Origin of the sequence: Streptomyces sp. Inha503, assembly GCF_047215865.1 — a bacterium.
In the GTDB taxonomy this organism is placed as follows: Bacteria; Actinomycetota; Actinomycetes; order Streptomycetales; family Streptomycetaceae; genus Streptomyces; species Streptomyces lycopersici.
In genome coordinates, this window is record NZ_CP178360.1 from 5,945,070 (window position 1) to 6,174,554 (window position 229,485).

Consider the following 229,485-nt stretch of genomic DNA (forward strand, 5'->3'; position numbering starts at 1 on the left):
GCGGACGCACCGACAGCAAAGGAACCGGTCGCCGAGCCCGGCACCCCGCAATTCGCCCACGCCGTCCGCGAGGCCGTCACCGCATGGGCGGACCGCGAGACGTCGTCCTCCTCCGACGCCCGCCCCGTCGTGATCGTGGATCAGTTCGAGGAGGCGTTCACCCTCGGCTCCGACGAGGCCGACCGGCGTACGTTCATCCAGCTCCTCCACGCCGCCTGCACTCCCGCCGGCCCCGGTGAGCCGCCCCCCGTGCTCGTCGTCCTCGGCATCCGCGCCGACTTCTACGAGCTGTGCCTGGGCTACCCCGAACTGGCCGACGCGCTCCAGCACCGGCACATGGTGCTCGGGCCGCTGACCACCGCCGAGTTGCGCGAGGCGGTGACCGGCCCGGCCAAGGCGGTGGGCCTGGAGCTCGAGCCGGGGCTCGCGGAGCTGATCGTCCGGGAGGTGAGCGCCGACGGCCCGCGTGGCACGCATGACGCGGGCGTACTGCCGCTCCTCTCCCACGCCCTGCTCGCCACCTGGCAGCGGCGGAAGGGCGGACGGCTGACGCTGGCCGGTTATCGCGCGGCGGGCGGCATCCAGGGGGCGGTGGCGGCGACCGCCGAGCGGGCCTGGTCCAGCCTCGACTCCGAGGCGCGCACGGCGGCGAGGCTGCTGCTCCTGCGGCTGGTCCGGCTGGGCGAGGACACCCAGGCCACCCGCAGACGGGGGACCCGGCACCAGCTGGCGAGGGAGTCGACGGATCCGGGCAAGACGGAGGAATCACTCGAAACGCTGGTCCGCGCCCGCCTGGTGACGCTCGACGCCGAGACCGTGGAGATCACCCATGAGGCGCTGCTCCACGCCTGGCCACGGCTGCGCGACTGGATCGACGAGGACCGCAACGACCATCTGGTGCGCCAGCGGCTGGAGGAGGACGGCCGGTCCTGGGAGGGCTCGAACCGCGACTCCTCCCTGCTCTACCGGGGCTCCCGGCTGGAGCAGGCCCACACCTGGGCGAGGACCGCGGGCAGCACCTATCTGACCCGTAGCGCGGTGGAGTTCCTGGCCGCTTCGGTGCGGCTGCGCAGGCGCACGGTGTGGCTCCGCCGTGGCGCGGTGTCGGCTCTGGTCGTCCTGGCGGTGCTGGCGGCCGGTACGGCGGTGGTCGCGTGGCAGCAGCGGGACGACGCGGTGTTCGAGCAGGTGGTCACCGAGGCCGATCGCTTCCAGAACACGGATCCGTCGCTGTCCGCCCAGCTCGCCCTGGTGGCACACGATTTGCGGCCGCACGACGAGGCCACCAGGAACCGGCTGCTTTCGGTGGTGAACGCGCCGCTGGCCACCCCGCTGCACGGCCACACCGGCGCCGTCTACCTCACCTCGTTCAGCCCGAACGGGCGGCTGCTGGCCACCGCCAGCTACGACCGGACCGTCCGGCTGTGGGACGTGCGGGACCGGACCCGCCCCAAACCGCTGGGCAAGCCGCTCACCGGCCACACCAGCTGGGTGAGCAGCGCGGTCTTCAGCCCGGACGGCAACACCCTCGCCAGCGCGGGCGACGACGGCACGATCCGGCTGTGGAACGTACGGGACCCCCGCCATCCGCGCCCGCTCGGCGCGCCCCTCTCCCACCATGACGGCACGATCTATCTGCTCGCCTTCAGCCCGGACGGGCGCACGCTGGCCACCGCAACGGAGAACCGCGTCGTCCGCCTGTGGGACATGCGGCGCCCGGACCGGCCGAAGGCGATCGGCGCGCTGACCGGCGCCACCGCCGCCGTACGCTCCGTGGCGTTCAGCCCCGACGGGCGGACGCTGGCGGCCGGTGGGGACGATGCCTCGATCAGGCTGTGGAACATGGCCGATCCGCGCCGTCCGAAGCGGATCGGCAAGGCGCTGACCGGCCACAAGGATCTGATCCACTCCGTGGCGTTCAGCCCGGACGGCCGGACCCTCGCCAGCGGCAGCGCGGACAACACCATCCGGCTGTGGGACGTCGGCGATCCACGTCACGCGGAGCCGCTGGGCTCGCCGCTCACCGGCCACATCGGCCCCATATGGTCGGTGTCCTTCAGCCCGGACGGATCCATGCTCGCCGCCGCCAGCCAGGACAGTACGGCGAGTCTGTGGAACGTCAGCGATCCGGCGTATCCGTCGCAGGTCGGCGAGCCGCTCGCGGGGAGCAGCGGTGAGATGTACGCCCTGGGCTTCAGCCCCGACGGGCGGACCCTCGCCACCGGGAGCGGCGACAACACGGTCCGGCTGTGGTCGATCCCGACGTCGGACATGGTCGGCCGGGTCGGGGTGTTCCGCCCGGACGGGCGGGTGCTCGCCACGGCCGGGCGCGATGAGAAGGTCCGGCTGTGGAACGTGGAAGATCCCAACCGGCCGGTGCCGCTGGGCGAGCCGTTCGACCCCGGGGAGGGCACGGTGCGGGAGCTGACGTTCACCCCGGACGGCCACAACCTGGCGATGATGACCGGGGACCGCCAGGTGCGGCTGTGGAACGTCACCGATCCGACCCGGCCCGTCCCGTACAAACCGCCCATCCCGCTGCGGACCCGGTTCGCGGGCGCGCTGGGCTTCACGCCGGACGGACGCATCATGGCGACCGCGTACAACGACAACACCATCCAGCTGTGGAACGTCAGCGACCCGTCGCATGTCCGCCGGCTCGGCAAACCGCTCACCGGCCACCGGGGCTACGTCAACTCCCTCGTCTTCAGCCCGGACGGCCGCACGCTGGCCAGCGGCAGCGCGGACAACACCATCCGGCTGTGGAAGGTGACCGACCCGCGCCACGCCACCCCGCGGGGCGGGCCGGTCACGGGCCACCTCGGCCCCGTCAACGCGCTCGCCTTCACCTCGGACGGCCGCACGCTGGCCAGCGGCAGCGACGACAACACGGTCCGGCTCTGGAACGTCACCGACCCCGGCAGGGTGACCCGGCTGCGGTCCCCGCTCACCGGCCACACCGACGCGATCGTGTCGCTGACCTTCAGCAAGGACGGCAAAACCCTCGCGAGCGGCGGCAATGACAACGCGGTCCGGCTGTGGGACGTCACCGTCCCCTCCAAGGCCACGTCCATCGGCCAGTCGCTGAGCCCCAACGCCAAGACCGGCAACTTCCTGTCGTTCAGCCCGCACAGCCGGATGCTCGGGGTGTCCAGCGGCGCGGACACGGTCCGGCTGTGGAGCCTGGACGTGGACGAGGCGGTGCGTCGCGTCTGCTCGATGACGCGAGGCGTGCTGACTCCGAAGAAATGGGACGAATACCTACCCCGGCTCTCGTATGCGCCTCCGTGCGGTCGGTAACGACGTTGCGCGAACGTTGCGTGATCGCGGTCACAACTGCCCCCGTAAGGGAGGAGTCGGCTTCCCCACCCCGGCGACCGCGTTACTCTTAGGTACAGCCCGACCGCTGGTGCATCCCCCGTCGCCAGCGGTCGGGCGCTTCCATGTCAGGAGACCCCGTGATCCGCAGGCTCGTCGACCAGGCCGCTCTCGACCTCGGCCGCGAGTACGTCCGCCACGCGCCCTGGAGCGCCGGAAAGCGGGCCCTGGTCGAGCGCCACCTCAACGCCGCCCTGCGGGACCGCCCCCTGCACCGCCTGGCCCGTACGCGCTTCGGCGCCACCTTCGCCGTCGACACCCAGGACCTCATCCAGCGGTACCTCTACCTCTTCGGCGTCTGGGAGCCCCATATGACGCGGTGGCTCCAGCGCCGGCTGAAGCCCGGGGACGTCTTCGTGGACGTCGGGGCCAATATCGGCTACTACAGCGTCCTCGCCTCCCGCCTGGTCGGGCGCGGTGGGACGGTGGTGGCGATCGAGGCCTCACCGACGTTCCACCAGCTCCTCCGGCGCCACGCCCGGCGCAACGACTCCACCAACATCCGCGCCCTCAACGCGGCCGTCTCCGACCGCGACGAGCTGCTGACCTTCATCCTCGCCAGCTCCCGCAACATGGGCGCCAACAGCGTCGTCCCCTACGACGGCCCCGCCGAGTCCACCTTCGAGATCGCGGCCCAACCCCTGCCCGACCTCCTCACCGACGACGAGATCGCCAACGCCCGGGTCATCAAGATCGACGTGGAGGGCGCCGAAGGCAGCGTGATCCGCGGCCTCGTCCCCCTCCTCGACGAACTCCGCCCCGACGCCGAACTGACCGTCGAGGTCACCCCCCAGCGCATGTCCGACCTGGGCGACTCCGTAGAGGACCTGCTGACCGCCCTCAAGGACCACGGCTTCCACGTCTACCGCCTGCCCAACGACTACGCGGCGGGCAGCTACCCCGACGCCCTGCGGCACCCACCGGAGGTTCCGGTCCGCTGGCGGGGACCGGTCACGGAGGAGAGCGACCTGGTCTTCTCCCGGGTGGACGCGGAGACGCTGCCCTAGTACTCCAGCCGTAATCGTGATCTTGCTGGTCGAGGCCGGTCGGGGGGAGCCTCTGCATCTTTAGGGGGTAGCCCCCAACACCGCCCTGAGGACAGCGCATCGGTACGTCAGGGGGAAAGCCGGATGGGGCGATCCCCCCTCTGCTGGTGGGATGGTTGCCGACCGTCGGCTCCGGGGGCGACAACGTCGCGGGCCACAGCCTGAGCGGTCCCTGAAGGCGTGCAACCTGAACAGAGAAGGGGTCGTCATGCATGGGTTAAGAAGGCGTCGGCGAGGCATGCTCGTCCTGACCAGCCTGGCTACAGCCGTCCTCGCCGCATCGACCGCGCCCACGGCGGCGGCGAAGCCGCGGCCAGCCGATCCGCTCCAACAGCAGGCGGAGGCGATCCACGACACCGGGGCCGTCGGTGTGCACGCCGAGGTGACGTCACCGGACGCACGCGACAGCGCGTACGCCGGGACGGCCGCGATGGACACAAGGAGGCCGATGCCGCGGGACGGCAGGTTCCGGATCGGCAGTGCCACCAAGACCTTCACCGCCACGGTTGTGCTGCAACTCGTCGGCGAGGGGCGAATGTCCCTTGAGGACAGCGTCGAGCAGTGGCTGCCGGGAGTGGTCCGGGGTAACGGCAACGACGGCGGCCAGATCACCGTGCGGCAGTTGCTGCAACACACCAGCGGCATCCCTGATGTCGAGCCGGAGATATCCGCGTTGAACAGCGCGGACGGCTATCGGGCCGAGCGGTTCCGCACATACACCCCCGAGGAGCTGGTGGGTCTGGCGATGCGACACCGTCCCAAGTTCTCCCCACCGGGCGCTGGCTGGTCCTACTCCAACACCAATTACATTCTCGCCGCGATGATCATCCACAAGGTCACCGGCCGGAGCTGGGCACGGGAGGTGAAGGACCGGATCATCCGCCCCCTGAACCTGAGGGACACCAGTACGCCCGGCGTCTTCCCGTCCATCCTGGGCCCGCACGCCCAGGGCTACGCCGCGTTCGGCACCGACACCGGCATCGACGTCACGGAGCTCAATTCGAGTATGGCCGTCGGCTCCGGCTCGATCATCAGCACCGCGCACGACCTGAACCGGTTCTACGCCGCGCTGCTCGGCGGCCATCTGCTGGCTCCGGCGCAGCTCGACGAGATGACGACCACCAAGGCCGCGCCCGAGCTGGGCGTGAGGTATGGACTCGGTCTGGCCGAGATCCCGTTGCCCTGTGGCGGCAGCTACTTCGGCCACCGGGGCGAACTCCTCGGCTATGTCACCTGGGGCGGCGCCACCCGAGAGGGGACCCGGACCGCCGTGGTGTACGTCACCAGTGACGGCGGCCAGGACACCCAGCAGGCCATGACCACACTCGTGGGTCAGGAACTGTGCCGGACGCGTTCTTAGTACTCCAGTCGCAGATCTCTATCGTCGCTGGTCAGGAGCGTGTCTGTGAGTGTACTTGCCTGACGTTCTGTCAGGTTGTGTGAGTTCGTGACTTCGGGTGCGACGGGCCGTTGTACTGGTCATGCAAGACGATGTGCAGCTCGATGCCTGGGCGGCTGAACTGGAAGAACTGCTCGTGCGTATCGGCCACCGGTTCGGGCGGGTGGACTTACGGCGGCGGATGCGGGCGTATGTGCACGGCTTGCTAGGGCCGGTGGGCCGGAAGAACAGCTGGCAGTTGGCCGAGCATGCTGGTCACCGCACTCCCGCCGGGTTGCAGCATCTGCTGAGCCGGGCCTGCTGGGACCCCGACGAGATACGTGATGACCTGCAAGAATACGTCGCAGAGAAGCTCGGGGCTCCGACGGGGGTGCTCATTGTCGACGACACAGGGTTCCTCAAGAAAGGCACTGTCTCGGCCGGGGTCCAGCGGCAGTATTCCGGCACCGCCGGACGCACCGAGAACTGCCAGATAGGTGTCTTCGCCGCCTACGCATCACCCAAGGGCCGGGCCCTGGTGGACCGGGAGCTGTACCTGCCGAAGTCCTGGACGTCCGACGCGGGCCGCTGCCGGGCGGCGAAGATCCCCGAGGAGCGGGGGTTCGCCACCAAGGGCGAACTGGCCAAGGCGATGGTCGCCCGAGCCCTGGCCTCTCCGCTGCCGATCACGTGGGTGACCGCGGATTCGGCCTACGGCCAGGAATGGCGCTTCCGCCGCATGCTGGAGGAGGCCGGCGTCGGCTATGTCCTGGCCGTGCCGAAGTCGCAGCAGGTACACGCCCTGGGGCGCATTGACTTCGCCATCGCCCAGGCGCCCGAAGAAGCCTGGGAACGCCACTCCTGCGGCAGCGGCGCGAAGGGGCCACGTGTCTATGACTGGGCAGCGGCCCAACTGCCCGCCATCGAGGAATTCGACGGCGATCAGCCCACCCATCAACGATGGGTACTGGCCCGACGCAGCCTGGCCCGCCCGGAGGAGATCGCCTACTACCTCGCCTACGCAGCCGGCGGCACCGCCGTCGCTGAACTGGTGCGCGTCGCCGGAACTCGCTGGGCGATCGAGGAAGCCTTCCAGGCCGCGAAGAACGAGTGTGGGCTGGACCAGTACGAGGTCCGTCGGTATCCGGGCTGGTACCGGCACATCACCCTGGCCATGCTCACCCACGCCTTCCTCGCCGCCATGGCAGCCGCCGCGGGGCCGGAAAGGGGGGCCGCAGAAACGCTTCCGACTTCCTCGCACCGCTCACCGTGGCAGAAATCCGGCGACTCATGGCAGCTGGTCACTCCTCGTCGGCACACCTTCAGCACACCGGCCACGCGATGAGCTGGTCCTGGTGGCGACGCCGACACCAGGCCATCGCCCGCCACTGCCACTACCGCCGTCGCACCCGAAGTCACGAACTCACACAACCTGACAGAACGTCAGGCAAGTACACTCACAGACACGCTCCTGACCAGCGACGATAGCGATCTGCGACTGGAGTATTAGCACTCCAGCCGCAACACCGTTGATTTAGCGCTTTGACCTGGCCTTCAAGCCGTCTTCTATCACCGTGACCTCGGTTGCGAGGGTGTAGTGCTGAGCGGTGGCGGGGCGCTGGAGGGAGTTCTTGCTGTACTTGCTGGTCGGGTTCTTTCGGGTTCGGGCCTTGGCCCGCTGCCGGCGGCGGGCTGGCAGGAGGCTGTCCAGGACGGCGTGGCCGATCGCACCGACCAGGGTGACCTCGCCGGGAAGGATCCCAGCGGCAGTGGTGACCTGGTCGCGGGCGGTCTCCAGGGCGATGGTGAAGCTGATCCGGTCCGGGTCGAGAGCCGGTCGGCTGGCGGCGGCGTCGGCGGTGATCCGTATGAGGGCCTGGTAGGCGGTCAGCAGGGCGTACACCTCCTGGTCGACCTCCGGCGGGCGGTGCGAGCGCAGGATGCGGCCGTCCAGCATCGTGGCCTTGACCGAGAAGTACGTGGTCTCGGCCTGCCACCTCTCGTGATAGAGAGCGACGAGTTCGCGGGCGGGGTAGCGGGCGGGGTCCGTGAGGCTGGTGGCCAGGCGCCACTGCTCACGGCGGACGGTGCCGTCGGCGTAGGTCACGGTGATCCAGGCTTCGACGATCCGCACCGGCAGCTTCCCCATGCCGAAGGTCGACAGGTAGGAGCCGTCAGGCAGCCGCTTGATGATCAGCGGGATGCGCCTGGCCCCGGACCGGCACAGGAACTCCGCCCCGGTGGAGTGGAGTTGGAGCAGGAAGGGGTAACCGTCGAAGCCGGTGTCCAGCAGTACAAGCATCCCGCTGGTCAACCGATCGAGCATCCTCTCGGCGTAGGTGGTCTCGCCTGTGGTCTCCGGGCCGAAGGCGGCGGCGAGCACCGCCCGGGTGCCGCACTCGATGAGCACGAGCAGTCGCAACAGCGGGTAGCCGAACTCCACGTCCTCGCCCTTGCGCTTGCGTTTGGCGTGCCGGGCGGCGATCGGTTCGCTGTCGGGAAGGTGCAGGCTGGTGCCGTCGATGGCCACCGTCCGCAGGCCCCGCCAGAACGCGCCGGGAGTACGTGGTCCGGCCACCGGCCCGGCCAGCGTCTCAAACAATGCCTGGAACGGTGCGGCTCCCACCCGGCGACGTGCCCGGCACAGCGCCGAGGTACACGGCCGCACCAAGGCGAGGGCGTCGAGGCTCGCGACGAGTTTGCCCCACACCGCCCGGTAGCTGCACCGCTCGAACAGGGCCAGCGCCAGGACGAAGTACACCACCACCCGCGAGGGCAGCAGCCTGACCCGTTTCTGGACCGTTCCGGTCTCCTCCAGCACCGCATCGACCAGGGCGAAGTCCACCACCTGGGTCAACTCCCCAAGGTGTCCCGGCGCGAACACGCCCTTGGCTACCGCGATCTCGCGGGTGATGACAGACTGCTCCTGCAACGGAACTCCTTGATCAACTCTCTTGGCCGAAAGTTGATCTACCGGAGTTCCGTTGCGCCGTTCAACCCCCTTGACACGTCACTGCCAGGCCAAAGTCAACGGTGTTGACTCCAGCCGTAGACATTGATCTTGCTGGAGGACCGACTGCGGGAAGGTCGCGGCCACCGCTGATCATCGGTGTGTGAAGACTGAAGATCATGCGGTGGCCGCAGGTCACAGCGTAGACCCTGCCCGCTGCCAAGAGGCGTTCGAGGCCCTGATGGGCCGGCCATTACCGGAGACAAGCCGCGAATCGAACATGAAGATCACGATCTACGACTGGAGTACTGGCGCCTCCGAAACAACCAATCATCCATCGACAGGATGTACTGAAATCACCCATAAGTAGGGGAGGAACACCTCCCCATCGGGGGAACCAGAGCACGCATGGCGCGAGCAGAGTGGGAGCTGAGGGAAGGACGAAATATGAGCTCGAACTCATGGCGCCTCACCTCGCGTCGCGCACTACTGATCATCGGACTCATTGTCATCGTTGTTGTTGTGGCGGTGTTCGTGATCATCTACACCTCCCACAAAGCGGAGGCGGTTGAATATCGCCGGGAGCCGGTGGGGACGACTTCCGTGCCGGCGTTCACGCGCCCCGTGGGAACTGATCAGAGAAACGTAGCGTCACCCTCCAACGGGGGCCGGACCTTCCAGAGCAACACGCCTGGACTGTATGCCGGAACCCCGGGTCAAGCCCCTTGTAACGGGCAAGCGCTGATCACCGAGCTCCAGGCCGATCCGAGAAAGACGGCAGCCTGGAGCCAGATTCAGGGAATTCGGTCGGCTGACCTGCCGAACTACGTCACTCAACTGTCGAGTGTCACTCTGCGCTCGGACACCTATGTGACGTCCTACGGATTCCGCAGTGGTGAGGTGACATGGGACGGCCTGGTCCTCCAGGCCGGGACCGCGGTCTTCATCGACAAGCGCGGCACCCCTGTCGCGAAGTGCAATTGCGGCAATCCCGTGAAAGTGACCGCGCCACCGCAAGGCGCCCAGACGACGTTCAGCGGACCATCGTGGTCCAGCTTCTCATCGAACTCGGTCACTGTCGTCAATAGGTCATCGACCGTCGTCAAACAGATCACTATGGTCCAGATCAACAAGGATATCGTCTTCGTACGCGGAGTCGGCGATGGCAGTGACGAAAATTCCGACGACAACATATTGTCGCGGACTGAATACCCCGTAAACATCGCAATGGGTGGAGTGCAGGGCGTGATCGATCTGCCACCTCCGCCGAAGGTGACTCCGAACCCGTCCGATACGGAGACCGAGTCTCCGCCGACAACTGAGCCTCCCTCTGAATCGACGCCTGGGACCACCGAGTCTCCGTCGCCGACTACCCCCCCTGAGTCGACCACTCCGCCCGAGTCGACCACACCGCCGGATGAGACGACCCCGCCTCCGTCTGAGCCGCCCCCATCCGAACAACCACCCTCCGAGCAGCCGCCTTCTGAACAGCCGTCGGAGCAGCCGCCGGGCCAGCAGCCGCAGCAACCTCAGCAGCCGCCGGGCCAACCCGAGCAACCGCAGCAGCCTCAGCCCGAGCAGCCCCAGCCGCAGCAACCACAACCACAGCAGCCGCAGGAACAGCCGCCTGCTTCATGAGGGACTCGATCCTTACTGGTCGTCCTGGGGCAGGTGGGACTTGGCATCCTCGTAGCTGGCGTCGGTGGTGGACTCCGCCGGGGCGTAGACGAGGTGCAGCACACCGGTGCTGAAGGTGGCGGAGGAGAGCAGCTTCAGCGGGAGCGTGGTCTCGCTCTCGTCAAACAGCCGCATGCCCTTGCGGACCGCGATCGGGTGGACCAGCAGGTGCAACTCGTCCAGCAGGCCGTGCGCCATGAGCTGCCGAACGACGGAGACCGAGCCGCTGAGGGCGATGTCCCCGCCCGGTTCGTTCTTCAGCGCGGTGACGGCTTCGGCGAAGTCGCCCTTGAGCTGCTCGGTGTTCCGCCAGGTGAAGCTGAGGTTCTGCCGCGACAGGACGATCTTGCGGGCGTCGCCGAGCTTCTTGGCGAAGTGGGCGTCCTCACCGCCCGCCGCCTCGCGGTCCGGCCAGGCTCCGGCGAAGCTGTCGTAGGTCTTGCGGCCGATGAGAAGGGTGTCGGCCGCGCCGAGGCTCGCGTCGACCGCGGCGCCCATCTCGTCGTTGAAGTAGGGGAAGTGCCACTGGTCGGGCGCCTCCACGACCCCGTCGAGCGAGATGAACAGACTGGCGGTGATCTTCCTCATGATGCCCCTCCGTGGGATGCGGTCGGTGAGCTCTTCCTCCTCTCAGACCGAGGAGGCCGCACAAACTCATCGGTGGCGGCGAGCGGGTTTTCAGCGGGTGTCTTCGTAGCGCCAGCCGTCCATGGCGGCCAGGACCCGGGCCCGCGCCTCGACCACCGCGAACCGTGCCGCGCGCTCGGCCGCGTCGGTGTGGGCGGACTGGCTGGTGACCTGGCCGGGCCACTTGCGGTAGAGCAGACCGGTCTCGGCGGTGAACCAGCCGCGGCTGACCGCGTTGAGGGCCATGAGGAGCCCGGTGTCCTCGGATGCGGGGAGGGCCATCCAGCCGCCGAGGGCGAGGAGCAGGTCCCGGCGTACGAAGAGGGTGGCGGGGTGGACCTGGGCGCGGTGGTCGTTCGCCCGCCAGAATTCGAGGACCGCGCCGCGTGCGAGGGGCCCCTGCGGCGGGTCGCCCTCGAAGCCGACGGTGGAGCCGTCGGGCAGCAGGTCCAGGGCGCGGGAGGTGGCCCAGCCGAGATCGGGGCGGTCGGTGAGCGCGCGGAGGTCGCGGGCGAGGGCGCCGGGGGTGAGCATGTCATCGGCGTCCAGCACCTTGATGTACGCGCCCTCGGCCCGCGAGAGCCCCATCGTGCGCGCCATCGCGGCCCGGCCGGCCCGGCCCTGTCCGAAGCTGACGCGGGCGTCGTCGGGCACGTACGGCCGTACGGCGTCGGTCTCGCCGTCCTCCTGGATCACCCACTGCCAGTCCCAGCCGTCCGGCAGCTCCTGCTCGCACAGCGACTTGTGGGCGTCCGGCAGATGCACCGCGCCCGGGGCGTGGACCGCGGTGATGACGGTGATGGTGTTCGGCATGGTCACCACCTCTTCAGGGGCGTGGTGAAGACGAGTTCCGTACGGTCTCCGCACAGCGTCACATCGGAGACCTCGACGACCCGATCGCCGATGTCCGTACAGATCTTCCGGAGAACGATCACCGACACTCCCTTCTTGAGGCCGAGCGCCTCGGCCTCCTCCACCGTCGGCGGCCGGGCCGTGATCCGTTCCTCTATGCGGTCCAGCTCGACGCCGATCGTGTAGAGCTGATTCTGCGTGCCGCCGGGCCAGGGCTCATGGGCGGCGTCGAGCAGGTCGGGGTTGGCGGCCACGACATCGTGGACCAGATAGGAGTGCACGAGCGCGAACGGCACGTCCTCCTCGCGGCAGTTCGTCCGGTAGATCCGCTCCAGCAGCCGCGTGCCCACGGGGATCCCGAAGACCGACGCCAGGTCCTCGTCGGCCTTCGCGTCGCGGTACTCGGCGTGAAAGGCGAGGTCGCCGACCTCCAGCCCGGTGTCGTGCTCGGTGGACCCGGTCCGCAGCCGCTCCGCCCTGGACCGGCGGGTCCGGTCCTTCTCCCACTGGTGCCGCTCATTGCTCCGCTCGACCCGCCGGCGCGGAGTCCGTACGAACGTCCCCACCCCGTGCCGCCTGTCGATCAGCCCCTCGGCCACCAGCTCCGACAGCGCCCGCTGAAGCGTCGGCACGCTCGTCCGATACCGCGCCGCGAGCTTGTCCTCGGCCGGCAGCCGCTCCCCGGGGCCTAGCTGACCTGCGCGGATGCTCTGGCGCAGGGCATCCGCGATCTGCTCGTACCTGGCCATGCGTGCTCACCTCCCAGATTGCGCAGCCGCTGCGGACGCTTTCAGCGTAAGTCCTCAAGACCTCTTAAGGACCGAACCCTGAACTGACGCCCCGGCGCATCACTCCCCGGGCTGCTGCTTCGCCGCATCGCCCATGCCGCCTACTCGCGGTGAGACCGCAGGTAGGCGGCTTGGGCATTGGGGGCTTACTTCTTCTTGCCCTGGGTCTTGTCGGGCACTACTGAGCGGTCTCGGACCTCTTCGTCCCGAACTACGGGCGCTGCTTCAAGCGGTCGACGATCGCCCAGTCCGCCACGTGCGACAGCTGGATGTACGTCTTCTTCCCGGAACGCGAGGTCCGCTCGTCGCGGAAGCCCAGGAATTCATAGGACTCCGGGTCGAAGATGAGGTACTTGCCCTTCTCGGACGCGCGCTTGGGGTACGAGATCCCCACCCCGGTGCGCCCGGCGGAGTCCTTCATCCCCGGGGTCGCCTTGACCCCGGGCACCAGGGCCAGCGCCTCGTACGCGGCGGGACGCAGTCCCTCGGGCAGCACCGGCCACTTCAGGAGCTCGCCGAGCATGAAGTAGGCGTCGTACCAGTCCCACGCGGTGAAGTCGTCGATCGGCTTGTCGGACGTGCCGGCGCCGATGATGGCCTGGGTGAGCTTCTCCGGGTCGGTGGGCAGTTCCTTCAGCTTGCTCCACTCCCGAGGCGGCCACACGCCCTCGTTCTTCCCCAAGGGCTTCTCCCAGATCACCCGGCCGAGCTCCATGGTCAAAGATCGCTTGGAGCCGTCCACCGAGTCCCAGTTCACGTCCACATAGGTCTTGACTGCGCCGGTCTTCCGCTCCGTCTCCTTGATGATCCGCTTCCAGTAGATGAACTGGTCGTCGCGCGGCGCCACGGGCTTCTCGTGCTTACTCGCCCGCGCTGCCGCCCCATTCAGCACCGTCACGGCGGCGACGTTGCGCATCCGCGGGGCGTTCGTGCCCGCGCGGTCGGTGCGGCCGCCCTCGTCGGCGCCGTCCTCGGTGAGCAGTACTGCCGTGCCCGTAACCGCCATGGTGACCACCGCGGCCGTCACGAGGCGCAGCGCGTGGCGGCGGCTGGGTGCGGTGTCGGGGTGCCGCTCCGTGCGCGTCATCGTGTTGAGCAGTCGGTGGCGGGCCTGCTCTCGGGCCGGTTCGGTAAGCGGGGCCGCGTCCGCGTCCCAGTCCCGTAGGAGTTCGAGTTCGTCAGTCATGGCCGGATGCCTCTCGCAGTGTCGTCGGATCGGATCCGCCCAACGCTTCGCGTAGCTTGCTGCGAGCCCGGTGCAGCCGTGATCTGACCGTGCCGATGGGGACACCGAGGGCCTGGGCCACCTCCTCGTAGCCGAGACCGCCCCACGCCACCAGCAGCAGCACGTCCCGGTGCCGCGCGGGCAGTGCGGCCAGTGCCGCCGCCAGCTCGCGGCGTACGGCCTGTGCCCCTACCCGGGCCGCGGCCCGGTCGGCCAGCGGCTCCTCGTGGTCGGCGGGAGCCGGGATGCGGGCCAGGGCCTTGAACCGGCGGGCCTCGGCCCGCCGGTGCCGGCCGACCAGGTTGGTCGCTATGCCGAACAGCCACGGCCGGGCGTCGTTGCCCGTGGCCCTCGCGGGGTCGTACCGGTACCGCTGCTGGAAAGCAGTGGTGAAGGTCTCCGCCATGAGGTCGTCGGCCGGTTCGCCGCCGAGCCTACGGGCCAGATAACGGTGTACCGCATCCGCGTACCGGTCGAAGAGCACGGCGAATGCCTCGGGCTCATCCCGGGACCGTGCAATGACCGAGGCATCGCTCTCCGCCCCCGTGCGGACGCCTGGTTCGACGGTCATCGGGGCTCCTCTCATCCTGGGGAACGCTTCGAAGGCTTGGGCTTTCATCTCTCCTTCGCCCGTCGCCCCCGGCGAGTTCCCTCGGGGCCAGGCGCGGCTTCCGCAAGGGGCCGGGCCCAGGGCCTGTTTCGCATCTCGCGATCGTCGTGCTCGCTCATGAAGAAGCCCCCTGCCAGCGGAAATTCCGCAGACAGGGGGCTCGTTCGCGGCGCGTTACTTCTTCTTGCCCTGGTTCTTCACTGCCTCGATGGCGGCCTTCGCGGCGTCCGGGTCGAGGTAGGTGCCGCCCGGGTTGAGCGGCTTGAAGTCGGCGTCCAGTTCGTAGGAGAGCGGGATGCCCGTCGGGATGTTCAGGCCCGCGATGTCGGCGTCGGAGATGCCGTCCAGGTGCTTGACCAGGGCGCGGAGCGAGTTGCCGTGGGCCGCGATCAGGACCGTCCTGCCCGTGAGCAGGTCCGGGACGATGCCGTCGAACCAGTACGGGAGCATGCGGACGACGACGTCCTTGAGGCACTCCGTCCGCGGGCGCAGCTCCGGCGGGAGGGTCGCGTAGCGCGGGTCCGCGAACTGGGAGTACTCGGCGTCGCGGTCCAGCGGGGGCGGCGGGGTGTCGTAGGAGCGGCGCCACAGCATGAACTGCTCCTCGCCGAACTCGGCGAGGGTCTGGGCCTTGTCCTTGCCCTGGAGGGCGCCGTAGTGGCGCTCGTTCAGGCGCCATGAGCGGTGGACGGGGATCCAGTGGCGGTCGGCGGACTCCAGCGCCAGCTGGGCCGTGCGGATCGCGCGCTTCTGGAGCGAGGTGTGGACCACGTCGGGGAGCAGGCCGGCGTCCTTCAGCAGCTCACCGCCGCGGACGGCCTCCTTCTCGCCCTTCTCGTTCAGGTTGACGTCCACCCAGCCGGTGAACAGGTTCTTCGCGTTCCACTCGCTCTCGCCGTGGCGGAGGAGGATCAGCTTGTACGGTGCGTCGGCCATGTCGTCGAGCCTACTGGACCGGTCTGGGGGGCTCGGTTGACGGACCCCGTCAATTGACTGGCGGGGTGGAGGTCGTATCGGTAAGTTGCGGATGCTGGTTGTGCCGCTTACATGCCGCGGCGCTCATGGAGTGCGCGGCTTACCGGCTGTGGCATTCACAGGGGGGAGTCGTCCGGTGTCCGTCGTCCGACTGAGGCAGGCCGCGAAGGAGAGCGTCTCGGGGTTGCCCCGGGAGTACTGGTGGCTGTGGACCTCCACGCTGGTCAATCGGCTGGGCGGGTTCGTGGCCACCTTTCTTGCCATGTACCTGACCGTGGATCGCGGTTACTCGGCGATGTTCGCCGGACTGGTCGGGGCGCTGCACGGGCTGGGCGGGGCCGTGTCGGCCGTTGTCGCCGGGGTGCTGACCGACCGGCTGGGGCGGCGGCCCACGCTGCTCATCGCACAGCTGTCGACCGCGGTCACGGTCGCCGTGCTGGGCTTCGTCCAGAACCCGGTCGCCATCGCCGTCGTGGCCTGTCTGGTCGGGATGACCAGCAACGCGTCACGGCCCGCGGTGCAGGCGATGATCGCCGACATCGTCGCCCCCGGGGACCGGGTACGGGCCTTCGCGCTCAACTACTGGGCCATCAACCTCGGCTTCGCCGTCTCCGCGGCGGCGGCCGGGCTGATCGCGCGCCACGGCTATCTCACGCTCTTCCTGGCGGATGCCGGGATGACGCTGCTGTGCGCGGTCATCCTCTTCGTCAAGGTTCCGGAGTCCCGGCCCGAGCCTGCGGTGGGCTCGCTGGAGTCGGCGCCCGCGGAAGAGCGCGAGGTCGGGTTGGGCGCGGTGCTGCGGGACCGGCCGTTCATGGCCGTGGTCGCGCTGTCGTTCCTGGTCGCGACCCTCATCCAGCAGGCCTTCGTGGCGCTGCCCGTGGCGATGGGGGCGGACGGGCTGTCCAGTACGGACTTCGGCGTCGCGATCGCCACGAACGGCGTGCTGATCGTGGCCGTACAGATCCCGGTGACGCGGTTCCTCGAGCATCGCGATCCGGCGCCGCTGCTGGCGGTGTCCGCGCTGCTGACCGGCGCCGGGTTCGGGCTGACCGCCTTCGCCGGGTCGGTCGGGATGTACGCACTGGCCGTGATGGTCTGGACGGTCGGCGAGATCATCAACTCCCCGACGCAGATGGGGCTGGTCGCCCGGCTCTCCCCGACCCATGGGCGCGGCCGCTACCAGGGGATGTACACCCTCTCGTGGTCCCTCGCCTCGCTCATCGCCCCGCTCGCGGGCGGCGCCGTCATGGACCGCTTCGGCGCGGACGCCCTGTGGGCGGCCAGCGCGGTGGTGGGCCTCGTGGCGGCCGGGGGGTACATGGCGCTGGGGCGCGCCCTGCGGAGCCGGCCTGCGGCCGGGGAGTCCGGGGGTGGGGTGGGTGCGGGTGCGGCTTCGGATGCGGGTGCGGGTGCGGCTTCGGGTGCGGCTTCGGCTTCGGCTGGTGAAGTTGGTCAGGTTGGTGCTGCTTCCGGTGGTGGGGCTGGTGCTGCTTCCGGTGCTGGAGTGCCTGCCGTTGGGGCGGGCTCCTCGTAGGTCAGGGGGTGAATCTCGGGATGACCGGCTCGATGTGGATGCTCGGCACCGAGCCCGAGGGCAGGCGGTACGCCGGGGGCGTCGGCCAGGCCGGGAAGGTGGGCCGCTGGTACGTCGGGAACGGAGTGGGTTCCGTACCCGCGCCGCCGCCCGGCTGGTAGCGGTCGTTCCAGCGGGTCACCGGGGTCCCGGGGTAGCTCGGCTCGTCCCGGTTCGCCCATAGGACGAACGTCAGCCCCGTCATCCCCACCAGCACGGTCAGCGCCAGCGCCCGTACGGCGGTGATGCGCCGGCGCGCGGGGCCGGTGGCACCGGGCGCGATGCTGATCCGGCGCGCCTTGTCCCCCCGCACCGGCGTGGGCAGGGGTGCGCGTTCGTCCACGCCCAGGGCGGCCAGGTGCAGCCCCAGCCGCTGGGTCTGGCCGGGGAGCCGTACGGCGGTGTCGGCCCAGGTGCGGATGGTCTCGGGGGCGATGCCGTCGGGCGGTACGAGGATGCTGGGGCCGGTCCAGTTCATGGCCCAGTACGCCGTCCCCTGCGCTACCAGCTGCGCCCCGATCAGTACGGCCAGGGCCTCGGCCAGGGGGGCGAGTGGGTCCTGTTCGGGCTGATCGCCACGGGGTATTCGCCCGTCCTCGGGCAGCCGGGCGTTGAGCGCGCGGGCCAGTGGCATGCGACGGCCGCCGTCCAGCAGGCTCAGCACTCGGTGGATTGTCAGTCTCTCCGGCTCCCCGCCCGGCTCCGCTTTCGGCCGGACCGTCCCCTCCGTCTCCTCCACCCCTCGTACCGCCTCCGCCAGCGGGGTCAGGATCCGCGTCGCGCGGTGCTCCGCCAGCTCGGTGAGCCAGTCCCGCCAGGGCACCCTCGTGCCCGCGTCCGGGCCGGACAGCAGGACGCGGCCCAGCGCGACCCCGTACCGCGGCTGTACGGAGAGGGGTTGTGGGGACGAGAGGGGTTCGGCTCCGGGCTCGCGCACCCGCAGGCGCGCCAGCCGCTCCAGCCGGACGGCCAGGGCCGGATGCGCGTCGTCGGGGTCCGCGGGCCGCTCTACGGCGCGGGTGCGCAACGCCGCCATCGGCTCCCGTAGTTCGGGCGCCTCGACCATATGGGCGAAGGCGCGGAACGGATCGTCGGGGATCCGGCCCGTCGTCCGGCGCATCGGGGCGAGGAAGTCCACCAGGAACTCCTGCCACGCCGCCTCCAGCGCCGTCGTGGAGCACAGCGCGTCGGCGACGGCGCCCGGACCGGCCACCCGCGCCGCCTCTCGATCGGCCTCCAGCTCCTGCCGCCGCCGGACCGGGCGGGTGAGCCAGCGGAAGACATGGGTGTAGAGGCCGAGCAGCAGCAGCGGCAGGCCCGCGTACAGCCGCACCAGATCGTTCGCGGCCGACGCGTCCTGGATCGCCTGCCGGGCGGCCACCAGGCCCGCCGCGCCCCGGTGGGCGACCGCGCCGAAGCGGCTGTGGCGGCCGGAGAAGTGGCCCAGCTCATGCGCGAGGACGGCGCGCAGTTCGGCGGGCGACAGCCCGGCCAGCAGGGGCAGTCCCAGGTAGAGGACGCGTCGGCCGGGGGCGAGGCCGAGGAGCGGCGCGTCCTCGGTGACGGAGGCGTTGACCTCGGCGGTCAGCTTGATGTGGCCGGGCGGCCGGGTGCCGACGTCGAGGGCCAGTTCCTCGACCGTGCGCCATAACTCCGGCGCCCCGTGCCGGGTCACCGTCACCGCGTCCCCGCGCGGCGCGGCGGGGCGTGCGGTGCGGATCACCGCCCACACCATGCCGAAGACGATGGGGGCGAACGCCGCGCAAGCGGTGACGACAGTGGTGGGCGGCGTCGTGGCCGCCGGCCTTCCCGCGGTCCATAAGGCCGCCGCGAGGAAGGCCGCCCAGAGCAGCACCATGGCCGCGACCAGCGCGTAGGAGACGGCGAGCAGGGCGAGGGCGAGGAGCGCGCGGGCGGTGGCGATCATCGACGCCCCCGCATGCCGTCGGCGCCGTCCCCAGCCCCGGTGCCGTCCGCAGTCCTGGTGCCGTCCGCAGCCCCGGCGCCGTCCCCAGTCCCAGCGCCGTCCCCAGTCCCAGCGCCGTCCGAAGTCCCGCCCCGCAGCGCCCGGCCCTCGCCCCTGAACCCGGCCGACAGCCACTCAGCGGCCCCGCACAGGGCCACGCTCAGTGGGTCCTCCGGGGCGCGGGTCAGGAGGCGGTCGGTCGCGTGGCCCAGCTCCGGGGCGACGTCGAGCAGCAGGCTCAGCCGGGCGCGGGCCTTGTGGAGGTTGCTGCCGACGCTGCCGACGGAGATGCCCAGCTCGGCGGAGATCGCCTGGTAGCTCATGCCCTCGAGCGAGTGCATGACGACCACCTGGCGCTGGCGCGGCGGCAGCGTGCCGAGGGCGCGCAGGGCGGCCAGTGCTTCGGCGGTCTCCTCCACGCTCGCGGTCGTGGCGGCCGGGACGCTCATCTCGGCGGGCTTCCAGCGGAACCACCAGCGCCGCCCGTCCCGCGAGAGTTTGCGCCGCATGGTGGTGGTCACCCATGCCTCGGGCGAGGTGCACGCCCTGACCTCGGGCCAGCGGCGCATCGCCTCGATGTACGCCTCCTGCACCGCGTCCTCGGCGTTCTGCCGGTTGTCGCTGAGCATCACCGCGCGGGCGGCCAGCCAGGGGTAGGTACGGGCGTAGAAGGCGTCGAACTCCTCGTCGGGCCGCCCGCCGCGCGTGGTCTCCTCGACGGTGTCGCTCATTCCGATCGACCCCCGCCCCGCCCGTCCCGCTCGCCCCGCCCGCCCCGCCCGCCCTGCTCGCCCCGATCCTCGCGATCCTCCGGCCGCCGCCGTATCGTCAGCGCCGCGCCGTCGGGGCGGCGGTCGGTGAGGACCGTGCCCGGCTCCGTTCTGTTCACCAACTCGGCCAGCGTGCGCGCCCGGAGCCGTTCCCCCGAGCGCGCCGCCAGCCAGCGGATGACGTCCCCCATCAGCCGTAGCACCCCCACCGTCACGACCGTTGCCACCGTGAGCCACGGATTGTCCATGAGCACCGTTGTGCCTCCTCTTCATGGTTCCCGGCCGCCGGAGCCGGTTCACCATGAAGAGCCCTCATGGACCGTATTTCTTCACCGCGTTCCTCACGATGTTTCAGGAGAGATGGGGGAGATGGGGGGAGCGGGGGAGACGGGGAGATGTCAGCGAAGTGCGCGCTGCGCCTCGTACAGGTTGCGGGGGTGGACCGCCTCCGGGTGGCCGTAGGACTCGATACGGGAGTGGAGCGGACCGGTGAAGTCCGGGACGTCGATCTGGCCGAACTGCCGCACCTCGCTGATCCCGACCGTCGCGCTGTACGGCGCGATGTCGTCGATCTTGACGCACCCGGCCCGCTGATTGGTGACCGTGACGTTCCAGTGGGCGAACCGCGCACCGTAGAGCGGACCGGCGCTCGCGTCGCCGCCGTGCGACCCCGTGTTGTCCACGGTGATCTCCGTACGGACGTTGGCGAAGGGCATCCCGCGGTGGGTGTCGAAGGTGCCCATCTCCATCCGGCCGCGCGACCAGACGTTGTAGCTGGACAGCCCCTCCACGTTGATCCCGTGCAGCTGTGTCCCCGCCGGGGCCGGGACGGTGCGCTGGGCCAGGACGAAGTCCTCCACGAGGTTGTCGTGCGAGCCCTCGCGGCAGCAGTAAGGATGGTGGCTGCCGCGGCCCGTCACCCGGGTGCGGCGCAGGGTGCACGCCTTGGCGGCGACGAGCAGGAAGCCGTTGTCGACATTGTTGACGCTCACGTCGTCCACCCAGCAGTCCCACGCGCACTGCAACGCGACCCCGTTGTACCCCTTGTCCAGCAGGTGCCGCGACTGCGGGGTCTCGACGACGTCGAGGGTGATGCCCTCGACCCCGGAGCCGGTGACCGGGCGCACCAGCGTGGTGAACCGGGGCTTCCAGACGGGCCGGGCGTCGAGCGGCAGCGGGCGGTCGAGGGTCACCCGGCGGCGGCGCCGGTCGACGGCGACGACGCGGCACGGCCACTCATAGGGGACGTACGAGGTGAGCTTGGTCTTGTCGGTCCAGACGTAGTCGGCGGCGCCCTCGACGTCACCGGCCATATGGGCCAGCAGCGAGTGGCTGTCGTCATCGGTGAGTTGGAGCAGCACGCGGTCGCCGCGGCGCAGGGCGGACGGGTCCTCGACGGTCACCGTCCAGTCGCCGCGGCGGGCGGGGGCGGCGACATCGGTAAGGGCGTGCCACTCGTCGCGCCGGTTGCCGGTCCAGCCCTCGAACGGCCACGCCTGGGCCCGGATCGCGCCGGTGAGGGAGCGCCAGCGGGCGTCCGGGCAGATCCAGATGAGCCCGCCGGCCCAGGACCAGGACGACTTGTCGCCGCCGTAGCGGCTGCCGTACGGGCCGATCAGCTCGGTGAGGTTGCGGGTCGCGTGGAGGGTGGTGCGGCCGCTGCCCGCGCCGCGCAGTACGACGTTGTCGTGGCCGAGGCGGATGACGTCGTCCACGCGGTACGTCCCGGGCGGCACCAGCACCGTGCCGCCGCCGCGCCGACCGGCCGCCGCGATGGCGCGGTTGATCGCGGGGGCGGCGTCCGCGGAACCGTCGGGGCGGGCGCCGAAGGCGCGGACGTCCGCGACGACGGGCAGGCGGGGGAAGCTCGTGCGACCGCCGAGGTATCCGGCGCGGCCGACGTAGGGGATCTGGGGGTGGGTGTACGGGTGGGCGCGGAACTCACTCCAGAGGGCGGACGTACGGGCCCCGCCGGACGGGCCCGCCCCGGAGGACGTACGGCTCCCGCCCGGCATACCCGGTGCGGCGGCGGCCGCCGCGTCCGTGGCGGTCAGGAGCGGGGCCCCCGCCCCCAGGAGCGTGGCGCCCGCCGCGAGTCCCATCGCACCGCCGAGCAACTGCCTTCTGTCGATCTCCATGCCCATGAGCCAGCTCCGCCTTCCATGGATGTGAACGCAGTTCAGGTGAGAGACGGCGTGAGAATGCCATGGGGTAGGCCTGCGCGGAAGGGGTCGCGTCAGGATAGGCGTAGGTCAACGTGGATCAAGCAGAAAGGCGGACGTCAGAGATGGGCGCCGGACGCGGACCGGGCCGGGGCCCGGTCGCTCACTTCGCCGTATCCCGGGTCAGATTGCTGAACGCCTCAAGATTCCGCGTCGATTCGCCCCGCGAGGTACGCCACGCGTACTCCTTGCGAATGGCCGTGGCGAACCCCATCTCCAGCAGCGTGTTGAAGCTGCCGTCCGCGTTCTCCAGCACCGTGCCGAGCAGCCGGTCCACTTCCTCCGGGGTGACGGCCGCGAGCGGCAGCTTGCCCACCAGATAGATGTCGCCGAGCTGGTCGATCGCGTAACTCACCCCGTACAGCCGGGTGTTGCGCTCCAGCAGCCAGCGGTGGACCGCCTCGTGGTTCTCGTCCGGGTGGCGGACGACGAAGGCGTTGACCGAGAGGGAGTGCCGGCCGACCCGCAGCGAGCAGGTGGTCGACAGCTTGCGGGTGCCCGGGAGCGTGATGACGTACGTGCCGTCCTCCGGGCTCTCCCACTCCAGTTCGGCGTCGTTCAGCGTCCGCTCGATGACGGCCCGGGGGTCGGCCTCGGGGGCCGTGTCGGCCTTACGGTCGGCTTCAGGAGCGGTGTCGGCCTTACGGTCAGCCTTGGGCTCGGCCATGGGGTCAGCCTTGGGGTCAGCCATGGGCCGATCGTAGGCGACGCCGCTCGCGCATCGCCTCCGTGTACACCTCCGCCGTGGCCGCGGCGGCCGTGTCCCACCCGAAGGACTGGGCGTGCCGGGCCGCCGCCGCGCCCATCCGGTCCGCCCGCCCCGGGTCCTGTACGAAGGGGCGCAGGGCGCGGGCGTAGTCGGCGGGGTCGTGGCCGTCGATCAGCGTGCCGCTGACCCCGTCCCGTACGGCCACCGGCAGCCCGCCCACCGAGGCCGCGACGACCGGGGTGCCGCACGCCTGCGCCTCGATGGCCACCAGGCCGAACGACTCGCTGTACGACGGCATGACCAGCACGGACGCCGCCCGGTACCAGTCCGCGAGCTCGTCCTGCGCACAGGGCGGCCGGAACCGGACCACATCGCAGATCCCGAGCCGCGCCGCCAGCTTGTGCAGCCCCTCGGGCTTGGCCAGGCCGCTGCCGCTGGGGCCGCCGACCACGGGCACGACCATGCGCTCGCGCAGCGAGGGGTCCTCCTCCAGGAGGTGGGCGACGGCGTGCAGCAGGATGTCGGGGGCCTTCAGCGGCTGTATGCGCCCGGCGAAGAGGGGTATCAGCGCGTCGGCCGGGAGCCCCAGCCGGGCGCGGGCGGCGGCCCGGCCGTCGGTGGGCCGGAAGCGGTCGAGGTTCACCCCGGGGTGGACGACCGCCACCAGTTCGCGCGCCGCCTCGTAGTGGCGCACCAGCTCCTCCGCCTCCTCGGCGGTGTTGGCGATCAGCCGGTCGGCGGCGCGGACGATCTGCTGCTCGCCGATGACGCGGGCCGCGGGCTCGGGAGTGTCGCCCGCGGCCAGCGCGGCGTTCTTGACCTTGGCCATGGTGTGCATGGCGTGCACCAGCGGCACTCCCCAGCGCTCGGCGGCCAGCCAGCCGACGTGGCCGGAGAGCCAGTAGTGGGAGTGGACGAGGTCGTAGTGGCCCGGCCGGTGCCCGGCCCACGCCTGCATGACGCCGTGGGTGAACGCGCACAGCTGGGCCGGGAGATCCTCCTTGGCAAGACCCTCGTAGGGCCCCGCGTCCACATGCCGGACGAGCACCCCGGGAGCCAGCTCGACGGCCGGGGGCAGCGCGGCGGTGGTGGCGCGGGTGAAGATCTCCACCTCGATGTCGATGGCGGCCAGGCGCCTGGCCAGCTCCACGATGTAGACGTTCATGCCACCGGCGTCGCCGGTGCCGGGCTGATGCAGCGGCGAGGTGTGGACGCTGAGCATCGCGATCCGCCGCGGCCGCCGTGGAATGCGGCGAAGCCGCTGGTGGGACGGGGCGCCGAACGGTATGTGGGACCGGCCTCGCAGGCCGCCGAGCCGGGACGCGTGCTGGCTCACCGCGCGTTACCTCCTTGCCGGGGCGGGCTCCCTCCAGCGCTTCAACACCGGAACGCATGGTTCCCATTTCCGCTTTGCCAAAGTGTGACGTTCTGATGTCCGACGGACACTCCCCGTCCGGCCCGCCGCAGGCTCAGCGTCCGCCCCGACACGGGTTCCCCCTCCGCCCCGGCATAGGCTCAGCGCCATGCCCGCCCGCGTTCCCCCGCCGTCCCGTCCGATCGGTTCGGCGACCCGCGGGACCACCAACCCCAACCGGCTGCGCCGGATGGACCGGTGGATCGCGACGGCGCACGGGCCCGCGCTGCGCCGGGCCGCGGAGGCGCCGGTGGCGGTGGACCTCGGCTACGGGGCGGCTCCGTGGACCGCCGTGGAGCTACTGGACCGGCTGCGGACCGTACGGGCCGGGGCCCGCGTCGTCGGGGTCGAGATCGACCCGGGGCGCGTGCTCGCCGCGCGGCCGTACGAGCGCGAGGGGCTCAGCTTCGCGCACGGCGGCTTCGAGGTGCCGCTGCCCGGCGGGGCCCGCCCTACGCTCATCCGGGCGGCCAATGTGCTGCGGCAGTACGAGGAGGGCGAGGTCGCCGCCGTGTGGCGGCGGCTGTGCGCCCGGTTGGCGCCCGGCGGACTGCTGGTGGAGGGCACCTGCGACGAGATCGGGCGGCGGCACGTATGGGTCGCGCTCGACGCGTCGGGCCCGCGCACCGTGACCTTCGCGGCCCGCCTCGGCTCCCTGGAACGCCCCTCCGACCTGGCCGAACGGCTCCCCAAGGCGCTGATCCACCGCAATGTGCCGGGCGAGCCGGTGCACACCTTCCTGCGCGACTTCGACCGCGCCTGGGCGGCCGCCGCCCCGTACGCGCCGCTCAGCGCGCGTCAGCGCTGGATACGCAGCGCCCAGACGCTGCGCGCCGAGGGCTGGCCGCTCACCGACGGCCCACGGCGCTGGCGCCAGGGCGAGGTCACGGTGCGGTGGGAGGCGTTGGCGCCCCGGGGCTGACGGCGCCGTCCGGGCCATCCGGACCGTCTGGACCGTCCGGGCCGCTCCCCGTGCCGCCCGGGGTGTTCGCCGTGCCCGGGGTGCCGCCTTCCGTGTCGGGGTCGGCCCCCGCCGCGTACTCCTCGCTGATCTCCTTCGGGCCGAACGGCCACACCTTCTCCAGCCGCGCCCACAGCACGAACGCCACACACCCCGCCGCGACCCAGGCGAGCGACCATTCGATGGGGTGCCGTCCGGGGGAGTTCTTGTCCGCGTAGCCGTAGATCACCAGCCAGCCCACCAGAGCCACCACGCTCGGCAGCGGATAGAGCCACATCCGGTACGGCCGCCGCAGGCCCGGCTGGCGGCGGCGCAGCACCGTGACGGCGACGACCTGCGCCAGGGCCTGCACGATCACCATGACCGTGGTCAGCAGCTGGATGAGCGTGGCCAGATCGGTGTGGCGGCCGATCAGGAAGCCGATCGCCGTCACGACGCCCATCGTGGCCAGGCCCAGCACGGGGAAGCGATGGCGCGGGTGGAGCGTGCCGAACGGCCGGAAGAAGACCCGGTCGCGGGCGGCGTCGTACGGCACCCGGGAGCCGCCCAGCAGCCCGGCGAAGACGGACGCGAAGGCCGTGATGAGGATGAGCACGGTGACGACGTCGGCCGCGCCCTTCCCCCAGGTCTCCTCCAGCACCGCCGACGCGACGGACTGGGAGGCCACCGAGTCGGGGTCGGTCATCTCATGCCAGTCGACGACGCCGAGGGTGCCGATCTGGAGCAGCAGGTAGATCCCCATGATCCCGGCGATCGAGGTGACGATCGCCCGCGGCAGGGTGCGGCCGGGGTCCTTGATCTCGGCGCCCATGTACGCGGCGGTGTTGTAGCCGAGGTAGTCGTAGATGCCGATGGTCAGGCCCGCCGCGAACCCGGTCCAGAAGTGACCGCTGGTCAACTCGAAGGCGTGGTCCGGATAGGTGAACGCCTGCCCCGCGTCGAAGTGGCTGAAGGCCGCCACGATGACCAGGACCACCGAGGCGATCATCACGCACCACATGACGGCCGTGATCCGGGCGATGTGCTCGACACCCCGCCACAGCAGCCCGATGACCAGGACGATGACTCCGATGCCGACCAGATCGCCCTGGGTCTGTGTCATATCCGGCCACAGATAGCCCAGATACTGCACCAGACCGACCACACCCGTGGACATGATCAGCGGAATGAACAGCATCGCCGTCCAGACGAACAGGAACGGCATCAGCTTGCCGCTGCGGTACTGGAACGCCTGACGCAGATACACATAGCTGCCCCCGGCCCCGGGCAGCGATGCGCCCAGCTCGGCCCAGATCAGCCCGTCGGCGAGCGCGAGCACCGCGCCCGCGACGAAGCCGATGACGGCCTGTGGTCCGCCGAAGGCGGCGACCATGAGGGGGATGGTGACGAACGGCCCGATGCCGCACATCTGGCTCATGTTGATGGCGGTCGACTGGAACAGGCCGATACGGCGGACGAATCCGCCCTCGGTGCCGGACATCCGGACCTCCATTGCCCTCTCGCGCCACTGGCGCCACCGTGGGAGGGAATGAAAGTAAGGAAAGTTTCCAGTCGCGTCAAGGAGGTGGGCCGAGGCAAAACGGGACGGCGGCAAGGGACGGTGGCCGGGGACGCGGCCCCGGTCGTAAGGCGAGGAGGGCGGAGCGCGGCTCGGGCCATCGGTGGCCCTCAGGCCAACGCCGCCGCGCCCCGGGCCGGGCTCAGGCCACCGCCGCCGCGCCCGCCAGCACCTTCAGCGCCTCCGCCGTCGCCGACCCCTCGTCGGCCGTGTACGTGCACAGCATCTGCCCCGGATCCGCGGGCAGTACGAACGCCTCGAACCGCAGCACCAGCTCCCCCGCTTCCGGATGGCGGAACCGCTTGACGCCCCGCGTCCGCTCCTGCACCGCCTGCGCCTCCCACCGCCGCCGGAACTCCTCGCTCCGCTCCAGCAGCTCATGGGTCACCCGGCACACCCGCGAACTGCCCGGGTGGCGGCCCGTCTCCGCGCGCAGCCCGGCCACCGTGTCATCGGCGACCTCGGCCCAGTTCGGATGGATCTCCCGCATCCGGGGGTCGAGGAAGACCAGCAGCGGACCGTTGCGACGCTCCTCGGGGATCGCGGCGTAGTCGATGCCGAGCCGGGTGCCGAGGGTGTTCCAGGCCAGGACGTCCATCGCCGGTCCGTAGACATAGGCCGGGACGGTGCCGTCCATCGCGTTCAGCAGCTGCTGGATCTCCGGCCGCACCCTCGGCCGCGGGTCGGGGTCGGGCTCCCCGGCGCGCCGCCGGGGCAGGGTGATGTTGCGCAGATAGGTGTGCTCGGACGGGGTCAGCCGCAGCGCCCGCGCCAGCCCGTCGACCACCGAGTCCGAGACGGCCGGGGCCCGGCCCTGCTCGATACGGGTGTAGTAGTCGACGCTGATGCCGGCCCGCTGAGCGACCTCCTCACGGCGCAGACCGCGCACCCGGCGCCGGACGACCCCGTCCGGCAGCCCCAGCTCGGCCGGGTCGAGCGCGGCGCGGCGCGCCTTGAGAAACCCCTTGATCTCCGGTTCGGAATGGCCCATCGCTCCATTATCCGGGGAACGCCGGATTCTGGGCCGGACAGGTGGTTCTGGCAGACCCAGGTTGAGCCGGGCCTGGTGAGGTCCCCGCCCGGCGCCGAGGCTGAAGGCGCAGGACGCCACAGAAGGCGAAGGCCACGGACGGCAAAGGCCACAGAAGGCAAGAGCCACGGAAGGCAAAGGAAGGCAGCTGCCATGAAGCGCAGGATCCTGGGCGGAACCGGCATCTCGGTGAGCGAGTATGCCCTGGGCGCGATGATGTTCGGCGCCCTGGGCAACGCCGATCACGACGACTCGGTACGGATCATCCACCGCGCCCTCGACGCGGGCATCAACTTCGTCGACACCGCCGACGCCTACTCCGAGGGCGAGTCCGAGGAGATCGTCGGCAAGGCCCTCAAGGGCCGTCGCGACGACATCGTCCTCGCGACCAAGGCCCATTTCCCGATGGGCGACGACCCCAACGAGGGCGGCAACTCACGGCGCTGGATCACCCAGGAGGTCGAGAACAGCCTGCGCCGCCTGGGCACGGATTACATCGACCTCTACCAGATCCACCGGCCGGACCCGACGACGGACGTCGACGAGACGCTGTCGGTCCTGTCCGACCTGGTCAGGGCGGGCAAGGTGCGCGCCGTCGGCTCCTCCACCTTCCCGGCGGAGCAGATCGTGGAGGCCCAGTGGGTCTCCGAGCGGCGCGGGCACGTACGGTTCCGCAGCGAGCAGCCGCCATACTCGATCCTGGCGCGCGGCGTGGAGGCGGCGGTGCTGCCGACCGCGCGGAAGTACGGGATGGGCGTGCTGAGCTGGGGTCCGCTCTCGGCGGGCTGGCTCACGGGCCGGTACACCAAGGCGTCCGACATCGATCTGTCGGGCGGCCGGGCGGCCGTGGAGAGGCACAAGTTCGACCCGTCGCTGCCCGACAACGCGCGCAAGCTGGAGGCGGTCGGCGCACTGGCCGGGCTGGCGTCCGACGCCGGGCTCTCGCTGCCGCACATGGCCATCGCCTTCGTACGGGCGCATCCGGCCATCACCTCGGTGATCATCGGCCCGCGCACCATGGAGCATCTGGAGGATCTGCTCGCCGGGTCCGAGGTGGAGCTGGGCGAGGACGTCCTGGACCGGATCGACGAGATCGTCCCGCCGGGCACGGACCTCAACCGGGCGGACAATTACTACGTGCCGCCGGCGCTCGCGGACAAGAGCCTGCGCCGCCGCTGAGCAGACGGCGCCGAGCAGACGGCGCTGAGCAGACGGCGCCGGGCAGACGAGCCGCCCACCGGGCAGGGCACCGGGCCGTCGTTCAGGACGGCGGCAGGGTGTGCAGCAGCGCGTCGATGAGGGTGCGGTCGTGGTCGTAGGTGAGGCGGCGGCGGGCCGCGTCCGGGGGCAGCCAGACCAGGCGGTCGACCTCGCGGTTGGGCACGAAGGGCTCGTCGTGGTCGACCGCCTCCGCCGCCCAGTAGCGGACCTGCTTGGGGCGGCCCTTGGCCATGTAGTGGAGGGTGGGCAGCACCTCCCCCGGGGCGCACCCCATACCGGTCTCCTCGGCGACCTCCCGCACCGCACCGTGCAGCGCCTCCTCGCCGTGCTTCAGCTTGCCCTTGGGATGCGACCAGTCGTCGTAGCGGGGGCGGTGGACGAGGGCGACCTCGAGCCCGCCGCCGCGCGGGGAGCGGCGCCACAGCACGCAGCCCGCCGCCAGGACCGTTCCGGTGTCCGTTGCGGTGTCCGTTCCCGCGTCCGTTCCGGTGTCCGCTCCGACCAGCCCGTCAGCGCGGGAATTCCGCCAGTTCATCCGCCGTCTCTCCCTCCCCGGTTCTCCGCTGTCCGATTCTCCGCTGTCCGGTTCTCCGCTGTCCGGTTCTCCGCTTGTACGGGCCGTAGGCCGTCAGGAGGCTCTGGCGGCGGACACGCGCCGCCAGATCCGGCCGAACGCGAAGCGGGCCGCCTCGACCTCATGCCGCTGATCGGCGTGGAGCACCCCAAGCGCGTACGCCGTCGCCGGGGCGATCCGGGGCGTACGGGCGGCCGCTGCCGCGGCGGCGGCCGCCTCGGCCGCGTCGCGGTGGCGCTCCAGCGCCTGCCCGGCAGCCAGCAGCCGCACCGACAGCGGCAGCTCGGCGTCCACGGGTCCGGAGCCGCCGGGCCCTGAGCCGCCCGGACCGGAGCCGTTGGGCCCGCTCGCCCCGTCCGGCTGCTGCCACGCCTGGTCGAGCACCTCCAGCGCGTACCGCCGCAGCCGCAGCAGATGGCGCACCTGGTGCCAGGGGGCGTCCTGGCGCTCGCTGGCGGGCGGGGCGTCCGCCGCCGGGGTCGCCGCCAGGCCGTGGACCAGCGCCTCCGCGTTGTACGGATGCCCGGCGCGGACCAGCGGCAGCGCCTCCACCGACTCGGCCAGCCGCCGGTTCGCCAGTTCGGCGAGCGGCGGCAGCACCTGCCCAGCGGGGCGGGCGGCGTTGGCCTCGTCGAGCGGGACGTCGGAGGCGAGCAGGGCGACGGTGTCGGCGACCGCGTGGAAGCGGGAGGAGCCGAGCGCCTCCAGGGCGGCGGTGTGGGCCCGGGTCCGGGCCAGCGTGAGCTGGCGCTCCAGCAGCGCTCCGGCGCGGGCCGCGCCCACGGTCAGCGCCCCGCCGCGGGCCTCCTCCTCGGCACCGGCCCGCTGATGGGCCGCGCCCGGCTGGCCGGGCCGCTCGCCCTTCTCGCCCTTGGCGCCCCGGCCGCCCTTGTCGCCGCGCTCACCGCGCTCACCGCGGCGCCGTCCGGCCGTCCGGCCCTCGTCCCGGTCTCGGTCCCGGTCTCTGTTCCGGTCCCTGGTCGTTCCGGTCGCGCCCTCGGCGCCGCCGCCCGCGTCGGCCGGACCGGGCCGCGCACCCTGCCCCCCGACAGGGTCCGCGGCCCCGCCTCCCGGCGCGCCTGCGGCCAGGGAGACGCTGCGGCGGGAGGCACGGGTGGAGCGGGGAATCGGGCCCGCCGTGCCGGTGGGGCCGCCCGCGCCGTCGAACGCGACCGTGACCCCACCGCGCGCGGTACGCGCGGCGCTCGCGCCACTCGTGGCGTGCGCCGCGCCCACTGGCTGTGTGTCGGAGGGTCGCTCACCCGGGCTCGCGGCGTCGGCGGCCGCTCCCTCGCCCTGCGGTGACCGGTCCGAGGGGCCGCCCGCGCCCGAGAGCCGGTACAGGGCGCCGCGCAGCCGGTCCAGCCGCTCGGCGTAGGCGTGCTCCCGTGCCAGCGTGCCGGACAGCCAGGCCAGCTCGGTCCGCAGCCCATCGGACCAGGCCGTGTCGGTGATCGGGCGGTAGACGTAGAGCGCGCCGCTGATCCGCCGCGCGGCGCGGCGCAGCAGCCGGGCGGCCTCGGCCGCCTCCTGGACGTCGGAGCCGCTTTCGCGGTGCAGCCGCAGGCTGCGCAGGAAGTCCCCGGCCTGGGCGTGCAGGTACGCCGACAGCACCTCCCCGGCCGTCGCCGCCTCCCACGCGGGCGCTCCCGAAGGCGCAGCCGAAGCCCCGGAAGCCGCAGCGGAAGCCGCCGGAGCCCCCGAAGCCGCTGCCGAAGCCGCAGAAGCCGCCGAAGCGGCGGAAGGTGCCGAAGCCCCGGAAGCGCCCGAAGCAGAGGGTGTCGAAGCCGCGGAAGCCGCCGCCCGGTCCGTCACGCCGTCCTTCCCCAGGCCGGACGGCCCGACGGCCGCACCGAGGACCGGATCCACGGCCGGATCCACGGCCGAGCCGACCGCCAGATCAACGCCCGGGTCGGCGCACGAGTCCCCGGCCGAGTCCCCGTCCGAGTCGGCAGACGGACCGGCAGCCGAGTCCCCGTCCGAGTCGGCAGACAGCTCCCCAGCCAGATCAACGGCCGGGTCGGCAGACGAATCCGCAGCCGGGTCCGCCGCACCCGTCATCCCGGCCGGCGGCAGGTCATGTCGTTGAACCACGCCGTCGCCTCCGGGCGTCGATGAGCATCTCCTGAACGTTCCGCAGCGGCTGGCCGTCCGCGTCCGTGGCGTGCCGCGTCCACTCGCCGTCCGGGCCCAGGTGCCAGGAGGAGGTGGAGTCGGACATCCCGGTCTCCAGCAGGCGGTTGAGGGCTGCGCGGTGGCCGGGGTCGGTGACCCGCACCAGCGCCTCGATCCGGCGGTCGAGATTGCGGTGCATCATGTCGGCGCTGCCTATCCACACCTCCGGCTCGCCGCCGTTCCCGAACGCGAACACGCGCGAATGCTCCAGGAAGCGTCCGAGGACCGAGCGGACCCGGATGTTCTCCGAGAGCCCGGGGACGCCCGGCCGCAGCGCGCAGATGCCGCGCACCCACACATCGACCGTCACCCCGGCCTGCGAGGCCCGGTAGAGGGCGTCGACGACGGCCTCGTCGACCATCGAGTTGACCTTGATCTTGACGTAGGCCGGGCGCCCGGCCCGCTGGTGGGTGATCTCCTTGTTGATCCGGGTGATCAGCCCGTCGCGCAGCGACTTGGGGGCGACCAGCAGCCGCCGGTAGTTCTCCCGCCGGGAGTAGCCGCTCAGCCGGTTGAAGAGGTCGGAGAGGTCCGCGCCGACCTGGGAGTTCGCCGTCAGCAGCCCCAGGTCCTCGTACAGCCGGGCGGTCTTGGGGTGGTAGTTGCCGGTGCCCACGTGCGAATAGCGGGTGAGGGTGTCGCCCTCCTGGCGGACCACCAGCGACAGCTTGCAGTGGGTCTTGAGCCCCAGCAGGCCGTAGACCACGTGGCAGCCGGCCTCCTCCAGCTTGCGCGCCCACTTGATGTTGGCGTGCTCGTCGAAGCGGGCCTTGATCTCGACCAGCACCAGCACCTGTTTGCCGGACTCGGCGGCGTCTATGAGCGCGTCGACGATCGGCGACTTGCCGGAGGTGCGGTACAGCGTCTGCTTGATCGCGAGGACGTCCGGATCGGCGGCCGCCTGCTCCAGGAACGCCTGCACGGAGGTGGAGAAGGAGTCGTACGGGTGGTGGAGCAGGACGTCCCGCTCGCGCAGCGCCGCGAATATGTCGGGCGGGGAGGCGGACTCCACCTCGGCGAGGTCCCGGTGGGTGCCCGCCACGAACTTGGGGTACTTCAGCTCCGGCCGGTCCAGCGCGGCTATGCCGAACAGACCGGTGAGGTCGAGCGGCCCGGGCAGCGGATAGACCTCCGCGTCCGAGATCTTCAGCTCGCGCACCAGCAGGTCCAGCACATACGGGTCGATGGACTCCTCGACCTCGAGCCGCACCGGGGGCCCGAAGCGGCGGCGCAGCAGCTCCTTCTCCAGGGCCTGGAGGAGGTTCTCGGCGTCGTCCTCCTCGACCTCGAGGTCCTCGTTGCGGGTCACCCGGAACATGTGGTGCGCGAGCACCTCCATCCCCGGGAACAGCGCCTCCAGATGCGCCGCGATCACGTCCTCCAGCGGTACGTACCGCTGCGGCGACGCCTCCAGGAACCGGGAGAGCGACGGCGGAACCTTCACACGTGCGAAGTGATCATGTCCGCTCACGGGGTTGCGCACCACGACCGCGAGATTGAGCGACAGCCCCGAGATATACGGGAAGGGGTGTGCCGGGTCCACGGCGAGCGGGGTCAGCACGGGGAAGATCTGCTGCCGGAAGAGGGTGAAGAGGCGGGACTGCTCCTTCTCGGTGAGATCCGGCCAGCGGACCAGATGGATGCCCTCCTCCGCGAGCGCCGGGGCGACGTCCTGCTGGTAGCAGGCGGCGTGCCGGGCCATGAGCTCACGGGACCGGTTCCAGATCAGCTCCAGCACCTCGCGCGGCTGAAGCCCGGAGGCCGAGCGGGTGGCGACCCCGGTGGCGATGCGCCGCTTCAGGCCGGCGACCCGCACCATGAAGAACTCGTCCAGGTTGCTGGCGAAGATCGCCAGGAAGTTGGCCCGCTCCAGCAGCGGCGTGGACGGGTCCTCGGCCAGCTCCAGAACCCGCTCGTTGAACGCGAGCCAGCTGCGCTCCCGGTCCAGGAACCGCCCCTGCGGCAGCTCGCCGCCCTCCGTGCCGGGCCCGACGCCCTCCTCGTACGAGTCCAGGTCGGCGTCGAGGTCGGGGTCGAGCGACCGCACCGGTGCGGCGACAGCATGCGGCCGGTGGGCCGCGATGGACCCGACCGAAGGCTGGGAGTTGGGCTGGGGCTGCGGGGAAACCGATGCCTGACCGCTTGTGTGGCTCATGAACTCATTGTTCCGCGCCGGAGGTGAATACGGCGTGGCGGAAGCGGGTGCGGAAACGGCACGGAGCCTCCGGTTCGACGAATTCGGCACAGCGGGCTGCATTCAGCGATGCTCGCAACCAAGGTTGAATCGCCGGTAACGGACACATGGCGCGTAGGAAATCGGGACCCATCCCCCAGGGGTCCCGCCCTCTTCACGCCCCCGGGGCCACCTTCACGCCCCCGGGCTCAGGTCCCGCCCAGGTTTCCCTCAGGCCCCCGTCTTCGCTCAGACCCGCCCAGGTTTCCCCTCAGGTCTCCGCCTTCGCTCAGGTCTCCGTCCGATACATCAGATCCGTCTCATGGGTGACGAAGCCGAGCCGCTCGTAGACCGCGACCGCGGCGAAGTTGTCGGCGTCCACATAGAGCATCGCGGTCGGCAGCCCGCGGGCCGCCAGATGCCGCAGCCCGATCGAGGTCAGCGCCTTGCCGAGGCCGCCACCCTGCGCGTCCGGCCGCACGCCCACGACGTACACCTCCCCCAGCCGCTCCTCGGTATGCACCTTCGTCCAGTGGAACCCGACGATCTCCCCGCCCCGCTCCGCCAGGAAGAACCCCTCCGGGTCGAACCACGGCTCACCCTTGCGGTCGTCCAGATCACGCTGGGTGAGCGAACCCTGCTCGGGGTGGTGGGCGAAGGCCGCCGCGTTCGCCGCCAGCCACGCGGCGTCGTCCGCACCCGGCCGGAAGGTCCGTACGGTCACCCCCTCCGGGAAGGCGGGCTCCGGAAGACCCAGCTCCGCGAGCGACCCCAGCGGCCGCCGCATCTGCCGCAGCTCCCGGAACAGCGTCAGCCCCAGCACCTGCGCGAGGTGGCGCGCCGAGGCATGTCCCCCGTGCGCCCAGATCCGCAGCCGCTTCCCCGACTCCCTCAGCAGCGTCACCCCCAGCGCCCGGCCGTGCCCCTGCCCGCGGTGCCCCGGATGCACGACCAGCTCGGCGGCCGGCGCCTCCACCGGGTCGGTGTCCTCCAGCTGCGCGTACCCCACGAGCTCCCCGCTGGGCTCCCGCAACACCAGATGCCGCACCCCCTCCCGCCGCCCCCGCAGCTGGAGCCGCCCCTGCTCGGACACCGCCTGCTGCCCATCGGCCCGCGCGGACTCCGCGATCAGCCGCAGCACACCCTCCACCTCGGCCGACGTCAGCTCCTCCAGCACATCGAGCCGCCGGGCCCCAGATGTCTCGTTCACCACGTCATTCATGAGGCCGAGCCTACGGCGGCCCAATTGGCCAGCAAGCTGCTGGCCAATTTGTTACCGGCGAGTCACCCGGCTGCCCCATCCCCGTCGAGGATGTCGTCGGCGATGCGGGAGAGATCCTCGGCGCTGGGCATCAGCTCCCGCACATGGGGCGGCAGCGCGGCATAGGTGCTCACGGCGAGCGGCGCGTTGTTGCTCCGCAGGGCGTACTCGATCGTCCCTCTTGTCGCGGCTCTTCGCGATGAGGATCCCGAGGGTCGGATCGTCGCGCTCCTTGTCCCGGACCAGGTCGTCGACGACGGTGACGTAGAAGCCGAGCTGGCCCAGGTGGGCGGGGCGGGCCTTGTCGGTCTTCAGCTCGATGACGACGAAGCGGTGCAGCTTGTAGTGGTAGAAGAGCAGGTCGATCCGGAACTCCTCGTCCCCGACCTTGATGGGGTACTGACGCCCGACGAAGGCGAAGCCGACCCCGAGTTCGGTGAGGAACCGGACGAGCTGCTGCACCAGCGCGTCCTCAAGGTCGCGCTCCGCCACCTTGCCGGAGAGCCGAGTGAAGTCGACTCGGTAGGGATCCTTGACGACCTCGTTGACGGCACCGGAGTCCTCCGGAACCGTGGCGTCGAAGTTGTTGAGCGCCGCGCCCTGGGTGAGGTGCAACTGAGCGTCGATCCAGTGGTCGAGCATGACGCGGGACCAGCCTTGCTGCACGGCCTGCTGGGCGTAGAAGTCCAGCTCAGGACGGGTCTTGCAACGTGCCATGAGGACGGTGATGTGCCCCCAGGGCAATTGGCCAACAGCTTGTTGGCCAATTGGCTCCGGCCACAGCCTCGCCATCTGCTGCATGTACTTCAGGTTGCTGCGCGAGAATCCGCGCTGATTCGGGAAGGCTGTACGCAGCTCCGTCGCCACCCGCTCAAGGACCTTTGATCCCCACTTCTCACGTTCTGTCCGGTCGAGGATCGTCCGGCCGATCTCCCAGTACATCTTGATCATCTCGGTGTTGACCTTGAGCTGAGCACGCACGCTCGCCTGCGTGACGATCGCCTTGAGGTCATCGACCAGTTCGAAGAAGCCCGGCGGGAGCTCGGACCCCTGTGCCGGGATGGGCGTCTGCTTCGCTAGTTCGTTCTGCATGATCCGCACGCTCACATAACGAACCACCACTCAAACCCCTCATCAGGACTTTTCCGCCGAACGGGCGAAGCCATCCCACACCGTTGACCATCGGCCACCAGCTCTTAACTTCACCCCCCTGCCCCGCTACGCGCGTTGACCGTAAGCTGCGCTCCACCATCCATCACGGGGCATACAAGGGGACGACATGCCAGCGAGACCTCAACGGCGCGGGGCGGCACGCCGGTTGGCCACGGGAGTCGCGGTGCTGGCCGCCGCGGCCGGGGTGCTGACCGCCGTGAGCCCGGCGGGCGCGGACACCGGCGCCGCCGCCTCGGACAAGCACCGGCCCGGGCGCACCGTCGACGTACAGCTGCTGTCCTTCAACGATCTGCACGGAAACCTGGAGCCCCCGCAGGGCTCCTCGGGCACCGTCACCGAGACCCAGCCGGACGGCACCACCAAGACGATCCCGGCGGGCGGCGCCGAATACCTCGCCACCTCCCTCCGTAACGCCCGTAAGGGCCACGAGTACTCGGTCACCGCCGCCGGCGGCGACATGATCGGGGCCAGCCCGCTGCTGTCCGGGCTCTTCCACGACGAGCCGACCGTCGAGGCGCTCAACAAGCTGGACCTCGACGTCACCTCCGTCGGCAACCATGAATTCGACGAGGGCCGCGCCGAGCTGAGCCGGATCCAGAACGGCGGCTGCCACCCCAAGGAGGGCTGCTACGAGAAGGGCAAGACCTTCCCGGGCGCCGACTTCCCCTACCTCGCCGCGAACGTCACCGACGAGAAGACCGGCAAGCCCATCCTCAAGCCCTACACCGTGTGGAAGCACAAGGGCGTGAAGATCGGCTTCATCGGGGTCACCCTCGAGGGCACCCCGGACATCGTCACCGCCGAGGGCGTCAAGGGCCTGAAGTTCCACGACGAGGTCGAGACGATCAACAAGTACGCCAAGGAGCTCCAGCGCGAGGGCGTGAAGTCGATCGTCGCGCTCATCCACGAGGGCGGGCTGCCCGCCTCCCCCTCGTACAACTACGACTGCGACAACGGCGGTGCGGGCAAGGGCGTCTCCGGCCCCATCGTCGACATCGCCAAGAACATCACGCCCAAGGTCGACGCCCTGGTCACCGGCCACACCCACCAGGCGTACACCTGCACCGTCCCCGACCCGTCCGGCACCCCGCGCACGGTGACCTCCGCGGCCTCCTTCGGCCGCCTCTACACCGACACCACCCTCACCTACGACCGCCGCACCGGCGACATCGTGCGGACGAGCGTGAAGGGTGCCCACGCGGCGAACCACGTCGTGGACCGTGAGCAGCCCAAGGCCCCCGACATGACCTCGCTCATCGGGCGCTGGAACAAGCTGGCCGCCCCGATCGCCAACAAGCCGGTCGGCTACATCTCCGCCGATGTCAACGGGCGCGGCTCCACCGCCTATGAGACCCCCCTCGGCGACACCATCGCCGACGCCCAGCTCGAAGCGCTCTCCCCGGCCGACAAGGGCGGCGCCCAGCTCGCCTTCATGAACCCCGGCGGCATCCGCTCCGACCTCGCCTACAAGGCGTCGGGCAGCGAGGGGGACGGGGTCGTCACCTACGGCGAGGCGTTCACGGTCCAGCCGTTCACCAACATGATGAACGTGATCGACCTGACCGGCTCCCAGCTCATCACCGCGCTCCAGCAGCAGGTCAGCGGCGCCAACGAGGCCTCCCCGAAGATCCTCCAGGTCTCCAAGGGCCTCACCTACACCCTGGACCTGACCAAGTCCGGCAAGGACCGGATCGTCACGGACTCGGTGAAGCTCAACGGTGAGGCGATCGACCCCGCCAAGACCTACCGCGTCGCGCTGAACGAGTTCATCGCGGGCGGCGGCGACGGCTTCCCCGCCTTCAAGGACGGCAAGAACAAGCTCGTCGGCGCCTCCGATCTGGACGCGTTCACGGCCTACCTGGGCGCGCACTCGTCGCAGTCCTCGCCCTTGGACCCGCCGAAGGCGGACCGCATCACGATCGTGAAGTAACCGCCGGGCACCCGCCGATGGCCCGGCCGCTTGTGGCGGCCGGGCCATCGTCGTGTCAGCGCAGCACGTCCTCGATCAGATCGGCCGCCCGCCCGGTGCCGCCCTCGGCCCCCACCTCGGCCTTCAGCCGCGCCGCCCGCCGTGCCACCTCCGGGTCCGTGGTGAGTTCGGTGAGCGCCGCCCGCAGCGCCCCGGCGGTGGCGTCCGCCGTGTCCAGACGACGGGCCACCCCCAGCTCCACGAGCCGGTCGGCGTTCATCGGCTGCTCGGCGCCCTGCGGTACGGCGATCATCGGCACCCCGCAGTACAGTCCCTCACTGCTGCCGCCCATCCCCGCGTGGGTGATGAACGCGTCGGCCCGCTCCAGGATCGCCAGCTGCGGCACCCAACTGTGGACCTCGATGTTCGCCGGGATCTCCCCCAGCTCATCCGGGTCGACGTACTTTCCGATCTGGAGCACCACATGCCATCCGGGCAGATCCCCGAAGGCCGCGACGCACTCGCGGTAGAAGGCGGCCTGCCGGGTGTACGCCGAACCCAGCGAGACCAGCAGCACGTTCTCCGCCCCTGCGGGACGCTCCCAGCCACCCTGGTCGGCACGGTCCCCGAGGCACGGCCCGACGAACGTCACCACCTCGGTGTTCACCCGGTCGGCGTTCGGCTGCATCGCGCGGGGAATGAGCGCGACACAGCGCGGCGGCTGCCCGGAGAAGGCGTCCGGGTCCGTGGTGGTGGCACCCGACTCCACGAGCCACGTCGCGAACTTCTCCTGATACGCGTCCGCGCCGGGAAGGCTCATGATCTGCTCCCCCACCTCGTCCTGGTACCCCTCCCAGCCCACGATCGTCGGCGACAGCTGGACCAGCGGGCGCCCCTGCGTCTCGGCGAGCACCCGGGCGGGGTACGCGCCGATGTCGTAGAGGTACACATCGGCCGGGTCGCGGTCGTACACGGCGCGGAGCTGGGGCAGGACGTGGACGGCGTCGTCCAGGAACAGGGTCATCGCCGCGATCGGGTCCTCCGGCCAGTCGTTGTCGGCGACCGGCAGGGTGGACTCGAACGGCACGAACTCGGCACCGGTCGGCTTGATGACGTCCGCGACGAAGGGATCGTTGGCGTACGTCACCCGGTGCCCGCGCGCCACGAGCTCACGGATGATCTCGAGGCTGGGCAGGGTGTGGCTGATGGCGGGGATGCCGACCATGGCGATATGGGCACGGCGACGGGACATATGGGATCACTCGTTTCAGGTCTACGGCGAGATGGACACGACGAGCCGGCGCACGGGTGTGGTCACCGGTGCGCCGGAGTGAGCGGCGTGTCAGCCGTAGATCTGAAGGAACGAGTCCATGCGGGGAACGGTACCCCGGCCGCCGACCGGCCCGCCTCCCGTTTTTCCGGCCTCAGCAAGCGGTAAGTGCCCGCTCAGCGCCGGAGCCTAGGGTCGCGAACGCGACGGGCCGTCTGTTCTCCCTCCCTCTCCCGACGGACCGTCGCGCCTAACTTTCCTGGACGCGGTCGAAGTCCCCGGCCTTGGCCCCACGTATGAAGGCGCGCAGGGCGGCGGGTGTGGTGGTCAGGACGACTTCGGGGTCGTCGCTCTCGCGCAGCACTATGCCGTTGCCGTCGGCGGCGACGTTCACGCAGTTGCCTGCGTCCGCGCTGTAGGAGGACTTCCGCCACGCGATGTTGATGCAGTTGGACGAGTTAGCGCTGTAAGACGACTTCCGCCACTGGTATCCGGACACGCTTCTCCCCTTCACATGGTGCGCAAGATGCCATGGATGAAGTCCCGCGACTCTCGCGGCTTGAGGGCGGTCATCTCCATCCGTTCCAAGACAGCCCGATACTTGGCCAACTCGGCCTCCGCGTCCATGAACTGGGTCCCTTGGGCAGAGTCGAGCTGCACGGTGTCGAGTTGCGGTACAGGCCCCACGACATAGTCGAACGATTGCCCGGTCCCGGGGAAGGTCCCGCCGCCGAACGGGATCACCCGGATGGTGACGTTGTCCATCTCGCTCATGGCGAGGAGGTGTTCAAGCTGGGCGCGGACCGTCTCTGTCCCGCCGAACTCCATCCGCAGAGCGGCCTCATGGATGATCGCGGTGTACGGCACCGGCTTGTCGCCGTAGAGGATCGCCTGCCGCTTCATCCGGTGTGACAGCCGATGCTCCACCTCGTATGCCCGCAACGGCGGAGCTGCTTCCCGCATCACCGCGCGGGCGTGGTCCACGGTCTGGAGCAGACCCGGGATGTGGATGACCAGAGCGACGCGCAACGCTCGGGCCCGATGCTCCAACTCGGCCATATCCGCGAAGCTGGCCGGGAGGTGTTCCCGGTACTCGTCCCACCAACCCCGCGTGCGTCCACCCGTCATGTCCGCCAGCGCATCCACGAGGTCATCGTCCGCGCACGTGTAGGTGCGAGCCATCACGCGCACACGATCGGCACCCACGGCGTACCGGCCCGCCTCGATCATGCTCACGCGGGCCTGCTGGACACCCAGCTCGGCGGCGGCCGCAGTGGAGGTCAGACCCGCGCGCTCACGAAGCTTCCGCAACTCGGCTCCGAGTCGTCGTTGCTTGAGCGTAGGACTACTGGTGGTCGCCATCGGTCTCCCTTGTCACCCACACGAGGGCAATCGTGAGCCATATCTCCGTATCGGAGTTAGAACTAACACAGCTGGCCCTATGGTGTGGGCGCAAGCGACCCAACTTCGCCCGACCGAGGGAGACTCCATGGCCAACGTACCGCCGTCCTCCGACCCCTGGACGTACTCCCTCCGCCTGCCCAACGACCCACGGGCCGCACGGATCTCACGGGCCACACTCCGGGCGGTCCTCTCCTCCCACGGCATGGCGGAACTAACCGACACGGCGGAACTCCTGACCTGCGAGCTGGTCACCAACGCCGTCCGCCACTCCGACGGCCCCGCCCAACTCCGTATCCGCCACCTCTGCGAAAGCCGCCTCCGCGTCAGCATCTGGGACACCAACCCCACCATCCCCGCACCCTTCGACGCCCCGCCCAGCCCCCTCGACCGCTTCACCGCCCTCACCGAGGCCGCCGCCAGCCTGGACGCGACCTCCGGCCGTGGCCTGCTCATCGTCCGGCTGTGCGCCGACAACTGGGGCGGCTACCCCCTCGCCGACGACCTCTTCGGCATCAGCGGCAAGCTGCTCTGGTTCGAACTCACCCCGCAGCAGAACGCCTACGAGATCGCCGCCTGACCCATTCCCCCAATCGGGTGATCACCGGTCATTTGCCCCGGGCACATGCTCCGATGACCATACGTTCACGAACATGGTCAGTTCGCGGCACGAGGCCGCACATCGCATCTTTCAAGAACGACCGGAGTTACTCGCCCCGGTGTTCCGCATCCTGGATCTGTCGCCGCCCGAGAAAGCGGCGGTTGAAGTGCTCACCCCGGACGCCACCGAGATACGGCCCCTGGAACGTCGCGTGGACAGCGTGCTGCGCGTCAAGCCGTTCGACGGCGGCGACTTCCTCCTGGCGATCGAGGCCCAAGGGCGCTGCGACCCCGACAAGGCAGTCAACTGGGCGTACTACGTGTCGTATCTGGCGGCGAAATACAAGCAACAGGCTCTGCTGCTCGTAGTCTGCCAGGACAAGGCAACCGCCGAGTGGGCGACCGGCCCCTTCCGGGTTGGCGTGGACGACTGGACTGCGCTGTCCGTGCACCCGCTAGTCCTGGGCCCCGGAAACGTCCCGGTGATCCTCGACCCCGACGAGGCCGCCCAGGACCTGACCCTGGCGACCTTCTCGGCCTTGACGCATGGCAGCGACCAGGATGCCCCGGCCATACTGAAGGCCCTGGCTCGGGCCATGGGAACGGGCGACCCGGACTCCGTCCGCTACTACACGGAATTGCTGGACATCGGCTTGGGGGGCACCCCAGCGCAAAGCATCTGGAGGAACGAGATGAGTGTGGGCACCTACTTCCCCGGCCGCGGCACCCTGATTGAGGAGACCTACCTGAAGGGGAAGGCAGAGGGGAAAGCAGAGGGGAAGGCAGAGGGCGCGGCAGAGGGCGAAGCCCGGGGCCGAGCTCAGGGGGTGCTGGGCGTCCTGGAGAAGCGAGGCATTCCCACCCTGGCCGCGACGCGCGACCGCATCACCCACTGCGCTGACCTCGGCACTCTGGACCGCTGGTTCGACCGCGCCTTCACCGTCTCCACCGCCGATGAGCTCTTCACCGAGGACGGCTGACGACACCATGGCCGTAGTAGGTAGTTACTTCCCCGGCCGGGGGACCCTCATCGAGGAGACCTTCCTCAAGGGCAAAGCGGAGGGCGAAGTCCATTCGCGAGTACAGGGCGTGCTGCGCGTCCTGGACAAGCGAGGGATCACCACCCCGCCCGAGACCCGAGACCGCATCACCAACTGCACCGACCTTGAGACCCTGGACCGCTGGTTCGACCGAGCCTTCACGGTCTCTACCGCCGATGAGCTCTTCGAGGAGGAGGAGCCGGGCCGGTAGGTCACCGGGCGGGGCCGAGCCAGGGGCCGGAGCCACCGGCGGGTAGCCGCAGGACGGCGGGAGGGGGTGGGGTCGGAGGGGTGGTGCCCTGGACGCTTACGTGTATTTGTGGCGCCAATCTCCGGCCCACGCAAGTCCCCGGCCAATGGCGCCGTAAATATACGGTCCAGGGCGCCGCCCCGGAGGCCCCGCCCCCGGCACCCACCACGCACAGCAGGCGCACCCCCCATGCACCCGCACCCCGTGCACCCCCACGCGACAGCGCCCCCGCGCCCGGCAACGCACCGCAACCACCCCACCGCGCACCCGCCCCGTGCCACCGGCCGCCCCCGGAACCCACGCCGAACCCCCACCCATCCGGCACCGACCGTGCCTACCCTGGTGGCTTCTGAACGGCGAACAACAGTCACCGGGGGGACGGGGCCTCATGGATCCCGCAGCCACAGCCACACCCGCAGCCATAGCCACACTGGTCCAGGAACTCTTCGTGGCCGACGGGCCAGTGGACCGGCCCGTCCGCATCGCCTCCCTCGTCGCCTTCCAGGGCGACCACCGCACGCTCACCGAACGCGACCTGCCCCGGATCGCCTCCGCGCTCCTCGAGGACGTCGCGAAGGAGACCGGCGAAGGGATAGCCGATCGGGCGCGGCCCGAGCTCACCGACGCCCTCGCCCGCACCCTCCACTCCCTCGGCACCGTCGACCTGGATGACCTACGGGCCGTCCGCCTCGGCCCCGAGGCCTTCGCCCGCCACCTCGCTGTCGCCGCTCCCGACGCCGACGAGGAACTGGACCCGGCGGACGCCCATACGCACGCCGCGCTGCGCGAGGCCGTCTGCGCGCACATCCTGCGCTTCCTCACCATCCGCTCCCCCTTCGTCGCGGCCGCCGAGGACGCCGGGTTCGAGGAGCGCTACGCCCAGGACATCGTGGCCGCCCACGACCATCTGACGATCTACGGCATCGATCTGGCCCACTCCCCCGACAGCTGGCCGCTGGATGCCGCCTATCTCAGCCTGGAGACCGAGACCGACGGCGGCGGCCCCAGCGCCCCCGCCGAGCAGGCCCTCGCCGGACGCACCCGGGTGCTGCTGTGGGGCGTGGCGGGGTCGGGCAAGACCACGCTGGTGCAGCGGCTCGCGGTGTCCGTGGCGCGCGGCGACCTCCCGGCCCCGCTGGAGGGGCTGCGGGGGCGGGTGCCGTTCGTGCTCCCCGTGCGCCGGTTCCGCCGCGACGGCTTCCCGGAGCCGGACGGCTTCCTGTCCGCCGTCCGCTATCCGCACGCCGCCGCACAGCCGCCGGGCTGGGCCGAACGAGTGCTCTCGCGCGGGCGCGGGCTGCTGCTCGTGGACGGCGTGGACGAGGCCCCGGAGGAGGAGCGCGAACGGCTCCGCGAAGCGCTCCGCGAACTCCCCACCCGCTATCCGGGAAATGTCTGGCTGGTCACCTCGCGCCCCTCGGCCGTACGGGAGAACTGGCTCGCCGCGGAGCGCTTCACCGAGCTGAAACTCTCCCCGCTCAGCCGCGAGGGCGTCACCGCGTTCATCCGGCGCTGGCATGCGGCCGCCCGCCAGGACATCACCGACCAGGCCGATCTGGACCGGCTCAGCGGTTACGAGGAAACGCTGCTGGACGCCGTAAGGATTACCCGGGACCTCGGGCGGCTGGCCACCAATCCACTGATGTGCGGTCTGCTGTGCGCACTGCACCGGGACCGGCGCGGCTATCTGCCACGCGGCCGGAAAGCCCTCTATGACGCGGCCCTTTCCATGCTCCTGGAACGGCGCGACCGCGAGCGCGCCATGCTGCCGCCGGATGGAATCGACCTCCCCCAGGAACCGAAGATCCAGCTGCTACAGAAGCTGGCGCACTGGATGCTCGTCAACGGCCGGTCCGAAATGGACCGGGCCACCGCCCTCGAGACGCTCGGCCGCTACATCCCGGCCATTCCGCACGCGGCGCGGCAGGGCGGGCCGGAGGAGATCTACCGCCATCTGCTCAACCGGACCGGTCTATTGCGCGAGCCCACACCCGGTTCGGTCGATTTCGTGCACCGAACGTTCCAGGACTATCTCAGCGCGAGAGCGGTCGTCGAACGGCACGATTTTGACTTCCTGATCGACCACGCGCACCTGGACGACTGGGAAGAGGTGATCAGAATGTCCGTCTCCCTCGCCCGTCCCGATGAATGCGCCTACCTCCTGGAGGGGCTGCTGGCGGCCCGTAAAGACGCCCGCCCGGTCCATGCTCGCCATCGCAAACTCCTGGCGGCCGCATGTCTGGAACACGCTACGGAGCTGGACCCCGAGGTGCGTTCCCGGGTGCATCGCTATACCCGTGATCTGGTACGCCCGACCTCGCTGGAAGGAGCCCGTGCGCTGGGCTGGATCGGGCCTATCGTGCTGGAAATGCTGCCCGATCCCAGCGCGGTATCCGATGAGGAAGCCCATCGGCTGGCCGTCACCGCCACCTCGATAGCCGACGACCGCGCGATCGACTATCTGGTCCGGCTGCGGGACCGCGCCTCCTGGGCGGTACGGGCGCAGCTCGCGGCCGCTTGGCGGCGATATGACACCGACCGTTACGCCGAGGAAATCATCGCCCATCTCGATGAGCGGGAACTCGACTTTCCGGTGTCGGACCTGGAGGAACTACGGGCGCTGCGCCGGCTCGGCGGCCGCCCCTGCGTCCAGATAGCCGGGGCGTTCACCCCGGAGCAGCTGACCGAGGGCCTGGTGGCCGAGCGGCTGACCGAGCTGTGGCTCGCCTACGACCTGGGCGTGGATCTGGACCTGAGCTGGCTGGCCGGCTTCCCGCGGCTGGAGATCCTGCGGCTGAGCCACCGCAACGCGGAGGTGACCGGGGTCCCGGAGGGCGTCCAGGTCATCGTGGCGGGCGCGTGAGGGGCCCCGGGAGGGGGATCGGGCAGGTCCGGCCTCCCAGGGCGTCACAGGGCCCCTCAGGGCCTCAGGACGCGCCTGCGCGGCACCCACACAAAACACCACCTGCACAAAGCACCACCCGCGCAAAAGCGGCACCCGCGCAAAGCACCCCGCACAAAAGGGGGCCGCCCCGGACCGGGAAACGGTCCGGGGCGGCCCCAAGGCGCTCCGCGAGGTGCCGCCTCACGCCTCCTTGCTGAGGTTCGGGCCCGCGCCACCGGCGGCGGACTCGATCGGCGGGGTGTCCGGCAGCGCCGACTTCTCCTCGCCGCGGAAGGTGAACTTCTTCTCCTCACCCTCGCCCTCGGTGTCCACCACCACGATGTGGCCCGGACGCAGCTCGCCGAAGAGGATCTTCTCCGAGAGCACGTCCTCGATCTCGCGCTGGATCGTCCGGCGCAGCGGCCGGGCGCCCAGCACGGGGTCGTAGCCCCGCTTGGCGAGCAGCTTCTTGGCGACGCCACTGAGCTCGATGCCCATGTCGCGGTCCTTGAGCCGCTCGTCCACCTTGGTGATCATGAGGTCGACGATCTGGATGATGTCTTCCTCGGTGAGCTGGTGGAAGACCACGGTGTCATCGACACGGTTCAGGAACTCGGGGCGGAAGTGCTGCTTCAGCTCCTCGTTGACCTTGTTCTTCATCCGCTCGTAGCCGGTCTTCACATCGCCCTGGGCGGCGAAGCCCAGGTTGAAGCCCTTGGAGATGTCCCGGGTGCCGAGGTTGGTGGTCATGATGATCACCGTGTTCTTGAAGTCCACGACCCGGCCCTGGGAGTCGGTCAGCCGACCGTCCTCCAGGATCTGCAACAGCGAGTTGAAGATGTCCGGGTGGGCCTTCTCGACCTCGTCGAAGAGGACCACGGAGAACGGCTTGCGGCGCACCTTCTCGGTGAGCTGCCCGCCCTCCTCGTAGCCCACGTATCCGGGCGGGGAGCCGAAGAGCCGCGAGACGGTGTGCTTCTCGCTGAACTCCGACATGTCGAGCGAGATCATCGCGTCCTCGTCGCCGAAGAGGAACTCGGCGAGGGTCTTGCTGAGCTCGGTCTTACCGACACCGGACGGGCCCGCGAAGATGAACGAGCCACCGGGGCGCTTGGGGTCCTTCAGGCCCGCACGCGTGCGCCGGATGGCCTGGGAGAGCGCCTTGATGGCGTCCTTCTGGCCGATGACGCGCTTGTGCAGCTCGTCCTCCATGCGCAGCAGCCGGGAGGACTCCTCCTCGGTGAGCTTGAAGACCGGGATGCCGGTGGCCGTGGCCAGGACCTCGGCGATCAGCTCCTCGTCGACCTCGGCGACGACGTCCATGTCGCCGGCCTTCCACTCCTTCTCCCGCTTCGCCTTGGCGGCCAGGAGCTGCTTCTCCTTGTCGCGCAGGCCCGCGGCCATCTCGAAGTCCTGCGAGTCGATCGCGGACTCCTTCTCCCGGCGCACATCGGCGATCTTCTCGTCGAATTCGCGCAGGTCCGGCGGTGCGGTCATCCGGCGGATCCGCATCCGGGAACCGGCCTCGTCGATCAGGTCGATCGCCTTGTCCGGCAGGAAGCGGTCCGAGATGTAGCGGTCGGCCAGGGTGGCGGCCGCGACCAGGGCCGAGTCCGTGATCGAGACGCGGTGGTGCGCCTCGTAGCGGTCCCGCAGGCCCTTGAGGATCTCGATGGTGTGCGGCAGCGACGGCTCGGCGACCTGGATGGGCTGGAAACGGCGCTCCAGGGCCGCGTCCTTCTCCAGGTACTTGCGGTACTCGTCGAGCGTGGTCGCGCCGATGGTCTGGAGCTCGCCCCGCGCCAGCATCGGCTTCAGGATGCTCGCGGCATCGATCGCGCCCTCGGCGGCACCCGCACCCACCAGGGTGTGGAGCTCGTCGATGAACAGGATGATGTCGCCACGGGTGCGGATCTCCTTGAGCACCTTCTTCAGGCGCTCCTCGAAGTCACCGCGGTAGCGGGAGCCGGCGACCAGGGCGCCCAGGTCCAGGGTGTAGAGGTGCTTGTCCTTGAGGGTCTCGGGCACCTCGCCCTTGACGATGGCCTGGGCAAGGCCCTCGACGACCGCCGTCTTGCCGACGCCGGGCTCGCCGATGAGGACCGGGTTGTTCTTGGTGCGGCGCGAGAGCACCTGCATGACCCGCTCGATCTCCTTCTCGCGCCCGATGACCGGGTCGAGCTTGGATTCGCGGGCGGCCTGGGTGAGATTGCGGCCGAACTGGTCCAGGACGAGCGAGGTGGAGGGAGTGCCCTCCGCCGGGCCGCCGGCGGTGGCGGCCTCCTTGCCCTGGTAGCCGGAGAGCAGCTGGATGACCTGCTGCCGCACCCGGTTCAGATCGGCGCCCAGCTTCACGAGGACCTGGGCGGCGACGCCCTCGCCCTCGCGGATCAGGCCGAGCAGGATGTGCTCCGTACCGATGTAGTTGTGGCCGAGCTGAAGGGCCTCGCGGAGCGACAGCTCCAGGACCTTCTTGGCACGGGGGGTGAAGGGGATGTGCCCGGACGGGGCCTGCTGGCCCTGCCCGATGATCTCCTCCACCTGCTGGCGGACCGCCTCGAGCGAAATCCCGAGGCTCTCCAGGGCCTTAGCGGCGACACCCTCACCCTCGTGGATCAGGCCCAGGAGGATGTGTTCGGTGCCGATGTAGTTGTGGTTGAGCATCCGGGCTTCTTCCTGAGCCAGGACGACAACCCGCCGCGCGCGGTCGGTGAACCTCTCGAACATCGTTAATCGCTCCTCAGAGCGGTCAGAAAGATCGGGGACGATCCCCTCCCTGTCCTTCCGCATGCTAGTCCCGCAACCCGGGACAGCTCATTCCAACTGCCGACAACCGTCCGGATCACCCCCGCTCGCGCGGGGCAAACAGCACTGGCCTCCTGCCCGAACAGCCGACAACTGCTTCAACCCGATGGTGCGAGACGATGTTCCCGCAGGCCAGGCATCTACGCCCACCGTCAGTACGCCGATGGCGAACGCCGCTTCCTCCCGACACGCGGACCGCCCCTCCCCACTAGGGATGTCTTACCCGCAAGCACGGATACTCCATGCCGTGGAGGCCGGTTCCATCCGCTATGGGCGAACAACCTTGCGCCCGTTCACCGACCCTGCACGACCCCTTACGGGTACGGGGTGCGCACGGGTCGATACGGAACGTCATACGGAACGTCACGCGGAACGTCACGCGGAACGTCACGCGGAACGTCATCGCGTACGGAGATCATCACGTACGAACGTCACCGCCCGCGTAACCGAGCGGGCGGGCGGGGAGTTCTGCTGGGCATGATCCTCAGGGCCCACGGCGCGGAGCCGTCCGCACCGGCCGCCCGGTCACGCTGGTACGAGCGGGAGCTGGGCTGGCCGACGGCCGGCAGCGATCCCGTCGAATTGCTCACGGGGGTGGCCTTCGACGTCATCGAACTGCCGGCCGTGGCCGGTTTCGCGATGCTGCGGCGCGTACCGCGGACCGGTCCGGTCGCGGTGGAGGGCGCCTGGATGCGGCTCCTGGTGGCCGCCGGCAGCGCGGACGAGCTTCCGGGGCTGCTCGACTGGCTGGAGTGGGGCGGTGTGTCCCTGGACCTGGGCGCGATCGGCGCCGGAGGCCGGATCACCGCGCCATGCCCCGCCCGCTCCTGGCCACCGTCCCTGGCCGCCGGGGCGCCCGGTGGGCGATGCCCGCAGGAGGCCGCTGTATGGCTGCGACCTCCCGACGCGAAGGGCGAGGTGGAGCCGACGCTGCCGAGGACAGGCTTCGGGGGCGATGGGGGCGCCCCCGATCTCGTGCGGCTCGTGAGCACGGCGGCCACGGAGTGCCACCGAGCCCGGTTGGTGCGCGCCCTGCCGCTGCCCAGGCAGCGGCGAGCCGGGGAAGGGTGACGCGCTCAGCCGTTGGCCTTCTCGTACGCCTCGCGGACGGTCGCCGGAACACGGCCGCGGTCGTTGACCTCGTAGCCGTTCTCCTTCGCCCAGGCGCGGATCTTCGCGGTGTCCTGACCGGCACCACCCGCCGCCGCACGCGCCTTGCCCCGGCCGCCGGAGGCCCGGCCACCGGTGCGCCGGCCGCCCTTGGTGTACGGCTCCAGGGCGTCACGGAGCTTGTCCGCGTTGGTGGTGGTGAGGTCGATCTCGTAGCTCTTGCCGTCCAGAGCGAACGTCACGGTCTCGTCCGCCTCGCCGCCGTCGAGGTCGTCGACAAGAAGGACCTGAACCTTCTGTGCCATGGGGTTCCTTTCAGGGAAAACGGGGGGCTCGGGGGCGCGGCCTTAGCCGCTGATGACTCACCCCCCAGGTAATTACACTACGAGAGAATAGGAAACCGCTTTTCCCGGAAAAACACAAACCCCTCGCGAGGGTTCGACCGATCCACCAAGCGGGAAGGCTCATGGAAGGTCATGTTCCGGAGCTATGTGATAGGGGAGCGATTCGGACATAGGGCCCGCGATCACAGTTGCAGAAGCATCCGGCTGTTGCCAAGGGTGTTCGGCTTCACCCGTTCGAGACCCAGGAACTCGGCGACACCCTCGTCATAGGAACGCAGGAGCTCGCTGTAGACATCGCCGTCGACCGGCGTCTCGCCGATCTCCACGAAGCCGTGCTTGGTGAAGAAGTCGACTTCGAAGGTGAGGCAGAAAATTCGCCGCACGCCCAGCCAGCGCGCGGTCTGGAGCAGCTTGTCAAGCACCAGATGCCCTACACCGGTGCCCTTGAGAGTCCGATCGACGGCGAGAGTGCGGACCTCCGCGAGGTCTTCCCACATGACGTGCAGCGCTCCGCAGCCAATGAGCTCAGCGTCCTCGTCGCGCTCGGCGACCCAGAACTCCTGGATGTCCTCGTAAAGCGTCACGGTGGCTTTGTCGAGCAGGATGCGATCGTCCACGTACGAGTCGATGAGGCGACGCACCGCCCGAACATCGCTGGTCCGGGCACGGCGGACGGTGACTACTTTTGATAGTGGGGAGGACATGTGCGGACGCTATCGCCCCGGGTCATCGCCCCGACTCACCGGGGCTCTCCCCCGGCTCCCCCAGTTGTGCGACACGCATGGCATCCCGTAGTGCGTCGCGCTGCTCTTCGGACATCATCCCGAAGAACGCGACGAGTGCGGCCGCGGGGTTGTCACTGGTCGACCACGCTTCGTTCATCAGTGCGGCCGAGTAGGCGGCGCGCGTGGAGACCGCGGCATATCGATAGGCCCGGCCTTCCACCTCACGGCGCAGCCAGCCCTTGTGATGCAGGTTGTCCATTACGGTCATGACCGTCGTGTAGGCGATCGAGCGTTCCCGCTGAAGGTCTTCCAGGACTTCCCGGACCGTGACCGGGCGGTTCCACTTCCACACCCGCGTCATGACCGCGTCTTCGAGATCTCCCAATGGCCTAGGCACACCGAGAATAATAGTGGGAGATGTCCCGAATGTCGGGAGGGTTGGACGGGAAATGCCGCACGCCCCGGGACGCGAGGCGTCCGCGGGGCGTGGTCCGGCGTAGATCGGTCCGATCAGGAGGTCTCGCGCTCCGGCGCCGGGCGCTCGGCCTCGGCGCGGGCCGCCAGCGCGGCGTCCACCGCGGCGTCCTCCTTGGACTTGTTGGCGCCGCCCTGGCTCTTCACCATCGTCACGATGAGCGCGGTGAAGGCCACGGCCATCACGACGGGCGGGACCAGCGCGGAGACGTAATCCATGACTCTCGGCCTCCTTTTGCTCGAGACCACCAGATTACGCGGCGCGCCACGGCCTCCCGGAGCCGGGCACCGGTCCCGGGCGGGGCGCCCCGGGGGCGGCAGGTCAGGCGGAGCGGACCCCGGCGCCGGGCGCGAGCCTCGACTCGTGTTCCGGGGGCGGCGAGGGGCGGCGGCGCTTGGGCGGGAAGACCTCCGCCGGCGTGGGCACCGGACGCCCCGGGCGCGGCGCCCGGCGGCCCGGCTCCCTCCGCTTCGGCTCCTCGCGGTCGCCGTGCTCCGGCGGCGTGGGCTTCTTACGGGGCTCACGCTTCTGCTCGTCGGACTGGCGCACGGCCTCCCGCGCGGCCCCGGGCCCTTGCCGGGCGGGCCCCTGTGCGGCTTCGGGCCCCTTCCGGACGGCCCCCCGCGCGGCCTCCGTCCCTTGCCGGACGGGCCCCTGGGCGGGCCCCTGGGCGGCCGTCCCGGACGCCGCCGAGACCGCGGCCGAGGCCCCGCCGGGCAGGGCGCGCAGCCGCGGCGCCACGGGGCGCGTGCGGGGCTCTGCGACGGCACCCGCGGCACCGGCGCGCGCCGCGAGCCGGGCGCGCACGCCCCGCTCGGCAAGGCGCTCGCAGTGGCCCAGCAGCGCGCGCCGGCGCGTCGCCTCACCGCCCCCGGCGGCCGACCCGCACAGCGCGCGGAGCGCGGCCAGATCCTCGGCCAGCGGCTCATAACCGGCCGCGAGAGCGCCCTGGAGCTGCTCCAGATAGCCGACGGCGGCGCCGGGCAGGGCGGCGCGGTAGCGGGCGAGCTCGTCGAGCAGGAACGCTCGCAGCCGCCCGCCCTCGCGGACCGCTTCGTCCACGGCCTCGGCGAGCCGGAGACAGTCCTGGACCTCCTCCGCCCGGTCCGGGCCGAGGGGGCCGGCAGAGGGGGTGACGGGGTCGGGTTGGAGGGCGATGGCGAGGGCGCGTCGGAGCACACGCAGCTCATCCGCACTGAACGCCATTCCGCCGCGGGATCCATATGGCGTGGGCATGGGGCGACTTTAAGTGCTAAGCGGACAAATTTCGCTGAGCGTCGGACGGTGCGGCGCGTTGCGGACGCCGAGGGGCCGTACGGACGCCGAGCCGCCATATGGAGGAAGCTCCGGACGGGACCGCGCCGAGGCGGTCCCGTCCGGACCCGGCACCCGGGGGCGGACCGTCGCATCCGGGTGCCGGTGTACATGGTCGACGGCCGTTCCGCTTGTCAATACGGAATTCGATGTGCCGTCTTTCCCTTGACCGCCCCTTGCCCCATTGGCGAAGAGCGATCAGTTGCGCAGGACGAATCCCGGGTGCGGGAATTCGTTTCGGAATGCCGTCAATGCGGTCGAGCACCCGGGTGAAGAGCAGGTGAAGAGCTGATCGCCGGTGCTCAGCCGCGCGAGACGTTCCGCTCGTAGACCAGTCTGAGGCCGATCAGGGTCAACCAGGGCTCATGCTCATCGATCACTGAGGATTCTCCTAGCACCATGGGCGCCAGCCCACCGGTGGCGATCACGGTGACGTCCTCCGGCTCCTGGGCGAGCTCGCGCGCCATACGGCGGACGATTCCGTCCACCTGGCCCGCGAAGCCGTAGAGGATGCCGGACTGCATGGCCTCCACCGTGTTCTTCCCGATCACGCTGCGCGGGCGGGCCAGCTCGATCTTGCGCAATTGCGCCCCGCGTACGCCCAGCGCCTCGACCGAGATCTCGATGCCCGGCGCGATCACCCCGCCCACGTACTCCCCGCGCGCGCTGACCGCGTCGAAGGTCGTCGCGGTGCCGAAGTCGACCACCACGCACGGGCCCTCGTACAGCTCGACGGCGGCCAGCGCGTTGATGATCCGGTCGGCGCCGACCTCCTTGGGGTTGTCCACCAGGATCGGCACACCGGTCTTCACGCCCGGCTCGACCAGGACGGACGGCACATCGCCGTAGTAGCGGCGGGTCACCTCGCGCAGCTCGTGGAGGACGGAGGGGACGGTGGAACAGATGGAGATGCCCGCGATGCCGTCGCCCAGCTCCTCGCCGAGCAGCGGGTGCATGCCCATCAGGCCCTGGAGCAGGACGGCGAGTTCATCGGCGGTGCGGCGGGCGTCGGTGGAGATCCGCCAGTGCTCGACGATCTCGTCGCCGTCGAAGAGGCCGAGCACGGTGTGGGTGTTCCCGACGTCGATGGTCAACAGCATGGGCGGCACCGCTTCCGGTCGGGCTCACGGCCGAGGGCGAGCCCTGGGGTGGTGGGTGGGGCGACGGGCGGGCCCACGTCGATGGTCAGGAGCATCGCTTACTTCTCCTCGGCCTCGCGCAGGTCCAGGCCGATGTCCAGGATCGGGGAGGAGTGGGTGAGCGCGCCGACCGCCAGATAGTCGACGCCCGTCTCCGCGTACGTACGGGCGCTTGCGAGCGTCAGCCGTCCCGAGGACTCCAGCGCGGCGCGCCCGGCGACCAGCTCGACGGCCTCGCGGGTCCGCTCCGGGGTGAAGTTGTCCAGCAGGATGAGATCCGCGCCCGCCTCCAGGACCGGCGGGATCTGCTCCAGGGTGTCGACCTCCACCTCGATCGGCACGTCCGGGAACTCGGCCCTTACGGCGCCGAACGCCTCCGCGACACCGCCCGCCGCGATCACGTGGTTGTCCTTGACCAGCGCGGCGTCCGAGAGCGACATCCGGTGGTTGACCCCGCCGCCGCAGCGCACCGCGTACTTCTCCAGGGCGCGCAGCCCCGGGGTGGTCTTACGGGTGTCACGGACCCTGGTCTTCGTCCCCTCAAGGGCATCGGCCCACGCACGGGTCGCGGTCGCGATACCGGAGAGCCGGCACAGCAGGTTGAGCGCGCTGCGCTCGCCGGTGAGCAGGTCGCGGGTGCGGGTGCGGACGCTGAGCAGCTTCTGGCCGGGCTCCACCCGGTCGCCGTCCTCCACATGCCGCTCGACCTCGAACTCGTCCGTGCAGACCACGGACAGGATCGCCTCGGCGATCCGCAGCCCCGCGGCGGTGCCCGCCTCACGGGCCGTGAAGTCGCCGGTGGCGAAGGCGTCCTCGGGGACGGTGGCCACGGTGGTGACGTCCACGCCCTGGTCGAGATCCTCCTCGATGGCCATATGGGCGATGTCCTCGACCTGGATGGGGTCGAGTCCCGCGCGGATCAGCAGCTCGGCCAGGTCGGGGTCCAGCCCGCACTCCATCGGGTCGAGTTCACCCTCGTCACCGCCGCAGCCGCAGGCGTCTCCGCAGCCGCCCCCCTCACCGGGGCCGCCGATCTGGAGCAGCGGCAGGGACACGGGTGGCTGACGGTCTTCGGAAGTGCTGCTGCTCACGGGTGGGACTCCGTCTCGGCTCGGGGGGTGGTCGATGGGGGAAACGCTTCGGAGTCCGTGGAACGGACCTCGAGGGCGCCGTCCGGACGGAGGGTGACCAGCAGGTGGCGGCGCCAGTCGGCGTCGTCCCGCTCGGGGCGGTCCTCGCGCCAGTGGCAGCCGCGGGTCTCCTCGCGGCGGAGCGCGGCGGCCACCAGGACCCGGGCGACGAGATGGAGGTTGGTGGCCTCCCAGGTCTCGACCCCGGGCTCGGCCGTCTTACCGTCCCGCCGCAGCTGCGCCACGGCGTCGTCCTGGACGCGCTCCAGCCGGTCGGCGGCGCGGGACAGGCTCTCGGCCGAGCGGAGCACCCCGGCGCCGTGGGTCATGATGTGCTGGATCTCGTAGCGGGCCTCGGAGGCGAGCAGGGGCGCGTCACCGGAAGCGGCGGGAGAAGCGGCGGGAGCCGATGGCCCGGTCCGCCCCGCGGGCCGCTCGCGTCCCCCGGCCCTGGCGAACTCCGCCCCGGCGAACTCCGCCCCGGTGGACTCCGCCCCGGCGAACTGCGGCCCCGCGGTGATGTCCTCCGCGATGCGCTCCGCGAAGACCAGGCCCTCCAGAAGGGAGTTGGAGGCCAGGCGGTTGGCGCCGTGGACGCCGGTGCAGGCGACCTCCCCGCAGGCGTAGAGGCCGAAGACGGTGGTGCGGCCGCGCAGATCGGTGCGCACCCCACCGCTCGCGTAGTGCGCGGCCGGGGCGACCGGGATGGGCTCGGTCACCGGGTCGATACCGTGGGTGCGGCAGGCAGCCAGGATGGTCGGGAAGCGCCGCTCCCACATCTCGGCCCCGAAGTGGCGGGCGTCCAGGTACATGTGCTCCGCGCCGCGCTCCCGCATCCGCCGCATGATGCCCTTGGCGACGATGTCACGGGGCGCCAGCTCGGCCAGCTCGTGCTGCCCGCACATGAACCGCACCCCGTCGGCGTCCACGAGATGGGCGCCCTCGCCGCGCACCGCCTCCGAGACCAGCGGCTGCTGACCCTCCGCCTCCGGGCCCAGCCACAGCACCGTGGGATGGAACTGTACGAACTCCAGATCGCTGACCTCGGCCCCCGCGCGCAGCGCGAGCGCGACCCCGTCGCCGGTGGAGACGGCGGGGTTGGTGGTGGCGGAGAAGATCTGGCCCATGCCGCCCGTGGCGAGCACGACCGCGTCCGCCAGAACCGCGCCCACGCCGTCCCGCTGGCCCTCGCCCATGACGTGCAGGGTGACCCCGGCCGCCCGGCCGGAGCCGTCCTTGAGCAGATCGAGCACCAGGGCGTTCTCCACGGTCTCGATGCCGGCCGCGCGGACCGCCTCGACCAGGGCCCGGGAGATCTCCGCGCCGGTCGCGTCGCCGCCCGCGTGGGCGATCCGGCGGCGGTGGTGGCCGCCCTCGCGGGTCAGCAGGATCTCGCCCGTGTCGTCGTCGGCGTCGAAGCGGGCTCCGGTGGCGATGAGCCGGCGCACCGCGTCGGGGCCCTCGGTGACCAGCGCCCGTACGGCCTGCTCGTCGCAGAGCCCGGCACCGGCCACCAGCGTGTCGTCCAGGTGCTGCTCGGGGGTGTCGCCCTCGGCGAGGGCGGCGGCTATGCCGCCCTGGGCCCAGCGCGTGGAGCCGTCGTCCAGACGGGCCTTGGTGACCACGGTGACCTTGACCCCGGCCGCGGCGCAGCGCAGCGCCGCGGTCAGCCCGGCGACCCCGGAGCCGATGACCACGACATCGGCCTCGATGGCCCAGCCGGGGGCGGGGGCGCGCAGGGCGGTGGCGGGGGCGGCGGCCTCGGCCGCCGGGCGCCCGGCGGGACGGGTCATCGGGCGGCTCCGATCCACAGGCGGATGTTGTCTATCAGGCGGGTGGCGCCGACCTTGGCGGCGACGGCCAGCACGGCCTCACCGGTGTGTCCGTCGGAGACCTCGGTGAAGTCGGCGGGGTCGACCAGCGCCAGATAGTCCAGGACGAGCGGCGGTTCGAGCCCGGCCGCCTCGTCGAGCACCGCCCGCGCCGCGGACCGCACCGCGGCGGGCGACGCGACCCGTATGAGCTCGTGTTCCTCGGACCCGGCCGGGCCCTCCCCGGCCGCCAGCAGCCCCGCGTCGCGCCCGGCGAACAGCGCCCGGGACAGGGTCAGCGCGGTGTCCCGCTCCTGGGCCGTCAGATAGCGGTTACGGCTGGAGAGGGCGAGCCCGTCGCCCTCCCGGACGGTGGGGACGCCGACGATCTCCACGGGAAAGTTCAGGTCCTGGACCATCCGGCGGACCAGCGACAGCTGCTGGGCGTCCTTCTCGCCGAAGAAGGCGATATCGGGGCGGGTGAGATGGAGCAGCTTGGCGACGACGGTGAGCATCCCGTCGAAGTGGCCGGGGCGCGAGGCGCCCTCGTAGCGCTCGCCCAGGGTCCCGGCGGTGATCCGGACGCCCGGTTCGCCGTGCGGGTACACCTCCTCGGCGGTGGGGGCGAAGACGATGTCGGCGCCCGCCTCGGCCGCCACCTTGAGGTCGGCGTCGAGGGTGCGCGGATAGCGGTCGAGATCCTCGCCCGCGCCGAACTGGAGCGGATTGACGAAGACGGTGACGGTCACCATGCCCTTGGCGCCCACCCGGGCACGGGCGGCGCGGATGAGCGAGGCGTGCCCGTCGTGCAGCGCGCCCATGGTCATCACGACGGCCGTGCGCCCCGGCACGGCGAAGTGGGCGAGCGCCGCGTCCAGATCCGGGCGATGACGGAACAGCTCCACATCCGGCTCCCCTGGAAGCGCCTTGGTCCACAGCCTCGGGCTCATGCCTCACTACCTCCCCGGCCCCGCGCGTCGGTCACGTCCGAGAGCACGCCCAGCAGGTCCTCGGCGAGCTCCGGCTTGAGCAGACCGTGCGCGAGCGCCCGGTCGGCGGTCGTACGGGCCATGGCCAGATAACCGGCGACGGCGTGCGGGGCGTGCCGCCGCAACTCGGCGACATGGGCGGCGACCGTGCCCGCGTCGCCGCGCGCCACCGGACCGGTGAGCGCGGCGTCGCCGCTGCGCAGCGCGTTGTCCAGCGCGGCGCCGAGGAGGGGGCCGAGCATCCGGTCGGGGGCCTCGACCCCGGACGCGCGCAGCAGCTCCAGGGACTGGGCGACCAGCGTGGTGAGGTGGTTGGCGCCGATGGCGAGGGCGGCGTGGTAGAGCGGACGGGACTCCTCCGCGATCCACTCGGGCTCCCCGCCCATCTCGATGACCAGCGCCTCGGCCGCCAGCCGCAGTTCCTCGGGCGCGGTGACGCCGAAGGAGCAGCCGGCCAGCCGCTGGACGTCCACCGAGGTGCCGGTGAAGGTCATGACGGGGTGCAGCGCGAGCGGCAGCGCACCGGCCCGCAGCGCGGGCTCCAGCACGCTGACGCCGTAACGGCCGGAGGTGTGCACCAGCAGCTGGCCGGGGCGCACCGCGCCGGTTTCGGCGAGGCCGCCGACCAGCTCGGGCAGCGCGTCGTCGGGGACGGTGAGCAGCACCAGCTCGGCCCGCGCCAGCACCTCGGAGGGCGGCACGACGGGGACTTCGGGAAGCAGGGCGGCGGCCCGGCGCACGGAGGCGTCGGAGACACCGGAGGCGGCGACCGGGCGGTGCCCGGCGAGTCTCAGCGAGGCGGCGAGGGCCGGGCCGACGCGGCCCGCGCCGACGACCCCGACGGTGAGCCGGGCAGGTCGGTCCTGCGGCTCAGGCAGTGGTTGAGCGTTCACGCGGCAACGGCCTTCCGTTCCAGTCCTCAGGGGTACCGGACGATTCCCCGCCATGCTACGCGAGTGTTTCCGGGGGGTTTGGCCGCCCGCCCGGGCCTGTGGACAACTCTGTGGTCCGATGGACAGGCGTGCGACATGATCAGCCCATGACGGACGGGACGGACGAGGCAGACGAGGCGAACGAGGCAGATGAGATGGACGGCACGGGCGGCGAGGCGGAGCGGTCCGCGCGGGCGCGCCGCCTCGCGGCCTGGCACGGCGCCGAGCGGACGCTCGCGCGCGGGCCCGCCGAGGTGCGGATCGCCGAGCGGCTGGCCGCCCTCACGACCGGCCTTACGGCCGACACCGCGTCGTACGACGGGGACGGCTGGGTGGACATCTACGGCGACGGCATCGTCGAGGAGCTCGAGCGGCGGGTCGCCGAGCTGCTCGGCATGGAGGCCGCGGCGTTCTTCCCCACCGGCACCATGGCGCAGCAGGTCGCGCTGCGCTGCTGGGCGGGGCGCACCGGCAGTCCGGTGGTGGCGCTGCATCCGCTGGCCCATCTGGACATGCACGAGCGGGACGCGTATCTGACGGTGAGCGGGCTGCGCGCGGTGCGTCCGACCAGCGAGCCGCGGCCGCCCACGGCCGAGGAGATCCAGGGCCTGGACGAGCCGTTCGGCACCCTGGCCCTCGAACTCCCGCTGCGCGACGCCGGATTCGTGCTGCCCGAGTGGGAGGAGCTGGTCGCGGCCGTGGAGGCGGCCCGGGAGCGGGACGCGGTGGTGCACTTCGACGGGGCGCGGCTGTGGGAGTGCACGGCGCACTTCGGCCGGGAGCTGCCGGAGATCGCCGCCCTGGCGGACTCCGTCTATGTGTCCTTCTACAAGTCGCTCGGCGGCCTCTCGGGAGCGGCGCTGGCCGGGCCCGAGACCCTGGTGACCGAGGCCAGGGCGTGGCGCCACCGGTACGGCGGCCAGCTCTTCCAGCAGTGGCCGGTGGCGCTGGCCGCGCTGGACGGCCTGGACCACGAGCTGCCGAGGCTGCCGTCGTACGTGGCGCACGCGCGGGTCGTGGCCGAGGCGCTGCGGACGGCGTTCACGGCCGCGGGGGTGGGCTGGTCCCGGGTGCATCCGGAGGTGCCGCACACCCACCAGTTCCAGGTGTGGCTGCCGTATCCGGCGGCGGTGCTGGACGAGGCGGGGGTGCGGCTGGCGGAGGAGACCCGGACGGTGCTGTTCCGTCGCTGGCGGGAACCGGGGCCGCCCGGCCTGGCCATGACGGAGCTGACGGTCGCCTCATCCGCACTCGACTGGACGGCCGACGACGTCACGGCCGCGGCCGACGCCTTCCTCGCCCGGGTCCGGGAGCTGATCGAGGGCCGGAAGCTCGGGGACGGGGACGGCTGACCGGCGCCGCGCGAACACCTCCCCGACCGCTCTGACCGCCCTGACCGCCCTTACGGCGCGCAGGGCATCCGTAAGGCGGCCACGGCGGCCGCGGCGGCGGGCCGGGCGCCCGGCCGTCACGGCCCGGAAGTCGCGGTACTCCCGCAGCTCCCGGAGGGTGCGCCAGTCGTACAGGCCCGGTGCGGGCGGGGCGGGCTCGCCGCGCTGGGCGGCCCGGTACAGGTCGAGTGCGTAACTCACGGTGAGGGACATGGCTCGACGGTCCGCCCGGCCCCGGGCACCGGTCACGCCGTTTGACGATGGGCGTCAAACGAGGGCGGGGCCGGGGCCGGGCTCCCGCACCATGGGTCCATGGCCAATGTCATCGACATCGCCGGGCTGCCGCCCGAGCGCATCGTCTTCAGCCCGTCCCCACTCGCCGAGCTGGGCGCCGCGCTCCATGTGCTGTCCGAGCCCGGCCACCACCCCGGGCTGCACGGCTGGGCCACCGCCACCGCCTCGGCGCTCAAGCCGGACCTCGCGGACCGGCTCTGCGAGGCGGACTTCCTGTGGCGCACCGCCCGCTCCGACCTGCTGCTCCCGGCCGTCCCCGGGGCGACGCTCGCCGAGGAGCTGGACGCGCTGGACCGGATCGACGACGAGACGTTCGTGGCGGCCGCCTTCGAGATCGCCTGCTCCCCCTCGTACACCCGGCACACCCCCTCGCCGCTGGTCGACGCGGGCGAACGGGCCCGGGTCCGCGAGATGGCCGCCGCCCGGGGGCCGCGCCAGGCCGACTTCACCGACCGGATGCTGGAGGACCCGGACGGGCTGCGGGTCTGGCTGCGGCGGCTGCTGGAGGACTGCGACCAGGCGTTCTTCGCCGACACCTGGCGGCGGACCCGGATCCAGCTGGCCGCCGACGCCCGCCACAAGGCCGAGCTGCTGCACCGCAAGGGGCTCGCGGAGGCGCTGGCGTCGGCCTCCGCCGCGCTGTCGCTTTCGGAGGACGGGGAGAGCATCCTGGCCGACAAGCTGGCGGGCGGCCGTACGACGGCGTCCGGGGCCGGCGTCACCTTCATCCCGACCGCGTTCGGCTGGCCGCATCTCGTCATCGTGCACGCCCCCGGCTGGCGCCCGGTGATCCAGTACCCGGTCGGCGCCCCCGAGCTGCCCCCGCCCGCCGCCCTGGAGCTCGTCCAGCGCCGCCTCGAGGCCCTGGCCCACCCGATGCGGATGCGGCTGTGCCGCACCCTGGCCCGCGGCCCGCACACCACCGGTGAGCTCTCCGAGTCGTACGGCATCACGCCCCCGGAGGTCTCCCGCCATATCGCCGTGTTGAAGAAGGCCGGTCTCCTCACCACCCGCCGCCGCGGCCGCTATGTGCTGCACCAGCTGGATCTGCCGTCGGTGGCCAGGCTGGGCAGCGACTTCCTGGAGAGCGTTCTGCGGTAGGGCGCCGGCCGCGCCTAAAATGTTCACCGCACAGTGAACGCGGTCGGAACGGCGAGCGGCCTAGGAGCGGCGATGAGCAACCGAAGCCACCGGTCCGCGCCGCACCACACCCACCCCGACGACGTCCCCGTGCAGACCGCGCTCGCGGCGCTCGCCGACCCCGTACGGCTCCAACTGGTCCGCGAACTCGCCACGGCGGGCGACTGGGAGCACGCCTGCGGCACCTTCGACGTCCCCGTGGGCAAGGCGGCCCTCAGCCACCACTTCTCGGTGCTGCGCGCGGCCGGTCTGATCGAGCAGCGCGACCTGGGCCCCAAGCGGGTCAACCGGCTGCGCCGCCCCGAGTTCGACCAGCGCTTCCCCGGACTGCTCGACCTGGTGCTCCGCGAACGGCCACGGTGAGGACGCCGCCTCAGCCGTAAGGACGTCGCCTCAGCGGGCCGGTCCGGTCGGCCCCCCGGCCTGGACCAGTCCGGTCTCGTAGGCCATCACCACCACCTGCACCCGGTCCCGCAGCTCCAACTTGGTGAGGATGCGGCCGACATGGGTCTTCACGGTCGCCTCGGACAGCACCAGCCGCGCCGCGATCTCGCCGTTCGACAGCCCCTGCGCGACCAGCAGCACCACCTCGCGCTCCCGGTCGGTGAGCCGGTCCAGCTCCGGACGGGCCCGGCCCCCACCGGCCCCGCTGCCCGGCAGCATCGGCGCGAACCGGTCCAGCAGCCGGCGCGTCGTACTGGGCGCGACCACCGCGTCGCCGCTGTGCACCGCGCGGATCGCCGCGAGCAGCTCGCCCGGCGGCACATCCTTGAGCATGAAGCCGCCCGCCCCGGCCTTGAGCGCGGAGAAGGCGTACTCGTCCAGGTCGAACGTGGTCAGGATGATGACCTTCGGCGCCCCGTCCCGCTCACATATCCGCCGGGTCGCCTCCACCCCGTCCAGCTTGGGCATCCGGACGTCCATGAGGACGACGTCCACCTCCGTGGAGCGCAGCACCTGGAGTGCCTCCACCCCGTCGCCCGCCTCGGCGACGACCTCCATATCGGGCTGGGCCGCGAGCACCATCCGGAAGCCGGTGCGCAGCAGCACTTGGTCATCGACGAGCATGACGCGGATCGACATCCCGGACGGTCCCTTCCCTCTGGCCTGACAGCCGGCCTACAGCACGTATCAGATGGCTCAACGAACCGGCTTCAGCGGCAGCAGCGCGCTGATCCGAAAGCCGCCGCCCGGTCGGGGGCCCGCGTCGAGCGTGCCGCCCACCATGCCGACGCGCTCCCGCATCCCGATCAGACCATGGCCGCTGCCGTCGGCGCCGCCGTCCTCGTACATCTCGCGCTGCGCGCCCCGCCCGTCGTCCTCGACCAGCAGCCCGAGCCCGTCGTCGAAGTAGGTGAGGCGGACGCTCGCGCCCACGTCCGGGCCGCCGTGCTTACGGGTGTTGGTGAGCGCCTCCTGCACGATGCGGTACGCGGTCAGCTCGACCCCGCTGGGGAGCTGGCGCGGGCTGCCCACGACCTTGAAGTCCACCGGGAGTCCGGCGCCGCGCACCTGCTCCACGAGCTCGTCGATCTGCTCGACATCCGGCTGCGGTACGTAGTCGTTCTCCTCGCCCGGCTCCCCGGTGCGCAACACGCCCAGCAGCCGCCGCATCTCGGCGAGCGCCTGGCGGCCGGTGCCGGAGATCGTCTCCAGCGCCTGCCGGGTCTGTTCGGGCGAGGAGTCCAGGACGTACGCGGCGCCGTCCGCCTGCACCACCATCACCGACACGTTGTGCGCCACGACGTCGTGCAGCTCCCGCGCGATCCGGGCGCGCTCGGCGGCCACCGCGACCTTCGACTGCGCCTCGCGCTCCTTCTCCAGCCGGGCGGCTCGCTCCTCGAGCTGCGCGTAGTAGGCCCGGCGGGTGCGGATCGAGTCGCCGAGCACCCAGGCCAGGACGAAGGGGATGGAGACGAAGACCGCCGAGACCACGTCCTCCCACCAGCCCTGCTGGGAGTGCGGCCAGCGGAGGGTGGCGAGGGGGGCCGCGCTGATCGCCACGCCCAGCGCGAAGCGGGAGGCCGGGCGCGAGGAGGCGACCGCCACCGTGTAGACGATCACCAGCATGGCGAAGTCGGCGACATTGGGCCGGACGTTCGTGGCCATCTGGACGAGACCGCACAGGATGGCCAGCACCAGCATCTTCTCGGGGGCGCGGCGGCGCAGCGCGATCGTCGCCCCCAGCGCCAGCGTGATCGGCACGCCCGCGAGGCGGGAGCCCCGGCCCACCGACGCCTCCACGAGCCACAGGAACCCGGAAGCGACAAGGAGGACGGCCCAGAAGGTGTCCACCCCTGTCGGATGCCTGCGGAGAAATTCGTAGAGGCGCTGCACGTCACCCAGCGTAGGCATCGCCGGACCCCTCCCGGGTCAGCCCGAGGGGCGATCCGAAACCCCCGGCCCTACTCCCCAAGGTGGAGACCACTCCGCATAGCGTGGCGGTGTGGCGAGTGCGAAGCATGAGTGGAGCGGATGGCGTACGGCGGCCGAACGCGCGCTGTACGGAGCGGACGGCTTCTTCCGCCGCCCGGAGGGCCCGGCAGGGCATTTCCGCACGTCGGTGCATGCCTCACCGCTTTTCGCGCGGGCGGTCGCGGAGCTGCTGTGCCGGGTGGACGAGGCGCTCGGGCACCCCGCCGAGGTGGCGCTGGTGGACCTGGGCGCCGGCCGCGGCGAGCTGCTCACACGGGTGCTCGCCGTGGCCCCCGGCCTGCCGCACGGGCTGGACCGGCGGCTGTGTCCGTACGCGGTGGAGCGGGCGGACCGGCCGGCGGGCCTGGACGGGCGGATCGCCTGGCGCGACGCCCCGCCGGAGGGATGCACGGGGCTGCTGTTCGCCAATGAGTGGCTCGACAACGTGCCCGTGGACGTGGCCGAGACCGACGCGGACGGCGTGCCCCGCCGGGTCGAGGTGGATCTGCTGTCCCTGGACGGCACTGAGCGGCTGGGCGACCCGGTGGACGGCGAGGACGCGGCGTGGCTGACCCGCTGGTGGCCACTGGCGGGCGCCGAACCGGGGCTGCGCGCCGAGATCGGCCATCCGCGCGAGGTGGCCTGGGCGCGGGCCGTCGGCTCCCTGCGGGCGGGCCTCGCGGTCGCCGTCGACTACGCCCATGAACGCGCCACCCGGCCCCCCTTCGGCACGCTCACCGGCTTCCGCGGGGGGCGCGAGGTCCGGCCCGTTCCCGACGGGTCCTGCGATCTGACGGCGCATGTCGCGATGGATGCGTGCGCCGCCGCGATGGGGGTGTCCGGCACCGCGATGGACGCGTCCGGCACCGCGATGGACGCGTCGGGCACCGCGATGGACGCGTCCGGCGCCGCGGGCGGGGCCAGCGCCGCGGGCGGGCCCGGCGCCGGGCTGATGACCCAGCGCGAGGCGCTGCGCGCCCTGGGCCTCGACGCCCGTCGGCCGCCGCTCGCCCTGGCCTCCGCCGACCCCACCGCCTACGTACGCGCCCTCAGCGCGGCGGGCGAGGCGGCGGAGCTGACCGACCCGGCGGGTCTCGGCGCCTTCACCTGGCTCCGCCAGCCGGTGAACCTGCCCCACGACGTACTCCGGCCGTAGAGGGCGTCCGGCGGATCGTGCCGCCTGCGGCGGGCTGTTCCCCTCCCCGCCCCTCCCCGAAACTGGGGCTCCGCCCCAGACCCCGGAGCCCAGGGGCCAAGCCCCCGCCACCCGGCGAAGCCGCACATCGAGGCCGCCCGGAAAAGAGCGGGCAGAGGAAAGCATCGGCATGCGGCACCGCCGCATGGGCGCTGCGCCCAGACCCCAGGACCCAGGGGCGAAGGCGGCAGCGATGTGCGGCTCAGCCGCGTGGGAACTGCGCGCACACCTCGGGGTCCAGGGGCGAAACCCCTGGTAACGGGAAGGGGCGGGGAGGGGAAAACACCGGTACGACACCGCCGCGTAGTGGGCTCCGCCCCAGACCCCGGAGCCCACTGCCACCCGACGAAGCCGCACATCGAGGCCGCCCGGAAAAGAGCGGGCAGAGGAAAGCATCGGCATGCGGCACCGCCGCGTAGGGGCTGCGCCCAGACCCCGGGGTCCAGGGGCGCAGCCCCTGCCGCGCGGCGGCGCCGCATATAGAAGGCTGCGGGAAGGGGCGGGGAAGGGCCCACCGGGCAGCTGAGAGACTGGTACGCATGACGGAGACGACAGTCGGCATCGGCGGCGCCGCCGAGAGCACGGACATGGTGCTCAACATCGGCCCACAGCACCCCTCCACCCACGGAGTGCTACGGCTGCGGCTGGTCCTCGACGGGGAGCGGATCCAGAGCGCCGAGCCGGTGATCGGCTATATGCACCGGGGCGCGGAGAAGCTCTTCGAGGCGCGCGACTACCGCCAGATCATCATGCTCGCCAACCGTCACGACTGGCTCTCCGCCTTCTCCAACGAACTCGGCGTCGTGCTCGCCGTGGAGCGGATGCTGGGCATGGAGGTCCCCGAGCGCGCGGTGTGGACCCGTACGCTCCTCGCCGAGCTCAACCGGGTCCTGAACCATCTGATGTTCCTCGGCTCCTACCCCCTGGAGCTGGGCGGCATCACGCCGATCTTCTACGCGTTCCGGGAGCGCGAGGACCTCCAGCACGTCATGGAGGAGATCTCCGGCGGCCGGATGCACTACATGTTCAACCGGGTCGGCGGCCTCAAGGACGACCTCCCGGCGGGCTGGCTGGGCCGGGCCCGGCAGGCCGTGGCCGAGGTGCGCTCGCGGATGGGGGTGTACGACGACCTGGTGCTCGGCAACGAGATCTTCCGGGGCCGCACCCGCGGTGTCGGCGTCCTGGCCCGCGAGACGGTGCACGCGTACGGGGTCAGCGGCCCCATCGCCCGGGCCTCGGGCGTCGACTTCGATCTGCGGCGCGACGAGCCGTATCTGGCCTACGCCGAGTTGAGGGACGTCCTCGAGGTCGCCATCCGCGAGGAGGGCGACTGCCTCGCCCGGTTCGAATGCCTGCTGGAGCAGACGCACGTCTCACTGGCGCTGGCCGACGCCTGCCTCGACCGGCTGGACGAGCTCCCGCCGGGGCCGATCAACCAGCGGCTGCCGAAGGTACTCAAGGCGCCCGAGGGCCACACCTACGCCTGGACCGAGAACCCGCTCGGCCTCAACGGCTACTACCTCGTCTCCAAGGGCGAGAAGACGCCGTACCGGCTGAAGCTCCGCTCGGCGTCGTACAACAACATCCAGGCGCTCACCGAACTGCTGCCGGGCACTCTCGTCGCCGACATGGTGGCGATCCTGGGGTCGCTCTTCTTCGTCGTCGGCGACATCGACAAGTAGCCGGTCATCGACGAGTAGCCGGTCAACACGCGGGCAGCCGGTCAACACGCGGGCGAGCCGCGCGGGCGATCCCTCACGAGATCGCGCTGCGCAGCTCCCCGAGGTCGATCTGCTCCGTCTCGTCGTGCTCGGTCAGGTCGATGACCTCGCCCACCGCGCCCTTCTTGGTCTCCGCCAGGGTCTCGTCGCCGATCACATCCGCGAGATCCTCCTCGGCGGCCGGTTCGGGCTCCCGCTTCTGCTTCTTCGATTGCTTCTTCTGGGTGCCGAAGTAGTCGAAGCCGCTCTCCGAACGGGAGGCGGCCCGGCGGGCCGCGGCATACGGCACCACCGCCGAGGCGGCCGTACGGGCGTGGGTGCGCGGCTCCTGCGGGCCGTCGCCGTCCTGCCCGCCGGCCGCCGGGGGCTTCCCCAGCGTGGCGGCACCGTCCTTGCCCCGGCTCTCGCGCGGGCCCTTACGGTCGTCCTGATCCGCGTTCGCCTCGGCGTTCCGATCCGCGCCCTGCTCCGCGTCCCGATCCGCGTTCTGCTCCGAAGCCTCGGTACGGGCGGCCGCGGCGGCTGCCTGCTCCCGCCGCTCCTTCTGCCGTCGGGCGCTCTCCCGGAGCCGGCTCAGCGCCTCGTCGGCCTTGGCGTACGCGGCGGCCGACGGCAGCCCGGTGAGGATCTCGTCCCGCTCGTCGTCGGAGTCGACGGACTCGGCGGCCCCGGTCGCCCCCGCCCCCGCGGCCTCCAGCTCCTTCGCCGGGGACGCGGCCTCCAGCGCGAGCCGGCGGCGGCCCTCCAGGGCGCTGGCCCGCTCGGTCTCGGCCGTGGCGTAGCGGCGCAGCAGCTCCGCGTGCTCGTTGCGCAGCCGGGCGAGTTCGGCGCGCTTGGCGCGCAGCCGGGTGTTGAGCGCACCGCGGAGCTCGCTCGCCTTCTCGGCGTCCGCCTCGAGCTCCGCGATCCGCTCCTCGTACTTCATCTCCTGGCGCGCGGTCTCGCTCGCGGCCTCCGCGACCCGGCGGCCGGCCGAGCGGTCCCAACGGCGCATCAGGACGGCGCCGACGACCGCGGCGCCGGCCGCGGTCGCGGCCAGCCCACGGATCACGACCGCGTCGCCGACCAGCCAGGCACCGGCGGCGCAGGTTATTGACACGACTGCGACCGAAGCGGAGGGGAGGAGCCTGTGCAGGGGTGGGGATTGGCGGTGGCGTCCACGTGGCATGGCCCGAAACCTACCGTGCTAAGGGGTCGCTTGCGTGCCCGCCGGGCCAGATCTGTTGTCAATCCGTTGGCAAATGCGGCGGTTGCGCGGCCGAGATCCCTTGCCGAGCCCTGCCATGCCCTCCCGAGCGGGGATTTGATCCTACTTCACCAGCCCCTTGTCCCGCAGGTAGTCGTCGGCGACATCCGCCGGCTTGAGCCGCTCGGCGTCAACTTTCTTGTTGAGTTCCCTCAGATCGGCGGTCGTCAGTACCTTGGTGAGCTTGTTCAGCGAGTCCGCGATCTTCTGTGAGCCAGCGGACTTCGCATTCACCACGGGAAGTACGTTGTCGGCATTCTGGAGATTTTTGTCGTCGCCGAGCAGCACGAGCCCGAACTGATCCAGCGTGCTGTCCGTGGTCGTGGTCAGGACCATCTGGTCCTTGCCGTCCTTGACGGCCTGCTTGGCCTGGACGCTGCCGATGTCAAGCGGGTCGATCCCGGCGATGTCGATGCCGTACTTCTTCTCCAGACCCGGCTGGCAGAAGGGCCGCTTGGGGCATTCGTCGCCCGCCGCCAGGGTGACCTTCTGCTTGGACTTCCCGAGGTCGGAGAGCGTCTTGAGACCATGCTTCTTGGCGAAGTCGGCGCTGACCGCGAAGGCGTTCTGGTCCACGGCCTTGCCGGGCTCCAGCACCTTCAGGCCGCGCGGTTCGGCGAGCTTCTTCAGCGCCGCGACCGTCTTGGTCACGTCAGCGGAGGCCACCGGGGCGGCATTCGACCCGTTCTTCTTCTGGTTGAGGAATTCGGCCAGCGTCGCCGCGTACTCCGGCACGACATCCATCTGGCCCTTCTCCAGGGCCGGTTCATACAGCTCACGGGCGTCCACCGTCTTGATCGAAGTGGAATAGCCGGTGTCCTTCAGAACCCCCGCGTACAGCTCCGCGAGGATCTTCGACTCGGAGAAGGAGGCGGATCCGATCACCAGCGAACCCTTGCCCGGTTTACCGGAGCTGTCGCCGCCGCTCGACTTCTCCAGGCTGTCCCCGCCGCAGGCGGTCAGCCCGGCCGCCAGCGCCGCGACCCCCGCCACGGCGGCCGCCGCCCTATTGATCTTTCTCATGGTTCCCCATCCGTTGTTGTGGCCGCGGTTGTGTGGCCGCGCTGTCGGCGCATTCCGCGTCGTCCGCGCTTCCCGCGTCATCCGCGCTTTCCGCGTCATCAGCGATCTATGCGTCATCCGCGCTCTCCGCGCTTTTCCGCCCTGGGTGTCCGCACGCCTTCGCGCCCGGCCGCGGGAGGGCTCGGCCCGCGGGTTCTACGTCGTGAGCGCCGGTGAGGCCGGCGCCTGGTCGGCGGGCGGGCGCCGGGCCGCGGTCGGCCGCCGCCCCGTCCTGCGCCGCATCGGGTCCAGCACCAGGCCCAGGAGCACGAAGACCCCCTCGACCACCAGCGCGAGGGACGCGACCAGCACCGCACCGGCCACCACCTGCGGGGTGTCGGTGAGCCGGAAGCCCGCCGTGATGATCCGCCCCAGACCGCCGCCGCCGGGCAGCGCCGCCAGCGTCGCGGTGGCCACGACCTGCACCGCGGCCGTCCGTACGCCCGTCATGATGAGCGGGAACGCCAGTGGCAGCTCGACCCGGCGGATCAGCTGGCCGCCGGTCATCCCCATGCCCCGGGCCGCCTCCACGACCTCCCGGTCCGCCTCGCTCACCCCGACATAGGCGTTGGTGAGCAGCGGCGGGATGGCGAACAGCACCAGCGCGATGATCGTGGGCCACTGGCCGTGCGTCCCCAGCGGACTGAGCAGCAACAGCACCAGTACGGCGAAGGTGGGCACGGCGCGCCCCGCGTTGGAGATGTTCACCGCGAGCGCGCCGCCCTTGCCGATGTGGCCGAGGGCCACGGCGATCGGCAGCGCCACCGCGCAGGAGATCGCCAGGCAGACGAAGGTCAGGAACAGATGCTGGCCCAGCCGGTGCCACACCCCGTCGGGGCCCGCCCAGTGCGACCCGGTGGCCAGCCAGGTCCACGCCTTGGCGACGACGTCCATCAGGTGGTGCCCTTCCGACTCTTGCGTGCCCACGGCGTCAACAGCCGCTGGAGGCCGAGCAGCAGCAGATCCGCCACCACCGCCAGCGCCACGCACAGCACCGAGGCGGTGAGCACCTCGGCCTTGAAGAAGCTGCGCATGCCCTCGTAGATGAGGTTGCCGAGGCCGCCGTATCCGATGATCGCGCCCACCGTGGTGAGCGAGACCGTGGAGACGGTGGTGATCCGCAGCCCGGCCATCAGCGCGGGCAGCGCGAGGGGCAGCTCCACGCCGAAGAGCAGCCGCAGCGGGCCGTACCCCATGCCCCGGGCCGCCTCCCGCGCCTCCTCGGGCACCGAGGCGAGACCGGCCATGATGTTGCGCACCAGGATCGTGAGCGAATAGAGCACCAGCCCGGTGATCACCACCGCGGCCGATACCCCGAACACGGGCAGCAGCAGCGAGAACATCGCCAGCGACGGCACCGTGTAGAGGATCGTGGTCAGCCCCAGCACCGGCCCCGCGACCGTCCGCCAGCGGCGGGCCAGCAGCGCCAGCGGAAAGGCGACCAGAAGGCCGATCGCCACCGAGGCGAGCGTGATCCATACGTGCTCGAGCGTCGCGTCCGTCAGCTCTTGACCGCGTGTGCGTACATACTCACCGCATATCCACTCGTTACTGATCAGACAGTTTCCGTCGGCCATACGCTCACCTCCCCCGTCGGGTCGCGGGCCGGTTGCTCATCACAATTCCAGGTGACCCTAACCCCGGGAGATGACAATCTCGTCCGATCGCCACACAACAGCAACAATGTCTGCCACGAATGCGGCAACAATGGGGAGCCATGATCCGTTTCGAGCATGTCACCAAGCGCTACGCCGATGGCACGACGGCCGTGGACGACCTCTCCTTCGAGGTGTCGGAGGGCGAACTGGTCACCCTCGTCGGCCCCTCGGGCTGCGGCAAGACGACGACGATGAAGATGGTGAACCGGCTCATCGAGCCGACGTCGGGGCGGATCCTGGTCGACGGCGAGGACATCGCCGAGGCGGATCCGGTCGGCCTGCGCCGCCGTATCGGCTATGTCATCCAGCAGGTCGGGCTCTTCCCGCACAAGACCGTGCTGGAGAACACCTCGACCGTGCCGCATCTGCTGGGCTGGCAGCGGAAGAAGGGGCGGGAGCGCGCCGCCGAACTGCTGGACCTGGTCGGCCTCGACCCGTCCGTCTACGGCGACCGCTATCCCGATCAGCTCTCCGGCGGGCAGCGGCAACGCGTCGGCGTGGCCCGCGCGCTGGCCGCGGATCCGCCGGTGCTGCTGATGGACGAGCCGTTCGGCGCGGTCGACCCGGTCGTCCGCGAGCATCTCCAGACCGAATTCCTGCGACTTCAGTCACAGGTGCGCAAGACCGTGCTCTTCGTCACCCATGACATAGAGGAGGCGGTCCGGCTCGGCGACCGCATCGCGGTCTACGGCTCGGGGCGGATCGAGCAGTTCGACACCCCGGCCACGGTGCTGGGCGCGCCCGCCACCCCGTATGTGGCCGACTTCGTGGGCGCGGACCGGGGGCTGAAGCGGCTGTCGGTCACCCCCATCGAGCCCGGCGACCTGACCCAGCCGCCCGTGGTCCACCTGGACGACCCGCTCACCAAGGCGGCCGCCAAGCTGGCCGCGGACGGGGCGCGCTGGGCCGTCGTCCTGGACGACGCGGAGCGGCTGCACGGCTGGATCCCGGCGGAGGCGGCCGACGGCGCGCGGGGCACCGTACGGGACCATGCGCGCCGGATGGAGGCGTGGCTGCCGGTGGGGGCGCCGCTCAAGCAGGCGTTCAGCACGATGCTCCAGCACGACGCGGGCTGGATCGCGGTGCTGGACGACGACCGCTTCCTCGGCGTCCTCACCCCGGCCCGGCTCCACGAGGCGCTGCGCCGGTCGATCGACGCCGACGCGGGCGGCATCGCCCGGGGCGACGTCCAGCTCCAGACCGTCGCCGACGCATAGGCCCGCAGGGGCGCGGGGCTGTGTCGATGTGCGGCTCCGCCGCGGCTGTTTCGATATGCGGCTCCGCCGCGTGGGACCAGCCACGACGGCGCCGCGGACGATGGACGGCAGCTCAGGGCACTTCCAGCGAAGCGTTTAGCGGTCGGCCAGACGGCCGCCGAGCCATTCCAGCGCGGCGGGGACCTCCCGCTTCCAGGTGTTGAAGTTGTGGCCGCCGGTGCCGAGGATGATCGACGAGATCCGGGTCGGCTCCCCGCGCCGGTTGAGCCGCTTCACCTTGTTCACGAAGCGCACGGTGTCCTTGTAGTTCTGCTCACCGTGCTCGCTGCTGGACACCAGCAGCGAGACCGGCGGCGCCGGTTTGTGGTCCAGCCGCCACATCAGGTCGTTCTCCCGCTCCAGCCGCTCGCTGCCGCCGAAGAGATCGCCCGTGGTCGCGTCGATCGGGGCCTGGTACGAGGGGGAGAGCCCGGCCGCCGCCGAGAACGCGCCGGGGTGGCGCATCGCCATCTTCAGGGCGCAGTAGCCGCCGGTGGAATTTCCGATGACGCCCCAGTTACGGGCCCGCTTGCCCACCCGGTAGTGGTCGGCGACCGCCTTGGGCAGGTCCTTGGTGAAGAACGTCTCGACCCGCGGCCCGCCCGGCACGTCCACGCACTCGGTGTCGCGCGGCGGCGCGACGGTCGGCCGCATCATCACCAGGACGAGGGGCTGCATCCTCCCCGCCTTGACCAGTTTGTGCGAGTGCTGTGGATACTTCAGGCCATTGATGAGCGCCTCGGTGGTGCCCGGATACCCGGTCAGCACCAGCGCGGCGGGAAAGGTCCGCCGGGCGTACTCGGGCCGGAAGTACTCCGGCGGCAGATAGATGTACGCCGGGCCGGCGATCCCGGAGACCGGCCCCTGGATCCTCACCTTCTCGATGCGCCCGGCGATCCTGGGCGAGGAGCCGCCGTCGACGGCCAGGTGGCGGGTCTCGGTGACCCGCACCCGGGTACCCGGCGTGTCATGGTCCACCACGACGCCCGGCTCGTCCTGCGTACCGAAGAGGTCGGACCAGGATCCATAGAATCCGAAGGACTGATTGGCGAACAGTCCGAACGCCATGAACACGGTCAGCTGCGTGCCCAGTAGCATGCCGAACCGGCCGAGCACGGGAGCCACACCGCGCCCGGCCAGCCGGGGCCACAGCCATATCGTGGCCGCGAACAGCAGCAACGCCGCGACGGCTGCCGCGATCACGATGTTGTTGCTCGTGAGACCCATCACTATCTTTCTGCCGGGCGACCGGCCCCCCGTGCCGCCTGGGGAACCTCCCGGCCGTGGCCGGGGAGTGAACCCCACTCCTTCAAATGCCGTCTTACTGGGCGCAAATCGTGCGGATGCCGCGCAACAGAACCGAAGATCCTCTTGACCGAAGCGACGGGAATACAGATGTCTGACAGTCAAGATGCCGAAACATCCGGGAAGGTTCCCACCCGGATACGGCGCCTGCCGCGCGGTCCCAGGCCGGAGGCGGTGCCCACCGCCGTCGGCACCGCGTGCACGCTGATCGGGCTGATGGACATCGTCTTCCCCCGGCTGCGGCACAGCAGGGTGCACGCGCTGGCCGAGCTGCTGCCGGGCGCCGTGAGCTCCCTGGCGGCCGCCGCCTCGATCGTGGTCGGTCTGCTGCTGCTGATGCTGGCCCACGGCCTCAAACGGCGTAAGCGGCGGGCCTGGGTCGCGGCCGTGGCGCTGCTGCCGGTCGGCGCCGCCGCACAGCTGCTCTACCGGCACTCGGTCATCGGCATGGTCCTCTCCCTCGTCCTGATGGGGGTGCTGATCCGCTACCGCGCCGAGTTCGCGGCGCTGCCGGACCCCCGCAGCCGCTGGATGGCGCTGGCCAACCTCGTGGTGATGGGCGCGGTCAGCGTCACCGTGGGGCTGCTCATCGTCCGTTCGCACCCGGACGCCATTCAGGGGCGCCCGTCGCTCGGCGAGCAGCTGGAGCACGTCCTGTGGGGCCTGTTCGGCTTCGAGGGGCCGGTCGACTACCGCCACGGCGCGGACTACACCGTCGGCTACTCCCTCGGCGCGCTGGGCCTGCTGACCGTGGCCACCACCGCCTATCTCGCCTTCCGCCCCGAGCACCCCGCCGCCCGCCTCACCGCCGAGGACGAGGAGCGGCTGCGGGGCCTGCTCGCCGCCCACGGGCGCCGCGACTCGCTCGGCCACTTCGCGCTCCGCCGCGACAAGGCCGTGGTCTTCTCCCCCACCGGCAAGGCCGCGGTCTGCTACCGCGTGGTCTCCGGGGTGATGCTCGCCAGCGGCGACCCGGTCGGCGACGTGGAGGCGTGGCCCGGTGCGATCGCCCGCTTCATGGAGGAGGCGCGGGCCCACTCCTGGACCCCGGCGGTGATGGGGTGCAGCGAGACCGGCGGCGAGGTGTGGACCCGGGAGACCGGCCTGGACGCGCTGGAGCTCGGCGACGAGGCCATCGTCGATGTGGCGGACTTCACCCTCTCCGGGCGCGCCATGCGCAACGTACGCCAGATGGTCAAGCGGATCGAGCGGGCCGGCTACCAGACCCGGGTGCGGCGCGCCGGCGAGCTGGGCCCCGAGGAGCTGGAGGCCATCCGGCGCGCCGCCGCCGACTGGCGCGGCACCGACACCGAGCGCGGCTTCTCGATGGCGCTGGGCCGGATCGGCGACCCGGCGGACGGGGACGCGGTGATCGCCACCGCCCACAAGGCCGCCGGTGAGGGCGCGCAGGAGGGCCCGTACGGAGACCTCAAGGCCGTGCTGCACTTCGTGCCGTGGGGCCGGGACGGGATGTCGCTGGAGCTGATGCGGCGCGACCGGAGCGCCGACCCGGGCATGAACGAGCTGCTGATCGTGGCCGCGCTGCGGGCCGCCCCCGAGCTGGGCGTGGAGCGGGTGTCGCTGAACTTCGCGATGTTCCGCTCGGCGCTGGCACGCGGCGAGAAGCTGGGCGCGGGCCCGGTGCTGCGCGGCTGGCGGGCGCTGCTGGTGTTCCTCTCCCGCTGGTTCCAGATCGAGTCGCTGTACAAGTTCAACGCGAAGTTCCAGCCGCGCTGGGAGCCGCGCTTCGTGGTCTTCCGCAACACCCGGGACCTGCCGCGGATCGGTCTGGCCGCGATGCAGGCCGAGGGGTTCGTCTCGCTCGCCCTGCCCCGGCTGCTGCGCCGCGGCCGCCGCCCCGAGCGCCGGCCCTGCGCCCATCGGCACCTGACCGAGGGCCGGGAGCTCCAGCAGGCGGCATGATCCAGAACCCACCCCCCAAGGCCCTGTCCGGTGGATCTTCGCGGGCCCGCGTAGATCCGCCGGACGGGGCCTACGCCTAGGCTGGGCACATGAGCACGTTGCATGGGCGGGGACGGGTGGCCGGACTGCCGGAGTGGGACCGGTGCGCGGTGATGGGCGTGGTGAACGTCACACCCGATTCCTTCTCCGACGGCGGGAAGTGGTTCGACACCGATCTGGCCGTCAAGCACGGTCTCGATCTGGTCGCCGCCGGGGCCGACCTGGTGGACGTCGGCGGTGAGTCGACCCGGCCGGGCGCGGCGCGCGTCGACGAGGCCGAGGAGCTGCGCCGGGTGATCCCCGTGGTCCGGGAGCTGGCCGCGGCCGGGGCCGTGATCAGCGTGGACACCATGCGGGCCGCGGTGGCCGAGCGGGCCGTCGCGGCCGGGGCCCGGCTGGTCAACGACGTCAGCGGCGGCGGCGCCGACCCCGCGATGGTGCCCATGGTGGCCGCGGCGGGGGTGCCGTTCGTGGTGATGCACTGGCGGGGCCAGTCGATCGACATGAACAACCGGGCGGTGTACGCGGACGTGGTCGGCGAGGTCGTCGCCGAGCTGCGGGCCGGTCTGGAGCGGGCGGTCGCGGGCGGTGTCGACCCGGAGCGGATCGTGGTCGACCCGGGCCTGGGCTTCGCCAAGGACGCCGACCACGACCTGGCGCTGGTGGCCCGGCTGTCCGCGCTGCGGGAGCTGGGCCGGCCGCTGCTGGTGGCGGCCTCCCGCAAGCGGTTCCTGGGGCGGGTCCTGGCCGGTGACGGAGGCAGCCCGCCGCCCGCCCGGGAGCGGGACGCCGCCACGGCGGCGGTCTCCGCGCTCGCGGCGCGTGAGGGCGCCTGGGCCGTCCGGGTACACGAGGTACGGGCCAGCGCGGACGCGGTGCGCGTGGCGCGGGCCATCGAAGCGGCCGAGACCACGGCGGGAGCGCTGTGACTTCCCTTACGGACAACGAGCGTGTGGCGCTGGTGAACACCGCGCTGTACGACGCCATGGAGCAGGGCGACCACGCCACGCTTCAGCGGCTCTGGCTGGACTCCCCCGACACCGAGGTGTCCTGTGTCCACCCGGGCTGGCCGGTGCTGCGCGGCCGGGGCGAGGTGCTCCGCTCATACGCGCTGATCATGGCCAACACGGACTACATCCAGTTCTTCCTGACGGATGTCGAGGTGTCGGTGATGGCCGACACCGCCATGGTGACCTGCACCGAGAACATCCTCAGCGGCGCCCCCGCGGAGGAGGAGGGCCAGCTCGGCCCGCTGGTGGGCCAGCTGGTCGTGGCCACGAACGTGTTCCGCCGGACGGAGGACGGCTGGAAGGTCTGGGCGCACCACGGCTCTCCGGTGCTCGCGGAGAGTGACGACGAGGAGCCGGGCGGCCCCGAGGGCCCCGCCGACGACGGACTGCTGCCGGGCTGAGCCCACCGGAGTTCGCGCCCCGCGAGGTGGGGGTAGGAGGCTGTGGCGCGGAGCGTCGGCAGCGAGCGCCGCCCACCCCATGGGCGAGTGCCGTCGGAGCCCGCAGGTAGATTCGAGGCAGGTACCCCCGCATGAGGCAGGGGACGGGTGGTGCGTTCCGGCTGGGACGCACCCGCGTACCGACGACCAGCAGGAGTGGTTCAGGTGGATCGTGTCGCGCTGCGCGGCCTGAGGGCTCGCGGGCACCACGGTGTGCTGCCCCATGAGCGCGAGGGGGGCCAGGAGTTCGTCGTGGACCTCGTGCTCGGCCTGGACTCTCGGCCCGCCGCGGCCGACGACGACCTCGGCAGGACCGTCCACTACGGCGTGGTGGCGGAGGAGGTCGTGGACGTGGTACGGGGTGAGCCGGTCGATCTGATCGAGACGCTGGCCGAACGGATCGCGGACCGGTGCCTCGAGCACGACGTGGTGCGGGAGGTCGAGGTCGTGGTGCACAAGCCGCAGGCCCCGATCACCGTGCCCTTTGACGACGTGACCATCACCATCACCCGGAGCCGAGTATGAGCAGCAGCGACCCGACCGTGCAGCCCGTTCCCGCCTCCGTGGTGGAGCAGGTGGACGCCGCCGATGTGACGTTGAGCAACCCCAAACGGGCGGTGATCTCGCTCGGCAGCAACCTGGGCAACCGCCTGGAGATCCTCCAGGGCGCGATCGACGCGCTGGAGGACACCCCCGGCCTGCGGGTCAAGGCCGTGTCGCCGGTGTACGAGACGGATCCGTGGGGCGTGGAGCCCGGCACCCAGGCCACGTACTTCAACGCGGTGGTGCTGATCAAGACGACGCTGCCGCCGTCCTCGCTGCTGGAGCGCGGCCACGCCATCGAGGAGGCGTTCGAGCGGGTGCGGGACGAGCGCTGGGGCCCGCGCACCATCGACGTGGACATCGTGGCGTACCAGGACGTGGTCTCCGACGACCCGCAGCTGACCCTGCCGCATCCGCGCGCCCATGAGCGCGCCTTCGTCCTGGTGCCGTGGAACGACGTGGATCCGCAGGCCGAGGTACCCGGGCGCGGGACGGTCGCGGGGCTGCTGGCGGCGGTGGGACAGGAAGGGGTCCGGGTCCGCGTCGATCTGGAACTGCGACTGCCCGAGTAGACGTTGATCCGGATAGGTTCCGGGAGACGCTGGCACGTACTGGATTGAGGGGCGACCGCTCGGTGAAGCAACTTCGGATCGGGGTGCTGGTCGGGCTGTTCGCCGTGGCCGGTGTGGTGTCGTGGGCGGGCGCCCGGCTGTGGGACACCTTCGGGTCGCTGCCGAGCGTCCCGGTGGCCGCGCCGATCGTGCTGGCCCTGATCGCGGTGGTGCTGACCGCCACCGCGCTGTCGCTGCGGGCCCGGCTGCGCGCCCAGCGGGAGCGGCAGCCCGACGCCAAGGGCGTGGACCCGATGGTGGCCGCCCGTGCGGTGGTCTTCGGCCAGGCCAGCGCGCTGGTGGCGGCGCTGATCGCCGGGATGTACGGCGGGGTGGGCGTCTTCCTGGCCATGACGCAGCTCGATGTGCCCGCCCGCCGCGATCAGGCGTTCTACGCCGGGGGCTCGGTCCTGGCGGGCGCGGGAGTGGTGGCGGCCGCGTTCTTCCTGGAGCGGGTGCTCAAGCTCCCCGAGGACGACGACAACGACGGCGACGGCCCGAGCGCGGCGGCCCGCGCCTGAGGCGCGCCCGGAGCCCAGGGGCCCACCAGGGGCCGCCAACCCCGCCAGCCCCGCCAGGTGTGCGGGGAGCCCGGAAAGCCGCTCAGCGGGCCATGATGAGGCTCATCGCCTCCGCCCGGGTGGCCGGGTCGCGCAGCTGGCCGCGGACGGCCGAGGTGAGGGTCTTGGCGCCGGGCTTGCGTACCCCGCGCATGGTCATGCACATGTGCTCGCACTCGACCACCACGATCACCCCGCGCGGTTCCAGTATCCGCATCAGGGAGTCGGCGATCTGGGTGGTCAGCCGCTCCTGGACCTGGGGGCGGCGGGCGTAGACATCGACCAGCCTGGCCAGCTTGGACAGCCCGGTGATCTTGCCGTCGTGGGACGGGATATAGCCCACATGGGCCACGCCCACGAACGGCACCAGGTGGTGCTCGCAGGAGGACATCACCTCGATGTCCTTGACCAGCACCATCTCATCGTGGCCCAGGTCGAAGGTGGTGGTCAGGACGTCCTCGGGCTCCTGGCGCAGCCCCGCGAAGATCTCCTTGTACGCACGGGCCACCCGGCCCGGCGTCTCGCGCAGCCCCTCCCGGTCGGGGTCCTCGCCGACGGCGATCAGCAGCTCGCGGATCGCGTTCTCGGCGCGCTTCTCGTCGAACACGCCAATGGGGCTCTCGCCGTCCAGCGTCACCGGGTCGGTCATGGACTGCCTCGTTCCTCACATACACGCACACGAACGCGAAAATGCCGCGTCCACCAGGCTAGAACCTGATGGACGCGGCATTCATTCCGGGGCCACCGAGGACGGGAGCCGCCCTCGGTGGCGGGGATCAGCTCTCCGAGCCGGAGTCCGACTCCTCGGGCCGCTCGGCGCCGTCCTCCGGCGCCGTGGCCTTGGTGAGCGAGGCCGCCGAGGTGGGCTGGGCGCCGTTCGCCGGGGCGAGCTCCCGGGGGGAGAGCACCGGCGGGCGGGTGGAGGGCGTACGCCGCGAGGATCCGGTCCACGCCGGCCGGGCCGGACGCTTCACGATCGGGGCGAAGATCTCGGCGATCTCCTCCTTGTTCAGCGTCTCCTTCTCCAGCAGCGCGAGCACCAGGTTGTCCAGGACGTCCCGGTTCTCTACGAGGATCTCCCACGCCTCGTTGTGCGCGGCCTCGATGAGCTTCTTGACCTCCTCGTCCACCAGCGCGGCGACCTCTTCCGAGTAGTCGCGCTGGTGAGCCATCTCACGGCCGAGGAACGGCTCGGAGTTGTCGGAGCCGAACTTGATCGCGCCGAGCCGCTCGGTCATGCCGTACTGCGTGACCATCGCGCGGGCCGTGGTGGTGGCCTTCTCGATGTCGTTGGACGCGCCCGTGGTCGGGTCGTGGAAGACGAGCTCCTCCGCGGCCCGGCCGCCCATCATGTAGGCGAGCTGGTCCAGCATCTCGTTGCGCGTGGTCGAGTACTTGTCCTCGTCGGGCAGGACCATGGTGTAGCCCAGGGCCCGGCCTCTGGAGAGGATGGTGACCTTGTGCACCGGATCGCTGTTCGGAGACGCCGCCGCGACCAGGGCGTGACCGCCCTCGTGGTACGCGGTGATCTTCTTCTCCTTGTCGCTCATGATCCGGGTCCGCTTCTGCGGACCGGCGACGACCCGGTCGATCGCCTCGTCCAGGAAGTGGTTGTCGATCAGCTTCCTGTCGCTGCGGGCCGTCAGCAGGGCGGCCTCGTTCAGCACGTTCGACAGATCGGCACCGGTGAAGCCGGGGGTGCGGCGGGCGACGGCCGACAGGTCGACGTCCGGGGCGACCGGCTTGCCCTTCTGGTGGACCTTGAGGATCTCCAGCCGGCCCTGCATGTCCGGGCGGTCGACGGCGATCTGCCGGTCGAAGCGGCCCGGGCGCAGCAGCGCCGGGTCGAGGATGTCGGGCCGGTTGGTGGCGGCGATCAGGATGACCCCGCCCTTCACATCGAAGCCGTCCATCTCGACGAGCAGCTGGTTCAGCGTCTGCTCGCGCTCGTCATGGCCGCCGCCCATGCCCGCGCCGCGGTGCCGGCCGACGGCGTCGATCTCGTCGACGAAGACGATGGCCGGGGCGTTGGCCTTGGCCTGCTCGAACAGGTCGCGGACGCGGGAGGCACCCACACCCACGAACATCTCGACGAAGTCGGAGCCGGAGATCGAGTAGAAGGGGACACCCGCCTCGCCCGCGACGGCGCGCGCGAGCAGCGTCTTACCCGTACCGGGCGGGCCGTAGAGCAGCACACCCTTGGGGATCTTGGCGCCCACGGCCTGGAACTTCGCCGGCTCCTGGAGGAACTCCTTGATCTCCTGGAGCTCCTCGACCGCCTCGTCGGCCCCCGCCACATCGGTGAAGGTCGTCTTCGGCGTGTCCTTGGTGATGAGCTTGGCCTTCGACTTCCCGAAGTTCATCACCCGGGAGCCGCCGCCCTGCATCTGGTTCATCAGGAACAGGAAGACCACGACGATCAGTACGAACGGGAGCAGCGAGAGCAGGATCCCGACGAAGGGGTTCTGCTTCGACGTCGAGACGTTGTACCCGTCGGGGATCCCGCCCTGCTTCTGGGCGTTGGCCTGAAGAGTCTTGGCGAGATCGACGCCCTGGTCACCGATGTAGGTGGCCTGGAGCTTGTTGCTGCCCGAGATCTTGGCGACGTTGTCCTTGAGCTCGATCTTTACCTTGTGCTCGTCGCCGGTCGTCAGCTCGGCGGACTGGACCTGGTTCTGGTTGATCGCCTTGACGACCTGACTGGTGTCCACCGACTTGTAGCCGCCGGACGAGCCGACGACCTGCATCAACACGACCACGGCGAGGACGGCCAGCACGATCCACATGACCGGCCCACGGAAGTAGCGCTTCACGTCCATCCATACGGGGCGAAGCCGCCCCGTCCCTCCTGCCACAGTGAGGCACGGCAGCCCTGGAGGGGCGCCTGTGCGTGCGGTGTATTGCGGTGTATTTGCGGTGTATGAGCTGTGTAATCCTCAGTCTCGAAAAAGACTGACCTTCGGACGGTACCCCAGCATTGTCACCCGACGCCGCCGTGGACTGTTAACGAAACCGCCTTCCCCAGCTCCAACGGCGGAAAACCCCGCCAGGTTCCCAGGGGGGCGGCGGCGCCCGTCAGCCGCCGTAGACGTGAGGGGCCAGGGTGCCGACGAACCGAAGGTTCCGGTACTTCTCGGCGTAGTCCAGGCCGTAGCCGACGACGAACTCATTGGGGATGTCGAAGCCGACCCACTTCACCTCGATGGCGACCTTGGCCGCCTCCGGCTTGCGCAGCAGGGTGCAGACGTTCAGCGAGGCCGGCTCGCGCGAGCCCAGGTTCGACAGCAGCCACGACAGCGTCAGTCCGGAGTCGATGATGTCCTCGACGATCAGGACGTGTTTGCCCTTGATGTCGGTGTCCAAGTCCTTCAGGATACGCACCACCCCGGAGGACTGGGTGCCCGCGCCGTAGGACGACACGGCCATCCAGTCCATGGTGACGGGCGTGGAGAGGGCACGCGCCAGATCCGCCATCACCATCACCGCGCCCTTGAGCACGCCGATGATCAGCAGATCCTTGTCCGCGTACTCCTCGTCGATGGCGGCGGCCAGCTCGGCCAGCTTCGCGTCGATCTCTTGCTCGGTGATGAGGACCGACTTGAGGTCGGTGCCCATGTCCTTGTCGTCCACCCGCGCCACTCTCGTTCGACTACCGGCTCAACTGGCTCGGGCGGATCAGCCCTGCCGGATCACCAGTCTGCCACCCTCCCGGCGGACCTCGACGCGGCCGGGGAGGTTGATGGCCCGCTGCCCCCGCCAGCCGGTGATCAGCCGGTCCACCTCTTCGATGTGGCGGGCGAAGAGCGAACCGGCGGGCGCGCCCGCGGCGATGGCGGCCCGGCGCAGCACCCGGCGGCGGACGGCGGTGGGCAGTCCGTGCAGGCCGACGGTGTCGAGGTGCACGGCCTGCGCGCCACCGGCCGCCGCCGGTGCGGTGGTCATCACATCGGCCTCGGCGCGGGCGGCCCAGGCGTCGAGGGCGTCGGCGTCGTCACGGGAGAGCTGGGCGGTGCGGGCGAGCGCTTCGACGACGCCCTTGCCGAGGGCCTTCTCCAGGATGGGCAGCGCCTCGTGGCGGACCCGGGAGCGGGTGTAGGAGGGGTCCACGTTGTGCGGGTCGTCCCAGACGGGCAGCGACTGGGCCAGGCACGCCTCGCGGACGGTGTGCCGGTCCAGCTGGAGGAAGGGGCGGCGGTAGCGGCCACCGGTGCCGGAGACCCAGGCCATACCGGACAGCGAGCGGGTGCCGGAGCCGCGGGCGAGGCCCAGCAGAACCGTCTCGGCCTGGTCGTCACGGGTGTGGCCGAGCAGCACGGCGGCGGCGCCGTGGCGCTCGGCGGCGGCGTCCAGCGCGGCGTAGCGGGCGTCCCGGGCGGCGGCCTCGGGGCCGCCGCTCCGGCCGACGGACACGGCGATGGCCTCGACCGGCGCCAGGCCCAGGGCCCGCATCCGGTCGGTGACCTCGGCGGCGCGGGCGTCGGAGCCCTGCTGGAGACCGTGGTCGACGGTGACCCCGCCGGCCCGCAGCCCGGCCCGCGGGGCCTCGAAGGCGAGGGCGGAGGCGAGTGCCATGGAGTCGGCGCCGCCCGAGCAGGCGGCGAGCACGAGCGGTGCGTCGTCCCGGGGGGCGGAGCCGCGGGGGCCGGGGGCGGAGGACGCCGGGGAGAGGGAGGGGGGAGCGGAGGGCGACGAGGCGGCCGGGGGCGCGGCCGAGTGGGCGACGAGGATGTCGTGGAGGACGCGGCGGACCGCGAGGCGTATCGCGGCGACCGCTGGATGGGGACCCATGTCCGTTTCCCATCTGTCATTCGAGGGGGTGCCTCGGGGGGTGCGAGGAGTACGAGCGGTACGAGCCTCTCGTCACGCTGCGTATGGAGATGGTGACAGAAGCGAGCTGTTCCCCGAGCATCGCACGCCTACCCGTCGCCAACGGTCCCTCGGACGAGTGATTAAAGGGGGCGTTCGTCCGTTTTCGCGTGTGCCGGGGGGTGTGCCGGTTCTAGGACTCCGCCTTGCGGTGCACCCGCGCGACCCACTCGGCGGGTTTGCTGATCTCCGCCTTGGTCGGAAGGGTGTTGGGCGAGGTCCACACCCGGTTGAAGCCGTCCATGCCGACCTGGTTCACCACCGCCCGTACGAACCGCTCCCCGTCACGGTACTGCCGCAGCTTGGCGTCGAGCCCCAGCAGCTTGCGCAGCGCCTGGTCGAGCCGGCCGGCGCCGCTCGCCCGGCGCTTCTGGAACTTCTCCCGGATCTCCGCGACGGACGGCACGACCTCCGGCCCCACCCCGTCCATCACGAAGTCGGCGTGCCCCTCGAGCAGCGACATCACCGCGGTCAGCCGGGCCAGGATCTCCCGCTGGGCCGGGGTCTGGACCAGCTCGATGATGCTGGGCGCGCCGCGCCCGTCCGCCTCCTCCGCCTCGTCGGCGGGACGGCCGCCGCTCAGCGACTGGACGGCCTCGCGGACCCGCTCCAGAAGAGTGGCTGGGTCCACGTCGGTCTCGCCGAGGAACGCCTGGATCTCGGACTCGATGTGGTCGCGCAGCCAGGGCACGGCGGTGAACTGGGTGCGGTGGGTCTCCTCGTGCAGGGCGACCCACAGCCGGAAGTCGTGCGGGGCCACGTCGAGTTCGCGCTCTACGTGGACGATGTTGGGCGCCACCAGCAGCAGCCGGCCGCCGCCCGGGGAGCCGGGGAGCTCGCGGGTCGAGGGCGCGAAGGTCTCGTACTGGCCGAGCACCCGGGAGGCCAGGAAGGACAGCAGCATCCCCAGCTCGACCCCGGTCACCTTGCCGCCGACCGCGCCCAGCACCGCCCCGCCGGGCAGTCCGCCGCGCCGGTCCTGCACCTTGCCGAGCAGCGGTTTGAGGATCTGCCGGAAGCCAGCCACGTTCGCCCTGATCCAACCGGCGCGGTCCACGACGAGGACGGGGGTGTCGGAGGCCGGGCCGCCGGAGACGGCCATCCGGGTGAAGGCGCGGACGTGCTCCTCCGAGGACTTGGCGTGCCGGCGCAGCTCCGCGACGACCGCGCGCGCCTCCTCGCGGCTCACCTCGGGCCCCGGGCGCACCAGCCGGGTCGCGGTCGTGACCGCGAGGTTCCAGTCGACCATCTCCACACCACCGATGCTCGTCATGGCTTCACGGTACGTGGCCCGCGCCCCATCCGGGAGGACACCGGGGTCCGCACAGGCGGCCGCCCCCGCGTCCGGGGCACCCCGCCGGTCAGCGGCAGCCGCAGTTGGCGAGGGCCGAGGCCATCCGGTCCAGGGCGCGCTGGGCGCCGGTGGCGTCGGTGGTGCCGTTGGTCAGATACGCGAAGACCAGCAGCCGGCCGTCCGCGTCCACGACCGAGCCCGCGAGGCTGTTGACCCCGGTGAGGGTGCCGGTCTTGGCGCGGACCACGCCCCGGCCGACCGCGTCCTGGGCGTAACGGGTGCGCAGGGTGCCGGTGAAACCGGCCACCGGCAGCCCGGTCAGCAGCGACCGCAGTTCGGGGTGGTCGCGGTCGGCGGCGCGCACCAGCACCTGGGCGAGCAACCCGGCGGAGACGTGGTCGGCGCGGTCGAGCCCGCTGCCGTCCGCGATCCGGGCCCCGCCCAGGGGCAGCTCCAGCTTGCGCAGCCGCTGGGTCACGGCCTTCGCGCCGCCCTCGAAGCTGGCGGGCTCGCCCTCGGCGAGGGCGGTCTGCCGGGCCAGGGCCTCGGCGATGTCGTTGTCGCTGGTGGTCAGCATCCGCTCGACGAGCGAGGACAGCGGCTGGGAGCGGACGGAGGCCACCGTACGGGCGCCCTTGGCGGCCTCGCGGGCCCGGGGCTCGTCCTTCACCTCGACGCCTCGGTCGCGCAGCATCGCGGCGAAGGATCCGGCCGCGTCGGCGGCCGGGTCCTCGGCGCGCGGGGCCGGGCCGTGGTCGCTGTCGTCCTTACGGCCCTCATCGGCCATCAGGGGGACCACGGGCGAGAGGTTCTCGTTGGGGCCGATGGTGTGGAGCTTCGGCCCGGAGTAGAGCGAGGTGTCGTAGCCGAGCCGGTAGGGGCCCGCACCGCGCTTCTTCAGGGCGCGGGCGGTGTCATCGGCCAACTGGCGGAGTGCGGCGGGGTGGTCGTCCCCCTCGACGGCGCGCGCGGTGAGCGTCGGGTCGCCGCCGCCGACCAGCACGATGTCGTCCTTCCCCGCGCCCGCCACGACCCTGGTCCTGATGCGGTGGTCCGGGCCGAGGGCGGAGAGGGCCGCGGCGCCGGTCGCGAGCTTGATCGTGGAGGCGGGGACGGCGGCCGTGCCCGCTTTGGCGCCGAACACCTGCTGACCGGTGGTCACGTCCATCACCGCCACCGAGCGCTCATCGCCCAAGGCGGGGTCCTTCAGCAGCGGTTCGAGCGTGTCGGCGAGCCCCGCCCCGGTGGGCGGCGGCACGGCGTCGCCGCCGCTGTCCGGCGACCGGGGCGCGGGCCGCTCGCCGAGCGCCGCCAGGACGGGCGAGGCGCTGGGCGCGGGCCGCTCCGGGCCGCCGGGCCGCCCGCCCGGGACACCGTCCTCGGTGGCGCGGGCGCGCTCGGCCGTCCGCTGACCGCCGTCCCAGGGCCCGGCCACCAGCACCGACACCACGGCGACGGCCAGGCCGGTCGCGGCGGAGACCGCCACCAGCTGCCAGGTCCGCTGCTGCTCGCGGGGCGTACCGCGCCATTCGCGCCGGACGCGGGCGCGCACGCGGTTCCACTCGCGCAGCCCGCGCCCGCGCATCCGGTCCAACCCGCGCAGCCCGCGCCCGCGCATCCGCTCCAACTCGCGTCGCCCACGGCTCAGCCGGTGGCTCAGCCACTCCCTGACCTGCCACGATCGGGCTTCAGGCACGACCGACCAGCCCCTTTCGCCACCACACACCTGCGTGGGGGACACTTAATCACCAGACGTATGTGTTGATCATGGAGGAGCCACCCGTGGAGTTCGACGTCACCATCGAGATCCCGAAGGGTTCGCGGAACAAGTACGAGGTGGACCACGAGACGGGTCGCATCCGCCTTGACCGGCGACTCTTCACGTCGACCAGCTACCCCGCGGACTACGGCTTCGTCGAGAACACCCTCGGCGAGGACGGTGATCCGCTGGACGCACTGGTCATTCTCGACGAGCCGACGTTCCCCGGCTGCCTGATCAAGTGCCGTGCCATCGGCATGTTCAGGATGACCGACGAGGCGGGCGGCGATGACAAGCTGCTTTGCGTACCGGCCTCCGACCCCCGGGTGGAGCACCTGCGTGATATTCACCACGTTTCAGAGTTCGACCGCCTGGAAATCCAGCACTTCTTCGAGGTCTACAAGGACTTGGAGCCGGGGAAGTCGGTCGAGGGGGCCAACTGGGTGGGCCGCGCCGAGGCCGAGGCCGAGGTGGAGGCGTCCATCAAGCGTCTCGAGGCCGCCGGCGGCCACTGAGTCCTGATTCCTGATCACGCCGGGAGGGCGGGGCACCGTACGGGTGCCCCGCCCTCCCGCGTTTCCGGGCCGGCGCCTCCGAGCTGGGGCGGCGGCGGTCTCCGGGCCCGGGGCGACGGCCCCGGGATGACGGCCCCGGGATGACGCCCCCGGGTGGACAGCCCCGGGGTGGACAGCCCCGGGGCCCGGTCAGAAGCCCCGTGTGCGCTTGGCGGCGCGGCGGCCGGAGGGGTCGGTCTCCGCGCCCGGCATCTTCAGGAAGAGGCGCGCGGCCTCGCCTCCCAGGTTCACCCCTATGGCGATCGCCAGGGCCAGTGCCGCCGCCTGGGTGAGGTGCGGAATGCCGCGGTCCAGGTTGCCCTGGGCCAGCGCGAGCAGCCCGAAGTAGGTCGCGCTACCGGGCAGCAGGGGCCCTATCGCCGCCGTGACGTACGGCAGCGCCGAGGCGTATCTGTACCGCGAGAGCAGCTGGCCGAAGAGGCCGACCAGCCCGGCGGCCACGGTCGTGGCGGCCACCGGCGGAACCCCCGCGGTGTCGGCCAGCGCACCGTAGACCACCCAGGCGACCCCGCCGTTGAGCGTGGCGAACAACACGGTGTGACGTTCCTGCTGGAGCAGGATGCAGAAGGTCAGCGCGAGCAGCATCGCCGCCAGGATCTGGATGTACGGCCGCTCCACATGGCGCAGCGCCGCCTCCGGGTTGAGCTTGGCGTCGAGCTGGAGGCCCCCGTAGAGCACCGTGAGCACCCCGCAGACGATGCCCACGATCAGATAGCCGACCTCCAGCAGGCGCGCCGCCGCGGTGATGTAGTAGCCGGTCAGCCCGTCCTGGACGCCCGCGACCAGCGCCCGCCCCGGGATCAGCGCGAACAGCCCACCGGTGATCACGGCGGACGCCTGGAGCCCGGAGTCGGCCAGGCTGAGCGCCACCCCGATCGCGGCGGGCGGCATCGCCGCGGCCACGAACTGGTAGAACTCCGGAAGCCCGCGCCCGGAGGCCAGCCACGCCAGCCGGTCGCCGAGCATCGCGCCGAGGGCCGCCGCGAAGAAGACCGGCCAGTCACCGCCGACCAGCATGCTCGCCGCGCCGGCCAGCCCGCCGCCGGCCACGGTGAGCGCCCAGCCGGGGTACGGGTGGCGGTTACGGCGTATCTCGGCGAGCCGCCGGTACGCCTCCTCCAGCGTGAAGTCGTCCCGCGAGGTGATGTCGTCCACGAGCCGGAAGACCGCGGACAGCCGGGTGTAGTCGGTGCCCCGGCGCCGTACGGTGCGGCTGGCCGTGACCGGGTCGTCGACCAGGGAGGGCTGGTAGCTGACCGACAGCAGGGTGAAGGTGACGGTCGGCTCGCAGCGGTCGAGCCCGTACGCGTGCGCCACGCCGAGCATCGCCGCCTCGACGTCCTCGGCCCCCTCACCGCCCGCGAGCAGCAGCTCGGCGATGCGGAGGGTGAGGTCGAGCACACGCGGTACGGCCGGACCCGTATCGTCCTGCCGCTCGACGCGCTCGGGCGTCGGGCGCTCGCTGATCGGCATGCGCAGCATCGTGCGCATCCGGTCCTGCCAGGGGGCGTCCTTGGTGAGCCGGACGACGGGGATGCCGTTCGGCGGGGTGATGACGGGGAAGCCGCCGGTGGTCTGGTTGTTCGAGGGGGTCTTCACCCCGGCGGGCGGCACGAACGCCGAGCCCTCGGGCTCAGCGGGGGCCTCCGCCGTCAGTCCGTTGGGGACGGCGAACTCCGATGTCGGGTGCTCGTCCTCGGGCGGCGGCGGCAGGGGTATGCCAAGGGGCGGGGTGAAGGCGCTGTGCGCCTCGTCGGACAGCGGCTTCTGCTGCTCCCCCGTGTCCGTCTCGGCCGCGCTCACGGCACGCGGCGTCTGCTGACGGTCCGACCTCACGTCTCCTCGCTCCTCACCAGCCCTCCCCGTATGTTTCCCAGCAGCCAAGGATGCAACATCGGCGGCCACCGGAGCCCATTGTGCGGGGCGGTGACCGCCGAGTGGGAAGTGGGGGCGGTGTGTGAGGGATGTGAAGCCCGGTGAAGGACCCGCTCAGCGCTTGGCGTGGCGCCCGCGCGGCCCCTGGGAGGGGGAGCCCGCGGCCGGGCCCTGCGGCTCCGGCTGCGCGGCGGCCTCCTTCTTCGCCTTGCCGCGCGCCCGGAGGAACTCGATCACGATCGGGACGATCGACAGCAGCACGATCCCGATCAGCATCAGCTCGATGTGCTGATGCACGAAGTCGACCTTTCCGAGCGCCGAGCCGAGCAGCGTGACGCCGGTGCCCCACAGCACACCGCCGATGACGTTGAAGACGATGAACGAGCGGTAGTTCATCCGGCTCACGCCCGCGATGATCGGCGTGAACGTCCGCACGATGGGCACGAAGCGGGCGAGGATCAGCGACTTCGGCCCGTGCTTCTCGAAGAACTCATGCGCCTTCTCCACGTTCTCCTGTTTGAAGAGCTTGGAGTCGGGGCGCCGGAACAGCGACGGCCCCACCTTCCGGCCGAAGAGATATCCGGCCTGGTCACCGAGGATCGCGGCGACCGCCACGGCCACACACACCAGCCACAGATCCTGTTTGATCACATCGGTGGTCACCAGCAGGCCGGTGGTGAACAGCAGCGAGTCGCCCGGCAGGAAGAAGCCGATGAGCAGGCCGGACTCCGCGAAAACGATGGCCAGGACGCCGAGCAGACCGAAGGTCTCGATCAGATAGTCCGGGTCCAGCCACTGAGGGCCGAGCGCGAGGGTGTTCACGGGGGAGGCTCCTGGGTCGAGGAATGCAGGCTCGTGCGAGGCCCGGCCGCAGGGTTGGGGCGGACTGAGTGTTCTTCGCAGTGTGCCGCCCAAAGCTATCAACGCCGTATGCGTGCCCTTGGTTCCCTCCGCCCAAGAGGCCGCCCTCGGCCGCCACGCCACCCCTTCCCGGTCCAAGGGCTCCGCCCCTGGACCCCGGGGTCCGGGGTCCGGGGCGGAGCCTCCCTAGCCGTGCCGCTCCGCGTTGGCGAGGATCGCGTCCCTGAGGTAGACGGCCAGCCCCGGTCCGGCCTTGTCGATGTTCTCCGTGAAGCGGTGGTCCGAGACATACATCCGACCCAGGCAGGTGTGCAGCTCATGACCGCACTCGTAGTGGTTGCGGGTAATCCACTGCCGGTGCTCCTCGGCCAGGTCCATCGCCGCCTCGGACTCCGGCGGGGTGCCCGCGCCCAGCAGCGCGACGAAGCGGTTGTTGATCTCGTCCCCTTCCTCCTGGATCCGCTTCCAGTCCTCCTTGGTGTACGAGGCGGCCCTGCGCTGGGACTCCTTGTACGCCTCGGTGTTCCCCCAGCGCCGCTGGACCTCCTCCTGGTGGTCGTCCGGGTCGAAGTCCCCGAAGACCTCGAACTTCTCCTCGGGGGTCAGATTGATGCCCATCTTCCGTGCCTCCATGGCCTGTTCGACGGCGGCGGCCATCTTCTCCAGCCGCTCGATCCGGTCGGTCAGCAGCCGGTGCTGACGCCGCAGGTGGGCCTGCGGATCGATGTCCGGGTCGTCGAGCAGCACCGCCACCTCTTCGAGCGGAAAGCCGAGCTCCCGGTAGAACAGGATCCGCTGGAGCCGGTCGAGGTCGGCGTCGTCGTAACGCCGGTGCCCGGCCGCGCTGCGGGCGCCGGGGCGCAGCAGCCCGATCTCGTCGTAGTGGTGCAGCGTGCGCACCGTGACGCCGGCGAAGTCCGCCACCTGTCCCACGGAATAGCTCATGGCCGAATCCGCTCTCTTTCTGTTCGGTACGGGTTCCACGGTGCTCCCTCACGTCGCGTGAGGTGCAAGTCCGGATGGCGAAACCAACTGGGCGGCGCGGCGGGCCGCTGTCATCCTGCCGATCGTGCTGGGGATAACCGATCTTTCGACATATCTGGCCGGTCTGGCGCTGATCATCCTGCTGCCGGGCCCCAATTCGCTCTATGTGGTCTCGGTCGCGGCCCGCCGCGGCCCCCGTACCGGCTATCGGGCGGCGGCCGGGGTGCTCTGCGGCGACAGCGTGCTGATGGCGCTGTCGGCGGGCGGGGTGGCCTCGCTGCTGCACGCGAGCCCGGTGCTGTTCGCGGTGGTCAAGTTCGCGGGCGCGGGCTATCTGACCTGGCTGGCGGTGGGCATGCTGCGCGGGGCGCGGGCGCTGTGGCGCCGCCGCCCGGGGACCGCGGAGGCGGCCCGGAGCGCGGCGGGGGCGCGGGGCGCGGCGGGGGCGCGGGGCGCGGACGGGGCCGTGGATACGGCCACGGGGTCCGCGGAGGGCGAGCGCCCGTACCGCCGGGCGCTGGTCATCAGCCTGCTGAACCCGAAGGCGATCCTCTTCTTCATCTCCTTCTTCGTGCAGTTCGTGGATCCGGACTACGCCCACCCCGCGCTGTCCTTCGTGGCGCTGGGCGCCTGGGCGCAGCTGTTCAGCATCACCTATCTGTCGGTGCTGATCTTCAGCGGTACGTATCTGGCGGCCACCTTCCGGCGGCGCCGACGGCTGCGGGCGGGACTCTCGGCGGCCGCGGGCACGGCGTTCCTCGGCTTCGCGGCGAAGCTGTCGCTCAGCAGCGCGGGGTAGCGGGCACGGCGCGGGGCCGGGGCTTATCGGCGAAATGCCCCTAATTTAACGAAGATGGCACTTCATAAAGGCACTCCCGGTCGGCGCGACCTCGACAGAAGCCCCGATTTCTCCATCAATCCGCTCTACGGCGAGGCCAATCCGGTCAGCGGAATGTCCGGCAGGCCCCCGCGCCACTGCCTCCCGGACGAGCCGATGGCGCCCACCACGGCGTATCAGTTCGTCCATGACGAGCTGATGCTGGACGGCAACGCCCGCCAGAATCTCGCCACCTTCGTCACCACGTGGATGGAGCCGCAGGGGGGCAGGCTGATGTCCGACTGCCTCGCCAAGAACATGATCGACAAGGACGAGTATCCGCGCACCGCCGAACTGGAGCGACGGTGCGTGACCATGCTCGGCCATCTGTGGCACGCCCCAGACCCGGACGCGGTCGTGGGCTGCTCCACCACGGGGTCGAGCGAGGCGTGCATGCTGGCCGGAATGGCCTTCAAGCGGCGCTGGGCCAAGCGGAACCCGGTGAGCTATCCGGCCACCGTCCGGCCCAATCTGGTCATGGGCACCAATGTCCAGGTGTGCTGGGAGAAGTTCTGCGACTTCTGGGAGGTGGAGGCCCGGCAGGTGCCCATGGAGGGCGACCGGTTCCACCTCGATCCCCAGGCCGCCACCGAGCTGTGCGACGAGAACACCATCGGGGTCGTCGCGGTCCTCGGCTCCACCTTCGACGGCTCCTACGAACCCGTCGCCGAGGTGTGCCGGGCGCTGGACGACCTCCAGGAGCGCACGGGCCTGGACATCCCGGTGCATGTGGACGGCGCCTCGGGCGCGATGGTCGCGCCGTTCCTCGACCCGGACCTGGTGTGGGACTTCCAGCTGCCGCGGGTCGCGTCCATCAACACCTCGGGCCACAAGTACGGCCTGGTCTACCCCGGAGTGGGATGGGCGCTGTGGCGTACGGCGGACGCGCTGCCCGAGGAGCTGGTCTTCCGCGTCGACTACCTCGGCGGCAACATGCCCACGTTCTCGCTCAACTTCTCCCGCCCCGGCTCCCAGGTGGCCGCCCAGTACTACACCTTCGTACGGCTGGGCCGGGAGGGCTACCGCGCCGTCCAGCAGCAGACCCGCGATGTGGCGCGCTCGCTCGCCGAGCGGATCGAGGCGTTCGGGGACTTCACCATGCTCAGCCGCGGCGATCAGCTGCCGGTGTTCGCGTTCACCACGGCGGAGGGGATCCGCGCCTTCGACGTCTACGACGTCTCCCGGCGGCTGCGCGAACGCGGCTGGCTGGTGCCCGCGTACGCCTTCCCGCCCAACCGGGAGGACCTGTCCGTACTGCGGGTGGTGTGCCGCAACGGCTTCTCCGAGGATCTCGCCGATCTCTTCCTGGGCGACCTGGGGTCGCTGCTGCCGGAGCTGCGGTCACAGGCCGCGCCCATGGGGAAGGCCGTCAAGGCGTTCCACCACTGAGCCCGGTGGCGCTGAGCCCGGTGCCGCTGAGCCCGGTGCCTCCGGCCCTGGGGCGGCGGCGGTCAGCGGGTGCGGGCCGGGGCCCGGAGCAGTTCGGCCCGGCGCCGCACCGCCTCCAGCGCACCCGGTCTGCGGCCGGGCACCCGGCCCCGCAGCTCGATCAGCAGCGGGGCCAGGGCACCGGCCCTGACCCGGTCCGCCACGAACTGCCACTGGTGGTGCGCCCGGTCCACGGCCCCCTCGACCTCGGGGTGCTCGGCCGGTTCCCCGTTGCCCAGCCGCGCGTCGGCCACCGCGAGCCACAGCTCGCAGGCGCGGGCCGGGTCCCCGGCGATACGGGAGAGGTCGGCGCGGACCTCCAGCCAGTGGATCGCCTCGTCGGACCGGGGACCGGCCGTCCGGAGCGCCTCCTGCTCCCAGGCGGCCGCCATCGAGGCCGCCTCGCTGTGCCGCCCCGCGTTGGCCGCCTCGAATATCGCCGCGTGCGTCGAGGCGAGCGGATCGGCCACGGGCGCCCACCCGGGCGGCGGGGGCGCGGGGGCACGTAGCGCCGGGGGCACCGGTGGCTGATCGGCGGGGCGGAACGATTCGGGAGGGCCGGGCGGCATGGGCGGCGAGGCCGCCACCGGCCCGGCTGCCCGGGTGGCCCCGGTGACCCCGTTCTGCCCGGCTGCCCCGGCCGGTCCGGCTGCCCCGCTCGGCCCGGCTGCCTCGGTCTGCCGGGTCTCTCCGGTCTGTTCAGCAGATATGGCCTGCCCGGTCGCGCCGAGCGGTGCGCTCTGCTCCGTCCGCCCGGCCCATGGGGCGGCGTCCGGGGGCGGGTACGCCTCGCCCGACCCGGTGCCGTCCACCCCAGCACCGTCCAGGAGCAGTTCGGGGCCGGGGCCCAGTCCGGCCTCCAGGGTGGCGCGCTGGTGGAGCAGTGCGAGGGGTGGGCGTTCCGCGGCGGACCGCAGCAGTCCGGCGAACGCCCGGCTGTAGTCCGGCGTCGCCAGCCGCCGCTTGGGCGGGGCGGGTGCCACCGTGCCGTAGAGGGTCAGCCCGGCCGCGAGGGCGGACGGTCCTGCGGTGCTCAGCGGTGGCCAGGCCGTCTCGTCGGCCACCAGGTCGGCGACCACGACGGTGCTGCCCGGCGGCCGCCGGCCGAGCTCGGCGGCCAGCCAGTGCCAGGGCAGCGCCGTGTAGCGGGCGGTCCTCGGCGTCGTACGGGCCAACGCCAGGTGCGGCAGCCGTTGTTTGGCGTCAAGGGTGAGCTGGCCCGCGAGATGGACCAGCACCGGGCCCGGGTGCGCGGCGGCGGTCCGCAGATGCGTCAGTACGGTCTGCGGGTCGACCGGGTCCACGAGTTGGACGACGCTGGCGCCGCCGGGCGTGCCCAGCAGCGCCGCCGGGGATACGGCGGCGAGCTGGGGCAGCGCGGCGGCCGCGTCCATCAGTCGCTGCTTGCCGACCGGGCCGGCGGCGAGCAGCAGGGCGTATCCGGGCCCGCTCACCGTCTCCGCCCCCGTGCCCGACCTGTCGTTCCCCATACCTGCACCGTATCCGCAACCGGCGACGACCGGTGGAGGTGTGACCCGCGCGGCTCGCGGATCCGGGGGCCTCCGTCAGCGGCTGAGCCGCCCGTAACGCCGCACCGCGGCCGGGAGGAAGACCGCGATCAGGGCCAGCGGCCAGCAGAGGGCGAGGAGTTGGGCGTGGTCCACGGGCCAGGAGTCACCACCGCCCCCAGGGCTGCCGAACAGCTCGCGGATCGCGGTGGCCGTCGCCGACATCGGGTTCCAGACCGCGACGGCGCCCAGCCAGCCGGGCATGGTCTCGGTCGAGGAGAAGACGTTGGAGAGGAAGCCCACCGGCCAGACCAGGATCTGTACGGCCTGCACCATCTCCGGGCGCCCGGCGGCCATGCCCAGGAAGATGCCGAGCCACAGCATCGCGAAGCGCAGCCACAGCAGCAGCCCGACGGCGAGCAGCGCGTCGCCGGGCCCGCCGTGCCAGCGCCAGCCCATCGCGAGCCCGACCGCGAGGAGGACGAGCAGCCCGAGCGCCGACTGGAGCATGTCCAGCACACTGCGCCCGACCAGGACCGCCGAGCGGGCCATCGGCATCGAGCGGAAGCGGTCGATGACGCCCTTGTTGAGGTCCTGGGTGATGGCGAGCATCGTCCCTTCGAGGCCGAACACCATGGTGAGCGCGAACGTGCCCGGCACCAGGTAGTCCTTGTAGTCGCCGCCGCCCGGGACGGTCATCCCGCCGCCGAGGAAGTAGGCGAACATCACCAGCATCATCACCGGGAAGACCAGCTGGACGGCCACCTGGACGGGCTGCCTGGCCCAGTGGGCGAGTCCGCGGCGGGTCATGGTCCAGGAGTCGATGAGGGTCGCGGTGGTCATACGAGGGTCTCCTCCCCGGCAGTGTCCGTCGTGGCGGTCGTGGACGCCGTGGCCGTGTCCACCGCGCTCGGCTCCCCGGTGAGGTGCAGAAAGACCTCGTCGAGCGTGGGGCGGCGCAGCACGATGTCCTCCGCCTCGATCCCGTCCGCCGCCAGCGCCCGCACGGTCTCCGTCAGCGCGGCCACCCGGTCGGTGACCCGGGCGCCGAGCCGCCGCCGGTCGGGGTCGGTCCCGACCTCGGCGGCGCCGGTCGCCTTGGCCACGACCGGGGCGGCGGCGGTCAGTTGGCCCGCGTCGCGCAGCACCACCTCGATACGGTCCCCGCCGAGCCGGGCCTTGAGCTCGTCGGCGGTCCCGTCGGCGATGGCCCGTCCGCCGTCGATCACGCAGACGCGGTCGGCGAGTTGGTCCGCCTCCTCCAGGTACTGGGTGGTGAGCAGCACGGTCGTACCGCCGTCCACCAGCGAGCGGACCGCGTTCCACACCTCCGTACGGCCCCGGGGGTCGAGCCCGGTGGTCGGCTCGTCCAGGAAGAGGATCCGCGGCCGCATGATGAGGCTCGCGGCGAGGTCCAGCCTGCGGCGCATCCCGCCGCTGTACTGGCTGACCGCCTTGGTGCCGGTTCCGGCGAGGCCGAACCGCTCCAGCAGCTCGTCCGCGCGGGCCGCCGCCCGGCGGCCGCCCAGGTGGTAGAGGCGGCCGAACATCTCCAGGTTCTGCCGTCCGCTCAACTCCTCGTCCACCGCCGCGTGCTGGCCGACGAGGCCGATGCGGTAGCGGACCTCGTCGGGGTCGCGCAGCACGTCGTACCCGGCGACCTCGGCCCGGCCGCCGTCGGGCCGCAGCAGGGTGGCCAGGATCCGTACGCAGGTGGTCTTGCCCGCGCCGTTGGGGCCGAGCACGGCGTGCACGGTGCCCTGCGGGACGGTCAGGTCGAGTCCGGCGAGGGCCTGTTTGTCCCGGTAGGTCTTCCGCAGCCCCTCGACGACGATCGCGGGATCGCTGTCGGCCAAGGTCTTCCCCTCTCCCTCACGCTCTTCTCCGCATCGCATAGTCAAGTTTGACTACGCACGCCGGAAGGTACTGCCCGGACTCCAGCTAGTCAAACTTGATTAATAGGGAGGGCAGCCATCAGCCGCCCTCGATCGGCATGGTGGTGCCTCAGTCCGCGCCGGGCGCTTCGGCGTACGGGTTGGTGACGCCGTCCGGCAGCACCTCCACCGAGCGCTCCCCCTCGCCCGCCATCACATACGCCCCGCCCTCGAGCCGCTCGATCAGCCCACGGGTCCACTCGGCGCCGCTGTCCGCGGAGTGCACCCAGAACTTCATGATCTCGCCGATATGGCCCCACTCCTCGGGTGTGCCGTCCGGTGGCGTCCAGTGCCGGGTCACCTCGGCCCGCCACTCCTCCAGCGCCGCCACCCGCCGCTTGAGCAGGGCGATCGCCTCGTCCCGGGGCAGGTCCACGATGAAACCCACCCCGGCCGTCAGCTCGTCGATCTTCTGGTCATGGCGCAGCAGGGCCTCCCGCAGCAGCCGGAGGTACTCCTCCTCGCCCGCCCCGGTCAGCTCGTACTCGGTCCGCGGCGGCCCGCCGACCGTGCTCGGCGCGACGTCGTGCGCGCGCATCAGCCCTTGCTTGGCCATCTGCTTCAGCGCGTGGTAGATGGACCCGGGTTTGGCGTTGGACCACTCGTGGGCGCCCCAGAACTCCAGGTCGTTACGGACCTGATAGCCGTGCGCCCGCCCGTGCTGGCGCACGGCCCCAAGCACCAGCAACCGGATCGCTGACATCGCCCGCTCGTCTCCATCCTGGTCCCGACCCCCGCGATGACCAGGCTAGGGGGTGTCGGACGGATCTTGACGCCTGCGGCAGGTTCGGGCCGGGCGGATCAGCGCTCCAGGACCGACCAGTCGGGCTCCGGCATCGCCCCCGTCTCGAAGACGAGGTCGAAGGCGCCCTTGCCGTCGATCGTCTCGCGGATGACGTCGGCGTGACCCGCGTGCCGGGCCACCTCCTCGATCAGGTGGAGGACCGCCCAGCGCCAGGTGCGGGTGCCGCCCTCGTCCCAGGGGAGCCGGAGCGCCTCGAACGTCTCGTCCAGCGACGGCAGGGCCCGTACGGCCTCCTCGGTCTCCCGCGCCACCTCGTCGTACAGGGCGAGCAGCGCCTCCACCGTCTCCTCCTCGGTGGGCTCGAAGGTGTGCTCCCACTCGGCCATCTGGTCCTTGGGGTCCCCCGCCTTGCCCTGGAGGACGCGCAGCCAGCCGCGCTCGCCCGTGACCACGTGCTTGAGCACCCCGGCCAGCGAGAGCGCGCTCGCGCTGGGGACGCTGCGGGCCTGCTCCTCGGTCAGGCCGTGCACCGAGCGCCGGATGCCGCCGCGCTGTGCCTCCAGGTACGCCAGCAGCGCGCCGCACTCGTTCTGACAGGCCTCGGGGTTCACGATCACGGGCATGGCTGCCGCCTCTCATCTGGAGGGCACCCGGGTCCGGCGCCCTTCGATGAACCCCACGTTAGGAAGGCTTGCGGTCAGCTTCTGTCCGCGAGCCGACCCCGACTCGCGCTGCCTCAGGACTCCGTCCCCGACCGCCTCAGAACGGGAACTGGCTCCGGCCGTGCTGGATGGAGATCCACTTGGTGGTGGTGAAGTCCTCGATCATCGACTCCCCGTTGAGCCGGCCGAGACCGGAGTGCTTCTCCCCGCCGAACGGCACGATCGGCTCGTCGTGGACCGTGCTGTCGTTCACATGGATCATGCCGGTGTGGATCCGCTGGGCGAACCGCACCCCGCGCTCGACATCGGCGGTGTGCACGGCCCCGCTGAGCCCGTAGTCGGTGTCATTGGCGATCTGCACGGCCTCGTCGTCGCCATCGAACGGAATCAGCGTCACCACCGGGCCGAAGATCTCCTGGCCGAGGATCGCCGAGCCCTCCGGGACCCCGCTGAGCACGGTCGGCCCCATCAGGGTGCCCTCGGTCCGCCCGCGCACCAGCGCGGTGGCGCCCTCGGCGATCGTCTGGTCCACGAGCTGGGTGATCGCCTCGGCCTGGCCCTCGTTGATCAGCGGGCCGATATGGGTGGTGGGGTCGACCGGATCGCCCACCTTCAGGGTCTCCACCTTGGCCACGAACTTCCTCGTGAACTCCGCCTCCACCGCCCGGTCCACCAGCACCCGGTTGGCCGCCATGCAGACCTGCCCCTGGTGGACGAAGCGGCTGAAGACGGCCGCGTCCACCGCGTAGTCCAGGTCGGCGTCGTCCAGTACGACCAGCGCGCTGTTGCCGCCCAGCTCCAGGACCGTGCGCTTGAAGTGGGAGGCGGCCACGGTGGCGACGTGCCGGCCGACCTTGTCCGAGCCGGTGAAGGAGATCACCTTCGGTATGGGGTGCTCGATCAGGGCGTCGCCGATCTCCGCGATGTCGGTGACCACGACATTGAGCAGCCCGGCGGGCAGCCCGGCCTCCTCGAAGATCCTGGCGACCAGACCGCCGCCGCAGACCGGGGTGTTCTGGTGCGGCTTGAGGACGACGGCGTTGCCGAGGGCCAGCGCGGGGGCCACCGACTTCAGCGACAGCAGGAAGGGGAAGTTGAACGGGCTGATGACGCCGACCACGCCCACCGGCAGCCGGTAGAGGCGGTTCTCCTTGCCGTCCACCGGCGACGGCAGGATGCGGCCCTCGGGCCGCAGCGCCAGATGGATCGCCTCGCGCAGGAACTCCTTGGCGAGGTGCAGCTCGAAGCCCGCCTTCACATGGGTGCCGCCGCACTCCGCGATGATCGTCTCGGCGAGCTCCTTCTCGCGGTCCTCGATGATCCGCAGCGCCCGCTCGAACACCGCCCGCCGGGCGTAGGGGTTGGTGGCGCCCCACTCCGGCTGCGCCCGCTCGGCCGCCCGGTAGGCCAGGTCCACCTCCTCGACGGTCGCCACGGTGATGGAGGCCAGCTTCTCCCCGTTGTAGGGGTTGAAGTCGACGATGTCCCAGGAACCGCTTCCGCCGCGCCACTCGCCGTCGATGAACTGAAGTGCCAACTGGGAGAAGTAGGACATGCCATCCCTATCTTCAGGACGCGGTGCCGGTCCCCGACAGCCGCGCACATGTGGGGGGTAATCCTGACAGGACGTCATCCTACTGACGGGTCAGGCGTCGCGAAGGAGCCCCCGGAGCAAATCCCGGCTCTCCTCAGGGGAGAGGCTGTCCGCGCTGAGCCGCTCCAACACCCGCTCGTACTGCGAGACTTCGTCGCGCTTGTCCAGGTAGAGCGCGCTGGTGAGCTGCTCCAGATAGACGATGTCGGGCAGGTCGGACTCCGGGAAGCGCAGCCGGGTGAACGCCCCGCTCTCCCCCGCGTGCCCGCCGAAGGAGAACGGCATCACCTGGAGCCTCACGTTCCGCTGTTCGGAGACGGTGATCAGATGGCGCAGTTGAGCGGACATCACGCCGCGCCCGCCGTACGGGCGGTGCAGCGCGGCCTCGTCCAGGACCACGTGGAACGCCGGGGCGCGCTCGGAGACCAGCAGCTTCTGCCGCTCCAGCCGCAGCGCCACCCGCCGGTCCACCTCGTCGGAGCACGCCCGCGGCTGACCGCGGGTGACCACGGCATGGGCGTAGCCCTCGGTCTGGAGCAGACCGTGGATGAACTGGACCTCGTAGCAGGCGATATCGGAGGCGGCGCCCTCCAGCCCGACATATGTCTGGAACCAGCCGGGGAGCACATCGCCGTAGCTGTGCCACCACCCTGCGACATTGGCCTCGCGGGCGAGCCCGAGCAGCGCCGCGCGCTCCGCGTCGTCGGTGACTCCGTACAGCGTCAGCAGATCCTCGACGTCCCGCGCCTTGAAGCTCACCCGGCCCAGCTCCATCCGGCTGATCTTGGATTCGGAAGCCCGGATCGAATAGCCCGCCGCCTCGCGGGTGATGCCGCGGTCCTCGCGCAACCGCCTGAGTTGAGAGCCCAGGAGGATGCGGCGCACCACCGATCCACTCGACTCGCCTGCGGCCATTTCCGCGATCCTCCCTGTACGGAAAGCATCCTTGCGAACGGCGCCCCCGCAGCCCCTGAGGGGGAAGTCTGCCACTGTTCGGGCTTCACGCCGTAGGCGCGTCGTCACTCAACCCGATGATGCACATCAGTGTACGGAGTCAGAAATCCACGTAAAACCGAGTAGATCGGACCAACCGTCCCGCGTGCACGTGCATTTGCCCTTGCATCTGACGTGCGCATTCGGAACCATAGGGTGTGCGCACGTGCTAGCTGGTACGAAATCTGGCCAGAGTTCGTCACGGCCACGGATGCAGGAGTGCTCGCATGGGGAGCGAAGGTTCAACCCTGCTGGAACCCTTGTGGCAAGGGCTTACTGCCATCGATCCCTCCGCCGTCTCCGGATCCGTCTCCTGCGCACTGCCCGCCCGCTATGAAGCGGTCAAGGGGGCCCGGCAGTTCACCGGCTCGATCCTGCGGCAGTGGAACATCCCCGAACTCCTCGACGAAGTGGCGCTCGTCGTCTCCGAACTGGTCACCAACGCCCTCCGGCACGCCCTGTCCGGCACCGCGGCGACCGGTGAGCCGGAGCGGCCGGTGCGGCTCCATCTGATGCGCGGCCCCTCACGGCTGGTGTGCGCCGTACGCGACCCCAGCGAGGTGGGGCCGGTGGCCGGCGAGGCGGGGTGCGGCGAGGAGTCCGGGCGCGGGCTCCATCTGGTGGAGTCCTTCACGGACGGCTGGGGCTGGCAACCGCTTGCGGGCACCTCGCGCGGCAAGATCGTCTGGGCCGTCTTCCGGCTCCCCGACGCGTAGGCACGCGGGGACGCCCAGGCACGCGGAGACGCGCGGGGATACGTAGGGGCATGTAGAAATACGCCACCGCCCGTCATGGGCTGGTGGACTCCGGCGGGGCCGTGGTGATGCCCAGGCCGTGCAGCTGGAAGAGCCGGTTCACATCGTGCATCGTGACGATCCCCTCCAGCCGCCCGTGGTCCACCACCAGCACCGGCAGCGCGCCGCCACCCGGGCGCGCCCGCTCCAGCACCTCGCTCAGCAGCTCATGGGGCTCGGCCACCGTGCACCGCGCCAGCGGTGTCGCCACATCGCGCACCCGCCGCTCCTCCCGGGCCTCGGCCGGCACCGCCGCGAGCGCGCGCAGCTGGACGACCCCGCTCGGCCGTCCCTCGAAGTCCAGCAGCGGCATCACCGAATGCCGGGCGTGGGCCGCCACCTCGTCGATGAACCGCCCCACGGTCAGCCAGTCGGCCCCGGCGGCCACCGGCGCCGACATCGCGTCCGCCACCCGCACCCCGCGCAGCGCCGTGTTGACGCCGGCCCGCTGCCGCTCCGCGTTGGCGATGATCACCATGAAGAGGCCAATGAGCGAGAGCCACAGCCCGCCGTTGTTCCCGCGCAGGAAGGAGATCCAGCCGGCGGCGATGAGCACCACACCGAGGATCTGGCCGCTGCGCCCCGCCGCCCGCTCGGCGCGCTCCCGGTCCCCGGTGCGCCACCAGATCACGGCCTGCACCACCCGTCCGCCGTCCAGCGGCGCGGCGGGCAGCAGATTGAAGACGCCCAGCAGCAGATTGGCCCAGCCCAGCCAGATCAGCACGGCCGTGGGCACGCCCCATCCGGTGAGCGCGTGCACCCCGATCCCCGCGCCGACCGCGACACCGCCGATGACCAGGCTGGTCAGCGGCCCGATGACGGCCACCCAGAACGCGACCCCGGCGGTGCGGGGCCGTCCCATCTTGGTCATGCCGCCAAGCGCCCAGAGCGTCACGTCCTCCACCGAGACGCCCCTTCTGCGGGCGGCGACCGCGTGCGCGGCCTCGTGCACCAGCAGGCTGCCCATCAGCAGCACCGCTCCGACGACACTGGCGATGGCGTAGACGGCACTGGTCCGGCCGGGGGTCCACGCGGGCAGCGTCTCGCGGCCGAGCCCGTAAGCGAGCAGCACGATCAGCACCGGGACGCTCCAGTGCATCCGCAGTGGTACCCCGAGTACGCGTCCGACGCGGACCGAGCCGTTCATCGCCGTCTCACATGGGTCGGGTCCCCCCGATCGCCACTACCAGTGTCGCGCGTCCGCGGCGATCAGCCCAGACCTGCCGGATCGTGCGCCAGATGGTCGAACTCGCCGTCCTTGGCCCCGAGCAGCATCGCCTCGACCTCGGCCGGGGTGTAGATCAGCGCCGGTCCGTCGGGGAACCGGGAGTTGCGGACGGCCACATCCCCACCGGGCAGCTTGGCGAACTCGACACACGACCCCTGGGAGTTGCTGTGTCTGCTCTTCTGCCAGACGACTCCCCGGAGGTCCGCGGCCGCCATGCCGTTGTAGGGGTGGTCGCGCACAGGGCTTCTCCACGTTCGTGCATGCGTGCAGCTGTCAATTGTCCGGGATCATAGCCGCGTTCCTTTGCGAATGCATGGGCAAATGCATCTGCGTATGCGCAGGCAGATGCACAAGCAGATGCACGTGCACCATCCGTATCGGCATGATCACCCGACACCCGGGATCTTCTGCCCGGGGTGAAGAAGAGCAGTCGTCATGAATGACGTCCGGGTCCCCCTCCGGGTTGAGCTGGCCTCGGACATCGGAGCGTTGTCAGACCCCCCTGCCAGAATCCCGGGCATGAGATGGGCGGCGGCGGAGACGGACCACGGGGGTGTTCGTCTCTGCCCGCTCGACCCCGCGGGAAAGGCCGCCGGACCGGTCGTCGAGATCACGGCGGAGCAGGGCGGGATCGCCGAGGCCGTGCGGTCCCGCCCGGAGGCCGACCGGTGGGTGTGGCGGTCCACCGCCGAGGTCTATCCACGGCTGCTGGCCGCCGGGGTCCGGGTCGAGCGGGCCTATGACATCGAGGCAGCCGAGGCGCTGCTCCTCGGCCACGAGGGGCGCTCGGGCGCACCGCGGTCGCTCGCCGCCGCCCGGGCCCGGCTGCACGGGCTGCCCGTCCCCGAGGACCCGCCGCCCCGGGCGGCCGGGGGCCAGCCGTCGCTGTTCGAGCCCGGTCCGCCGCCGCTGCCGCCGGGCACCGACCCGCTGGACGCGCTGCTCGAGGTGTACGCGGGCCAGCTGGTCCGTACGGACGCGGCCGAGCACCCGGAGCGGATGCGGCTGCTGACCACCGCCGAGTCGGCCGGGATGCTGATCGCCGCCGAGATGCGGCGCGCCGGGGTGCCCTGGCGGGCCGACCGCCACCGGGAGCTGCTGGACGAGCTGCTCGGCGAGCGCTATCCGGGCGGTCTGGAGCCGCGGCGCCTGGCCGAGCTGGCCGACGAGGTGTCGCGCGCCTTCGGCACCCGGGTGCGGCCCGATCTGCCCGCCGAGGTCGTCAAGGCGTTCGCCCGCGCGGGCATCGCGCTGGGCTCGACCCGCGCCTGGGAGCTGGAGCGGATCGACCACCCCGCCGTGGAGCCGCTGCTGCGCTACAAGAAGCTCTACCGGCTGCACACCGCCCACGGCTGGGCCTGGCTCCAGTCCTGGGTGCGCGAGGGCCGCTTCCGCCCCGAGTACCTGCCCGGCGGCACCGTCTCCGGCCGCTGGACCACCAACGGCGGCGGGGCGCTCCAGATCCCCAAGGTGGTGCGGCGCGCGGTGGTGGCCGATCCGGGGTGGCGGCTGGTGGTGGCCGACGCCGACCAGATGGAGCCCCGGGTGCTCGCCGCGATCTCCCGCGACCCCGGGCTGATGGAGGTCGCGGGCAGCGGCCGGGACCTGTACGCGACGCTGTCCGACCGCGCCTTCTCCGGCCGCCGCGACCAGGCCAAGCTGGCGCTGCTGGGCGCGGTCTACGGCCAGACCTCCGGCGACGGCCTGAAGCACCTCGCGGCCCTGCGGCGGCGCTTCCCGGCGGCGGTGGCGTATGTGGACGAGGCGGCCCGCGCGGGTGAGGAGGGCCGGCTGGTGCGCACCTGGCTGGGCCGCACCTGCCCGCCCGTGGGCGGCGCCGCCGAGGAGACGGCCGACGAGGCGGGGCTGCCGCGGGACCAGGAGGAGCCGTCGTACGGCAGCACGGCGAGCGCCCGCGCCCGGGGCCGCTTCACCCGGAACTTCGTGGTGCAGGGCAGCGCCGCCGACTGGGCCCTGCTGATGCTCGCCGCGCTGCGGCGGTCGCTGACCGGGGCGGGGCTGCGCGCGGAGATCGTCTTCTTCCAGCACGACGAGGTGATCGTGCACTGCCCCGAGGCGGAGGCCGACGCGGTCCGGGAGGCGATCACCGAGGCGGGCGAGACGGCCGGCCGGATCGCCTTCGGACCGACCCCGGTGCGGTTTCCCTTCACCATGGCGGCGGTGGAGTGCTACGCGGACGCGAAGTAGTCGGCCCGGAAGCGGTGGCCGCCTCCCCCGACCGGCTCAGCCCCACGGGCACCGGACCTGATCGTCCCCACACGATGAGAGCGGAGGGCCGCCGGGCGGCGGCCCGCCACGCCGCCCACAGGGGAGACCTGCCATGACCATCAGCCTCGAGGCACTGCGCCGCTGCTCCATCGCCGTCGACCTCGGCGCGGCCAGGACGCGCGTCTACCTCAGGCGCACCGGGCTCATCGTCGACGAGCCGACCGTGGCCGCCGTGAACACCCACACCGGCGGGCTGATCGCGGTCGGCACGCTGGCGCAGCGGATGACCGGGCGGACGCCCGCGCACATCCGGGTGGTCCGGCCGGTCTCCAACGGCACCGTCGTGGACATCGAGATGGCCCAGCGGATGCTGCGGCTGCTGCTGGGCAACAAGCTGCGCCGGGCCTGGCGGCGCCGCCCGCTGGTGAGCGCGGCCGTCTGCGTCCAGCACGACGCCGATCCGCTCGCCCAGCGCGCCGCCATGGAGACGCTCACCGGGATCGGCGCCAAGCGGGTCGAGCTGGTCGACACCCTGATCGCCGCCGCCGTGGGCTGCGGTCTTCCGGTGGAACGGCCCGAGGCGACGATGATCGTGGTGTGCGGCGCGGCCACCACCCAGGTCGCGGTCCTCTCGCTGGGCTCGATCGTGGCCGCCGAGCGGGTACCGGTGGGCGGCGAGACCGTGGACCACGCCATCATCCAGTATCTGCGCAACGAGCACGCGCTGATACTGCCCAGCCAGGCCGTCCGCCCGCTGCACCTGATCGTCAAGGACAGCGCGGGCGGCGGGGGCGGCGCCCCGGCCGTACAGAGCACCGAGGTGCACGGCCGGGACGTGGCCACCGGGCTCGCCCGGACCGTACGGATCGATGTCGAGGGCGTACGGACCGCCATCCGCACCCCGCTGACCGGGGTGCTGGACGCCATCGGCACCGTGCTGCGCCGCTGTCCGCCCGATCTGGTGGCCGACCTGGCCGACCGCGGCATCATGCTGGCGGGCGGCAGCGCGGCGCTGCCCGGGTTCGACACGATGCTGCGCGAGGCCACCGGCATGCCGCTGACCATCGCCGACCACCCCGACGTCTGCGCGGTCGAGGGGCTCGGCGCGATGCTCGACGGCAAGGTGCAGCCCCTGCTGCTGGACGCGATGGTCTCCTGACCGCTTCCGCGCCCGTATCCCGCTCCTGATCCCTGACCCCTGACCCCTGACACCCCCGCCCCCTGACGCCTGATCGGAAATTCTTCGCGACGCGTTGAGCGGCTGCCTCCCCCCGTGCGTAGTGAAGGGGGAAGAGGCCGACATGGCCGCCGATCCCCCCCGGGGCTCAGACCGGGAGTCGTCCGTTGATGTTGTCCAACTCAGGTCAGGTCCTGGAGGTTCAGGTGCACGACGACGCCGCCGTGGCCGATGAGCGTCCGTCAAGATCCAGGCGTGGTACGCCGGACGAGCGACTCATGCGCGCGCTCTACGAGGAGCACGCCGGGCCGTTGCTCGCGTTCGTACTGCGTCTGGTCGCGGGCGACCGGCACCGCGCGGAGGACGTCGTCCAGGAGACCCTGGTGCGCGCCTGGCGGAACGCCGACCAGCTGTCCCGGGCCACCGGCTCCATCCGGCCCTGGCTGGTCACCGTCGCCCGGCGGATCGTGATCGACGGACACCGCAGCCGGCAGGCCCGGCCGCAGGAGGTCGACCCCTCCCCGTTGGAACTCATGCCCGCGGAGGACGAGATCGACCGTGCACTGCGGCTCATGACCCTGACCGACGCGATGCAGGACCTCAGCGACGCCCATCGCGAGGTGCTGGTCGAGACCTACTTCAAGGGGCGGACCGTCAACGAGGCGGCCCAGACCCTCGGCATACCCAGCGGGACGGTACGGTCCCGGGTCTTCTACGCGCTGCGCTCGATGAAGCTCGCGCTCGAGGAGAGAGGAGTAACGGCATGACAGCGCAGACGCACCATCCGGGACATGACGCCGTTGGCGCGTATGTGCTCGGCGTGCTCGACGAGGCGGACGCCACCTATTTCGAGGAGCATCTGGCCGGCTGCGACCAGTGCGGACGGCAGCTGGACGAGCTGACCGGACTGGAACCGCTGCTGGCCGATCTGGCCGCCGACATCCCCGGGATCCACGGCAGCCCCGGGCGTACCCAGCTCACGGGTCACACTCCGCATGCCTTCAGCGCCACTCCCAACGCCATCGAGACCCTCACCGCGCGCCCCGGTCCGGCCCTGTTCAACCGGATGGTCAGCGAGGTCGCGGCGTTCCGCGCCAAGCGGCGGCGGCGCGGTCTCTACCTGGTCGCGGCGGCGGCCGTGCTGATCGTCGGCGGCCCGGTCGGCACGATCGCGGTCACCTCCGGCGGCTCGGACAGCTCCGTCACGGCCGCCCCCAGTGAGAGTCAGCTCTTCAAGGGGATGCCGAACAAGGTGGAGGGCACCGACCCGGACACCAAGGTGAACGCGGCGGTCGCGATGGAGGACAAGATGTGGGGCACCGACACCCTCCTCCGGCTGAAGAACGTCAAGGGCCCGTTGGACTGTAGCCTGATCGCGGTCTCCAAGGACGGCCATGAGCAGACGATGATGACCTGGTCCGTGCCCGAGTGGGGCTACGGGATCGCGGACAGCCCCAAGGCGGAGGCGAGAGGTCCGCTGTGGGCGCACGGCGGCGCGGGCATGAAGCGCTCCGACATCGAACGCTTCGAGGTCCGTACGGCCGACGGAAAGCGCCTGGTCTCCCTGAACGTCTGATCCTGCCGACCTGCCACCTGAACGTCCGACTGAACGTCCGACCTGCCACTCGGATCGCCGATCAACCCATGCGGCGCGGTGAGCGAAATGTTACACAAAGTGTGATATGTCGTGCTTCGCGTCCCCGGGGGGTCCGGATCCGAGGAGGCACCCCGTGGCTGACCCGGACGCCCATCAGCAGCGCATGTTCGCTCAGTATGTGCTGCCCGAGGTCGAGGTGCTGCTGCGCGTGGCCATGTCACTGACCACCCAGCGAGCCGACGCCGAGGATCTCGTGCAGGACACGTTACTACGGGCGTACCGGGCAGTCGGCCGTTTTGACGGGAGACATCCACGGGCCTGGCTGCTGACGATCATGCGGCACGCGGAGGTCAGCCGGCGCCGCCAGCGCCGGCCCCGGCTGCTCGACGACCCGGACACGGAGCTGGAGCGGCTGGTCCCGGCCCGGGACGCGACACCGGAGGAGCTGGTGGTGGACACGACGTTCGACGAGGCCGTGGACGCCGCGTTCACGGCGCTTCCGCTGCGGGACCAGCAGGTGGTGCGGCTGGTGCATGTGGACGGGCTGTCGTACGCGGAGGCCGCACAGGTGCTGGACGTCCCCAAGGGGACGGTGATGAGCAGGCTGCACCGGGCGCGCAAGCGGATCCGGAACCAGCTGCTGGCCGCGGGAGTGGAATCGGAGCGAGGTGGCGCATGAGCAGATGGACATGGTGGCGGACCACACGCACCACGGGGACCACGCAGACCACCGGGCGGCTCCGGACCACACGATGTCCCCTGGGCGCGCCGCTGCTCCAGTCGTATCTGGACGGGGAACTGGACGCCCCGGCCGCGGCCCGGGTGCGCACCCATGTGGCCGAGTGCCACCGCTGTGCCCGGGAGCTCGCCCTCTACCAGCGGATCAGCGAGGCACTGGCCGCCCGCGCGACGATCGACGAGGCGGTGCTGGACCGGCTCAGGGACTTCGCGGAGACCCTCGCGGAGCGGGAGAGCCGGGAGCCGGGGACGGAGGAGGCGCCGCAGGAGCCGATCCCGGGGACGGAGACGGTGCCTCCGGAGGCGATGCCGAACGAGACGATCCCGGCCGAAGCGATCCCGACCGAGACGATCCCGGCCGAAGCGATCCCGACCGAGGCGATGCCGACGGAGACGGTCCCCGGGACGGCGCCGGGGGCGGATCGGGGCGCCGATCAGGGCGCGGTGCACAAGGCGGGAGGCTGAGGGCCACCGGATCAAGCCCCGTCCCCGGGGCGCTCGCGCCGGGGACGCTCGCGCCGGGGCCGGGCAGCGCGGCGGCCCGCCCGCGCGCCCGCGAGGGTCTGCGCAGCAGCAGGGCCGCGGTGAGCAGGGTCCCGGCGATCAGGGCCACATCGGCGAGGTTGAAGACCGGCCCGCGGGCCTCCAGCGTGATCCAGTCGATGACGGCGCCGCGCAGCGGGCCCGGCGACCGGATCATCCGGTCGGCCCCGTTGCCCATCGCTCCCCCGGCGATCAGCCCCAGGCCCAGCGCCGCGCCCCGGCCGCGGACCCGCAGCCCGGCACCGGCCGCGCCCAGCGTGGCCACCGCGCCCGCGAGCGTGATCACCACGATCAGCGCGGGCCGGCTCTGGCCCAGCCCGAACGCGACCCCGGTGTTGCGCACCAGCAGCGCGCAGAACGGCCCGAACCGGGCCTGCGGCCCCGCGGTGCCGCTCCAGGCGGCCAGCGCCATCGCCTTGCTCAGCTGATCGGCCAGGATCACGGCGAGCGCGACGAGGGGGAAGAGCAGCCGGCCGGTCGCCGGATGGGGCTTCATCATCGGCCTCCCTGGGGGCGGGGGCCGGTCCGCGGGCGCGGTCCGCGGCCCGGGAAGGAAACCCGCCGGGCGGCCGCCCCGCTTCCCTTCCGGGGAAAACCCCGGGGGAAAAACCCAAGACGAGGGCCCGCAGGCGGCACTGCCTGCGGGCCCTCGCTGCTTGCCAACGCCGTGATCAGCTATGTGGTCATCGGCGGTGTACCGAAGGGGTTACTCCGACTTACTTCCCCTTCTTCGCCTCCAGGAGCGGCGTCTGGTACTTGGCCAGCATCTTCATCTTGTTCTTGTCGATCGTCTTCCAGTCGTTCTTCAGCACACCGCCGGTGTCACCCGAGTCCGGGTTCCAGGTCCAGTAGGTGTAGCTGATCTGGTGCTTCTTGAGGTAGTCCATCAGGGCGTTCTGCCAGACGGCCTCGGAGCTCTTACCGGCGGTCTTCTTACCACCGAACTCACCGAGCAGCAGCGGGGCGATGTTCTGCTTCTTGATGTACGCCCAGTGCTTCTCCCAGATGGCCGGCATGTTCTTCGGGAAGTCCTTCGCCATGAACCAGTTCTGGTTGTAGACGCCCGGACCGTAGTCGTGGGCCGAGTAGACGACCTTGTTCGGCTCATTGAGCTTCACCGGGTGCTTCTTCACACCCTGGAGGTCACCGCCCCACCAGAACTGCTCGTTCTTGTGGCGGTCCGTACCCTCGACGAAGATCAGCCAGTTCTTGTTGACCTTGTGGATGGCGTTACCGGCCTTGGTGGCCGCCAGCTGCCAGTCGGTCTTCGGGTTGCCGTCGCCCCACGTGGCCTGGCCACGCGGTTCATTGTGCAGGTCGGCGCCGATCACCCGGTCGTTGTTCTTGTAGCGCTTGGCCAGCTTGACCCAGTCGTCCATCCACTGCTTCTCGGAGAGGCTCTGGGAGTGCCACAGCTCGCTCTGGCCGTACTGGTCCGGACGGTGCTGGTCCAGGATCACCCGGATACCACGGTCGGTGGCACCCTTGACGATCTTGTCCATGATCTGCTGGGGGGTGAGGCCCTTCAGATCGGGGTTCTTGTGGTAGTCGATGCCGTCGGGCTTGGCGGACGACTTAAACATGTCGTTCGCGTACGGCAGGCGCATGGTGTTGAAGCCCTGCTTGGCCATCTGGTCCAGCATCGACTCCCAGTTACGGGTCCACAGGCCGTGCGGCGCGTAGGTGCCGGTCTCGAAACCGAACCAGTTCACACCGGTCAGGACGACCTTCTTACCGTCGGAGTCGACGATGTCGCCCTTCTTGGTGGACAGCGGCCCCTCGGCGCCCGCGCCGGACGCCTTGGCCCCGGCGGCGGAGGTGGTGGTGGCCGACTGGCCATCGGAGTTGTTCACCGCGAAAGCGGTGACCGTGCCACCCACGGCAGCAGCAGCGACGACGGCCGCGGCGATACCGAAGCGGAGACGCTGCGAGCGCGGCGCACGCTTGGTCTCGGTGGTCGGGGCGTTGTTCTGGTCCATGGGGGAATTCATTCGGAGATGCTCCTGAGCAAATCGGGTACTGCGGTTTTCAGGACGCTGGGGTTGTTCGTCGGAGATTCCAGACATTCCATCTGCGGGTCGGAGACTGCGGTCAGCCGGACAATCCGCGCGGACGGTAGGAGTTCGCCGATCAGGCGGACCAACCGCTGCGCTCGCCAGCTGGGCTCATCCACGTCGATCAGCACCACATCCGGCTGCATGTGATTGGCCAGAGAAATTGCTTCTCGGGCCGACCCTGCAATTCCGGATAGCTCCAGTCCGGGCTCCTCGACAACGAGATCGGCGAGAGCACTCAACACCAATGGGTGGTGCTCCACGACGAGAACTCTGTGCATCGATTGGAGCTCCTTCGGGGCTTGTCCTTTCGCTTCACGACATTAGGGAGTGACCGTGATCGGAATCGCCGTACGCCTGGCTGAAATCTGCGTACCTCAATTGCAGGAATTCCGGGCACACCAAACGGCCGAATTCCGCCTACCTCAGTTGAGGTAGAAGAATTCGGCCGTTTTATACGGTTTATGTCCGTTTTGGGGGGTGGTCCGGCGACTCAGGGGCTTGATCGAGAGGGCCCAGCCGGTGCCCAGAGCCCGCCCCGGAACCGCCCAGGGAGCCCTCAGACATGCCTACGGGGGGTCTGCCCGGAGGGTCTTGCCCCTCCCCGCCCCTTCCCGTTACCAGGGGCTTCGCCCCTGGACCCCGAGCGCCTCGGGCAGCTCCGGGCCGGAGGCTGGGCGCGCAGCCCCAGGGCGGAGGCTGGGCGCGCAGCCCTGACCTGGGGGTGTGGGGGCGCAGCCCCGGGGCGGAGGGCCTGGGCGCAGCCCCGGGCTGGGACCAGAAGCACAACCCCGCCCGAAGGTCTCGGGCGCAGCCTCGGGCGCAGCCCCGGGGCGAGGATCTGGGGCGCAGCCCCTGGCCTGGGGTGTGGGGCGCAACCCCGGGCTGGGACCAGGAGCACAGCCCCGCCCGGAGGCCTCGGGCACAGCCCCTGGTTTCGAGGCCATGGGCGAAGCCCCCGAGGCCAGGAGCACAGCCCCAGCTTCGATGCCAGGCGCCCCGCCCGAGGTCAGGGACACAACCCCAGTTTCGAAGCCAGGCACACACCCCGCCCGAGGTCAGGGACGCAGCCCCCGCCCGGGACCAGGGGCACAACCCCCGCCCGAGGCCAGGAGGACAGCACCAACTTCGGGGCCAAGCACACATCCTCCGCCCGGAGGTCTCGGGCGCAGCCCCGGTTTCGGAGTGGGCGCAACCCCCGCCCGGGACCAGGAGCGCAGCCCCAGCTTCGAAGCCAGGCACACACCCCCGCCCAGGACCAGGGGCACAGCCGCCGCCCGAGGGCCTGGGGCGCAGCCCCCGTCCGGGGCCATTGGCGAAGCCACGGTCCAAGGCCATGGGCACAGCCCCAGCTTCGGGGCCAAGCGCACAACCCCCGCCCGGGCCAGGGGCAGAGCCCCAGTTTGAAGCCAGGCACACAACCTCGCCCGAGGTCAGGGGCGTGCCCCCGTCCGGAGCCGTGGGCGAAGCCCCGGTCCGGGGCCATGGGCACAGCCCAGCTTCGGGGGCAAGCGCGCAGCCCCCGTCCGGGGCCAGGGGCGGAGTCCCGGTTTTGGGGGCTGGGGCGGAGCCCCAAGTTTGGGGAGGGGCGGGGAGGGGAGCAGCGCGCCGCAGGCGCCGAACAGGCACACAACCTCGCCCGAGGTCAGGGGCGTGCCCCCGTCCGGAGCCGTGGGCGAAGCCCCGGTCCGGGGCCATGGGCACAGCCCAGCTTCGGGGGCAAGCGCGCAGCCCCCGTCCGGGGCCAGGGGCGGAGTCCCGGTTTTGGGGGCTGGGGCGGAGCCCCAAGTTTGGGGAGGGGCGGGGAGGGGAGCAGCGCGCCGCAGGCGCCGAGCTCGGGCGGGCACGTGCCAGGAGGGGGCCGCTCGGGCGGGCACGTGCCAGGAGGAGGGTGGAGCGTCAGCGCGTCAGCCGGTATGCGTAGCGGGGGACGAACATCCCCGCACCGGCGGCACAGCCGTCCGCCTGGCCCGGCTGCTTGACCCACAGGAAGGCGTCGACCCCGGGGATACCCGTAGCGGCGGTGGGAGGCCTGCCCAGCTTGCGGCCCGGCGGATCGCAGAAGCTGTGGTTACGCGTGGGTCCCGCCCCGTTACGGCTGGTGTCCACCACGACCCCCAGCCGGGGCCGGCGCAGCTCCCGGATCACGGACAGTCCGTACCGCACCTCGTCGGCAGTGGCGTTGAAGTTGGAGACGTTGACCGCTATCCCGTCCCCGTACCGCTCTATACCGGCGCGCCGCAGCCGCTCGGCCATGGTCCGCGCGGGCTGCCATCCGGAGTTCCCGGCGTCGTAGTAGACCCGGGCGCGGGGCGCGCCCCGCTGGAGCGCCCGCGCCGCGTACGCCAGCGCCGCGAACCGATCCGCCTGCTGCCGCCGCTTGAGACAGCTCATATGGGCCAGCGCGTCGGGTTCGAGGATGACGATCGCGCGCCCGTCCCCTATACCCCGGGTGAGGGCGTCGCTCCAGCGCCGGTACGCGGCCGTGTCCCCGGCGCCGCCGGAGCTCAGCTGCTGGCAGTCGCGCTGGGGGATGGTGTAGGGGACCAGCACCGGCAGCCGTCGCTGGGCGGCGGCGGTGCGGACGAGGTTGCGGGCCCGCTCCTCGATCAGGGACTCATTGGTCTCGGTGAGCCAGGCGGCCTGGGGCTCGGCGGCGATCCGCCGGGCGATGGCCGCCGCCCGCCGGTCGTGCGGATGGTCCCGTACCCAGGTCGCGGCCGGGTTGTGGGGATCGACGTAGAAGCGCGTCGTGGCCGGGAAGAACGGCTTGGCCACGGGGAGCGACGGTCTGCCGGCGGGCGGCCGCACCGGGCCCACGAACAGGGCCTGCACGGTGGTCGCCGCCATCACCACCTCGACCACCAGCACCATCACGATCAGCTGGGCGATGCCCCGCCCCGCCCACCGGGAGGTGCGGGCACGCGCCGGCGGGCGGGGGCGGCGGTCGCGGCCGCACAGTTTCGTGATCATGGCGAGTCCTGCCCGGCCTCAGCCGTGGTGGGAGTTGTCGGGCGGCCTGCGGCGGCTGATGAGCACCACCGCCACGATCGCGAGCACCACCAGTACCCCGGCCACCACACCTATCGTGACCAGGGCGGATTCATCCCCCTCGGTTTTGGGGGCGGCGGCGGCCGGGGTGGCGGACGGATGGCGGCGGGGCGCGGAGAGCTCGGCCGAGGCGGGCGGAGCGGCCCGGTCCGCCAGCGCCTTGGCCGGGGCGATCACCCCGTACCCATAGCGCGGGTCATGGCCCGAGGAGCCCTTGCGGTCGGCGGTGTCGATCAACTTCTGGACCACCTGGTTGGCGTTCCAGCGGGGGTGCTCCGAGCGCAGCAGCGCGGCGCCCGCCGCGACCCAGGGCGCCGCGAAGCCGGTGCCGTCGCCGGTCCAGTAGTCGTTGTCGCCGGAGGTGGTGAGGATGGCGACGCCGGGGGCGGCCAGGAGGGTCTTCCCGCCGTGGTGGGAGGAGGTCCAGACGGCGCCCTTCTTGTCGGTGGCCACCACGGCGACCACTCCGGGGAGGGCGGCCGGGTAGGTGGGCCGGTTGCCGATCTTGCCGTTGTCGCCCGCGCCGGCCACGATCACGGCGTCCTTGCCGACGGCGTACTTCACCGCGGACCGCAGTGCGGGGGTCGGCCGCTTGAAGTTGACGGCCAGGTCGATGACGCGCACGCCATGGTCCACCGCGTGCCGGATGGCCTTCGCGGTGGGGTCGGCGAGGGGCTTGCCGTCGCGGTAGACGCCGAGCGGCATCACCTTGGCCTTGGGCGCGAGCCCGTACACCCCGTCGCCGCGGTAATTGCGGCCGGTGCCGGCGATGATTCCGGCGGCATGGGTGGACTGCTCGGCCGCCTTGCCGCCGTCCCGGGTGCCGAAGCCGCCGGTGCCGCCCGCGAAATCCTTTCCGCGGACCACACGGCCGCGCAGATCCGGATGGGAGGCGTCGACTCCGGTGCCGATGACCGCCACGGTCACTCCGGCGCCTTTGCTGAATTTCCAGGCACGCTCCGCCTTGAGCGCGGTCAGCGCCCATTCGGAATCGTGCAGCCCACCAGAATCGCGCAGACCACCGGATTCGGAATCACTTGCCGCAGCCGGCGTGGCCAGTGCGAGTGTCATCACGGCGATGACCGCTCCGGCCCGGCCGGCGAATGGATGGCGTGACATCACGTGACCTGACATTACGTCACCTACTCTCCTCGCACGGGACGCAAGGCCGTCCGGCCCATTTCATCTTTGGGCATCCCCCGCAGGTACTGGCACCCGCGAGAGAGTGAGCGCCCCGTCCCTTCTTTGGGGGACCGGTCCGGATACCCCGGCCCCGGCTCTCACCAATACGGGGGATAGGAAGGGTCCGCCGAAGGTGTACCACCCGCTCCCCCGGGCGCGGGTACTACCTCCTTTTCGGGTGACGCACTCTTGGGTCAACGGCGATAAGAGCCTCCTGCCGAGGGAGTCGCGATGCAGCGTTTCCGAACGTTCAGCGAGCGCACCGGAGAGCCGGGCGAAGAGGCGGACAGCACCGACCGTAATGCCCACAGGCGGGCCGGAATGCTGTTCCGAGTCCGCCAGATCCGGAACCCGATGGCGGGCATGCCCGGTCTGGCCCTGCGTTTCGCGGTGGTCGGCGGGGGCGGTGTGGTCGTGAACTCGGTGGTCCTCTTCGTCCTCTATCACTGGGTCGGACTGCCGCTGCTGGCGGCGTCGTCGATAGCGGTGGAAATCGCCGTCGTTCACAACTACCTGCTGAACGACCGGTGGACCTTCGCGGTGGCCACGCCATCCCTCGGACGATTCATCAAGTTCAATGTCTCGGTCCTGGGTGGACTGGGGGTCAATGTGCTCATCGTCTGGTCACTGGTGCGCACCGGAATGCATCTGCTGCTGGCGAACAGCCTCGGCATCGCGGCGGCTTTCGCGGTCAACTTCGCGTCGAGTACCGGCTGGGTCTGGGGGAGGCGGAGCCGATGATTGTCGCCATCGTCTACCTGGTGCTGATCGTGGTCTCGATCCTGCTCACCGTGCAGTCGGCCCATGTCCTCTATCTCATGCTCTACACCTGGGACCGGGCGGACGCCGAACGGAGGGCCCGGGCGCCGGATGAATTCCTGCCGCCCCAGATCTCCTTCAGTGTCCTGCTGCCCGCCCGGCATGAGGAAGACGTCATCCAGAGCACCATCGAGCGCGTGGTGCGGGCCAACTATCCGGCCGAGCTGCTGGAGGTCTTCGTGATCTGCTCACAGGACGACGACGGCACGATCAAAAAGGCCGAGGAGAAGATCGACGACCTGAAGCGGAAAGGGCTGCACAATGTGCGGGTCGTGGTGTTCGACGACAAGCCGATCAACAAACCGCACGGCCTCAACACGGCCCTTCCGCACACCGCCAACCAAGTGGTGACGATCTTCGACGCGGAGGACGACATCCACCCCGAGATCTTCTCCCTGGTGAACACCGTGATGGTCCAGGAGAAGGTCAAGGTGGTCCAGGCCGGTGTGCAGCTGATGAATTACGAGTCCAACTGGTACTCGACGCTCAATGTCCTGGAGTACTTCTTCTGGTTCAAGAGCCGGCTGCACTACCACGCCCACTACGGCTCGATCCCGCTCGGCGGCAACACCGTCTTCTTCGCCCGTGAGCTGCTGCTGCGGCTCGGCGGCTGGGACGACCGCAACCTCACCGAGGACGCCGACATGGGGCTGCGGATATCCGCCATGGGCGAGCGGGTGCGGGTGGTCTACGACGACCGGTACGTGACCAAGGAGGAGACCCCGCCGACCCTCGGCCACTTCATCCGGCAGCGCACCCGCTGGAGCCAGGGCTTCATGCAGACCCTGAAGAAGGGCACCTGGAAGAAGATGCCGACGCGCAAACAGCGCTGGCTCGCCTTCTACGTCCTGGTGTTCCCGCGCGGACAGGCGCTGTTGGGCATCTATCTGCCGATCTCGCTCGGCATGATTCTGATCCTCAAGGTGCCGGTGCTGATCGCGCTCTGCTCCTATCTGCCCGTTCTGCTGCTGGCCGCGCACTTTCTGGTCCAGGCGGTCGGCCTGTACGAGTTCACCGGCGCCCACGGCCTCGAGGCCTCGCCGAAGGCGCTCGTGCGCATGGCCATCGCCTGGTTCCCCTTCCAGATGGTGCTGGCGTACGCCGCGCTGCGGGCCATGCGGCGGGAGATGCTCGGCCGCCACGACTGGGAGAAGACACAGCACGTAGGCGCCCACCGGGCCACCACCGAGGAGGCGGAGTCGCGTGTCGGATAACCCCACCACGGGCAAGGGCACCGCGCCGGGGAACGCCACCACGGCGGGGAACGGCACCGCCCCGGAGAACGCCACCAAGGCCGGGAACGGCACCGCGCCCGGCAACCGCACCACCGCGGACAAGGACACCGAGGCCCCCGCACGGCGTCCGCGCCGCCGCCGTCCGCGGTTCTCCGTGGAGCGCGGCTGGTTCCCGCCGCTGGGGAACAAGGGCCGGATCGCCCTGGTCGCCTCCCTGCTGACCGGGCTGCTCACCCACGGCTACCACCTGTTCCGCTACCCCCTCTACCTCACCGACGAGGGCATCTACATGCAGCGGGCGTGGTCGGTGGTGCGGGAGACCAGCCTGTCCCCGTACACCTACGACTACGACCACGCCCCGCTGGGCTGGATCACCCTGGCCGGGTGGATCTTCCCGCTGCCGAAGCAGTTCGAGACCTTCGGAAACGCGATCAACACCGGACGGTTCCTGATGCTGCTGGTGCATGTCGCCGCGGTCTATCTGCTGTTCGAGATCGCCCGGCGGCTGTCCGGCAGTGTGCTGGCCGCCACCGTCACCTCGTTCCTCTTCAACGTCTCGCCGATCGCGGTGTACTTCCAGCGGCAGGTCCTGCTGGACAACCTGATGATGCTCTGGCTGCTGCTGAGCCTGTTCATGCTGCTCAGGCGGGAAGTCACGATCAGATCGGTGTTCGGCGGCGGGCTGGCGCTGGGGATCGCGCTGATCACCAAGGAGAACGCGATCTTCTTCGTGCCCAGCTTCATGTACCTGCTCTACCGAAGGGTCAAGGGATCGGCCAGCAGCCGGTTCACCAGCACCCTCTGGCCGTTCGCCGCGGCCACCCCGATCGGCGCCTACGTGACCTACGCACTGCTCAAGAACGAGCTGCTGCCGAGCGGTTTCGACTTCGACCTGAACAACCCGCCCGCCGACCATGTCTCGCTGCTCTACACCCTGTGGTGGCAGCTCAACCGTAACCAGGGCACCCTCTTCAGCCACACCGGTCTGCTCCAGACCAGCTGGCTGGTCCGGGACAAGTTCCTGCTGATCGCCGGGGTGTGCGCGATGGTGATGTGCCTGTGGATCGGCACGCGGGACCGCAGGCGCAACCTGGGCTTTCTGATCGCCGGGACGCTGGCCTTCGGATACGCCTTCTACCTGGTGCGCGGCAGCGTGGTGCTGGACTTCTACGTCACTCCGCTGATCCCGATGTTCGCGCTCAATATCGGCATGATCATCGACCGGCTGCTCAAGGGGTCGTTCGCCAATCGGTTCATGCGCGGCGCGCATTCCCTGACCCGGGTCGCCGTACCGTCGTTCGTCGCCGTTCTGCTGCTGGTGTCACCGGCCTCCGGATATCTCGTCCACACCAATACCGAGGGCCGTACGCAGATCGCCGACCAATACCAGTCCAAGATCAACCTCACCGGAATGCAGCATGCCCAGATCGCCTGGGTGCGCAAGCACGTACCGCCGAATTCGCGCATCATCATGGACGACGACCTGTGGGGTGAACTGCACGATGTGCGCCCGTTCTACCCGTACGCACATTCCCACTGGAACGCCTCGTCCGACCCGGATGTGCGCGACAAGCTCTTCAAGAAGAGATGGCAGAACGTCGACTACATCATCATGTCGAACAAGATGCGCAAATCGATGATGACCAACAATTCCGACGGCCGGGAGAACTGGATTCTCCAGGCGCTGCGCAATTCCACCCGCGTCTGGTCGGATACCCAGGGCAATATCAAGCTGGAAATCTACCGTGTGCAGTAGCCATGGGAAGAGGAGGTGAAGGCCATGCCTGAGTACGACGACGACTGGGATGTTCCGGAGGACAGGGATGATCCCGAGAACGAGGAGCACACCCCCGACGGTGACAAGAAGAAAAAGCTCACCTGGAAGACCGTCCTGCTCGCACTCGTGGTCTTCGCGATCGTCGGATCGCTCGTCCAGGTGGTCGCGCGCGGCGGCTTCGGAGGCGCCCTGAACACCACCGGCGGCGGGGGCGGGAGCGCTCCGAAGAAGGAGCACCACTCCCGGCAGGAGCAGGAGATACGCCCGCCCAAGCAGCCCAAGACCATCAAGCTGGGCAACCAGCGGGTCCCCCAGGCATCCGGGCCGATCATCGTGATCAACCCGGGTCTGGTGAACCCCGGCGGCAGCGCCGCGGTCGAGGGCGGTGGCTTCGACAAGAAGGCCACGGTGGACATCCTGCTCAAGGCCCGGAAGTCGGACACCAAGGGCCGCGCCATCGGCAGCGTGCGCTCGGACAAGTTCGGATCGATCTACGCCCGGTTCACCATGCCCGAGAGCGCGGGCAACCGGCCCGCGACGCTGGTCGCCCAGCAGCGCGGCAGCAGCAAGACGGCGGAGGCCAAGGTGATCACCGGCGGCGCCGTGGGCACCGCCAAGATCAACAAGATGGTGGGCCGCCCCGGCGACGTGGTGACGGTCTCCGCCCGCGGCTTCCGCCCGGGTGAGCCGATCGACGTCTTCTGGGGACGGACCACCGGTATCCCCGTCACCACGCTGCACACCGACGGCAGCGGCGGCGTCGCCCACGCTGCGATCAAGGTGGGCGTGGCCCCGACCGGCTCCAGCACCCTGGTCCTGGTGGGCAAGCGCAGCAAGACCACGGCCACCGCGCCCTTCCAGATGCTGGCCATGTACCCCTCGATGAAGTCCAAGCCGTACGCGCTCAAGGCCGGCCAGCGGATCACGCTGTCCGCCAACAAGTTCGCGCCCGGCGAACGGGTGCTGGTCTACATCAACTCCACCGGCGGTCTGCCGGCCTTCACCGCCCAGGCGAACGGCATGGGCCAGATCCGCGACGTGGCGTTCAACGTGCCGTTCGGCCTCAAGGGGCGGCAGACGCTGATGGCGATCGGCGACCAGAGCCGGGCCGTGGTCCGCTCGGGCTTCACCGTGCTGCCGTACACCCCGTCCGCCGAGCCCAGCGCCTTCGGCGGCAGGGCGGGCACCACGCTCAGTTTCTATGTCGCGGGGTTCGCCCCGGGCGAGACGGTGAACGCCTACGCCGGATCGGGCTCGAAGGCCCAGCGCAAGATCGGGACCTTCCAGGTGGACAGCCGGGGCAAGGCGGCGGCCGTGGGCTCGTACAAGATCACTACGGCGGATGAGAGCGGTGTGTCCTTCCAGCTCATCGGCCAGAAGAGCGGTGGCGTCGCCAGGGCGAGCATCAACATGTCCCAGGGCCGCGGGGATTAGGGACCGCGAGTGGCGCCGAGGGAGAACGTGGGCCGGGCCGGTCCGTGCCGTCCGCCGGGAAGCGGCGGAAAGCGGCGGGAAGCGGCAGGAAGCCGAGGAAAGCGCCGGAAAGCCGCGGAAAACGGCGGACACGGCGGGGAAACAGGCCCACGTTCCAGGGAGCGACCGGCCGCCGACGGCCGTGGGGCGGCTCACCCGGGCGGCTCACCAGTTCCATAGATGTACCATGCGTCCTGGAGTGTCCTATGAGCGTAGTTTTCGGCCCTAACTCACGAAGAGTCCTACAATTCCTCACCCATATCGAGGACCTCTCCCCGGAGGAGATCGACCGGGTGGCCGATCTGTGGAAGCAGACGTCCAGCCAGACCCGCGCCGAGGGCTGGGCAGTGGTCCACCGCACCACCACGCCCGAGGAGCGGTACCGGATCCTGGTCGCCGCCTCGGTGGCGCGCCGGGCCGCCCTGGACGCCGCGCGGAACCACAAGAAGCACGACTGGGCCTTCTGGGCCGCGGTCTGGGACGCCGCGACCGCGGTGGCCGTCTGCGACCGCATCGGCAGCCACTACAACGTGCTGGTCGCGCCGCTGGCCGCGGTCATGCCGTCGCTGGCGCACTGCCGGCGCGATGAACTCGAGCCCCGCGAGTTGCAGGGCGCCGTCCTCAAGGGAGGTGGGTAGCGATGGGCGATAACCGGATCGCCGTTGTGGTGGCCGATGACGACCCGGCCGTCCGTGAGGCGCTCGCCGACCTCATCGACTCCCACCCGGACCTGGAGCTGGTGGGCCTGGCCATCAACCATGAGCAGACCGTGCGCGCGGCGGTGGAACACCGCCCACAGGTCGTGATCATGGATGTGCACATGCCCCGGGGCGACGCCCCCAGCAGCGTCCGGGCCATCCGCGACCAGGTCCCGGAGGCCCGGGTGGTAGCGCTGTCCGCCCACGGCGAACGCGAGACCGTGCTGAACATGCTCGCCGTCGGGGCCAGCGGCTACCTGGTCAAGGGCACCCCCGCCGAGGAGATCCTCGAAGCGATCATCCGGGCCGCCCGCGATCAGTTCAGCATGTCCGCGGAGCTGCTCGCCGACTGCGCCGAGCCGCTGCGCCGCGCCGAGCGCGCCTCCTGGCGGTTCGAGGACCTGGTCGGCAACCGGCTGGAGGACTCGTATCTGGAGCTGCTGGGCCACGCCCCCTGCGGAGTGCTGGTGGTCGGCCCGCGCGGCCGGATCGAGTACGCCAACGCCCACATCCGGCATATGTTCGGCTACGGCTCGGCGGAGCTGCGCGACAAGCGGCTGCGGGACCTGGTCCCCGAGCGCTACCGCACCGCCTCCGAGCAGCTGATCGGCCGGGTCTTCACCACCCCGTCCGCGATGAGCGGCCGCCGCCGCGACGGCAGCGAGTTCCCCGCCCAGTTCAGCGGCGGCCACCTACAGGGCCGACAGCCCCGCGGGGTGGTCTTCGTCGCCGACCTCAGCCAGCTGCGGGCGGCCGAGAGCCGGTTCCGCCAGCTCATCGAGTCCTCCCCGGACGCGATGCTGATCGTGGACACCGGCGGCCGGATCCAGGCGGCCAACCACCGCACCGAGGCGCTCTTCGGCTACGACCGCGACCATCTGATCGGCCGGGCCGTGGAGGCGCTGCTGCCCGACCAGCCGCTCACCGTCTCGCTGCGCGAATGGGACGACAGCGTCGAGGAACCGGTCGGCCACAGCATGGAGCTGGTCGGGCGGCGCAGCGACGCCAAGCAGTTCCCCGCCGACGTCAGCATCAGCCCGCTGCGTACGGAGGAGGGCCTGCTCACCGTCCTGACCATCCGCGACATCACCGAGGTGCAGCGCGCCCAGTTCGTCCTGGAGCGCAGCCTGGAGCTGCTGGAGGTCACCGACCGCGACCGCCAGGCGCTGCTCAGCCATCTGGTCCACGCCCAGGAGGCCGAGCGCGGCCGGATCGCCGCCGACATCCACGACGACACCATCCAGGTGATCACCGCCGCCAGCCTCCGCCTCCAGCAGCTGCGCCGACGGCTGCGGGACCCGGACGAGCAGCGGGTGATGGACAAGCTGGACGAGACCCTGAAGCTCTCGCTCAGCCGGCTGCGCCAGCTGATCTTCGACCTGCGGCCGTCCAGCCTGGAGCACGGCTGCCTGGCCGGGGCGCTGCGCGGCCTGCTGGAGCAGATACGCACCGAGACCGGCGTCACCTACCGGCTGGAGGACCGGCTCACCGCCCACCCCCCGGCCGAGACGATGGCGCTGATCTACCGGACCGCCCAGGAAGCGCTGGTGAACGTGCGCAAGCACGCCCACGCCAAGACGGTCCATGTGCAGCTGCTCGGGCTCGATGACGGCTGCCTGGTGCGGATCGTCGACGACGGTGAGGGCTACAACCCGCTCGAGGTGGAGTCCCGCCCCGGCCACCTCGGGCTCTCCCTGATCCAGGAGCGGGCCCAGATCGCGGGCGGCTGGTGCCGGATCGAGAGCGAACCCGGTTCCGGCACCACCGTGGAGTTCTGGGTGCCGCTCGGCGCTCCCCCGGGCGCGCCGCTCGCCACCCCCGACTCCCCCGAAGGGGACCCGCAGCCGTGACCGCACCTCCCGAATTGACGAAGGTGCTGATCGTCGAGGACCACCGGGTGGTGGCCGAGGGGCTGTGGGCCCTGCTGGCCGAGTACTCGGATCTGACGGTGGTCGGCTGGGCCGACTCGGTCGCCGAGACCGTACCGATGGCCAAGGAGATGAAGCCCGATGTGGCGCTGGTCGACTTCCGGCTGCCCGACGGCACCGGGGCCGACGCGGCCGGTGGCATCCGGGCCCATGACCCGTCCGTCGCCATCGTGATCCTCAGCGCCGACGCCAGCGACTCGGCGCTGCTGGCCGCCGTGGAGGCGGGCGCCTGCGGCTATCTGCTGAAGTCGGCGAGCGGCGACGAGATCGCGTCCGCCATCCGCTCGGCCGCCGAGGGCGAGACCCTCATCCCGGCCAGCACGCTGGTGGAGGTGCTGGCACGGCACCGCGAGGACGCGCGGTCCACCGCCGAGCAGACCGAGCGCCTGGAGAGCCTGACCCCGCGCGAGCAGGAGATCCTCACGCTGATGAGCCACGGCCTGGACAACCGGGCCGTCGCGGAGCGGCTGAGCATCAGCTACGCCACCGTGCGCACGCATGTGCGCAGGATCCTGGAGAAGCTGGAGGCGCGCTCGCAGCTGGAGGCGGTCGCGAAGGCCGCCGAATTCGGCTTCAAGCCCGCGCAGCCCCAGGGGCCGGAGGAGTGAGTGACGGGCTGATCTGACCCGTGTCCGCCTTCGGTACGGCGGTGGCCCCCTCTGGTGCGGGGGCCGTTCGGTGTTTCGCCGTACGGGTCCACCTGGACGGGCCCGTACGGATGGGGGCCCGTACGGATGGGGCTGTACGGATGGGGCTGTACGGATGGGGCCCGCCCTACGGATGGGGCCCCTACGGATGGGGGCCCGACCAACCGGGGCGCGGCAGCCGGGGGCCAAATGGGGCAGAAAATCCCCCTTCGGATGGAATCGCGGAGCCCGCGAGGCGGGTTCCCTCCTCATGCGAGTCCCTGGACGGATCCGATGCCCGCTGAGCCGCGGGCACACGATCGCCTTCCTGGTGGCCGCCGCCTGTTACGCGGCGGTCCTCACGGCCGTCCTCACCGGCTCGCCGCTCGTCCGGTTCGACTGGCAGGTGGCCCTGTTCAAGCCGTACGAACAGTGGCCGCGGGTCCGGCCGGCGCTGGACGCCTTCGTCATCGCGGGCCAGCGCGGCCCCACCGCCCTGGCCGCCCTGGCCTGGGCCGTCTGGCGCGGCGGCCGGACCCGGAGCCCGCGTCCGCCGCTGGTCCTGGGCGTGGCGCTGCTGCTGCTCAACGCGAGCGTCGGCGCCGTCAAGGTCCTCACCGGGCGGCTGGGCCCGTACGACGCCCGGACCCCCGGGTCCGCCGAGCTCTTCCACGGCGGCATGGTCCTCCCCTCCGGTCACACCGCGAACGCCGTCGTCGTCTGGGGCACCCTCGCCTATCTCGCCGGTCACCACCGGCGGACGGGCGCGCTGGTCGCCTGCGTAATGGCCGTCGGCGTCGGTCTGACCACCGTCTATCTGGGCACCCACTGGGTGAGTGACGTCCTGGGCGGATGGGCGGCGGGCGTCCTCGTCCTGCTGGCCCTCCCCCTCTTCGAACCGCTGATCGCGACCGTTTCCGCGTATGCCTCCGCTCGTGCGGCGGGGTACTCCATGGGCAGGTGAACCAAGTGGCGCTTCGCGTGCTGATCGCAGACGACCATGCGGTGGTCCGGCAGGGCCTGCGCATGATCCTTGGCCTCGACAACGACATCAAGGTGGTCGGCGAGACGACCAACGGGCGGGAGGCCGTCCGGCTGGCCCGGGAGCTGTGCCCCGACGTCGTCCTGATGGATCTGCTGATGCCGGTGATGGACGGCGTATCGGCCACGGCGGAGATCCGCCAGGACCTCCCCGAGGTCGAGGTGGTGGCGCTGACCAGCTCCCTCGACGACGCCATGGTCATGGGCGCGGTCCGGGCGGGCGCCATCGGCTTCCTGCTGAAGAACGCCGAGGCCGATGACCTCCGCAACGCGGTGAAGGCCGCGGCCGCGGGCCAGATCCATGTCTCCCCCGCCGCGATCTCCCGGCTGATGGGCCAGGTCAGGGAGCCAAGCGGCCCTGAGCAGCTCACCGAGCGGGAGACCGAGGTGCTGACCATGCTCGCGCGCGGCAAGGCCAACAAGGAGATCGCCCACGATCTGCGGATCGGCCAGCAGACGGTGAAGACGTATGTGAGCCACATCCTGACCAAGCTCGGGGTGCACAGCCGGACCCAGGCGGCGGTCTACGCGGTGCAGTCCGGCCTGGTGCCCGCGGGTGAGCTCACCCCTCCGGAAGCAGTGGAGTCGACGACGAGGGAGCAGTGGTGGTCGGCGTGATCAGTACACGGTGGACCCCGACCCGGCGGAGACGGAGCGCCACCGCGCTCGCCGAGGTCACCCAACACATCCTGGCGGGCGAGACCGCCGATGCCACGCTCCGGCTGATCGCCCGCCGGGTGCGCGAGCTCCTGGGCGCCGATATGGCCCGGGTGATGGTGCTGGAGCCGGGCGACGTCCTGACGATACGGGCCACCGACGGAGCTCCGTGGACCGCGCCGAGCGGACCGCTGACCCCCGGCGGCTCCTCCCCCGCCCGCCAGGCGATCCGCGCCGGACGGCCCACGGTCTCCGGCGACGAACGGCGGCCGCGCCGACGCGGCCGGGACCCCCGGCACGCGGTCCCCGCCTCGGTGCTGGACGCGCCGCTGCTGGTGCGCGGCCATCCGGTGGGGGTGATCGAGGTGGCGAACCGCGGCGGGGGGCGGCGGCTCACCCACGCCGATGTGGGCACCGTGGGGCTCTTCGCGGCGGCCGCGGGCCATGCGGTCGCCCAGATCCGGCACCGGGAGCATCTGCGGCGGCTGGCGTCGGCGGCGGCCGGACCGGGCACCAACGGTTCCGGGGGCTCGTCCGGCCCCTCGGTGTTCCCCCGTTCCTCCGGCCCCTGCGTACGGCGGACCCTGGACTCCCTGGCCGCGGGCGCGGTGGCCCGTACCGGCGCCGCGAGCTGCACGGTCTATCTGCTGGAGCCCGGCCCATCGGCGAATCTGCGCCTGGTTGGCGGCGGCCACGGCCACACCCCGCCGTCGCGCAAACCGGCGCTGGAGGCGATCGGCGGGGCCGCGCCCGTCATCCACGGCGGCGGCCGTACGGGCGCGGACGGCGAGGGCCCGGCGCGGGGCGCGGTGGCCGCCTGGCCGCTGCTGCGCGAATCCACCGCGATCGGCGCGATGTGCTGCCACTTCCCGCCCGGCCGCGACCCCGGCGAGGCGGACATCACGCTCCTGGAGGTGATCGCGGGGCACGCGTCCTGCGCGGTGGAGAACGACCGGCAGCGGGCGGCCTCCCAGGACAAGGCCGTCCATGAGGAGCGGCATCGCATCTCGCGCGAGCTCCACGACTCGGTCTCACAGGCGCTCTACGGCATCGCGCTGGGCGCCCGTACGGCCCGCGAGATGCTGGAGCGCGACATCGACGGCGCGGAGCCGGTGGCGGGCCGGACCGGGGCGGTGAGTCACGCGGAAGCGCCGGGCCGGATCGATCCGGTGGCGGGGCACGAGACCGCCGGGGAGGTCGTGGACCTCGCCGAGCTGGCCGAACTCGCCGAGCCCATCGAGTACATACGGCGGCTCGCGGACGCCGCGATCGCCGAGACCCGCACCCTGCTGTGCCGGCTGCGGCCCGAATCGCTGGAGACCGAGGGCCTGGTGGCCGCGCTCACCCAGCATGTCGAGGCGCTCCGGGCCCGGTACGGGATCGCCACCGAGGCGAAGCTGGACGCCGAACCGGAGACCACACCGGAGGCCAAGCACGCCCTGTACCGGATCGCCCAGGAGTCGCTGCACAACGTCGCCAAGCATTCGCAGGCCCGGAACGTACGGCTGCATCTGCTCAACGAACCGGGCGCCGTCACCTTGACGGTCGCCGACGACGGCGTGGGCTTCGACTGCAAGGGCTCCTTCCCCGGCCATCTCGGGCTGCTCTCCATGCGGGAGCGGGCCCGCGAGGTGGGCGGCACGCTCAACGTGGACAGCCGCCCCGGGCAGGGAAGCCGCATCCGGGCAAGGATCCCGGCCGCGCCGGACCCCTGACCCCGGCGCCCCGGGACCACTTGCCGACGACGTCCTGAAACCAGCCGCCGATGACACGCCGTCAAGCCCGCCACTGACGACATATGAGACATTTCTGTCCATGCAGCCGACTCTGTCCATGCAGCCGACCGTGCGGGACCACGCGCTGGCGGACGGCCTCCGGGCCGGCCAAGCGGCGGTGGAAGAGGGCCTGTTGCGGGCCACCAAGAGCGATGTGCCGTTCATCACCGAGGCCGCGCGGGAGCTGACGCGCACGGCCGGGCGACGGCTCCGGCCGCTGCTGGTGCTGCTGGCGGCGCGGTTCGGCGACCCCGGCGCCCCGGGCGTGGTGCCCGCCGCCGTGGTCGTCGAACTGACCGATCTGGCCACGCACTACCACGACGGCGTCCGGGACGAGGCCGCCGTACGGCGTGACGCCCCGCGCCCGGACGCCAACTGGGACAACACGGTGGCGGTGCTCACCGGCGACTTCCTCTTCGCCCGCGCCTCGCACATCCTGGCCGACCTGGGGCCGGAGGCCGTACGGATCCAGGCCCAGGCGTTCCGGCGGCAGGTCACCGGCCAGATCCTGGAGACGACCGGACCGCGCGACGGCCGCGACCCCGTCGAGCACCATCTGGACGTGCTGGCGAGCCGGACCGGCTCACTGACCGCCGTCTCCGGACGGCTGGGCGCGCTGGCCTCGGGCGCGGACCCGAGCGTCGCGGACGCCCTCGCGCGGTACGGCGAACGGCTTGGCGTGGCGAGCCATCTCGCCGACGAGGTGGCGACCCCCACCGCCCGCCGCCTCACCCTGCCCGTCCTGCTGCTGGCGGGGGCCGCGGGCCCCGGGGACCCTGCGGGCCTCGCCGACCTCGCGGGCCTCGCGGACCGGGAGCTGTACGAGCTGCTCACCGGGCCCGCCGAGCGGGCGGGGTACTCGGCGGCCGTGGCGCGGCTGCGCACCCATCCGGTCCTGGACCGGGCCCGCGAGGAGACCGCCCGTCAGGCCGACGCGGCCCGCGCCGCCCTGTCCACGCTGCCCGACTGCCCGGCGCGGGACGCCCTGGAGTCGCTGTGCGAGACGGTGGCCGCGCCTACGGCACCCAGTAGTTGTGGCTGACCACCAGCATCGACTGGAGCCGCACCCCGGCCTCGTAGGCGCGGGCAGGATCGGGCGGGGAGGCGCACATCCGGGCCCACAGCGCGTCCAGCCAGCCCTGCGCCGCGGCACGCTCCCGCTCGCCGTCGTCCCCCGTCAGCGCGGCGACCGCGAAGGGCGCGAAGAAGGCGGGCGACCCCGGGTCCCCATAGGCCGTGCCGTCGAGCCGGTATCCGCTCCTGATCCGCCCGGGATCGCCGCCCGTCGCCGCCCTCGCCCAGCGGCTGAGCCCGCGCACGGCCGCCCGGGTGCGCGCGTCGCCGCTGGTCACCGCGTCGGCGCCGAGCCGCCAGGGGACGCGGCAGGCGTTCCAGTGGTAGTCGCCGTCGTGCGGGCTCTCCAGGACCTGACCCGGCGCGGGCCTCGGCTCGCCGGACGTGGTGTCCACCACGAAGTCGGGGAGCAGCCCGGTGGCCGGGGCATGGCGGGCACGCAGCTCCCCGGCCAGCGACAGATGCGCGTCCAGCACTTCGTCCCACCGCGGATCGCCCGTGGCCGCGCGGAACGCCCGGAAGTGGTCCGGCATCCAGTCCGACGTACGGGAGACCTCGTCATAGCGGCCCGACGACCAGTCGCCGAGCTTGGTCAGCCGGGTGGTGGGGTGCACCTCGCACTCCATGACGGCGTCGATCCGCCGCATGGCGAGCGCCTCGTAGTCGTAGTCGCTGTGGCCGTCGTGGCTGTTGTGGCCGCCGCCCCACTGCCGGGCCGCGAGCAGCAGTCCGTACGCGATGTCGAGGTCGCCGTCGGTCGCCGAGTCCCGTCCACCGACGTCCCGGCCGTCGGCGTCCTGCTGAGCGGCGTGCAGATCGGGGTGGTTCACGGAGGGGTGGGCCAGGACATGCCGGAGGATGCCGTCGAAGAGGGCGTGGGCGTCGGGGTCGGCGCCCGCCATCAGCGCGGTGATCACCATTCCGTAGCCCTGGGCCTCGGCCACGAACGGGTGCGCCGCGTCGGGGGTGAACACCGCGCACCTGCCCCGGCCGCCCGCCTCGTCGCCCGACCGAAGGAAGTACGCCTTCCACAGCTCGTAGAGGTCCAGGACCCGCCGGTCGGCCGCCGCCGGGTCGTCGTCGCAGGAGGGCCGGAGCGTGCCGGGGGCGTACGGGACGGCATGCGCCCCGAAGGGAACGCGGGCCTCGGCGCGTCCCGTCATCGGAGCCGACGCCGCTGGCCCCGCCGTACCAGCCGCACCAGCCCGAGGACGATGTCGACCACCAGTACCACCACGCCGATGATCAGCAGATAGCCAAGACCGTGCACCACCCAGCCGATGAGGCCGAGCGCGATGGCCACGATCACCAGGAACAGGAAGAGCGCCACCGCCGACACCTCTCCTCGATCGTCAAGCGTCCTCGGCCATCAGCGGCGCGCGAGCTGCCGCCCGCCGCCCGGACCCGACTGGTACGTCTTCCCGTAGTGCTGGAAGATCGCCCCCTCCTGCTCCGCGGGCAGCACATCGTCCACGCCGAGCGAGGGTGCCTTCTTCACCAGCGACCGCCTGTAGGAGACCTTCACATAACCCGGCCCGACCACCGCGTCGTCCACGGGGACGAACACCAGACGGTGACGGGTGGGCAGTCCGGTGCGGACGGTGGCCATGGCGGGTTCGTCGGTGGACGTGGCCACGTAGATCGCCTCGAGCACCCCGATCTTGCGGCCCTGCTCATCGACGACATCCTGGTCGCGCCACTCACGGATATCGGCTGGCTGGATCATGACGTATCACCCTCTGACCTCTGCCCTTCCAGCCTGCCTCCGCTCATCGCGGGACGCCACGCCATCCGGCCACCAGGAGTAACCGAGTGTTCGAAACAGCATGAATTGATCAGGTGTGCCGGATTCGCGATGGGGTACCCGGCGCGGCGAGGAGGTTGGTAATCATGGTCCCCCTGCTTGTCGTTCTTCTTCTCGCGCTGCTGCTCTTCGGCGCCGGATTCGCCCTGAAGGCCCTGTGGTGGATCGCGGTCATCGTGCTCGCCGTCTGGCTGATCGGCTTCATCGCCCGGCCGACAGTCGGCGGACGGCGAGGACGGTGGTACCGCTGGTAGCCCGAAGACGGCACAGATGGGCCGCGGCGCGGACCGAAGGGGCCCGGCCGGAGATTTCTCCGGCCGGGCCCCTTCGGTTCGGTCGTGTTCAGTTGTGATCAGCGGCCTACTACTCCTCGGCGAGCAATCCCCGCCGCAGCCGGCCGAGCGAACGGCTGAGCAGCCGGGAGACATGCATCTGGGAGACGCCGAGCTCGGTGCCGATCTCCGACTGCGTCATCTCCTCGCCGAACCGCATCTGCAAAATACGGCGGTCCCGCTCACCGAGCTGCTCCACCAGCGGCTTGAGCGCGTGCAGGTTCTCCACGGCCTCCATGGCCGGGTCGACGTCGCCGAACCGGTCCGCGTACGTGGTCACGCGCGTGGCGCCGCCCTCCTGGTCCGCGGGCGCGTCCAGCGAGGTGGTGAGATAGCCGTTGCTGGCCACCAGCCCGTCGACGACCTCGTCCTCGCTCAGCCGCAGATGCTCCGCGAGCTCGGCCGTGGTGGGCGACCGGTCCAGCCGCTGGAACAGCTCCTCGTTCGCCTTGGCGAGGTCGATCCGCAACTCCTGGAGCCGGCGGGGGACATGGACCGCCCAGCTGGTGTCGCGGAAGAACCGCTTGATCTCGCCGACGATGTACGGAACGGCGAAGGTCGTGAACTCCACCTCACGGCTCAGGTCGAACCGGTCGATCGCCTTGATCAGCCCTATGGTGCCGACCTGGACGATGTCCTCCATCTCCACCGAGCGGTTGTGGAACCGCCGGGCGGCGTACCGGACCAGCGACAGATTGAGCTCGATGAGGGTGTTCCGCACGTACTGGTACTCGTGCGTCCCCTCCTCCAGCTCCGTCAGCCGATCCAGGAACGTCTTGGTCAGCGCCCGTGCGTCCTTGGGCGCCACCTTCGCCGGATCGTCCACCGTGGGCAGACCGACGGGGCCGGCGGTCTCAACTCCATCCACTGCAATGTCACTTACGCGAACCTCATGTACCTGCTCAGCTTCCGCTGCTGTCAGCATCGACATCGTCGCGGGTGCCGTGTCGTTCACCGTCGCACTCCCTGTATCGGCTGCATGCATAGGCTGATTGGGGTCCCGCCTACCCACCATCCATGCCCTCATGCCTCTTTCCCACGGGCGGACGGCGGGCCGACGACGACCACCAGGCCCCCGACACCCGCCGTGACGGCGGGCGTTAGCCGGGCGTTAGCGGATCGGCAGCGACCGTTAAGAGAACGCCAGCGGCGGCCGACACCATGGATGGTGCGTGAGCAGGAACCACATAAACCAGAAGCCCAGGGGGTCGTCATGTCGCACCACATTCTCAACCGCCGTATCCGTAAGGCCGGTGCGGCCGCGCTGATCGCCGCCGCCTCGGCCGTCGCCCTCACCGCCTGCGGGAGCAACGACTCCTCGTCCGACGCCAAGGGGAGCTCGTCCTCGAAGTCGTCGCAGTCGGACGCCTCGATCCACAGCCAGGCGGGCAACAAGGCCGGCAAGCAGGCAACGGCCCTGGGCTCGGGCGCCGACAAGGCCCAGGCGACCTCCGAATGCCAGCCGGGCACGCTGCGGGGCACCCTGGACTCCGCCGGCACCTCCCAGGCGGGGATGAACCACCGGGGCACCTTCCTGAAGGTGACGAACACCGGCGACGAGACCTGCGTGATCAGCGGCTACGCCGGGGTCGCCCTGGAGGGCGCAGGCCACACCGCGATCAAGACCACCGCCCGCCACGGCAGCACCTACTTCGCCACCGACCCGGGCACCCACCCGATCACCCTCGCCCCGGGCAAGAGCGCCTGGGCCGACCTGGTGTGGACCACCACCGGCGCCGGGACCGCCCACGCGAAGTACCTCCAGATCTCCCCGACCGGCAGCAACTCCCACAGCACGGTCGCCTTCAACCAGGACCTCGACAACGGCACCCTCTCCCTGACCGCCTGGTCCTCCAAGCCCCCCATCAACGGCTGAACCCCCGAAAACCCGAAGAGCCCCGGCCCGGACACTGTCCGGGCCGGGGCTCTTGTTTGGTGTGCGGGGTGGGATCGGGGCCTCGCAGGGATGCCAGAAGGGCGCGTTCCTGGGATGTGAGAGGGATGTCGGGGCGAAGACGTTCCGGGTGGCACTGCGGTTCGGATGGGGGTTGGGCCGGAGGCATGTGGAGCGCGCCGAAAGCCACCAGGCCGTTCCAGAGGGAATGGAGCAGGGTCTGCGGCAGCGTGCGCCAGGTCCTGAGGAAATCCATGACGGGACCGTGGCACAGGCGACTGGCAGTTCGGTCGTCACTGCCTCGGGGAGGGGCCAGGGGCTGCCAGCGGCCTGCCATCGGGCTGCAAGCCCGAGTGCTCACGATGTGCCTGCCAGCAACCCGTTGACACAGGGAGTAGCACATGGAGAGCGCACCCGAGGGCATCGTCGACCTGCCCCCGATCGGCCCGGAGCCGATTCTGCGGCTCGCGACACTTGTCTGTGAGACAGAGGTGATGCACGCGGCCCTGGAGCTGGGCGTGTTCGGCTCCTTGGCCGAGGGCTCGCTGACCGAGCCCGAGCTGCGGGAGCGGCTGGGGCTGCATGAGCGGTTCTCGAAGGACTTCCTGGACGCGCTGGCCGGGCTCGGGCTGCTGATCAGGGTGGGGGACAGGTACCGGAACGCCCCGGTGGCCGGACACTACCTGGTGCCCGGCCAGGGCGTGTATCTGGGGGACTATCCGCGGATGGTTACGGCGTCCTTCCAGCAGGCGTGGGGGCAGCTGTCGAGGGGGCTGCGCACCGGGAAGGTGGAGACCCAGCCCCGGGGCGGCTTCGTCGCCAAGTCCCACGAAGACCAGGAGCGCTTCAAGGTATATGCGGGGGTGATGGACCACCTCAGCACTCGTGTGGCCCGGGACTTTGCCGAGCGCTTCGACTGGAGCGGCTACAAGGACGTCGGGGACCTCGGTGGAGCCCGGGGGCATCTGGCGGCAGCGCTCCTTGAGGCACATCCGCATCTGAGCGGCTACTGTTTCGAACCTCCCTCGGCCGAGCGCTACCTGAAGGGTCACATGGCCGAATTGGGGATGTCAGGCCGGGTGGGCTTCGTCGGCGGCGACCTGTTCACCGATCCGATCCCCGAGGCCGATGTCCTCGTCTACGGGCAGGTGCTGCACGGCTGGGAGGACGAGGAACGCCGGACGCTGGTGCGGCGGGCTCACGAGGCACTGCGGCCCGGCGGGATGCTGCTGATCTACGACCGCATGATCGACGAAGAGCGCCGGGACCAGCAGCGGCTGCTCTACAGCCTCTACATGCGTCTGGTCAGCCCCATGGGCTCGGAGTACCGGGCAGTGGACTGCGAGCGCTGGCTTCGTGAGGCGGGCTTCCCGGAAGTCAGGTCGGAGCCGCTACTGAATACACACACGGTGGTGGTGGGCCTGAAGTCGAGGGAGGAGGAGTAGGAGGGAGCTGAAGCCCGAGTTCCGGCGGCGGTGGTGGGCGGAGCCCACCACCGCCCGTTCTCATGCCGTCCCTTTCTCCGGGTTCTCGCGGCTTGCCGAGGTGTCCGGGCTGTTTGCGGGGTGCGGGACATTGCCTTCCGCCTTCCCGGGGCCGGCCGGTCCGCGGCCCGGGCCGCCCCCGGAGCGCAGCGGAAGCTTCTTCAGGAACAGCGCGACGACGAGGCCCGTAAGGGTGAGCGGCAGGGCCGTCAGGAACACCGAGGACAGGGCATCGGCATACGCGGAGGTGTAGGCGTCCCGCGCGGCTTCCGGCAGCCGCTGCACCGCCTCCGGGCTGATCGAGGCGCCCTTGGTGAGCTTGGAACTGTGCTCCGCGAGGCCGTTGTTGAGGATGACGCCGAACAGCGAGGCGCCGAGCGACGTGCCGAGCATCCTGGTGAAGGTCACGGTGGACGTCGCGGCGCCGATGTCCCGGAGCTCCACAGCGCTCTGCGAGACCACCACGGTGACCTGCTGGGACAGCCCGGCACCAAGGCCGAGAACGGCCATGAACGCGGAGGCGACAGCGAAGCTCGTGCTGTTCGTCATGGTCGACAGCAGGTAAAGCGCGAGCGAGGAGACGGCCATGCTCGCGGCCGGATACCACTTGTACTGGCCGGTCTTGGTCATGAAGTGGCCGGTCCCCATGGTGGCGAGGAGCATGCCCGCCGTCATCGGCAGCATCAGCACGCCCGCGTTCTGCGAGCTGGTTCCGGTGACCATCTGGAGGTAGAGCGCCAGATAGTTGAGGGCACCGATGGAGATGAAGCCGCCGACGAACGCCACCACATTAGAGATGTTGAAGGTCGAGCTGCCGAACATACGCAGCGGCACCACCGGCTCGGCCGCCCGGCGCTCCGCGCCGAACCAGAGCCCGCCGAGGACGAGGGTGGCGACCGCGAGGCTCACGATGACCGAGGAGCCCCACGCGTACTCGCTCCCGGCCCAGTTGGTCAGCAGGACCAGACAGCTCACCGCACCGCCGAGGGCGACGATGCCCGCGTAGTCGATGCGCGGTGTGCCCCGGCGGGCCGGGAGGGACAGGAAGGAGACGACCATGAACAGGGCGAGCGCGCCGACGGGCATGTTGATGTAGAAAGCCCAGCGCCAGCCCAGATGATCGGTGATCAGACCGCCGAGGAGGGGGCCGCTGACGCTGGAGACAGCGAAGGTCCCGGTGGCGTAGCTCTGATAGCGGGCGCCCTCGCGGGGCGAGAACAGATCGCCGAGGATGGCGAAGATGGAGACCGTAAGGCCGCCGGCTCCGACACCCTGAACGGCGCGGTAGACGATGAGCTGCGTCATTGATCCGGCGGCGCCGCACAGCACAGACCCGATCAAGAAGACGACAATAGCGAAGACAAAGACACGTTTACGCCCAAGGAGATCACCGAGTTTCCCGTAAAGCGGCGTCGTCACACTGAAGGTCAGCAGATAAGCCGTACTGACCCAGGCGAACTGACTGACGCCGCCGAGATCACCGCTGATGGTCGGCATCGCGGTGGCCACGATCTGGGTGTCCAGCGTGCCGAGGAGCATCGCGAGCATAAGGCCGATGAAGACCAGTAACGCCTGCTTACGAGGCATGGCGGCGGCACCGGGATCCACGGCGGGCGCTGTCTGAGCGTGCGACATGAGATTCCCTCCTTCGTTTTCATATGAGCTCCGCACATGAGCTCCGCGCGTGGGGGTACGCTTTTCTCGTGTCAACTTAGGCTTACAGCGAAAGCGTGTCAACCTCTTCTGACAAGAAGGATCTCTTGACGAGGCCCGAGTGTCAGCTAAAGTTGACGGCGTGGACAAAGAAGAAGTGAACAAGCTGGTAGCCGAGGCGACGTCCGACGACACCCTCAAGGGGCTCGCCGCCGTGCGTGCGCTGCGCAGGCTCGTCGAGGACATCGAGACGCTCCAGGTGCGCCGCGCCCGTGATCTCGGGTGGGCCTGGGGCGACATCGCGGAGCCGCTCGGCATCTCACGGCAGTCCGCGCACAAGAAGCACGCGCGGCGGCGGGCGAAGTGAGCGGGGCCCCTCCGGGCCCCGCGGATGACGGTGCCGGACCGGGCGGACCAAGCCGGCCGGGTGGCACCGGGGTGTACCGGCTGCACCTCGGCGTCCACCCCCCGGCGAGAGCGGTAGGGCCGGAAGCGGCGGCCCTGAGCCGGTTGGGGCGATGGTGCGCGATCCCGCGCTCGGTCTGCGGGGTGGCCCCGTCCCCGGCTCCGTGCGGTGAACACTTCCTCGAGGGAATCAGGGAACTGACACGGCGCGGCGGCGCACGAGACGCCGCGGTCGACATACGGGCCGTGCCCTTCGGGTCGGCCCCGGGGGGCGCCGGATGGCGGGAGGGCTCCTGGGTCTCGCGGCACATCATCGGCGCCGACGACGCTCTCGCCGTCGTCCGCGAGCATCTCAGCCGTTCCCGGAGGTGCCGGTCCACAGGGCGTACAGCGGTGGTCGTCGAGGAGTTCATCGCGGCGGACGCCAGTGCGCAAGTGCACTCCCGGGCGCGGGGGCGGTTCGAGGAGGCGGTCGCCCTGGTCAGGGCCGCCCACGGGGTGGCCGTCGGAGGAGTGGATCCCATGGGGGCCACGGACACCTACCTCGTGCGCCGCACCGATCTGAACATCCTGGTCGAGTGGTTCGCCGACAAGTACCGGCAGCTGGTCCCCACCCCGGCGGGACTCGCCGAACGGCCGCTGCCGGAAGCCCTGCGCGATCGCCCCTGCCTGACTGAGCGACGCATCCGGGACATGGTCAGGATCGGCCTGGTCGCCGAGGCCGTCATGGGCCGGCCGGTCCGCATGGAACTGGCCTGGAAGAACGGCGTGGTCTATGTGCTGTGGTGCGAGGCCGCCGGGTAGGGCCGACGCCCGGTTACGCCGGACCCGGGGCATCGGGCCCCAGCGCCGGGTGAGGGCCAGGGGCGACGACCACTGGGCGTGGACCCGGTTGCGAGCGGGTTCGCGCAGGGTGACGGGCGAGGCCCTGGTCACCGTCCAGTGACCAGGGCACGGCTCTGTCCTCGACCTGAGAGCGAGATCCCTATGGAAGAGCGAACCGCGGTACTGGTGGTGGGCGGGAGCCTGGTCGGGCTCTCCGCGGCCGTGTTCCTGGCCCACCAGGGAGTCCCGTGTGTGGTGGCCGAGCGGCACGTCGGCACCTCGATCCATCCGAGGGCACGCGGCATCACGGCCCGCTCCATGGAACTTTTCCGTCAGGTCGGCCTGGAAGACGTGGTGCGGGCGCACGGCCAGGACGACATCGGCGTGTTCGTCCGCGCCCGCGCACTGGCGGACGATGACCACCATGCGGTCGTGATGCCGCAGACCAGGACACCGGACGAGGTCAGCCCGACGACGCTGTACGCCTGCGACCAGGACCGGCTCGAACCGCTACTGCTCGCCCGCGCCCGCGAACTGGGCGCCGATGTCCGCTTCGGCACCGAGTTGGTGGACTTCACGCAGTCCCGCGACGAGGTGTCCGCGGTGCTCCGGGACCGCGGCTCGGGCGAACGGCGCACAGTGCGCGCGCGGTACCTCGTCGCGGCCGACGGCGGGCGCAGCCCCGTCCGGGAGCGGCTGGGAATCTCCAGGTCCGGGCCCGGCACCCTACAGCACCAGGTCAGCATCCTCTTCCGGGCGGACCTGGACCGGGCGCTGCGCGGCCGGGAGGTGTTCGCATGCTTCCTGGAGACCATGTCCGGGGTGCTGGTGCGGCGAGACGCGGACGTCTGGCAGATGGGCGTGCCGTTCAAACCCGAACTGGGCGAGAGCGCGGACGACTTCACCGACGAGCGCTGCCGCGAGGTGGTCCGTACCGGCACCGGCCTCGCCGACCTCGACGCGGAGATCGACAGCGTGCTGTCATGGGAGATCGCCGCCCTGGTCGCCGACCGGTTCCGGGAGGGGAGGATCTTCCTGACGGGCGACAGCGCCCATGTCTCCTCGCCGCGCGGCGGGCTGGGCGGCAACGGCGGCATCCAGGACGCGCACAACCTCGCCTGGAAACTGGCCGCCGTGCTGGCGGGCCACGCCGGTGAACGGCTCCTCGACACCTACGAGACCGAGCGGCGGCCCATCGCCTTCCTGAACATGGAGTACGCGCTCGGGCGGATGCGTGGCGAACCGTGGACTCAGGAGTACAACACCGTCTCGCTCGGCTACCGCTACCACTCACCGGCCTTCGCCGCCGAAGAGGGCGCGGACGGGCCGGGTGGGAACGAGAAGCTGGAGGACCCGACAGCGCCCTCGGGGCGCCCCGGCACGCGGGCGGCGCACGTTCCGCTGCCGGCGGGGTACGCGAACGGGGCCGGTTCCACCCTCGACCTCTTCGGCCGGGAGTTCGTCCTGCTCACCGGGGACGGCGACGCCGAGTGGCGGACCGCGGCCAAGCAGGCCGCCGACGGTCGCGGGATTCCGCTCGCGGTGCACGCGGCCGGGGCCGGTGACGCCTCGGCGGAAGGCGCGGCCCGTGCGGAGCGCTGGCGCGTGGCCTACGGCCTGCCCGCCGAGGGGGCCGTACTGGTGCGCCCCGACGGCTACATCGTGTGGCGTGGCCGGCGGTGCGGCGACGACACGGCCGAGCGACTCGGCGCGGCGCTGGACGCGGCGTGTGGCCGGGGGCGGGAGCCGGTGTCAGACCCGGGATGAGCCGGCCGGAACGCCCGAACCGGCACGGCCGACCGCCGGCCCCGCAGGAAACGGGGACCGGCGGTCGCGGTCTACGCCGGAATCGCGACCGCCAGTACGTTGAGCACCAGCGCGACGACGGCGAATACCGAGCGGATCAGGTGCCACCGGCGCCAGCCGGGGCGGGGGTCCGCCCAGTCGTCCGGGACGCCGTCCCGGTCGGCCGTCTGAATGGCCTTGTTGAGCGGTAGGTTGCCGTACTGCGAGATCAGCGGGACGGCGAGGAAGAGCGCTGCCGCCACCGTGTATACGGCGCGGAGCCCTCCACCGTCCGCGAAGACGGCCAGCAGTACGTCGCCCACGAGCACGGACGAGACGATGATCGGCATCACGGGGTGGTAGCCCTCGCCCAGCCTGCGCTGGGTCGCCACGTACTGCCGGGGCGGCATGGTCATCAGGACGGGGAAGACGCTGACCGCCACGGCGAAGAAGGTCCCCGTCACCATGCCGGCTGCGACGATGACCAGGGTCTGGACCAACTCCAATGGAAGAGGCACCTCACACCTTCCTGATCAGGCTGTCGGGGAAACGGAGGGGCCGGCCGCTATAGGTCGAGCCGGACGTCGTACTCCCGCATCCAGGAGTCGAACTGGAGGACCATCTCGAAGCCCGCCCGGTCCACCCAGGCGCCCGCCTCCTCGTCGCCACCGCCACCCCCGTCCAGCACGGCTCGGGTCGCCTGCGCGTCGAGCAGCGGCGCCACGGGCGCCTCGCGGTCGCGCACCAGGCGGAGGAACTTCTCGCGCACGGCACGTCCGTAGACCGGATCCTGGGTTGCCGGGTAGGCGCTCTTGGGCCGGTTGACGACGGCGGGCGGCAGCAGGTCGGCCACGGCGGCCCGCAGCAGGCTCTTCTCCTGGCCATCGCGGCGTCGCAGGCGGACCGGTACGTCCAGCAGGTACTGGGCGAGCCGGTGGTCGCAGAACGGCACCCGCAGCTCCACGCCGTTGGCCATGCTGAGCCGGTCCTCGCGGTCGAGGAGCGTCGGCAGCCAGCGGGTGAGGACGAGATAGCCCACCTGGCGGGCATGCCGTTCCGCGGCGCCCTCGCCCTCCAGAACCGGCGCCTCGGCGACCGCCTCCCGATAGTGCTGGTCGGCGTACCCATAGAGGTCCAGATCCTTGCGCAGCGCGGGATCGAAGAGGCGCAGCCCCAGACCACCCGAGGCGGCCTTGCGCCGCTCGAAGGCGACCCAGGGGAAGGTGCCCGCGCTGGTCAGCTCGGAGTCGTGGGCCCAGAAGTAGCCCCCGAAGACCTCATCGGCGCCCTCACCGGAGAGCGTCACCACGCGGCTCTCCTCGCGCAGATGGCGGAAGGCGAGGTAGAGCGAGCTGTCCATGTCGCCGTGGTGGGTCGGTATGTCCTGGGCCCGCATGGCGCGCGACCTGATCAGCGGATCGGCGAGCTGGCCGGGCGTCGCCACCATGTCGGTGTGGACGGTGCCGAGGTGCTCGGCGACCTGTGCGGCGAAGGGCGGGTCGGGGGTGCCGCGCAGCTTCTGCGGCCGGAAGTTCTCCGTGTACCCGCGGAACGTCATGGAGTACGTGTGCACGGGCCCCGCGCCCTGCCGTGGCACGGTGCGGGCTGCGAGCGCGGCCAGGGCGCTGGAGTCGATGCCGCCGGAGAGCAGCAGGCTGGTGGGCACGTCGGCGATGAGCTGCCGGGCCACGATGTCCTCCAGCAGCTCCCGGACGTCCGCCACGGTCGCGTCGAGCCCGGCGGTGTGCGGGTTGGCGGACGGCGCCCAGTACGCGGAGAGCCGGTGCCCGTCCGGGGTAACGGTGAGTGTGTGGCCGGGCGGGACCTCGGGAATGTCACGAAAGACCGCCTTCCCCGGGTTCCGGGCGTGCGAGAGCAGTTCGCGCAGCCCGTCGGCGTCGACCACCGGGTCCACCCAAGGATGGCGGAGCACCGCCTTGGGCTCGGAGCCGAAGACCAGGCCGTGCCCGGTGCGGTGGTAGAAGAGCGGCTTGACCCCGAGCGGGTCCCGGGCGAGCACGAGCCTACGCGGGCCCGGGTCCCAGACGGCGTACGCGAAGATCCCGTTGAGGTGCTCCGCGCACTCCGGCCCCCACTCCAGGTACGAGCGCAACAAAACCTCGGTGTCGCTGCGGGTGGTGAACCGGTGACCCGCAAGCACAAGTTGGTCGCGCAGCTCGCGGTAGTTGTAGATCTCGCCGTTGAAGACGATCACGGGCGCGGCCGGGTCCCGGTCGTCGGTCCGCATCGGCTGGCCGCCGTGGTCCAGGTCGATGATCGACAGGCGCTGGTGACCGAGGGCGATGTCGGCGTCCAGCCACAGCCCGGAGGCGTCCGGGCCGCGGCTGAAGAGCGTCCTGGTCATCGCCGCGACCGTAGGGTGTTCCGCGGTCATGTCGCGCGCGTAATCGAGCCATCCGGCGATCCCGCACATGGGCGCTGTCCTTCCGGGGAGGGCGGTCACTTGCGGGCGATCGCCAGCGTGTGGTTGTCGAGTACGGGGCTGAAGGTGACGTCCTGGAAGCCGGCCTCGCGAAGCCATTCCGCGCACTCGCCCACGCGGTACTCACCGCCGCCGGGTGAGGTGAGCATGAAGGTGAGGCTGAGCAGCAGCGCGTCCCGGTCCGGAGACGCGTCGTCGAGCATCCGGTCGTAGATCACCAGCGAGCCGCCCGCGGGCAGCGCTTCGTACGCCCTGCGCACGAGCATCGCCCGGGTGTCCTGGCTCCACTCGTGCAGCACATGGCCGTAGATCAGCACATCTGCCGCGGGGAGCGGGTCGTGGAAGAAGTCGGCCTCCAGGAAGGAGACGCGGTCGGCCAGGCCCAGGGCGGTGATGTGTTCGTCGAAGAACGGCCGGGCCGGTGCCCGGTCGACGTTGACGCCCCGCAGATGAGGCCGACGGCGGACGAGGTGCGCGAGCAGATTGCCTCGCGCACCGCCCAGGTCCGCCACCGAGCCATACCCACTCCAGTCCAGCCGCTCGGCGATCTCGGCGCCGGCCCGGCCGGTATGGGTGTCCATCGCGGCCATGAACCGCCGGACGCGGTCGGGGTCCTCGTCGGGACGGGTGCGGAACAGCTCGTTGCCGTCGTCGACGGGCGAATCGTCTTGGTGCTCGCCGGTGCGCAGCGCCCGGGTGAAGCGGCTCCACGCCTGCCACTGCACACGCGTCGCGACCTCGATGAAGCCGCCGATGTACCGGGGCTTGCCCGGCACCAGGAATTCCGAGGCGAGCGCGGTGCCGGCGTAGCGGCCGTCCTGAACGCTCAGCAGCCCGTGGGCCACGAGGGCGTCAAGGAAGGTCCCGGCGAAGCGGGAGTGCAGATTGAGCCGCCGCCGCAGCTCGGCCTCGGTCGCCGGGGCCTCCTCCACAACGGTGAAGAGATCGAGTTCCACCGCGCTCATCAGCATCCGGGAGGAGGCGAAGGCCAGGTTCAAGCGGATGAGTGGGGCCGGGCTCGGCACCGCGCCAGCCGCCGGGCCGGGCGCAGTCGCGGAGTCCGCCGCGGTCGTCCGTACGGATGCTGCCATGGGAGCTCCTCGTCATCAGGCGTCGGTACGCCGCAGCCTGGAGCGCCCCAGTGGCCGTCGGGTGGGAATCGGCTGACGGCGCACGGCCGCCGTCCGAGCGCGGCCCGGACGGCCGCGGTGGGCGGTGTCAGTGGTTGGTGAGCCGATTGCGAACCGTGCCCTGCACGGTATGGCCCCAGCGACACCGCGGGTGTCCCGAAGACCGATGGGAGAGCACGATGCACCGGACGCTGATCGTGGCGCGTATGGCCCCCAGCGAGATGGACGCGGTGGCGGACATCTTCAGTAAGTCGGACGCCACCCAACTGCCCCACATGATCGGAGTCACGCGGCGTACCCTCTTCCGCTTCCACGACCTCTACTTCCACCTGGTCGAGGCGGACCACGGCATCACCGAACGGCTCTACGAGGCCCGCGAAACGGATCTCTACCAGGACATGAGCGCCGAGCTGGCCGAGCACATCAGGCCCTACGACCCCAACTGGAAGGAGCCCAAGGACGCCATGGCCGTGCCGTTCTACACCTGGACGCCGCAGGAGGGAGTGACCCGTGGCTGACGCCCCGATCCAGAAGGTGGCCCTCCGCGACGTGGCGGTGAACCGGCGGCGCGGCGGGGAGATGCGGGTCCTGCTGAGCCCCAGGACGGTGGGGTGTGGCACGGGATTCTTCGGCGAACTGACCCTGGGCGTTGGCGAGTTCGTCTCCGAGCACTATCACCCGTACTCCGAGGAATACCTCTTCGTCATCGACGGCGCCCTGACCGTACGGCTGGAGGGGACTCGGGAGATCGAGCTAGTCGCAGGCGAGGGCCTGGTGGTGCCGATCGGCATCCGGCACCGGGTGTCCCACTCCGGGACCGAGCCCACGCGGGCCGTCTTCCAGCTCGCGCCGCTCGCCCCGCGCCCGGACCTCGGACATGTGGACACGGAACCCCCGCCGCACGCTGACGAGGCCGGGGTGGAAGTCGGGGAGGTCCGGTGAGCACCGAGGCGCACGCACGGGAGCCGGTGATCACCGGGATCGGCGTGGTGGCGCCGGGCGGGGTGGGGACCAAGCAGTTCTGGGACCTGCTGACCGACGGGCGCACCGCGACGCGCGCCATCTCGCTGTTCGACGCCGCCGGCTTCCGCTCCCGGATAGCGGCGGAGTGCGACTTCGACCCGGTGGCCGAGGGTCTCACGCCCCAGGAGATACGCCGTATGGACCGGGCCGCGCAATTCGCGGTCGTCGCGGCGCGCGAGGCGATGGCCGACAGCGGGCTCGCGTTCGACGGCGTGGACCCCGGCCGCACCGGAGTGAGCATCGGCAGCGCGGTGGGCTGCACGACCGGTCTGGAGGAGGAGTACGTCGTCCTGAGCGACGGCGGGCGGCACTGGCTACTCGACCCGGACTACGCGGTGCCACACCTCTACGACTACATGGTTCCCAGCAGCATCGCCGTCGAGGTCGCCTGGACATGCGGCGCCGAGGGGCCCGTATCGCTCACCTCCACCGGCTGCACGGCCGGGATCGACTCGGTGGGGCAGGGGGCCCAGCTGATCCGCGAGGGCGCGGCCGACCTGGTGCTCGCCGGTGCCTCGGACGCGCCGCTCTCCCCGATAACCGTGGCGTGCTTCGACGCGATCCGTGCCACCTCCCCCAGCAACGAGACGCCAGAGACGGCCTCCCGCCCCTTCGACCTGCACCGGGACGGCTTTGTGCTGGGCGAGGGCGCGGCGGTGCTGGTTCTGGAGGAGCGGGAGGCGGCGCGGCGGCGCGGCGCCCGGCAGTACGCACGGGTCTCCGGGTTCGCCCGCCGCAGCAACGCCTTTCACATGACCGGACTCAAGCCCGACGGCCGGGAGATGGCCGAGGCGATCACCGCCGCGCTCGCCGAGGCGCGGGCCCCGGCGCACGAGGTCGACTACATCAACGCGCACGGCTCCGGCACCCGGCAGAACGACCGCCATGAGACAGCCGCGTTCAAGCGCAGCCTCGGGGAACGAGCCCGTCAGGTCCCGGTCAGCTCGATCAAATCGATGATCGGGCACTCGCTCGGCGCCATCGGCTCCATCGAGATCGCGGCCAGCGCCCTGGCCCTGCGCCACCAAGTGGTTCCGCCCACGGCCAACCTCAGGACCCCCGACCCCGAGTGCGACCTGGACTACGTCCCCGTCACGGCGCGGGAACACCCGATGGGCGCGGTGCTCAGCGTCGGCAGCGGATTCGGCGGCTTCCAGTCCGCCATGTTCCTGCGGCTGGCGGAGGCGCTGTGACCGCGGCGGTGGTGACGGGCATCGGGATCGTGGCGCCCAACGGCGTCGGCACGGAGGACTACTGGCGCTCCGTGCTCGCCGGGCGCAGCGGCCTGGCGCCCCTCAGCAGGTTCGAGGCCGACGCCTATCCGGTACGGGTCGCGGGCGAGGTCACCGGCTTCGACCCGGTCGAGCACGTCCCGTCGCGGCTGCGCGTGCAGACCGACCGGTGGACACAACTGGCTTTCCACGCGGCCGACATGGCATTGACGGATGCCGGCGCCGACCCGGCCGGGCTGCCCGAGTACGACATGGCGGTGCTGACGGCCAGCTCATCGGGCGGCACGGAGTTCGGACAGTACGAGATCGAGCGGCTATGGTCGCAGGGCCCGCGCTACGTCACCGCCTACCAGTCGATCGCCTGGTTCTACGCGGCGACCACGGGACAGCTCTCCATCCGGCACGGCATGCGCGGCCCCTGCGGCGTGGTGTGCACGGAGCAGGCGGGCGGTCTCGACGCGGCCGGACGAACCCGGCGGCTCCTCATGGACGGCGGCGCGCGTCTGGTCCTGACGGGCGGCACCGACTCGTCGCTGTGCCCGTACGGGGTGACCGCCCAGGCCACGAACGGACGGCTGAGCGACAGCGACGACCCGGACCGCGGCTATCAGCCGTTCGCCGCGACAGCCGACGGCTATCTGCCCGGCGAGGGCGGCGCGATCCTGGTGGTCGAGGCCGCCGACGCGGCCGAGGCCAGGGGCTCCACGCGGGTATACGGCCGGATCAGTGGGTACGCCACGACCTTCGACCCCCGGCCGGGCCGCCCGGATCCCGACGGCGGATCGCGGCTGCGTCAGGCCGCCGGGCAAGCGCTGGAGGACGCCGGGTTGGAGCCTGGTCAGATCGATGTCGTCTTCGCCGACGCCAGCGGCGACCCGGAGCGGGACCGGCTGGAAGCGGCGGCACTGACCCGGCTGTTCGGCCCCCGGGGGGTGCCCGTCACCGCGCCCAAGACCATGACAGGCCGCCTCTACGGCGGCGGCGCGGCGCTCGACATGGCCACCGCGCTGCTGGCACTGCGCGACGGGGTCATCCCGCCGACCATCAACGTGCCCACGCTCGCGCCCGGCTGCGAGCTGGACCTCGTGCGCGACGAGCCGCGCCCCGCTCCGCTGCGCAACGCTCTGATCCTCGCCCGGGGCCACGGTGGCTTCAACGCCGCCCTCGTGGTCTCCGGCGCCCACTGAACGACTGACCCGGCCGGTCATGGCGGCTCCGGCCGGACCGGCAAACCGCACATCGAACGGGAGAAGCACATGACCACCTTCACCCTGGACGACCTCGTACTGATCATGCGCGCGGGCGGCGGCGCGGACCGGGAGGAGCTGGAGGGCGACATTCTCGACATGCCCTTCGGGGACCTCGGCTACGACTCGCTCGCCCTGCTGGAGGTGACCACACGGATCGAGAACCAGTACGGCATCTCCCTACCGGAGGACACCGCCGTCCCCACCCGGACGCCCCGTGAGGCCATCGAACAGATCAACTCCGTCGTCCACGCCGACTGAACGAACCACTGATCGAGAGGTTCAGCACCATGACCGGTCACACCGACAACGAGATCACCATCGACGCGCCCATGGATCTGGTCTGGTCGATGACCAACGATGTCCCCTCCTGGCCCCGGCTCTTCAGCGAATACGCCGCCGCGGAGGTCCTGGAGCAGCGCGGCGACACCGTCGTCTTCCGGCTCACCATGCACCCCGACGAGAACGGCGACGTCTGGAGCTGGGTCTCGGAACGCACGCCGGACCCCGGGAGCCGCACCGTCCGCGCGAAGCGGCTGGAGACCGGCCCCTTCGAGTTCATGAACATCTTCTGGAGTTACGAGCAGACCCCGAACGGTGTGCGCATGCTCTGGACCCAGGACTTCCACATGAAGCCCACCGCCCCGATCGACGATGAAGCGATGGAGCGTCGTCTCAACGCCAACACCCCGGCGCAGATGAGGCGCATCAAGCGGCTGATCGAGGAACGGGCACACGCGGGGCTGAGCCTGGGGCTGCGGGGCAAGAAGGTCCTGCTCACCGGCGGGACCCGGGGTATCGGGCGGGAGATCGGGCTGGCGCTCGCCCGCTGCGGGGCCGACCTGATCGTCTGCCACCGGCAGCCGGGCGAGCACGCCGAGCGGCTGAGCCGGGACCTCAAGGCCACCGAAGGGACTCATCACATCATCCAGGCCGACCTCGCCGAGGCCGATGAGACCATTCGACTCGCCGAAGAGTGCCGGGAGCGTTTCGGCTCCCTCGACGCCCTGGTGCACAACGCCGGCGCCATCAGCCATGTGCCCTTCGCCGAACTATCGCTGGAGGAGTGGCGACGCGTCCTGGACACCAACCTCACCGCTCCGTTCCTGCTCACCCAAAAGGTGCTCCCGCTGCTGTCCGAGGGCTCCTCCGTGATCTTTGTCGGCTCCAAGGTGGCCACCGTGGGAGTCCCGCTGCGGGCCCACTACACCGCCTCCAAGGCCGGGTTGATCGGGCTCACCCGTTCCCTCGTCAAGGAGTTCGGGCCGCAGGGCATCCGGTTCAACATCGTCGCCCCCGGGCCCACCACGACCGAAGCGGAGGTCCCCGAGGAAGTGCTCGCCCGCTACCGCAAGATGATCCCGCTAGGCCGCCTCGGCCAGGCCGACGAAGTGGCCCGGGCGGTGCTCTTCCTCGCAGGCGACCAGTCGTCCTTCGTCAACGGCCAGTCCCTCGATGTCGACGGGGGGATCTGAGATGGCGGACGGACCGGGCACATTCCGGGTGCTGCTGCGCATGCGCATCAAGCACGGCATGGAGCAGGAGTTCGAGGAGACTTGGGGAAGGGTGGGTGAGGTGATCACCCGGCAGCCGGCGAACCTCGGCCAGTGGCTGTCGCGGAGCGTCGAGGAGCCGAGCGTCTACTACATCGTCAGCGACTGGGTGGACGAGCCCTCGTTCCGGGAGTTCGAGCGCAGCGAGGAACATGTGGCGCACCGCACCAAGCTGCATCCCTACCGAGACGGCGGATCGATGGTCACGATGCGCACCGTTCTGCGCATGGTCGGCGCCGGTGAGGGGGTCGCGAGGTGAGGGGACGGGTGCGGGTGCTCGTCTACGCCGCCTCCGCCGAGGGCCCCTCCGGCGAGGAGGCCGTGCGGCGGGCCTACCACCACACCAGCCAGGACCTGGCCGGAGTGCCGGGGCTGCTCGGCAACGAGCTGCTGCGCTCGGCCCACGAGCCGAACCGGTATGTGGTGCTGAGCGAGTGGCGCGACCTGGCGGCCTTCCGCCGCTGGGAGGAGGGTGCCGGGCACCGGGAGACCACCGCCCCGCTGCGCCCTTTCCAGGATCACGAGCAGCGCCGGGTGTTCGGCGTCTATGAGGTGCAGGACGCGTACGCAGGGGAGGAGCCGCGGTGACGGATCCGGACACACTCGGTCTGGCCGGGAAGCGCGCCCTGGTCACCGGCGGTACGCGCGGCGTCGGCCGCGCCACCTCGCTGCTGCTCGCCGGCGCGGGTGCGCGGGTGGTGGCCTGCTACCGCGACGACGAGGAGGCCGCCAAGCGGCTGGAGGACGAGCCCGGCTGGGACGCGGAGGCTCATCGCACACTGTGCGCGGACCTGTCGACCCCAGCGGGCCGGGCCGCGGCGGCGGGCGCCTGCCGGGAGCTGCTCGGCGGCGTCGACATCTTGATCAACAACATGGGGACATACGCCCCGCGGCCATTCGCAGAGCTGTCGGACGAGGACGTGGCGCGCTGCGTGGACAAGAACCTGACGGCCCACATCCAGCTCACCAGAGAGCTTCTGCCGCTGCTCGCCGACGGCGCCTCGGTGGTGAACGTGGGCGCGGGGATGGCGGAGCGCGGGCGGCCCGGGCACGTCCACTTCACCGCGGCCAAGGCGGGCCTGGCCGGATTCGTGCGCTCGCTCGGCAAGGAACTGGGACCGCGCGGTATCCGCGTCAACACCGTGGCGCCCGGCGTGGTGGAAACGGAGCGCGGCCTCGACCTGCCCGCCCCCGTGCGCGAAGGGCTGCTGTCCGCCATTCCACTGCGGCGCTTCGGCACCGCGAGGGAGGTGGCCCGCACCATCGTGTTCCTCGCGGGTGACACCGCGAGCTTTATCAACGGGGTCACGCTCCGCGTGGACGGGGGGATTTGAGACGGGACGGCCGGGCGAACGGCGGCGACCGCACCGAGGCGCCCCGCGGACGGAAGGTCCGCGGGGCGCCTGCGGTCTGCTGTGCACGCCCACCGGACGAACGGGCGCCGCTCAGCCGGGGATGGTCGCCTGGACCAGGTGCAGCGTGGGGAACGTGCCGGACACGGCCTTCGTGCCGGTCAGCTCGAGCCCCGCCTTCTCGAAGAGGGCTTCGAACTCTCGTCGGGTGTGTCGCTGTCCACCGACGTTGAGGAGCATGAACAGATCGATCACGCTAGTGACCCGCATCTCCTCGGGATCGGCGTCCATCACGCTGTCGATCACCAGGATGCGGGCGCCGGGGTCCGCGGCGGCACCGATGTTCTTCAGCACCCGCAAGGAGTTCTCGTCCGGCCAGTCCAGGATGTTCTTGAGGATGTACAGATCAGCCTTGACCGGGACCTCATCAAGGCAGTCGCCGGGCACCAGCCGACAGCGGTCGCCGTAGGCGCCGTCCGCGCGCAGCTCCGGCACAGCGTCCGCGACGGTGTCCGCCAGGTCGAAGAGGGCACCCCGCACATGCGGGTGCCGAGCGAGCAGGGTACGCAGCAGATGGCCCTGTCCGCCGGCGATGTCGACGACGGAGTCCACGCCCGTCAGGTCGATGGCGCGGGCGACCTGACGTGAGGACAGGCTGCTCACCGCCGTCATCGCCTTGTCGAAGAGCCGCGCCGACTCGGCTGCGTCCTGGGTCAGATAGCTGTAGAAGTCCTTTCCGAAGATCTCCGGCACCACGGCCTTGCCGTCCCGTACGGCCTCGTCGAGCAGCGGCCAGGCCTGCCACGTCCAGGGGGCGCCCAGCCACAGCACCAGGTGCTTGAGCCCGTACGGCGCGTCGTCCCGGAGCAGCCGGGAGAGCGCGTTGTGCCGGTACCGCCCGGGCGACGCCTCCTCGAAGACCCCCTGTCGCTCCAGGGCGCGCAGCAGACGGCCGAGAGTGCCGGGCACGGCCCCGGTCCTGGCCGCGACCTCGGAGACCTCCATCGGGTCGTCGCCGACGGCCTCGGGCACTCCGAGCCGCACCGCAGCCTGAAGCGCGGCGGCGACCCCGGCGCCCACCGCCAAGTGTTCGAGCCTGCACACGAGTTCCATTGCCGCAGGCTGATCGTCCTGTGCCACCACGGACACCACTCACCTCTCGGTAGGTACGGGAACGCCCCGAGCCTGCTGGCCGCCGCTGGCGATCCGATGGCAGCGCACTCGCCGTGGCTCGGGCGGCGTACGGCCAGGGAGCCCGCCGGGCCGGGCGGCCTGCCAGCGGATCTGGACCGAGAGGTCATCGCCCGCTGCGACGCTCCAGCAGACGTCCCGGTCCGCCACGAGAAGTGGAGAACAGCAGTGATCGCAACATCAACGCAGGTTCTGGTCATCGGAGGCGGCCCCGCCGGGTCGACCGCGGCAGGTCTACTGGCCCGGCAGGGAATCGACGTCACCGTGATCGAACGGGACACCTTTCCGCGCTACCACATCGGTGAGTCCATCCTGCCCTCCTGCCTGCCCATCCTCGGGCTACTCGGGGCACGAGAGAAAGTCGAGGCTCACGGCTTCCAGGTGAAGCGAGGCACGTACTTCGAGTGGGGCCCCGACGAGTGGCAGCTGAGCTTCAACGAGCTGGGTGACACAACGCCGTACGCCTGGCAGGTGATCCGCTCGGAGTTCGACGAGCTTCTGCTCGACCATGCCGCGGAGCTGGGCGCCACCGTCCACCAGGGAGTGACGGTGCGGGACATCGAGTTCCATGAAGGGCGCCCGGTGGCGGCGAACTGGAGCGCGGGCAAGAACGGCGGCGACGAAAGCGGGCGGATCGCCTTCGACTACTTGATCGACGCCTCGGGGCGCCGCGGCGTGATGGCGACCCGCTACCTGAAGAACCGCCGTCACCACGACGCGTTCAAGAACGTCGCCGCCTGGACGTACTGGCGGAACGTGGGCACGGTCGAGAAGAGCCCGGAGGGCTCCACAGCCGTGATCTCGGTGCCCAACGGCTGGTTCTGGGTCATCCCGCTGCACGACGGCACCACCAGCGTGGGCTTCGTGTGCGCGAAGAGCTCCTTCGACGCCCGCCGCCAGGAGCTGGGCGGACCGGCCGCCGCGTACGAGGAGGCCATCGCCGCCTGTCCGTCGCTGGACGAACTTCTCGCCGACGCCCAGCAGGTGAAGGAGGTCCGGGTCGAGCAGGACTACTCGTACACGAGCGACGCGTTCACCGGGCCCGGGTACGTCCTCAGCGGCGACGCGGCCTGCTTCCTCGACCCGCTGCTGTCCACCGGGGTGCACCTGGCCACCTACAGCGGGATGGTAGCGGCGGCGTCCATCGGGAGCGTACTGCGCGAAGAGGTCGCCGAGAACGAGGCGTTCGGCTTCTACCAGCAGGTCTACCGCCGGGCCTACGAGCGGATGCTGCTGCTGGTCTCGGTCTTCTACCAAAGCTACCGCGGGCGCGATTACCACTTCTACCATGCGCAGCGGCTCTCGTCCCGGGAAGTCGACCAGCTCAACCTGCACCTCGCGTTCCTGCGCATCATCTCCGGCATCGAGGACATGGAGGACACCAAGGAGGCGGCGTACGACCGGGTGCTGGAGGAGCTGAGCGGGGGCGGCTCGGAGCCCGGCAGGAACCCGTTCGAGAACCTCGGCAAGCTCCGACAGGAGCCGCTCTCCGCCGACGACGCCATCGACGGCCTGTATCTGTCGTTCGGGCCGACATTGGGTCTGCGGCGTACCTCGGAAGCGGCACCGGACCAGCTCGACCGGAAGTAGCCACGCGCCCCATGAACAGACGAACCGTCGCCGCGCTGGTGCTCTTTGTGGCCGTACCCGCGGCCGGTACAGTCGCCGTCCTTGCGGCCTGGGGGCACGGCTGGGCGTCCGCGGAGGCCAGCGGCCACAGGCGGGGAGCGGGCCCGGCAGCGGCCCCGCCGGAGACCTACCGTCTGCTGGTCGCGGTCACCGCGGTCCTGCTCACCGCCCACGCGCTGGGCGCGCTCGCCCGGCGTGTGGGCCAACCGACGGTCGTCGGGCAGATGGCCGCCGGAATCCTGCTGGGCCCCTCGGCCCTCAGCGCCCTGGCGCCGGAGGCCCAGCACTGGCTGCTGCCGCCCTCCGCGACCGTGCCCGTGGAGGCCATGGCCCAGCTCGGGGTGGTCTTCTTCTCGTTCCGGATCGGCTACGAGCTGACACCCACGCAGCTCATCCAGCATGGCACCGCCTCGCTGGTGCTGGGCTGCGCAGGGGTGTTCACCCCCCTCCTGGCCGGGGTGGGCCTCGCGTTGGCGCTGCCCTCCGGATACCGGCCGAACGGGGTGGGCAGCGCGCCCTTCGCGGTCTTCGTCGGGGTCGCATTCTGCGTCACGGCGTTCCCCGTACTGGCCGGTATCCTGCGGGAGAACGGCATGCTGTCCTCCGACCTGGGCTCCCTGGCCATGGGCACGGCGGGCGTCGCGGATGTGCTCGCCTGGTCGCTGCTGGCGTGCGGCGTCGCGGTGGCCCAGGGCGGCACCCCGCTGGGCGCGCTGCGCACCACGGTGCTGACCGCCCTGCTCACGACGGTGATGCTCACGGTGGGGCGGGCGGTGTTGCGGCGGCTCTGGGAGCGCCGTACGGCGGGGTCGGTGATGCTCGTCCATGTGCCCCTGCTGTGCTCGGCCGCCCTCACCGACGCGATCGGGGTGCACGCGGTCTTCGGCGGCTTCCTGGCGGGCCTGGCCATGCCGCGGCTGCCTCGGATCGAGGAGATCGCGGAGCGTACGGACACCATGGCGTCGTGGCTGCTGCTGCCCATGTTCTTCGCCTCGGTGGGTCTGCGCACGGGGATCGGGCTGATCGGTGGCACGGCCGACTGGCTGCTGTGCGGCCTCTTCGTTGCCCTGGCGGTCGCGGCCAAGCTGGCGGGCACGGCCCTGCCGGCGCGGCTTTTGGGCGTCCAGCCGCGCTCGGCGGCGCGGCTGGGCGTGATGATGAGCTGCCGCGGGCTGACCGAACTCGTGGTCCTCGACACCGGGCTCCAGCTCGGGCTGATCCCACCGCGGCTGTTCGCCATGCTGGTGGTCATGACCCTGGCGACCACGATGCTCACGGCGCCGCTGCTGAATCGGAAGGGCGGCGTGCCGCCGGACGGCCAGGCCGGCGGCCCCCTGTCGGACTCCGTGGACTACGAGGCGTTGGCGAGCGGAGCCCCGCCGCGTGGCTCGGCCAGCTCCGACTCCATCCGCTCGCGGGCGAAGACCCGGCTCAGCTCGTGGAATGAGTAGGTGGTCTCGCCGTCCGGCGACGTCGGAACCGTGTGCAGGAAGTGGTGTTCCACCAGGTTCGCCAGCGCGGTCTCCGCCACCGCCTCGGTACAGCCGAGCAGCCCGACAAGCGTGGCCCTGGTGAACTCCCGCTGGCGCAGCAGTGCCAGCAGCCGGAGTACGGCCCGTTCCCGGCCGCTGAGTCGGTCGTACGCGACCAGGTACCGGTCCCGGATGCTCACATCGGCACCCTGCAACTGGTCCAGCCTCCGGTTGTCGCGGTACAACTGCTCGGCGAACTGCCTGGGCGACACGTCGGGGAGCGCCGCGAGCCGAGCGCCCGCGCACCGCAAGGCCAGAGGCAGACGGCCGCACATCTCGGCGATGAGTTCCACCGCCGCGTGCTCCTTCTCGGCTCTTTTCCAACCCATGGCCTTTGCCAGGAGCTGGAAACTCTCCGCCCGTCCGAGCGGAGTGACCTCAAAGGTCCGCGAGTTCGGCAGATTGTAGAGGTTGACTCGGCTCGTGATGATGGTGCGGGATTTCATCCCGTCCAGCAGCAGGGGGGTGACCTGCGAGTGCGTCAACGCATCGTCGAGAACGAGCAGGATATCCCGTTCGACTCCCCATGATCGAAAGAGGCTGCTTTTCTCGTCGAGACTCCGGGGATAGGGTTCGGGAATTCCGGCAGCGTGCAGAAAGGCCGTCAGCGCGTCATCGGGACTGGTCGCACGGGGGCGTGACCCACGCAGGTCGACATACAGCTGTCCGCCGGTGAATTGGTCCCGCACAGCGTGTGCGATCCGCGCCGCCAGCGCGCTCTTCCCGACTCCAGGCATTCCTTTCAGCAGGAGAACTCCCACACCCTCCTCCACGGATTCCGCGGCGCCCGTCGCGCGGATCGCGGAATCCACCAGGGCGCCTTGGCCGATCAGCGACCCGGGGTCTGGTGGAAGCTGCGCAGGTCGGACAACCGTGGACGCGAGGGCCGAGGTGATCGGCGCCGGAGTGACCGCGACTTGCGGCTGCGGCGCCGGTGCCTGGAGCGGAGCCGGTGGGCCGGTGTGCGGAGCAGGGTCGCCGGAGAGGATGGCCCGCTGCGCGCGCTGGAGCGGGTCGGAGGGCTCGAGGCCCAGCTCCTCCACGAGGGCGTGGCGCAGTCTGTTGTACACCTGAAGCGCCTCCGACCTGCGTCCCGAGCAGTGCAGGGCGTGCATCAGGAGGGAGTGGAAGCCCTCATGGAGCGGGTGAGCGGCCGACAAGCTGGTCAGCTCGGGGATGACGGCCCGGTGGTTGCGGAGCTTCAGCTCAGCCTCGATCTTCAGTTCCAGGGCGCTGAGGTGGTCGGCCTGGAGACGGGTCGCGTGCGCGGTCAGCACCTCTCCCGCGGACACATCCGTCAGGGCCGGACCGCGCCACAGCGCGAGCGCTTCCTTGAGATGCTCGAGTGCCTTGTCCGGCGCTTCTGGCAGGACCTTGCGCCCCTGGGCGACGGCACGGTCGAAGAGACGCAGGTCGATGCAGTCGTCCGGAACCTCCAGGACATAGCCGTTGGGGCGAGTCCGCAGCACCTCGGAGGAGTCGAGGCCGCTGCCCTCCAGGGATTTCCGTAGCTTGTAGATGTAGGTTTGCAACGTGGATTGCGCGCTGACGGGCGGTGTGTCGCCCCACATCTCGTCAATGAGTTCCGCGAGCGTTACTGTCCGGCCGCTCTGAACCACCAGCAGCGCAAGTATTTGACGCAGCCTGGGAGCAGTTGGCGTGATGTTGCGCGTTCCCAGTGTGACATCGAACGGTCCTAACACTCCGTACTTCACACGGGCCCCCGCTCTTTGCGTGAAGAAGTGTGAGTCACAAATTCCGCTTGGTCAGACGGAATTGATCATCTGCATGATGGCATGCATACTTTGACCGAGTCTAAAACGAGCGAATACACAGAGCAAGGCTCGACATGCAAACTCGACTGCTCTCGCGCCTTGTTGAAAACCCAAGGATTGACCATGCTTGGGTCAAGTCTCCTAGGGTTGAACGCGGGCGCGGAGAGTAGGTTGACGCCATGGACCGTCAAACATTGACTGAGGCAGACCGGTTGCACGATGAGGCTGCGCTCGCCTTCCTCCGGCTGCACCGGATGTGGGGGAAACTCCAGGCGCGTGATGTCGGTTCGCTGGGCAGGCTGATGTCCCAGAACGAGATCAGCCGCGGCTGGGTGCTACAGATCGTCGACGAGGGGGTCGGCACGTCGGAGGGCGAGGTGACCGTCGGGGCACTGGCCGAGGGGCTCGACGTCGACCCGTCCGTCGCAAGCCGCATGGTCTCCAGCGCCATCCGCGACGGCCACCTCGCGCGCCGGGTCTCTCAGGTTGACGGGCGGCGCAGCGTGCTGCGCATCACCCGCTCCGGCTATGTCCTGCTGCACCGCTTCCGACGCCAGCCGCGCGCGGTCTTCGAGACGGTCACCAAGGACTGGCCCCCGGGACAACGCGACGAATTCGCTAGGCTGTTCACACGTTACGTCGATGAGATGGCCCGCATCCGAGCGGATCGCCAGGACACGCGACCGGCCGAGTGACGGACGCCTCGGATACCCCGTCGACCCCCAGGTTTCTGTCTACCGGGTCGGTACCGGCACGTGGTCGGTTCACTCCGGCGTTCCAAACCGTCGCGGAGATGTGGTTGACCCTCCCTCCCCCTCCCCCTCGACCTTCTTCCGGCGGCGCAACCACCGGGTGAGGGTAAGAGCCAGGACCGAGAGGATCACCAGCACGAGTCGTCACCCCCGGTCCGTTCGTGCGCTTCCGCGCGCCGGTGTGCCAGGGCCAGCCGCAGGATGCTGCCGACCAGGTCCCGGTAGCTCTGGTTCATAAGCGGCTCTTCACGCTCCGCGCGTTCTCCGGGCGGTGTCAGTGCCGGAGCCGGGCAGGCGGGGAGCGGGATCCATGCCGGCTCGTCTGTCGCCATGCGTCCCAGGCTCGCGATGGGCGGTGACAGATGACTCACCCCTCGCTCACCAGCACCCGGCAGAACCTTCGGGAGCGGCAGTGCCGATCAGCAACCGGGGCCGGTATCGGGGTTGGCACAGACGTCGACTCCCGCGCCGCCGTCGTTGGTGTTGTCACCGACACCGCCCAGGAGGACATCGCTCCCGGCGTCGTACCTCCGCACACCAGGTCGTTCCCGCCGACGCCGTCGACCACGTCGCTCCCGCCCAGAGCGAAGATCACATCATCGCCCGGCGTGCCTGTGATGACGTCGCTCCCCTCCCTTCCCGTGATCGTGGGCGTGGCCTTCGCACAGTTCGGCGCCGGCGCCCGCACCACCGCGGTCGCCACCCCCATCGGGTAGGTGCCGACACCGATGGTGTCGATCACCGTATGGGTACCGGTGTCGATCACCGACACGGTGTCGCTGCCGAGGTTGGCGACGAAGGCTAGCCGCCAGGCGGAACCGCCGCCGGTCCCGTCGGCACCGCGATCACCGTGACAGCCGCCATGGCCAGGGGCGCCAGCACCCCGCCACCCGCCGCTTCCACCGCTCCTTCACCGGCTCCTGACCCATACTCACCATTTCCATGAGGGAATCGCGACCGCAGCTACTCACAGTAATGCAGCGCATACAGGCGGGTGACAAGGAGTATCACGCCACGCCACCCGACCGGATCAGCACGCCAGGTGGGGTGTTGACGTCCACGCGAGGTGTCCGTCGAAACGAAGAACCCCAGCTCAGACTATGTCTGGGCTGGGGTTCCAGTGGAGCCGCCTAAGGGAATCGAACCCTTGACCTACGCATTACGAGGGCCTGCAAGATCGTGACGGTGGTGATCCGTGATCATAGCTGGTCCGGTTTTGCCTGGTCAGAAGCTTGCCAGGATCTCGCACGTGACGCTGGAGTCCAGCGAATGCTTACCCGTCCGCTCACGCATCGCTCACGCACCGAGACCACCGTCGTCGCTTAGTCGAGACCCCGTCTAGCAGTACGGCGCGGTGCCCCTCTGTCACGCTTGTCGTCGCCTGCTGAGCCAATGGGTATCGAGCCAGACCTCGTGTTCCGGTCGTAGCCGTACCGCCAGAGGCCGACCATGAAGCTGCGCGTAGTACGGAAAGTGGTCAAGGTCCGAGGCGATATCCAGCGTTCCGGAGGCGGTGTCCACTGCGATATGGCCAAGGTCGAAGAGCCTGTGGATGTCACGGCGCAGCAGCAGTCCGCCGTAGTCATGGTGCTCACCGCTCTCGGCGTAGCTGTAGAGGTGAGCCGCTTCCAGGGCAGCAGCCGGTGTGGGGCCCGTGAAGGCGCATACTTCACCCTGCTCTCGCAGCAGCCGTGTACGGAACGCCTCTTGGCCAACGCGTATTCGCACAAGCGACTGCCTGTGGCCCCCTGCTATGGCCAGGCGAACGGCTGCGGCTATGTCCTTGACGTTGCTGGCCTGACCGGTGGCGTCAAGAAGCGCCTGCCGCAGCCGCTCCCATCGCGCAGGGCGCATGCTCAACTGCGACTTCGGAGCATCACAAAGAGCCCGAAGCTCGGGACTCGAGAGCAGACCGCGACCGTTCATCCATCGCTTGCCATGCGCAGACCGGTAGGTTGTCACCGGCTTGGTCCTCTGACGCGGGGCGGGAAAGAGGTGACCGCATTTGCCGCAGCGGTACGCCGGCTTCTCCCGCTGACGCCGCTTGATGTCGGCCTTCCCGCACTGCGGACAGGAGTACAGCGTCTTCTCAGCAGTCGCGGTGTGGATCGCCTCTATCATCGAAACGCCGATGAGCTCCTTCCTGTCCCACAGGACTATCACGTCCCCCACCGCCACACGGGAGTGGTTCTGAACAGTGCTGTCCCAGCTGTAGTGCTGAGACGCACTGTCGTCATAGCCGTCGTTCCCAGCGTGCTCTCGGCTGTCGTCCAGCGCCAGCATCAACCACGCAGTGGCCACCTTCTTGATGGTCAAGTCGGTTTGCAGATCGGCCAGTTCGTGGTCACGGCTGGCCTCTGTCTCAACCTCGGGAATCATGCACCAATCATGCCGGAGCGGCCGGCGATGTGGGCGCCCCCAGGCGTCTTTGCAGTAGCCCTGCCCATGTCGCTGCCCGGCCGCGCTCTCCCGTTCAGCAGAGCCGCGACTGATGAACGTCAGATCCAGGCATCGGTAGACTGAATCCGGACAGATTCGATCAACTCGACATATCCGCTTGCGGCTTCGCGGAGATGCGTTCGATGCTGCTGAGGCTCGAAGTAGCAGAAGATGTCCGGCCATGGCGTCGTGCCATGGCGGCTTCTGACTCGCGAGCCTTGGAGACCCCGTGGACATTCATGCCCCGCGGGCCAGTTCGGCATGTCCGCCCGAACCGGCCCGCCCTTCTGAGCCATCTCGGCTCTCGCCTCACCCCGCTTGTGCGGGCACGCACCCCCTCCCCCTGTTCTTGGCAGAGCCTGTCGGATCCGACGGGGAGGCGCGGTGACCAGCCCCCCGTTCGAGCCGAGTGTCGCCCAGCAGACCACTCTCGTAGACCATCTCGTCAACGCAGTGGTCAGCGATGCGACCGGCGAGGCTCAGGGAGACGTCTGTCTGGGCGAGCCCCCGAGTGCTCGGTACTTCATGGAGAGCCTCGGCCAGCACACCGTCGAACCTGGTGGAGCCGCCCCGCGATACGGCCGCACGACCCCGGACAGTCTCGGGTTCGAGTTCGAGGCCGAGAATGCTAGCTCCATCACCGTCAAGGCGCGGGCATCGTTCTACTACGCGGCGCTACCGACCCGATCACAGCAGCTGGAGTGGGCCGGTGAGCGCGAGGAGCCGTACCGGCTAGCACCGCTGTTCAAACGGCTGGCTGTGACCGTAGGGCCCGTGGACATCGTTCTCGGGCACGAGGCCGGCATGCGTCGGACCCTGGAGGGTGAGTTCCGGCGCGCCTTCGAAGAGGCCGTGAAGGCGGCCCTCAGGGACCCCCGGATCGACCGTCGTGTCGGGAGCGACCGCCGAGAGCGGCTGGTCCCTCCTGCCGCGATGGCAGACGACGGGGCCTTCGAGCGGTGGCTGGCCCGGGAGGTGGGCGGGGACCCCGTGGTGCCGTCCCCCGCCGCGCACGTCGTCGTCACGTCGAGGCCGGTCGCATCCGGACGGCTCCGCGTGACCGCCACGCTGCAGAACCTCGCCACCGACCCCGTCGTGACCGTCCAGGGACGGGGCAGCAACGCCGGCCGTACCCGTCGCGACGAGGCCAGGGACAACGCCCTGTTCCGCGCAGGGCTGGAGGTCGAGGGCGACCATCTCCTACCCATCGTGATGGACCTCGGTGCCGACGCCTACCGCTACTCCGGGGAGCTCGGGGCTTACGCGAACAACTGTGGTGTCGAGCCACGGTGGCATGAGGGCAGGCTCGTGGCCGTACGCAGCGTGCCCGTCCCGCACCATGACACCCATCGGGCCGTGGCCAGAACCGACGAGCGCTGGGGTTACGCGACGCTTGCGGCCGACCCTGTTGCCATTCTCGACGATCTCGCCGACGAGATGGAGGCGTATCTGGAGGCTCCTGCCTGGAGCACCGCGGATCTCCAGGACAGGCCCGAACTGGCCCAGCGTAAGGAGGCCGACCGAAGGGCCACGGCGCTGGAGGTCGCCCGCTTTCGTGACGGTGTCGCGTGGCTGCGGAGAGACAGGCGTCTCCTGACAGCATTCCAGCTGGCCAACAAGTCCATGGTGGAGCTCAACAAACAGCGAACGCGGCCGAGTCGGGGGTGGAGGCTGTTCCAGCTGGTCGCCATCGTCAGCCAGCTCGGTGCCCTGGCCTGGCGGGAGCACCCCGAGGACCTTTTCGCCCCTGGCCTCTGGGGTGACGAACACGACGTGGATCCGACCGAGGCGGCAACCGTTGTCTGGTATCCCACCGGAGGCGGTAAGACCGAGGCGTATCTCGGCCTGGTGCTGGTGTGCATGTTCTACGACCGTGCGCGGGGAAAGACGGTCGGAGTCTCGGCATGGTGCCGTTTCCCCCTCCGGCTGCTGACTCTGCAGCAGACACAACGACAGCTCGACGTGGTCGCCGCCGCCGAGACCGTCCGCGACGAGAACGCCGACCTGCTCAGGGAGGTTGGGGGCGACCCTGGTTGGCCCTTCTTCATCGGCTTCTACGCCGGTGGCGGCAACACCCCCAACTCGCTGACCTCGGACCGTATGTTCGACCGCCTTCGCTCAAGCGAGGAGGAACGGCATGCGTACCGACTTGTTCATGACTGTCCTTACTGCGGCGAACGGTCGGTCCGCATCCCGGCGCCCGACCCACAGCGACTCAGACTCGAACACGTCTGCGGCAACGAGGGATGTGGGAAGGTTCTGCCGATCGTCGTCGTGGACACCGAGATCTACCGGTACCTACCGACTGTCGTGGTCGGAACCCTGGATAAGCTCGCCAACATCGGACTGTCGGACAAGTTCGGCGCCCTCTTCGGCGACGTGGACTGCTGGTGCCCTCCGCACGGCTTCGGTCGAGGCGGCAAGTGCCACGAACGTCACGCTCCGGGCCACCCGAAGACCCCTCTCAAGCCCCTGGGAGCCCCTCTTTACGACCCCTCCCCCTCTCTGGAGATCATCGACGAACTCCACATGGTCAACGAGGAACTCGGAGCTTTTTCCGGCCACTACGAGGGCCTCTTGGCCGATGTGCAGCGCACTCTGTCATCCCGACAGCGTCCAGACGGCCGGGGCGTCCGCATGAAGGTGGTCGCCACCACCGCCACCATTCGGGGCGAGGACCGCCAGAGCGAGCACCTCTTCGGTCTCAGGTCGGTAGTAGTACCCCTCCCTGGGCCCAACCTCGACGAGAGCTTCTACTGGCGCCTCGACCGGAGCCTTCCGCTTCGTCGCTTTGTCGGAGTCATGCCGACGCGCGGCACGGCGGAGATGACGCTGGTCAGGATCCTGACGTCCGCCCACCGTGCGCTTTGGAAGCTCGACCGGCGGCAGGACCTTCCCCCCTCCCTCACGAGCTGGCCAGAGGACGAGCTCCGCGCGGCCGTCGACCTCTACCGCACGAGCCTCACGTACGCCACCACGCTGGTCGACTTCGGCCGTATCCGCCGTTCACTGGACACCCAGGTCAACGAGGCCCTGCGCAGGGAGGGCTTTCCCGATCTCAGAGTGGCCGAGCTCAAGGGCGAGACGCGTCTGGACGAGGTGCGCGCTGTCCTTGACGACCTGGGCAGCACCAACGGCAGCACGGGCATGGTCGTCGCCACGAGCATGGTCAGCCACGGAGTCGACGTGGACCGGTTGAACCTCATGCTGTTCAACGGCATGCCCAGGTCCATGGCGGAGTACATCCAGGCGTCGTCCAGGGTGGGCCGTGCCTACCACGGCCTCGTCTTCATGCTCTTCAACCCGGTGAGGGAGAGGGATCGGTCGCACTACCGCTACCACGGCAAGTTCCACGAGTACCTGGACCGTATGGTCGAGCCGGTGGCCATCAACCGCTGGAGCAGGTTCGCGGTACGCAAGACTCTGCCGGGGATACTGATGGGACAACTTCTCCAGATCGCGAACCGCGACTGGTGGCGGGCGGGTAACGCCCCGAGTCACCTGCACGACCTCTCGAAGTTGCAGGCCGCCCTCCGTGGCCCCTCCGGCGGGGGTCTGGAAGGGGTCCAGCTCACCGAGCTGCTGGAGGCGCTGCACTCCGTCTTCCAGTCAGAACGCCCGGAGGGGCAGGAACTCCGCACCGATCTCGAGGACATGGTGGAGCACGCCCTAGCGAGCCTCCGCTCTGCGGGCGCCTCCGCCGGTCTCGCAGGTGGGAACAACCGGGGATACCGCGCGACGGGCGACTACCTGGGCCTCGAGTACCGGCCCATGACAAGCCTCCGCGACGTCTCCGAGGGCATCCCGTTCCACATCGTGTCCGACAGCAGGAGGTCGTGATGGCGTTCAACCCAAGGAACGACGACATGGCCCGCGACCGGGGCCAGGTTCTCTACCGGTACCGCCCCGGTCAGACCTTCGACCACCGCGGCGGCTACACGGCCCAAGTGGTGCAGTTCGGGCGTGACGAGGAGTTCGACGGTCCCTCGCTCGACCGCGAGCATCTGGTCCAAGAAGCGATGCGGTTCGTGCGCAGGTGGCGGGCCGCTGGCCGCGCGCTCTCTGCCGGAGCTGACCGGGCACCGGAGTTCCCCGGGGACGAGGACCGGCTTGCCGATCGCCACTACGAGGTCGTGGTCCCGGGCAAGGTGTTCTGCCGCATCTGGCCCCGAGTGGTGCGCTGCTCCAGCGGAGGCTGCGGACACGTCTGGACGGCCAACGACCCACGACCCGGAACGGACGACTGGCCGCCGGCATGCCCCGCCTGCGGCAACCCCGTGGGGAATCGGCAGCTCCAGTTCGTCTTCACGCACAAGTGCGGCGAGATGTCGCCCATGTACCCACCGAGCAAGTGCCCCAGGGGGCACACCCGTTTCAGGCTCGACGACCGCGCCAGCCGGTTCCGCGACTTCCGATGGGAGTGCATGACCTGTGGCTTCCCGCTGGGCGTGCAGTGGAGCTGCAGCAACTCCTCATGCAGTTACCCGGACAAGTTCATGAACCCCCTGCTCCACACGGCGGGAGCAGCGCATGTCGGCCAGGGCCTGACACTCGTGAACGTGACCACGACAGAAGAGGCCACCCGACAGAGCAATCCCCTGTACACGGCTGCCGTGCTCGGCTGGTGGCTTGGTGAGATCACCGAGGATGAGTTCCGGCGGCTCACGGACGGGCACACGGTGGACGTCCCCGACGAGGTCGTCGAGAGCATCCGTGTGATGGAGGAGGCCGGCCTGAACGATCAGGCACGTGCACTCCGGGCACGCTTCATGCCGGTCGAGGTGGACCATCTGCGGGAAAGGGTGGGCAAAGCCCTCGGGCTGGACACCGAGAGCGACGACGCGCGCGGGCTGGCGGCTGAACTGCACACCTATCGTCGGGTCCTGAACCTGGAGCGCCTGGGTGTCCCCCGTCTCCAGCGGGAGGCACGCAACCCCGAACGCCGCGCTCTGTATGAGCGATATCCCGGCGTGCTTGCGGCTGCCGGCCTCGGCCAGGACACCTGCCTGATCAGTGATCTCCCGATCACCTACCTCGCGATCGGATACAGCCGGACGGGGTTCAGCCCCGAGGAGGCGGACCTAGTGCCCTATCGGGGACGTGCCGCACGAGGCGCCCCGGAGAAGACCCTCCTCTACGCCCACCCCACCGAGGCGGAGGCTCTCCTCTTCCCCGTGGATCGGGAACGGGTGAGCCGGTGGCTGGTCCACAACGAGCTCGTGAGCCGCAGCGCCCTGGAGGACGCCGGGGGCGTCACGAAGTGGCTGGTGCACCAGCTGGGCCCCAGCGACGGCAAGGCTCTCTCTCACGAGACCCGGCCGGAACCCGGACACCCCGATCTCCCTGTCCATGAACTGTTCGGCCTGCTTCACTCCCTGTCCCACCAGTTGCTTCGGGCCCTGGCGGTCGACAGCGGCTACAGCGAGACGAGCCTGTCCGAGTACCTCTTCCCGTACGATCTGGCATTCGCCATCTACCCCAACGGTGGCAGCGACTTCAGCCTCGGCGCCATGCGGACGGTACTCGAACAGAACCTGGACGCGGTCGTCAGTCGTGCAGTCGACAACGACGCGTGTCTGTACGACCCGAACTGCATGATCACCAACGAGGGTGCGGATCACGGTTGTCTCCAGCTTCCCGAGACCGCCTGCCAGTCCTGGAACCGGAACCTCTCCCGTTGGCACCTGTTCGGTTCTCCGGACGGTTCCAGGGTCGGGTACTGGGATCCGACCCTGTGAACCACCGGTGGGGGAGGGAACTGGACCGGTGCTCTCCCCCACCGCCTACCCAACGTGGGTGAAACCCCCAACCAACCGTAGGTCAGGACGATTCGGAGTCTCCTGTGAAGCCCGAGCTGGATCTCCTGGACGCAGTCTCCGACGCGCGTGCCCGTGTACGTGCGCACCCGGCCTGGCAGTCCGGGCCAGAAAGGATCTACGACCTGCTCCGTACGGCAACCAGGTTACGGGCCATGGAGATCACCGCAGGTATCGAGTCCGACCTGCCCTGGGAAAGCGTCCTGGCCCAACTCGTCTCATGGCACCACGAGTTCTCACTCGGCACGGGTCCGTGCACGGAGTCCGATGCCGCCGAGGTCACGACGCTGGCTGCCGCGGCCCAGCACTTGGACCTCCTGGAGACCGGTGTACGCGCTGGCGCCTACCAGGTGCGTCTGACCGGGGGAGGCTTCCGTGTGCGTCACAGCTGGAACCCCGCCGTCGAGGTCGCCGACGCGTTCCTCGCCGAAGCCGCGCTTCCGGCGCAGTTGCCGAAACTCTCAGAGACGGAGACGGAACGTCGGTGGATCTCCACGAGGAGTGCCAGCTCTCGGAAGGGGCCACCAGCGGACGTGCTGCAAGCTGCCGTCGACCGCGCCACCGTGACCATCGAGGCGTATCGGAAGGCAGTGCCCGAGGGGCAGGTTCCCGACGCCTTCTCCCTCGGCGAGGGGATGACCGCCGGAGACATGGTCCGTGTCCTAGCGGTGATCATGGGGCTCGCCTCGCTGTGCGAGGAGACCGCGCACCGGCTCTCGAGGCTGGAGTCAACCCTCGCTCACATGCCGCTTCCGCAGTTGAGAGCCCTCCTCGCGGACATGTGCCCAACGGTGTCCGAGACTCATCAGGCGCTGGCAGTGGAGAGGCTCACCTACCGCACCGGACGTTCGTGCAGGACGTCCCCACTGGTACAGCACGATGACGTCGTGATCATCTGCCCGCCCCTGATCACTCCCCGGGCCGTGGACCCGATCATGCTTCGTTCCGCTGCCCACGACTCCCGGGGGTTCGGCCGTATCGGACGTGAACTGGGCAATCGTGCAACCGCATGGACCGAATGGCTGCGCACGACCCCAGGTGCCTTGGTCGCCGAGCGGGTGCCCGCGACAAGGACCGACGGCCGATCTGCCGGCGACCTTGACGTGGTCGCTGTGGACCCGGCCAGACGTGTGGGCCTGTGCCTCGAGATCAAGTGGCCGATCGAGGCGCTGTCACTGCCCGAGGCGATGAAGGTGGAGAACTGGGCCACCTCCGCCGCCTGTCAGCTGGACCGACTCAGAGAAGAACTCCGCGCGGGAACGGCGAAGGCCCTGCTACCGAGCGGCTGGCCACCCTTCGAGTCGATCGACTGGACTTGGTGCGTCGGCACACCGCAGCAACTCTGTCTGCGTCCGCTCTCTGTACGGGATATGCATGTCACGTCCCTTCGCTACGTACAGGCTCTGGGAACGCCACCCGACTTGGAGACCTTGTCGGACGTACTGGTGAGGCCCGACCTGCCGACCGAGGGCGTGCATTTCAAGGTCTCCAAGAGATCCTTCCCCGTGGAAAGTCGTCAGGTCCATCTCGATGTGCTGGAGCTGGCCCCTGTCCACTGGCGCCCCCGATTCCGGTGAGGGGTGACGAGATGGGCGACCGGTTCGACGAGGAACACTGCGTGAGCAGACCCGATGTCGTTGCCGGGAAGGAGGGAAAGACTCGGCCCAATCCATCCTCTCGAACCGCGGGTCCGGCGAACTCTGGCCAGCATGCGGTGCTGCTCCCGTAGCATCGATTCGTGGTGGGGTGCGTCGCACTGAGCGGACGAACGCACGTAGTGGTCCCTCTTGGTCGGGGTCGCATGCACACGGTTTCACCGAGTCTCCGGGACGGTCCCCCTCCGGAGGAACATCGTCACGGGGAAGCAGAGCCGGGCATATATGAAGTACGACATCGCCGCCCCCGAACCCGCGGGCATGGTAGCTTCGCTCAGCTCGCTGGGTTACTCGCTGCCAGCTGCCGTCGCCGACCTCGTGGACAACAGCATCTCCGTCGAGGCCCGGACCATCGACGTGGAGTTCACCTGGGCCGGAGCCGACTCGTGGATTGCCGTCGTCGACGACGGCTGGGGCATGACCGTCGAGGAGCTCGTCACAGCCATGACGGTGGCTGCCCGCGGCCCCGCGACGCCACGTTCGGCCACCGATCTCGGCCGATTCGGCGTCGGCCTCAAGTCCGCCTCGTTCTCCCAGGCCAGACAGCTCACCGTGAGCTCGGCCAAGGCCGGCGGGCAGTGGCACACCCGAACCTGGGACCTCGACGTCGTCGAGCAGTCGGGCCAGTGGCGGCTGCTCCACGACGCGGACGCCGCTACCACGGCCGTACTGGACAGACTCCGGGAGGACTCCGGTCACGGCACCATCGTGCTCTGGCGGCGGCTCAACGGATACCACGCCGCCGATGTCAGCACCGGTGACGAGGGCATCCAGAAGCAGTTCTACGCCGAGGCGACGCGTACCGAGTCACACCTCGGCATGGTCTTCACCCGATTCCTCACCGGCCCCCGACGCCGAGACCTGCGGGTTCGCGGAAGCGCAGTAGAAGCATGGGACCCCTTCCTGCGTAACCACCCCTCGGTACAGCCCCTCCAGCCGGAGGAGCTGCCGCTGGACGGCAACTCGGTGCGGGTCGAGGCGTTCATCCTGCCCGGCTCGCACCGGCTCAGCCCGGAGGAGTACGACCAAGCCGCCGGTCCTGAAGGATGGCTCGACCAGCAGGGCTTCTACGTCTACCGACGGAACCGGCTGATCCTGGCCGGTGACTGGCTGGGGCAACGTGGAATGCGCCGTGAGGAGAAGTACAACCTGGCGCGCATCGCCGTCGACATCCCCGCCGAGACGGACGCCGAGTGGAGCGTCGACGTGAGGAAGTCGAGCGTCGTCCCGCCCGTCGCTCTCCGGCCGCATCTCAACCGCATCGCGCGCAAGGCCCGGTCGACCGCGGCGGACGTGCTCCGGTACCGGGGGCAGGTCGCCGCCCGCACTCACGGCGACCCTCTGTCGTACGCGTGGCTCGTACGCCGTCCCGAAGGCCGGATCACCTGCAGGATCAACCGCAGCCACCCGCTGGTTCAGGCCGCTCTGCGTCCGGGCGGCAACACCAGCGCCGACGTGCGCGCGTTGATCCGCCTCCTTGAGGAGACGATCCCCGTCACGGCGCTGCGCGTGATGCACGAGACCGACAGCAGTGACGACCCGGAACCGTTCGGCGGCCCGGGCCCGGCTGACGACGCGGCAGTCGAGGTCGCACAGCGCATCTACGAGTCCCTCGTCTCGGGCGGCCGTTCGCCGTCCGCCGCCAAGGAACGGTTGCGAACCATGCCGCCGTTCGACCAACTGCAGGGCTTCTGGAGCAGGTGACGCGTTGTCAGTGGTCGCCCCTACGCTCCCAGACATCGACTTCGTCCGACCGGAGGTTCCACGTGAGCGACGTTCCCGACGACCCCATGGCCAAGGCCAGGCGGCTGGTTCTCAGTTTCCTGCCTCAGGACCGGCAGCCGAAGACCGACGATGTGCACAACGCGGTCAACGTCATCTTCGGCATGATGGCGGCGCAGGGTGAGGCCATCGACCGGGACCAGCTGGTCAAGGAGATCGAGGCCCTGACCGCCGTCTTCCAGGAACGGTCCCTCGCCCTCACCGAGCGCGAGGGACACGAACCGTGGCTCCCCGAGGCGAAGAACGACCGCGACTGGGACTTCTGGGAGCGCTACCGCAGGTACCTCGAGGACGTCGTCAATCTCCCGCCGTGGGTCGTACGCCGACTGGACCAGAGCTCGGACGACGTACTGAGCCAGCTGGAGGACCCCCGCCGCCCGGGCCCGTGGCGCCGCAGGGGCCTTGTGATCGGCCAGGTGCAGTCCGGAAAGACCGGCCAGTACATCGGGCTCACGGCGAAAGCGGTGGACGCCGGCTACCGCTTCATCGTGGTGCTCGCGGGTATCCACAACGACCTCCGCAGCCAGACCCAGCTCCGGATCGACGAGGGGCTCCTGGGCTTCGACACCCAGAACCAGAGCCGCTCGGACGAGAACGAGCGTTCTCGCGCCATAGGCGTGGGCAAGATGCCTCTGGTGAAGAAGCTCAAGATCGCCTCACCGACCAACAGCGGTGAGAAGGGCGACTTCGGCCTCGCAACTGCGAAGGCGATCAACTTCCCCCTGGGAGACTTCCCCGTCGTACTCGTCGTCAAGAAGCACTACAAGATCCTCGAGTACGTACGCAAGTGGGTGCTGGACGTCCACGGCGTCGAGGACGAGAACGGCGACAAGGTCATCAGCGACCTCCCGCTGTTCGTCATCGACGACGAGGCCGACAACGCCTCCATCAACACGGTGCGTGACCCGGAGGCGGATCCGACCAAGACCAACGCGGCCATCCGCAAGCTCATGAAGAGCTTCGACAAGTCCGCGTACGTGGGCTACACGGCCACGCCGTTCGCCAATATCTACATTGATCCCGAGGCTGACAACTCCGAGGCGGGCGAGGACCTCTTCCCCGCCAGCTTCATCCGCAGTCTGCCGTCCCCGTCGAACTACTTCGGCCCCGAACGGGTCTTCGGCCTCCAGGTAGAGGACGAGGACGAGGACGACGTGCAGGCCCTGCCGCTCGTCCGGAACGTGGACGACAGTGATGCCTGGCTCCCCTCCGGTCACAAATCAGGCGACGTCCCTGCCGGAAACCTTCCGGAGTCCCTGCGCGAGGCGATCCTCTCGTTCGTACTCTCCTGCGCCGCCCGCCGGGCCCGGGGGCAGACGAAGGTCCACAACTCGATGCTGGTGCACGTCACCCGTTTCACCGCCGTGCAGACCCTGGTGCACGAGCAGGTCCAGGACCACCTGCACCTCGTCGTCGACATGATGCGCGACCGCTACGGAAAGGGGCCCGAGATCCGTGCCGAGTTCCGTGCCTTGTGGGAGAGGGACTTCGTCCCGACCACGGACTGCTTCGAAGCCGAGCAGGCCGAGCGCCTGACCTGGGACCAGGTCTCCGACCAGCTCCTTCCGGCCCTCCGGAAGATCCAGGTCAAGACCGTGAACGGCTCTTCCAAAGACGCACTCGACTACTACGACAACCGCAGGAACGGCCTCTCTGTGATCGCCATCGGCGGGCAGAAGCTCTCCCGCGGTCTCACCCTGGAGGGCCTGACGGTCAGCTACTACCTGCGGCCGTCGAAGACGTACGACACACTGCTGCAGATGGGCCGGTGGTTCGGGTACCGCCCCGGGTACGAGGACCTGTGCCGCCTCTACACCATGCCGGCTCTCGAGGACGCCTACGTGGAGGTCACGGCCGCCACGGACGAACTGCGCAGGGAAGTCGAGGAGATGGCGACCCTCGGCCTCACCCCGAAACAGTTCGGCCTCAAGGTGCGGGCCTCCTCCCTGGGCCTCACCGTGACCGCAGCCAACAAGATGCGGCAGAGCACGAAGATCATGCTCAGCTACTCCGGCGAGGGGCCGGAGACCGTCATCTTCAATCTCACGAAGGGCACCGTCGAGCGCAACTACCAGGCCCTGGAGGCGCTCGTTCGTCGTATGGACGCGATCACCGAGTCCGCACCGATCGGAGCACCGAACGGCAAGGTCCGGTGGGACGGTGTACCCGCGGAGATCGTCTCCGAGTTCCTGACCTCGTACGAGACCGACCGTATGGCGCAGCGCGTCCGGCCGAGGCTCATCGCGAAGTACGTGGATCAGTGCACGAGGGTCGGCGAGCTCGGCGACTGGACGGTCTGCCTGGTCGGCAGCACGACGTCGGACACTCCTCAAGAGATCGCCGGGCACACGGTTGGCCTCGTGACCCGTAAGGCACTCAACCCCAAGTTCACGGACGAGGGCCGGTACACGATCCGCAGGGTGCTCAGCCCGCCGGACGAGATGATCGACCTCGACGACGACCAGGAAACTGCGGCCCGCGAGGCCGCCGAGAAGGCCGCGAAGCTGCAGGACAAGCCGTCGGCTCCCAAGACTCCGGCCGGCCCGCACATCCGGCGGCAGCGGCGGACCGACCAGGGGCTGCTGCTGGTCTACCCCCTCGCGGTGCCGGATGCGTCCAAAGACGGTCAGACAACCCCCCTCGTGGGGTTCCAGCTGAGCTTCCCGCACTCCGAGTACCAGTCCAAGACCGAATACGAGGCCAACTCCATCTGGCTGCAGGAGGACATCTACACCAAGGACGAGGAGGATGACGAGGCGTGACGGTCACCGGCGTCACCGAGGACGAGTGGAAGGAGCTGGAGAGCCCGCAGGACACCCCGGGGCGCTCCAGTATCCGCATGTACCCGGATTCCCCGCTCGACATCTTCCTCTCCGTCTCCCATCCCGATCGGCAGCGCATGCTTGTCTTCCGTACGGACGCCCGCTCCGCTGACCCCGTCGTACGGTCGGTCGGCCGTCTTCCGAGGGCCGCCGGGATCGAGATGAACCTGAGCGCGGTATCCCGCCTGGAGTACGAGCTGCAGGTGATCCTGACCGAGAACGCGCTCCGGGAGGTGTTCAACCCGCTCGTCGCGGACGTTGCCGCCACCGCGCAGGCGGCTTCGGGAGCTGCCGACGCCCTGGCTGCCGCCGTGGCGCGGTTCGGCCGGTGGCAGGACCTGCTGCGTGCCGTCAGTACGGACGGACTCAGCGCCGAGGCGCGGCGTGGATTGTACGGCGAACTCCTGTTGCTGGGAGACATTCTGATCGCAGAGCTCTCCCAGTCCGAAGCAGTCGACGCCTGGACCGGCCCCACGGGGACCAACCAGGACTTCCAGCTGCCGGACGTGGCCATCGAGACCAAGGTCAGCACCGCCAAGCGGCCCCGGAACATCCGGATCGCGAGCGAGCGGCAACTGGACAGCACCGGCACCCCTGCCCTCCTCCTCGCATTCCTGCAGCTGGACGAGCGGCGCGGAGGTTCCGGCGAGAGCCTGAACAGGCGAGTCGACCGCATACGGCAGCAGCTCACCAACCCCGCCGCCCGAGCCCGCTTCGACGGCCTTCTCATCCAGGCGGGCTACCTGCCGGCGCACCGGGACTGCTACGACGAGCCCCGGTACACCGTGCGGGACCTGCGCTTCTGGCACGTACAAGACGGCTTTCCCCGGCTGACCGAGTCCGACCTCCCCGAAGGGGTCGGCGACTGCTCGTACCAGGTGAGCACCTCGGGTCTGGACGCCTTCCGCGCACACATCGACGAGGTGCGGGAGATGATCGGGGGATCCCATGGCTGAGCTGGACTTGGGCGAGTTCTCCCGCGGCTTGGTCGCCGACGTCCAGGCGACGGCCGACGCCGAGGGGACGACCACCCCGGAGGCGTTCACCAGGCGGGTCTTCGAAGACCTCGAACAGGCCGGCATCGTCTCCAACACCTTCACCGCCTACCACAAGGCGCACGGACACGAGGTCCACGGCTACGAGATCGGGGAGTCGGGCGAATCCCTGGATCTGTTCGTCACGGACTTCCATCTGGCGCCGCTGGAGACCAAGCTCAGCAAGGCACAGACCGAGACGCTCTTCAGGCGGCTTCTGACCTTCGCGACCCGCTGCCGTGACGGGCTGCAGCAGCACATCGACGAGTCCTTCGACGTATACGACATGTGCGCGGCGGTCGAGAAGGCCCTCACCGAGGTGCAGCGGATCAGACTCTTCCTGCTCAGCAACCGAGTCGGCACCTTCACGGAGGTGCCGGCGTCGGACCTCGACGGCCTCCCGGTGGTCCACGAGGTGTGGGACCTAGCCCGCCTGCACCGTCACGCGACGTCGGGTTCGCTCGGCGAGCCCATCGTGGTGCCCTTCTCTCCGCCGCTCCCCTGCGTCGCTGCGCCTTCCTCGGAAGAGGACCACTCCGTCGCCTTGGCGGTGATACCCGGGCAGATGCTCGCGGAGCTGTACGCCGAGTACGGCACGCGGCTCCTGGAACTGAACGTCCGTTCCTTCCTCCAGACCCGCGGCTCGGTCAACCGCGGAATCCGGGAGACCCTCCTGCACGCGCCAGGCCGTTTCCTGGCCTACAACAACGGGATCACCGCGACGGCGTCACAGGTCGACTTCGTGACGAGCCCGAACGGCGAGCCCACCCACATCTCCGGGATCCACGGCCTGCAGATCGTGAACGGGGGCCAGACGACCGCCTCGCTCCACTACGCACTCACCCGTGACAAGGCTGACCTGTCCGACGCACGGGTGCAGATGAAGCTGACGGAGGTCGCCCCCGACCGACTCGCCGAGATCGTTCCGAAGATCTCGGAGTACTCCAACACGCAGAACCGGGTGACCCAGGTCGATTTCAGCTCCAACCACGACTACCACGTGGAGATCCAGCGGATCACCCGCTCTCTGTGGGCCCCCGCAGCGGACGGCAGCGGTCAGGAAACCCACTGGTTCTACGAACGTGCACGCGGCCAGTACACGGACGAGCTGGCCAAAGCCCGGACGCCTGCAAGGCAACGGCAGTTCAAGAAGCTCAACCCGACGAAGAAGAAGTTCACGAAGGCGGACCTCGCCAAGTTCGTCCACTCCTGGCACCGGCTCCCGTACCTGGTCAGTCGCGGGGCACAGAAGAACTTCGTCGAGTTCATGCTGCGCGTCGAGGAGGCTCCGCCCCGGGTGGACCTCCAGTACTGCCAGCGGGTGATCGCCATGGCCGTCCTGTTCAAGACCGTTGACCGCATCGCCGCCATCCACGGTGCTGGCAGCCACAAGAGCATGATCACCACCTACACCGTGGCGCGTCTCTCACTGGCCACGGACCGGCGGATCGACCTCGACCGGATCTGGCGGGACCAGTCGGTGACACCAGTCCTGGAATCCGCTATCCACGACCTCTGCCCACGAGTCATGAGGGCGGTGACCACGCCGCTGGAAGGCAATCACGTCGGGGAGTGGGCCAAGAAGGTGGCCTGCTGGGACGCGGTGTCCGCAGACCCCTGGACGATGCCGCGTGCTCTGTCCACGGAACTGCTCGACAATCCATTGGACGAGGCCGCTCTCTCTGGCGGAACCGGACCCGAGTCCGGAGCTGCCGAGGAGGCAGCGCTGATTCCCGCCGACGAGTGGCACGCGATCGAACGCTGGGCCAAGGAGACACGCGCCCTCGAACCGTGGCAGCGACAGCTGGCTCAGTTCGTGGGCAGGAGGCTCGAACTGGAGCAGGAAGTCCCCGAGGTGCAAGCCGTCCAGGCACTGCATGCTCGCAACGAAGCACTGCGTCTGGGGTTCAACCCCGCCCCGTAGACCCCGGGTTAGAGCGTTGATGACAGCTCGAAACCGGCATACTCTGGGTCAGAGCATCCCCTTCTCCACCAAGTCCCTGACCGCCTCCTCGGCGCGCCTCAGTACGATGCGCTCGTCGCCGTCGCTGAAGGCGACCAGGCCGACCCCCGGCAAGAGGCTGGCCTCTACCAGGAGGCCCAGCGGCAACTCGACACAGCCTTGGTCATCAACACTGACTTCGGCGGGTTCACGGAGCACGAGGAGAGCTGGCACTCTCGTCCTCGGAGGACGTCAACAGGCTGAGGCTGGGATCGTGACCGGAGCGAGTGGAGGGGCGCCGGCGGGGCAGTGGGTCTCCACCGCGAAAGGCGAACACCTTCGCGGTCGGCGAACGAAGGACACCAGGCCCGAAGTAGCTCTCAGGAAAGCCGTGCACCGACTGGGCCTGAGGTTCCGCCTCCAGCGACGGGTCGCGCGGCGCTGCACCGCCGACTTCGTGCTCTTCCGTACCGAATCGCCGTCTTCGTCGACGGCCGTTTCTGGCACGGCTGCCCGGAGCATTGCCCTGACGAGTTCCCGGGCCCCAACGCCGCTCTCCGGCAGAAGAAGATCGCAGCGAACAGGGAGCGGGACAGAGGCAACACCACGGAGGCCAGTTGGACCGTGGTGCGGATCTGGGAGTGCGAGATACGCCGTGACACCGAGGGCGCCGCTCGGCAAGTGGCAGCTGTGGCCTACGAACAGGGACAGGGCGGCGGCGTCCGCTCGCGTGGCGCAACGGATCAAGGTACGCGGGCCCGGCAGGGCGCCCGGACAAAGCCGTCGAGGTCATCTGCCCGGCCGCGCCGGTCGCAGCGCACGTCGGACCGGGTACTCTCACGGCATCCGGATCCCAAACCTCGGCGACGGCCGAAATTCCAGGCAATGCCCGTTCTGGAGCCCCGTCCGTCGTCATTGGCCCATGATTCCCAAGTTCGGCATAGAGATCGGATACGACTACGAACCAGCCGATATACGAAGCGGCTTGACGGCCGAGGACGTGGCCGGTGGTTTCACCGAACACCACGGCTACCACTGCCTCGGACTGCCCGGCTGGGCAGAAGCAGAAGAGTGCCTTGCGAGGGAAGCCGAGATCCTCGCGAGAGCGGCCTCGTCGGACGCATCTGGCGGTGTAGAGGAGCTTCTCGACGCGATGCGGGAATCAGCCGACCTGGCATACTTCGACCTCATGTGCGCCCTTCAGGGCAACGACGTCGAAGTCGCCGGACTGAGTCTCGCCCTCAGCGCAGCCCGGACCGCCACCTTCTACTCTTGCTCCGGCGAGACCGCAAACCACCATGCCGACTACCCGATGGTGGGGGTCGCCCCTGACGCGGAGCGCGGCGCCCTGATCATCGAGCTCGCGAAACCCGCGGGCTGCGGAGTCGGCCAGCGCCGGGGGCGGTGGTATCTGTACAGCCGCTCAGTGACCGCTCTCCACGCCTTGGGCCAAGCGATTGTGGAACACCGAGAAGCTTTCGACTCCCTGCCGGACCCGACGTGGGTCGAGGGGCTCGACGAGGCACTCGAGCACGTCGACGACTACTGAGGGACGAGTCACTCCCCTGCGACGGCCAGAGTCAGCAGGTCGTCGGACAGCTCTCTACGGCGAACGCAGTGAGCTACGAGCGGACAGTCCGAACAGACGGGTTGGGTGTCCCGGCACAGGTCCGTACCGATGAGTCGGATCGCCGCCATACGCAGCGGCGCGTCCTTCCCCGCACCCACGAGCTTCACCAGGTTGACGCGCCCCTCACTGAGCCGGTTCGCGTGATCTTCGTCGACGCCGTTGGCTCTCGCCGCGACCCTCAGGTTCCCCGTGCCGACCAGCATGAGGTCCTCGCCGACCAGCAGCAGGTAGAGGGCCTCTTCAGACGGCTTCATCGACAGTTTGGCCGGCACCTTGAGCTTCTGGTCCGTCCGCCAAGCACTCGGCTTGTCGACCAGTGGCTCCAGACGGTCCACCCGCGCGCGGGCGGGCTTCGTGGGTGCCGCATCGACCAGCTTCCTGAACAGCGTCGAGGTCAGCGTCCTCGAATTCCTGACAATGTCCATGATCTCCGCCATGGCGTCCGGCCTGACCTTGGCACCGGACAGTACGGCCACGACGGCGGCATGGAGTGGCACGGGCTCCTCGCTCGGGAGCTGGTACCAGTCCTTTCCGGCGCGTCGTCGTTCCGCCCAGTCAGTGAGCGCGTTCCGAACCTCCCGCCACCGAGGCTGGAGTCCGGACGTGGCGCCGGAGCCGTCGACTGGCTTCAGCACCTCAGCGGCGGCCTCGCCCAGCAGCGGGGGCACAGCGTTGCCGATCTGCCGGAAGGCGTCGCTCCGGGTACCTGCGAACCGGAACCGATCCGGGAAGGTCTGCACGCGTGCAGCTTCACGCACGGTCAGAGTACGCAGCTGCTCCGGGTGGATGTACCAGTAGCCATCCTTGGCGATGTGGGCCGTGATGGTACGGCTGAGCTCGTTCCAGGCCAGCTTCTTGTACCTGTCCGTGTACTTGTTTGGGTTGTACCGCTGGTACTTCTTCTCCTTTTTGCCCAGCTTCTCGTGCAACTCGGAGTACTTGGTGGTGGAGTCCATGACCTGGAAGATCCGGTAGTCGTCCGGACGGACCCTTCGGGTCATGTGGTCCCAGATCACGCCGCGGGTCGCGCCCGCCCGCATCTCCTCCGCGAATTTCGAGATCTTGCGCGGCTTCCGATAGGTCAGCTTCCGCTGTCCGACCCGCTCGGTGGCGACGACCTCCAGCTCCGGGAGGTCCCCGATCGCGTCACGCAGCGTGGTGCGCTGCGGATCGGGCTCGCGCCAGATGAAGTCGTCGACGTCGCTCCTGGCGAGGAGGATGAGGCGCTTTCGGTGCTGTGGTACGCCGTAGCTCCATGCGTCGACGAGCCGCGCCTGCGTCGCGTACCCGAGTTCCTCGAGCTCTTCCTCGATCGTCCGGATCACGAAGAAGTCGTCATGGAGCCCCATGTCGGGAACGTTCTCCATGAGAACCGCCCGTGGCCTGATCCGCTTGACCATGTCCAGATAGGCGCTCCACAGCTCCTTCCGGCGGTCCTCCGGATCCCGCCCGTGGTTCTTCACAAGGTCGCGGATCTTGTTGCGCCCGGCCCTGCTGAAGGGCTGACACGGAGGCCCCCCTGCGACGAGGTCGATCCTTGCGGGCTCGAGGATCGCCTCCAGCCTGTCCCGCTCCTTGGGATCACCGAGATCCATCCGCAGGCTCAGGCCGGGGAAGTTCGCTCTGTGGGTCTCGAGTGCGCGCTCGTCGGTGTCCACGGCGGCGGCGGTGGTCCACCCGGCACGCTCGACGCCCGCGCTCAGACCACCGGCACCGGAGAAGAGGTCGACGGCCAAGCGCTTACCCTGACCGAAGCCCCCCAGCCACCCCTGAAAGGACTCCGGAGTACAGCTGTGAGGGTGGGACGGCAGCTCAAGGCAGTCACTGCGTTCAAGAGGTACGCCGTAGTGCCCCTGACTCACAGCACAACCCTCCGTGACACATGACATGAACGAGCACCAGGAGAACACAGACGCGCTGGTGGAAGCAAGGTTTTCCGCAGGTCCCCCAACCGGATCAGTAGAGCTGATGGCCAGTGCTTCCCCACCGCCAGCCACGGCCTCCGCACATCCCCCTGCCTGCAGCTTCGAACCGTTGTTCTGTGCCCAAGGTGATCGATCATAGTGGAAACCACCGTCATCACGTGCGCTCTTGGCGGGTGCGATGCGACACCGCCTGTCCACCGCCCCCTGACAAACGACACAACGCCGGTGAAGACACGTTCGAGTCGCGTACGTGCCCTTCAATGCAGCACTGGGTCAAACCGAGCCCCAGAGAGCCCGGGCCTCTTGGTGCGAGCTGCTTCTCGTCCCACCGGACGCCACGTCGCACGAGAGGCGTCGGAACGGAGCACGTCGGCTCGGGCCCCGCGCTGAAACCCGAGATCTGGCACTCGATCGCCCGCACGTTCTCGGGCGTGTTCACCGCGGCGATCTCCTGGACGGTGACAGCCAGCGGATCCGTCCCGCGCTCGCGCAGAGCCTCGGGCGACGCCTCTGACGGTGGAGTGGTGCGCCCTGGCTACGAAGCAGCTCCCGGTGCCGTTCCGTGCTCCAGGTAGGCAGTTGCGCCGTTGGCTCGGGCCTCGATGCTAGCGGTGATGCGACGTACCAGACGGGGGATGGTGAGTTCCGGCAGCTGCTGGGCATCGTGGAAGTCACAGCTGCGGAGCTCGTTAGTTGGCAGTGCGATGCGCTGACGCTCGTCCTCGCCGAGACAGCCCCCGTCGAAGAGGTAGAGGACCTTGTCGCCCTCTCCCGGGTTCGGCGCCCGCCGGTACCAGGCGACGCGCTCGCCGGTGGTCAGATGCTCTGTCACCCCTCGCATGTCCTGAGCATCACCTCGTGGCCGAACAGGACCCCGGAAGGAGCTTTCCGGGGTGGTGCGGGGTTCCCCACCTACTGTCGCAGCAGGCCGAGGAAGCCGCTGGGCAGTGTGGGCACCTCCCCTCGCTTCGGCTGCCTTTGGCGATCGGTCCTGCTTCTCAACCGGGCAAGGCATAGCCCCCCTGAACGAAGGTGTGGAGGGTGAGCAGCGCGAAGGTGGTGGAGTCATGGATCGAGCAGGAGCTCGGTCCGTTCGGCCCGGCGACTCTCAAGCCGTACTCCAGAACCCGGTTCGCCACGGACGGCAGGGCCTGCAAAACCATGTCGGGTGGTGCTGGCTCGTGTCACAGAATCCCATCACCCCAGGTCAGGGCATGCACTCAAGACCCAACATGCCAGCCAGTCCACCGTGTGCCGCCCCATCCGCTCACGCATAGCTCACGCAGGCGCGAGATCGGTCGCGGGTCTCGGATGAGGATCTGATCTCGTCACACGGTGCAGAACGCCCTGCGGTACCACGCGTGTGGACAGCTCCGCCGTACTGATCGAGGAGGCGCTCGGCCCGCGCCAGATCCTCCGGGGTGTCTACCGCTACACCGTCGTCCAGGACCGGAACCATGTGTACGGCGTGGCCGTGCTCGACGAAGCGCAGCATCTCCACTCCCTCGGCGCGCTCCAGGGGCCCCTGCTGGAGTTGTAGGAAGTGCTGGAGAGCTGGGCCGGTGAAGCCGTAAAGACCCAGTTGGCGCAGGTACTTCGGGCGGTCGCCTTTGGGGTAGGGGATGGGCTGGCGCGAGAACATCAGAGCCTTGCTTTGGGCCGAGACAACGACCTTGACGACGTTGTGGTCGAGGACGGCGCCCGGGTCGTGCAGCTCGGCATATGCGTTCACGGCGAGCGTGCCCGGCGGCTTGTACTCCAGGGCCTCGGAGATGTCGTCGATGGCGGTCGGCGAGATGAACGGCTCGTCGCCCTGGACGTTGATGTACGCCTCGGCCGGCAGGCGCTCGGCGACCTCCGCGACGCGATCGGTGCCGGTGAGGTGCTCTCCGGTACGGATGCACTCGATGCCCAGTTGACGGCACGCCGCTTCGATGCGTTCGTCGTCGGTCGCCACGACAGCTCCGTCGAGACGTTTGGCCTCCAGGCAACGCTGGTGAACATGCCAGAGCAGCGGCTTGTCGCCGAGGACGGCCAGTGGTTTGCCGGGGAAGCGCGAAGCACCCCAGCGGCAGGGTATGACGGCGATATGCCGGCGCGGTTTGGCACCGGTCGGCTGGGCTGTGGTGGCGGCCACGGCGTCCTCCTGGTGGTCGGGTCGGAGTGGGCACTTCACGTGAGCAGGGCGAGCTTGGCGCGGACGGTGGGTGAAGCGGCACTCGGGAACGGCCGCCATTCGTAGCCGTCGACCTCCTCTTCTTGGAGCGTCACCGCGTGCTCTGCGCCGAGGTGGAAGGCCCAGCGGAAGTCCACGTGGTGGTGGGTCGGCTCGTCCTTCGAGGGGTTCGCGTCGATGGTGTGCACGTCGATGTCGAGGGGAACGTCCTCGTAGCCGGAGAGGGGGACGACGGCGCTGGGCGGGATGCCGGCCTCCTCGTGCAGTTCGCGCAGGGCGGCGTCGCGCAGGTGCCGGTCAGCCGGTTCGTTGTGCCCGCCGGGCGCCAGCAGTTTCCCGGACGCCTTGTGCACGATGTGCAGTACGCGCCGGTCGCCGTCGATGAGGATGGCGCTGCAGGTCACGTGGGCGGGGTACGTCTTGCGGCTCGTGGGGGCGTCCGTGCCAGCGAGCGCGGCGAACAGCAGGGTGAGGGAATCGCGTTCGTCCGGGTGGCGGGCGAGGTACGCCTCGGTGACAGAGCGGACGTGGTCGACGGAGGGAGGCACCGGAATCACCTTTCGAAGTGGCGGAGCCAGGTTCTGGCGATGGTGTCGCGGTCGGCCGCCGGCATCTTGTGCAGTCCGGGCTGGAAGCGGTCGTGGCTGAGTGCGGCGGTGGCGGCGAGTATCTCGGCCTGCACGAGGTGGATGTAGGTGCCGACGGCGGCGCCGTGCACGAAGTTGACGGCACCCCCGTCGGCGAGAACGTAGAAGTAGTGGCCGGTGACCTCGTATCGGGTCAACTGGGGTCCGACGGGCTGGCGTTCGTAGAGGTCGTCAAGGCTGCTGAGTTCGAGCTCGTCCTCGGAGGAGGTCACCGATCCGAGGTACGCGCCGTTGCGCAGGGCGGCGAAATCCTCGTGCCGGAGGGCAAGATTGCCGGTGGCGCACAGGACGAGTTCCGCGTCGTGGACGGCCTCGGTGGTGGACGCGCTGGTGCGGAAGCCGAGGGCGTGCGCCTGCACCCGCTTGACCGCGTCGTGGTCGTACACGGTGACGCGCAGGTCCTGGGCGCGCAGGGTCTGGGCGATGGCGCGCCCGATCTTTCCGAAGCCGATGACGCAGGCGCTGCGGCTCGTGAGGATGTCCCCGCGGGCGCGAACGAGGGCGTCGGTGGAGAACACGATGGACCGACCGACGAGGTGGTCCTCGCAGTCCTTGAGCGGGGAGCGGGCCACGGACACGACCGGGCACGGCAGGGACCCGAGGGCCGCGTACCGCTGGTGTCCGTTCTCGGTGTCTTCGACGACGCCGAGGACGCGGCCGGAGAACTTGTTCACGAGGGTGTCGAGGCTGGCCGCGAAGTACCCGCCGATGTCGACCAGGACGACGTCCTGGCCGCCGGCCGTGTCCTCCAGGTAGTGCAGGGCCTGGGTCTCGTCGGTGAACCGCTCCCGGGTCAGGTCGTGGACCGGCAGGCTGCGGCGGACGGTGTCGAGGGTCGGCTGGTGGATCGACCGGGGCTTGGGGAGGACGGCGCCGATCGTGGACACCGCGGTCATGGCGCGCAAGAACGCAGGTCGTTCCGGGAGCAGGTGCGTGATGACCAGCGTCGTGATCGCCTGGCTGGCGGGGAACTGCGCGGTGATCCTCCGGAAGAAGGCGTCCAGCCGCGCTCGCTCGGGGGTTTCCATGAGCACTCCTCTCGGATTCCGAGGCGTAGGGCTACGCGGCCCGGCTGTAGTCCGGTACCGGCGCGGCCAGGGCCTGCATGTGGGCGCGCAGTCCGCTGTGGAGGTCGACGCGCGGCTGCCAGCCGAGGACTTCTCCGGCGCGGCCGGGATCGGCACGGGTCAGGAGGACGTCCCCGTTGCGCACGTGGTCCTGCTGGAGCTGGATCTCGCGGCCGGTGAGGCTGTTGGCGATGTTGATCACGTCCAGCAGCGATGCGTTCGATCCGCCGCCGACGTTGATGGCGCCGTGCGCGGTCGGAACGACGGCGGCGGCGATCGTGGCGGCGACCACGTCGTCGATGTAGGTGAAGTCGCGGCGCTGGTGGCCGTCTCCGTACAGACGCAGGGGCTGTCCGGTCAGGGCGGCGTACAGGGCGCGGTGGGTGAACATGTCGGCGCGCTGCCGGGGGCCGTAGACGGTGAAGTACCGCAAGGCGACGACGCTGGGGCCGACGGGGCGCTCGGCGTAGGCGAGGCAGAGCTGCTCCTCGGCCAGCTTGGTCACGGCGTACGGGGAGGCGGGATTGGGACGGTCGGTCTCGAGGCTCGCGTCGCCGTCGGTCGGACCGTAGACGCTGGAGGAGGAGGCGACTACCAGTCGGGGGACGCCGATCCGGGTGGAGGCTTCGAGGACGCGGTGGGTGGCCAGCACGTTGGACGCGAGGTAGTCGCCGAACTGCGGTCCCCAGGAGGGCCGTACACCGGGGATGCCGGCGAGGTGGAAGACCGCGTCGGCGTCGATCAGGAGCGGGTCGATCGCGCAGTGGAGGAGGTCGGCCGTGACGTGGTGGTATCCCGGGCGTCCTCGCAGCGCTGCGAGGTTGGCGGCGGCCGTCGGGTCGGTGGACGGGTCTCGGCGGTCCACGCCGATCACGGTGGTGCCGGCCTGGACGAGGGCGTGGGCGAGGTGTGAGCCGATGAATCCGGCGGAGCCGGTCACCAACGCCCGTCGGGGGGCAGCGTTGGTCGGGGGCTGCTCGTGCTGTGGCACGGGGATCTCCAGAGAGGTGTCGTCGAAGGGGTAAGTCAGGTGAGCCGGGACAGGACGGTTCTGCCGTGCCCGCTGAGGGCGGCGTCGTTCTCCTGGTGGCCCTTGACCATGGCTGTGGCCGCCTCGATGGCGCCGAAGGACTCCAGGAGGCGTCGTTCGGTGTCGTTCGGCGGGCACCCGTAGCCGTCGAAGAAGGCGGTGCGGAGGTGGGGTGCGGCCTGCCAGCGTCGGAATTCGAGCCGGGCGAAGTCACGGACCCGGGCGTCGCGTCGCATGTGCTCGAAGTCGTAGATGCCGAAGGTGTCGCCGAGTAGCCAGTTGCGCGGCTGATAGTCGAGATGGCAGATCGCGCTGTCCATGTGGCTGGCGCCCAGGATCACCGCGTGGTGCTTCAGCAGGTTCTCCTCTGCCGCGTCGAGCAGGTCGGCGTGGACGGCCCGGTCGATCCACCGCTGGAACCGCTCGGCGAGTGCGGCGCCGACGGCACCGCCTTGGGGCATGGCGGTGGCTCGGTGCAGCTTGCCGAGCACGCACCCGGCCTCGTAGTGGGCCAGTTCCTCCTCGGGTGAGCCCGGAGCGACGGTGTCCGCGCGGTCGCCTGTGAGTACGGTGAGCAGCAGGGTGCGGGTGGCGTCGTCCCAGCCGACCAACTCCGGCGCGTGACCAGTCAGATGGGTGCCCCACGCCCCGTAGGCGTGGAGCTCTCCGGCGTACCGGTCTCGCTCCGCGTGCTGTTTCGCGATGAAGCGACGCCCGTCGCCGACGACCAGGCGTACGACGCGGGGCGGGAGCGCGGGGTCCGCTGCGATCTCGACTGCGCCGAGGAGGCGGTGCGCCAGTCGTATGCGGGGGTCGTCCGAGGTCGCGATCACGGGGTCGGCTCCGGCGTGAGGAGGCTGAGGTGCTCGGTGTCGTTATGCCGGTCGAGCATCCAGCGGGTCTGGCCCAGGCGGTTGCGGTGGTGCTGCCAGCGGGTTATGGAGGCGTGGTTGTGGGTGAATCCGGCCGGCGAGCCGATCGGGATGCCGAGCAGCAGGGTGTGTGCGGTGATAACCGTCTCCCCGTGGGCCGCGAACACGATGCGCTTCCCCTGGTTCTCCCCGATGAGCTGACTCAGGTTCCTGCTGGTGCGCTTCAGGAACCCGTTCCAGGTGTCGGAGCCAGCGGCCCAGGGAGTGTCGGGATGCGCATGCGGTCCGCCGTTGGCGGCCGTCTTCACCGCATCCCAGGGTTTGCCGTCGGCATCGCCGTGGACGGGGCCGTCGAGACGGTCGTCGTGGAGCAGTGGAATCTGGAGCGTCTGGGCGATGATCTCGCCGGTCTGGACGAGACGGATCCGCGGGCCCGCAAAGACCACGTCGAAGGGCTTCATCAGGTGTTCGGTAGCCAGGCGGCGTGCGGCCTGTTCAGCCTGGGCGTACCCGAGATTGGTCAGGCCGGTGCAGGTGCGCGGGCCCCCGACAACGCCGTCGGCGTTGCACTGGGCCTGGCCGTGCCGTACGAAGACGAGTTCAGTGATGATCATGAGGCTCCTCGGAGGTGGGAGCGGAGCGGCCAGCTGTAGCGGTAACCGTTGCGCCCGACGTAGGGCGCGTTCAGGACGGCGTGCAGGGACAGGAAGTCGCCGAGTCGTTCGCGGTCTGTGGTGCCGAGCCGGGCGTTGTGGCTTCCGGCCGCCGCGTTGTACGCGAGCAGGGCAGCGTTGACGTCTTGGTCCGTGAGCGGTCCGTACGTCAGGTGGAGCGTCGCGATGAGCTTGGCGAGGTCGTAGCCCATCGGGGCGAGGGACAGGTCGTCGGTGTCGACGGCGACGATGTCCTGCGTGCTGGTGATGATGAAGTTCCGCGGGTTGCTGTCCTTGTAGAAGGCGCAAGGTCCCTCGGTGGTCGCTTCCAGAAGGCCGAGCATCGCGTGCAGTGCCGTCTTGTTCGGTAGGTAGCCCTGCTCGTGGCGTCGCCGTAGGGCGACCTTCCGGGGCCCGAGGTAGTCGTCGAACGCCGTGCCGTCCTGGAAGTGGTGCGGGGTGTCCAGCGACGCGGAGTGCAGGTCGCTGGCCCAGGCGGCACCGTGGGCGTGGCCGAGCAGTTCCGCCACGCGCGGGAGGTCCTCGGGGCGTACGGAGCGGCCCTCGATCCGTTCGAACGTCAGGGACTGCGGTCCGGCGGTGTGGAGGGCCGGCTGCCACAGCGGCTTGGCGTGTGCGGTGAGCCACCGGTAGTGGCGCACCGCCCCCGCCGCACGCTCCGGTTTCACGTAGTGCTTGGTGAACGGGGCGGGGCTCATGCCGGCCCTCCTCCTTCCTTCGGCTGGGCGACGACGAAGGTGATGCGGGACCGGGTGGTCAGCGGCTGGTCGGGAAGGAACTCGTGCAGGGTCGCCGCCAAGGCCCCAGGGTTGCCGTACAGGCCGGGCGCGAGGTCGTACTTGGGGTTGGTGGCCAGGTACTGTGCCGTGTGGTCGTGGCCGTCGAAGGTGAAAACGTGCTCCTCGTCCAGGACGGCGATCACGTCGAGCGAGGAGGCGGCCAGGTCGGCGAGGTTGCCGCTGTGGGCTGCGGTGTAGAGGCTTTCGTGCTGGGCGGCACGCGGATCGAGGCCGGCGGAAGCGACCAGCTGGTCCATCTCCTGGTAGCTGTCGAGGCCCTTGGTGACGAGCACGGCCAGACCCCCGGGGGCGAGGACCCTGGCGATCTGCGCGACGACGTCCTCGGGGTGCGGCGAGTGGTAGAGGCAGAACGCAGCCATGACGACATCGCTCGACCTGTCGGGCAGGGGGAGGTCGTGGAAGTCGCCTTCGACGAAGTCCACCGTGCTGTCGGGCAGGTCCTTAGCGCGCTCGCGGGCCTGGGCGAGCAAGGAGGGGGCGGCGTCCAGGCTGACGACGCGCTGCGGCCGGAGCTGCTCGACGATGACGAGGCTGCTCGTGCCGCGACCGCAGCCGATGTCGAGCACCACGCCGAGCCGGTCCGGCTGCCCGTGGTGGGTCTGCACCAGGCTGACGATCGCCTCGGGCACGGGGCGGCCGGCGGTCTTGGCGCGCATCAGGGCGCTGGTCCGCCCGGCCAGCCGCGAGGCGTGTCCGTACAGCTCCCGTTGTCGGGCGGGGTCCAGGAACGGGTTGGGCTCGTTCATGCCGCACCCCCTGACCGGGGGCGCGGACCGGTCAGGACTGCTCGGCGGCGACCTTCCGCAGCCAGCGGCGCGTCTGACGCCGGTTGGCCAGCAGCACCACGTCCGCGCCGGAGCCGAACTCCTCGATCTTCGCCATCACGCGGGGCCGCATCTTGCGCCGGTACGTGGCGACGTACTTGATCACGCCCCAGTGGATGCGGTTGTGCACCCCGTTGCCCTTGTGCCCGGCCCCATACCGGATCTGCCGGGAGAAGATCCCGTACAGCGCCGCCACGGTCGACACGTCCATCAGGACCACCGTGTCGCAGGCTTCGAGCCGTACCGGCAGCGTCGAGTTGTAGTTGCCGTCGATCACCCACCGCGGCTGCGCGACCAGCTCGCGCTGCACGTCGGTGAACTTGTCCATGGGCAACGCGTTCCACTCGTCGTCGTAGAACGCGGCGTCCAGGTGCGCCACCGGGGCGTCGAGGAACCTGCCCAGTTCGCGGGCCACGTGGGATTTGCCGCTGCCTCCGCAGCCGACGATGGCGACCTTCTTCATGGTGCTCCAGCGTAGAGAGGTTCGGGTGTCCGGCGGACCCATCCTCCGGGACGCGCCCGGAGGATCCGCGCGCCGTGGTCGATCGAGCGGTCTGCATCAGGCAGCTCCCCGCTCGGTCGCCGTGGTCTGGAGGAGGCCGTGCAGGGCGGACTCCAGGGTGTTGACCTGCTGGCTCAGGCCGAACAGGCGCAGGCGGTCCACACACGCGGCGATCAGGGCTGCGTGCTGCTCGGTGCCGGCGATCTCGCGCAGGCAGGAGAGGCGTTCGAGCACGTCGCTGCCGGAGCACACGACCAGCTCCTTCGGGACGAACCGGTCGGCGAAGCGGATGTCCGCCGGGGCCAGCGGCAGGCAGCCGGCGAGCACGGCCTCGAAGATGCGCTGGGTCATCTGCCCGACGGCGGCGTACCGCTCGGGCAGCATGAGCACCGTGGCCAGGGACCGGCCGTAGATGCCGGCGGCGGCCTCGAACGGGATCCGGCCCGCGAAGCGGACGTACGGCCAGCGGCCGGTCTTCGTCCACTTCCCGGCGACCAGGTGCTCGACGCGGGCGGCAGCCGGGGCGAAGAAGCGGTCGAAGGATTCGTCCCGGTCGTATTGGTTGCCCACGTAGCCGAGCGCGAGATCCCGAGGCCGCGCCGCGAGGGTGAGGGGATCGGCCTGGGCGAGGAGGTCCTCGGTGACGGGGAAGAGCAGCGAGTGCGCTCCGGGGGTCGGCGCGAGTGCGGCCTCGCAGACGCGGGTGTGGGCCGTGCGGCGCCACACGCTCTCGGCTCGCAGGGTGCGGTCCTTGTCCCAGATGACGGTGGGCGTCTGGTGCCGGGCCGTGTAGTGGTTGATGAGCTGGGCCTGCCGGTGGAGGTCGCAGGTGTGCCCCTCGCTGCCACACACGGTGGTGTTGCGGCCGGGGATCGCCCAGCGCCACTCCAGGAACAGAGCGTCGATCCTGGGCAGGCCGTCGTCGAAGGTGTACGCGCCGCCGAGGTCGTCACCGGCTTCGAGGCGGTCGCGGTCGGCCTGGAGGAAGACGATCTCGTGACCGCGGGCAAGGAGGGCGTCGACGAAGGGGCGGCGGTGGCTGCGGCCTCCGTCGGGGGTGTCGGTGACGCCGTTGCCGAGGAAGCCCCAGAAGCTGTATCCGATCTTCATTTGGTGATCCACCGCCCTTCGAGGAGCAGGGCGTCGGTTCCGGAGTTCGCCAGGCAGTCCAGGGCCATCTCGGGTGTCCCGCAGATCGGCTTGCCCTTGACGTTGAGGGAGGTGTTGATCAGCACGGGTACGCCGGTCCGGCGGCCGAAGGCGGTCAGCACCGCGTGCATGAACGGGTTCTGCGACCGGGTGACGGTCTGCAGGCGGGAGGTGCCGTTGGCGTGCACGATGGCCGGCACGCGCTCGCGCGTCAGGTCTGTCACCCCGGAGGCCATAGACATGTACGGCGCCGGCTGGCCGAGGGTGAAGAACTCCGCGGCGCGCTCGGCGGGGACCATGGGGGCGAAGGGCCGGAACGGTTCGCGGAACTTCACGGTGGCGTTGAGCCGCTCGACGACGCCGGGCTCCAGCGGAGAGGCGAGGATCGAGCGGTTGCCCAGGGCGCGCGGCCCGGCTTCGACGGCCCCCTGGAAGAGTCCGGCGATCGTGCCGTGGGCGAGCTGGTCGGCGAGGAACTCTGCGGTCTCGATGCCCAGGGTCTTCTGGTGGAGGCCGGGCCAGGGGGTCAGGTCGAGGGGCTGGTCCTCGTAGGAGGGACCGAGGTAACAGTGACGGGCGATGCCGGCGACCGGGCGAGGCGTACGCCCATCGACGTGCACGGCGAGGGCTGCCCCGATCGCGGTTCCGGCGTCACCCGGTGCCGGCGGGACGAACACCTCGTCGAAGATGCCAGCCTCGATGATCTTCCCGATGCTCACGCAGTTCGTGGCGACACCGCCTCCCACGCACAGGCGCCGGGAGCCGGTGAGCACACGGGCGCGGCAGGCGAGGTGGACCATCACCCGCTCGGTCCGCTCCTGGAGGGCAGCCGCCAGGTCTCGGTGGACGTCGGTGAGCGGTTCGCTCGGGTGCCGCTCGGGGCAGGTCTCGGCGACGAAGCGCTGGGATGTCCTCGGGTATCCCGACGTGAGGGTGCGCGTCGGAAAGTAGCCGGGGTGGATGCGGAAGCCCGTGGCCGTCGTCCGGACGGCAGTGGTGAACAGGTGGCGGAAGCGGGCGGGGTCACCGAGGGCGGCCAGCGCCATGACGGTGCCCTCCTCGTCGCCCCGGCGCCAGCCTAGGTGCTCGGTGACAGCGCCGTACACGTACCCCAGGGAGGCCGGGTCGTTGATCGCTTCCAGCGTCTGGGACCGGGGGTGACGAGTGCCGTGGCCCCGCGCGATGGTGGTGGTCTGCCGCTCGCCGAGGCTGTCGACCACGAGCACGGCGGCTTCGTCCCAGCCCGAGGCGGCGAAGGCGGTGAGCTGGTGAGCGCGGTGGTGCAGGACCGGGGTGACGTGGGCAGAGGGGAACTGGCTGCCGAGGACACGCAGCCGCTGCCGGGTACGCACGGCCACCTTGGCAAACCCGTGAGCACGCGCCAGGCTCCGGTCGCGCGTCGCCGGCGAGAGCGCCAGGCGCAGGGCGGCGGGCGACTCGGCGAGGTAGCGGGAGGGCTGGAAGTTGTAGGCGACGGCGTCCACGTCGTCGGCGCTCAGCTTGGCCTGGCCGAGCAGCCACCCGATGGCGCGGGCCGGGTAAAGCTTGGTGTGCTTCTGCTCGGAGAGGCGCTCCTCCTCGACGAAGCCGACGAGTTCACCGTCCACAAGAAGGGCGGCCGACGAGTCGTGGGTGTACGAGCACAGGCCGAGGACGACGGAAGGTGTGCGCTTCATGGCGGCGGTCACCTTGCCCCGGCCGTCGCGTCGCGCTTGGCCGAGCGCCGCTTCAGCTCTCCGTACCAGGCGGTGAGGGCCTGGCCGAGGGGTCCGTCGATCGTGTCGGCCGCCCGCCACGCCTGCTCGTGCTTGCCGTCCTTCCACAGCCGGTAACTGCGCAACGTCTCGGCCATCGCGTCCCAGCCGGGGTGGCCGGTCACGTCGCGGGCCTCGACCTGGTCGAGCAGGCTGGCGAAGCCCGTCCAGGGCGTTCGCAGGTCAGGCATGGGCGGGCTCGCCGCCAGCGAGGTCAGTAGCTCGGCCTGCTTGACGTGTTCGTCGTAGATGTGCAGCGAGCCGACGTGCAGGTGGAACTCGCCCAGCTCCGCGCCGAGCCACCCGGCGACCAGCTCGTGCAGCACGGTGTAGAAGAACACGTCGTACGGCATGCCGATCCACACGTCCTGGCCGCGCATCATGGTCGCCATGTGCAGGCGGCCGGCCCGCAGGTGGAACCGGAAACCGAGGGTGCAGGGCACGTCCTTGTGCCCGGCGGCGTCCTGGGCCGGGTCGTAGAGCTGGATCAGGGCTCGCCGGGAGTCGGGGTCCTCCCTGAGGATCTCCACGACGCGGGCCAGTTGGTCCACCTTGCCGGCCCAGTTCCGCATCCTGGGTCCGTACGCACCGAGGAGGACGCCGTCGTCGGCGTACTGCCGCAGCCGGTCGTTGTAGTCGAAGATCCACGAGGCGTCGGATCCGGACAGGTGCCAAACCGTCTCGGCGACCGCGAAGGCCGGGTTCACGATTCGGGCCGGTGGTGCGTAGAGCAGGCGGGCGCGCGGCTGGGTGAGCAGCAGGTGCACGTCACGGACTTCGCGGGTGGCCATGCCCCGGGGGCTGACCTTCTCGCCGGACTTGGCCAGCGTGACGGCGCCGGAGAACAGCTCGGCCATGCTGTCGGCGGTGAGGCGTGTCATCGGACGGATGCTCCTTCGTCCTGGGGCGACGCAGAGGCGCCCGCATCTTGGTGGATGGAATTGCGCGACCCTTTGGCGGATGCGGCGCGGTCGGTGATGAGGCGAGCGATCCGAGCCGCGCTGTCGCCGCGCCACCGGCACACCGCGTCCAGGGCCGTCTGCGGGATGGGCGTACGCGGTTCACGCAGTGCGGAAAGCGCTTCGGCGACGCCACCGGCGTCAAGGCAGCGGGTCGCGAGACCGTGACCGGCCAGGTCCAGCGTGCGTTCACGCGGCGGGCCGATTTCGAGGACCGGGACCCCGAGCAGCGCGGCTTCGATCCCGCACGTCGAGTACGCGCTCGCCAGGGCGTCAGCGCCGACGAGGCAGCCTCGTGCTCCGATCCGGGGATCGGCCACCGCGACGGGCGACCCGCCGTCCCGTTTCACCAGAGCGGCGAAGGCGTCGGCTCCCTGCGCCGGGTGTGGCGCGATGACGAGCCCCCAGTCGCCGTCCGCCTTGGCGAGCCCGTCCAGGAGGAGGTCCGCGTGGGACTTGAGGTGATCGGGGTTGAAGGGCTGGCAGGCCCACACCGCGATCCGGGCGGGCGCGCGGCGGCCACCCGGTGCCAGCAGCTTCTCCAGGTACCGCCGCTGCGCCTGGCGGCCCAGGCTGGCGAGTACGTCGAAGCGGGGCTGTCCGAGTACGTGCGCCTCGGCCTCGGGGTGGCGCGCCCACGCTCGGCCCAGAGCGAGGTCCCGCTCGCCCATGACGATGATGTCGCGGCTGTGTAGGGCCGGCCAGGCGACCGATTCCGCCGTCCATGCCCCGTGCTGGACGTGCACCGAGTTCGCTCCGTGCCGCTCGGCGGCGTGCGCGGCCAGCACGCCCAGGGGACTGGTGTCGTTGCTCACGAGGACGGTGTGCGGCCGGGCGGTCGACAGCATGTCGTCGAGCCAGCTCTCCGCCCGCACCACGGTCCGCCACGACGGCTGGGTGCAGCCCCCACTGGTCTCGACTAACACTGACAAGAGCTGCAAAAGCCGCGCAAGCTGAAGACCGTGGCCCCCTACCTGGACAACGTGTTCGTCGTCGGGCCGGTGGAGGCCCTCGGCGGTGCCGGAGAGGGTGAAGAGGTCGCTCGGAGCCGAGCGCAGCTCGATGCCCGTGACCGATCCCGCGCTGCACCGCTCCGCGGGATCGGTGGCGAGATCGAGCAGGAGACTCTCCTGCCCGTCGCGTGCCAGTTCGGCGAGAACCGGGGTCAGCGTGGCAGCGTGGCGGGAGGTCCATGACAGCGCCAGAACGTCCTGCCGTCCGAGGTTCGAGGGGAGCGGACTCGGCACCGTGTTCGCCGTACCCGTCCGGGCGCGGTTGCGGAGCTGGGCGGAGCGGGTCGGGTTGTGCGGTGCTGCAGCCCCGAGCAGGTACGCGACGCCGGACCAGGTCACGGTGTAGGCCAGGTACTCACGCGAGCTGCTCGAACGCAGTCCCACGAGTCCCTCGTACGGGGCCAGGGCCAGGGGCCCTGGAGCCGAGGCGAACGGCGCCCATGCGTTCAGGGCCAGGAGCTTGCGCACGATCTCAGCGACGAAGCGCCGCACGGGAACGTGCTGGACGTGGAGCCAGCCGGCTCCGCCCGGCGTGGAGGCCAGCGAGGCGCTGTAGCGATCGAGGGCAGCCATGACGTCTTCAACGCCGACGCGCAGTGCCTGCTTGTCGACAGCCGTCGCTTCCAGTTCCGCGGTGTGGACGTGGTCGGTTCTTGCGTGCGCCAGGGCGCCGCTACCGACGAGAGCCCACGTTGGCTTCCTGGCGAAGGCGGAGCGGACCAGGCCCAGACCACCAGTTGTGGGGGCACTCACACCATGCTCCCCTCGACGAGCTGCTCGGCGGGGCGGAGAAGGCGCAGCAGTTCCTTGGGCGAAGCGGCAGTCTCGGGTGCGGGAGAGGCGGGCTGCCCGTATCCCCATCCAGCGTGGATGTAGGCGACCCCGGCGCGGGCGGCCGATTCCTGGTCTACCGCCATGTCCCCCACGTACACGGCTGCGGCGGGATCGACTCCGAGGTCGACCAGGGCGAGGAGGAGCGGGTCTGGGGCCGGCTTCGTCCGGCCCGCCCCCGCGGGGGTACGGATGGTCGCGAAGGGACGTCCGAGGCGCGCGAGGAGCAGTGCCGCGCGATCGACGTGCTTCGACGTCACCACACCCAGCCGCCAGTCGGCGGCCACGAAGGCGTGGAGCGTCTCGACGATGCCAGTGAATTCCTGCGCGAGGTGTGCGGCGCCGACGGATTCCGTTTCGTACGTCCGGCGGACTGCCTTGGCGTCGGTCACACCCAGTCGCTGCATGATGTCGCCGAATTCGCGCCCCAGGTGGCGCTCGTAGCCGTGAAACGGAAGGGTGATGCGGTGAAACTCTTGGACCTTCCGCCACGCCTTCCGCATCACCGGACGGGTGTCGAGCAGGACGCCGTCGAGGTCAAGGAGAAGAGCGTGCGACGCGTTGTCGCTCGGCGCGGTCGGAACTGGTGGCGACTCCGGAGTGGGAACGGTCATGATCGTCCTTCTCGTCAGGGGTGGCTGTCGCGCCTCAGAGGGCCGAAGCCGGTTTGAGTTCGCACTCGGGGTACTGATCCGGGCCGCCGGCCTCCTCGAAGGCGGCGTTGAGCAGCGCCACGTGCCTACTGTCGCGCCGGCTCGTACGGGAGGCAGGGAAGTACGTCGTGGGCAGGGGGACGGCCACATCGTGGAGCCGAGCGCCGATCGCGTAACCGCGCTGCTCGGCTTCGGCCAGTAGCGCGCCCCAGTCCTCGTCGGGACGGGCCCAGGCTCGGTACCAAGCTGTACGCCAGCAAGCGCAGCGGCTGGTCGCCCTTCCGAAGATCCCGCGTGCCGACAACCTCTCGATAGAAGTGCATTCGGGTTCTGCGGAGTTGGGCAGCCCGGGACTGGCGCTTCGAGAGGTGTGGGCGCGGGGCCACCTCGGGCGGTCCCTGCTGGCAACCGGCCAGTCGCCGTCCGCCTGCGTCTCTCGACCCAGGCCGGGGGCAACCACGGGGCTCAACACGTCGAGTCCGAGCTTGGTCGCGTCGTGCGGCGACATGGGGGTGCCCCCGTAAGTGTGGGCATGACCGCGTAGGTAGTTCGGCCGCTCTCCGCCACACCCCACCGAAGCGACATACGCTCGACGAGGTGCAGCCCTCGACCACCGTGATCGCTGACACCAGCACGTCGTCGCCTGGCCGGGGCGGTGCTGTCGTCGGTGACCCAGATCCGAAGCTCGTGGTTGTCATGCCGCAGTCGCAGCCGGACATCCCCAGAACTGTGGGTGATCGCGTTGGTGACCAACTCCGAGACAACGAGCCGGGCGTTTTCTGCCGGGGCGTCCGGCAACGACCACCCCCTCAGCACGGTGGCCGTGGTTCGTCGCGCCTGGGCGACATGTACAGCCGCCGGCTCCATGACCATCTCGAAGACGCGAGACGTCAGCGGACACCCAGTGGGTGCGGTGTCGGCGACGGTGGCGCCGCCGCCATCACCCCCAGGTCGGGGTGGCGTTGCTGTCCGGTGCGTGGTCATGCGCCTATCGCACCGCGGCTTCGTGATCCGGAACAGGGGAAACCTGAGGGGGAAATCTTTGTCAAGGGGGGAAAAAGAGGGGGGAGTTGGGGACAGGATTGGATTTCCCCCACCGATAGAGGTCAGACTCATGGCAGAAGATCCGTTTGCCGAGCTACTCCGTCACCTGCGGCGCAACGCGAACCGAACGCAGGACGAGCAGGCACATGCGATCAACGCCGCTTCCGGCCGGGCCACGATGACCCGCCGAGAGGTCGGTCGGTACGAAAAAGGTGACAACGTCCCCACGGACCACACACTGGGGAACATCGCTCTGGCCTGCGGCGTCCCGCTGGAGCCGCTACTGCGCGAGGCGAAGGCCGCCCGAGCCAGGCGGCGAAAGAGGAACAAGGTTGAAGGGGAGGATCTGGACGACGTGAAGCGCCGAACGCTACTGGGAGGCGCCGTCGTCGGCGCGGCTACGGCCGCTGAGCCGTGGGGCCGACTCGCCTACGCACTTAGCAAGGGTTCCAAGATCGACCCCGAGTCGGCGGTCGTTCTCATCGATCATGCGGCCCGGTTGCATGTGGACGAGCTGAGCGAGAGCGCACGCAGCCTACAGGCTCGGGTCGAGTCGCACTTGGACGCGATCACTGCGGCCCTTCCCCGTGCCGGTACCCATGAGCGAGCGCTGACCATCGCGGCGGGAGAAACCGCAGCTCTTGCCGGGTGGGTTGCCTGGGATCTTGGGGAGCACGATAAGGCCGCTGCCTATTACGGAGTGACCTCGGACTGCGCGAAGAAGGCCGGGCACCCCCCTCTGCGCGCCCTGGCGCTGGGCTACGCGAGCTACGGCGCCCCCAGCCCTACGAAGGCGCTGGAGATGCTGTCACAGGCAGCTCAGGATGTGCGCGGGCGTGGCAACGCAACCGCTGCAGCGTGGGCCCTGGGACGGTACGCGGAGGAAGCGGCCCAGTCAGGGGACGACGCCGGCGCTCTCCGAGCCCTGGAACAGGCGAAGTTCGCTTACGACTTCGCCGACCATACAAGTGAGCAGGCGTGGGTCCGTTTCGTGACGCCGTACCGGATGGACTCCCTAGCACTCTCGGTGTACGGCGAACTCAAGCGTCAGGAGCTGACGGCCACAGCCGACTCCGCGGTCGAGCGCCTCGGTGGGGAACTGCCCGACTCCGGAGTGGTCGTCCTCGGGGACCTGGCGTCGGCACTTCTGCGCGGCGGCGACGTAGACCGCGGGGCCTACGTCGCGCACCAGTTCGCAGCGGCAGCGGAGTCCAAGCCCAACACCATGGGACGTCAGCGGGCGCAGGCCATCGCTGCCGGGCTCCCTGACACGGAGCACGACCTGGCCAGCCACCTGCTGACGTTCGCGTCGTCGTGAACCGTCACGGCGTGCACACTCGCCAAGGGCGAGGCGCTGGGCGGCGTGCCCTACTGCGGGCGCGTCTCGTCGACCACCCAAGCCAGGTACGCCTCCGACCCTCCTGTCACAGGCAGCGTGACCCACTGGGGGACGTCATACGGGTGCTTCTCGTGTAGCCACGCTTCCAGTGCTGGGAGGCGGTCCGACGACGTCATGTACGAGATTCGCCACTCTTGAGCTGCTTCGACCTTCCCCTTCCACCAGTAGAAGGCGGTGATGGGGGCATCGATGTGAACGCCCGCCGCTAGCTTGCTCTCCACAGCACCTCGGGCGAGAGTCTTCGCCTGATCTTCGTCGTCACTGGTTGTCTGCGCGATCACGATCTCGTGGTCCATGCGGCTACCTCTCCAGCTCGGGTACCGCGACCCTATCCAGATGTCCGACGCAGGCCGGCGGGTGGTAGTTGCCGGGAGATCGGGCGAACTCACCTTCCGCACTGATCACCTCCGCAGTACGCCGCGATCCCGCAAGGGGAGCGCCGCTTCGGCATGACTGTGCAGGTGTTATCGCCCAACAGGTTGCGTAGCGGCTTCGTGCGCCGCTCGTGCCTTCGCCCCAGCGGATTCGACGCCGCAAGGGGCGCAGGCGCTGCGGGTGGCCATCGCGATCGTCGTCCGCGACAGCGATGTCCTTCTGGTGTGCCGACGGGACGACGATGCTGCTGGAACCACGTGGCAGTTCCCGGTCGGCATCATCAAGCCGGGAGGCAAGGCGGAGACCACCACTGTGCGGGAGACCTTGGACGAGACAAGTGTCCACTGCGCGGTCCGGCAGCACCTCGGGAACCGGCTCCACCCCATGACCGGCGTGTTGTGCGAGTACCTGGTCGGCGAGGCCACCAACAGCGACGCGGCCGAAAACATCGACGTCATGTGGGTCCCAGAAACGCAGTGCCCCGATTCATCCCCGTCGATACGATCTTCCCACCCATCCTGGCTGTCCTGGAGGAGCAGACGTGACGCAGCAGAATACGGACGGGCGTCCGGGCATCGCCGCAGCCATTGTGGTGAACGAGGGGCGTGTACTGATGGTGCGCCGCCGGGTCAGCGAGGGACAGCTCTCTTGGCAGTTTCCGGCCGGAGAGGTCGAGCCCGGCGAGACCCGTGAGGACGCCGCTGTGCGGGAGACTCAGGAAGAGACCGGGCTGGCCGTGGGGGCGTGAAGCTGCTCGGTGAACGGGTCCACCCGAAGACGGGCCGACTGATGTCGTACACCGCTTGCGACGTGTTGCGCGGCACCGCTCACGTCGCGGACACCGAGGAGCTGGCCGAACTGGCCTGGGTCGCCCACGGCGATATCCCTCAGTACGTGCCGTACGGACTGTTCGAGCCGGTGCAGGACTACCTCGACGCGGCCATGCCTTCCTGACTGGCCCTGGGCCCGCGGCCATGCTGTCCTGAGGCATGCGGGGAGGACCAAGGGACACTGCGCACCGGACGCTCTCGGAGCGAATACCTGTTCAGACGCTGCGCTTCGCGCGAAGGCGCTTGTTCTCCTTCTCCAGTGCCTCAACCCGTCGTTCGAGCTCAGCTCGGGTGGGCCGCTTCGGGGGCAGCGGCGAGGCCAGCCTGGGCTCAGGTGGCTCTGCGAGCAGTCCGATGGGTTCGTAAGCCACGATCGTTGACTGCTCTTCCCCGCACTCAGGGCATCGCTTGCTGTGCGCCCCAGCGGAGACGGGATCGGTGTACGAGTAGTGCGCCTCCGTCTCGATGATGTGGCCGCAGTAGAGCCGGACACGCCACTGCATAATCTCGTGGTCCTGTTTCTTGAAGGACTCCATCAGTTTGGCGAGCTCCGCGAATGCCTGGCGGCGGCGCTCCTCCCTCGCTGGGTCTGCCCGACATTTGGCGATGTCCTCATCAACCTGCCGCTGAGCCCACTGGCGGATCTCCTCACTCTGCTTCTGTCGACGATGGTCGCTGCGAGTGAGTTCATACTCCTCCAGCGGAACACCGCTGCTTCGGTACTCGACTTCGCGCATAACGGGCAGCGTAGGCACGGCGTACCAAGTGACCGTACAGAAGATCGCTCGTGGGCAACTTCCGTGTGGCTTCTCAATCGAAGTGACGGGAGATGTCCATACGTGATCGCCGAAGGAGTATCGGTCGCGACTTCGAGGCGCTGGCGGGCCTCCTCACGGCCGTCGTCGGCTGGTCGGATTTGCGGGCAGCCGAGTCACGGCGGCCTGTGTCGTGTACGGCCCGACACCAGCGAATACTGGACTCATGGTGGTACGTCGGCGTGCGGCTGCGGCGCGGGAGTTGGGTGTGGGGTTGCGGCCGGTGTGCTGGATGCGGGTGATCAGGACGCGGGCGGGTTGGCGAGCCGTGGTGAGTTCGCGCTGGGCAGCTGCCTCCTTGAGGAGCTGGTGGGGTTTGTGGCCACCGGCTTCGGCGTCGGCCAGGACGGTGGCGAGGGCCGGCCAGGCGGGGTCGGTGAGGATGCGGTCGGCGTGGGCGGGAATGGCCGCTCGGACGTCGTTGGCGAGGAGGACGAGGACCGGCTTCTTCGGCTGGCGGTCTTCGAGCTGGGCGACAACTGGCGTCAAAGCACTATCCGCAGCGGTCCGGAGGTGATGAAGGGTCTGGCGTGCGGCTTCGGTCTGTTGGGCATGATTCTTCGCGTCGTGCCAGCGAGCGGCGAAGATCGTGGCCCAGACGAGGGCAGCAAGCAGGGCAGCCAGTGCGCTGCCGTCGGGGCCTGTGGCGGTGCAGGTGATGTCACGGGCTGCGGTCCGCAGGGCGTGGGCCACCTGGTTCTCGGCTCGGATCTCGGAGCGCTGGGCGCGGACGAACGCCTTCGAGGCCGCTCGAAGTTCCGCGCGGAGGTGAGTTGGAGCTTTCTGGGCGATGGCTTCGATCAGTTCGCCGAGCGCGGTGATGTGAGTCTGGGCGTGGGTGTCGTCGGCCATGCCGGTGTGGAGGGTGTTGAGGGCGTCGGCGGCCTGGTGCCACGGGGTGGTAGGGCGGTCGCGGCGGGCGGTCGGGTGCTCCTCCGGCCGGCCGGAGCCGAGGCGTGCGTTGAGCTTGGGGATGGTGAGGTCGGGGGCGATCTTTCCGCCCGGGTGGAAGATCTGTTCGCCGTCCTTGTTGAGGTCGCCTGGGCGGCCGACGGCGTAGCCGAGGAGGTCTCCGGATGGTCCACGGCGGGGCTTGACCGCGATGCCATCGGCTTCGAGGTAGGCGAGGAGTTCCTCCGCGCTGCTCGCGTGAGGTATCGCGGCGCGGATGTGGTCCTGGAGCCAGTCGCGGCTGGTCTGCTCCCAGCCGAGGCGTTCGGCCTTGTGCATCTCAGCCTGTGTGGGCCGGCGGGCGGCGGTGCGGTCGCCCTTCTTCAGTTGGCGCAGGCCGTAGTCCTTCTCGATCTGGCGGCAGACGTCGCCGACGCGGATGCCACTGTCGTGGAGTTTGGGGCGCCGGCCGTCCTCGCGGACCGTGGTGGCGAGGACGTGGATGTGGTCGTCGGCGTGACGGACAGCTATCCAGCGGCAGCCGAGGTCGTCGCCCGCCGGGGCGATGCCGGCAGCTTCGACGATGCGCTGAGCGATGTCGGCCCATTCGGTGTCGGAGAGGTGGCGGTCTTCGGGGGCGGTACGGACGGGGCAGTGCCAGACGTGGTCGGTGACCTTCTTGCCGAACTCGCTGTTCCGAAGGTGAACGGGATCGTCGAGGTGGTGGGCGAGCTGGGTGAGGGTGGCATTCTCGTCGCGGCCAGGGTCGGGCATGCCGAGCGTGGCGAAGCCAGCGACGATGTGCGGGTCGATGTGCTCGTCGTGGCGGCCGGGGCCGTAGAGGTAGGCGAGCAGACCGCGGGTGTTGGCCCCGGCCGGTTTGATGGCGGCGATCATGCGGACAGATCCCTCGTCGGGTCGACGGGTTCGCGCAGGGCCTCTGCGATCAGGAGCAGAAGGTGTTGCAGCTCTGCGAGGTGCCGACGGATGTCGAGCGGAGTGAGGTCGCTGTTGAGCGCCCGGGAGATCTGGTTGACGTTGTTGCCGATGCGGTTGAGATTGCGCAGCACTTGCGAGCGGAACTCGTGAAGGCGGCGGCGGTCCTCAGACAGCGGGAGATTCGCAGTGAACCGCCCGTCCAGGAACGCAAGGACTACGTCGGCGGCGAAGCCGGACTCGCCTGCGTAGCCGTGCTCCGAGGCGGTCTCCCGTAGCCGGGCTCGTTCGTCGCCGAGGAAGCGCAGGGGGCCGACACGCTCCATGCGCTTGTCGCCGGTGAAGCGGCGGATCGTGGGCTCAGCATATGGGGCGTCGCTTGCCAGTGCGGGGCGGAGGACGGCCTGCTGCGCGTCGTGGAGTACATCCGGTTCGGGGCTGCCCTCGGCCCCGAACCCCCGGTCCGGCGCCCCCTGGCGCTGGTCCGTCTCCGCCACCCCTGGGGCGGAGTCCCCCGAAGGCCGGCCTTGAGTCGGACTCGGGGTACTACTGGCTCCGTCCGGGGCAGCCCGTCCGAAGGCGCGATGCAAACGCTCCAGCAGCGTGGGCGACTTCGTCAGCCGCGGCGACTCGTCCTGCGAGTCATCGGATTGGTGCGGGTCGTACGTCATGGGAGGTGTCTCCGAAGCAGGGCAACAAGCTCTGCGAGGTGGGGTGGCAGCCCATCCACGTGTGGACAGGCGACCAAGTGACGAGGGCAGGGGGCGTCTGGCCGATGAGTGAAGGGGCCCACCGGCCAGACGGTCAGTCGTTGTCCGGTGAGGTGCGGGTGACGAGGTTGTCCCGGAGGATGGCCATCACCTCGGTCAGCCGTTTGCCGCTGATGGTGTGGCCCTTGGCTCGTATGGCGTGCTCGACGACCTCACGCGTCAGCGTGCTCTTCTCCGCTGCGGCGGTTTGCCCGATCTCCACGAGTTCCTCGACCGTTGCGCTCGCCGGACGACCGCCACGTGTCTTGGCCAACGGCTCCGGCTGCGATTCCGTCGCCGGGGCGGAAGGGGGCTTCGGTCGCTCAGCGGTTTCGCTGAGACGAGCAGAACCGCTCGCCGGTGGTTCCGGCGCCTGGGCGAACCCGGTGTGCGCATCTTCGCTGGGCTGGTCGACGAGTTGGTGGACCTGTCGCATCAGAACACCGAAGGCGAGCAGGGCGGCGGCCGGGGGTACGGCCGCGACCACGTAGTCGAGCAGGGGCACGGGTCCGGCAGCGGCCGTACGGCTTACTCCTGCCACGTTAAGTGCGATGGCGCCGACCGAGCCGGTGGCCGTGAGTGCGATGGCCCAGCCGTCCGTGACCTGACGCAGCCCCGCGCGAAGCATCAGGAGCTCACCGGCGACGATGAACGCATCCAGGGTCGCGGGCCAGGTCCATTGGCGGGTCGGTGAGCTACCGAGTCCGTGCTCTCCGGCGACCTCCGCGAGATGCGCGTAGGACAGCCAGAACCCGCCGACGGTGAGGAGCACAATCACGACCCCGGCGGCGGCAAGCGCGTACCGTTCGGTGGCCTGCTTGGTCGTCGCGCGCCCTTGGTCGGGCTGATGACGCTGGATGGGGGGCATGGGGCGGGTCAAGCGGGATACTCCTCGGGTGCTGACGGATGATCCGTCTTGGCCGTCTTGGCGTTGCAAGCGCAGGTCAGGGCGGGTACGGCAGCCGCCTCGTTCTTCCGTTCCAAAGGGACTCCGCAGTTTGGATCTGCTGCCCGGAAGCGCCCGCACTGCGCAGGCAAGGCGGCTCGCTGCTGGGCAGGACGGCGCTGCGGTGTGCAGCCGTCCCGCCCAGCGGTCCTCCCACCTGCGGTAATACGGCGGGGACGCCCGGGACGGCACAAGACGGCTCGCGAAGGACGCTCTGTGATCGCGTTGCCGTCTTGTCCCCGGTTGCCGTCCTGCCTCCATGCCTTCTGAGCTGCGGGATCACGGCAGGGACGGCGGGGACGGCACGTCCGGAGGTGCGGGACTCAGCCCTCCGTGGGGCCGATTGGCGCGCTGTCCACGGGGTGGGTCGTTGGGCAGTACCGCCGCCAGGCGTCAAGGAACTTATTGCGCATGTAGCCCTTGCGCTGCGTTCCGTCGGGGATGCGGACGTTGCCCGGCTTGATGCCGAACTCGCGCAGCATCGCGGCCAGGTCCTTGGCGTTCAGCCCGTTGCGCCCCCACTCTGCCCAAGGGCTCTCGGCATCCTGGCGGAGCTGGTGGAGCAGTTCGTCCGTGGTCAGGCTGTCGGGCTCGCGCTGGGCGGCGAACACCCTGCGGATATCGGCGAGGATGCGGGCTCCGCCGGGCTGGTCCTCCTCTGCCTCGATCTCGGCGGCGACCATCCGGGCACACGCCGTCCGGGCGAGCCGGGGCCAGGGCCCAGCGGCCAGGCCCGCGATGATGACCAACGGCTCCCAGGTATCCGCCGCCCGGTCCTCCACCGGCATGTCCGGCTCCAGATCCGCGGCCTCTTCCAACAGCGGCCTGGCCCACTCGGCGATCCGGTCACGCAGGTCGTGCAGGGCGGGGATGTCGCGACGGGAGCGGAAGGGCTTGACGCGCTCCCCGTCCGCGCGGCGGCGCATACGGACCACTACGGCCCGATCCATGATCGTGTCGGGCAGGTCACCGATCCCCGCGAGCGCGGCCATGGCGAAAGTGGCGAACCGGTGGGGCGTGTGCTCGTTACCCACGGCCCGGGTGACGTACCGGTTCCGCTGGTGACCGGCGTTGAGCAGGCCGCGCATCTCCTCGTTCTTCTCTGCCTGCTTCGGTGTGCCGAAGATGGTGTCCGCCTCGTCCACGAGGAGCGTGGGCGGCTCCTCGGTGATCGACCGGAAGACCGCCGCCGGGGTTGTGTTGATGGTGAGCATCGGCTCGTGGACCGTCTCGGTGAGCACGTCGAGCAGCCGAGACTTACCGCACCGCTTCGCTGGCCCCACCACTGCCAGACGTGGTGCGTGCTGCCAGGCGGGCTGGAGATGCGTCGCTGCCACCCAGAGGGTGACCGCGTCCAGCGCTTCCGCCGACGGAAGGATGACGAACTTCGCTATCTGCGTGCGAAGTTCCTCCAGCAAGGCTGACCCGGCGGTCGGCTCGGGATCAAGCGCTGCTTCCTCGGCCGACTGATCCACCGGAGCGGTATCCGGCGCACGCTCCCCAGCGGGCATCGGGTCTTCACCGGTGTGGTGACCGGGAGAGCCAGGAACGGCTACCGGCGGCCATGTGGCCTTGTCGGAGGCGGAATAGGGACCGGCTTCCGCGTGTTCCACGGTGCAGCTCCTCGTCTGGCGGTGGCGGGCTTGCACGCCCTAACCGCCGGGTTGGTTCTTGCAGGGCCGTTCGGGGTTGCTGGGGCCTCCGGCGTTGCACCGCCGGGGCCCGTCCCCGTCTCGCGGGCATCAGGCCATCGCGAGGGAACACGGACCGTACGTCCACGCCCGGCGACAGTCCAGCGTTCCTGTGTCAGCTCAGCGCAGAACGGTCTGCTACGCAGTCACCGCTTCACGCCGCCAGCCCGAGAAGCTCCAGCAAGTCCGCGGTGACAACCCGGTAGGCATTGCCGAGCCGCAGCACCTTGCACGGGTAGACGCCCCGCTTCGCCAGCTCGTACCCCTTACTCCGCCCGAGCCCCAGTGCTCGATTGCTTGTGTCCAGGTCAACAGCCACGGGGAGGGACAGGAGCTCCTCCCGGCTCATCCCCTTCGAACCTTTCGGCTGTTCAGCCTTCGCGTCTTCGCGCATGCAGTGGACCCCTTTCGGTACAGCCATCGGCGAACGTGTCCATCACGTCCGGCTCCAGGCGTCTACCAATCAGGATGCTCAAGCTAATGTGTCTTCATGACACAACACGATGCGGATGCTGATGAGGACGACTTCCCGGAGTGGGCAGACCGGGTCAAGGCCAATGTGGCCTTCGAAGTCCGCCGGAGAAGAAAGGAGATGGGATGGAGCGCACAGGACCTGGCCGACCAGTGCGAACGGCTGGGGCACCCCATCCCCCGCAACGTGATCGCCAACATGGAATCTGGCCGCCGGGCCAACCTCCCGCTGGTGGACGTGATGGTCCTGGCCGCCGCCTTGGAGACGTATCCGGTCTGCCTGATCTTCCCGGTCGGGTACGTCGAGCAGACCCAGGAACTCCCGTTCCAGGACCTCGTGCCGACCTGGGATGCCCTGCGGCGTTTCACCGGCGAGCAGGAGGTGCCCATGCGCAGCGCGGGCCTGGTCCCCGCCTTCGAGCGTCACGCCAGCCTCGTACGCACTGCCCTTGCGGCGCTCGAAGAGGAAGAGCGGGCGGGATTTGCGGCCAGGACAGCCACCGGCCGCGCCCAGCAGGACGAGGCAGAGCGCAAGCAGCGCGAGTACGCCAACCAGGCCATTTCCGCCAAGTACACCCTCCGCTACCTCCGCCGCGACCTGCGCGATGAGGGAGCCACGCCCCCCGATCTGCCGCCAGCGCTGGGCGATGTCGACGCGCCCGAACCCGATACCGACACCACCTCGGAGGACCGCCTTTGAAGGGCTCCACCTACCGTCGTTGCTCCTGCCGCAGCCCGAAGACCGGCAGGGAACTCGGCTCCTCCTGTCCAAAGCGCAACAGCAGGAACCACTGCACGTACTCCATACGCCAGGAGCTGCCGCCCCGCGAAGACGGCAGCCGACGGTCGTTCGCCCGTGGCGGGTACAGCAGCCTCAAGGCCGCCCAGGCCGATCTCGATCACGTACGCGCCCTCATGGGGCTCACCGAGGCCGACGACCCCCAGGGGGTCCAGATGATCGCGGAGATGCTGGCCGAGGTCAGCGGCGAGAAGCTGCCCCTGCCGGACGTGGAGGAGACCCGGCGGCGGCTGAAGGCCGGCCAGGGCCTCGTCGGCAGCCTCACCGTGGCCGAGTGGCTGGACCGATGGCTCGCCGGCAAGCGCATCCGGAAGTCGGGCATCAGCCGATACGAGACCGACGTCCGTGTGCACCTCAAGCCCCAGATCGGCGACCGTCGCCTCGACCGGCTGCGCGTCAGCCACCTCAGCGAGATGTTCACCGCCATCACTGATGCCAACGCCGAGACCCTGGAGCAGAACGCCCAACGACGTGCGGCGGTCGAGGAGTTGGCGACCGTGCCGTGGAAGGGCGCGGAAAACAGGGCTCGCCGCAAGGCGATGAAGGCGGCGATCGACGCGATGCCGTCCTTCCGCCGCGTCACCGGGCCATCGACTCGCCAGCACATAAAGGCCACGCTCCGCGCCGCCCTGAACGACGCGATCGGCCAGCAGATCATCACGTTCAACCCGGCGGCCCACGTCGAGATCGATCCGGTCCGCAAACCGAAGGCCCTGGTATGGACGGACGAGCGTGTCGCCCGGTGGCAGCAGACCGGCGAGAAGCCCTCCCCCGTCATGGTCTGGACGCCGGAACAGACCGGCGCCTTCCTCGACTCCGTCGCCACGGACCGGCTGTACGCCATGTGGCACCTGATCGCCTTCCGCGGCCTGCGGCGAGGTGAGGCGTGCGGGCAGCCGTGGTCGGAGACCAACCTCGACCGGCACTCGCTCACGGTCACGGGGCAGCTCGTGCAGGACGGGTGGGAGGTCGAGGCATCCGAGCCGAAGACGGACAGCGGCTTCCGCGTCGTAGCCCTGGACGATGACACCGTCGGCGTCCTGGAGCGGCACCGCAAGCAGCAGGAGGCAGAGCGCGAGGAGTGGGGAACGGCCTGGGTCGAGACGAGCCTGGTCTTCACTCAGGAGGACGGCTCCTGGCTCCACCCGGGCAAGGTCACAGACCTCTTCGAGCGCCTCGTCGTCGCCTCCGGCCTCCCGCCGATCCGGCTGCACGACCTCCGCCACGGCGCGGCCACGCTCATGCTCGCCGCCGGTATCGACGTCAAGATCGTGTCGGACACCCTCGGGCACAGCGACACACGGATCACGCGTGACATCTACCAGAGCGTCCTGCCCCACGTCGGCAAGAGCGCCGCCGAGGCCACGGCCAAGCTGGTCCCGCTCCAGCGCAAGTCCGAAGCGGAGAGGGCCGCGCATGAGGCGGAGAAGGCACGGAAGAAATCCAAGCGTGCCAAGAAGGCCCAGCTTGGGGCTAAGAGGAAAAACGCGAAGACCAAGCGGAAGAAGCCCAAGAAGTAGGGGCCAAACGGCCCCCAGAGCCTCGACTGCGCCCATCGGACAAAGCCCGCCAGGAGGGCCAACTGTGTTCCTCGACTCACCTACGCAACCGCTTCAACGGCGTCGGCGACGGGCGCTGTTGCGCGCAGACTGAGGCTGTTCCTTGCCGGTGAGCACACCGGCCGTGAGCAGCCGACCTTCACGGACACTCCGCATGACCTGCTGCCGCACCATCTCCGTACTCGCCCCGGCAGTACCGATCATGCCCGTCTCCACCAGCCGGGTGAACATGGTGTTGTCCAAGTAGCTTGGTACGTTGGAGTAACCAAAGCGCAGCGCTCCGCCCCGGCCATCCCTCAGCCTTGGGTCATCCCGCAGACGCTGGAAGTGCTGGCGGGAGAAGTACATTCCCGGCACCATGACGTTTGCCTGTGGGATCAGCCCTTCAGGCGGGCACAACTTGATCCAGCTCGGATCGGGACTCAGCCTGTGGTCGTCAGTCGGTCGTCGGAGACGGGCAGCGTAGGTGTCCACGTCTTGCATGCGCCTCAGTTCGTCGGCCAATTTGCCGTCACTGTCCGGGTAGTAGTAACCGCCCACCCTGTCCAGCTTCTTGTACTGGACGAGGATGAGGCTTCCGCGGCTCTGGTGGTAATAGAGGAGGTCAGCACCGGAGTTTCTTTCAGCGGCTGTGCGGTTCACGTTGGCGATCAACAGCGACTGCTCGTCCTGCCGGAAGTGCCGCCAGGCGACATGCCCCGTTAGCTCACCGATCCAGCCCAGGAATATCTCAGTATCCCTGCCGATGTGGTGATCCTCGATCGCGATATCGTGCTGCGGGGCTGCTCGGCCCGCGCCTGCTGAAGTCGTAGCCGTTGGGCTCAGGAGGTCGAGATACGCTGGCGGCGGCCTGTCGTCGTACAATTCCTCAGCAGGCGGATCCCACCGGGCGAGCTGGGGGATGCTCATCCCCGCCATACGCCCGATTCCCAGCACTGCGTCGCGCTGGGTCGCCAGGGCCTGCCCCGCTTTCGAGCGCACGGTATAGCCGTCGAAAGTCGCTCTAAGTTGGCGGATCACACGGTCTACGTCAGGTTGCAACTCGACCAATGCGGCAAGCAGAGCCTTGCCCGTCGCCTCTGTCTGCTGACCCTCCTCAACTAGGTGCACTCGATGCCGTGCGGTTAGCAACGCAATGAGTTCGTTCAAGGTCACCGGCTCTGGAAGCAGAGTGACATGGGAAATCTCCAGCTTCTGCTGCAAGTCAGCAACCTGGCGCAGTCGCTTTGTGTGACCGAGTCTGGTCACCTGCATGACGCCGTACCTATCAGGAGTCGCGACCAGGGTGATGTGGCTACCCTTGGTCCAAAACTCCCTGAGGCGCGTGGTCGTCCATGTCCACTCACGACGTCCGGAAGCCGGGAACAAGTCCTCTTGCCATTCAAGATGTGCCTTCTCGGCCTCTGTGCACCTGATGATCGCGACCATGCCGATCATTCTGTCTTGTGGACTTACCGGCTGTTGGCGTTCGGGCAAGGACAGGCCCCATGCGGGCCGAAGGCCAGCTCGGTACGGACCGGACGGTCAACTCACGGCTTGTCCACCAGTCGGGGCTGGCCAAGCGTAAGAGGCCCAAGAAGTAGGCCCCTGAAGGCCCGCCGCTCACGCATCGCTCACGCAGGCAAAGTCACGGCACCCCGGCCGTATGACATGCCATGCCCCGAGCAACAGAGAACCCCAGGTCACGGCCATGTGACCTGGGGTTCTAGCTGAGCCGCCTAAGGGAATCGAACCCTTGACCTACGCATTACGAGTGCGTCGCTCTGGCCGACTGAGCTAAGGCGGCATGCCGCGGAGCCAGATTGGCAGCAGCGGCGTCGCCAAGTCTACACAGTTTCGAGGGGTGCTCCGTACGGGGCCGGGTGGGGCCTGGGCTGGGGCGGGGCCGGTCAGTGGCAGCGGATGTGGGGGGCGGGTGGGCGGCCGGTGAGGAGGTAGGTGTTGATCGCGTTGTCGATGCAGCCGCTGCCGCGGCCGTAGGCCGTATGGCCGTCGCCGTCGTAGGTGAGGAGGGTGGCGGAGGAGAGCTGGGTGGCGAGGGCGCGGGCCCACGGGTAAGGGGTGGCGGGGTCGCGGGTGGTGCCGACGACGACGATGGGGGCGGCGCCCCTGGCGTGCAGGGCGTGGGCTGTGCCGGTCGGGCGGACGGGCCAGTAGGCGCAGTTCAGGGCCGCCCAGGCGAGGGCCTTGCCGAAGACGGGGGATGCCTGTCGGAAGTCGGGGATGGCCTTCCTGACCTCGGCGGGGGTGCGGAAGGCCGGTGGGAGGTCGAGGCAGTTGACGGCGGGGTTGGCGTACATGAGGTTGGCGTACGAGCCGTCGGTGTCGCGCTCGTAGTAGAGGTCGGCCAGGTTGAGCAGACCGCCGCCGTGGCCGCCCATCGCGGAGCGGAGGGCGGTGCGCAGCTGGGGCCAGGCGGTCTCGTCGTACATGGCGGAGATCACGCCGATCGTGGCGAGCGGCTCGCCCAGGGCGCGGGACTCGCCGGTGCGGGCCGGGTGGGAGTCGAGGCGGGTGAAGAAGGCGCCGAGCCGGTCGCGGGCGGCGGCCACGGAGCCGGTGCCGAGGGGGCAGCCGGTGCGGCGCACGCAGTCCTTGGCGAAGGCGGTGAAGGCGGTTTCGAAACCGGCGGTCTGGTCGCGGTTGACGCGCCGGGAGGACAGCGTCGGGTCGAGCGCGCCGTCGAGGACGAGGCGGCCGACGCGGTGGGGGTAGAGGTCGGCGTAGGTCGCGCCGAGGAAGGTGCCGTAGGAGGCGCCGACGTAGGTCAGCTTCCGGTCGCCGAGCGCGGCGCGCAGCACATCCATGTCGCGGGCCGCCTCGACCGTCGAGACATGGCCGAGGATCCGACCGGAGCGGGTCGCGCAGCCGCGGGCGAACTTCTTGTAGGCGGCGACGAGACGGTCGGTCTCGCCGCGGCCGTCGGGCGTCTGGTCGGTCTGGGTGAAGGTGTCCATCTGCTTGTCGCTCAGACAGGTGACGGGCTCGCTCCCGGCCACGCCGCGCGGGTCCATCGCCACCATGTCGTAGCGGGCACGCACCCGGGCCGGGTAGCCGACGGCCGCGAAGCTCTGTAGATAGCCGACCGCGGAGCCGCCGGGTCCGCCGGGGTTCACCAGGAGCGAACCGAGGCGGCGGCCGGTGCCGGTGGCCTTCTTACGGGAGACCGCGAGCTTCAGGTCCCGGCCGGTGCCGGGTCTCGCGTAGTCGAGCGGGGCCTTGAGGGTGGCGCATTCGAAGCCCGCGCCGCCGCACGGGCGCCAGCTCAGCGTCTGCTCGTAGTACGGCTTGAGGGCGGCGGGGACGGCCTTCTTCGACAGCGACGCGGCGCGCGGCGCGGAGGCGTCGGCCGAGCAGCCGGAGGACAGCAGGGCGGCGGCCGTAAGGGCGGCGCCGAGGGTCCGGAGCGGGCGGCTGCGGTGTCGGGTGCGCATGGACAGATCCCTCGGTTCGCGGTCGAGTCGCGGGATCGCACCGGCCGGATCGCATGGACCACCCTGTACTGGTTCCTATCGGATAGGACCGGTTCGCCCCCTTACGGAGAGTATCCACCCGGACACGCTCCATGCGTCCGGCGACGAACCCGTACGAGTGATTCAGCCCGCCCGCAGCGCCATGGTCATCGCCTCGACCGCCAGCAGCGGCGCCACATTGCTGTCCAGCGCCTGACGGCAGGCCGTGATCGCCTCTATACGGCGCAGCGTCCGCTCGGGCTTCGAACCCGACGCGATCCGCTCCAGCGCGTCCCGCACGTCGGTGTTGGCGAGCGCCACCTGGGAGCCGAGCTGGAGGGCCAGCACATCCCGGTAGAAGGCGGTCAGATCGGTGAGGGCGAGGTCGAGGCTGTCGCGCTGGGTGCGGGTGGCGCGGCGCTTCTGGCGGTCCTGGAGGTCCTTCATCGCCCCCGCCGTGCCGCGCGGCAGCCGCCCGCCCGTACCGGCGGCGGCGCCCAGGGCGGCGCGCAGCTCCTCGGTCTCCTTGGTGTCGACCTCCTCCGCCACCTGCTTGGCGTCCTCGGCCGCCGCGTCGATCAGCTCCTGGGCCGCCTTGAGGCAGCCGCCCACATCGTCGACGCGCAGCGGGAGCTTCAGGACGGCGGCGCGGCGGGCGCGGGCCCGCTCGTCGGTCGCCAGGCGGCGGGCGCGGCCGATGTGCCCCTGGGTGGCGCGGGCGGCGGAGGCGGCGAGCTCGGGGGCGATGCCGTCACGCCGGACGAGGATGTCCGCCACGGCGTCCACCGGGGGCGTACGGAGGGTGAGGAGGCGGCAGCGGGAGCGGATCGTGGGCAGCACATCCTCCAGCGAGGGCGCGCACAGCAGCCATACGGTGCGCGGCGCGGGCTCCTCGACGGCCTTGAGGAGCACATTGCCCGCGCCCTCGGTGAGGCGGTCGGCGTCCTCCATGACGATCACCTGCCACCGGCCGCCGGCGGGCGAGAGCTGGGCTCGGCGGACGAGCTCACGGGTCTCCTTGACGCCGATGGTGAGCATGTCCGTACGGACCACCTCCACATCGGCGTGGGTGCCGACCAGGGCGGTGTGACAGCCGTCGCAGAAGCCACAGCCGGGGGCGCCGCCGAGCGCCCGGTCCGGGCTGACGCACTGGAGCGCGGCGGCGAAGGCGCGGGCGGCGGTGGCACGGCCGGAGCCGGGGGGGCCGGTGAAGAGCCAGGCGTGGGTCATCTTGGACGACGCCATGGGCTCCCCGACGGGGTCGCCGCCCGCCTCACTGGCCGCCGTGACCAGGGCGTCCGCATCCCGCGCGGCAGCCGACAGCTGGGCCGCCACTCGGTCCTGCCCGACCAGGTCGTCCCACACCGCCATGGCTGCCTCCGCCGCTCGTCCCTACGGCACCCCATTGTGGTCCACCCCACCGACACCGAACGCGTCACCCACCGCTGACGCAACCCGGCCAGCGGGCCCGCGGCGACCGTCGCCCGGCCGACGGCCTCCAGTGGCCATCGCCCGGCCGACGAGCCTCCAGTGGCCATCGCCCGGCCGACGAGCCTCCGGCGGTCACCCGCCGTCGGCGCCCTGAGGCCGCCGCCCCGCCGTACGCCTGCCGCGGCCATCGGCTGCGGCGCGCGGACGGTCCGTCTTCCCCACCCCACCCCTTCCCGAACCGGGGCACCGCCCCGGCCCCCGCTGGAGCTCCGCCCCAGGCCCCGTTCCGGGGGCTCCGCCACGCCGGTGCCCCGCCCCTTGACGCGGCTCCTCTACGCCGGAGGGGCTGGAGGGTGCAGCACCCCACCGTCAGCGGCGGCGGCCGTCCTCGTCGTCGCGGGGGCCGAGCAGTTCGTCGGCCAGGGACGGGAGGTCGTCCAGGGGGGTCTCCTCGGCCCACTCGGGGCGGCGGCGCCGACGCGGCGGTTCCGCTTCACCCCGCGCCTGGCCCTGGTCCTGGCCGTACTGCGGCATCTCGCGCGTGCGCTCGTTCCCCTGGCCGTGCTCCTGGTCGTGCCCCTGGCCCTGGCCCTCGTCCGGGCGGAACAGCCACGGCGGGACCCGGTCCGCCGGGTCGGCGGAGCGCTCGTCCCGTACGGGCGGCAGGACGGCCGTCTCGTCGGCCGCGTTCGTGGGCGGCTCGGCGGGCGGCTGAGGCAGGACGGCCGTCTCCTCGGCGTCCGGGCCGCCCCGGCGCTCCGGGCCATCCTGGGGCCGTACGGGCGGCAGCACAGCGGTCTCGTCGGCGTCCGGGGCGCTGTGGGGCGGTACGGGCGGCGCGGGAGGCACGGGTGGCAGCACCGTGGTCTCATCGGCCGCCGCCGATCCGGTACCGGGACGCCCGGACTCGCCGCCGTACCCCGCCTGCGGGTCGAACCTCGGCGTCTGGACCGTCTCCGTCGAGTCCGGGTGCGGATGCGGGTCGTCCGCGCCGGAGCCCGCCGCGCCCCGGGCGCCGCCGGTGCCCCGGGGGCCGTCCTCGTCCTCGGGCGGCGGGGCCGGGGCCTCGGTCTCCACGGTCGGCGCGTCCGCCCCGGAGGGCGCCGCGTCCGCCGCCAGCCGTGCCTGCTCCGCCCGCAGCAGCGCCTCCTCGGCCTTGCGCTGCTCCTCCTGGCGGCGCGCCTCGGCCTCGGCCCGGCGCAGCGCGTCCGCCTCCTCCTGGAGGCGGCGCCGCTCCTCCTCGGCGGCGCGGGCGCGGTCCTCGGCCTCGATCCGCTTGCGGTCCTCCTCGGCCCTGCGGCGCGCGTCCTCGGCCCGCTGACGGGCCGCCTCCGCCTGCCGCTCGGCCTCGCGCCGGCGGGCCTCCTCCAGCTCGCGCCGCTTGCGCTCCTCCTCCTCGGCGCGGGCCTTGGCGAGCGCCTCCTGGCGCTCGCGCTCCAGCCGCTCCTCCTCGGCCTTACGGGCGGCCTCTTCCTCGGCGCGCCGGCGGGCCTCCTCCTCGGCGGCCTTACGGGCCTCCTCCTGGGCCTTCACCTCCGCCTCGGACAGCGGCAGCATCTGGTCCAGGCGGTGGCGCACCACGGAGGTGACCGCCTCCGGCAGCTGCCCGGCGTCGACGACGATGTAGCGGGCCGGGTCGGCGGCGGCGAGGGCCAGGAATCCGGCCCGTACGCGCTGGTGGAACTCGGCGGGCTCGGACTCGAGCCGGTCCGGGGCCTCGGTGAAGCGTTCGCGCGCGGTCTCCGGCGAGACGTCGAGCAGCACCGTCAGATGCGGCACCAGGCCGTTCGTCGCCCAGCGCGAGATGCGGGCGATCTCGGTCGCGGCGAGGTCGCGCCCCGCGCCCTGGTAGGCGACGGACGAGTCGATGTAGCGGTCGGAGATGACGACCGCGCCGCGCTCCAGTGCCGGGCGGACCACGGTGTCGACGTGTTCGGCGCGGTCCGCCGCGTACAGCAGCGCCTCGGCGCGGTGCGAGATCCCGGCGGACGAGACGTCGAGCAGGATCGAGCGCAGCCGCTTGCCGATCGCGGTGGCACCCGGCTCACGGGTCACCACGACCTCGTGCCCCTTGGCCCTTATCCACTCGGCCAGCGCCTCCACCTGCGTGGACTTGCCCGAGCCATCGCCGCCCTCGACGGCGATGAAGAAGCCGGTGGCGGCCGGGCCCTCGCCCGCGCCGCCCCCGCCGAGCAGCGCCTCCCGCAGATCGCGCCGCAGCGGCACGCCCTGCCGGTCGTCGGTACGGCCGAGGACCAGCGCGGCGACGGGCAGCAGCAGCGCGCCCACCAGCATCAGGGTGAAGGCCGCGCCGCCGTGGGCGAAGACGAAGTCACCGCTGCCGAGCCGGTGCGGTCCGATGACGGCGGCGAGCAGCGGCGCGGCGACCGCGCCGAGCCCGACGCCGACGCGGACGACGGCCTGTACGTGCTCGGTCATCCGGGGCCGGCGGGTCTCCTCGGACTCCTGGTCCAGCAGGGAGTGGCCGGTGTGGGCGGCGACACCCGCCGACACGCCCGCGATCAGGGCGATCAGCACGACGGTGGTGGTGTCGTGCACCAGGCCCACCGTGAGCAGCGCGAGCCCGGTCAGCGCGATCGACAGCGCCAGCAGCCGGCGCCGTGACAGACCCGGGAGGACCTTCGGGGCCCAGCGGATGCCCATCGCCGGACCGCCGGTCAGGACGAGGACGAGCAGGGCGAAGCCGACCGGCCCGCCGCCGAGGTCCATGGCCTGCAACGGGGCGACGCCCACGGCCGCGGCGATCGCGCCCGCCACCCCGGCGCAGGCGAGCACCAGCAGCGGAACGGCTCCGGTGCGGCCCTTGTCGGCGCCGCTCCCGGAGGCGGCGCGGGGGCGGCGCAGCCCCTCCAGGGGGGAGCGGGTGCGGCTGGTCTGCGCACCGGGCAGCTCGACGAAGGTGAGGATCGAGATCGACGCGGCGAAGAGCCCGGCGCCGACGTACGAGCCGAGGGCGGCCTGGTGGGTGTGGAACCACTCCACGCCGGTGCCCAGCAGCCTGCCGATGAGCGTGACGACGAGCAGCGCGGCGGCCGCGATCGGCAGCGTCACGAAGTTCGTACGGAGCGAGAGCCGGCGCAGCGCGTCCAGGTGGTCGGGCAGCGGCCGCACGGCCGCGCCCTCGGCGGGCGGCGCCGGGAGCAGCGAGGGGGCCGCGCCGTCCTTGGCGACGGTCCAGAAGCGCTCCACGACGCCGATGACGAAGGTGGTGATGAGCAGCCAGGCGACGGCGTCGGCCGGGGCCCAGTCGATCCACAGCGGCGCGATGAGGAGCAGCACCAGCCGCAGACCGTCCGCGCCGACCATGGTCCAGCGGCGGTCCAGCGGCCCGGAGGGGCCGATCAGCGCGGCGAGCGGCCCGAGGAGCACCGCGCCGAACAGCACGGTCGCGAAGAGCCGTACGCCGAGCACCACCGCCACCGAGAAGGCCGCGCCGCGATACCCGCCGCCGAAGGAGTCGGCCGCCACCGACGCCTGGAGCGTCAGCAGCACCAGCACCAGTACGGCGAGCACGTCCCCGGCACCACCGACGAGTTGAGCGCTCCACAGCCGTCGCATCGGCTGATAGCGCAGCAGGGCTCGTACGGCCCGCTCGCGGGAGTCCGCGGCAAGGGCACCGGAAGTGGCGGTCACGTCCGTTGGCTGCTCTCGCGTCATCCCGCCAGCCTATCCGGATCGCATGAATCCACGGCCCCCCGGCCGAACAAACGGGCGGTGAGCCGTGGATGGCGTGCGGATTGCTCCGCCTTCCTCCGCTTTCCCGCCCGCCGCCGGCCGGCTACTCGGCGTTGGCCGACGACCTCTCGGCCGCCGTCTTCTTGGCGGCGGTCTTCGCGGTCGTCTTCTTGGCGGCCGTCTTCTTCGCGGTCGTCTTCGTCGCCGCGGTCTTCTTGGCGGCCGTCTTCTTGGCCGCCGTCTTCTTCGCCGCGGTCTTCTTGGCCGTCGTCTTCTTGGCGGTCTTCTTGGCCGGACCCTTGGCGCGCTTCTCAGCGAGCAGCTCGAAGCCGCGCTCGGGCGTGATGGTCTCCACGTCGTCGTCGCGGCGCAGCGTCGCGTTGGTCTCGCCGTCCGTGACGTACGGACCGAAGCGGCCGTCCTTGACCACCACGGGCCGCTCGCTGACCGGGTCGGTGCCCAGCTCCTTCAGCGGCGGCTTGGCCGCGGCCCGGCCACGCTGCTTGGGCTGGGCGTAGATCGCCAGCGCCTGCTCGAGCGTGATGGCGAAGATCTGGTCCTCGGTCTCCAGCGACCGCGAGTCCGTGCCCTTCTTCAGGTACGGGCCGTAGCGGCCGTTCTGCGCGGTGATCTCCACGCCCTCGGGGTCGGAGCCGACCACACGCGGCAGGGACATCAGCTTGAGCGCGTCCTCCAGGGTCACCGTGTCCAGGGACATCGACTTCAGCAGGGAGGCCGTGCGCGGCTTGATGGCGTTCTTACCGCTCTTGGGGGTGTCCTCGGGGAGCACCTCGGTGACGTACGGACCGTAGCGGCCGTCCTTGGCGACGATCATGCGACCGGTCTCGGGGTCGGGACCCAGCTCGAACTCGCCGCTCGGCTTGGCGAGCAGCTCCTCCGCGAGTTCCACGGTCAGCTCGTCCGGCGGCAGGTCGTCGGGGACGTCGGCGCGCCGGCCGGTGCCGCCCTCGACCTCCGTGGGGCGCTCGACGTACGGCCCGTAGCGGCCGACGCGCAGCACGATGCCGTCGCCCACGGGGAAGGACGAGATCTCCCGGGCGTCGATCGCGCCCAGGTCGGTGACGAGCTCCTTGAGGCCGCCGAGGTGGTCGCCGTCGCCGTTTCCGGCCTCGGCGGCGCCTGCCTGGGCGGCGCCTGCCTGGGCGGCGCCTGCCTGGGCTCCCTCGCCGAAGTAGAAGCGCTTCAGCCACGGCACGGCCTCGGCCTCGCCGCGCGCGATGCGGTCGAGGTCGTCCTCCATCTTGGCGGTGAAGTCGTAGTCGACCAGCCGGCCGAAGTGCTTCTCCAGCAGGTTGACCACGGCGAAGCTCAGGAAGGAGGGCACGAGCGCGGTGCCCTTCTTGAAGACGTAGCCGCGGTCGAGGATGGTGCCCAGGATCGTGGCGTAGGTCGACGGGCGGCCGATCTCGCGCTCTTCCAGCTCCTTGACCAGCGACGCCTCGGTGTAGCGGGCCGGAGGCTTGGTCGCGTGGCCGTCGGCGGTGATCTCCTCGGCGGTGAGCCGGTCGCCTTCGGTGACCTGCGGCAGCCGGCGCTCGCGGTCGTCGAGCTCGGCGTTCGGGTCGTCCGCGCCCTCCACATAAGCCTTCATGAAGCCATGGAACGTGATCGTCTTACCGGAGGCGGAGAACTCGGCGTCCCGGCCGTCGCTCGCCTGCCCACCGATCTTCACGGTGACCGAGTTGCCGATCGCGTCCTTCATCTGGGAAGCGACGGTCCGCTTCCAGATCAGCTCATAGAGCCGGAACTGGTCGCCGGTGAGGCCGGTCTCCGCCGGGGTGCGGAAACGGTCTCCCGAGGGGCGGATGGCCTCGTGCGCCTCCTGGGCGTTCTTGACCTTGCCCGCGTAGGTGCGCGGCTTGTCGGGCAGGTAGTCGGCCCCGTACAGCTGGGTGACCTGTGCCCGGGCCGCGGCCACCGCCGTGTCCGACAGGACGGTGGAGTCCGTACGCATATAGGTGATGTAGCCGTTTTCGTACAGCTTCTGTGCGACCTGCATGGTGGCCTTGGCACCGAAGCCCAGCTTGCGGCTGGCCTCCTGCTGGAGGGTCGTGGTGCGGAACGGCGCGTACGGCGAGCGGCGGTACGGCTTGGACTCGACCGAGCGCACCGTGAAGGCGGTGTCGGCGAGGGCCGTGGCCAGCGAGCGGGCGCCCGCCTCGTCCAGGTGGAGGACGTTGAGGCCCTCCTTGAGCTGCCCGAGCGAGGTGAAATCACGCCCCTGGGCGACCCGGAGGCCGTTGACGGCCGTAAGGCGGGCACCGAAGGTGCCGGGGTCGCTGACATCACCGGCCCGGCCGGTGGCGAAGGTGCCGGTGAGGTCCCAGTACTCGGCGGAGCGGAAGGCGATGCGATCGCGCTCGCGCTCGACGACGAGACGGGTGGCGACCGACTGGACCCGGCCCGCGGACAGGCCGCGCATGACCTTCTTCCACAGGACCGGCGAGACCTCGTAGCCGTAGAGGCGGTCGAGGATGCGGCGGGTCTCCTGGGCGTCGACCAGGCGCTGGTTCAGCTCGCGCGGGTTGGCCACGGCGGCCCGGATGGCGTCCTTGGTGATCTCGTGGAAGACCATCCGGCGCACCGGGACCTTGGGCTTGAGGACCTCCTGGAGGTGCCAGGCGATGGCCTCGCCCTCGCGGTCCTCATCGGTGGCCAGGAAGAGCTCGTCGGAGTCGGCGAGCAACTCCTTGAGCTTCTTGACCTGGCTCTTCTTGTCCGAGTTGACGACATAGACGGGCTGGAAGTCGTGCTCGACGTCCACGCCGAGGCGACGGACCTCGCCGGTGTACTTGTCGGGGACCTCGGCCGCACCGTTCGGCAGGTCCCGGATGTGCCCGACGCTGGCCTCGACCACGTAGCCCGGGCCGAGGTAGCCCTTGATCGTCTTCGCCTTGGCAGGCGACTCGACGATGACGAGTCGGCGGCCGCCCTGCGCGGTCTCGCTGGTGGTCGGGGACAACTTCGCTCTTCTCTCCGGTCGACTCTCGGTGAACGGGCAGTGCCGCGTGGGTAACGCTCACGGCCTCCCTCTACGGTGACGCTGCGGAGTGTGACGGTACATCCCGCCCCCGTGTCAAACGGAAAAAGCCCGCAACGCCACTCGAACGGTAACCCGACAACCGTCCTGTCTGCCGCCCGGACCGGCACGAGCCAGCGTGGAAGGCCCTGTCAGGCGTAACCCAGACACCAGATTCCGCCGCCCAGCGCGGCGATGCCGAAGAAGAGGGAGAGCACCGCGGAAGCGACAGGACTCACACCATGTGCGACGGGCACACGCAGCCTCAGGCGCGCCGCCGTCCACAGCAGCAGCGCGGCGCCGAACAACACGAATGCCGTTCCGGCGAAGATCGCAGGTCCGCTCTCCATGGCGGGAGCGTGGCACGCGCGGGAGGCGTGAGCGCGAACCCCGGGTGAACAGCGCGCGTCACCTCGCCGGACCCCGTCCGCACCCGCCCCGGGGCGGCCCCTCCGGCGCCCCCGGAGACAGCTTCCTGCCATACGGGGGCGCGAGAGAGAAGGCTGTACCACCGGCGCACGCCCCTAGTACACGCGCGGCGCGTCCCCATCCGGCCCCTATGGCCATCGTGGCGTCCCTATGGCGGTCATGGCGTCCCCATGGGCGGTCATGGCGGTCGTGGAGCCCCTATGCCGTCATGACATCTCCATGCCGTCGTCGTCCACAGCTCGCAGAAAGCCCTGCTCGACCAGGAGCCGGATCGACTCCGGGGTGCGGTCGCGCAGCACCACCGGGTCCTCACCGAGCAGCTGAGCGATGGCGTCCAGGATCCGGCCCGCGCTGAGTGTGCCGTCGCACACACCCGCGAAGCCCGCCCCGACCGTGTCCACCTTCGTCGCGCGCCGCATCCCCCGGTGCTGCCTGAGCACCACATGCTCGGGGTCCTCGGCCCCGGGCGGGCCCACCTGCTCCTGGACGACCTCGTCGGCCAGCCGGAAGCGGGCGGTCAGCAGCGCCGCGTCGTCATGCGTGCGCAGGAAGTCCTGCCGGTCGAAGTGGGCCATGACCTCGGCCCCCAGCGGCTGCTCGACCGGATGGGGCCACTCCTCCACGGTCACCGAGGGCCGGTCGGCGCCGGACTTGCGCAGGGTGATCCAGCCGAAGCCGACGGCCGTGGTCTTCCGCGCCTCGAACTCGTCCAGCCACGCGTCGTAGCGCGCCGCGTACGCCTCGGGACCGGCCAGGTGCTCACCGGCGTCGCGCAGCCACAGCTCGGCGTACTGGGTGACGTCCTGCACCTCGCGCTGCACGATCCACGCGTCACAGCCGGGCGGGACCCAGGAGGCCAGCCGCTCGCGCCAGTCCTCGCCCTCGACGTGCTGCCAGTTCGCGAGCAGCTGACACCAGCCGCCGTCGGCGAGATGCCCGGCGGACCGCTGGACGAGGGTGCGGCACAGATCGTCCCCGGACATCCCGCCCTCCCGGTAGACCAGCTCGCTGCCCTCCGGGGAGCGCGGGGAGATCACAAAGGGCGGGTTGGAGACGATCAGGTCGTACGTCTCGTCCCGGACCGGCTCGAACAGCGACCCCTCCCGCAGATCCGGCTCCGCCGCACCGGACAGGGCGAGGGTCAGCCGGGCGATGGCCAGGGCGCGCGGATTGCGGTCCGTGGCGGTCACGCGGGAGGCGTGGCGGCCCGCGTGCAGCGCCTGGATGCCGGAACCGGTGCCGAGGTCGAGGACCCGGTCCACGGGCGCGGGGACGGTGAGACCGGCGAGCGTGGTGGACGCGCCGCCGACCCCGAGGACGAGCCGGGAGCGGTCCTCACGGCCGCGCGCCCCGCCCGGGCCACCGATCCCCGCCGCGCCGCCGACCGCGCAGCCCAGGTCGGAGACGATCCACCAGTCCTGGCCCTCGGGCCCGCCGTAAGGCCGCACGTCCACACTCGCGCGCACCTCGTCGCCGTCCCGCACCAGCCAGCCGTCGGCGAGGCAGTCCTCGGCCGGGAGGGCGGCGGCCGCCCGCCCGTACGCCACGGGGCGCTGCAACAGGAAGAGCCGCACCAGGGTCTCCAGCGGGCCGCTCCCGCCCCGGGTGGCGCGCAGCGCCGGGACGGTCTCCCCGCGCGCCAGGGCCGTGTAGGCGGAGGAGCCGAACAGGTCCAGCAGACCGTCGGCGGTGAAGGAGGCGGCCGACAGCGCCTCGCGAAGGCGGGCGGTGCGCTCGGGGTCGGCGGTGGGGAGGCGGAACGAGGACTGGTGCGTACTCACGCCCCTATTGTCGGGGCAACCACCGACAGCGGGCGACGGCAGTCGGCATCGGGGCGACATCGCCCGCGCCGACCCGGGTGACGGGCCGACAAAGGGCGCCTCAGAGGGCGGCGTTGGCCCCTGGCGGCAGAACTCCGGGGCGGTCCACGTAAGGACTACGGGGACCGCCCGGGAGGCCTACGAGGCCTAAGAGGGCTACGAAGGCCTAAGAGGGCATGAGGACCAGCGAGGGCCGGCGAGGCCGGCTAGGACTGCGTCGCGGCGCCGCCGGCCGTCTTCGGCTTCTGGCAGCCGGGCTGCTTGGCCATCGCCGAGCCGACCTTGCCCTCCTGGAGCTTCCGCAGGGCCTGGTCACCCGACTTGCTGAGCTTGTCGAGCTCATCGGCGACGCCCGCGAGCCCCTGGGCGAACTTGGACTTGTCCGAGGTGTCCAGCTTGTCGATGGCCGACTTCAGCTTCGTGTACGACCCCGAGGTGGCGTTGAGCTCCTTGACCGCCTGCTTCTGGGTCTTGTCGCCGCTGTCCACGGGCGGCGGGCCCGCCTTGTTCACGGCCTTGGCGAGTGCCCCGTAGGACTCGGAGATCTCCTGGAACGCCTTGGAGTCCGTCTGCTGCAACTTCTTGGAGTCCTGCTCGTCGGCGGCACCCTGGATCGCGGTGTTCGCGCCCTGGATCTTCTTCAGCTGAGGCTGCACCTCGTCACAGACCGACTTGGCCCAGTCGTTGACCTTCTTGTCGTCGTCGCCGCCCCCGCAGCCGGTCAGCGCCAGTACGAGTGCCGCACCGCCGGACAGTGCAGCCACAAGCTTCTTGTTCACCGGATTGGTCCCTTCCATGGCTCTCGGCCCCGGAACATACACGTCCATCCGGCGAAGCCCATCGGGAGAGCGTCCCGTATGAATACCTTTAGAAGCATTTGCACCACGCTCATTGTGGACATGGCCTCATCGAGCGGATGGCACACCGCGGACAGGGAAGCGGGCGGACGATGTGCCGTCGCACACCGCCCGCCCGCATGTCGCGGGGGCTTTCCCGGCCCCCTGGCCCCTTCCGGGGCTAGGACACCACCGCCGCGTCGGCTGACTTCGCCACGCGCTCGGAGTTGTCTTCGTCACCTACGGCGATTCCGCGCCGCTTGGAGATGTAGACGGCGGTCACGATGATCACGACGGCGATCACCGCGACGACCGCACGCAGCCCCGGGCTGGCGTTGTCCCCATAGGAGAACTTGACCACCGCGGGAGCGATCAGCAGCGCCACCAGGTTCATCACCTTCAGCAGCGGGTTGATCGCGGGACCGGCGGTGTCCTTGAAGGGATCCCCGACCGTGTCGCCGATCACCGTCGCGGCATGGGCCTCGCTCCCCTTGCCGCCGTGGTGCCCGTCCTCGACCAGCTTCTTGGCGTTGTCCCAGGCGCCGCCGGAGTTGGCGAGGAAGACGGCCATCAGCGTGCCGGTGCCGATCGCGCCCGCCAGGAACGAGCCGAGCGCGCCGACCCCGAAGGTGAAGCCGACGGCGATCGGCGCCATGACGGCGAGCAGACCCGGTGTGGCCAGCTCGCGCAGCGCGTCCTTGGTGCAGATGTCGACGACCCGGCCGTACTCGGGCTTCTCGCTGTAGTTCATGATCCCGGGCTTCTCGCGGAACTGCCGCCGCACCTCGAAGACCACCGCACCGGCCGACCGCGACACCGCGTTGATCGCCAACCCGGAGAAGAGGAAGACGACGGCGGCGCCGAGGACGAGGCCCACGAGGTTGTTGGGCTGCGAGATGTCCAGATTCAGATTCATCTCCCCGGCCACGGAGGTGTGCACGTCGCTCACCGCCTCGGCGATGGCGTCGCGGTACGAGCCGAAGAGCGCGGCCGCCGCGAGCACCGCCGTCGCGATGGCGATCCCCTTGGTGATCGCCTTGGTGGTGTTGCCGACCGCGTCCAGGTCGGTGAGCACCTGCGCGCCCGCGCCCTCGACATCGCCGGACATCTCGGCGATGCCCTGGGCGTTGTCCGAGACCGGGCCGAAGGTGTCCATGGCGACGATCACGCCGACCGTGGTGAGCAGACCGGTGCCGGCGAGCGCCACGGCGAACAGCGCCAGCATGATCGAAGTGCCGCCGAGCAGGAAGGCGCCGTAGACGCTCAGCCCGATCAGCACCGCCGAGTAGACGGCGGACTCCAGACCCAGCGAGATACCGGAGAGCACCACCGTGGCCGGCCCGGTCAGCGAGGTCTTGCCGACGTCCCGCACCGGACGCCGGGTGGTCTCGGTGAAGTAGCCCGTGAGCTGCTGGATGAGCGCGGCCAGCACGATGCCGACGGCGACCGCGACGAGCGCGAGCACCCGCGGGTCACCGCTGTGGCCGAGGATCTCGCGGTTGGTGACGCCGTCGAGATCCGCGTAGCTGGACGGCAGATAGGTGAAGACCGCGATCGCCACCAGCGCCATCGAGATCAGGGCGGAGATGAAGAAGCCCCGGTTGATGGCGCTCATCCCGCTGCGGTCGGCGCGGCGCGGGGCCACGGCGAAGATCCCGATCATGGCGGTGACCACGCCGATGGCCGGGACGAGCAGCGGGAAGGCCAGCCCGGAGTCGCCGAAGGCCGTCTTGCCGAGGATCAGCGCGGCCACCAGGGTGACGGCGTACGACTCGAAGAGGTCGGCGGCCATACCGGCGCAGTCCCCGACGTTGTCGCCAACGTTGTCCGCGATGGTCGCGGCGTTGCGCGGGTCGTCCTCGGGGATGCCCTTCTCGACCTTGCCGACGAGGTCGGCGCCGACGTCGGCGGCCTTGGTGAAGATGCCACCGCCGACCCTCATGAACATCGCGATCAGCGCGGCGCCGAGCCCGAAGCCCTCCAGCACCTTGGGCGCGTCGGCCGCGTAGACCAGCACCACGCAGGAGGCGCCCAGCAGTCCGAGGCCCACGGTGAACATGCCCACCACACCGCCGGTACGGAATGCGATCTTCATTGCCTTGTGCGAGACGGCCGTGAGATCCACGCTCGGCTTACCGGGCGAGGAAGCGGCCGAATCGCCATTGACGGGTGTGGTGGGGGGCTCGGGGGTGGCCTCACGGGCGGCGGCGGCGACGCGCACATTGCTGCGCACCGCGAGCCACATCCCGATATAGCCGGTCGCGGCGGAGAATGCCGCGCCGATCAGAAAGAACACCGAACGCCCGATGCGCTGCGGCCAGTCGTCCGCCGGCAACAGCATGAGCAGGAAGAACACCACCACGGCGAATCCACCGAGGGTGCGCAGCTGCCGGGCCAGATAGGCATTGGCGCCTTCCTGAACGGCTTCGGCGATCTTCTTCATACTGTCCGTGCCCTCGCCGGCCGCGAGGACTTGTCGTACCAGCACCACCGCGACCGCGAGCGCCGCGATCGCGACGGCGGCGATCACCAGCACGATCACACGGTTGTCGTCGGTCAGCTCTGCGGCGGCCAGGGTTGGGGTGAGGTCCAGCTGATGAGGGGTGAGAGGCCCCGCCATTCGTCCTCCTTGACGTTTGGCACATGGGCGCGCAGCAGTTCTGCGACCGCAGAAGAGCCGCCGCGCTCAGGCGTCCTGAGCTCGAGATGTGGACGGATTGTAGGGAGCGTCACACGATCAAAACAGGGCGCCGGAATGGGAATTCCCCCGCACCAGCGAAGATCAATAGGTTTGGCGGTACGAATTCCTTCGGAAGAAGGAAGGTCGACAATTCGGTGACGGATGTAAAGTGATCGCCATAAATGATCTATATGAACGATCTCAATGGCGATCTTGCGACGATCGCGCGGCACTGAGAAAAGCGCTGTTCAGAGCCTACGCCCGAGATCGAAAAAGCGCGCGCCGAGGGATGCGCTGTGGGGTGCGCCGGGGTGCGCCGGGACGATGCCGCCGAACGGGCGCGGACACGCCGACAGCCGGACCGACGATCTTGAAACGGCCGGTCCGGTGGCCCGGAAGATCGGACGATGGATGACGGGCAGACGCCCCTCGAGGGGCCGGATTCGGCGGCCAGGGCGAGTCAGCCCCGCGCCGGGCCCCGGGGCGGGGCAAGAGGCCAAGGGGCCAAGGCCCACTGGGGGCAGGGCACGAACCGGCGAAGCATTGGCCCGTCGCGGTGAGGGCGGAACCCGAACCGGCGCGGACATGGCCCGGCCCGGTACAAGTGGAACCCGAACCGGCGACGACATGGCCCGACCCGTTACGGGCCGTCCCGACCGGTGGGCCAGGCCACCAAAGGCCTTGGCTCGGACTAGGACACCAGAGGCTGGGGCGATGTCGGCCAGCTCATCCGGATCACTCCACCGGTCTCGCTGGTCGTCACCTCGACATCGTCGACGAGCCCGCTGATGACGGCGAGACCCATCTCGTCCTCGCCCTCGGCCTCGTCGTCCGCCTCCGGATGGGAGCCGGGCGCCAGGGCGGCCGAGGTCGGGGATTCGTCACCGACCTCGATGGAGAACTTCTTCTCCTCCTCGGTCAGGATCACCCGCACCGGTGCCTCCACCCCATTGCTCAGGTGGAGCCCGACCGCACGCGTGCAGGCCTCGCCGACCGCGAGCCGCACCTCGTCGAGCACGGCCTCATCCACCCCCGCCCGGCGCGCCACGGCCGCCGCGACAAGACGAGCGGTCCTGACGTGCTCGGGCAGCGCGCTGAAGCGGAGTTCGACGGTGGCCATGCCATCCCCCTCGGGCGTATGGGCGTGCGTATGGGGAGGGCCGGGCGAGCGCCGCCCGGAACCCCCTTCTGTGTCTTCCTTCGGCGATCTTGTCAGTCGGTCGCCGCGACAGCGTCCTCAACCGAGGTGTGAATCGGGAACACCTTGGTCAGGCCGGTGATGCGGAAGATCTTCAGAATGCGCTCCTGGTTGCAGACCAGGCGCAGCGAGCCCTCGTGGGCCCGCACTCGCTTGAGCCCGCCGACGAGCACGCCGAGTCCGGTGGAGTCGAGAAAGTCGACGCCCTCCATGTCGACGACCAGGTGGTAGTTGCCGTCGTTGACAAGCTCGACCAGCTGCTCGCGCAGCTTGGGCGCGGTGTATACATCAATCTCGCCACCGACCTCGACGACCGTACGGTCGTCGACGGTCCGAGTCGACAGGGACAGGTCCACGGATCCTCCAGCACCTTGCATCGAGCGGTCGCCCCCCATGGATCGGCAGCCGCGATGGCATTCAATCACTTACCAGCAGGCGTGCACGACGCCTTGAGACCATTGTCCGTCAGACCAGTGACACACTCGGTGTCGATGGCCGACAACCAAATCCCGCGGCAGGCGGGCATACGCCCCTCACCCCGGGCCGTCCTCGGCCGGCTGAGCACCGGGGCGAGCCGGAGCACGCGCATCACTCATACGGAGCACTTGCCCCCACGCCCGGGAACCCATGCCGACTGGCCCTCGGCGATCCGGCCAGAGGTGATCAACGCCATTCGCGCGGTCGGCATCGAGCGCCCCTGGGCCCACCAGGCGCGCACGGCCGAGCACGCGCTGCGCGGCGAATCCGTGGTCGTGGCCACCGGAACCGCCTCCGGCAAGTCCCTCGCCTATCTGGCCCCCGTCCTCAGCACCCTGCTGGACGGCTCGGAGGAGCCCAGCGGCCGGGGGGCGACCGCCCTGTATCTCTCCCCCACCAAGGCGCTGGCCGCCGATCAGCGGCGCGCGGTGGCCGGCCTCACCGCCCCGCTGGGCTCCGGCATCCGGGCGGCGGTCTACGACGGCGACACGCCCGTCGAGGAGCGCGAGTGGGTCCGGCAGTACGCGAACTACGTGCTCACCAACCCCGACATGCTCCACCGGGGCATCCTGCCCGGCCACCCCAGATGGTCCTCCTTCCTGCGCGCGCTGCGCTATGTGGTGATCGACGAGTGCCACACCTACCGGGGTGTCTTCGGCTCCCATGTGGCCCAGGTGCTGCGCAGGCTGCGCCGCGTCTGCGCCCGCTACGGCTCCTCGCCGGTGTTCCTGCTCGCCTCGGCCACCGCCTCCGACCCGGCGGTCGCCGCGTGCCGGCTGACCGGCGTGCCGGTGGCGGAGATCACCGAGGACGGCTCGCCCCGCGGCGAGGTCGTCTTCGCCCTCTGGGAGCCGCCGCTGACCGAACTCCACGGCGAGCAGGGCGCCCCCGTTCGGCGCACGGCCACGGCCGAGTCCGCGGACCTGCTCACCGACCTGGCCGTCCAGGGCGTCCGTACGGTCACCTTCGTGCGCTCCCGGCGGGGCGCGGAGCTCATCGCGCTCATCGCCCAGGAACGGCTCGCGGAGGTGGACCGCTCGCTGCCGGACCGGATCGCCGCCTATCGCGGCGGCTATCTCCCCGAGGAGCGCCGCGCCCTGGAGAAGGCCCTGCACTCCGGCGAGTTGCTGGGACTCGCCGCGACCACCGCACTCGAGCTGGGGATGGACATCGCCGGGCTGGACGCCGTGGTCGTGGCGGGCTATCCCGGCACCCGGGCCTCCCTGTGGCAGCAGGCGGGGCGGGCCGGGCGCACCGGCGAAGGGGCCCTCGCGATCCTCGTCGCCCGGGACGACCCGCTGGACACCTACCTCGTCCACCACCCGGACGCCCTCTTCCGGCAACCGGTGGAGTCCACCGTCCTGGACCCGGACAATCCTTACGTCCTCGCACCGCACCTGTGCGCGGCCGCGGCCGAGCTTCCGCTCACCGAACCCGACCTGGAGCTCTTCGGCCCCGCCACCGAGGAGCTGATGCCGCAGCTGGAGCGGCGCAAGCTGCTGCGCCGACGGGCGAAGGCCTGGCACTGGACCCGCCGTGAGCGCGCCGCCGACCTCACCGACATCCGCGGGGCGGGCGGCAGCCCGGTCCAGGTCGTGGAGGCGGCCACCGGACGGCTGCTGGGCACCGTGGACGCCGCGGCGGCCCACACCACCGTCCACGAGGGCGCCGTCCACCTCCACCAGGGCCGGAGCTATCTCGTCAAACAGCTCGACCTCGACGACTCGGTCGCCCTGGTGGAGGAGGCCACTCCGCCCTACTCGACCACGGCCCGCGACACCACGGCGATCTCCATCCTGGAGACCACCACCGAGATCCCCTGGGGGGACGCGCGGCTGTGCTTCGGCTCCGTCGAGGTCACCAACCAGGTGGTCTCCTTCCTGCGCCGCAAGCTGATCACCGGTGAGGTCCTCGGCGAGTCCAAGCTGGACCTTCCGCCGCGCACTTTGCGCACCCGGGCGGTGTGGTGGACGGTGACCGACGACCAACTCGAGGAGGCCCGGGTGCACCCCCAGGCCCTCGGCGGCGCCCTGCACGCCGCCGAGCACGCCTCGATCGGCATCCTGCCGCTCTTCGCCACCTGCGACCGCTGGGACATCGGCGGGGTGTCCATCCCGCTGCATCCCGACACGCTGCTGCCCACCGTCTTCGTCTACGACGGGCACCCGGGTGGTGCGGGCTTCGCCGAGCGCGCCTTCCACACGGCCGCCCGCTGGCTGGCGGCCACCCGCGAGGCGATCGCCGTCTGTGAGTGCGAGGCGGGATGCCCGTCCTGCATCCAGTCGCCCAAGTGCGGCAACGGCAACGACCCGCTGGACAAGAAGGCCGCCATCCGCCTGCTGACCACCCTGCTCGCCGGCGCCCCGGAGCAGCCGCCGGCCGCCGAGTGACCGCTCCCCGCCGCCCGGTGGGGACAGCGGTCCGGTGGCCCCGGTGACGGGAGTACCCGCGGGCCCCGCCCGCGCCCGGACGCGGAGGGCGAACGGACCGGTGCGCACCTCCGCCGTGAGATCCGCGATCTCACCGCTCAGGGCACAGCGCACCACACGCGCCCCCTGCGCGGAGGCCACGCGCCTGGCGAGACCGCACGCCGTACGAGCCCCCTCCAGGCCGTGGTCCGCCGCCGCGAGCGCCGCCAGATCGGCGGCGCCGCCCGCCCGATGGCGCGCCATCATGGCCTGCCCGGCCGCCAGCACGGCCGCGAACACCACGCACAACGCCGCCGCGGTCAGCGCGGTCCAGACGGTGGCCGACCCCCGGTCGTCCGCCCACCTCCCTGGGCCGCCTCCCGGGCTCACGGGACCGCCTCCCGAGCCGCCTCGGCGGCGCCGTCCACACCGCCCGCGGCGGCGGCACCGCCCGCACCGCCCCTGCCCATCGCGTCGCCCCCGCCCACCGAGTCCTCGGCGAGTGCGGCCGCCTCTCCGCGCAGATCCACCGCCAGCGGTCCGGGTCCGGCGGCATGGGTACGCACCCGCACCCGCACCAGGTCTCCCTCCCGCCACAGCTCGACCCGTGCTCCATCGGGCGCGGCCGAGCGGGCGGCGGCCATCGCGTCCGCCTCCGGCTCCGAACGCGCCGCCGCCCTCGCCCCGGCCCTGGCCGCGTCCACGCACTGAAGCTGCGCGGACGCGGCCATCAGCGCCCAGATCAGCATCAGGGCGAACAGCGCCAGCACCGGGAGCGCGACGGCCGCCTCCGCCGTTACGTAGCCGCTGTCCCGCCCAGGGCCCCGGGCCCCCGGGACGCCCCTCCTGGGCACGTACGGGCCCATCGGGACGCCGCCGCTGGCCCTCCGGACACCACCGGCCCTCCGGACGCCGCTGACCCTCGGGACGCCCCGCGCGCCGCTCCTGACGCGCGAGTCCGTCCGCTTCCCCGTCCCCGGCGGCTCAGAACTGCACATCGAGGGCCCGTCCGATGACCGACTGCAACGCACCGCTGACGGCCCCGCTGGTCACCACCTTGTAGAGCACCGCGGCGAAACCGCATGCCGCGATCGTTCCCATCGCGTACTCGGCGGTGGTCATGCCCGCCTCGGCCTTCGCCCGCGCCGCCATGTACCGCCGTACCCACCACTGCTTCACCATGTCGGCCCCCCTTGTCCTGTCCGCGGTGTCACCGACCGCGGTGTCGTCGTTCGTCGTGCTGTCGTCGTTCGTCGCGGTGTCGTCGTGCGGTTGCCGCTCATGCGGCTCTCGTTGATGCGGCTCTCGTTGGAGCCGCTGTCGTTCGCTGTGTTGCCGTCGTGGTCCCGCCCGTGCTCAGGGGCCCTCGCCCATCAGGCCGCGGGCCAGCCCGATCATCACCGGGGCCAGACCGACCAGCAGGAACGCGGGGAGGAAGCAGCCCGCGAGCGGCGCGTTGACCAGCACACCGGTGCGGTCGGCCCGTCTCATCGCCTCCCGTCCCTGCTCGGCCCGGCATTCGGCCGCCAGCCGGGACACCGGCTCCACCGCCGGAGCGCCCGTTGTCCCGGCGCGTTCCAGAGCGCGCGCCAGCCCCTGTGCTCCGGGCAGGGCGCCGATGCGCCCCCACGCATGGGCCGGTTCGCCGCCCAGCCGAAGCTCCGCCGCGGTCTGGGCGAGCCGCTCGCCCACCGGGCCGCCGAGCGAACCTCCCACCGCCTCCGCCGCCCTCCGCGGGCCCGCTCCGGCCGCCAGGCATGCCGTCAGCAGATCGGCGGCCAGCGGGATCTGATGCGCGGCGATGGCCTCGAGGTGCCGATCACGGGCGGACCGCCCAGCCGTGGCCCGGCGGTGCCGCTGCCACCACCAGAGGCCACAGGCCGCGGCGAGACCCAGCACCCACCCGGGCGGCCCCCCGACGAGGACGACGGCGATCGTCAGCGCGCCGCCCGGCGCGGCCCAGGCGGGCAGAGCGCCCGCACCGGACCCGGCCCGCCACCGCCGCCACGGCCGGGCCCGCCGCGGCCGCCCGTGCTCCGCACCCGGAAGCAGTGCCATCACCCGTCGTCGGGCGCATCGCTCCCGACGGGCCTCGACCATCGCCATCGCCGTGCACAGGGCCGCCGCCAGGAAGGACAGCGAAATCCCCAGGCTGTGGACAACCTCGGCGCTCATCGGCCACCCCGGCGATCCGCTGGGCCTCGGTTCAGTTGCGGATCCCCTCGCCGCCGCCCCGGCTCACGCGCGGCTCGCACCATCCGGCCGGTCCAGACCAGGCCCGCCCACTCCAGCAGCCCGCCCAGCAGCAGACAGCTCAGCCCGGCCGGGGTGTGCAGCAGCACATGCAGCGGATCGGAGCCCATCAGGCCGCCCAGCGCCAGCCCGACGATGGGCAGCACGGCCAGCCCGAGGGCGGTGGCCTTGGCGCCCGCCAGCTTGGCGTCCAGGCTCTCCCGCTGGTCCCGCTCGGCGCGCAGCGCCGCCGCCACCCGGTCGAGACCCGCCGCCAGGCCCGCCCCCTCGTCGACCGCCACCTGCCAGCAGGCGGCGACCCCGGTCAGCCCCTCGGCGCCCGGCAGCCGGGCCACCCTCCGCAGCGCGTCCGGCACATCCCCGCCGAACCGCGCCGCGGCCGTCACCAGCCCCCAACGCTCCCTCAGGTGCCCCGGGTCCACCGCCAGCAGCGCCTCGCCGGGATGCCGCCCGGCCCGTAGCTCGCCCGCCACGGTGGCACAGAGCTGGATCACCCCGGCGGCGCGCCGCACACGGTCCCGCTCGCCCCGCCGGGACCGCAGCCACCGGCCGACGACCGGAGTGGCGAGCACCGCCCCGAGCAGCGGCAGAACCGACGCGCCCAGTAGCGCGATCACACATCCGACTGGCAGACACAGCAGCTCACGCCCCATCCGTCCGCCGTACTTGACCCGCCAGCGCTCCCTCAGCCAGGCGGCGGTCTCGGACAGCCGTCGCCCGGGGTCGGCTCCCGGGGACTCGACGGGTCCGCCGCCGGCCAACAGCAGCCTGGCCCGGCGCAGCTCCCGGTCCCGCCCGGTGAGCAGCCATAAGGCCGCCCCCACGCACAGCATCACGGCACAGAGCGTCAGCGCCCCCGGGTCCGCTCCCACGCCCGTCATGCCGCGTCTCCGCCCCGTGCGCACAGCCGCTGGAGCCGCTGCCACCCGGCCGCCCGCTCGAAGCCCCCGGGGCTCCAGACGGCCGCGGGGACGGTCGTGACGAAGCCCGCCCGGTCCCGGTCCAGCACATGCAGCTCGGCGATCCTGCGCCGCCCGGCGCGGTCGCGCACCAGATGGACCACGACCGACAGCGCCGCCGCCAACTGGCTGTGGAGCGCGGCCCGGTCCAGACCGGCGGTCGAGCCGAGCGCCTCCAGCCGCGCGGGCACATCGGCCGCCGTATTGGCGTGGACAGTGCCGCAGCCACCCTCATGGCCGGTGTTCAGGGCTCCCAGGAGGTCGGTGACCTCGGCGCCTCTCACCTCGCCGACCACCAGCCGGTCGGGGCGCATGCGCAGCGCCTGCCGCACCAGATCCCGCAGGGTGACCTGGCCCCGGCCCTCCTGATTGGCGGGGCGGGTCTCCAGCCGGACCACATGCGGATGGTCGGGCCGCAACTCGGCCGAGTCCTCTGCGAGGACGATCCGCTCCCGTGGGCCGACCAGCCCCAGCAGGGTGCTCAGCAGCGTTGTCTTGCCTGAGCCCGTACCGCCGCTGATCAGGTAGGACAGCCTGGCGTCCAGCATGGCCCGCAGCAGCCGCGCGCCGTCCGGTGGCACCGTCCCGGCCGCCTCCAGCTCCGCGAGGGAGAACGCCCGGGGGCGCACCACCCGCAGCGAGAGGCAGGTCGAGCCGACCGCGACCGGAGGGAGCACCGCATGCAGCCGGGTCCCGTCCGGCAGCCGGGCGTCCACCCATGGCCGGGCGTCGTCCAGCCGCCGCCCCGCCACCGCGGCGAGCCGCTGCGCGAGCCTGCGCACGGCGGCCGCGTCCAGGAAGGTGACCCCCGTGCGCTCCAGCCCCGAACCCCGGTCCACCCACACCTCGTCGGGGGCGGTGACCAGGACGTCCGTGACATCGCGGGCGGCCAGCAGCGGCTCCAGGGGGCCGGAGCCGACCAGCTCCGAGCGCAGCGTCTCCACGACCCCGAGCACCTCGGTGTCGCCGAGCAGCCGACCCTCCTCGCGCAGGGCGGACGCCACCCGCGCGGGCGTGGGCTCCGCGCCGCTCCCGGCCAGCCGCAGCCGCACCGCGTCCAGCAGATCCGGCGATACGGCGCTCATGCCGTGACACCTCCCTCGTCGGCGAGGGCGCGCGCCCAGAACTCGGCGCAGAACCGGCCGAGCGGTCCACGGGGGCTGCCGCCCGGGGGTTCCCCGCCCTCGAACGCGTCCGCCAGACCGGGCTCCGGCGGCAGCTGACCGGCCAGCGGCAGCCCGAGCAGCTCCGCGATCTCCTCGTCGCCGAGCTCCGGCCCGCACGGGCCACGCACCACCGCGCGCAGATCCCGCAGCACCATGCCCACCGTGGACGCCACCCGGTGAGCGGCCGCGACCGCTCGCAGCTCCGCCGGGACGACCAGCAG

General features: G+C 70.5%; 198 protein-coding genes, 1 tRNA gene and 7 pseudogenes (2 of these 206 running past the window's edge). 81 read left to right on the top strand and 125 right to left on the bottom strand.

From position 1 onward, the window contains the following. The 4 genes from ACJX2R_RS24330 to ACJX2R_RS24345 all read left to right on the top strand — a co-directional run. Positions 1–3,300: the 3' portion of a hypothetical protein gene (locus ACJX2R_RS24330; protein WP_413101855.1), read on the top strand. The gene continues 909 nt to the left of window position 1, outside the view; 3,300 of the gene's 4,209 nt are visible here — the last part of the coding sequence; its start codon lies off the left edge, out of view; the stop codon is at positions 3,298–3,300. A gap of 161 nt (positions 3,301–3,461) precedes the next feature. Beyond that, a complete protein-coding gene (locus tag ACJX2R_RS24335; protein WP_413105945.1) occupies positions 3,462–4,385 on the top strand; it encodes an FkbM family methyltransferase in 924 nt (307 codons plus the stop codon). A 277-nt stretch (positions 4,386–4,662) separates the two neighbouring features. Continuing rightward, the gene (locus ACJX2R_RS24340) at positions 4,663–5,784 is read left to right on the top strand and encodes a serine hydrolase domain-containing protein (RefSeq protein WP_413101856.1); all 1,122 of its coding nucleotides are present in this window, start codon (positions 4,663–4,665) and stop codon (positions 5,782–5,784) included. Between the two features lie 121 nt (positions 5,785–5,905). Continuing rightward, complete coding sequence (locus ACJX2R_RS24345) at positions 5,906–7,147, top strand: IS701 family transposase (RefSeq protein WP_413098204.1); 1,242 nt, start codon at positions 5,906–5,908, stop codon at positions 7,145–7,147. 189 nt (positions 7,148–7,336) lie between these two features. Here the strand turns inward: ACJX2R_RS24345 and ACJX2R_RS24350 are convergent, their stop codons facing one another. Further along, positions 7,337–8,734, bottom strand: a complete 1,398-nt coding sequence (locus ACJX2R_RS24350) for an IS4 family transposase (protein WP_413098523.1) — start codon at positions 8,732–8,734, stop codon at positions 7,337–7,339. A 181-nt stretch (positions 8,735–8,915) separates the two neighbouring features. Here ACJX2R_RS24350 and ACJX2R_RS24355 point away from each other — a divergent pair, with 181 nt between their 5' ends. After that, the gene (locus ACJX2R_RS24355) at positions 8,916–9,122 is read left to right on the top strand and encodes a hypothetical protein (RefSeq protein ID WP_413101857.1); all 207 of its coding nucleotides are present in this window, start codon (positions 8,916–8,918) and stop codon (positions 9,120–9,122) included. A gap of 77 nt (positions 9,123–9,199) precedes the next feature. Continuing rightward, positions 9,200–10,390 carry a DUF6777 domain-containing protein gene (locus ACJX2R_RS24360; RefSeq protein WP_413101858.1) on the top strand — a complete coding sequence of 397 codons (1,191 nt, stop codon included), beginning with the start codon at positions 9,200–9,202 and terminating at the stop codon, positions 10,388–10,390. 12 nt (positions 10,391–10,402) lie between these two features. On the opposite strand, the gene ACJX2R_RS24365 is transcribed toward ACJX2R_RS24360, so the two are convergent. From ACJX2R_RS24365 to ACJX2R_RS24390, 6 genes are all read right to left on the bottom strand, one after another. Then, positions 10,403–11,017, bottom strand: a complete 615-nt coding sequence (locus ACJX2R_RS24365) for a dihydrofolate reductase family protein (protein WP_413101859.1) — start codon at positions 11,015–11,017, stop codon at positions 10,403–10,405. A gap of 90 nt (positions 11,018–11,107) precedes the next feature. After that, complete coding sequence (locus ACJX2R_RS24370; RefSeq protein WP_413101860.1) at positions 11,108–11,869, bottom strand: glycosyltransferase family 2 protein; 762 nt, start codon at positions 11,867–11,869, stop codon at positions 11,108–11,110. Positions 11,870–11,871: 2 nt separating this feature from the next. Then, the gene (locus tag ACJX2R_RS24375) at positions 11,872–12,657 is read right to left on the bottom strand and encodes a GntR family transcriptional regulator (RefSeq protein WP_413101861.1); all 786 of its coding nucleotides are present in this window, start codon (positions 12,655–12,657) and stop codon (positions 11,872–11,874) included. Positions 12,658–12,907: 250 nt separating this feature from the next. Beyond that, on the bottom strand, positions 12,908–13,882 hold the full coding sequence (locus tag ACJX2R_RS24380; RefSeq protein WP_413101862.1) for a CU044_5270 family protein: 975 nt from the start codon (positions 13,880–13,882) through the stop codon (positions 12,908–12,910). After that, on the bottom strand, positions 13,875–14,492 hold the full coding sequence (locus tag ACJX2R_RS24385) for an RNA polymerase sigma factor (protein WP_413101863.1): 618 nt from the start codon (positions 14,490–14,492) through the stop codon (positions 13,875–13,877). The genes ACJX2R_RS24380 and ACJX2R_RS24385 overlap by 8 nt, the downstream gene beginning before the upstream one ends. 213 nt (positions 14,493–14,705) lie before the next feature. Then, complete coding sequence (locus ACJX2R_RS24390) at positions 14,706–15,467, bottom strand: phosphoglyceromutase (protein WP_262704804.1); 762 nt, start codon at positions 15,465–15,467, stop codon at positions 14,706–14,708. A gap of 175 nt (positions 15,468–15,642) precedes the next feature. Here ACJX2R_RS24390 and ACJX2R_RS24395 point away from each other — a divergent pair, with 175 nt between their 5' ends. Continuing rightward, positions 15,643–17,043, top strand: coding sequence for an MDR family MFS transporter (locus ACJX2R_RS24395; RefSeq protein WP_413101864.1), 1,401 nt, complete (start codon positions 15,643–15,645; stop codon positions 17,041–17,043). 1 nt (position 17,044) lies between these two features. Here the strand turns inward: ACJX2R_RS24395 and ACJX2R_RS24400 are convergent, their stop codons facing one another. From ACJX2R_RS24400 to mshA, 6 genes are all read right to left on the bottom strand, one after another. Further along, a complete protein-coding gene (locus ACJX2R_RS24400) occupies positions 17,045–19,009 on the bottom strand; it encodes a M48 family metalloprotease (protein WP_413101865.1) in 1,965 nt (654 codons plus the stop codon). Further along, positions 19,006–19,779: an RNA polymerase sigma factor gene (locus ACJX2R_RS24405; RefSeq protein WP_413101866.1), complete on the bottom strand. Its 774-nt coding sequence runs from the start codon at positions 19,777–19,779 to the stop codon at positions 19,006–19,008. The genes ACJX2R_RS24400 and ACJX2R_RS24405 overlap by 4 nt, the downstream gene beginning before the upstream one ends. Then, positions 19,776–20,066, bottom strand: coding sequence for a hypothetical protein (locus ACJX2R_RS24410; protein WP_413101867.1), 291 nt, complete (start codon positions 20,064–20,066; stop codon positions 19,776–19,778). The genes ACJX2R_RS24405 and ACJX2R_RS24410 overlap by 4 nt, the downstream gene beginning before the upstream one ends. Positions 20,067–20,216: 150 nt before the next feature. Continuing rightward, positions 20,217–21,962 carry a glycosyl hydrolase family 28-related protein gene (locus tag ACJX2R_RS24415; protein ID WP_413101868.1) on the bottom strand — a complete coding sequence of 582 codons (1,746 nt, stop codon included), beginning with the start codon at positions 21,960–21,962 and terminating at the stop codon, positions 20,217–20,219. Positions 21,963–22,143: 181 nt separating this feature from the next. Further along, a complete protein-coding gene (locus ACJX2R_RS24420; RefSeq protein ID WP_413101869.1) occupies positions 22,144–22,731 on the bottom strand; it encodes a YbjN domain-containing protein in 588 nt (195 codons plus the stop codon). Beyond that, a complete protein-coding gene (gene mshA, locus ACJX2R_RS24425; protein ID WP_262704797.1) occupies positions 22,724–24,085 on the bottom strand; it encodes a D-inositol-3-phosphate glycosyltransferase in 1,362 nt (453 codons plus the stop codon). The genes ACJX2R_RS24420 and mshA overlap by 8 nt, the downstream gene beginning before the upstream one ends. Before the next feature lie 187 nt (positions 24,086–24,272). Here mshA and ACJX2R_RS24430 point away from each other — a divergent pair, with 187 nt between their 5' ends. After that, positions 24,273–25,085: a class I SAM-dependent methyltransferase gene (locus ACJX2R_RS24430; RefSeq protein ID WP_413101870.1), complete on the top strand. Its 813-nt coding sequence runs from the start codon at positions 24,273–24,275 to the stop codon at positions 25,083–25,085. On the opposite strand, the gene ACJX2R_RS24435 is transcribed toward ACJX2R_RS24430, so the two are convergent. Then, entirely contained in the window at positions 25,048–26,604 is a 1,557-nt protein-coding gene (locus ACJX2R_RS24435) for an APC family permease (RefSeq protein ID WP_413101871.1), read from the bottom strand. The genes ACJX2R_RS24430 and ACJX2R_RS24435 overlap by 38 nt on opposite strands. Positions 26,605–26,824: 220 nt before the next feature. Next, complete coding sequence (locus tag ACJX2R_RS24440; RefSeq protein ID WP_262704794.1) at positions 26,825–27,673, bottom strand: helix-turn-helix transcriptional regulator; 849 nt, start codon at positions 27,671–27,673, stop codon at positions 26,825–26,827. A 192-nt stretch (positions 27,674–27,865) separates the two neighbouring features. Between ACJX2R_RS24440 and ACJX2R_RS24445 the strand changes: the two genes are divergently transcribed. After that, on the top strand, positions 27,866–28,891 hold the full coding sequence (locus ACJX2R_RS24445; protein ID WP_413101872.1) for an aldo/keto reductase: 1,026 nt from the start codon (positions 27,866–27,868) through the stop codon (positions 28,889–28,891). Positions 28,892–28,973: 82 nt separating this feature from the next. On the opposite strand, the gene ACJX2R_RS24450 is transcribed toward ACJX2R_RS24445, so the two are convergent. The 5 genes from ACJX2R_RS24450 to ACJX2R_RS24470 all read right to left on the bottom strand — a co-directional run bounded on the left by ACJX2R_RS24450 (position 28,974) and on the right by ACJX2R_RS24470 (position 36,223). Further along, complete coding sequence (locus ACJX2R_RS24450; protein WP_413101873.1) at positions 28,974–29,468, bottom strand: NUDIX hydrolase; 495 nt, start codon at positions 29,466–29,468, stop codon at positions 28,974–28,976. A gap of 93 nt (positions 29,469–29,561) precedes the next feature. After that, on the bottom strand, positions 29,562–31,121 hold the full coding sequence (locus ACJX2R_RS24455) for a CHAD domain-containing protein (protein ID WP_413101874.1): 1,560 nt from the start codon (positions 31,119–31,121) through the stop codon (positions 29,562–29,564). 463 nt (positions 31,122–31,584) lie between these two features. Continuing rightward, positions 31,585–33,837: an RNA degradosome polyphosphate kinase gene (locus ACJX2R_RS24460; protein WP_413101875.1), complete on the bottom strand. Its 2,253-nt coding sequence runs from the start codon at positions 33,835–33,837 to the stop codon at positions 31,585–31,587. Between the two features lie 307 nt (positions 33,838–34,144). After that, entirely contained in the window at positions 34,145–35,077 is a 933-nt protein-coding gene (gene mshD / locus ACJX2R_RS24465) for a mycothiol synthase (RefSeq protein ID WP_413101876.1), read from the bottom strand. Positions 35,078–35,128: 51 nt separating this feature from the next. Next, complete coding sequence (locus tag ACJX2R_RS24470) at positions 35,129–36,223, bottom strand: PDDEXK nuclease domain-containing protein (RefSeq protein WP_413101877.1); 1,095 nt, start codon at positions 36,221–36,223, stop codon at positions 35,129–35,131. Between the two features lie 172 nt (positions 36,224–36,395). Here ACJX2R_RS24470 and ACJX2R_RS24475 point away from each other — a divergent pair, with 172 nt between their 5' ends. Beyond that, entirely contained in the window at positions 36,396–38,219 is a 1,824-nt protein-coding gene (locus tag ACJX2R_RS24475) for a bifunctional metallophosphatase/5'-nucleotidase (RefSeq protein ID WP_413101878.1), read from the top strand. A 55-nt stretch (positions 38,220–38,274) separates the two neighbouring features. Here ACJX2R_RS24475 and ACJX2R_RS24480 read toward each other — a convergent pair whose 3' ends face one another. From ACJX2R_RS24480 to ACJX2R_RS24490, 3 genes are all read right to left on the bottom strand, one after another. Continuing rightward, a complete protein-coding gene (locus tag ACJX2R_RS24480) occupies positions 38,275–39,450 on the bottom strand; it encodes a macrolide family glycosyltransferase (protein ID WP_413101879.1) in 1,176 nt (391 codons plus the stop codon). 268 nt (positions 39,451–39,718) lie between these two features. Continuing rightward, entirely contained in the window at positions 39,719–39,967 is a 249-nt protein-coding gene (locus ACJX2R_RS24485) for a DUF397 domain-containing protein (protein WP_413101880.1), read from the bottom strand. A gap of 11 nt (positions 39,968–39,978) precedes the next feature. Next, positions 39,979–40,830 (bottom strand): helix-turn-helix domain-containing protein, encoded by an 852-nt coding sequence (locus ACJX2R_RS24490; RefSeq protein WP_413101881.1) that lies wholly within the window; start codon positions 40,828–40,830, stop codon positions 39,979–39,981. A gap of 127 nt (positions 40,831–40,957) precedes the next feature. Between ACJX2R_RS24490 and ACJX2R_RS24495 the strand changes: the two genes are divergently transcribed. The 4 genes from ACJX2R_RS24495 to ACJX2R_RS24510 all read left to right on the top strand — a co-directional run bounded on the left by ACJX2R_RS24495 (position 40,958) and on the right by ACJX2R_RS24510 (position 45,622). Next, entirely contained in the window at positions 40,958–41,449 is a 492-nt protein-coding gene (locus ACJX2R_RS24495) for an ATP-binding protein (RefSeq protein WP_413101882.1), read from the top strand. 73 nt (positions 41,450–41,522) lie between these two features. Further along, the gene (locus ACJX2R_RS24500; protein WP_413101883.1) at positions 41,523–42,449 is read left to right on the top strand and encodes a hypothetical protein; all 927 of its coding nucleotides are present in this window, start codon (positions 41,523–41,525) and stop codon (positions 42,447–42,449) included. Between the two features lie 7 nt (positions 42,450–42,456). After that, complete coding sequence (locus ACJX2R_RS24505) at positions 42,457–42,720, top strand: hypothetical protein (protein ID WP_413101884.1); 264 nt, start codon at positions 42,457–42,459, stop codon at positions 42,718–42,720. 487 nt (positions 42,721–43,207) lie between these two features. Then, positions 43,208–45,622 carry an NACHT domain-containing protein gene (locus ACJX2R_RS24510; protein WP_413101885.1) on the top strand — a complete coding sequence of 805 codons (2,415 nt, stop codon included), beginning with the start codon at positions 43,208–43,210 and terminating at the stop codon, positions 45,620–45,622. Positions 45,623–45,844: 222 nt separating this feature from the next. Here the strand turns inward: ACJX2R_RS24510 and ACJX2R_RS24515 are convergent, their stop codons facing one another. Beyond that, a complete protein-coding gene (locus tag ACJX2R_RS24515; protein WP_020870380.1) occupies positions 45,845–48,370 on the bottom strand; it encodes an ATP-dependent Clp protease ATP-binding subunit in 2,526 nt (841 codons plus the stop codon). Between the two features lie 555 nt (positions 48,371–48,925). Between ACJX2R_RS24515 and ACJX2R_RS24520 the strand changes: the two genes are divergently transcribed. Beyond that, positions 48,926–49,519: an SCO3374 family protein gene (locus ACJX2R_RS24520; RefSeq protein WP_413101886.1), complete on the top strand. Its 594-nt coding sequence runs from the start codon at positions 48,926–48,928 to the stop codon at positions 49,517–49,519. A 5-nt stretch (positions 49,520–49,524) separates the two neighbouring features. On the opposite strand, the gene ACJX2R_RS24525 is transcribed toward ACJX2R_RS24520, so the two are convergent. The 10 genes from ACJX2R_RS24525 to ACJX2R_RS24570 form a co-directional block, all read right to left on the bottom strand. Beyond that, the gene (locus tag ACJX2R_RS24525) at positions 49,525–49,863 is read right to left on the bottom strand and encodes a histone-like nucleoid-structuring protein Lsr2 (RefSeq protein WP_037960512.1); all 339 of its coding nucleotides are present in this window, start codon (positions 49,861–49,863) and stop codon (positions 49,525–49,527) included. A 221-nt stretch (positions 49,864–50,084) separates the two neighbouring features. After that, complete coding sequence (locus ACJX2R_RS24530; RefSeq protein ID WP_262704782.1) at positions 50,085–50,606, bottom strand: amino-acid N-acetyltransferase; 522 nt, start codon at positions 50,604–50,606, stop codon at positions 50,085–50,087. Positions 50,607–50,628: 22 nt separating this feature from the next. Next, entirely contained in the window at positions 50,629–51,024 is a 396-nt protein-coding gene (locus tag ACJX2R_RS24535) for a BlaI/MecI/CopY family transcriptional regulator (protein ID WP_075200364.1), read from the bottom strand. Between the two features lie 113 nt (positions 51,025–51,137). Further along, complete coding sequence (locus ACJX2R_RS24540) at positions 51,138–51,320, bottom strand: hypothetical protein (RefSeq protein ID WP_044573347.1); 183 nt, start codon at positions 51,318–51,320, stop codon at positions 51,138–51,140. 103 nt (positions 51,321–51,423) lie between these two features. Next, on the bottom strand, positions 51,424–52,338 hold the full coding sequence (locus tag ACJX2R_RS24545; protein ID WP_413101887.1) for a hypothetical protein: 915 nt from the start codon (positions 52,336–52,338) through the stop codon (positions 51,424–51,426). Positions 52,339–52,718: 380 nt separating this feature from the next. Beyond that, positions 52,719–53,516 (bottom strand): type III pantothenate kinase, encoded by a 798-nt coding sequence (locus tag ACJX2R_RS24550; RefSeq protein ID WP_413101888.1) that lies wholly within the window; start codon positions 53,514–53,516, stop codon positions 52,719–52,721. Between the two features lie 98 nt (positions 53,517–53,614). Further along, positions 53,615–54,646: a carboxylating nicotinate-nucleotide diphosphorylase gene (nadC, locus tag ACJX2R_RS24555; protein WP_413101889.1), complete on the bottom strand. Its 1,032-nt coding sequence runs from the start codon at positions 54,644–54,646 to the stop codon at positions 53,615–53,617. Further along, positions 54,643–56,478, bottom strand: coding sequence for an L-aspartate oxidase (locus tag ACJX2R_RS24560; protein WP_413101890.1), 1,836 nt, complete (start codon positions 56,476–56,478; stop codon positions 54,643–54,645). Before ACJX2R_RS24560 ends, nadC begins: the two co-directional genes overlap by 4 nt. Beyond that, positions 56,475–57,446: a pantoate--beta-alanine ligase gene (gene panC, locus ACJX2R_RS24565; RefSeq protein WP_413101891.1), complete on the bottom strand. Its 972-nt coding sequence runs from the start codon at positions 57,444–57,446 to the stop codon at positions 56,475–56,477. The genes ACJX2R_RS24560 and panC overlap by 4 nt, the downstream gene beginning before the upstream one ends. Beyond that, complete coding sequence (locus ACJX2R_RS24570) at positions 57,443–58,378, bottom strand: Rossmann-like and DUF2520 domain-containing protein (protein WP_044573332.1); 936 nt, start codon at positions 58,376–58,378, stop codon at positions 57,443–57,445. The genes panC and ACJX2R_RS24570 overlap by 4 nt, the downstream gene beginning before the upstream one ends. Positions 58,379–58,524: 146 nt before the next feature. Here ACJX2R_RS24570 and ACJX2R_RS24575 point away from each other — a divergent pair, with 146 nt between their 5' ends. Continuing rightward, positions 58,525–59,769 (top strand): threonine aldolase family protein, encoded by a 1,245-nt coding sequence (locus tag ACJX2R_RS24575; protein WP_413101892.1) that lies wholly within the window; start codon positions 58,525–58,527, stop codon positions 59,767–59,769. On the opposite strand, the gene ACJX2R_RS24580 is transcribed toward ACJX2R_RS24575, so the two are convergent. Next, positions 59,659–60,021: a hypothetical protein gene (locus ACJX2R_RS24580; RefSeq protein WP_413101893.1), complete on the bottom strand. Its 363-nt coding sequence runs from the start codon at positions 60,019–60,021 to the stop codon at positions 59,659–59,661. The genes ACJX2R_RS24575 and ACJX2R_RS24580 overlap by 111 nt on opposite strands. Positions 60,022–60,120: 99 nt before the next feature. Here ACJX2R_RS24580 and ACJX2R_RS24585 point away from each other — a divergent pair, with 99 nt between their 5' ends. Both ACJX2R_RS24585 and ACJX2R_RS24590 read left to right on the top strand, forming a co-directional pair. Then, the gene (locus tag ACJX2R_RS24585) at positions 60,121–61,203 is read left to right on the top strand and encodes a DUF5937 family protein (protein WP_413101894.1); all 1,083 of its coding nucleotides are present in this window, start codon (positions 60,121–60,123) and stop codon (positions 61,201–61,203) included. Positions 61,204–61,275: 72 nt separating this feature from the next. Then, positions 61,276–61,605 carry an ArsR/SmtB family transcription factor gene (locus ACJX2R_RS24590; protein ID WP_413101895.1) on the top strand — a complete coding sequence of 110 codons (330 nt, stop codon included), beginning with the start codon at positions 61,276–61,278 and terminating at the stop codon, positions 61,603–61,605. Positions 61,606–61,635: 30 nt separating this feature from the next. On the opposite strand, the gene ACJX2R_RS24595 is transcribed toward ACJX2R_RS24590, so the two are convergent. Further along, entirely contained in the window at positions 61,636–62,325 is a 690-nt protein-coding gene (locus tag ACJX2R_RS24595) for a response regulator transcription factor (RefSeq protein ID WP_262704775.1), read from the bottom strand. Positions 62,326–62,382: 57 nt separating this feature from the next. Next, entirely contained in the window at positions 62,383–63,579 is a 1,197-nt protein-coding gene (locus ACJX2R_RS24600; RefSeq protein WP_262704811.1) for a sensor histidine kinase, read from the bottom strand. Positions 63,580–63,688: 109 nt separating this feature from the next. Here ACJX2R_RS24600 and ACJX2R_RS24605 point away from each other — a divergent pair, with 109 nt between their 5' ends. Next, a complete protein-coding gene (locus ACJX2R_RS24605; protein WP_413101896.1) occupies positions 63,689–64,813 on the top strand; it encodes an SAM-dependent methyltransferase in 1,125 nt (374 codons plus the stop codon). 578 nt (positions 64,814–65,391) lie between these two features. Beyond that, positions 65,392–66,534, top strand: a complete 1,143-nt coding sequence (locus ACJX2R_RS24610; RefSeq protein ID WP_262704773.1) for an NADH-quinone oxidoreductase subunit D — start codon at positions 65,392–65,394, stop codon at positions 66,532–66,534. A 73-nt stretch (positions 66,535–66,607) separates the two neighbouring features. On the opposite strand, the gene ACJX2R_RS24615 is transcribed toward ACJX2R_RS24610, so the two are convergent. From ACJX2R_RS24615 to ACJX2R_RS24630, 4 genes are all read right to left on the bottom strand, one after another. Then, positions 66,608–67,672, bottom strand: a complete 1,065-nt coding sequence (locus ACJX2R_RS24615) for a hypothetical protein (RefSeq protein ID WP_413101897.1) — start codon at positions 67,670–67,672, stop codon at positions 66,608–66,610. Positions 67,673–67,882: 210 nt separating this feature from the next. After that, positions 67,883–68,842 (bottom strand): ABC transporter substrate-binding protein, encoded by a 960-nt coding sequence (locus ACJX2R_RS24620; RefSeq protein WP_413101898.1) that lies wholly within the window; start codon positions 68,840–68,842, stop codon positions 67,883–67,885. Positions 68,843–69,037: 195 nt separating this feature from the next. Further along, a complete protein-coding gene (locus ACJX2R_RS24625) occupies positions 69,038–69,775 on the bottom strand; it encodes an ABC transporter permease (protein ID WP_413101899.1) in 738 nt (245 codons plus the stop codon). Further along, a complete protein-coding gene (locus ACJX2R_RS24630) occupies positions 69,775–70,458 on the bottom strand; it encodes an ABC transporter permease (RefSeq protein WP_262704769.1) in 684 nt (227 codons plus the stop codon). Before ACJX2R_RS24630 ends, ACJX2R_RS24625 begins: the two co-directional genes overlap by 1 nt. Positions 70,459–70,598: 140 nt before the next feature. On the opposite strand from ACJX2R_RS24630, the gene ACJX2R_RS24635 reads away from it, so the two are divergent. Beyond that, a complete protein-coding gene (locus tag ACJX2R_RS24635) occupies positions 70,599–71,756 on the top strand; it encodes a betaine/proline/choline family ABC transporter ATP-binding protein (protein WP_413101900.1) in 1,158 nt (385 codons plus the stop codon). Positions 71,757–71,891: 135 nt separating this feature from the next. Here the strand turns inward: ACJX2R_RS24635 and ACJX2R_RS24640 are convergent, their stop codons facing one another. After that, positions 71,892–73,022 (bottom strand): alpha/beta hydrolase, encoded by a 1,131-nt coding sequence (locus ACJX2R_RS24640; RefSeq protein ID WP_262704767.1) that lies wholly within the window; start codon positions 73,020–73,022, stop codon positions 71,892–71,894. Positions 73,023–73,190: 168 nt separating this feature from the next. Here ACJX2R_RS24640 and ACJX2R_RS24645 point away from each other — a divergent pair, with 168 nt between their 5' ends. The 6 genes from ACJX2R_RS24645 to ACJX2R_RS24670 all read left to right on the top strand — a co-directional run bounded on the left by ACJX2R_RS24645 (position 73,191) and on the right by ACJX2R_RS24670 (position 78,187). Further along, complete coding sequence (locus ACJX2R_RS24645; RefSeq protein ID WP_413101901.1) at positions 73,191–75,023, top strand: phosphatidylglycerol lysyltransferase domain-containing protein; 1,833 nt, start codon at positions 73,191–73,193, stop codon at positions 75,021–75,023. 89 nt (positions 75,024–75,112) lie between these two features. Continuing rightward, complete coding sequence (folP, locus tag ACJX2R_RS24650; RefSeq protein ID WP_063790945.1) at positions 75,113–75,991, top strand: dihydropteroate synthase; 879 nt, start codon at positions 75,113–75,115, stop codon at positions 75,989–75,991. Then, positions 75,988–76,473 carry a nuclear transport factor 2 family protein gene (locus ACJX2R_RS24655; RefSeq protein WP_037964699.1) on the top strand — a complete coding sequence of 162 codons (486 nt, stop codon included), beginning with the start codon at positions 75,988–75,990 and terminating at the stop codon, positions 76,471–76,473. The genes folP and ACJX2R_RS24655 overlap by 4 nt, the downstream gene beginning before the upstream one ends. A 204-nt stretch (positions 76,474–76,677) precedes the next feature. Then, on the top strand, positions 76,678–77,037 hold the full coding sequence (gene folB, locus ACJX2R_RS24660) for a dihydroneopterin aldolase (RefSeq protein ID WP_413101902.1): 360 nt from the start codon (positions 76,678–76,680) through the stop codon (positions 77,035–77,037). Then, positions 77,034–77,627: a 2-amino-4-hydroxy-6-hydroxymethyldihydropteridine diphosphokinase gene (folK, locus tag ACJX2R_RS24665; protein WP_262704763.1), complete on the top strand. Its 594-nt coding sequence runs from the start codon at positions 77,034–77,036 to the stop codon at positions 77,625–77,627. The genes folB and folK overlap by 4 nt, the downstream gene beginning before the upstream one ends. A gap of 62 nt (positions 77,628–77,689) precedes the next feature. Next, positions 77,690–78,187, top strand: a complete 498-nt coding sequence (locus ACJX2R_RS24670; protein WP_262704762.1) for a DUF3180 domain-containing protein — start codon at positions 77,690–77,692, stop codon at positions 78,185–78,187. A gap of 82 nt (positions 78,188–78,269) precedes the next feature. On the opposite strand, the gene folE is transcribed toward ACJX2R_RS24670, so the two are convergent. The 6 genes from folE to dacB form a co-directional block, all read right to left on the bottom strand. After that, positions 78,270–78,875: a GTP cyclohydrolase I FolE gene (folE, locus tag ACJX2R_RS24675; protein WP_020870348.1), complete on the bottom strand. Its 606-nt coding sequence runs from the start codon at positions 78,873–78,875 to the stop codon at positions 78,270–78,272. Positions 78,876–79,002: 127 nt separating this feature from the next. Beyond that, complete coding sequence (gene ftsH, locus ACJX2R_RS24680) at positions 79,003–81,045, bottom strand: ATP-dependent zinc metalloprotease FtsH (RefSeq protein WP_262704761.1); 2,043 nt, start codon at positions 81,043–81,045, stop codon at positions 79,003–79,005. Positions 81,046–81,301: 256 nt separating this feature from the next. Then, on the bottom strand, positions 81,302–81,841 hold the full coding sequence (hpt, locus tag ACJX2R_RS24685; RefSeq protein ID WP_262704810.1) for a hypoxanthine phosphoribosyltransferase: 540 nt from the start codon (positions 81,839–81,841) through the stop codon (positions 81,302–81,304). A gap of 60 nt (positions 81,842–81,901) precedes the next feature. Then, positions 81,902–83,014, bottom strand: coding sequence for a tRNA lysidine(34) synthetase TilS (gene tilS, locus ACJX2R_RS24690; protein WP_413101903.1), 1,113 nt, complete (start codon positions 83,012–83,014; stop codon positions 81,902–81,904). A gap of 211 nt (positions 83,015–83,225) precedes the next feature. Then, positions 83,226–84,365: a zinc-dependent metalloprotease gene (locus tag ACJX2R_RS24695; RefSeq protein WP_413101904.1), complete on the bottom strand. Its 1,140-nt coding sequence runs from the start codon at positions 84,363–84,365 to the stop codon at positions 83,226–83,228. A gap of 88 nt (positions 84,366–84,453) precedes the next feature. Beyond that, complete coding sequence (gene dacB / locus ACJX2R_RS24700; RefSeq protein WP_413101905.1) at positions 84,454–86,082, bottom strand: D-alanyl-D-alanine carboxypeptidase/D-alanyl-D-alanine-endopeptidase; 1,629 nt, start codon at positions 86,080–86,082, stop codon at positions 84,454–84,456. 86 nt (positions 86,083–86,168) lie between these two features. Between dacB and ACJX2R_RS24705 the strand changes: the two genes are divergently transcribed. Further along, positions 86,169–86,660 (top strand): inorganic diphosphatase, encoded by a 492-nt coding sequence (locus ACJX2R_RS24705; RefSeq protein WP_014061662.1) that lies wholly within the window; start codon positions 86,169–86,171, stop codon positions 86,658–86,660. A 189-nt stretch (positions 86,661–86,849) separates the two neighbouring features. Here the strand turns inward: ACJX2R_RS24705 and ACJX2R_RS24710 are convergent, their stop codons facing one another. From ACJX2R_RS24710 to ACJX2R_RS24720, 3 genes are all read right to left on the bottom strand, one after another. Further along, positions 86,850–88,556, bottom strand: a complete 1,707-nt coding sequence (locus ACJX2R_RS24710) for a threonine/serine ThrE exporter family protein (RefSeq protein ID WP_413101906.1) — start codon at positions 88,554–88,556, stop codon at positions 86,850–86,852. A gap of 153 nt (positions 88,557–88,709) precedes the next feature. Beyond that, positions 88,710–89,417 carry a DedA family protein gene (locus ACJX2R_RS24715; protein ID WP_413101907.1) on the bottom strand — a complete coding sequence of 236 codons (708 nt, stop codon included), beginning with the start codon at positions 89,415–89,417 and terminating at the stop codon, positions 88,710–88,712. Between the two features lie 225 nt (positions 89,418–89,642). After that, complete coding sequence (locus ACJX2R_RS24720; RefSeq protein WP_413101908.1) at positions 89,643–90,401, bottom strand: MerR family transcriptional regulator; 759 nt, start codon at positions 90,399–90,401, stop codon at positions 89,643–89,645. Positions 90,402–90,525: 124 nt separating this feature from the next. Between ACJX2R_RS24720 and leuE the strand changes: the two genes are divergently transcribed. Both leuE and ACJX2R_RS24730 read left to right on the top strand, forming a co-directional pair. Next, on the top strand, positions 90,526–91,239 hold the full coding sequence (gene leuE, locus ACJX2R_RS24725; protein ID WP_413101909.1) for a leucine efflux protein LeuE: 714 nt from the start codon (positions 90,526–90,528) through the stop codon (positions 91,237–91,239). Positions 91,240–91,293: 54 nt separating this feature from the next. Further along, positions 91,294–92,706, top strand: a complete 1,413-nt coding sequence (locus ACJX2R_RS24730; protein ID WP_413101910.1) for a glutamate decarboxylase — start codon at positions 91,294–91,296, stop codon at positions 92,704–92,706. A 62-nt stretch (positions 92,707–92,768) separates the two neighbouring features. On the opposite strand, the gene ACJX2R_RS24735 is transcribed toward ACJX2R_RS24730, so the two are convergent. The 7 genes from ACJX2R_RS24735 to ACJX2R_RS24765 all read right to left on the bottom strand — a co-directional run bounded on the left by ACJX2R_RS24735 (position 92,769) and on the right by ACJX2R_RS24765 (position 100,103). Then, positions 92,769–94,235, bottom strand: a complete 1,467-nt coding sequence (locus ACJX2R_RS24735; protein ID WP_413101911.1) for a hypothetical protein — start codon at positions 94,233–94,235, stop codon at positions 92,769–92,771. A gap of 75 nt (positions 94,236–94,310) precedes the next feature. Further along, positions 94,311–95,096, bottom strand: coding sequence for an ABC transporter permease (locus tag ACJX2R_RS24740; RefSeq protein WP_413101912.1), 786 nt, complete (start codon positions 95,094–95,096; stop codon positions 94,311–94,313). Beyond that, positions 95,093–96,109, bottom strand: a complete 1,017-nt coding sequence (locus ACJX2R_RS24745; protein WP_413101913.1) for an ATP-binding cassette domain-containing protein — start codon at positions 96,107–96,109, stop codon at positions 95,093–95,095. Before ACJX2R_RS24745 ends, ACJX2R_RS24740 begins: the two co-directional genes overlap by 4 nt. A gap of 148 nt (positions 96,110–96,257) precedes the next feature. Beyond that, entirely contained in the window at positions 96,258–96,890 is a 633-nt protein-coding gene (locus ACJX2R_RS24750; protein ID WP_262704749.1) for a PadR family transcriptional regulator, read from the bottom strand. A gap of 98 nt (positions 96,891–96,988) precedes the next feature. Next, positions 96,989–97,555, bottom strand: coding sequence for a DinB family protein (locus ACJX2R_RS24755; RefSeq protein WP_413101914.1), 567 nt, complete (start codon positions 97,553–97,555; stop codon positions 96,989–96,991). A gap of 136 nt (positions 97,556–97,691) precedes the next feature. Next, entirely contained in the window at positions 97,692–99,149 is a 1,458-nt protein-coding gene (locus ACJX2R_RS24760; protein WP_413101915.1) for an aldehyde dehydrogenase family protein, read from the bottom strand. Positions 99,150–99,239: 90 nt separating this feature from the next. Then, entirely contained in the window at positions 99,240–100,103 is an 864-nt protein-coding gene (locus ACJX2R_RS24765) for a helix-turn-helix domain-containing protein (RefSeq protein ID WP_262704746.1), read from the bottom strand. A gap of 305 nt (positions 100,104–100,408) precedes the next feature. Here ACJX2R_RS24765 and ACJX2R_RS24770 point away from each other — a divergent pair, with 305 nt between their 5' ends. Next, a complete protein-coding gene (locus ACJX2R_RS24770) occupies positions 100,409–100,897 on the top strand; it encodes an ATP-binding protein (RefSeq protein WP_413101916.1) in 489 nt (162 codons plus the stop codon). 73 nt (positions 100,898–100,970) lie between these two features. Here the strand turns inward: ACJX2R_RS24770 and ACJX2R_RS24775 are convergent, their stop codons facing one another. Together ACJX2R_RS24775 and ACJX2R_RS24780 are read right to left on the bottom strand one after the other, a co-directional pair. After that, positions 100,971–102,122 (bottom strand): site-2 protease family protein, encoded by a 1,152-nt coding sequence (locus tag ACJX2R_RS24775; protein WP_413101917.1) that lies wholly within the window; start codon positions 102,120–102,122, stop codon positions 100,971–100,973. A gap of 62 nt (positions 102,123–102,184) precedes the next feature. Next, positions 102,185–102,418, bottom strand: coding sequence for a DUF397 domain-containing protein (locus ACJX2R_RS24780; protein WP_262704809.1), 234 nt, complete (start codon positions 102,416–102,418; stop codon positions 102,185–102,187). A 304-nt stretch (positions 102,419–102,722) separates the two neighbouring features. Here ACJX2R_RS24780 and ACJX2R_RS24785 point away from each other — a divergent pair, with 304 nt between their 5' ends. From ACJX2R_RS24785 to ACJX2R_RS24810, 6 genes are all read left to right on the top strand, one after another. Further along, positions 102,723–104,411, top strand: a complete 1,689-nt coding sequence (locus tag ACJX2R_RS24785) for a bifunctional 3'-5' exonuclease/DNA polymerase (RefSeq protein WP_413101918.1) — start codon at positions 102,723–102,725, stop codon at positions 104,409–104,411. A gap of 133 nt (positions 104,412–104,544) precedes the next feature. Further along, positions 104,545–105,591: a rod shape-determining protein gene (locus tag ACJX2R_RS24790; protein ID WP_413101919.1), complete on the top strand. Its 1,047-nt coding sequence runs from the start codon at positions 104,545–104,547 to the stop codon at positions 105,589–105,591. A gap of 188 nt (positions 105,592–105,779) precedes the next feature. After that, positions 105,780–106,376: a sigma-70 family RNA polymerase sigma factor gene (locus ACJX2R_RS24795; protein ID WP_078956802.1), complete on the top strand. Its 597-nt coding sequence runs from the start codon at positions 105,780–105,782 to the stop codon at positions 106,374–106,376. Beyond that, positions 106,373–107,185, top strand: coding sequence for a zf-HC2 domain-containing protein (locus ACJX2R_RS24800; RefSeq protein WP_413101920.1), 813 nt, complete (start codon positions 106,373–106,375; stop codon positions 107,183–107,185). The genes ACJX2R_RS24795 and ACJX2R_RS24800 overlap by 4 nt, the downstream gene beginning before the upstream one ends. Positions 107,186–107,339: 154 nt before the next feature. Further along, a complete protein-coding gene (locus ACJX2R_RS24805) occupies positions 107,340–107,885 on the top strand; it encodes an RNA polymerase sigma factor (protein ID WP_037955421.1) in 546 nt (181 codons plus the stop codon). After that, positions 107,882–108,409 (top strand): anti-sigma factor family protein, encoded by a 528-nt coding sequence (locus ACJX2R_RS24810; RefSeq protein ID WP_413101921.1) that lies wholly within the window; start codon positions 107,882–107,884, stop codon positions 108,407–108,409. Before ACJX2R_RS24805 ends, ACJX2R_RS24810 begins: the two co-directional genes overlap by 4 nt. A 166-nt stretch (positions 108,410–108,575) precedes the next feature. On the opposite strand, the pseudogene ACJX2R_RS24815 reads toward ACJX2R_RS24810, so the two are convergent. From ACJX2R_RS24815 to ACJX2R_RS24835, 5 genes and pseudogenes are all read right to left on the bottom strand, one after another. Further along, a pseudogene (locus ACJX2R_RS24815) lies at positions 108,576–108,986 on the bottom strand (signal peptidase II); the annotation flags it as partial. Between the two features lie 217 nt (positions 108,987–109,203). Continuing rightward, positions 109,204–110,466 (bottom strand): glycoside hydrolase family 5 protein, encoded by a 1,263-nt coding sequence (locus tag ACJX2R_RS24820; protein WP_413101922.1) that lies wholly within the window; start codon positions 110,464–110,466, stop codon positions 109,204–109,206. A gap of 8 nt (positions 110,467–110,474) precedes the next feature. Beyond that, on the bottom strand, positions 110,475–110,822 hold the full coding sequence (locus ACJX2R_RS24825) for a response regulator (RefSeq protein WP_262706120.1): 348 nt from the start codon (positions 110,820–110,822) through the stop codon (positions 110,475–110,477). A 1,618-nt stretch (positions 110,823–112,440) separates the two neighbouring features. Continuing rightward, complete coding sequence (locus ACJX2R_RS24830) at positions 112,441–113,514, bottom strand: glycoside hydrolase family 6 protein (RefSeq protein ID WP_413101923.1); 1,074 nt, start codon at positions 113,512–113,514, stop codon at positions 112,441–112,443. An 18-nt stretch (positions 113,515–113,532) separates the two neighbouring features. Then, on the bottom strand, positions 113,533–114,711 hold the full coding sequence (locus tag ACJX2R_RS24835) for a S8 family serine peptidase (RefSeq protein ID WP_413101924.1): 1,179 nt from the start codon (positions 114,709–114,711) through the stop codon (positions 113,533–113,535). Positions 114,712–115,005: 294 nt separating this feature from the next. On the opposite strand from ACJX2R_RS24835, the gene ACJX2R_RS24840 reads away from it, so the two are divergent. The 11 genes from ACJX2R_RS24840 to ACJX2R_RS24890 all read left to right on the top strand — a co-directional run bounded on the left by ACJX2R_RS24840 (position 115,006) and on the right by ACJX2R_RS24890 (position 127,845). Next, positions 115,006–115,515, top strand: a complete 510-nt coding sequence (locus ACJX2R_RS24840) for a GtrA family protein (protein WP_413101925.1) — start codon at positions 115,006–115,008, stop codon at positions 115,513–115,515. Continuing rightward, on the top strand, positions 115,512–116,807 hold the full coding sequence (locus ACJX2R_RS24845; protein ID WP_413101926.1) for a glycosyltransferase: 1,296 nt from the start codon (positions 115,512–115,514) through the stop codon (positions 116,805–116,807). The genes ACJX2R_RS24840 and ACJX2R_RS24845 overlap by 4 nt, the downstream gene beginning before the upstream one ends. Then, positions 116,797–118,584, top strand: a complete 1,788-nt coding sequence (locus ACJX2R_RS24850) for an ArnT family glycosyltransferase (RefSeq protein WP_413101927.1) — start codon at positions 116,797–116,799, stop codon at positions 118,582–118,584. The genes ACJX2R_RS24845 and ACJX2R_RS24850 overlap by 11 nt, the downstream gene beginning before the upstream one ends. A 24-nt stretch (positions 118,585–118,608) precedes the next feature. Next, positions 118,609–120,039, top strand: a complete 1,431-nt coding sequence (locus ACJX2R_RS24855) for a hypothetical protein (protein WP_413101928.1) — start codon at positions 118,609–118,611, stop codon at positions 120,037–120,039. A 245-nt stretch (positions 120,040–120,284) separates the two neighbouring features. After that, the gene (locus ACJX2R_RS24860) at positions 120,285–120,716 is read left to right on the top strand and encodes a hypothetical protein (protein ID WP_044573182.1); all 432 of its coding nucleotides are present in this window, start codon (positions 120,285–120,287) and stop codon (positions 120,714–120,716) included. A gap of 2 nt (positions 120,717–120,718) precedes the next feature. Further along, positions 120,719–122,626: a PAS domain S-box protein gene (locus tag ACJX2R_RS24865; RefSeq protein WP_413101929.1), complete on the top strand. Its 1,908-nt coding sequence runs from the start codon at positions 120,719–120,721 to the stop codon at positions 122,624–122,626. Next, positions 122,623–123,312, top strand: coding sequence for a response regulator (locus tag ACJX2R_RS24870; RefSeq protein WP_262706128.1), 690 nt, complete (start codon positions 122,623–122,625; stop codon positions 123,310–123,312). The genes ACJX2R_RS24865 and ACJX2R_RS24870 overlap by 4 nt, the downstream gene beginning before the upstream one ends. Before the next feature lie 289 nt (positions 123,313–123,601). Further along, positions 123,602–124,294 (top strand): phosphatase PAP2 family protein, encoded by a 693-nt coding sequence (locus ACJX2R_RS24875; RefSeq protein WP_413101930.1) that lies wholly within the window; start codon positions 123,602–123,604, stop codon positions 124,292–124,294. Between the two features lie 5 nt (positions 124,295–124,299). Further along, positions 124,300–124,989: a response regulator gene (locus ACJX2R_RS24880; protein ID WP_037955385.1), complete on the top strand. Its 690-nt coding sequence runs from the start codon at positions 124,300–124,302 to the stop codon at positions 124,987–124,989. Next, positions 124,986–126,743, top strand: coding sequence for a GAF domain-containing protein (locus ACJX2R_RS24885; protein WP_413101931.1), 1,758 nt, complete (start codon positions 124,986–124,988; stop codon positions 126,741–126,743). Before ACJX2R_RS24880 ends, ACJX2R_RS24885 begins: the two co-directional genes overlap by 4 nt. 100 nt (positions 126,744–126,843) lie before the next feature. Next, positions 126,844–127,845, top strand: coding sequence for a polyprenyl synthetase family protein (locus ACJX2R_RS24890; protein ID WP_413101932.1), 1,002 nt, complete (start codon positions 126,844–126,846; stop codon positions 127,843–127,845). On the opposite strand, the gene ACJX2R_RS24895 is transcribed toward ACJX2R_RS24890, so the two are convergent. From ACJX2R_RS24895 to ACJX2R_RS24905, 3 genes are read right to left on the bottom strand one after another with little or no spacing between them, the layout of a single operon-like run. Beyond that, entirely contained in the window at positions 127,820–129,040 is a 1,221-nt protein-coding gene (locus ACJX2R_RS24895; RefSeq protein WP_413101933.1) for a glycosyl hydrolase family 8, read from the bottom strand. The two genes, ACJX2R_RS24890 and ACJX2R_RS24895, sit on opposite strands and share 26 nt — an antisense overlap. Next, positions 129,037–129,207: a hypothetical protein gene (locus ACJX2R_RS24900; protein WP_262706132.1), complete on the bottom strand. Its 171-nt coding sequence runs from the start codon at positions 129,205–129,207 to the stop codon at positions 129,037–129,039. Before ACJX2R_RS24900 ends, ACJX2R_RS24895 begins: the two co-directional genes overlap by 4 nt. A 39-nt stretch (positions 129,208–129,246) precedes the next feature. Then, positions 129,247–129,603, bottom strand: a complete 357-nt coding sequence (locus ACJX2R_RS24905) for a PRC-barrel domain-containing protein (RefSeq protein ID WP_413101934.1) — start codon at positions 129,601–129,603, stop codon at positions 129,247–129,249. A gap of 164 nt (positions 129,604–129,767) precedes the next feature. On the opposite strand from ACJX2R_RS24905, the gene ACJX2R_RS24910 reads away from it, so the two are divergent. Next, a complete protein-coding gene (locus ACJX2R_RS24910; RefSeq protein WP_020870302.1) occupies positions 129,768–129,935 on the top strand; it encodes a hypothetical protein in 168 nt (55 codons plus the stop codon). Between the two features lie 109 nt (positions 129,936–130,044). On the opposite strand, the gene ACJX2R_RS24915 is transcribed toward ACJX2R_RS24910, so the two are convergent. Then, positions 130,045–130,938 (bottom strand): RNA polymerase sigma factor SigF, encoded by an 894-nt coding sequence (locus ACJX2R_RS24915; RefSeq protein WP_413105946.1) that lies wholly within the window; start codon positions 130,936–130,938, stop codon positions 130,045–130,047. A gap of 288 nt (positions 130,939–131,226) precedes the next feature. On the opposite strand from ACJX2R_RS24915, the gene ACJX2R_RS24920 reads away from it, so the two are divergent. Continuing rightward, on the top strand, positions 131,227–131,889 hold the full coding sequence (locus ACJX2R_RS24920) for a DUF4232 domain-containing protein (RefSeq protein ID WP_413101935.1): 663 nt from the start codon (positions 131,227–131,229) through the stop codon (positions 131,887–131,889). Here ACJX2R_RS24920 and ACJX2R_RS24925 read toward each other — a convergent pair. Then, positions 131,879–132,331 (bottom strand): DUF6059 family protein, encoded by a 453-nt coding sequence (locus ACJX2R_RS24925; protein WP_413101936.1) that lies wholly within the window; start codon positions 132,329–132,331, stop codon positions 131,879–131,881. The two genes, ACJX2R_RS24920 and ACJX2R_RS24925, sit on opposite strands and share 11 nt — an antisense overlap. On the opposite strand from ACJX2R_RS24925, the gene ACJX2R_RS24930 reads away from it, so the two are divergent. Continuing rightward, positions 132,309–133,352 carry a methyltransferase gene (locus ACJX2R_RS24930; protein WP_413101937.1) on the top strand — a complete coding sequence of 348 codons (1,044 nt, stop codon included), beginning with the start codon at positions 132,309–132,311 and terminating at the stop codon, positions 133,350–133,352. The two genes, ACJX2R_RS24925 and ACJX2R_RS24930, sit on opposite strands and share 23 nt — an antisense overlap. 60 nt (positions 133,353–133,412) lie before the next feature. On the opposite strand, the gene ACJX2R_RS24935 is transcribed toward ACJX2R_RS24930, so the two are convergent. Beyond that, positions 133,413–135,026, bottom strand: a complete 1,614-nt coding sequence (locus ACJX2R_RS24935) for an MDR family MFS transporter (protein WP_413101938.1) — start codon at positions 135,024–135,026, stop codon at positions 133,413–133,415. Between the two features lie 160 nt (positions 135,027–135,186). On the opposite strand from ACJX2R_RS24935, the gene ACJX2R_RS24940 reads away from it, so the two are divergent. The 3 genes from ACJX2R_RS24940 to ACJX2R_RS24950 all read left to right on the top strand — a co-directional run bounded on the left by ACJX2R_RS24940 (position 135,187) and on the right by ACJX2R_RS24950 (position 138,041). Next, positions 135,187–135,411 carry a helix-turn-helix domain-containing protein gene (locus tag ACJX2R_RS24940; protein ID WP_413101939.1) on the top strand — a complete coding sequence of 75 codons (225 nt, stop codon included), beginning with the start codon at positions 135,187–135,189 and terminating at the stop codon, positions 135,409–135,411. 284 nt (positions 135,412–135,695) lie between these two features. Then, on the top strand, positions 135,696–136,253 hold the full coding sequence (locus tag ACJX2R_RS24945) for a PEP/pyruvate-binding domain-containing protein (protein WP_413101940.1): 558 nt from the start codon (positions 135,696–135,698) through the stop codon (positions 136,251–136,253). A gap of 183 nt (positions 136,254–136,436) precedes the next feature. Further along, on the top strand, positions 136,437–138,041 hold the full coding sequence (locus ACJX2R_RS24950; RefSeq protein ID WP_413101941.1) for an FAD-dependent monooxygenase: 1,605 nt from the start codon (positions 136,437–136,439) through the stop codon (positions 138,039–138,041). A 71-nt stretch (positions 138,042–138,112) separates the two neighbouring features. On the opposite strand, the gene ACJX2R_RS24955 is transcribed toward ACJX2R_RS24950, so the two are convergent. Genes ACJX2R_RS24955 through ACJX2R_RS24965 form a run of 3 tightly spaced genes read right to left on the bottom strand, consistent with a single transcriptional unit; the run spans position 138,113 to position 141,593 of the window. Continuing rightward, complete coding sequence (locus ACJX2R_RS24955; RefSeq protein ID WP_413101942.1) at positions 138,113–138,577, bottom strand: anthrone oxygenase family protein; 465 nt, start codon at positions 138,575–138,577, stop codon at positions 138,113–138,115. Between the two features lie 47 nt (positions 138,578–138,624). Continuing rightward, positions 138,625–140,493 carry an asparagine synthase (glutamine-hydrolyzing) gene (asnB, locus tag ACJX2R_RS24960; protein WP_413101943.1) on the bottom strand — a complete coding sequence of 623 codons (1,869 nt, stop codon included), beginning with the start codon at positions 140,491–140,493 and terminating at the stop codon, positions 138,625–138,627. 26 nt (positions 140,494–140,519) lie between these two features. Then, on the bottom strand, positions 140,520–141,593 hold the full coding sequence (locus tag ACJX2R_RS24965; RefSeq protein WP_413101944.1) for a methyltransferase: 1,074 nt from the start codon (positions 141,591–141,593) through the stop codon (positions 140,520–140,522). Positions 141,594–141,811: 218 nt separating this feature from the next. On the opposite strand from ACJX2R_RS24965, the gene ACJX2R_RS24970 reads away from it, so the two are divergent. The 10 genes and pseudogenes from ACJX2R_RS24970 to ACJX2R_RS25015 all read left to right on the top strand — a co-directional run bounded on the left by ACJX2R_RS24970 (position 141,812) and on the right by ACJX2R_RS25015 (position 148,021). Beyond that, entirely contained in the window at positions 141,812–142,150 is a 339-nt protein-coding gene (locus tag ACJX2R_RS24970; protein ID WP_164427077.1) for a TcmI family type II polyketide cyclase, read from the top strand. Further along, positions 142,143–142,574 (top strand): cupin domain-containing protein, encoded by a 432-nt coding sequence (locus ACJX2R_RS24975; RefSeq protein WP_413101945.1) that lies wholly within the window; start codon positions 142,143–142,145, stop codon positions 142,572–142,574. The genes ACJX2R_RS24970 and ACJX2R_RS24975 overlap by 8 nt, the downstream gene beginning before the upstream one ends. Beyond that, a complete protein-coding gene (locus tag ACJX2R_RS24980) occupies positions 142,571–143,848 on the top strand; it encodes a beta-ketoacyl-[acyl-carrier-protein] synthase family protein (protein WP_413101946.1) in 1,278 nt (425 codons plus the stop codon). Before ACJX2R_RS24975 ends, ACJX2R_RS24980 begins: the two co-directional genes overlap by 4 nt. Beyond that, on the top strand, positions 143,845–145,074 hold the full coding sequence (locus ACJX2R_RS24985) for a ketosynthase chain-length factor (RefSeq protein ID WP_262702124.1): 1,230 nt from the start codon (positions 143,845–143,847) through the stop codon (positions 145,072–145,074). Before ACJX2R_RS24980 ends, ACJX2R_RS24985 begins: the two co-directional genes overlap by 4 nt. Positions 145,075–145,143: 69 nt before the next feature. Further along, positions 145,144–145,395: an acyl carrier protein gene (locus ACJX2R_RS24990; RefSeq protein ID WP_262702125.1), complete on the top strand. Its 252-nt coding sequence runs from the start codon at positions 145,144–145,146 to the stop codon at positions 145,393–145,395. Between the two features lie 29 nt (positions 145,396–145,424). Beyond that, positions 145,425–145,874, top strand: a pseudogene (locus tag ACJX2R_RS24995) (SRPBCC family protein); the annotation flags it as partial. 36 nt (positions 145,875–145,910) lie between these two features. Next, positions 145,911–146,609: pseudogene (locus tag ACJX2R_RS25000) on the top strand (SDR family NAD(P)-dependent oxidoreductase); the annotation flags it as partial. Between the two features lies 1 nt (position 146,610). After that, entirely contained in the window at positions 146,611–146,946 is a 336-nt protein-coding gene (locus ACJX2R_RS25005) for an antibiotic biosynthesis monooxygenase family protein (RefSeq protein WP_413101947.1), read from the top strand. Beyond that, the gene (locus ACJX2R_RS25010; RefSeq protein ID WP_262702127.1) at positions 146,943–147,275 is read left to right on the top strand and encodes an antibiotic biosynthesis monooxygenase family protein; all 333 of its coding nucleotides are present in this window, start codon (positions 146,943–146,945) and stop codon (positions 147,273–147,275) included. Before ACJX2R_RS25005 ends, ACJX2R_RS25010 begins: the two co-directional genes overlap by 4 nt. Continuing rightward, positions 147,272–148,021 (top strand): SDR family NAD(P)-dependent oxidoreductase, encoded by a 750-nt coding sequence (locus ACJX2R_RS25015; RefSeq protein WP_262702128.1) that lies wholly within the window; start codon positions 147,272–147,274, stop codon positions 148,019–148,021. The genes ACJX2R_RS25010 and ACJX2R_RS25015 overlap by 4 nt, the downstream gene beginning before the upstream one ends. Before the next feature lie 111 nt (positions 148,022–148,132). On the opposite strand, the gene ACJX2R_RS25020 is transcribed toward ACJX2R_RS25015, so the two are convergent. Beyond that, positions 148,133–149,152, bottom strand: a complete 1,020-nt coding sequence (locus ACJX2R_RS25020) for a methyltransferase (RefSeq protein WP_413101948.1) — start codon at positions 149,150–149,152, stop codon at positions 148,133–148,135. A gap of 246 nt (positions 149,153–149,398) precedes the next feature. On the opposite strand from ACJX2R_RS25020, the gene ACJX2R_RS25025 reads away from it, so the two are divergent. Continuing rightward, positions 149,399–150,820, top strand: coding sequence for an NAD(P)/FAD-dependent oxidoreductase (locus tag ACJX2R_RS25025; protein WP_413101949.1), 1,422 nt, complete (start codon positions 149,399–149,401; stop codon positions 150,818–150,820). Positions 150,821–150,831: 11 nt separating this feature from the next. Continuing rightward, positions 150,832–152,310 (top strand): cation:proton antiporter, encoded by a 1,479-nt coding sequence (locus ACJX2R_RS25030; protein ID WP_413101950.1) that lies wholly within the window; start codon positions 150,832–150,834, stop codon positions 152,308–152,310. Here ACJX2R_RS25030 and ACJX2R_RS25035 read toward each other — a convergent pair. Further along, entirely contained in the window at positions 152,211–154,106 is a 1,896-nt protein-coding gene (locus ACJX2R_RS25035) for a BTAD domain-containing putative transcriptional regulator (protein WP_413101951.1), read from the bottom strand. The genes ACJX2R_RS25030 and ACJX2R_RS25035 overlap by 100 nt on opposite strands. Before the next feature lie 254 nt (positions 154,107–154,360). Here ACJX2R_RS25035 and ACJX2R_RS25040 point away from each other — a divergent pair, with 254 nt between their 5' ends. Next, on the top strand, positions 154,361–154,861 hold the full coding sequence (locus ACJX2R_RS25040; RefSeq protein WP_413101952.1) for a MarR family winged helix-turn-helix transcriptional regulator: 501 nt from the start codon (positions 154,361–154,363) through the stop codon (positions 154,859–154,861). 424 nt (positions 154,862–155,285) lie between these two features. Here ACJX2R_RS25040 and ACJX2R_RS25045 read toward each other — a convergent pair whose 3' ends face one another. The 3 genes and pseudogenes from ACJX2R_RS25045 to ACJX2R_RS25055 all read right to left on the bottom strand — a co-directional run bounded on the left by ACJX2R_RS25045 (position 155,286) and on the right by ACJX2R_RS25055 (position 157,297). Then, complete coding sequence (locus ACJX2R_RS25045) at positions 155,286–155,627, bottom strand: hypothetical protein (RefSeq protein ID WP_413105947.1); 342 nt, start codon at positions 155,625–155,627, stop codon at positions 155,286–155,288. Continuing rightward, a pseudogene (locus ACJX2R_RS25050) lies at positions 155,628–155,705 on the bottom strand (hypothetical protein); the annotation flags it as partial. It abuts the gene before it with no gap. Between the two features lie 578 nt (positions 155,706–156,283). Further along, complete coding sequence (locus ACJX2R_RS25055; RefSeq protein ID WP_413101953.1) at positions 156,284–157,297, bottom strand: HNH endonuclease; 1,014 nt, start codon at positions 157,295–157,297, stop codon at positions 156,284–156,286. A gap of 444 nt (positions 157,298–157,741) precedes the next feature. Between ACJX2R_RS25055 and ACJX2R_RS25060 the strand changes: the two genes are divergently transcribed. From ACJX2R_RS25060 to ACJX2R_RS25090, 7 genes are all read left to right on the top strand, one after another. Then, on the top strand, positions 157,742–161,197 hold the full coding sequence (locus tag ACJX2R_RS25060; protein ID WP_413101954.1) for a helicase-related protein: 3,456 nt from the start codon (positions 157,742–157,744) through the stop codon (positions 161,195–161,197). Beyond that, positions 161,197–163,095, top strand: a complete 1,899-nt coding sequence (locus ACJX2R_RS25065) for a hypothetical protein (RefSeq protein WP_413101955.1) — start codon at positions 161,197–161,199, stop codon at positions 163,093–163,095. Before ACJX2R_RS25060 ends, ACJX2R_RS25065 begins: the two co-directional genes overlap by 1 nt. A 233-nt stretch (positions 163,096–163,328) precedes the next feature. Continuing rightward, positions 163,329–164,750, top strand: coding sequence for a hypothetical protein (locus ACJX2R_RS25070; protein ID WP_413101956.1), 1,422 nt, complete (start codon positions 163,329–163,331; stop codon positions 164,748–164,750). A gap of 303 nt (positions 164,751–165,053) precedes the next feature. Continuing rightward, positions 165,054–166,532: an ATP-binding protein gene (locus ACJX2R_RS25075; protein WP_413101957.1), complete on the top strand. Its 1,479-nt coding sequence runs from the start codon at positions 165,054–165,056 to the stop codon at positions 166,530–166,532. 62 nt (positions 166,533–166,594) lie between these two features. Beyond that, positions 166,595–169,372, top strand: a complete 2,778-nt coding sequence (locus ACJX2R_RS25080) for a Z1 domain-containing protein (protein WP_413101958.1) — start codon at positions 166,595–166,597, stop codon at positions 169,370–169,372. Beyond that, complete coding sequence (locus ACJX2R_RS25085) at positions 169,369–170,388, top strand: PD-(D/E)XK motif protein (protein ID WP_413101959.1); 1,020 nt, start codon at positions 169,369–169,371, stop codon at positions 170,386–170,388. The genes ACJX2R_RS25080 and ACJX2R_RS25085 overlap by 4 nt, the downstream gene beginning before the upstream one ends. Then, complete coding sequence (locus tag ACJX2R_RS25090) at positions 170,381–172,390, top strand: AIPR family protein (protein WP_413101960.1); 2,010 nt, start codon at positions 170,381–170,383, stop codon at positions 172,388–172,390. Before ACJX2R_RS25085 ends, ACJX2R_RS25090 begins: the two co-directional genes overlap by 8 nt. 48 nt (positions 172,391–172,438) lie before the next feature. Here ACJX2R_RS25090 and ACJX2R_RS25095 read toward each other — a convergent pair whose 3' ends face one another. Then, the gene (locus ACJX2R_RS25095; RefSeq protein WP_413101961.1) at positions 172,439–172,642 is read right to left on the bottom strand and encodes a hypothetical protein; all 204 of its coding nucleotides are present in this window, start codon (positions 172,640–172,642) and stop codon (positions 172,439–172,441) included. A gap of 688 nt (positions 172,643–173,330) precedes the next feature. Here ACJX2R_RS25095 and ACJX2R_RS25100 point away from each other — a divergent pair. Then, positions 173,331–173,957 carry a hypothetical protein gene (locus ACJX2R_RS25100; protein ID WP_413101962.1) on the top strand — a complete coding sequence of 209 codons (627 nt, stop codon included), beginning with the start codon at positions 173,331–173,333 and terminating at the stop codon, positions 173,955–173,957. 8 nt (positions 173,958–173,965) lie between these two features. Here ACJX2R_RS25100 and ACJX2R_RS25105 read toward each other — a convergent pair whose 3' ends face one another. From ACJX2R_RS25105 to ACJX2R_RS25195, 19 genes are all read right to left on the bottom strand, one after another. Next, complete coding sequence (locus ACJX2R_RS25105; RefSeq protein WP_413101963.1) at positions 173,966–175,774, bottom strand: DNA cytosine methyltransferase; 1,809 nt, start codon at positions 175,772–175,774, stop codon at positions 173,966–173,968. Between the two features lie 724 nt (positions 175,775–176,498). After that, entirely contained in the window at positions 176,499–176,804 is a 306-nt protein-coding gene (locus tag ACJX2R_RS25110) for a hypothetical protein (RefSeq protein WP_413101964.1), read from the bottom strand. A gap of 157 nt (positions 176,805–176,961) precedes the next feature. Further along, positions 176,962–177,126, bottom strand: a complete 165-nt coding sequence (locus ACJX2R_RS25115; protein WP_413101965.1) for a hypothetical protein — start codon at positions 177,124–177,126, stop codon at positions 176,962–176,964. A gap of 104 nt (positions 177,127–177,230) precedes the next feature. Then, positions 177,231–178,100 (bottom strand): 3-deoxy-manno-octulosonate cytidylyltransferase, encoded by an 870-nt coding sequence (locus tag ACJX2R_RS25120; protein ID WP_413101966.1) that lies wholly within the window; start codon positions 178,098–178,100, stop codon positions 177,231–177,233. Positions 178,101–178,135: 35 nt separating this feature from the next. Further along, entirely contained in the window at positions 178,136–178,687 is a 552-nt protein-coding gene (locus tag ACJX2R_RS25125) for an NUDIX hydrolase (RefSeq protein WP_413101967.1), read from the bottom strand. Between the two features lie 5 nt (positions 178,688–178,692). Further along, positions 178,693–179,814 (bottom strand): adenosylhomocysteinase, encoded by a 1,122-nt coding sequence (locus ACJX2R_RS25130; protein WP_413101968.1) that lies wholly within the window; start codon positions 179,812–179,814, stop codon positions 178,693–178,695. A gap of 31 nt (positions 179,815–179,845) precedes the next feature. Next, positions 179,846–180,844 carry an NAD-dependent epimerase/dehydratase family protein gene (locus tag ACJX2R_RS25135; protein WP_307841506.1) on the bottom strand — a complete coding sequence of 333 codons (999 nt, stop codon included), beginning with the start codon at positions 180,842–180,844 and terminating at the stop codon, positions 179,846–179,848. Between the two features lie 35 nt (positions 180,845–180,879). Then, positions 180,880–181,716, bottom strand: coding sequence for an aminoglycoside phosphotransferase (locus tag ACJX2R_RS25140; RefSeq protein ID WP_413101969.1), 837 nt, complete (start codon positions 181,714–181,716; stop codon positions 180,880–180,882). Next, complete coding sequence (locus ACJX2R_RS25145; RefSeq protein WP_413101970.1) at positions 181,713–182,369, bottom strand: histidine phosphatase family protein; 657 nt, start codon at positions 182,367–182,369, stop codon at positions 181,713–181,715. Before ACJX2R_RS25145 ends, ACJX2R_RS25140 begins: the two co-directional genes overlap by 4 nt. After that, positions 182,366–183,127, bottom strand: a complete 762-nt coding sequence (locus ACJX2R_RS25150) for a phosphotransferase (protein WP_413101971.1) — start codon at positions 183,125–183,127, stop codon at positions 182,366–182,368. Before ACJX2R_RS25150 ends, ACJX2R_RS25145 begins: the two co-directional genes overlap by 4 nt. Then, positions 183,124–183,975 (bottom strand): class I SAM-dependent methyltransferase, encoded by an 852-nt coding sequence (locus ACJX2R_RS25155; protein ID WP_413101972.1) that lies wholly within the window; start codon positions 183,973–183,975, stop codon positions 183,124–183,126. Before ACJX2R_RS25155 ends, ACJX2R_RS25150 begins: the two co-directional genes overlap by 4 nt. 31 nt (positions 183,976–184,006) lie before the next feature. Next, a complete protein-coding gene (locus tag ACJX2R_RS25160) occupies positions 184,007–184,516 on the bottom strand; it encodes a topology modulation protein (RefSeq protein WP_413101973.1) in 510 nt (169 codons plus the stop codon). Between the two features lie 96 nt (positions 184,517–184,612). Next, positions 184,613–185,665 carry a hypothetical protein gene (locus ACJX2R_RS25165; RefSeq protein ID WP_413101974.1) on the bottom strand — a complete coding sequence of 351 codons (1,053 nt, stop codon included), beginning with the start codon at positions 185,663–185,665 and terminating at the stop codon, positions 184,613–184,615. After that, positions 185,662–187,380 (bottom strand): carbamoyltransferase, encoded by a 1,719-nt coding sequence (locus tag ACJX2R_RS25170; RefSeq protein ID WP_413101975.1) that lies wholly within the window; start codon positions 187,378–187,380, stop codon positions 185,662–185,664. Before ACJX2R_RS25170 ends, ACJX2R_RS25165 begins: the two co-directional genes overlap by 4 nt. Positions 187,381–187,388: 8 nt before the next feature. Further along, on the bottom strand, positions 187,389–188,339 hold the full coding sequence (locus ACJX2R_RS25175) for a thymidylate synthase (RefSeq protein ID WP_413101976.1): 951 nt from the start codon (positions 188,337–188,339) through the stop codon (positions 187,389–187,391). Then, positions 188,336–190,183: a hypothetical protein gene (locus ACJX2R_RS25180; protein ID WP_413101977.1), complete on the bottom strand. Its 1,848-nt coding sequence runs from the start codon at positions 190,181–190,183 to the stop codon at positions 188,336–188,338. Before ACJX2R_RS25180 ends, ACJX2R_RS25175 begins: the two co-directional genes overlap by 4 nt. Next, a complete protein-coding gene (locus tag ACJX2R_RS25185) occupies positions 190,180–190,875 on the bottom strand; it encodes an HAD family hydrolase (RefSeq protein ID WP_413101978.1) in 696 nt (231 codons plus the stop codon). The genes ACJX2R_RS25180 and ACJX2R_RS25185 overlap by 4 nt, the downstream gene beginning before the upstream one ends. Before the next feature lie 34 nt (positions 190,876–190,909). Continuing rightward, positions 190,910–191,218 carry a hypothetical protein gene (locus ACJX2R_RS25190; RefSeq protein WP_413101979.1) on the bottom strand — a complete coding sequence of 103 codons (309 nt, stop codon included), beginning with the start codon at positions 191,216–191,218 and terminating at the stop codon, positions 190,910–190,912. A 161-nt stretch (positions 191,219–191,379) separates the two neighbouring features. After that, the gene (locus tag ACJX2R_RS25195) at positions 191,380–192,030 is read right to left on the bottom strand and encodes an ATP-binding protein (protein WP_413101980.1); all 651 of its coding nucleotides are present in this window, start codon (positions 192,028–192,030) and stop codon (positions 191,380–191,382) included. On the opposite strand from ACJX2R_RS25195, the gene ACJX2R_RS25200 reads away from it, so the two are divergent. Then, positions 192,029–193,276: a helix-turn-helix domain-containing protein gene (locus tag ACJX2R_RS25200; protein WP_413101981.1), complete on the top strand. Its 1,248-nt coding sequence runs from the start codon at positions 192,029–192,031 to the stop codon at positions 193,274–193,276. The genes ACJX2R_RS25195 and ACJX2R_RS25200 overlap by 2 nt on opposite strands. Positions 193,277–193,326: 50 nt before the next feature. Here the strand turns inward: ACJX2R_RS25200 and cutA are convergent, their stop codons facing one another. Then, on the bottom strand, positions 193,327–193,653 hold the full coding sequence (gene cutA / locus ACJX2R_RS25205) for a divalent-cation tolerance protein CutA (RefSeq protein WP_383168227.1): 327 nt from the start codon (positions 193,651–193,653) through the stop codon (positions 193,327–193,329). Positions 193,654–193,882: 229 nt separating this feature from the next. Between cutA and ACJX2R_RS25210 the strand changes: the two are divergent. Together ACJX2R_RS25210 and ACJX2R_RS25215 are read left to right on the top strand one after the other, a co-directional pair. Next, positions 193,883–194,277 (top strand): annotated as a pseudogene (locus tag ACJX2R_RS25210) (NUDIX hydrolase); the annotation flags it as partial. Further along, positions 194,274–194,686: pseudogene (locus ACJX2R_RS25215) on the top strand (NUDIX hydrolase). The pseudogenes ACJX2R_RS25210 and ACJX2R_RS25215, both read left to right, overlap by 4 nt. 91 nt (positions 194,687–194,777) lie before the next feature. On the opposite strand, the gene ACJX2R_RS25220 reads toward ACJX2R_RS25215, so the two are convergent. The 6 genes from ACJX2R_RS25220 to ACJX2R_RS25245 all read right to left on the bottom strand — a co-directional run bounded on the left by ACJX2R_RS25220 (position 194,778) and on the right by ACJX2R_RS25245 (position 200,984). Continuing rightward, entirely contained in the window at positions 194,778–195,299 is a 522-nt protein-coding gene (locus ACJX2R_RS25220) for a hypothetical protein (protein WP_413101982.1), read from the bottom strand. A 153-nt stretch (positions 195,300–195,452) separates the two neighbouring features. Beyond that, positions 195,453–197,165 carry a relaxase/mobilization nuclease domain-containing protein gene (locus ACJX2R_RS25225; protein WP_413101983.1) on the bottom strand — a complete coding sequence of 571 codons (1,713 nt, stop codon included), beginning with the start codon at positions 197,163–197,165 and terminating at the stop codon, positions 195,453–195,455. Further along, entirely contained in the window at positions 197,162–197,701 is a 540-nt protein-coding gene (gene mobC / locus ACJX2R_RS25230; RefSeq protein ID WP_413101984.1) for a plasmid mobilization relaxosome protein MobC, read from the bottom strand. Before mobC ends, ACJX2R_RS25225 begins: the two co-directional genes overlap by 4 nt. 307 nt (positions 197,702–198,008) lie before the next feature. Further along, positions 198,009–198,821, bottom strand: a complete 813-nt coding sequence (locus ACJX2R_RS25235; RefSeq protein ID WP_413105948.1) for a DUF2637 domain-containing protein — start codon at positions 198,819–198,821, stop codon at positions 198,009–198,011. Between the two features lie 401 nt (positions 198,822–199,222). Then, positions 199,223–200,512 carry a DUF3631 domain-containing protein gene (locus tag ACJX2R_RS25240; protein WP_413101985.1) on the bottom strand — a complete coding sequence of 430 codons (1,290 nt, stop codon included), beginning with the start codon at positions 200,510–200,512 and terminating at the stop codon, positions 199,223–199,225. Between the two features lie 232 nt (positions 200,513–200,744). Beyond that, positions 200,745–200,984: a hypothetical protein gene (locus tag ACJX2R_RS25245; protein ID WP_413101986.1), complete on the bottom strand. Its 240-nt coding sequence runs from the start codon at positions 200,982–200,984 to the stop codon at positions 200,745–200,747. Positions 200,985–201,080: 96 nt separating this feature from the next. Between ACJX2R_RS25245 and ACJX2R_RS25250 the strand changes: the two genes are divergently transcribed. Both ACJX2R_RS25250 and ACJX2R_RS25255 read left to right on the top strand, forming a co-directional pair. Then, a complete protein-coding gene (locus ACJX2R_RS25250; protein ID WP_413101987.1) occupies positions 201,081–201,761 on the top strand; it encodes a helix-turn-helix domain-containing protein in 681 nt (226 codons plus the stop codon). Further along, positions 201,758–203,380 carry a tyrosine-type recombinase/integrase gene (locus ACJX2R_RS25255; RefSeq protein WP_413101988.1) on the top strand — a complete coding sequence of 541 codons (1,623 nt, stop codon included), beginning with the start codon at positions 201,758–201,760 and terminating at the stop codon, positions 203,378–203,380. The genes ACJX2R_RS25250 and ACJX2R_RS25255 overlap by 4 nt, the downstream gene beginning before the upstream one ends. Positions 203,381–203,473: 93 nt before the next feature. Here the strand turns inward: ACJX2R_RS25255 and ACJX2R_RS25260 are convergent, their stop codons facing one another. The 12 genes from ACJX2R_RS25260 to bldG form a co-directional block, all read right to left on the bottom strand. After that, positions 203,474–204,847 carry a hypothetical protein gene (locus ACJX2R_RS25260; RefSeq protein WP_413101989.1) on the bottom strand — a complete coding sequence of 458 codons (1,374 nt, stop codon included), beginning with the start codon at positions 204,845–204,847 and terminating at the stop codon, positions 203,474–203,476. A 284-nt stretch (positions 204,848–205,131) separates the two neighbouring features. Further along, a tRNA-Thr gene (locus tag ACJX2R_RS25265) sits at positions 205,132–205,205 on the bottom strand. A gap of 103 nt (positions 205,206–205,308) precedes the next feature. Continuing rightward, positions 205,309–206,853: an alpha/beta hydrolase gene (locus ACJX2R_RS25270; RefSeq protein WP_413101990.1), complete on the bottom strand. Its 1,545-nt coding sequence runs from the start codon at positions 206,851–206,853 to the stop codon at positions 205,309–205,311. A 162-nt stretch (positions 206,854–207,015) separates the two neighbouring features. After that, complete coding sequence (locus ACJX2R_RS25275; protein ID WP_413101991.1) at positions 207,016–208,242, bottom strand: DNA polymerase III subunit delta'; 1,227 nt, start codon at positions 208,240–208,242, stop codon at positions 207,016–207,018. Between the two features lie 429 nt (positions 208,243–208,671). Then, entirely contained in the window at positions 208,672–211,980 is a 3,309-nt protein-coding gene (gene tmk / locus ACJX2R_RS25280; RefSeq protein WP_413101992.1) for a dTMP kinase, read from the bottom strand. A 121-nt stretch (positions 211,981–212,101) separates the two neighbouring features. Beyond that, positions 212,102–214,981: a type I DNA topoisomerase gene (gene topA / locus ACJX2R_RS25285; RefSeq protein WP_413101993.1), complete on the bottom strand. Its 2,880-nt coding sequence runs from the start codon at positions 214,979–214,981 to the stop codon at positions 212,102–212,104. Between the two features lie 209 nt (positions 214,982–215,190). Beyond that, on the bottom strand, positions 215,191–215,388 hold the full coding sequence (locus ACJX2R_RS25290; RefSeq protein ID WP_413101994.1) for a hypothetical protein: 198 nt from the start codon (positions 215,386–215,388) through the stop codon (positions 215,191–215,193). Between the two features lie 285 nt (positions 215,389–215,673). Continuing rightward, entirely contained in the window at positions 215,674–217,308 is a 1,635-nt protein-coding gene (locus ACJX2R_RS25295) for a methyltransferase (RefSeq protein ID WP_413101995.1), read from the bottom strand. A 185-nt stretch (positions 217,309–217,493) separates the two neighbouring features. After that, a complete protein-coding gene (locus ACJX2R_RS25300; protein ID WP_413101996.1) occupies positions 217,494–218,066 on the bottom strand; it encodes a small secreted protein in 573 nt (190 codons plus the stop codon). 238 nt (positions 218,067–218,304) lie between these two features. Beyond that, positions 218,305–220,743: a sodium-translocating pyrophosphatase gene (locus ACJX2R_RS25305; RefSeq protein ID WP_262702141.1), complete on the bottom strand. Its 2,439-nt coding sequence runs from the start codon at positions 220,741–220,743 to the stop codon at positions 218,305–218,307. A gap of 751 nt (positions 220,744–221,494) precedes the next feature. Continuing rightward, complete coding sequence (locus tag ACJX2R_RS25310; protein ID WP_020870239.1) at positions 221,495–221,923, bottom strand: ATP-binding protein; 429 nt, start codon at positions 221,921–221,923, stop codon at positions 221,495–221,497. Positions 221,924–222,015: 92 nt separating this feature from the next. Then, positions 222,016–222,357, bottom strand: a complete 342-nt coding sequence (gene bldG, locus ACJX2R_RS25315; protein WP_014061729.1) for an anti-sigma factor antagonist BldG — start codon at positions 222,355–222,357, stop codon at positions 222,016–222,018. A gap of 54 nt (positions 222,358–222,411) precedes the next feature. On the opposite strand from bldG, the gene ACJX2R_RS25320 reads away from it, so the two are divergent. Then, a complete protein-coding gene (locus ACJX2R_RS25320; RefSeq protein ID WP_413101997.1) occupies positions 222,412–224,868 on the top strand; it encodes a DEAD/DEAH box helicase in 2,457 nt (818 codons plus the stop codon). Between the two features lie 120 nt (positions 224,869–224,988). On the opposite strand, the pseudogene ACJX2R_RS25325 reads toward ACJX2R_RS25320, so the two are convergent. From ACJX2R_RS25325 to ssd, 7 genes and pseudogenes are all read right to left on the bottom strand, one after another. Further along, positions 224,989–225,276: pseudogene (locus ACJX2R_RS25325) on the bottom strand (Rv3654c family TadE-like protein); the annotation flags it as partial. After that, positions 225,273–225,752 carry a TadE family type IV pilus minor pilin gene (locus ACJX2R_RS25330; RefSeq protein ID WP_413101998.1) on the bottom strand — a complete coding sequence of 160 codons (480 nt, stop codon included), beginning with the start codon at positions 225,750–225,752 and terminating at the stop codon, positions 225,273–225,275. The gene ACJX2R_RS25330 and the pseudogene ACJX2R_RS25325, both read right to left, overlap by 4 nt. Before the next feature lie 118 nt (positions 225,753–225,870). Beyond that, a complete protein-coding gene (locus ACJX2R_RS25335; RefSeq protein ID WP_413101999.1) occupies positions 225,871–226,068 on the bottom strand; it encodes a DUF4244 domain-containing protein in 198 nt (65 codons plus the stop codon). Between the two features lie 174 nt (positions 226,069–226,242). Beyond that, positions 226,243–227,061, bottom strand: coding sequence for a type II secretion system F family protein (locus ACJX2R_RS25340; protein WP_413102000.1), 819 nt, complete (start codon positions 227,059–227,061; stop codon positions 226,243–226,245). Then, positions 227,058–228,020 carry a type II secretion system F family protein gene (locus ACJX2R_RS25345; RefSeq protein WP_413102001.1) on the bottom strand — a complete coding sequence of 321 codons (963 nt, stop codon included), beginning with the start codon at positions 228,018–228,020 and terminating at the stop codon, positions 227,058–227,060. Before ACJX2R_RS25345 ends, ACJX2R_RS25340 begins: the two co-directional genes overlap by 4 nt. Next, the gene (locus tag ACJX2R_RS25350; RefSeq protein WP_413102002.1) at positions 228,017–229,183 is read right to left on the bottom strand and encodes a TadA family conjugal transfer-associated ATPase; all 1,167 of its coding nucleotides are present in this window, start codon (positions 229,181–229,183) and stop codon (positions 228,017–228,019) included. The genes ACJX2R_RS25345 and ACJX2R_RS25350 overlap by 4 nt, the downstream gene beginning before the upstream one ends. After that, a protein-coding gene (ssd, locus tag ACJX2R_RS25355) for a septum site-determining protein Ssd (RefSeq protein ID WP_413102003.1) crosses the window boundary here: on the bottom strand, positions 229,180–229,485 show its 3' end. Its footprint extends 804 nt past the window's final position; 306 of the gene's 1,110 nt are visible here — the last part of the coding sequence; its start codon lies beyond the right edge, outside the window; it ends in the stop codon at positions 229,180–229,182. The genes ACJX2R_RS25350 and ssd overlap by 4 nt, the downstream gene beginning before the upstream one ends.

Excerpts from the sequence above, each read along its gene's own strand:
- ACJX2R_RS25335 (WP_413101999.1), bottom strand. The coding sequence starts at position 226,068 with ATGGTGAAGCAGTGGTGGGTACGGCGGTACATGGCGGCGCGGGCGAAG.
- ACJX2R_RS24640 (WP_262704767.1), bottom strand. The coding sequence starts at position 73,022 with ATGGGTCTCACGAGCAACAACATCGTGATCGCGGCAGCCGTCGCGGCG.
- ACJX2R_RS24910 (WP_020870302.1), top strand. The coding sequence starts at position 129,768 with ATGGTCCCCCTGCTTGTCGTTCTTCTTCTCGCGCTGCTGCTCTTCGGC.
- ACJX2R_RS25195 (WP_413101980.1), bottom strand. The coding sequence starts at position 192,030 with ATGAGTCTGACCTCTATCGGTGGGGGAAATCCAATCCTGTCCCCAACT.
- ACJX2R_RS24435 (WP_413101871.1), bottom strand. The coding sequence starts at position 26,604 with ATGTCCGGCACCGAGGGCGGATTCGTCCGCCGTATCGGCCTGTTCCAG.
- ACJX2R_RS24440 (WP_262704794.1), bottom strand. The coding sequence starts at position 27,673 with ATGGGCCATTCCGAACCGGAGATCAAGGGGTTTCTCAAGGCGCGCCGC.
- ACJX2R_RS25115 (WP_413101965.1), bottom strand. The coding sequence starts at position 177,126 with ATGGTTTTGCAGGCCCTGCCGTCCGTGGCGAACCGGGTTCTGGAGTAC.
- ACJX2R_RS24825 (WP_262706120.1), bottom strand. The coding sequence starts at position 110,822 with ATGCACAGAGTTCTCGTCGTGGAGCACCACCCATTGGTGTTGAGTGCT.
- ACJX2R_RS24550 (WP_413101888.1), bottom strand. The coding sequence starts at position 53,516 with ATGCTGTTGACCATCGACGTCGGGAACACCCACACCGTGCTCGGCCTC.
- ACJX2R_RS24720 (WP_413101908.1), bottom strand. The coding sequence starts at position 90,401 with ATGAGCTATTCCGTGGGACAGGTGGCGGACTTCGCCGGCGTCACGGTG.
- ACJX2R_RS25045 (WP_413105947.1), bottom strand. The coding sequence starts at position 155,627 with ATGGGGGTGGCGACCGCGGTGGTGCGGGCGCCGGCGCCGAACTGTGCG.
- ACJX2R_RS24840 (WP_413101925.1), top strand. The coding sequence starts at position 115,006 with ATGCAGCGTTTCCGAACGTTCAGCGAGCGCACCGGAGAGCCGGGCGAA.
- ACJX2R_RS24385 (WP_413101863.1), bottom strand. The coding sequence starts at position 14,492 with ATGACCGTCGAACCAGGCGTCCGCACGGGGGCGGAGAGCGATGCCTCG.
- folE (WP_020870348.1), bottom strand. The coding sequence starts at position 78,875 with ATGACCGACCCGGTGACGCTGGACGGCGAGAGCCCCATTGGCGTGTTC.
- ACJX2R_RS25165 (WP_413101974.1), bottom strand. The coding sequence starts at position 185,665 with ATGAAGATCGGATACAGCTTCTGGGGCTTCCTCGGCAACGGCGTCACC.
- ACJX2R_RS25350 (WP_413102002.1), bottom strand. The coding sequence starts at position 229,183 with ATGAGCGCCGTATCGCCGGATCTGCTGGACGCGGTGCGGCTGCGGCTG.
- ACJX2R_RS25295 (WP_413101995.1), bottom strand. The coding sequence starts at position 217,308 with ATGTCGCCCCGATGCCGACTGCCGTCGCCCGCTGTCGGTGGTTGCCCC.
- ACJX2R_RS25185 (WP_413101978.1), bottom strand. The coding sequence starts at position 190,875 with ATGACCGTTCCCACTCCGGAGTCGCCACCAGTTCCGACCGCGCCGAGC.
- ACJX2R_RS24420 (WP_413101869.1), bottom strand. The coding sequence starts at position 22,731 with ATGGCTGACCCCAAGGCTGACCCCATGGCCGAGCCCAAGGCTGACCGT.
- ACJX2R_RS24785 (WP_413101918.1), top strand. The coding sequence starts at position 102,723 with ATGAGATGGGCGGCGGCGGAGACGGACCACGGGGGTGTTCGTCTCTGC.
- ACJX2R_RS24610 (WP_262704773.1), top strand. The coding sequence starts at position 65,392 with ATGACGGAGACGACAGTCGGCATCGGCGGCGCCGCCGAGAGCACGGAC.
- ACJX2R_RS24820 (WP_413101922.1), bottom strand. The coding sequence starts at position 110,466 with ATGGACCAGAACAACGCCCCGACCACCGAGACCAAGCGTGCGCCGCGC.
- ACJX2R_RS24925 (WP_413101936.1), bottom strand. The coding sequence starts at position 132,331 with ATGCCCTCGGGTGCGCTCTCCATGTGCTACTCCCTGTGTCAACGGGTT.
- ACJX2R_RS24585 (WP_413101894.1), top strand. The coding sequence starts at position 60,121 with ATGGCCAATGTCATCGACATCGCCGGGCTGCCGCCCGAGCGCATCGTC.
- ACJX2R_RS24895 (WP_413101933.1), bottom strand. The coding sequence starts at position 129,040 with ATGACGGGACGCGCCGAGGCCCGCGTTCCCTTCGGGGCGCATGCCGTC.
- ACJX2R_RS25110 (WP_413101964.1), bottom strand. The coding sequence starts at position 176,804 with ATGCGAGGGGTGACAGAGCATCTGACCACCGGCGAGCGCGTCGCCTGG.
- ACJX2R_RS24415 (WP_413101868.1), bottom strand. The coding sequence starts at position 21,962 with ATGGGCATGGAGATCGACAGAAGGCAGTTGCTCGGCGGTGCGATGGGA.
- ACJX2R_RS24410 (WP_413101867.1), bottom strand. The coding sequence starts at position 20,066 with ATGGACAATCCGTGGCTCACGGTGGCAACGGTCGTGACGGTGGGGGTG.
- ACJX2R_RS25170 (WP_413101975.1), bottom strand. The coding sequence starts at position 187,380 with ATGAAGCGCACACCTTCCGTCGTCCTCGGCCTGTGCTCGTACACCCAC.
- ACJX2R_RS24695 (WP_413101904.1), bottom strand. The coding sequence starts at position 84,365 with ATGACGAGCATCGGTGGTGTGGAGATGGTCGACTGGAACCTCGCGGTC.
- ACJX2R_RS24500 (WP_413101883.1), top strand. The coding sequence starts at position 41,523 with ATGGTCAGTTCGCGGCACGAGGCCGCACATCGCATCTTTCAAGAACGA.
- ACJX2R_RS24730 (WP_413101910.1), top strand. The coding sequence starts at position 91,294 with ATGGCACTTCATAAAGGCACTCCCGGTCGGCGCGACCTCGACAGAAGC.
- folK (WP_262704763.1), top strand. The coding sequence starts at position 77,034 with ATGAGCAGCAGCGACCCGACCGTGCAGCCCGTTCCCGCCTCCGTGGTG.
- ACJX2R_RS25150 (WP_413101971.1), bottom strand. The coding sequence starts at position 183,127 with ATGAGCCCCGCCCCGTTCACCAAGCACTACGTGAAACCGGAGCGTGCG.
- ACJX2R_RS25275 (WP_413101991.1), bottom strand. The coding sequence starts at position 208,242 with ATGGCGGTGTGGGACGACCTGGTCGGGCAGGACCGAGTGGCGGCCCAG.
- ACJX2R_RS25160 (WP_413101973.1), bottom strand. The coding sequence starts at position 184,516 with ATGAAGAAGGTCGCCATCGTCGGCTGCGGAGGCAGCGGCAAATCCCAC.
- ACJX2R_RS25245 (WP_413101986.1), bottom strand. The coding sequence starts at position 200,984 with ATGCGCGAAGACGCGAAGGCTGAACAGCCGAAAGGTTCGAAGGGGATG.
- ACJX2R_RS24375 (WP_413101861.1), bottom strand. The coding sequence starts at position 12,657 with ATGGCCAGGTACGAGCAGATCGCGGATGCCCTGCGCCAGAGCATCCGC.
- ACJX2R_RS24450 (WP_413101873.1), bottom strand. The coding sequence starts at position 29,468 with ATGAACTGGCGGAATTCCCGCGCTGACGGGCTGGTCGGAGCGGACACC.
- ACJX2R_RS25225 (WP_413101983.1), bottom strand. The coding sequence starts at position 197,165 with ATGATCGCCGCCATCAAACCGGCCGGGGCCAACACCCGCGGTCTGCTC.
- ACJX2R_RS24525 (WP_037960512.1), bottom strand. The coding sequence starts at position 49,863 with ATGGCACAGAAGGTTCAGGTCCTTCTTGTCGACGACCTCGACGGCGGC.
- ACJX2R_RS25030 (WP_413101950.1), top strand. The coding sequence starts at position 150,832 with ATGAACAGACGAACCGTCGCCGCGCTGGTGCTCTTTGTGGCCGTACCC.
- ACJX2R_RS24475 (WP_413101878.1), top strand. The coding sequence starts at position 36,396 with ATGCCAGCGAGACCTCAACGGCGCGGGGCGGCACGCCGGTTGGCCACG.
- ACJX2R_RS25250 (WP_413101987.1), top strand. The coding sequence starts at position 201,081 with ATGACACAACACGATGCGGATGCTGATGAGGACGACTTCCCGGAGTGG.
- ACJX2R_RS25130 (WP_413101968.1), bottom strand. The coding sequence starts at position 179,814 with ATGGAAACCCCCGAGCGAGCGCGGCTGGACGCCTTCTTCCGGAGGATC.
- ACJX2R_RS24800 (WP_413101920.1), top strand. The coding sequence starts at position 106,373 with ATGACAGCGCAGACGCACCATCCGGGACATGACGCCGTTGGCGCGTAT.
- ACJX2R_RS24845 (WP_413101926.1), top strand. The coding sequence starts at position 115,512 with ATGATTGTCGCCATCGTCTACCTGGTGCTGATCGTGGTCTCGATCCTG.
- ACJX2R_RS24855 (WP_413101928.1), top strand. The coding sequence starts at position 118,609 with ATGCCTGAGTACGACGACGACTGGGATGTTCCGGAGGACAGGGATGAT.
- ACJX2R_RS24755 (WP_413101914.1), bottom strand. The coding sequence starts at position 97,555 with ATGCCCGTGATCGTGAACCCCGAGGCCTGTCAGAACGAGTGCGGCGCG.
- ACJX2R_RS24765 (WP_262704746.1), bottom strand. The coding sequence starts at position 100,103 with ATGGCCGCAGGCGAGTCGAGTGGATCGGTGGTGCGCCGCATCCTCCTG.
- ACJX2R_RS24795 (WP_078956802.1), top strand. The coding sequence starts at position 105,780 with ATGTTGTCCAACTCAGGTCAGGTCCTGGAGGTTCAGGTGCACGACGAC.
- ACJX2R_RS25200 (WP_413101981.1), top strand. The coding sequence starts at position 192,029 with ATGGCAGAAGATCCGTTTGCCGAGCTACTCCGTCACCTGCGGCGCAAC.
- ACJX2R_RS24505 (WP_413101884.1), top strand. The coding sequence starts at position 42,457 with ATGGCCGTAGTAGGTAGTTACTTCCCCGGCCGGGGGACCCTCATCGAG.
- ACJX2R_RS25305 (WP_262702141.1), bottom strand. The coding sequence starts at position 220,743 with ATGGCGGGGCCTCTCACCCCTCATCAGCTGGACCTCACCCCAACCCTG.
- ACJX2R_RS25100 (WP_413101962.1), top strand. The coding sequence starts at position 173,331 with ATGATTCCCAAGTTCGGCATAGAGATCGGATACGACTACGAACCAGCC.
- ACJX2R_RS25320 (WP_413101997.1), top strand. The coding sequence starts at position 222,412 with ATGGCATTCAATCACTTACCAGCAGGCGTGCACGACGCCTTGAGACCA.
- asnB (WP_413101943.1), bottom strand. The coding sequence starts at position 140,493 with ATGTGCGGGATCGCCGGATGGCTCGATTACGCGCGCGACATGACCGCG.
- ACJX2R_RS24545 (WP_413101887.1), bottom strand. The coding sequence starts at position 52,338 with ATGCCCACGCCATATGGATCCCGCGGCGGAATGGCGTTCAGTGCGGAT.
- ACJX2R_RS24865 (WP_413101929.1), top strand. The coding sequence starts at position 120,719 with ATGGGCGATAACCGGATCGCCGTTGTGGTGGCCGATGACGACCCGGCC.
- ACJX2R_RS24390 (WP_262704804.1), bottom strand. The coding sequence starts at position 15,467 with ATGGCCGACGCACCGTACAAGCTGATCCTCCTCCGCCACGGCGAGAGC.
- ACJX2R_RS25070 (WP_413101956.1), top strand. The coding sequence starts at position 163,329 with ATGGAGATCACCGCAGGTATCGAGTCCGACCTGCCCTGGGAAAGCGTC.
- ACJX2R_RS24340 (WP_413101856.1), top strand. The coding sequence starts at position 4,663 with ATGCTCGTCCTGACCAGCCTGGCTACAGCCGTCCTCGCCGCATCGACC.
- ACJX2R_RS24780 (WP_262704809.1), bottom strand. The coding sequence starts at position 102,418 with ATGGCGGCCGCGGACCTCCGGGGAGTCGTCTGGCAGAAGAGCAGACAC.
- ACJX2R_RS24590 (WP_413101895.1), top strand. The coding sequence starts at position 61,276 with ATGAGCAACCGAAGCCACCGGTCCGCGCCGCACCACACCCACCCCGAC.
- ACJX2R_RS24445 (WP_413101872.1), top strand. The coding sequence starts at position 27,866 with ATGAAGCGCAGGATCCTGGGCGGAACCGGCATCTCGGTGAGCGAGTAT.
- ACJX2R_RS25175 (WP_413101976.1), bottom strand. The coding sequence starts at position 188,339 with ATGACACGCCTCACCGCCGACAGCATGGCCGAGCTGTTCTCCGGCGCC.
- folP (WP_063790945.1), top strand. The coding sequence starts at position 75,113 with ATGAGCACGTTGCATGGGCGGGGACGGGTGGCCGGACTGCCGGAGTGG.
- ftsH (WP_262704761.1), bottom strand. The coding sequence starts at position 81,045 with ATGGACGTGAAGCGCTACTTCCGTGGGCCGGTCATGTGGATCGTGCTG.
- ACJX2R_RS24860 (WP_044573182.1), top strand. The coding sequence starts at position 120,285 with ATGAGCGTAGTTTTCGGCCCTAACTCACGAAGAGTCCTACAATTCCTC.
- ACJX2R_RS24740 (WP_413101912.1), bottom strand. The coding sequence starts at position 95,096 with ATGACCACCGCGACCCTCATCGACTCCTGGACCATGACCCGCCGCGGA.
- ACJX2R_RS25020 (WP_413101948.1), bottom strand. The coding sequence starts at position 149,152 with ATGGAACTCGTGTGCAGGCTCGAACACTTGGCGGTGGGCGCCGGGGTC.
- ACJX2R_RS24750 (WP_262704749.1), bottom strand. The coding sequence starts at position 96,890 with ATGTCAGCGATCCGGTTGCTGGTGCTTGGGGCCGTGCGCCAGCACGGG.
- ACJX2R_RS24620 (WP_413101898.1), bottom strand. The coding sequence starts at position 68,842 with ATGAGAAAGATCAATAGGGCGGCGGCCGCCGTGGCGGGGGTCGCGGCG.
- ACJX2R_RS24370 (WP_413101860.1), bottom strand. The coding sequence starts at position 11,869 with ATGCCGAACACCATCACCGTCATCACCGCGGTCCACGCCCCGGGCGCG.
- ACJX2R_RS24530 (WP_262704782.1), bottom strand. The coding sequence starts at position 50,606 with ATGTCCTCCCCACTATCAAAAGTAGTCACCGTCCGCCGTGCCCGGACC.
- ACJX2R_RS24360 (WP_413101858.1), top strand. The coding sequence starts at position 9,200 with ATGAGCTCGAACTCATGGCGCCTCACCTCGCGTCGCGCACTACTGATC.
- ACJX2R_RS24770 (WP_413101916.1), top strand. The coding sequence starts at position 100,409 with ATGGGGAGCGAAGGTTCAACCCTGCTGGAACCCTTGTGGCAAGGGCTT.
- ACJX2R_RS25220 (WP_413101982.1), bottom strand. The coding sequence starts at position 195,299 with ATGCGCGAAGTCGAGTACCGAAGCAGCGGTGTTCCGCTGGAGGAGTAT.
- ACJX2R_RS24630 (WP_262704769.1), bottom strand. The coding sequence starts at position 70,458 with ATGGCCGACGGAAACTGTCTGATCAGTAACGAGTGGATATGCGGTGAG.
- ACJX2R_RS25055 (WP_413101953.1), bottom strand. The coding sequence starts at position 157,297 with ATGATTCCCGAGGTTGAGACAGAGGCCAGCCGTGACCACGAACTGGCC.
- hpt (WP_262704810.1), bottom strand. The coding sequence starts at position 81,841 with ATGGGCACCGACCTCAAGTCGGTCCTCATCACCGAGCAAGAGATCGAC.
- mshD (WP_413101876.1), bottom strand. The coding sequence starts at position 35,077 with ATGAATGACGTGGTGAACGAGACATCTGGGGCCCGGCGGCTCGATGTG.
- ACJX2R_RS24635 (WP_413101900.1), top strand. The coding sequence starts at position 70,599 with ATGATCCGTTTCGAGCATGTCACCAAGCGCTACGCCGATGGCACGACG.
- ACJX2R_RS25270 (WP_413101990.1), bottom strand. The coding sequence starts at position 206,853 with ATGCGCACCCGACACCGCAGCCGCCCGCTCCGGACCCTCGGCGCCGCC.
- ACJX2R_RS24540 (WP_044573347.1), bottom strand. The coding sequence starts at position 51,320 with ATGGATTACGTCTCCGCGCTGGTCCCGCCCGTCGTGATGGCCGTGGCC.
- ACJX2R_RS24830 (WP_413101923.1), bottom strand. The coding sequence starts at position 113,514 with ATGATCACGAAACTGTGCGGCCGCGACCGCCGCCCCCGCCCGCCGGCG.
- tmk (WP_413101992.1), bottom strand. The coding sequence starts at position 211,980 with ATGACGCGAGAGCAGCCAACGGACGTGACCGCCACTTCCGGTGCCCTT.
- ACJX2R_RS25145 (WP_413101970.1), bottom strand. The coding sequence starts at position 182,369 with ATGATCATCACTGAACTCGTCTTCGTACGGCACGGCCAGGCCCAGTGC.
- ACJX2R_RS24380 (WP_413101862.1), bottom strand. The coding sequence starts at position 13,882 with ATGACTGACGAACTCGAACTCCTACGGGACTGGGACGCGGACGCGGCC.
- ACJX2R_RS25345 (WP_413102001.1), bottom strand. The coding sequence starts at position 228,020 with ATGACGGGCGTGGGAGCGGACCCGGGGGCGCTGACGCTCTGTGCCGTG.
- ACJX2R_RS24400 (WP_413101865.1), bottom strand. The coding sequence starts at position 19,009 with ATGATCGCCACCGCCCGCGCGCTCCTCGCCCTCGCCCTGCTCGCCGTC.
- ACJX2R_RS24970 (WP_164427077.1), top strand. The coding sequence starts at position 141,812 with ATGCACCGGACGCTGATCGTGGCGCGTATGGCCCCCAGCGAGATGGAC.
- ACJX2R_RS24480 (WP_413101879.1), bottom strand. The coding sequence starts at position 39,450 with ATGTCCCGTCGCCGTGCCCATATCGCCATGGTCGGCATCCCCGCCATC.
- ACJX2R_RS24625 (WP_413101899.1), bottom strand. The coding sequence starts at position 69,775 with ATGGACGTCGTCGCCAAGGCGTGGACCTGGCTGGCCACCGGGTCGCAC.
- ACJX2R_RS24735 (WP_413101911.1), bottom strand. The coding sequence starts at position 94,235 with ATGGGGAACGACAGGTCGGGCACGGGGGCGGAGACGGTGAGCGGGCCC.
- ACJX2R_RS24520 (WP_413101886.1), top strand. The coding sequence starts at position 48,926 with ATGATCCTCAGGGCCCACGGCGCGGAGCCGTCCGCACCGGCCGCCCGG.
- ACJX2R_RS24890 (WP_413101932.1), top strand. The coding sequence starts at position 126,844 with ATGCAGCCGACTCTGTCCATGCAGCCGACCGTGCGGGACCACGCGCTG.
- ACJX2R_RS24835 (WP_413101924.1), bottom strand. The coding sequence starts at position 114,711 with ATGTCACGCCATCCATTCGCCGGCCGGGCCGGAGCGGTCATCGCCGTG.
- ACJX2R_RS24345 (WP_413098204.1), top strand. The coding sequence starts at position 5,906 with ATGCAAGACGATGTGCAGCTCGATGCCTGGGCGGCTGAACTGGAAGAA.
- ACJX2R_RS25090 (WP_413101960.1), top strand. The coding sequence starts at position 170,381 with ATGGCTGAGCTGGACTTGGGCGAGTTCTCCCGCGGCTTGGTCGCCGAC.
- ACJX2R_RS24490 (WP_413101881.1), bottom strand. The coding sequence starts at position 40,830 with ATGGCGACCACCAGTAGTCCTACGCTCAAGCAACGACGACTCGGAGCC.
- ACJX2R_RS24775 (WP_413101917.1), bottom strand. The coding sequence starts at position 102,122 with ATGAACGGCTCGGTCCGCGTCGGACGCGTACTCGGGGTACCACTGCGG.
- ACJX2R_RS24760 (WP_413101915.1), bottom strand. The coding sequence starts at position 99,149 with ATGTCCTACTTCTCCCAGTTGGCACTTCAGTTCATCGACGGCGAGTGG.
- ACJX2R_RS24790 (WP_413101919.1), top strand. The coding sequence starts at position 104,545 with ATGACCATCAGCCTCGAGGCACTGCGCCGCTGCTCCATCGCCGTCGAC.
- ACJX2R_RS25005 (WP_413101947.1), top strand. The coding sequence starts at position 146,611 with ATGGCGGACGGACCGGGCACATTCCGGGTGCTGCTGCGCATGCGCATC.
- ACJX2R_RS24950 (WP_413101941.1), top strand. The coding sequence starts at position 136,437 with ATGGAAGAGCGAACCGCGGTACTGGTGGTGGGCGGGAGCCTGGTCGGG.
- cutA (WP_383168227.1), bottom strand. The coding sequence starts at position 193,653 with ATGGACCACGAGATCGTGATCGCGCAGACAACCAGTGACGACGAAGAT.
- ACJX2R_RS25340 (WP_413102000.1), bottom strand. The coding sequence starts at position 227,061 with ATGAGCGCCGAGGTTGTCCACAGCCTGGGGATTTCGCTGTCCTTCCTG.
- ACJX2R_RS24920 (WP_413101935.1), top strand. The coding sequence starts at position 131,227 with ATGTCGCACCACATTCTCAACCGCCGTATCCGTAAGGCCGGTGCGGCC.
- ACJX2R_RS24430 (WP_413101870.1), top strand. The coding sequence starts at position 24,273 with ATGCCCGCCCGCGTTCCCCCGCCGTCCCGTCCGATCGGTTCGGCGACC.
- ACJX2R_RS24515 (WP_020870380.1), bottom strand. The coding sequence starts at position 48,370 with ATGTTCGAGAGGTTCACCGACCGCGCGCGGCGGGTTGTCGTCCTGGCT.
- ACJX2R_RS24405 (WP_413101866.1), bottom strand. The coding sequence starts at position 19,779 with ATGAGCGACACCGTCGAGGAGACCACGCGCGGCGGGCGGCCCGACGAG.
- panC (WP_413101891.1), bottom strand. The coding sequence starts at position 57,446 with ATGAGCCCGAGGCTGTGGACCAAGGCGCTTCCAGGGGAGCCGGATGTG.
- tilS (WP_413101903.1), bottom strand. The coding sequence starts at position 83,014 with ATGGGTCCCCATCCAGCGGTCGCCGCGATACGCCTCGCGGTCCGCCGC.
- ACJX2R_RS24495 (WP_413101882.1), top strand. The coding sequence starts at position 40,958 with ATGGCCAACGTACCGCCGTCCTCCGACCCCTGGACGTACTCCCTCCGC.
- ACJX2R_RS24875 (WP_413101930.1), top strand. The coding sequence starts at position 123,602 with ATGCGAGTCCCTGGACGGATCCGATGCCCGCTGAGCCGCGGGCACACG.
- ACJX2R_RS25260 (WP_413101989.1), bottom strand. The coding sequence starts at position 204,847 with ATGGTCGCGATCATCAGGTGCACAGAGGCCGAGAAGGCACATCTTGAA.
- ACJX2R_RS24810 (WP_413101921.1), top strand. The coding sequence starts at position 107,882 with ATGAGCAGATGGACATGGTGGCGGACCACACGCACCACGGGGACCACG.
- ACJX2R_RS24965 (WP_413101944.1), bottom strand. The coding sequence starts at position 141,593 with ATGGCAGCATCCGTACGGACGACCGCGGCGGACTCCGCGACTGCGCCC.
- ACJX2R_RS24930 (WP_413101937.1), top strand. The coding sequence starts at position 132,309 with ATGGAGAGCGCACCCGAGGGCATCGTCGACCTGCCCCCGATCGGCCCG.
- ACJX2R_RS25235 (WP_413105948.1), bottom strand. The coding sequence starts at position 198,821 with ATGCCCCCCATCCAGCGTCATCAGCCCGACCAAGGGCGCGCGACGACC.
- ACJX2R_RS24595 (WP_262704775.1), bottom strand. The coding sequence starts at position 62,325 with ATGTCGATCCGCGTCATGCTCGTCGATGACCAAGTGCTGCTGCGCACC.
- ACJX2R_RS24915 (WP_413105946.1), bottom strand. The coding sequence starts at position 130,938 with ATGCTGACAGCAGCGGAAGCTGAGCAGGTACATGAGGTTCGCGTAAGT.
- ACJX2R_RS25310 (WP_020870239.1), bottom strand. The coding sequence starts at position 221,923 with ATGGCCACCGTCGAACTCCGCTTCAGCGCGCTGCCCGAGCACGTCAGG.
- ACJX2R_RS24365 (WP_413101859.1), bottom strand. The coding sequence starts at position 11,017 with ATGAGGAAGATCACCGCCAGTCTGTTCATCTCGCTCGACGGGGTCGTG.
- ACJX2R_RS25290 (WP_413101994.1), bottom strand. The coding sequence starts at position 215,388 with ATGGAGAGCGGACCTGCGATCTTCGCCGGAACGGCATTCGTGTTGTTC.
- ACJX2R_RS25330 (WP_413101998.1), bottom strand. The coding sequence starts at position 225,752 with ATGGGCCCGTACGTGCCCAGGAGGGGCGTCCCGGGGGCCCGGGGCCCT.
- ACJX2R_RS25065 (WP_413101955.1), top strand. The coding sequence starts at position 161,197 with ATGGCGTTCAACCCAAGGAACGACGACATGGCCCGCGACCGGGGCCAG.
- ACJX2R_RS24460 (WP_413101875.1), bottom strand. The coding sequence starts at position 33,837 with ATGAGCCACACAAGCGGTCAGGCATCGGTTTCCCCGCAGCCCCAGCCC.
- ACJX2R_RS24905 (WP_413101934.1), bottom strand. The coding sequence starts at position 129,603 with ATGATCCAGCCAGCCGATATCCGTGAGTGGCGCGACCAGGATGTCGTC.
- ACJX2R_RS24935 (WP_413101938.1), bottom strand. The coding sequence starts at position 135,026 with ATGTCGCACGCTCAGACAGCGCCCGCCGTGGATCCCGGTGCCGCCGCC.
- ACJX2R_RS24645 (WP_413101901.1), top strand. The coding sequence starts at position 73,191 with ATGTCTGACAGTCAAGATGCCGAAACATCCGGGAAGGTTCCCACCCGG.
- ACJX2R_RS24575 (WP_413101892.1), top strand. The coding sequence starts at position 58,525 with ATGACGGACGGGACGGACGAGGCAGACGAGGCGAACGAGGCAGATGAG.
- ACJX2R_RS24990 (WP_262702125.1), top strand. The coding sequence starts at position 145,144 with ATGACCACCTTCACCCTGGACGACCTCGTACTGATCATGCGCGCGGGC.
- ACJX2R_RS25075 (WP_413101957.1), top strand. The coding sequence starts at position 165,054 with ATGAAGTACGACATCGCCGCCCCCGAACCCGCGGGCATGGTAGCTTCG.
- ACJX2R_RS24560 (WP_413101890.1), bottom strand. The coding sequence starts at position 56,478 with ATGACCCGTCCCGCCGGGCGCCCGGCGGCCGAGGCCGCCGCCCCCGCC.
- ACJX2R_RS25155 (WP_413101972.1), bottom strand. The coding sequence starts at position 183,975 with ATGAACGAGCCCAACCCGTTCCTGGACCCCGCCCGACAACGGGAGCTG.
- ACJX2R_RS24580 (WP_413101893.1), bottom strand. The coding sequence starts at position 60,021 with ATGTCCCTCACCGTGAGTTACGCACTCGACCTGTACCGGGCCGCCCAG.